This is a genomic window from Pseudomonas flavescens (assembly GCF_013408425.1).
Lineage (GTDB): Bacteria > Pseudomonadota > Gammaproteobacteria > Pseudomonadales > Pseudomonadaceae > Aquipseudomonas > Aquipseudomonas fulva_A.
In genome coordinates this window covers 4,003,938-4,234,623 of record NZ_JACBYV010000001.1, presented here as the reverse complement: position 1 = coordinate 4,234,623, position 230,686 = coordinate 4,003,938, and the positions used below count along the sequence as shown (strand labels likewise).

Here is a 230,686-nt window from a genome sequence, read left to right as displayed (position 1 = left end):
AACGCCATTTCCGGTGCCAGTGAGCGCGGCATCATCGATTTTCTGCTGACCGCCGGTGCGATCGGCATCCTGTACAAGGAAAACGCCTCGATCAGCGGCGCCGAAGTGGGCTGTCAGGGGGAGGTCGGCGTGGCCTGCTCGATGGCTTCCGGCGCGTTGTGTGCGGTACTCGGGGGCACGCCTGAGCAGGTCGAGAACGCCGCCGAGATCGGCATGGAGCACCATCTGGGCCTGACCTGCGACCCGGTCGGCGGCCTGGTGCAGATTCCCTGCATCGAGCGCAACGCCATTGCCTCGGTGAAGGCCATCAATGCCGCGCGTATGGCGCTGTACGGCGATGGTTCGCACCATGTGAGCCTGGACAAGGTGATCAAGACCATGCGCGAAACCGGCGCCGACATGCTGACCAAGTACAAGGAAACCGCACGCGGCGGCCTGGCCGTGAACATTATCGAGTGCTGAGCCGCTCACCTGCCGAACCTGCGTGATGCGCAGCCTGGAGGGCTGCCATCAGGCTCCGGTCGTCGACAACAATAACAAGTGAGACCTCCCTGCGTGTCCCCGCAAAGCATCTAGATGGCGCTGATCCCGTCCCCCTCCCTTATAATCGCGTGATGTCTTGGGGTGACCTGCCCGGTTGGCGTGGCTCGTGCCCCTGCTGACCTGTCCCCTAATGCCATCAAGCCTAGAATTCTGGACAGCGTCTATTACATGAATACTCTAAAACGCATCGCCTCCGCCTATTCCAATACCAGCCTGGTGCTACGCATCTTCATCGGTCTGGTGCTGGGCATTCTGCTCGCTTATTTCTCGCCAGATGCCGCCCTCAAGGTCGGCCTGCTGGGTGAACTGTTCATCCTCGCCCTCAAGGCGGTCGCGCCGGTACTGGTGCTGGTGCTGGTGATTTCCTCCCTGGCGGCCCATCAGAGTGGCCAGCCCACCCATATTCGTCCGGTGCTGATGATGTACCTGATCAGTACCTTCAGCGCAGCGGCCCTGGCGGTATGCGCCAGCTTCCTGTTTCCCACCATGCTGTCGCTGGACATCAGCTCGGCCGAGGGCAATCCGCCCGGCAGCATCATCGATGTCTTGCACAACCTGCTGACCAGCATCTTCGTCGGCCCGGTGCAGGCGCTGAACACCTCCAACTACATCGCCATCCTGGCCTGGGCCGTGGCGCTGGGCATCTTCCTGCGGCATGCCGCGCCGAGCACGCGCACCATGCTGCATGACGTTTCCAACGCCTTCACCCAGGTGGTGCGGTTCGTCATCAATCAGGCGCCGATCGGTATCTTCGGCCTGGTCGCCAGCACGCTGGCCGACTCCGGCTTCGAAGCGCTGTACGGCTATGCCCGCCTGCTGATGGTGATGGTTGGCTGCATGCTGATCGTGACCCTGCTGATCAACCCGCTGCTCGCCTACCTCAAGATGCGCCGCAACCCCTATCCGCTGCTGTTCACGGTGCTGCGCGAGAGCGCGGTGACGGCCTTCTTCACCCGTAGCTCGGCGGCCAACATTCCGGTCAACCTGCGTCTGTGCGAGAAACTCAAGCTGGACAAGGACACCTACTCGATCACCATTCCGCTGGGGGCCACCATCAACATGGCGGGTGCGGCGATCACCATTTCCGTGATGGCCCTGGCGACCACCCACACCCTGGGCATCAATGTCGACCTGCCGACGGCGCTGCTGCTCTGCGTGGTGTCGTCCCTGGCAGCGGCGGGCGTTTCCGGGGTGGCTGGCGGCTCGCTGCTGCTGATTCCGATGGCGACCAGCCTGTTCGGCATCGACACCGAAATCGCCATGCAGGTGGTTGCCATCGGCTTCGTCATCGGCGTGGTGCAGGACTCCTTCGAGACGGCTCTGAACTCGCACACCGATGTGGTCTTCACCGCGGCGGTGTCCTATGCGGGTGAAGCGCGTGGCGCTGCTGAGCAGGCCACGCGGATCGACGCCCAAGCCTCTCGCAGCTGATCTTGCGGGCAATGAAAAACGCGCCTCATGGCGCGTTTTTTTGCGAAAGGCGCGCTCAGCGACTACACGAACTGCGCCGCTGCATAACCCGAAGCCCAGGCCCACTGGAAGTTGAAGCCGCCCAGGTGGCCGGTGACATCCAGTACCTCACCGACGAAATACAGCCCGGGTGACTTCAGCGACTCCATGGTCTTGGACGACACTTCCTTGGTATCGATGCCGCCAAGCGTGACCTCGGCCGTGCGGTAGCCCTCGGTGCCCGCCGGCACCAGCTGCCAGTCCGCCAGGCGCTCGGCGATGGCCTTGAGCTCGGCCGGGTTGTACTGCTTCATCGGTTTGGACGCGAACCAGTGTTCGGCCAGCAGGCCAGCCATTTTCTTGGTGAAGAGTTCGCCCAGCAGGGTTTTCAGCTCGCTGTTGGGACGCTCGCGCTGTTGTGCCTGCAACCACTCCGGCAGGTCGATATGCGGCAGCAGATCGATGCTGACTGCATCGCCAGGCTGCCAGTACGACGAAATCTGCAGGATCGCCGGGCCGCTGAGGCCGCGGTGGGTGAAGAGAATGTTTTCCACGAAGCTCTGGCCGTTGCAACTGACCCGGCAATCTTCCACCGAAGTACCCGACAGTTCACTGCACAGGATTTTCAGCTGTGGATCCGTCAGCGTGAACGGCACCAGGCCAGCGCGCGTTGGCAGCAGGGTGTGGCCGAACTGGCGAGCGATCTGGTAGCCGAAGCCGGTGGCGCCGAGGGTCGGAATCGACAGCCCACCGGTGGCGATTACCAGCGACTCGCAGCTGACGGGGCCGAGGCTGGAGCTCAGGCGATAGCCATTTTCGCCGCGCTCGATGGCGTTCACCGAGGTATCCAGGCGCAGGTCGACGCCAGCCTGTTCGCATTCGTCCAGCAGCATGCCGAGGATGTCGCTGGACTTGTGGTCGCAGAACAGTTGGCCGAGTTTCTTCTCGTGGTAGGGCACGCCGTGCTTGGCCACCAGGGCGATGAAATCCCACTGGGTGAAGCGCGCCAGCGCGGATTTGCAGAAATGCGGGTTGTGCGACAGAAAGTTGCCCGGCTCGCAGTACAGGTTGGTGAAGTTGCAGCGCCCGCCGCCGGACATGAGGATCTTCTTGCCTGCCTTGTTGGCGTGGTCGAGCAACAGCACGCTGCGGCCACGCGCGGCGGCGCTCATGGCGCACATCAATCCGGCCGCACCGGCACCGATGATGACAACCTGGGGTGAAAGCACGGCAATGTCCTCGCATACGCTAGGCGTCAGGCATCGCTGCGGGCTGACGCGAAACGGCGCAGTTTACCTGAAGGCCGGGTTCCGCTGTCGCCCACGCAGGGTGATCGCATCAGGTTTGTCCGGCGCGGCGCGGGAGGGCCACAAGCGCGTGTTTGCGGATGGACGCGGGTAGCCCGCCGGGTGCCATTCGGACTTTTTTGCGAACCGCGCATTGCCAGGGCTGGTCTAGCGATTATGCTCAATGGATAAAACGGGAATAGCTATTTGCCACTATCTTGTCTGCCGTTACCTCAGGCGCGCCGTCGGCATGTTTCATGCGGCGGGTTCACTCTTGGCTTTCGGGGCACATGAGCATTGAAAAGCTGGCGAGCGTGGTTGCTGTCGCTGTTCCTGCTGCCCGGCGCTGTGGCCGCCGAGCAGTTGCGCCTGGTCGCCGATACCTGGCCGCCGTTCACCGACCAGCGCCTACCGGGAAATGGAGTGGCAGCGGAGCTGGTCGCGACTGCGCTTGAGCGTGCCGGCTACACCAGCGATTACCGCGAAGTGCCTTGGGAACGAGCCATCCTGGGGTTGCAGCGGGGGGATTACGATGTGCTGATCAATGCCTGGTACAGCGACGAACGTGCCGGGTTCGGTCACTTTTCCGAGCCCTATCTGATCAACCGAATCCGTTTCGTGCAGCGCAAGGGCGATGGCATCGCTTTCGCTCAACTCTCCGACCTGTACCCCTACCGAATCGCCGTGCTACGTGGCTATGCGTACTCCGCGCAGTTCGGTGCCGACAAGAATCTGCGCAAGGTCGGCGTCAGCAGTTTCGAAAGCGCCGCGCACATGGTGCAGCACGGTCGGGTGAGTCTGGCGCTGGAGGATGAATACGTTGCGCGCTTTCAGTTCAACCACCAGCTCAAGAGCATTGCCGATCAGCTGGAGTTCCTGCCGACGCCCCTGAGCGAAAACGGCCTGCACATTCTCATCCGTCTGACCCATGGCAACCACCTCGAGATTGCCAGGCGTTTCGACGCCGCGATTGCGGCCATGCGCGCCGATGGCAGCTATGCGGCGATCATGCAGCGTCACGGCCTGTAGGTCGCGAACGTCACTGCCAGAGCGTGCGCGCGCGACCCTGCCGCTTGGCCTGATAGAGCTGCTGGTCGGCGAGGTGCAGGAGGCTTTCCAGGTCATCCGGGGCGCCGTGATAGACGCCGGCACTGAATGACAGCGGCGGCGCGCCAATCGCGTACTTGAGCTGTGCGCACTGCTCACGCAGGCGGTCGAGAGCCTGGCTCAACTGCTCGGCGTTCTGCTGGCTGACCATGGCGAATTCCTCACCACCCAGGCGGCCGAGCAGGGCATCGGGAAACGCTGCGCTCAACGCCCGGGTAAAGGCGACCAGCGCCGCGTCGCCGCTGGCATGGCCATGTTCGTCGTTGATCTGCTTGAAGAAGTCCATGTCGAGCATCGCCACGCTGAGATCGCGACCACTGCGCTGGGCCAGCTGGAATTGCTGGATTCCCTGCTCGTAGAACGCCCGCCGGTTGTTCAACCCCGTCAGTGCGTCGAATTGCGCGGCCTGCTTGAGTGCGCGCATCAGATCACGGCGCTCCAGAGTGGAAATCACCCGACAGTTCAGTTCTTCCGGGCAGAACGGTTTGCGCAGGAAGTCGTCAGCGCCGTGCTTGATGAACATGGCGCTGAGCGAGCCCTTGGTATCGGCGGACAGGCCAAGGATGATCAGCTCGTTGCGCTTCATCTTCTGGCGCAGCAGCTTGACCAGTTCGAAGCCGCTGATGCCGGGCATGCTGTGGTCGACCACCAGCAGGTCGATATCCGGTTGTTCCTTGAGAATGCGCAGGGCTTCCTCGCCGTCGCTGGCGTCGATGATCTGGTAGCGATGCGGCGCCAGCACATGACGAATGAAGTGGCGCGTGGCCTCCGAGTCCTCGGCGACGAGAATCTTCACCTGGCTGTTGCTTTCCAGCCGGTGCAGCAGGCGGAAAGCGTACTCGTAGGAGTGCTGGCTTTCCTTGAGCACGTAATCGACCACGCCCTTGAGCAGCAGGTCATCGCGACGTTTTTCGTTGTACGAGCCGCTGAGCACGATGCACGGCAGGGCGTAGCGCATGACCAGATCGACGCTTTCGCCATCCGGCGCATCCGGCAGGTGCAGATCGACGATGGCAGCGAAGAACAGCTCCGCCGAGGTTTCCAGCATGACCTCGGCTTCAGCCAGAGAAGCGCAGAATACCGCTTGCAGATCCGTTTCCTGGCGGAACAGATGCTCGAGGATTTTCAGGACCAGCGGGCTGTCTTCGATAACCAGAATATTGCGCACGAAACCCCCTGTAGCGGATCTGCAATTTCCTTGAGTTTACAACGTGCGCACGCGTAATGAGCGGCCTTTGATCTTGCCTTCGCTGAGGCACTTGAGTGCTTGCACGGCCAGGCTGCGTTCGACGGCTACATAGGCCTGGAAGTCGAAAATGGCGATCTTGCCGACCTGCGCGCCAGGGATGCCGCCCTCGCCCGTGAGTGCACCGAGAATATCGCCGGGGCGCAGTTTGTCTTTGCGCCCAGCACCGATGCACAGCGTCATCATGAGCGGCTGCAGCGGCGCGCCCCCTTGGTGTTTCAAGCTGCTCAGCGGGTGCCAGTTGAGTGGCGACTTTTGCAGGTTTTCGATGGCTTGGGCACGATGACCTTCGGCCGGGGCAACCAGGCTCATGGCCAGGCCTTTCTCGCCTGCACGACCGGTGCGGCCAACACGGTGAATGTGAATTTCCGAGTCGCGCGCCAGTTCGACGTTGATCACCATGTCCAGTGCGTCGATGTCCAGGCCACGCGCCGCCACATCGGTGGCGACCAGAACGGACAGGCTGCGGTTGGCAAAGGTCGCCAATACCTGATCGCGGTCGCGTTGTTCGAGGTCTCCGTGCAGGGCGGCGGCCGAGATGCCCTTGGCGGTGAGGTGGTCGACGACTTCCTGGCATTGTTGCTTGGTGAAGCAGAAGGCCACGCAGGATGTCGGGCGGTAGCTGTTGAGCAGCTTGACCACGGCGTCCAGGCGCTCTTCAGGCGTGATCTCATAGAAACGCTGTTCGATCTGGCTGTCGTCGTGCAGCGCTTCGACCTTGACCTGCTGCGGGTTGCGCATGAAGGTCGCGGACAACTGTTTGATGCCGGCCGGGTAGGTGGCCGAGAACAGCAGCGTCTGGCGGCGCTCCGGGGTCTGCCCGATGATCTCGGCGATGCTGTCGTAGAAGCCCATGTCGAGCATGCGATCGGCTTCGTCGAGCACCAGGGTATTGAGGCCGTCGAGTTTTAGCGTGCCTTTGGCCAGGTGCTGCTGCACCCGGCCGGGGGTGCCGACAATGATCTGCGCGCCGTGCTCCAGAGAGCCGATTTGCGGGCCGAAGGGCACGCCACCGCAAAGGGTGAGGATCTTGATGTTGTCTTCGCCCCGGGCCAGGCGGCGCAGTTCCTTGGCGACCTGATCGGCCAGCTCGCGAGTGGGGCACAGCACCAGCGCCTGGCAGCCGAAGTAGCGCGGGTTGAGGGGGGCCAGCAGGCCGATGCCAAAGGCGGCGGTCTTGCCACTGCCGGTCTTGGCCTGGGCGATCAGGTCCATGCCCTTGAGCATGACCGGCAGGCTCTGGGCCTGGATAGGCGTCATCTGCGCGTAACCGAGGGACTCGAGGTTCGCCAGCATGGCGGGCGACAGGGCAAGCGAGGAAAAAGCGGTGGCGGTCACGGTACAGAGCCTAGGGAGAGCGTTTAGAGGTGCCTAGTGTAGCAGGCGCCGTGCCCGGTTCCGTGGCGATCGCTGCGTTACTCGTCGACGTCCACCTCCACGCGTCGGGCGCTGCGTCCGTCTTCCGGCGACAGCTGCAGGAAGATGCCTGCCGCCAGTATCGACAGCAGGCCGACGCACAGGTAAGTGGCCTGGAAGGCGCCCAGTACGCCATCTGCAGCACCCTGATTGTCCAGGTTGAAACCGCCAAGCAGTGCCGCGGCGGCGGCGATCCCCATGCTCATCGACAGTTGCACCACCACGGACAGCAGGCCGTTGCCGCTGCTGGCCTCGCTATCGCGCAGGTCGATCAGGGTCACGGTGTTCATGGCGGTGAACTGCAAGGAGTTGATGGCGCCGATGAGGGTCAGCTGAATGGCCAGTTGCACGTGGGAGGTCTGCCCGTCGACCAGGGCCATGCTGGCGATCAGCAGGCCTAGCAGCACGGTGTTGCTGGTCAGGATGCGGCGGTAGCCGAGGCGGTCGATCAATGGCTTGGCCAGCGGCTTCATGGCCATGGCGGCCAGGGCCAGGGGGATCATGCTCATGCCCGCCTGGGCCGGTGAGTAACCCATGCCCAATTGCAGCAGCAGTGGCGTGAGGAACGGCAGGGCGCCGCTGCCCAGGCGGGCGAAGATATTGCCGAGAATGCCCACCGCGAAACTGCGGGTGTGGAACAGGCTGGGCGGGAACAGCGCATTGGGCGTGCGCCCGGCGCGCAGCCAGTACGCGGCCAGACACGCCAGGCCACCGAGCAACAGCAGCATCACCCGGACATGGGGCAAGTGCAGTTCGCCGAGGCCTTCGAGCGCCATGGTGATCAACAGCATGGCGGCGCCGAAGAGCAGGAAGCCGATTAGATCGAACCGCGTGCGTTCGGGGCCGCGCAAGTCCGGCATGAAGCGGAAGGCGGCCCAGCAGCCGATGGCGCCGACCGGCAGGTTGAGCAGGAAGATCCAGTGCCAGCTGGTGTACTCCACCAGCCAGCCGCCCAGGGTGGGGCCGATCAGCGGCCCGAGCAGGCCGGGCAGGGTGATGAAACTCATGATCCGTACCAGCTCGGTACGCGGATAGGCGCGCAGCACCACCAGACGACCTACCGGCATCATCAGCGCGCCGCCGAGACCCTGGATGATGCGTGCGATCACCAGCATGTTCAGCGACTGCGAGACGGCGCACAGCAGCGAGCCGAGGCTGAACAACAGGATGGCGCCAAAGAATATGTGCCGGGTGCCGAAGCGATCCGCCAGCCAGCCGGAGGCGGGGATCAGCAGTGCCACCGTGAGCATGTAGGCGATGACCACCGACTGCATGCGCAGCGGGTCTTCGGAGAGATCGGCGGCCATGCTCGGCAGAGCGGTGTTGAGGATGGTGCCGTCCAGCGTCTGCATGAAGAACGCGATGGCGACGATCCAGGGCAGCAGGCGGGCAGTGCGGGCGTCGAGCAAGGTCATGGTGGTCTCACTACGGGGTGTCATACTCTATCCATGCCGGTCATCCAGGCATGGGTGCTAGGATGAACCGTGGTCAGTGTACTAGGGTCTGTTGACGCTTCACGCACGGCTCGCGCTGAAAGGCCAACAGATACTAGGGAGGGTTCATATGCGCTGTCTGTTGTTGCTCGCTATGCTCTGGTCGAGCCTTTCGGCGGCGGCGTGGTTTTCTCAGCCTGTTCTTGTCGATGGTCAGTTGCATGTCTATCAGCCGACGAATGCAGCCAGTGAGCCCTGGCGTATTTGCGTGCTGATCCCGAATGCCAAGGATCGTTACTGGTGGGGCGTAGCCTGGGGGTTGCAGCAGGAAGCTCAGCGTCTGGGCGTACGGCTTGGCATCTACGAGGCCGGCGGCTACGACCATCCCGAGGTTCAGGTCAGGCAGTTCGACCATTGTGTCAGTAAAGGCGCCGATGGCTTCTTGATCGCTGGCATCAATCCTTCCGACCTGTGTTCACGCATCGCGGTTCAGCAAAGCGCCGGGCGCCCGGTGATCGACCTCATCAATGGCCTTGGCTGTGAAACGCTGAGCTCACGTTCTCGTGTCGACTTCGCCGATATGGCCAGCGCTACCGTGAATTATCTGACCACGCTCAGTGAAGGTCGGCCAATTCGTGTCGGCTGGTTGCCGGGGCCTGCCGATGCCGGCTGGATAAAGGACGCCGAGCGTGGCTTGCACGCCGCTTTGCAGGGAACCGCCATCACGTTGGTGCACGGCGGTTATGGCCCGCTGGATCGCAGTCGTCAGGCGCAGCTGGCGCGCGAGCTGTTCAAGAACGAGCCTGCGCTCGACTACGTGATCGGAAACGCCGAGGCGGCACTGTTCGCCACCGAACTGGTGAACAGCGCCCGTTCGCCCACTCGGGTGTTGTCGCTCTACGCCACGGATCGCGTGCTGCAGCAGGTGCGCGAAGGCGACATACTGGCCGCCCCGACCGACTCTCCAGTGATTCAGGCACGTATCGCCCTGGATCTCGCGGTACGCGGTCTGCAGGGCGAAGTGCTACCCGCCATCATCAGTCCGCAGGTCGAGATACTCGATGCCCGTGCCCTCAAGCGCTTCGATCTCGAGCGCCTGGCACCGCCGGAGCGCTATCGGATGACGACTCAGGAACTGCCGAACTAACTGGCCGTTCGCATCGCTTCGACCGCGCGCTGCGGGGTGCCGCGTACCGGTTTGCCATTGGCGGTGTAATAGGGCGCGGTGCTGCGCGGCAGTGCCTCATTGCCACGAATGCGGTCGGCGATCTTCTCGGCGATCATGATGGTGGTGGCATTGAGGTTGCCGGTGATGATCTCCGGCATGATCGACGCGTCCACCACGCGCAGGCCCTGTACACCATGCACGCGGCCCTGGCCATCGACTACCGCCATGGCGTCCTCGCCCATCTTGCACGAGCAGGATGGATGGAATGCCGTCTCTGCGTGTTCGCGGATGAAGGCATCCAGCTCGGCATCGCTCTGTACATGAGCACCGGGGCTCAGTTCACGGCCGCGGTACGGATCGAGAGCGGGTTGGTTGATGATCTCCCGGGTCAGGCGAATGCCGTCGCGAAACTCCTGCCAGTCCTGCTCATGGGACATGTAATTGAACAGGATGCTCGGGTGCTGGCGCGGGTCCTTCGACTTGACCTGCACGCGGCCGCGACTTGGCGAGCGCATCGAGCCCACGTGGGCCTGGAAGCCGTGCTCTTTCACCGCATTGCTGCCGTTGTAATTGATCGCCACCGGCAGGAAGTGGTACTGCAGGTTCGGCCACTCGAACTCTTCGCGCGAGCGAATGAAACCACCGGCCTCGAACTGATTGCTGGCGCCGATGCCGTCGCCGGCCAGCAGCCATTTTGCGCCGATCCCGGGCTGGTTGAGCATCTTCAGGGCCGGGTACAACGACACCGGCTGGGTGCAGGCGTACTGCACGTACACCTCCAGGTGATCCTGCAGATTGGCGCCCACGCCGGGTAGCTCGTGCACCACGTCGATGTTCAGGCTGCGCAGCAGCTCGCCAGGGCCAACGCCGGAGCGCTGCAGAATCTGTGGCGAGGCAATGGCACCTGCGCACAACAGCACTTCGCGGCGTGCCGTGGCGATGATCGGCGTATTGCCGTTGCCCTGCAGGTAGGCAACGCCGTTGGCGCGCTTGCCGTCGAACAGGATGCGGTCGGTGGTCGCGTGGGTGGCGATGGTCAGGTTGGCGCGCTCGCGGGCCTGATCCAGATAGCCACGTGCCGTGCTGGCGCGGCGGCCTTCCGGGGTCACGGTGCGATCCATCGGGCCGAAGCCTTCCTGCTGGTAACCGTTGAGGTCCTCGGTACGCGGGTAGCCCGCCTGCACGCCGGCCTCGACCATGGCGTGGAACAACGGGTTGTTGTCGGCCTTGGGCGTGGTCACGCTGACGGGGCCGCTGTCACCGTGATAATCGTTGGCACCGATGTCGCGGGTTTCCGCCTTGCGGAAATACGGCAGGCAATCCAGGTAGCTCCAGTCTTCGAGGCCGGGCTGCTTGGCCCAGTTGTCGAAGTCCATGGCGTTGCCGCGGATATAGCACATGCCGTTGATCAGCGACGAACCGCCCAGGCCCTTGCCGCGTCCGCACTCCATACGGCGGTTGTCCATGTACGGTTCCGGGTCGGTCTCGTAAGCCCAGTTGTAGCGGCGGCCCTGCAACGGAAAGGCCAGGGCGGCAGGCATCTGGGTACGGAAGTCGAGGCGATAATCCGGGCCGCCGGCTTCCAGCAGCAGCACGCTGACGCTGGCGTCTTCGGTCAGGCGGGTCGCCAGCACGTTACCGGCGGAGCCGGCGCCGATGATGATGTAATCGAATTCTTGGGACATGGTGGCCTCCTGGTAGGTGGCTGAGCCTTGGGCCAAGCGGATCGCAGGCCCGTGTCCGGCTCATGCAACAGGTTTGCAGCGCTGCCGGGACGCCGGTTGGCGCCGCCTGGCAAACGCAGTCAGAACACCGAGGCGTAATCGCCCAGTTCGACCTGCACGGATTTGATTCGGGTGTAATGAGCCAGCGTGGTCAGGCCGTTCTCGCGGCCGACGCCGGATTGCTTGTAGCCGCCCACCGGCATTTCGGCAGCGGATTCGCCCCAGGTATTGATCCAGCAGATGCCTGCTTCCAGCTTGTGGATAACCCGGTGCGCACGATTCAGGTCGCGGGTGACGATGCCGGCGGCCAGGCCGTAGTCGGTGTCGTTGGCGCGGCGGATGACTTCCTCTTCGCTGTCGTAGATGAGGATGCTCATCACCGGGCCGAAGATTTCCTCGCGCACGATGGTCATGTCGTCACGGCAATCGGTGAACACGGTCGGTGCCACGTAGGCGCCATTGGCATATTCACCCGTGGTCACCCGCTCACCGCCGATCAGCAGGCGAGCGCCTTGCTGGCGACCCGACTCGATGTAGCCGAGCACGCGCTCCATGTGGGCGAAGCTGACCAGCGGGCCGAAGTTGGTGTTGTCATCCTGTGGGCTGCCCAGGCGGATGCGCTTGACCCGCTCCAGCACCTTGCTCTCGAAACGAGCCTGCAGCGCGCGTGGCACGAAGACCCGCGTGCCGTTGGTGCACACCTGACCGGAGCTGTAGAAGTTGGCCATCAGCGCGATGTCGGCGGCGCGGTCCAGATCGGCGTCTTCGAAAATGATCAGCGGCGACTTGCCGCCCAGCTCCATAGTCACTTCCTTGAGCGATGAGCTGGAAGCACTGGCCATGACCTTCTTGCCGGTGACCGTGCCGCCGGTGAAGGAAATCTTCTCGATCCGCGGATGCTCGGTGAGCCACTGGCCCACTTCACTGCCGCTACCGGTCAGCACGTTGAACACGCCATCGGGCAGGCCAGCCTCGCTGTAGATTTCGGCCAGTTTGAGGGTGGTCAGCGAGGTGACTTCGCTGGGCTTGAAGATCATCGCGTTGCCAGCGGCGAGGGCTGGAGCGGATTTCCACAGGGCGATCTGGATCGGGTAGTTCCAGGCACCGATACCGGCGACCACACCCAGCGGCTCGCGGCGGGTATAGACGAAGCTGGTGTCGCGCAGCGGGATCTGTTCGCCCTCGATGGCCGGGATCAGACCAGCGTAATACTCGAGTACATCGGCGCCGGTGACGATATCGACGTAGCGGGTTTCGCTCAGCGGCTTGCCAGTGTCGAGGGTTTCCAGCTCGGCCAGCTCGTCATTGCGCTCACGGAGAATATCCACGGCACGACGCAGGATGCGTGAGCGCTGCATGGCGGTCATCGCGGCCCAGACTTTCTGGCCCTGCTCGGCACTGACCACGGCACGTTCGACATCGTCCTGGCTGGCGCGCTGGATGTTGGCCAGCACCTCGCCGTTGGCTGGGTTGATGCTTTGCAAGGTGGCGCCGCTGCTTGAGTCGACGTACTGGCCGCCTATATAGAGCTTCTGGTCTGCGAATCGAGCCATGGGGCGTCTCCTGATCGGGCCAGGCACCGTTCGCGGCCTGGCGGATGGATCGGCGTGATCGAGATGAAAAGACATGTCAGCCGATTTGGTTAAAAAACAGCCTACTTTATTTTTATTGATCGATCAATCAATAAAAATCCTGCGGGCGACGAGAAACCAGCCGAATACGACGAGTCGGCGCCTTTTCAGGAGGAATCATTCGCTGCATCTCTGACGCGCAGGCTGAAGATGCAGCCCAGTATTGAGGGCCGTCGTAGGAGCCGGCTTGCCGGCGATAGCAGTGGCAAGATCGACGCATGGGTTGCGGCTGCAACCGCTTCGCTGGCAAGCCAGCTCCTACCAGGAGGGTGCCTGTGCGCGGCAACTGGTGGATGATTGGCGGCTACCGCTTGCGGGCGATCAGCTGGGGTTGGTGTCGGCCTTGGCCAGTTGCAGGTCGAGGTAGTCGTAGGCGATCTGCGCCGCCTGGCGGGTATCGAAGCGTTCCCCGGACAATGCACCGCGCAGCCACAGACCGTCGATCAGCGCCGCCATGCCACGGGCGGCAGCACGGGCTTGCGGTTGCGGCAGCACTCGGCGGAACTGGCCGCACAGGTTGGAGTACAGGCGCTGGTCGTTGACTCGCTGCAGGCGACGCAGGGAGGGGTGGTGCATGCTGCTGGCCCAGAATGCCAGCCAGGTCTTCATCGCTGGGCCGCTGACCTGCGTCTCGTCGAAGTTGCCGTCGATGATCGCGCGCAGGCGCGCCTGTGGGGTGTCTTCGCGCAGCAGCCGGTAGCGGGCATGGACGGCCTCGCTGAGCGCCTGCATCAGGTGGCGCATGGTCGCTTCCAGCAAGCCGTTCTTGTCCTGGAAGTAGTGGCTGATGATGCCGTTCGACACGCCGGCGAGGCGTGCGATATAGGCGATGCTGGCATCGCTCATGCCAACCTGGTCGACGGCTTCGAGGGTCGCCGCAATCAACTGCGAGCGGCGGATCGGCTGCATTCCGACCTTGGGCATCGTGTTCTCCGGTAGGGGCTGTGGCAGCAGTCTATCAGAGGCTCGCGCAGGCTGGCCGCTCAGCTATCCCTATCCACCAGCCGATAGCCGACCCCGGCTTCGGTGATGATCAGCCGCGGTGCGGCCGGGTCGTCGCCCAGTTTCTGCCGCAGGTGAGCGATGACGATGCGCAGGTAATGGCTGTGCTCGACATGGCTGGGTCCCCAGATGTCGCGCAGCAGCTGCTGTTGGGTGACGACCATGCCAGGGTGCCGGGCGAGCGTCTCCAGCACGGCGTATTCCTTGCGCGTCAGGCCGACATCCTGATCGTCCAGAGTGACCCGGCGAAAGGCGAAGTCGACCCGCAGTGGCCCGTTGACCAGTGCTGCCGCAGGCCTTTCGGCCGATGGTCGATTGCGCAGCAGGGCGCGTACGCGGGCGAGGAATTCCTGCACGCCGAAGGGTTTGCTGACGTAGTCGTTGGCGCCCTGGTCGAGCGCCATGACCTTGTCCTTTTCCCCGGCACGCACCGAAAGCACCAGCACCGGCACGCTCGACCATTCACGCAGTCGCGTCAGTACCTGCTGGCCGTCCAGATCCGGCAGGCCGAGGTCGAGCACCACCAGATCCGGTTGCTCCAGTGCCGCCAGTCGCAGGGCCACTTCGCCACCGTCGGCTTCGATTACCCGATAGTTCTGGGCCTGCAGGCCGATGCGCAGAAACTTGCGGATGGCTGCCTCGTCGTCGACCAGCAGAATGGTCGCTTCACTCATGGGAAATGGCCTCGTTTTCGCCGGGTTCATCGTCAGGGGGCGCCGCCAGCGGCAGTTGCAGGGTCAGTGTGCTGCCCTGGCCGACGACCGAGGCGACGCTCACCTTGCCGCCGTGGGCATTGAGCATGCCCTGGCAGATCGCCAGGCCCAGGCCGGTGCCTCCGCCGCCACGGTCTCCCCGTGCGGCGGTGTAGAACATGTCGAAGATGCGTGCCTGCTCGTCCGCGGGAATGCCGGGGCCCTGGTCGCTCACGGCAATGTTCAGCCAGTCGCCGTCGTTACGGACGCGAATGCCGATTTCGCCGCCGGGTGGGGAGAAGCGGGCAGCGTTTTCCAGCACGTTGATCAGCGCCTGCTCGATCAACGCGCCCTGGATCCACAGCAGTGGCGTATCGGCCGGCACATCGTGGCTGACCTGCAGGGGCTGCAGCACCGGCTGCAAGCGTTGCAGGGCGGCGGCGATCAGATCGTCGGCACTCACCCAGTCGCGTTCCAGGCGCAGGCCTCCATGGCCGAGGCGGGTCATGTCCAGCAGGTTCTGGATATAGCGATCCAGTCGCGCGGCTTCGGTGCCGGTGTCCTGCAGCAACTCGTCGCGAACACCTGCGTCGAGGCTGTCGGCGAACAGTTGCAGGGTTTCGATATTGCCGCGCATGGCGGTCAACGGCGTGCGCAGGTCATGGGATACCGAGGCCAGCAGGGCACTGCGCAGCCGCTCGGTTTCGTGATGCAGGCGCGAATGGGCGAGGGCTTCAGCGATCTTCACCCGGGCCAGCGCGTTGCTCAGCAGTGGCAGCAGGGCGCTGATCAGGCGCCGCTGGTCGATGGGCGGCGCGTCGCCCTGCCCGGTGCGCACGCCAAGCAGCGCCAGCGGTCGATCGATTTCCAGCAATGGCCACCACCACCAGTGCGGGCGCGCCAGGCTGTGGCTGTCGTAGCCGCGTGGTTGCGCGTTGCGCCAGGCATGTTCGGCACTGATCCGCTCCAGCTCGCTGAGGTCGGTAGGGCTGCCATCCAGCGTTTGCCAGCGACCATTTTCATCCAGGCCCAGCAGACACAGTTGCGCAGCGGGGATATCCAACTGGCGGGCCATGGCCTGCAGCAGATCAGTGTGATCACGGGCGTTGCTCAGGCGCTCGGCGAACAGCAGCAATTGCTGGGTCTGCGTCTGAGCCTGCTGCAGGTCCCGGTACTGTCGCCGCTGGCGGGCGGCGAGGTTGCCGGTGAGCAGGGCCATCAGCATGAAGAACACCAGGGTGAGGATGTCCTGCTCGCGGTGGATCATCACCGACCAGGCCGGTGGCAGGAAGTAGAAGCCGTAGGCGCCGAACGACAGCAACGCGCACAGCAGTGCCGGGCCGGTGCTGCTGCGCACGGCCACCAGCAGCACGGCGGCGAGAAATATCAGGGAAATGTTCGGCAGGTCGAGCCAGCGCGAAACGCCCAGAGCCAGCAGTGCGCCGACCACCGCCGCAGCGATGGCCAGCAGGTATTCGCTGAACGGCGCCGTGGGCTGCAGCACCTTGCGTTCGGTGAGCCTGCCTGGCAGGTTCAGGACGCCGATCTCGAAACCGTCCCCCTTGCGTAATAGCGAGCCGCTCAGTGAGCGCCGCCCTGTGCCGGCGCACCACAGGCCCGCTGCCTGTCTGGCATGGGCGAAGTCGATGAGCAGGGCAGCGCAATCATTGCCCTGCAGTTGCACGTAACTGCCGCCCAGTTGTTCGCAAAGACGTTCCGGTGTGTGCAGCCGCTCATGCCGAGCACTGCCGCCCACCGCCACGGCGATCCAGGGTCTGCCACGTTGTCGCGCCAATTCGGCGACATGGCCGAGCAGGGCGTCTTCGTTCGCCTGGCCGCTCAGGCAGGCCAGTAGAGGCCCCTGTGGATAACGCAGGGTAGGAGGTACAGCGGTAGGCATGGCGATTTCCGGTCCAGGGCAGTGATGATCATGGCCCGCTGCAAGGTTGGCGTAAAGAACCGCGAGTGGGCGTAAAAATGCCGTAAAAGTTCGCCTGAAGACGCTGTTGGCAGCCGGGTTCAGAGGTATATCTGAAGCATCTGCAGTTCCCAGAGAAATCCAACGTGAGCACCACCACTACCCGCACCTCTCCCATTGCGTTGCTGATCGGCGCGGTCGGTATCGTTTATGGCGATATCGGCACCAGCCCGCTGTACAGCCTCAAGGAAATCTTTTCGCCGCATTACGGCGTCGATCTGTCCCAGGCCAGCGTGCTCGGTATCCTGTCGCTGATCTTCTGGTCGCTGACCCTGGTGGTCACCGTCAAGTACGTGATGTTCATCCTGCGCGCCGACAATGGCGGCGAGGGGGGCATCATGGCCCTCACCGCCCTGGCCCAGCGCGCCGCTGCCGGCCATCCACGTCTGCGTTCGGTACTGATCATGCTCGGCCTGTTCGGCGCCGCACTGTTCTATGGTGACAGCATGCTCACTCCGGCGGTTTCGGTGCTCTCCGCCGTGGAGGGTGTCGGTCTGGTGGTCGACGGCATCGATCACTGGGTGGTGCCGGTGGCGCTGCTGATCCTGGTGCCGCTGTTTCTGTTGCAGCGCCATGGTACGGCGCGCATCGGTTATCTGTTCGGGCCGGTGATGGTGGTCTGGTTCGTGGTGCTGGGTGCGCTGGGCGTACATGGCATCGTGCAGCAGCCGCAAGTGTTGCTGGCGCTGAATCCCTATTGGGCGCTGCACTTCTTCATCGCCAATCCGTTGCTTGGGGTGACGGTAATGGGCGCGGTGGTGCTGACCATCACCGGGGCTGAGGCGCTGTATGCCGACATGGGCCACTTCGGTCGCCGTCCCATCGTGCACGCCTGGCTGTTTCTGGCCTTTCCCGGTCTGATTCTCAACTATTTCGGCCAGGGCGCAGTGCTGCTCAGCGATCCCGAGGCGGTGCGTAACCCCTTTTATCTGCTGGCGCCGTCCTGGGCGCTGATTCCCCTGATCGGCCTGTCGACCCTGGCCACCATCATCGCCTCCCAGGCGGTGATCACCGGCGCCTTCTCGGTGACTCGCCAGGCGATCCAGCTCGGCTACGTGCCGCGCATGCAGATCCTGCACACCTCCAGTGCCGAACAGGGGCAGATCTACATTCCCCTGATCAACAGTTGCTTGCTGATCGGTGTGGTACTGCTGGTGCTCGGCTTCCAGTCGTCCAGTGGCCTGGCCGGCGCCTATGGTGTGGCCGTGACAGGCACCATGCTGTGCACCACGCTGCTGGTGTCGGCGGTGATCCTGCTGTTGTGGCGCTGGCCGAAAGTCCTGGCCGTGCCGCTGTTGGCGGTGTTCCTGCTGGTCGACGGCATCTTCTTCGCCGCCAACGTGCCGAAGATCGCCGGTGGCGGTGCAGTTCCAATGATCGTCGGCATCCTGCTGTTCGGCCTGATGACTACCTGGAAACGCGGTCGCCAACTGGTGCTCGAACGCCTCGACGAACATGCGCTGGTGCTGCGCGACTTCATCGCCAGCATTGCCCTGCAACCGCCCCATCGGGTCGCCGGTACCGCGGTGTTCCTGACCAGCCGGGTGGACGTGGTGCCCCATGCGCTGTTGCACAACCTGCTGCATAACCAGGTCCTGCATGAGCGGGTGATGCTGCTCACCGTGCTCTACGAGGATCGTCCGCGGGTGCCGTTGGCCGAGCGCTTCGAACTCGATGCCTATGACCAGGGGTTCTATCGCGTGCGCCTGCGCTTCGGCTTCCTCGAAGCACCGGACATTCCTCAGGCGCTGGCGCAACTGAGCGAAAAGGGACTCGATTGCCCGCCGATGCGCACCACCTACTTCCTCAGCCGGGAAACGGTGATTCCTTCCGAGCGTATCGGCATGGCCATGTGGCGCGAGCGGCTGTTCGCCGTGCTGCAGAAGAACGCCGGTAGCTCTCTGGGCTTCTTCCGGCTGCCGGTGAACCGGGTGATCGAGCTGGGCACGCAGGTGGAGATTTAGACTGTGAAATGGCGATAGCCGCCGTTCGTAGTCGGGCGCCAATTGGTGGGCTGAAGCCCACCCTACGGTTAGATGCGCGGCTGTAGGGTGGGCTTCAGCCCACCAAACCGAACGGCTGCTATCGCCTTATAGCCGTCACCGAGTCAGGCATCGCAGCGACGCCATACACTGGCCAGCCAGGGTTGTTGCTCGCGTGGCAGGCCAGCTGGGCGGTAGTAATGTTCCAGCTCGTCGAAGCCGGCGGCGGTGAGCAGTTGGCGCCAGCTGTCCAGGTCATGCCAGGCACCATAGCGCTCGCCGCTCCAGCCTTCCTGGTTGTCGCCTCTTGGGTTGGAGCTGAACAGCACGCCGCCCGGCTTCAGGCTGGCACGAAGTTCCCTGAGCACCCGAGGCAGTTCCTGGCTGGGGATATGGAACAGCACGGCGTTGGCGAATATGCCGTCGAAGCGTTCTGCCGGCAGATTCAGGGCGAGAAAGTCTTGGTGCCAGACCTCGCAGCCACTGTCTGCGCGGGCCATGGCGACGAACTGCGAGCAGCCGTCGAGACCTACCGGGCGATGGCCGAGCCTTGCGAAGGTGCGCAGGTCACGGCCGGGACCACAGCCGAAGTCGAGAATGCTCAGGGGGGCGGCCGCGTCGATATGGCGCAGCAGCGCGTCGATATTCTGGCTGACGTCATGGTCGCGGGTGCCCTCGCGAAAGCCTTCGGCGTTGGCCTGGTAATGAGCCAGCGTGCGGCTGGTGATCTGTTGCAACTGATCGGGGTCGATGGGCATGACGGGCCTGCGCAGTACGTGGGCGCCTATTTAACCGCATTGCGCGCAGGCCGTGACGATGCGCGATAACATCGCACCCTGAACAGCATTCGAGGTGGCAGGGTGGATCTACAGCAGGGCTTCGTCCTGACCCGGCACTGGCGCGATACGCCAGCCGGTACCCAGGTGGAATTCTGGCTGTCGACCGACAGCGGCCCGCGTCTCGTCCGCCTGCCGCCGCAAACGTCGGTGGCCTTCATTCCTGTCGAGCAGCGCGCGCGCGCCGAGGCCTTGTTGGGCAAGGAGGCGGATGTCGAGCTGCGCCCGCTGCAGCTGCGCGACTTCCGTCAGCGCCCGGTACTTGGCCTGTACTGCCGCCAGCAGCGCCCGTTGATTCAGCTCGAGCAGGCCCTGCGGCAGGCCGGTGTGGAAGTCTACGAGGCCGATATCCGTCCGCCCGAGCGTTACCTGATGGAGCGCTTCATTACCGCGCCTGTACTGTTCGGCGGTACGCCGACACAGGAGGGGGTGCTGATAGACGCGCAGTTGAAGCCGGCGCCGGACTATCGCCCGCAGCTCAAACTGGTTTCCCTGGATATCGAAACCACCGCCCGCGGCGAGCTGTATTCGATCGCTCTGGAGGGCTGCGGCCAACGCCAGGTGTACATGCTCGGGCCGCCGAACGGTGACGCCGACGTCGACTTCGATCTCGCTTATCTGGATAGCCGCGCCGAGTTGCTGGAGGCGCTCAATGGTTGGCTGGAGCGTTTCGATCCGGACGCCATCATCGGTTGGAACGTGGTGCAGTTCGACCTGCGTGTGCTGCACGAGCACGCGCAGCGTCTGCAAGTGCCGCTACGCCTCGGCCGTGGTGGCGAAGCGTTGAACTGGCGCGAGCATGGTTCCAAGCAGCATTTCTTCGCCAGTGCACCGGGCCGTCTGATCATCGATGGCATCGAAGCGCTGCGCTCGGCCACCTGGAGCTTCCAGTCCTTCAGCCTGGAAAGCGTCGCCCAGCAGTTGCTTGGCGAGGGCAAGGCGATCGACAACCCCTACCAGCGCATGGACGAAATCAACCGCATGTTCGCCGAGGACAAGCCGGCTCTGGCCCGCTACAACCTCAAGGACTGCGAGCTGGTGACGCGCATCTTCGCCAAGACCGAGCTGCTCACCTTCCTGCTCGAGCGAGCTACGGTCACCGGCCTGCCGGTGGATCGCAGCGGCGGTTCGGTCGCCGCCTTCAGCCACCTGTACATGCCGCTGATGCATCGACAGGGCTTCGTGGCGCCCAACCAGGGCGAGCGTCCGCCCGAAGCCAGCCCGGGCGGCTTCGTCATGGATTCGCGGCCTGGGCTTTACGAGTCGGTGCTGGTGCTGGATTACAAGAGCCTGTATCCGTCGCTGATCCGCACCTTTCTGATCGACCCGGTGGGGCTGGTCGAGGGGTTGCGTCAACCCGACGATGCCCACTCGGTTGCGGGCTTCCGCGGTGCGCGCTTTTCGCGCACTCGGCACTGCCTGCCGGCCATCGTCGAACGCGTGTGGCAGGGCCGGGAAGCCGCCAAACGGGCAGGCAACGCGCCTTTGTCGCAGGCGCTGAAAATCATCATGAACGCCTTCTACGGCGTGCTCGGCTCCAGTGGTTGCCGCTTCTTCGATACGCGCCTGGCGTCCTCGATCACCTTGCGTGGCCATGAGGTGATGCGCCGTACCCGCGAGCTGATCGAGGCCGAAGGGCATGCGGTGATTTATGGCGATACCGACTCCACCTTCGTCTGGCTGCGCAGCGCCCACCGCGAGGACGACGCCGAGCGTATCGGCCGCGGCCTGGTGCAGCGGGTCAACGCCTGGTGGCGCGAGCACCTGCAAACCGAGTTCGGCTTGCAGAGTGCTCTGGAGCTGCAGTTCGAAACCCACTTCAGCCGTTTTCTGATGCCGACCATTCGCGGCATGGAGGAGGGCAGCAAGAAGCGCTACGCCGGGCTGATCCGTCAGGCCGATGGCGGCGAGGAAATGGTCTTCAAGGGGCTGGAAACGGTACGCAGCGACTGGTCGCCGCTGGCCCGGCAGTTCCAGCAGGAGCTGTACCTGCGCATCTTCAAGCGTCAGCCCTATCAGGATTACGTGCGTGACTACGTGCAAAGCACTCTGGATGGCGAGTTCGACGAGCGACTGGTGTACCGCAAGCGTCTGCGCCGACGCCTCGATGATTATCAGCGTAACGTGCCGCCCCATGTGCGGGCGGCACGCCTGGCCGATGCCCACAATGATGAGCAGGGACGCCCTCGCCAATACCAGAGCGGCGGCTGGATCAGTTACGTGATGAGCGTGGCGGGCCCTGAACCCCTCGAGCTACGCCGCGCGCCCATCGACTACGGCCACTACCTGAGCAAGCAGCTGCAGCCGGTGGCCGATGCCATCCTGCCGTTCGTGGACGATGACTTCAGCGCACTGATCGGCGGCCAGCTCGAGTTGTTCTGAGACCCATGCCGGAACTTTCGAAACTTTTTGCAAACATTCTGCTTCCGCCACGTGACCCGCGCTTGAGCCGCGCGTCGAACAGAGCGGACTGCTGACAGAGAACCTTGTCAGGTCGGGCCGTATATTCAAAAAAGTAATTTATTAGTAATTATTGATTCTTTTTTGTTTTATTCGCCTTGGCTTAGCCTTGCACCTGCCAATAACTAGCGCTTATCGAGTCTGGCCCAGCCGGCTCGCGATCCATGCCCCGGAGCATCACACCCATGAAAAAATCCACCCTGGCCCTGGCCGTCACCCTCGCCACGCTGGCGCAACAGGCCAGCGCTGCCGGCTTCGTCGAAGACAGCACCGCCAAACTCGACCTGCGCAATTTCTATTACGACCTGAACACCAAGAACACCGCCGACAACACGGGCGAAGCGAATGAGTGGGGGCAGGGTTTTATTTTCAACTACCAGTCCGGCTTCACCCAGGGCACCGTTGGTGTCGGCGTCGACGTGATCGGGCTGTATGGCCTGCGTCTGGATTCCGGCGGCAAGAACACCAAAGCCGGTCGTGATCGCACCCCGGGCCAGCTGTTCCCGCTGGAAACCGATGGCAGTGCCGTCAACGATTACAGCAAGGCTGGCGCTACCGCCAAGTTCCGCCTCTCGAAAACCGAGCTGCGCGTCGGCACCCTGCAGCCGAAGCTGCCGGTCGTGACCTTCAACGACGGCCGTCTGCTGCCACAGCTGTTCAACGGTGGCCAGGTCATCTCCAATGAGATCGATGGCCTGACCCTGACTGCCGGTCAACTGGAGCACACCAAGACCCGCTCTTCTACCGATGACATCGGTCTGCGCATCGGTGGCGCCGCTCGCCCGAATGGTACGGCTGTCGGCACGCCAATCGCCGATACCAACAAGTTCTACTTCGCCGGTGGCGACTACAAGATCACCAAGGACCTGACCGCCCAGTACTACTACGGCAACCTGGAAGACTTCTACAAGCAGCACTTCCTGGGCCTGGTCCATAACCTGGCTCTGCCGGCCGGTAATCTGAAAACCGATCTGCGCTATTTCAACAGCGGCTCCGATGGCAAGAACGGCAACCTGGCGGGCCGTAACGAAGGCTACCGCAGCAGCGGCTACTGGGCTGCTGGCGACACCAAGAGCGGCGAAGTCGACAACCAGACCTGGAGCGCCCTGTTCACCTACAGCCTGAGTGGCCATGCCCTGAGCGCGGGTTACCAGCAGGTTTCCGGCGACAGCGCTCTCCCGTTCCTCAACCAGGGTGACGGCTCCAGCTCCTACCTGATCACCGACCGTCAGATCGGCAAGTTCGCCAGTGCTGGCGAACGCACCTGGCTGGCCGAGTATGGCTATGACTTCGGTACCGTTGGCGTGCCTGGCCTGAAAGCTGTCGTCACTTACCTGAAAGGCGACAACATCGATGCCGCCGATGGCGAGCGCAAAGAGTGGGAGCGCGACTTCCGTCTGGATTACGCCGTTCAGCAGGGTTCGCTCAAAGGTCTGGGCTTCTCCTGGCGTAATGCTTCGCTGCGTGGCAACAACGCGACAGACGCCGACGAGAATCGTCTGATCGTCAGCTATAGCCTGCCGCTGCTCTAAGTTTTCCGGGTGGGGCGAAGCACCGCTTCCCTCGCCCTTTTTATTCGAGCCTGCCTGCGCCAGTCATGGGTTGCAGGCGCTCGTCGCGACAGCGGTTCGCCGCTTCGATCGCGAGCCTCCATTCCTCGTGGTGGAATCTTTACCGGGCGCAAGCCCGGTTTTTTATGCCTGCGATAAAGCTTACGGCCACCGATGTGCAGGTGAACGCAGTTCTGCACGCTGTTCAGCGTCGCCAGGCTCTGGCATGGTCGGCTCCGACTTCATTCTGGTGACCAGGCCCATGCCCTATCATCGTTACCCCGAACTCGCCTTCCTGAAGATCGACCACCTGAGCTTCGATGAGCAGAAGGTGTTCTTTCATCTGCGCAATGGTCAGGTGTTTTCCCTGATCCAGGATGGCTATCTACGACTCGACCGTCTTTCACCCGCGCAGCGGCAGGACTATCGCCTGGAAAATCTGGGGTTCACCGCCAGCTGGCGACATCTGGGAGGCAGTTGCTGGGATGCTCCGGAACTGGCCTGGGAGGACCTGCAGAACCAGGCGTTGCGCCGTCTGGACGAAGCCGCTTGGGACCTCGAGGCGATCGAACTGCGAGATCGACAATTGGTGGCCTTATGGCGTCTCCAGGCCGACTACTACAACGGTGGCCTGCTGCAGTTCTTCGCCAACTGGGGCATGCCGACCTTCGAGTACGCCCAGGCCGCACTCGCCCTGCTGGGCCTGCAGCAGGCCCGTCAATTGTTGCAGGATTTCTACGGTGTATTCGCTCATCTGCAGGATGAGCCGACCGAAATCGCCCTGTGGGACATCCCGCAATGGCTGACCGAGGCGCAGAACGCACGACTCTGCGAGGTGGACGAGCGGTTGGGCGAGGCGATCGAGGAACTGCAGTGGGTGGCGCTTGGACATTTCCTGACGACCTGATTGGCGGAACCCCAGGGGGACTTCAGGTTCACTTACTGCACACCCCCAAAGGAAGCACCCGCCATGGCGCTCAGTGAAAAACACAAAATGCTCATCGGTGAGCTCTATCTGGCCAGCGATCCCGAACTGCAGGCCGAAAGCGCCGCCACCATCGCCTGGCTGGCGCGCTACAACGGCAACCTGGGGCTGTCACCTGCCGAGCGTACCCAAGTGCTGGGCGAGCGCCTGGCCAGCATTGGCCGGGGCGTGGTGGTGCGTTCGCCGTTTCACTGCGATTACGGCTTCAATCTCAGCCTGGGCGACGAGGTGTTCATCAACTTCAACTGCGTGATCCTCGACGTGGTGGCCGTGAGCATCGGCGACAAGACCCAGATCGGCCCCGGCGTGCAGATACTCACCGCGGATCATCCCCGTGCTCCTGCCGAGCGTGAGTCCGGCCTGGAATTCGGTCGGCCTGTGAGCATCGGTCGCAACGTATGGATCGGCGCTGGAGCGCTGATCCTTCCGGGAGTGACCGTCGGTGACGACGCGCTGATCGGCGCTGGCAGCGTGGTCACCCGCGATGTACCTGCTGGAGCGAAGGTCGCAGGCAATCCGGCGCGGCTGCTCGAATAGCGCCATGTCACTGGACAGGCCCGCCGTTGACGAGGTGCTGGCGCGTCTCGAGTCCATTCAGCTGATTTGGTTATAAATAAATCATTATTTATTCTTTTTAATATTCCGTGTTCCTGAGCATAGTGAGCGCCACGCAACGACTCACTTGAGGAGCACACAGCATGAGCATCCGCCTTGGCGACATCGCACCTGACTTCGAACAGGATTCCAGCGAAGGCCGTATCCGCTTCCACGAGTGGCTGGGTAGCCAGTGGGGCATCCTGTTCTCCCACCCTGCGGATTTCACGCCGGTGTGCACCACCGAGCTGGGTTTCACCGCCAAGCTGAAAGACGAGTTCGCCAAGCGCAACGTCAAGGCCATCGCCCTGTCCGTGGACCCGGTCGACTCCCACCTGAAGTGGATCGACGACATCAACGAGACCCAGAACACCGCGGTCAACTTCCCGATTCTGGCCGATGCCGACCGCAAGGTTTCCGAGCTCTACGACCTCATCCACCCGAATGCCAACGACACCCTGACCGTGCGTTCGCTGTTCGTCATCGACCCGAACAAGAAGGTCCGCCTGAGCATCACCTATCCGGCGAGCACGGGGCGCAACTTCAACGAAATTCTCCGTGTGGTCGACTCGCTGCAACTCACCGACAGCCACAAGGTGGCCACCCCGGCCAACTGGCAGGACGGTGACGATGTGGTGATCGTGCCTTCGCTGAAGGACGAAGACGAGATCAAGCAGCGCTTCCCCAAAGGCTATCGCGCCGTGAAGCCCTACCTGCGCCTCACCCCGCAACCGAACAAGTAAGGACATCCCATGTTGGTGGTTTTGCTGGGTGGCAGTCCGAGCCAGAAGTCACGCTCCAACGTACTGCTCGACAGGGCGCGGCAGTGGCTGCAGTCCCATGGTGTCGAGGTGGTGAGTTATCAGGTGCGTGACTTCGAGGCCGAGGATCTGCTCTTCGCCCGTTTCGACAGCCCGCGCATTCAGAGCTTGCAGGCCCACGTGGCTGCTGCCGATGGGCTGATCGTGGCGACGCCGGTATACAAGGCGTCGTTTTCGGGCGCATTGAAGACCCTGCTCGACGTGCTGCCCGAGCGCGCGCTGCATCACAAGGTGGTGCTGCCAATCGCCACGGGTGGTAGCAGTGCCCACATGCTGGCGGTGGATTACGCCTTGAAGCCGGTGCTGTCGGCGCTCAAGGCGCAGGAAGTACTGCACGGCGTTTTCGCCGATGACAGCCAGATTGCCTACACCGATACCGGTGGCGATCTGCTGCCGGTACTTGAACAGCGTCTGGATGACGCCTTGCAGCATCTGATCCAGGCACTCAACCGCCGGCCACAGCCGATCGAGCCGGGGCTGTTAAACGATCGCCTGATCAGTGGGCGCTGGAGCGCCTGAGTCAAGGATTCACACACATTTTCCACATGGGTGAAGGTTCACCCATCAACCACCTTACTAGCCCGCCAACGAGGCAGCAGGTGGCCAAACACTCAATGCAGAGGAGAGCGTCATGCGCACTATCACTTTGCGTCGGAGTCTGGTCGCCTTGTTTGCCGCGGCCATTTCCTTCGGCGCCATTACCCAAGCTCAAGCCGAGACACTGCGTATCGGCTATCAGAAATACGGCACCCTGGTGCTGCTCAAGGCCAAGGGGACGCTGGAGAAGCGTCTGGCCGACAAGGGCGTGGACGTCAAATGGACCGAGTTCCCCGGTGGCCCGCAGTTGCTCGAAGGGCTCAACGTAGGCTCCGTGGATTTCGGAGTGACCGGTGAAACGCCGCCGGTCTTCGCCCAGGCGGCCGGTGCCGATCTGCTCTACGTCGCCTACGAGCCGCCAGCCCCGCACAGCGAAGCGATTCTGGTACCCAAGGATTCACCGCTCAAGTCGGTGGCCGAGCTGAAAGGCAAGAAGGTCGCGCTGAACAAGGGCTCCAACGTGCATTACCTGCTGGTGCGTGCTCTGGAAGACGCGGGCCTGAAGTACAGCGATATCCAGCCCGTTTACCTGCCGCCGGCCGATGCCCGCGCTGCATTCGAACGCGGCAGCGTCGACGCCTGGGTCATCTGGGACCCCTTCCAGGCGGCCGCCGAACAGCAACTGCAGGCACGCACCCTGCGTGACGGTGAAGGCCTGGTCGACAACCACCAGTTCTACCTCGCTACCAAACCCTACGCCGAGAAGAACCCGGAAATCCTTCAGGTGCTGATCGAAGAGGTCCGCGCCGTGGGCGAAGACTCCAAGGCCGACCCGGAAAAGGTTACCGACCAGGTCGCACCGCTGCTCGGCTTGCCACGGGACATCACCGCCATTGCCGTGAAGCGCCAGGGCTACGGCGCTGCAGCACTGACTCCGGAAGTGGTGACGGCGCAGCAGAAGATCGCCGACACCTTCACCGAGCTGAAACTGATCCCCAAGAAATTGAGCATCAAGGACGTGATCTGGACACCGCCGGCGTCCCTCGCAGCCGCTCAGAAAGCCCAGCAGTAAGGCATTCAGCTGCATGGTCACTGGCCATGCAGCGGCCCAATCCCAAGGAGACCACTCCATGAGTCTGAACATTTTCTGGTTTCTGCCGACCCACGGTGACGGCCATTATCTCGGTACCTCGCAAGGGGCCCGTGCCGTTGACCACGGTTATCTGCAGCAAATCGCCCAGGCTGCCGACCGCCTCGGTTTCGGCGGCGTACTGATTCCCACCGGCCGTTCCTGCGAGGATTCCTGGCTGGTCGCCGCGTCGCTGATCCCGGTGACCCAGCGCCTGAAATTCCTCGTGGCCCTGCGTCCGGGCATCATTTCTCCGACCGTGGCTGCACGCCAGGCGGCGACACTGGATCGTCTGTCCGGCGGTCGTGCGTTGTTCAATCTGGTCACCGGCGGTGATCCGGACGAACTGGCAGGCGATGGTCTGAACCTGTCCCACGCCGAACGCTACGAAGCGTCCGTCGAGTTCACCCGCATCTGGCGTCGCGTGCTGGAAGGCGAAGTGGTCGATTACGACGGCAAGCATATTCAGGTGAAGGGCGCCAAGCTGCTTTACCCGCCAGTCCAGCAACCGCGTCCGCCGCTGTACTTCGGTGGCTCCTCGGAAGCCGCGCAGGACCTCGCCGCCGAACAGGTCGAGCTGTACCTGACCTGGGGTGAACCACCGTCCGCGGTGGCCGAGAAGATCGCCGCCGTGCGGGAGAAAGCCGCGGCCCAGGGGCGCGAAGTGCGCTTTGGCATTCGTCTGCACGTGATCGTCCGGGAAACCAACGAAGAGGCCTGGAAGGCCGCTGACAAGCTGATTGCCCATGTCGACGATGACACCATCGCTCGCGCCCAGGCCTCTCTGGCGCGCTTCGACTCGGTCGGCCAACAGCGCATGGCTGCCCTGCACGGCGGTAGCAAGGACAACCTGGAGGTGTCACCCAACCTCTGGGCTGGTGTCGGCCTGGTGCGCGGTGGTGCCGGTACGGCGCTGGTCGGCGATGGTCCGACGGTGGCCGAGCGGGTCAAGGAATACGCCGCGCTGGGCATCGATACCTTCATCTTCTCCGGTTATCCACACCTCGAAGAGTCCTATCGGGTCGCCGAACTGCTGTTCCCACACCTGGACGTGAACCGCCCTGCGCTGCCGGAAGGCGCGAACTATGTCAGCCCGTTCGGTGAAATGGTCGCCAACGACATCCTGCCCAAGGCGGCGTCGGCCAGTTGAAACGCTGCCGGGCGTGGACGCCCGGCCATCCCGTGATGATTGTTGAGGTATGAAATGAGCAACACGTCTTTCCATAGCCTGGCCCTGCGCCTGGCGCCCTGGGCACTGCCCGTGGCGCTGCTGGTTGCCTGGCAGGGTTCGGTCGCCCTGGGGCTGCTGTCCACGCGCATTCTGCCGGCGCCCAGCGCGGTGTTCGAGGCCGGCTGGCAGCTGCTTTCCAGTGGCGAGATCTGGACCCACCTGGCGATCAGTGGCTGGCGCGCAGGGGTTGGTTTCGCCATTGGTGGGGGCATCGGTCTGGCCCTGGGCTTCATCACCGGCTTGTCGAAATGGGGCGAGCGCCTGATCGACAGCTCGGTGCAGATGATCCGCAACGTGCCGCACCTGGCGCTCATTCCGCTGGTTATTCTGTGGTTCGGCATCGACGAAAGCGCGAAGATCTTCCTGGTCGCTCTTGGCACGCTGTTCCCGATCTACCTGAACACCTACCACGGCATCCGCAACGTCGATCCGGCGCTAGTGGAAATGTCGCGCAGCTATGGTCTGTCCGGCTTCGCGCTGTTCCGTCAGGTGATCCTGCCCGGTGCGCTGCCATCGATTCTGGTCGGTGTGCGCTTCGCCCTCGGGCTGATGTGGCTGACCCTGATCGTCGCCGAAACCATTTCCGCCAGCAGCGGCATCGGTTACCTGGCGATGAACGCCCGTGAATTCCTGCAGACCGACGTGGTGGTGCTGGCGATTCTGCTGTATGCGGTGCTCGGCAAGCTGGCCGATGTCGCTGCCCGTGGCCTGGAGCGCGCCTGGCTGCGCTGGCATCCGGCCTATCAAACCAAGGCAGGTGCCAAATGACCGCTCTGCATAGCCTCAAGCGAGGCACGCCGCTGACCATTCGCGGCATTCAGAAATCCTTTGGCGAGCGCCAGGTACTCAAGGACATCGACCTGCGCATCCCTTCGGGCCAGTTCGTTGCCGTGGTCGGACGCAGTGGTTGCGGCAAGAGCACCTTGCTGCGTCTGCTCGCTGGCCTCGACCAGCCTACTGGCGGTGAGCTGCTGGCCGGTAACGGCACGTTGGCGGCGACCCGTGAAGATACCCGTCTGATGTTTCAGGAAGCGCGCCTGCTGCCGTGGAAGCGCGTGATCGACAACGTCGGCCTCGGGTTGACCGGTGACTGGCGACCCAAGGCCCAGCAGGTGCTGGAAGCTGTCGGTCTCGGCGAGCGTGCCAATGAGTGGCCGGCGGCGCTGTCCGGTGGCCAGAAGCAGCGCGTGGCCCTGGCCCGTGCATTGATTCACGAGCCGCGCCTGCTGCTGCTCGACGAGCCCCTGGGGGCTCTGGATGCCCTGACCCGTATCGAAATGCAGCAACTGATCGAGGGCCTCTGGCAGAAGCACGGTTTTACCGTACTGCTGGTCACCCACGACGTCAGCGAGGCCGTTGCCACCGCTGACCGGGTCATTCTGATCGAAGACGGTCAGGTTGGCCTGGATCTGGACGTGAATCTGCCGCGCCCCCGTAACAAGGGCTCGGCACGCCTGGCTTCGCTGGAAGCCGAGGTGCTCAATCGTGTTCTGCAACTGCCCGAGCTGCCACCGCAGCCCGATCCCGTTTCACCGCTCCCGACGCAACTGCGTTGGGCGCTTTAAAGCAGCGACAAGCTTCAAGCCACAAGCTGCAAGTAAAAAGCCCAGGCGCTCTGTTGTCGCTTGCAGCTTGAGACTTGCAGCTAAATTCGACCCTAGGAGAAATTCGACATGACCATTAAAGCCATCAACGTCCGTAACCAGTTCAAAGGCACCATCAAGGAAATCGTCGAGGGCGACGTGCTGTCGGAAATCGACGTGCAGACCGCAGCCGGCATCGTTACTTCGGTGATCACCACCCGTTCCGTGCGCGAGCTGGAACTGGGCGTGGGCAGCGAAGTGATCGCGTTCGTCAAGTCCACTGAGGTGTCCATCGCCAAGCTCTGATCGCTTCGCGCGGGAAAACGGCCGGCCTTGCGCCGGCCTTTTCGTGCCTGCTAGGTAATGCCCCATTCACAGTCCGAGCTGCGCGTTGCCTGCAGACTCCTCGTGTCAGTTGCGTAACGGGTATTGATGGGGAAGACGCCGCCCCCTTGTTCACCGCTTCGCTGGCGCGATGGTGGATGAGAAAGGCGCCATCCACCCCACGGGGGCCTAGCGCTCTTCGCGCAGCCTGGCCATCTGACGTTCGAGCAGCGCCGGATACGGATCGAGCAGGCGCTCGACGCAGCTGGCGCCCTCGGGGCTGGCGATGGCACGGATACGGGCGCGCTGGCGCAGCGTGGCGTCTTCGCCTACGCGTCGTTCCACCAGCAGCAGGTTGCGGCTGTGCTGAGACAGGGCCAGGGCATCCTGTGCGGTTTCGCTCAACAGCAGGTCGCCTTGGCTGAGGCCCTGCAGGTCTTCACCCAGGGTCAGGCCGAGTTGCAGGTGCAGGGTGATGCCGCTGTCGGCAACTTCGATCTGCAGGGCGTGGCCCAGTGCGCGCAGCAGTTCACCGCAGCAGATGGCGTGAGTCAGGTAGTCGTCCTGGCTGTCCTGATGGTGGAAGAGCATCAGGCTGCTGCCATCGTTGAGGGTGTACAGCTGAGCCTTGTAAAGCGCCGCGGCCTTGTCCAGGCAGTTGCGGTAGCTTTCCAGAAGCTCCATCAGGCGGGTACGCGGCAAACGGCGCAGTTGCTCCTGAGCGCCCAGCTGGACCGCCAATACGGCACTCTTCTGCGGCGCAGCAGGTGCCGCTGGAGGGATGTGGGCAGGCGTCTCATCGCGGTCATACAGATCGGCGAAGGCATCGTCATCGGTGTCTTCACCGCGTCTGCGGCTTGGCGGATCGTAATCGTCGGTATCGAAGCGACTGTCGCGCAGGTCGCGAACTTCGAACTGCGGATCGTCGCGGCGATCCACTTCTTCGTCATCCTCGTCGTGCAGGAACTGCTCGTCCAGGTCGTCGAATTCCGGCTCTGGCTCCGGCTCGGGCTCCGGTTTTACCGGCGCGAGGCGAGCCTGCAGCTGCCGCGCCAGGTCGCCAATCTCGTCCTGGCGATTGGCGCCCGGGGCGTAATCATCAGGGTCACGCAGCCAGACCCGCATCTGCATCAGTGGCGTGGAGATCTGTCGGCCCAGGCGCAGGCTCAGCGACAGCGTCAGCGCCAGCAGGATGAGGCTGAGGATGCCCATGCTCTGCAGGCTGATGGTCATTGGCTGCTGGAATTGCTGCATGTCCAGGCTGATGCGCAACTGCCCGGCCATCACCTCCTGGAAAGTGATCGGCGTGGAGTACAGGCCCTCGGTCTCGCCGAGCATGCTCTTGCTGGGGCGGGTGCCGGCTTCCGCAAGGATGCGGTTGTCGACGCTGTAAATGGCCGCGTGCGCCACCAGCGGGTTCTTCACCAGGTTGTTGAGCAGCACGTTGAGGCTGAGGATGTCGTTGGACACCAGCAGTTCGGTGGCCGAGGCAGCCGTCTGCGTGATCAGGCTGCTGCCCAGTGCTTCGGCCTGCTGCTGCATGGCCTGCTTGAACTGCATGCCGATGACCCAGGCATAGATCACCAGCGCCATGGCCACCAGCAGCAAGCTGTGACTGACGACGCGCAATGCCAGCGGCACGCGACGTTGGCGCAGTGCACGGAAGAGCAGAAGGAAGAAGTTATCGGGTTTTACGGGGGCGGGCCGGTTCACAGAGCTCGGCTCTTGTCGACTGTAGATGCGGCGCAGTATAGCGAGCGACCCGCGCAGGGCAAAGCGCCGCGCGTGTCCGGAAGGCATTGAAAGTGGTTAGAATGTGCGTTTTTTCACCGGCCCTGCTGCACATCGCCGTTCGGCAGACCGTTCTTAGTCCTGCGAGCTCCGGAGTACGCCTTGCGCGAAATCGTCCTGATCAACATTACCGGTGAAGATCGGCCCGGCCTCACGGCTGCCATTACCGGCGTACTGGCCCAAGGTGGCGTGAACATTCTCGATATCGGCCAGGCGGTCATCCACGACACGCTGTCTTTCGGCATCCTGGTGGAAATTCCCGATACCGAGCGCGCGTCCTCGGTGCTCAAGGACATCCTCTTCACCGCCTACAAGCTCGACCAGCAGGTGCGGTTCACGCCGGTATCGGAAGACGATTACCAGAACTGGGTGGCCGGGCAGGGCAAGGCACGCCACAGCGTGACGCTGCTGACCCGCAAGGTCACCGCCGAGCAGTTGCAGCGCGTCAGTGCGATCACCGCCCGGTACGGGTTGAATATCGACCATATCGACCGACTGTCCGGGCGTATGCCGCTGGACATGCCGGTCGAGCAGGGCAAGGGTTGCATCGAGTTTTCGGTACGTGGCGAGCCGAGTGATCCGGCCGCTTTGCGGGCCGAATTTCTCAGCGTGGCCCAGGAGCTGAACGTCGATATCGCCTTTCAGGCCGATTCTCTGTTTCGCCGCAATCGTCGCCTGGCCGTGTTCGACATGGATTCCACCCTGATCGAGGCGGAAGTGATCGACGAACTGGCCAAGGCCGCCGGTGTCGGTGAGCAGGTATCGGAAATCACCGAGCGGGCCATGCGTGGCGAGCTGGACTTCCGCGCCAGCTTCAAGGAGCGCCTGGCCCTGCTGAAAGGCCTGGATGTCGGTGTGCTGGATGAGATCGGCGCGTCGCTGCGTCTGACCGAAGGTGCCGAGAACCTGTTCGCCGAGCTCAAGCGCCTGGGCTACAAGACCGCCATTCTGTCCGGCGGCTTCACCTACTTCGCCAAGCAACTGCAGGCCAAGCTGGGCATCGACTACGTGTTCGCCAATGAACTGGAAGTGGTCGATGGCAAGGTCACCGGTGTGGCCATCGAGCCGATCGTCGATGCGCAGCGCAAGGCTGACCTGTTGCGCGAGCTGGCGCACAAGGAGGGTTTGCGTCTGGAACAGACCATTGCCGTCGGCGATGGCGCCAATGACCTGCCGATGCTGGCCATTGCCGGGCTGGGTGTGGCATTCCGGGCCAAGCCGCTGGTCAAGCAATCGGCCAAGCAGGCGATCTCCACCCTGGGCCTGGACGGCCTTCTTTATCTGCTGGGTTTCCGCGACCGCGACGGTCAGCGGTAAGCGAGATGCAGCTGCAACGGGGCGGCCAGGCTGCCCCGTTGGCTCAATCGTCTGACGAGAAGTTGTAATCCATCGACTGACTCGGACCCTGCAGGTAGTAACCCTGAATGTAGTTCGTGCCGGCTTGCCACAGGGTGGCGAGGACGCTGGCGGACTCCACGAACGGCACGATGGTCAGCTTGGCCTGGCTATGCAGGCTGGCGAGCATGGTCTTCAGCGCTTCCTGATTGGCCGGATCGCTGAGGTCCTTGGCGAAGGAGCCATCCACCTTGACGAAGTCGACGGGCAGGTGCCTGAGCGTATTGAACGGGTTCAGCGCGCAGCCGAACTGACTCAGGGCGATATGGCAGTGCAGATCCTTGAGGCCGTGGGTCAGCGCTTTCACCTGTTTCAGGTAGGCAATGGCATCCGGTTCGCTGAACTGGAATACCAGGGCATCGGAAGGCAGGCGCGCGGCCTTCAGGGCGACACTGAGCCAGGGCAGCAGCGTCTGATCCTGCAGGCTGGCGCTGGACAGGTGCACGAACAGGCGTGTCGCGTGCCCTTTGGAACGGTGGTCGGCGAGTAGTTTGATCGAGCTGAGGATCACCCAGCGGTCGATCTTCTCACCCATTCCCGAGTCCCTGGCCACGGCCAGGAATTCCCCGGGCGGGACTTCCTGACCGGATGGGCTGAGCAGGCGCAGCAGCACTTCGTAGTGTTCGTGCTCATCGCCTCGCAGGCTGATGACCGGCTGGAACAACAGGCGGAAGCTGTTCTGTTCCAGCGCCTGCTGCACCATCGCCACGACACTGCCGCGGCTGGCTGCTGCGGCCAGTTCCTCGGCCGGGTCGAACAGTTTGAGGGTGCCCGGCTCGTCGATCTGATCGGCGCAGCGCTGCGCGCGGTCGATCACTTCACCTGCCTTGGGCGTGGTGTCGTTGAGGCCGGCAACGCCGATCGACAGGGTGGTTTGTGCGGTGCGTCCGTTGATGTCGAACAGGTGCGTCTCGGCCTTGCGCAGCAGGGCCTCGAGTTGCGGGCGCTGTTGCTGCGGTGTCATGCCCGCTTGCAGAACGGCGAACACATCGTCGCCGAAGCGCGCCAGATGGGCATCCTGCGGGAAATGCGTGCGCAGCATGCCGGCGAGGTCGGTCAGCAGCAGATCGATGGCGCCCAGGCCCATTTCGGCAAGCAGGGCGGCATAGCGATCGACGCGAATGTAGGCCAGGCTCGCCGGCTGTTCGTCGTTCACCGCGCGATGCGCTGCGGTATCCATCAGCTCGATGAAGTGGGCGCGGTTATACAGGCCGGTGACCAGATCCAGGCTGCTGATCTCCCGCAGCTTCTCTTCCAGTTCGGCGTTGCCGCTTTCGGCGCGGATCACTGCCTGGATGCAGGGCTCACCGTCGTAGGCTGCGGGGGAGAGGGTGACGCGCGCCGAGAACGTGCTTTCGTCGGTGCGCACACCTGCACAGGACAACTCGTGATCGTCCAGATGCTGATAGTTTTTCAGGAAGTCCTTGAAGGCACCCTGGTCGGCGCTGCCGATCAGGTCGATCATCGGCAGGCCTTCCAGTTCTTCGGCGTCGTCGAAGCCGAACAGCTCGAGGTAGGCGCGGTTGGCATAGATGTGCATGCCGTCGTGCACATAGGCGATGGCATCCACCGAGCTGTCCAGCAGCAGCTGGCAGCGCTTCTCCGCTTCGCGCAGGGCTACCTCGGCGGCGCGGCGGGCGCGGCGTTCCTCGAGGTTGACCAGCTCGCGACGGGCCACCAGCACCAGGCGCTCGTCCTCGCCCTGAGGCAACGCATCCTGAGCACCCAGCATCAGCGCCTCGGTGACGCTGTCGGGCTCGTTGTCGGCCAGCAGCAGAATGACCGGAATGTCCTTGCCCTGATGACGAATGCAGGAGAGCGCTTCGTGGGGCTCCAGGCATTCGCTGACGGGGGCGCAGATCAGCAGATCCCAATTGTGCTTGAGGGCTTCGAGCAGATCCTCGCTGGAGATCAGCCGATGTACACGGGTCGCGTTACCGGCATTACGGAACAGGCTGACGAGACGCTCTGCCTCATTCTGCGAATCTTCGAGAATCAGCAGGCGGATGGTTTTCTTTTCGATGGCCATTAGCGAGGTCGAATCTGCGATAAGACAGCAGAAGAAGGCGGGAGGGTTTCCCGCAATCTACAGCGACTTCCAGAGTGAGTCAAAGTCTTCCTCCCCGGCCGGCCGGTGGGTTCCGGAGGCTGTGACGGAGGTCGCGTGATCGACGCTTTTCTGCTCGAGATCGTGATACTCGAACTGGCTGAAACTGCCGGTGCTGGCCTGTTTCTGGCTGAGCACGGCGCGGCGCTCCTTGCCACTGATGTTGATCAGCACCTTGCTACCTTCCTGGAAAGGCAGGCGTGGCGTGATCAGTGTGGCCGGGCGGGAAATGGCGGAGATTTCCGGGAGCAGCAGGGCGCGCAGGTACTGGCTGTTCTGTTCTGCCTTGCGTACCAGTTGCAGGCCGCAGGATTGCGCGTGTGGGGCGATCAGTTCGATGCCCATCTGCGTGCCGCCACCGCGTACCTGGCGAATCCAGCGTACTACGGCCACGCTCCAGCTCTGCTGCGGGTTGTCTCGGATGCCCAGCAGTTCACCGGCCTGCAGCTGGTTGGGCACTTCCTTCGGCCAGGACAGGCAATAGCCGCCAGGGCTGTGGTTGACGATCGACAGCGTGTAGCTCGGGAAGCCTTCGCCCGCCCCGGAGGCCGATTGTTCCTGGTCCTCGACGGGCTTGGGGTATTCGATTTCCTCGAACGGCAGACCATGTTCCCACTCGGTGCCGCGCCGTGCGTCCGGGGCGTTGGACCAGATATCCGGTTCGCTGCTGACCGGCTTGAACGAAGCGGTGGTTTCTATCGGCTGCTTGAGGATCTCGCTGAATGCCCGGCCGTTGGCCAGGTAGTAGTTCAAGGCGCTCATGCCGATGCACAGGGTCATGCTGCCAGTGCCCTGGGTGCGCTGGAAGGTGCGCTCGGAAATGTCGCCCCAGGCTGCAGCGGCATGCTGCAGCATGTCGATGGTGAAGCCATCCGGCACGGGCAGGCGCGACTGGCTTCTTTCCTCGGGCAGCAGATGCAGGTGGTCCTTGATGGCATTGACCAGCGGTGTCGGGTCGATACCCAGGGCGCCTTGCAACTCGCTTGGCTGGAACAGCGAGGTATAGCGCGGCGGCCCGTCCAGCTGGGGGGCGACGGCAAAGATGCTCGATGGATGGCCGCCAGCCTGCAGGTTGATCAGTGTGCTCCAAGCTTCCAGTGCTTCGGCCAGACGGGCGATGGCGCTCTGGCGCATCTGGTTGCAGCGTGAGCAGCCGATCAGCAGCGCCACGATGTAACTCTGCTCGACGCTCAGCCCCTGGGTGTGGCGCGCCAGCGGGTCGCGGATCACCACCTTGTGGAGGTCCTGCTGATGAGCGATCAGGTAAAGCTGGTGCAGCTCCAGCCACAGCCCCTCGGGGACCGGACAGTACAGCTGGCTGGTACGAATCAGCGGGCCATTGAGGCTGTGAACGGCACGCTGCAGCGCGGTGCCGAGCAGTTGGTTGCGTTCACGGTTCGGCTGGGCGGCGAGGCGTGAAATGATCAGCTTGTAGCCGATGGCCAGGTGGTTCTGCAGGGCCTGGCACAGATTGGCCACCTTGCGCGGGCGCTCGTCGAGGACGATGGCCTGGTTGAGGAAGTGGCGCTCCAGATGCTGACAGACGAAGTACACCTCGGGCCGCAACAGCTCGAGCAGTTGCAGACGGTTGTCCGAGGGGGTCAGCAACTGGTTGAGCTCGATCAGCGCCTGGTACAACTGGCGCGCGGTTTCACCGATGTTGGCCTTGGGCAGGCCGGCGATCCAGCGTTTCAGGTCACGTGGCGTGGCGTCGCAGAAAGTCAGGCCCTGCTTGGTCGGCGTCGGGACGCGGAGCAAAAGGTGGGGGCTCTGTTTATCCATCAAACTTTCTTACTCCAGCGCCAACATGCGAGCGAATCGTTCGGTAATCGTGAGGCGACTCTAGCAGCATCTGGCCATCGTCGCAGCCTTTGCACCAATCATGGCGAAGGCTGCAGGCCGTGCTGCCGGTTCACTGGCCGAGCAATTGGCCCATGCGCACGGGGCTATTGGCAGCCAGCTCCTCGGCCCATTTCACCTGTTCCGGGCCAAACAGCACGATGGCGGTGGAACCGAGCTTGAAACGGCCCAGCTCCGCACCCTTCTCGAGGCTGACCGGTGCCCGGGCGGCTTCGTCGTAGCGTACGGTCTTCAGTTCCCGCTTGGGCGGCGTGATCAGGCCGGCCCAGACGGTTTCGATGGAGGCGACGATCATCGCGCCAACCAGTACCACGGCCATGGGGCCGCGTTCGGTGTCGAACAGGCAGACCACGCGCTCGTTGCGGGCGAACAGCTCGGGAACGTTTTCGGCGGTGGTCTGGTTCACCGAAAACAGGCGACCCGGCACGTAGATCATTTCCTTCAGGGTGCCGGCCAGCGGCATATGCACGCGGTGGTAGTCCTTGGGAGACAGATACACGGTGGCGAAATCGCCGCCCATGAAGGGCGCCGCGCGTTCGCTGTCACCGCCCAGCAGTTCGGTCACGCTGTAGCTGTGGCCCTTGGCCTGGAATACCCGGCCGTGCTCGATGCGGCCAAGCTGGCTGACGGCACCGTCCGCGGGGCAGAGTACCGCGCCAGGCAGATTGTCCAGCGGGCGGGCGCCTTCTTTCAGGGCGCGGGTGAAGAATGCGTTGAAGTGTTCGAATGCAGTCGGATCCTCGACCTGCGCCTCGCTCATGTCGACCTGATACTGCTTGGCGAACCAGGTGATCAGGCGATTCTTGAACCAGGGTGCCCGGCATTCGGCTGCGCAGCCGATCAGGCGCGACAGCAGGTGATGCGGAGTCAGGTACTGGCTGAGGATAAACAGGCGTTCTTTCATCTTTATTCCTTGGCAGCCCGGCATTTCTTGCCGGGCGAATTACAAGTGGACAATCAAGTCGCACTCACTGTTCGACAGGTGTATCGGAAAGATTGCCCCATTCGCTCCACGAGCCGGCGTAGGCCTTGACCCGTGGGTAGCCCAGGGCCTTGGCCACCAGATAGGTGAAGCCGGAGCGGCGATGGCTCTGGCAGTGGGTGATGATTTCCTTGTCGGCGCTCAGGCCCAACTGGTTCAACTGCTGGCCGATATCCTCGCGGATACGCAGGCCGCGGGCGGGATCCATGCCGGCCGTCCACTCGAAGTGGATGGCGCCGGGAATATGCCCCCCCCTGGCGGCCTGTACCTTTTCGCCGCGGTACTCCTCCAGCGAACGGGCATCCCAGATGGCCAGATCGTCGGCGCCCAGGCGCGACTTCAGGTAATCGAGGCTGGCCGTCGGCTCGTCGCTCAGCGACAGCCGCACCGGTGTGCTTTTCGGTTCGGGCACAGCCTGATCCAGCGGACGCTGCTCAGCCTCCCAGGCGGTCAGGCCACCGTTGAGAAAGTGATAGCGCGGGTGGCCGATTACATCCAGCAACCAGATGAAGCGCCCAGCCCAGCCGCCGCCCTCATCGTCGTAAACCACGTAGGTGGCGTGCGGGTGATGGCCAAGCTCGCTGAACAATTGCTCCAGTGCCGCCTGTTGGGGTAGCAGGCCAGGTGCCGGCGGTCTGCCCAACTGAGTGCGTTTGCTGTCGACGAAACGGGCGCCGGGAATGTGCCCGGCCTCATAACGAGCACGGCTGCTCAGGTCGACCAGAATCAGGCTCGGTTCTTCCAGGCGCGTAGCGAGGTGCGCGGGCTCGATGACCAGCGGCAGTTCGTCGAAGGCAGTCATACGGGCCTCGTTGGCAGAAATGAGAACGGGATTGTAGCGCAGCCATGGCCTGGGAAAAGAGCCGCGGTTCAGCGCTTACGTTTGCTGAACGTGTCCAGGGCGCGCTCTATGCATTGCGCGGTCTTGGCGAACGCCTGCAAAGCGGTATCGCTGATCGGTTTGCCGTGCAGATCGGCGAACAGGATCATCACCACCCGGTCGTTGCTGGCCAGGGAGCGGATCAGCAGGTGCTCACTGGGCAGCAGGGCCTTCAGATTGCCCGGCAGCAGCGCGGAAAACTGGGCGATATTGGCGGGCGTGAGACGCAATTGCGCAGGCGTCTGCAGCAGGCGACGCAGCACCTGGCTTTGCGCCGGGTCGACAGCCAGGCCGCTGGCGGTGGCGTCGACGCCAGCATGCTGTTGCACCTGCAGGCGGCTGTGGGTGCGGTCGGCGAGCAGCATGAGCAGGCGCGACAGGCCGGTCGCCTGCAAGGCCTGGCGGGCGCAGGTGGTGAGTTGCTGCACGTTGCTGAACGCCGTCGGCTGGGCGAGCAGTTGAGCGCACAGTTGTCGCCAGTCGGCGAGTGGCGACGTTGGCGCCGGCTTGGGCGGCTGGAAGTGCCGTACGTTCCAGGGCCAGAGCAGTGCCTCGGCCGGGTGCCAGAGGTCGGTGGTGTCCAGCTGCCGTGCGCTTTGCGCAGCATTCTGATGGATGTGCTGGTGCAGCTCCGGCAGTGGCATCTGCAGGTACAGGCTGTTGAGCCGCTGCCAGCGCCGGGTGTGACTGCCGGTCCAGGCGTTGTGCGCGGAAACGGCCAGCACGTTGGCCAGCAGGATGCTGTTGGCCGGCTGGGTCAGCCAACGCTGCAGCGTCGGGTCGGCGTCCAGTTCCTGCTGCTGACGCAGCGGGTCGTCGTGCTTGCGCGCCAGGCGCAGCGCCTTGGCCAGCAGGCGTCGGTCGTTGAGCAGCAGTTGATAGCCCTGAATGATCCACGCCGGCAGGCGCCAGTGTTCGGCCAGCGCCAGGCACAATTCGAACAGGGAAATGCCCAGCAACTCGCGTTCGACCCGCGCCGGCCGTTCGCCGTTGATCAGTACGCGCTGCTCCCAGGCCTCGAACAGATGAGGGTGAGCCGCCAGCAGTGCCCAGACCGGGGAGAGGAACAGCAGGCTGCCCCAGTGGATTTCCTGCCACAGCCTGGCGAGGCGTGCGGCGAACAGGCCGTTGGCCTGTTGCGCAGCATGCTGGCTGATCAACTGGATCTGCCGCAGCGGCTGGGGAATGTCGGCGACAGCCTTGGCCGGTATGCGCATCAAAAGCTCTTCGGCGCGTTTCAGGCCCAGGCGATTGAGGGCGGTTTCCAGGCTTTCTGCCGCTTCGCCAAGGCTGCTGCTCTTGCGATTGGCTTCGCGCAGCACGCAGAGCACCAGTGCCGGGCTATCCTGCATCAGGTCGGCGATCTCGCGCAGCGAGCGGCGGCTATCGCCCAGGGCGCGGCGAACCTGCTGGTGATAGTGGGTCGGGATGGGCAACACCTGACCGTCCAGCTGCTTGAGCCAGGCATCGAGGGTGCGCGGTAACGGCGTGCTTGCGACCATGGGGATATGCCAAAATGGCTTTTTTTAGACTTAACTGACTATAGTCTCGCGCATCTCTTCCGATAAGTAGAAGGGGTGTTTCGTGCATTCCCTTTCTTTTCACTTCAGTAAGTTTTCCTTATGGCCAAAATCATCGGCATCATCGTTGTCTTCGCTTGCGTCTTTGGCGGTTTCGTCGCGTCTGGCGGCAAACTCATGGCGCTGGTGCATCCCTTCGAGGTGTTGATCATCGGCGGTGCCGCGCTGGGCGCGTTTCTGCAGGCCAACCCGGGCAGCATGTTCATGACCGTCCTCAAGAAGTCGTTGAAGATGTTCAAGTCGCGCTTTACCCATGATTACTACCTGGAAGTGCTGCGCCTGCTCTACGAGATCCTCAACAAGGCGCGCCGTGAAGGGATGATGGCCATCGAGGCCGATCTCGAGGATCCCGCGGCCAGCCCGATCTTCAGCAAGTATCCGGCGGTGTTGGGTGATGAGCGCATGGTCGCCTTCATCTGCGATTACCTGCGCATCATGTCCTCGGGCAACATGGCGCCGCACGAACTGGAAGGCCTGTTCGACATGGAACTGGTTGGCCTGAAGGAGGAACTCGAGCATCCCGCCCATGCCGTGGCGAAGATCGCCGACGGCATGCCGGCCATGGGTATCGTGGCGGCTGTACTGGGTATCGTGATCACCATGTCGATCCTGGCCGAGGCGGACAACGCGCAGATTGGCGAGAAAGTCGGTACGGCACTGGTCGGTACCTTTCTCGGCATTCTCGCCTCCTATGGTTTTTTCGGTCCATTGGCCGCCGCCCTCGAACACGATGCCAAGGAAGAACTGAACGTCTACGAGGCCATCAAGGCTGGCCTGGTCGCCTCCGCTTCCGGGATGCCGCCGTCGCTGGCGGTGGAGTTCTCGCGCAAGACCCTCTACCCGGCGCACCGCCCAAGCTTCAGCGAGCTTGAACAGGCAATGCGCGGGAACTAAGCACCATGGAAAACAACCAGCCGATTATCGTCAAGCGGGTCAAGAAGGTCGCCGGGGGCCACCATGGTGGTGCCTGGAAGATCGCCTTCGCCGACTTCGCCACGGCGATGATGGCCTTCTTCATGGTGATGTGGCTGATGTCCTCGGCCACGCCCGAGCAGAAGAAGCTGATTTCCGGCTATTTCAAGGACCCTATCGGTTTTTCTGAAAGTGCCAGCCCCTACGTCATCGACCTGGGCGGCTCGCCGACCCCATCGCCGGATCGCACCCTCAACGAACAGCCCCAGGAGGCGCCGGGGGACGAAGCGGACACTGATCCCAAGGATCCTGCCGAACTGGACGCCGAGCAGGCCGAGGCCAAGGCCGAAGAGGTGGAGCGCGAGCGTCTGGAGTTGCTGCTGCAGGAACTGCAGAACAAGGTCGAGCAGGACCCGCAGTTGCAGCGTTTCAAGGATCAGATTCTTTTCGAGATTACCCAGGACGGTCTGCGCATTCAGATCGTCGATGCCGAGAACCGGCCCATGTTCGCCCTGGGCAGCGCCCAGTTGCAGCCCTATTTCGAGGACATCCTGTTCGCCCTGACCGACACCATCAAGGCGGTACCGAACAAGATCAGCGTCAGCGGTCATACCGATGCCAAGCCGTTCGCCGGCGCTGGTGGTTTCGGCAACTGGGAGCTGTCGGCCAACCGCGCCAACGCCGCGCGTCGGGTGTTGATCGCAGCAGGTTACGACGATGCTCAGGTGGCGCGGGTGGTCGGGTATGCATCTTCGGCGTTGTTCGACCGCAACGATCCGTTCAATCCGGTCAATCGCCGTATCGATATCGTGGTGCTGACCAAGAAGGCTCAGCGCAACATCGAAGGTGAGCAGGGTGGCGGCGAGCTGGCGCCCGATCCAGCACCGGATGCGCCCGCTGGTGGTGCTGGTGGTACTGGTGCACCGGCTGGTGCGCCGTTATCCAACGAGCAAGTGCGTGAACGGTTGAACATCTTCGAAGACGGCACGCTGCAGGTGGATCAGCCCGAGGAGTGATCGGCCTGCATGGCCAAAGCCCGCTGAGTGGGTACGCCCGGGCAGTGGTGCATGGGCGCTGCTGCCCTCATTCAGTACTCGGCCTCCGGCAGGCTGGCGAGAATGTGCCGGTAGCTGTTCATCCGCTGCGGCTGAATGCGCCCATCCTCCAATGCCTTGAGCAGTGCACAGCCTGGCTCGCGGTCGTGCTTGCAGTCGCGGAAGCGGCAATGGCCGAGCAGCTCGGCGAACTCGATGAAGCCAGCCTCCACGTCGTCCCGGCTAACGTGCACCAGACCGAATTCCCGGATACCCGGTGAGTCGATCAGCTGGCCGCCACCGGGGAAATGGAACAGCCGTGCCGTGGTGGTGGTGTGTGTGCCCTTGCCGGTCAGTTCGGACAAGGGGCCGACTCGGGTGTCGACGCCCGGTAGCAGGCTGTTGACCAGCGACGACTTGCCCACACCGGACTGGCCGACGAATACGCTGATATTGCCATCGAGCTGCTGCTTGAGCTGCTCCATGCCATCACCTTCCAGGGCAGACACTTCCAGCAGCGGGTAACCCAACTGGCGGTACACGCCGAGCAATGCGTTCAGCGCCGTTTCATTCTGTGCATCGATCAGATCGGCCTTGTTGAGCAGCAGCAGTGGGCGGATGCCAGCATGCTCGGCTGCAACCAGGTAGCGGTCGATCAGGTTGGCATGGGGCTCGGGCAGTGGCGCGAAGACGATGACGATCAGATCGACGTTGGCCGCTACCGGCTTGAGTTGGCCACGGGTGTCCGGGCGACACAGCTCGGTGTCGCGTGGCAGTTGGGCGACGATCACGCCAATACCCTGGTTGCCGGGGCGCCACACCACCCGGTCGCCGGTAACCAGAGTCGGCAGGTTGGCGCGCAGGTGGCAGCGGAAAATCTGGCCTGACAGCTCGCCGTCCGTGGCCTCGACTTCCACTTGCACACCGAAGTGAGCGATCACCAGGCCGGTCTGTTCCGGGCCCAGATCGCCGCCTTCCAGGGTTTCCACCACGCGGGATTCGCGTTTGGCCGCACGTGCGGCACGTTCGCCCTGGATTTTTTCGATGCGCCAGTTTTGCCGGCGGTTGAGTTGGCGTTTGGCCATGGGGCTTCCGAGTGTGTGATGCGCTGAAAATGGAGGCGAGTCTAGCATGCCCCGAGGGCGGCAATTTGCGCATGCCAGCGCTAGACTGGCCATCCATCTTTCATTGAGCCTTGTGGCATGGCCGTCTTTTATCGCGCGCTGCATCGGTTGGGTGAGCGCTACCCAGCGTTGCTGGCATTGCTGATCCAGCTCGTCGTCACCCTGTGCATGGGGCTGGCCATTGTCGCTGTCGCGCAGTTGTCCAGCTGGCGGCCAAGTCCGCTGGCGGCCGGTCTGCTGCATGGCCTGCTGTCGGCCAGCCTGGCGCGCTGGTTCGGCCTGTCGCGCTGGTGGTGGTGGCTGAACCTGCTGTTCGCGCCCGCTCTGCTGCTGGCCAGTGGAGCACCGTTGCCGTCCTGGCTGTTTCTGCTCGGGTTCCTGCTGCTGTTGCTGTTCAACTGGAACAGTTTCTCCGAGCGGGTGCCGCTGTACCTCACCGGCGCTGGTAGCCGTCGCGAGCTGGCGCGGTTGCTGGAGGAGCGGGGTGAGCGCTTCGCTTTCGTCGATCTCGGCTGCGGCCCGGCGGGCACGCTGTTATGGCTGGCGCGGCGCTTTCCCCAGGCCCGCTTCACCGGCGTCGAGACTGCGCCGCTGTCCTATGCCATCGCCTGGCTGCGCAGCATCGGTCAACGCAATTGCCAGATTCGTTACCAGAACCTCTGGCGCAGCGACCTTGCCGCGATCGACGTGGCCTACTGCTTCCTGTCCCCGGCGCCCATGCCGGCGCTCTGGGACAAGGCCCGGCTCGAGCTGCCAGCAGGTGCCTGGCTGATCAGCAACACCTTCGACATTCCCGGTGTGGCGCCGCAGCGTGTGGTGCAGTTGAAGGACTGGCGCGATTCGCGCCTGCTGCTCTGGGAGATCGACGGCGCGCAGGGCGCGGCGATTAGCTAGAATGGCGGCACTACAGAGGAGCGCAGCATGCAGAATCCACAGAACCTGATCTGGATCGACCTGGAAATGACCGGTCTCGATCCCGAGACGGACGTCATCATCGAGATGGCCACCATCGTCACCGACACCGAGCTCAATGTGCTGGCCGAAGGCCCGGTGATCGCCGTGCACCAGAGCGATGAACGCCTGGCCGCCATGGACGAGTGGAACACGCGCACCCACGGTGAAAGCGGCCTCACCCAGCGGGTTCGCGAGAGCCGTGTCAGCCAGGCCGAAGCCGAAGCGCAGACCATCGCCTTCCTGGAAAAGTGGGTGCCGAAGGGCAAGTCGCCGATCTGCGGCAACAGCATCGGGCAGGACCGCCGCTTCCTCTACCGCTACATGCCGACACTGGAAGCCTACTTCCACTACCGCTACCTGGATGTCTCGACCCTGAAGATTCTCGCCGAGCGCTGGGCGCCTGGGGTTAAGGATGGCTTTCTGAAAAAAGGCAGCCATCAGGCGCTGGACGACATCCGCGAGTCGATCGCCGAGCTCAAGTACTACCGCCAGCACCTGCTCAAGGTCTGAGGGCGGCAGCGTCAAGCCGCAAGCCTAGAAGCCAGTAGCCTGGGTTGGCCGAAGGCGTAACCCTAGGCGCGTCTGGCGTGTTGATCCAGCGCCCACTGCACGTGCTCGCGCACCAGCTCAGACGGATACTCGCGGCGCGCTTGCAGCGCTTCCAGCACCGGGATGGTCGACGGTGCGTTGCCCAAACCGACGGCCAGGTTGCGCAGCCAGCGCTCGTAGCCGGCGCGGCGCAGCGGTGAGCCCTCGGTGCGGCTGAGAAACTCCTCCTCGCTCCAGCGAAACAGCTCGGCCAGCTCGGCGTTGTCCAGGCTGTGCCGTGGCTGGAAGTCGCCCTGCTCGGTGGCTTTGGCGAAGCGGTTCCAGGGGCAGACCATCTGGCAGTCGTCGCAGCCGAACACGCGGTTGCCAATGGGAGCGCGCAGATCCTCGGGTATCGGACCTTTCAGTTCGATGGTCAGGTAGGAGATGCAGCGCCGTGCATCGAGCACGTAAGGGCCGACGAAGGCCGCCGTCGGGCAGACGTCCAGGCAGGCGCTGCAGCGACCACAGTGTTCGCTGCCGTGGGGCGGGTCCTCGGGCAGCGGGATGTCGACGAACAGCTCACCGAGAAAGAAGTAGCTGCCGGCCTTGCGGTTGAGTACCAGCGTGTTCTTGCCGATCCAGCCCAGGCCCGACTGTTCGGCAATGGCCTTTTCCAGCACCGGTGCGCTGTCGACGAAGGCGCGGTAGCCGAATGGCCCGATGGCCTGCTGAATGCGCTCGGCCAATTGTTGCAGGCGTTTGCGGATCAGTTTGTGGTAATCACGGCCCAGGGCGTAGCGCGAGACGTAGGCCTTTTCAGGTTCCTGCAGGCGTTGCGCCATCTGTGTGTCGCCGGGCAGGTAGTCCATGCGCAGCGAGACCACCCGCAGGGTGCCGGGTACCAGTTCGTCCGGATGTGAACGTTTGCGGCCATGTGCGGCCATATAGTCCATCTCGCCCTGGTAGCCGGCATCCAGCCAGCGCTGCAGGTGCGCCTCGTGTTCGCCCAGCTCCAAGCCGCTGATGCCAACCTGCTGGAAGCCCAGTTCGCGCCCCCAGTCCTTGATGGACTGGGCGAGGCTGGTGAGGTCGGGGGTGGCGTCAGTCATGCTGGGCGGGAATCTGGATAGTCGACGTATAATTCTGCCAGACATCGGAGCACAGGCATGCGGCATTCATCAGACGATCTTCCCGTTGCGCTCTACAGCGCCGCTCAGGTGCGCGCGCTGGACGCCGAGCTGATCGCTGCCGGCACGCCCGGTTTCGCGCTCATGCAGCGTGCTGCGCACGCCATTTGGCGGGCCCTGCGCCGCAGCTGGCCGGATGCCGGTGCGGTCACCGTGCTGGCCGGTCACGGTAATAATGCCGGTGATGGGTATCTGCTGGCCGTGCTGGCAGTGCGTGCCGGGTGGCAGGTTCGTGTGCTGGCGGTGGCCGAGCCGCAGCGTCTGCAGGGCGACGCGGCGCTGGCCCGCGATGAGGCCCTGGCCGCCGGTGTCGAAGTGCTTGCCTGGGAGGCAGGCCACGAAGCACGGGGCGTGCTCGTCGACGCATTGCTTGGCACCGGTCTGGCAGGCGCCGTGCGCGAGCCTTACGCGGCGGCCATCGAATGGATGAATCATAGCGCTCGCCCCGTGTTGGCGGTGGATATCCCTTCGGGTATCTGCGCCGATACCGGCCAGGTGCTGGGCGTGGCGGTGGCCGCCCAGCTCACCGTGACCCTGATCGGCTTGAAGGTGGGCCTGTTTGTAGGCCAGGCGCTCGACCATGTCGGCCGCCTGCTGTTCGACGACCTGCAGTCGAATGTCGCGAACCAGTCGTGGGTGGCGCAGCGTCTGGCCGGCGATGTTCTGCCGCACCTGCCCGCGCGGGCACCAACCGCTCACAAGGGCCAGCTTGGGCATGTACTGGTGGTCGGCGGCGATCACGGCACGGGTGGTGCTGCGCTGCTGTCGGCGCACAGTGCCCTGCGCAGCGGTGCCGGTAGGGTCTCCCTGGCGACCCGCGGCGAGCATCTCGCGGCAGCGCAGAGTCGTCTGCCGGAAGTCATGAGCCTGGCGGTCGCCTCGGCCAATCAGTTGCATGGGCTTGGTGGCAACATCACGGTGTGGGTGGTCGGGCCCGGGCTTGGCCAGAGCGCCTGGGGACGCAGCCTGCTGTCGGTCGCAGTGACGGCGCCGGCCGCGCAGGTCTGGGACGCCGATGCGCTCAATCTGCTGGCCGAGGGGGTGGTGAGTATTCCTCCGGGCAGCGTGGTGACCCCGCATCCGGGAGAGGCTGCGCGTCTGCTGGGCATCTCGACTCAGGCGTTGCAGGCCGATCGTCCGGCTGCTGCCAGGGCGCTGGCCCAGCGTTATCAGGTGATTTGCGTGCTCAAGGGTGCCGGTACGCTGATCGCCGACCCGATGGGCTGCTTGCTGGTCTGCGACCGAGGCGACCCGGTGATGGCCGGTGCAGGCCTGGGGGATGTGCTGGCCGGGCTGATCGGCGCCCTGATCGCTCAGGGTTGCACGCCCTGGCAGGCTGCAGGCCTGGGCGTCTGGCTGCACGCCGGGGCGGGTGAGTATCTGGCAGGAAAAGGAAATGGTCTGGCGGCGAGCGATCTGTGCGACGCTATCCGCCATTTGTTACAGGAGCGAGCCGCTTGTCGGAAATAGAACTGTTCGCCGCCGATGAGGACGCCATGCTGGCGCTCGGCGCGCGTATCGCCAATGTCACCGAAGGACGTGGGGTGATCTACCTCGAAGGCGACCTCGGAGCGGGCAAGACCACGCTCTCGCGTGGCATTTTGCAAGGCCTGGGCCACAGGGGCGCGGTCAAGAGCCCCACCTTCACACTGGTCGAGCCTTATGAAATCGGCACGGTCCGCGCTTTCCATTTCGACCTGTACCGGCTGGTCGATCCCGAGGAACTGGAGTTTCTGGGGATTCGTGACTACTTCGAGGGCGACGCCCTGTGCCTGATCGAGTGGCCACAGCGCGGTGTAGGCGTTTTGCCAAAGGCCGACATGGACATTACCATTACCCCGCGAGCGGGTGGCCGGTCGCTGCTACTTCGCAGCCATGGCGCGAAGGGTGATAGCTGGTGCGCCGAATTGGCTGCCAGAGCATGAACAAGAAAGTGGGGGCGGGTATGCGCATAGGCGCGCGATTGATCGCGGTCGGGCTGATGTTGACGGTCATGGCGGTCGACGTGTGGGCCGCGTCGGATGTGCGCAGCGTTCGCCTCTGGCGCGCGCCGGACAACACGCGTCTGGTTTTCGACCTTTCCGGGCCGGTGCAGCACAGCGTCTTTACCCTGTCTGCCCCGGATCGCATCGTTATCGATATCAGCGGTGCCAAACTGGTGACGCCGCTGGACAAGCTCGCGCTGAGCAATACACCGATCACGTCCGTGCGCTCTGCGCAGCGGACCCCTGACGATCTGCGCGTGGTCATCGACCTGTCATCTCAGGTTACGCCGAAGAGTTTCACGCTGGCACCGAATCAGCAATATGGCCATCGCCTGGTGGTCGATCTGTTCGACCAAGCCTCGGACGCCGCGCCAAGCCTGCCGTCGACCACCACGGCCAGTGCGCCGCCAGTGCCGGTCACGCCGACCCAGGCGCCGCCCAAGCTGGCGCCGGTGCCAGGCGGCAAGCGCGATATCGTGATCGCCATCGACGCTGGGCACGGTGGCGAGGACCCCGGGGCTCTGGGGCCGGTCAAGGGGCAGCTCGAGAAGCACGTGACCCTGTCCATCGCCAAGGAGTTGCAGCGCCAGATCAATGCCCAGAAAGGTTTCCGTGCCGAACTGGTGCGTACCGGCGACTATTTCATCCCGCTGCGCAAGCGCACCGAGATCGCCCGCAAGAAGGGCGCCGATCTGTTCGTGTCCATTCATGCCGATGCCGCGCCCCGGGCTGCGGCGTTCGGTGCCTCGGTATATGCGCTGTCGGATCGTGGTGCCACCTCCGAAACCGCCCGCTGGTTGGCGGATGCGGAAAACCAGTCCGACCTGATCGGTGGGGCCGGCAACGTCAGCCTCGAAGACAAGGACAGGATGCTCGCTGGCGTGCTGCTCGATTTGTCGATGACGGCGTCGTTGTCGTCCAGCTTGAACGTTGGCCAGAAGGTTCTCGGGCAGATGGGCCAAGTCACGCCGCTGCACAAGCGCCGGGTCGAACAGGCGGGTTTCATGGTGCTGAAATCGCCGGACATTCCGTCGATCCTGGTGGAAACCGGCTTCATCTCCAACCCCAGCGAGGCGCGCAAGCTGCATTCCGCCAGCCACCAGCAGAGCCTGTCGCGCTCGATCGTCACCGGCGTGAAGCAGTTCTTCGAGCAGAACCCGCCACCTGGTACCTATATCGCCTGGCTGCGTGACAACGGCAAGATCGCCCAGGGGCCACGCGAGCATCGGGTCAGTTCCGGCGAAAGCCTGGCGTTGATCGCCCAGCGCTACCAGATCAGCCTGGCCACGTTGCGCAGTGCCAACTCCCTCAAGTCCGATGTGATCAAGGTCGGCCAGACCCTGCAGATCCCCGCCACTTCGCTGGCTGCCCAGCCATGAGTGAAGCGATGCGCATCCAGCTGCTGAGCCCGCGGCTGGCCAACCAGATCGCCGCCGGCGAGGTGGTCGAACGCCCGGCCTCGGTGATCAAGGAGCTGCTGGAAAACAGCCTGGACTCGGGCGCCAAGCGGATCGAGGTGGATGTCGAGCAGGGTGGCGTCAAGCTGCTGCGGGTGCGTGACGACGGTCGTGGCATCGCCGCCGATGACCTGCCGCTGGCTCTGGCTCGCCACGCCACCAGCAAGATTCGCGAGCTCGAGGATCTCGAACAGGTCATGAGCATGGGCTTTCGCGGTGAGGCCCTGGCATCGATCAGTTCGGTCGCACGGCTGACCCTCACCTCGCGCACTGCCGATGCCGATCAGGCCTGGCAGGTGGAGACCGAAGGCCGTGACATGCAGCCTCGCGTGCAGCCCGCCGCGCACCCGGTCGGCACGTCGGTGGAAGTGCGTGACCTGTTCTTCAATACCCCGGCACGGCGCAAGTTCCTGAAGGCCGAGAAGACCGAGTTCGATCACCTGCAGGAAGTGATCAAGCGCCTGGCGCTGGCGCGCTTCGACGTGGCCTTTCACCTGCGCCACAACGGCAAGAACATTCTCTCGCTGCACGAGGCCAACGACGACGCCAGTCGCGCCCGGCGGGTCGCGTCGGTCTGCAGTTCGGGTTTCCTCGAGCAGGCGCTGCCCATCGACATCGAACGCAACGGCCTGCACCTGTGGGGCTGGGTCGGCTTGCCGACCTTCTCCCGTAGTCAGGCGGATCTGCAGTACTTCTATGTCAACGGTCGCATGGTGCGCGACAAGCTGGTCGCCCATGCGGTGCGCCAGGCTTATCGCGATGTGCTGTTCAATGGTCGCCACCCGACCTTCGTGCTGTTTCTGGAGATCGATCCGACGGCGGTGGATGTGAACGTGCATCCCACCAAGCACGAGGTGCGCTTCCGTGAGGGGCGCACGGTTCATGACTTCCTCTACGGCACCCTGCACCGGGCGCTGGGCGAAGTGCGGCCTGAAGATCAACTGGCCACGCCGGCGGCCGTCGAAACCATGCTGCGGCCTACCGGCCAGGCTGCTGGCGAATTCGGCCCCCAGGGCGAGATGGGCCTGGCAGCCAGCGTGCTGGAGCGCCCTGCGGAGTCCGTCTGGCGTTCTCCGGGCGCCGGCTATCAGGGGCAGCGCAGCGAGGCGTCGCTACCTGCGGCCGAAGCCCAGGGTGTGTATCGGGAGTTCTTCGCACCGATGCCCGCGGGCAGTGCTCCTGTCTCACTGCCGGACGCACAGGGTGATATTCCGCCTCTCGGCTACGCCATCGCTCAACTCAAGGGCATCTACATTCTTGCCGAAAGCGCTCATGGCCTGGTGGTCGTGGATATGCACGCCGCCCACGAGCGCATCATGTACGAGCGTCTCAAGGTGGCGATGGCCAGCGAAGGGCTGCGCGGCCAGCCACTGCTGGTGCCGGAGTCCATCGCGGTGAGCCAGCGCGAGGCCGATTGTGCGGAGGAACATGGCCAGTGGTTCCAGAAGCTGGGCTTCGAGCTGCAGCGTCTGGGCCCGGAAACCCTGGCGATCCGTCAGATCCCGGCGCTGCTCAAGCAGGCCGAGGCGACGCGTCTGGTCAGCGATGTGCTCTCCGATCTGCTCGAATACGGTACCAGCGATCGTATTCAGGCTCACCTCAATGAACTGCTGGGCACCATGGCCTGCCATGGTGCGGTGCGTGCCAATCGCCGGCTCACCCTGCCGGAGATGAATGGCTTGCTGCGCGACATGGAGCAGACCGAGCGCAGTGGTCAATGCAATCACGGCCGGCCGACTTGGACGCAGGTGAGCATGGACCAGCTGGACAAATTGTTCATGCGCGGCCAGTAACCGGCGGGTCGTGCTTGCGAGTGACGGCCCGTGCCCTGAAAATGGGCCGCCGTTTATCCGAGTCCTGTCGATGTCCTGCCTTCCTCCCGCCATCTTTCTGATGGGCCCGACCGCTGCCGGCAAGACCGACCTGGCCCTGGCGCTGGCGCGCGTGCTGCCCTGCGAGCTGGTCAGCGTGGATTCCGCGCTGGTCTACCGGGGGATGGATATCGGTACCGCCAAGCCCGACAGGGCCACGCTGGAGGCGTTTCCTCACCATCTGGTGGACATTCGTGATCCGGCCGATGCGTATTCGGCTGCCGAGTTTCGTCGCGATGCGCTGGCGGTCATGGCCGAAATCACCGCGCGGGGGCGCATTCCCCTGCTGGTGGGCGGCACCATGCTCTACTTCAAGACCCTGCTCGATGGCCTGGCCGACATGCCCGGAGCCGACGCCGAGGTCCGAGCCGGGCTAGAGGCGCGTGGTCAGCGCGACGGCTGGCATGTGCTGCACGAGCAATTGCATGCCGTGGACCCGCAATCGGCGGCGCGCATCCACCCCAATGACCCGCAGCGTCTGGTGCGCGCCCTGGAAGTCTTCAAGGTCAGCGGCATGACCATGAGCGAATTGCGTCTGCGTCAGAACGAAGACAGCTCAGGAGCGGGGCGTTTCCCCTATACTGTCGCGCAACTGGCGATCGCGCCGGCCCAGCGACAGACGCTGCACGAACGAATCGCGCAACGATTTGATCTGATGCTGGAACAGGGCTTCGTCGCCGAGGTCGAACGCCTGCATCGGCGAGGTGACCTGCACGCCGAGTTGCCGTCCATAAGGGCCGTGGGTTACCGGCAAGTGTGGGAACATCTGGAAGGGCGTCTGAGCGCGCCGTTGATGCGTGAGCGGGGTATCATCGCCACTCGTCAACTGGCCAAGCGGCAGTTCACCTGGTTGCGTAGTTGGGAAAATGTGCACTGGTTGGACAGTCTCGATTGCGACAATCTGCCACGTGCCTTGAAATACTTGGCGACGGTCTCCATATTGACCTGAGACCTCGCCGCGGGCCGTCTATCCTTGGGGGAAGACGTGCCAAAGCCGTTTTACTGGTTAAAGAAAACCGTTCAAAAACTATTCAATTATCGATCCATTTAGGAGTGCGGCACATGTCAAAAGGGCATTCGCTACAAGACCCTTACCTGAACACCCTGCGTAAGGAACGCGTCCCTGTTTCCATCTATCTGGTCAACGGCATCAAGCTGCAGGGCCAGATCGAGTCCTTCGATCAGTTCGTCATCCTGCTGAAGAACACCGTCAGCCAGATGGTCTACAAGCATGCTATCTCCACTGTGGTACCGAGCCGTCCGGTTCGTCTGCCGAGTGCTTCCGAGTCCGAACAGGCTGAGTCCGAGCCAGGCAACGCTTAATCCAGGGGGCTGCATTGTTCTTCGAGCGCCATGAAGGGGGTGAACGGGCCATCCTGGTTCATCTGGATAGCCAGAACACCGAGGCGAGCGAGGATCCCCAGGAGTTTCAGGAACTGGCGCTTTCCGCTGGTGCCGACGCCGTGGCGTTTTTCAGTGTGCCGAACAGTCGGCCCACTGCGAAATTCCTGATCGGTAGCGGCAAGGTGGAAGAGCTGCGTGATCAGGTCAAGGCCCACGAGGCCGACCTGGTCATCTTCAACCACGTCCTTACGCCCAGTCAGGAACGTAACCTCGAGCGTGTCTTCGAGTGTCGCGTGCTCGATCGTACCGGACTGATTCTCGATATTTTCGCCCAGCGCGCCCGTACTCACGAAGGCAAGTTGCAGGTTGAGCTGGCTCAGCTCGACCACATGAGCACGCGCCTGGTGCGTGGCTGGACTCACCTCGAGCGACAAAAAGGTGGTATCGGTCTGCGCGGCCCGGGTGAAACTCAGCTGGAAACCGACCGGCGCCTGTTGCGCGTGCGCATCCGTCAGATCAAGCAGAAGCTGGAGAAGGTGCGCAGTCAGCGCGAGCAGGCTCGCCGCGGGCGCAAGCGCGCGGACATCCCCTCCGTTTCGCTGGTCGGCTACACCAACGCCGGCAAGTCCACGCTGTTCAACGCGTTGACCGAGTCGGACGTCTACGCGGCCGACCAGCTGTTCGCCACCCTCGACCCAACCCTGCGTCGCCTGCAGCTCGACGATCTTGGGCCGGTGGTGCTGGCCGATACCGTGGGCTTCATTCGTCATTTGCCGCACAAGCTGGTCGAAGCCTTCCGCGCCACGCTCGAGGAGTCGAGCAACTCCGATCTGCTGCTGCACGTGATCGACGCTCACGAGCCGGAGCGCAATGCGCAGATCGAGCAGGTGCTGGCGGTGCTGGGTGAAATCGGCGCACAGGATCTGCCGGTGCTCGAGGTTTACAACAAGCTCGATCTGCTGGAAGGTGTCGAACCGCAGATTCAACGCAATGCCGATGGTCGGCCTGAACGTGTTTGGCTGTCTGCCCGTGACGGGCGCGGCCTGCCGCTGCTCAAGCAGGCCGTGGCCGAGCTGCTGGGCGATGACCTGTTCGTGGCGACCTTGCAGTTGCCTCAGCGACTGGCGCGTCTGCGGGCGCAGTTCTTCGAGCTGGGTGCGGTGCAGCAGGAGTCGTATGCCGATGACGGCAGCAGTCTTCTGCAGGTGCGCATTCCCCGCGTCGAGTTGAACCGATTGGTCAGCCGCGAAGGCCTGCAGCCGCTAGAATTCATCGAGCAACACACTTTGCAATAAAGCCTGCAGCGGTGATTTTGCCGCTGCAAGCGGGCATTCTGTAGCATTGGTGGGCGCGCCGTTGGCGCGTCTTTGCTTTATCAGTATGGAGAGCGCTATGGCTTGGAATGAGCCGGGTGGCAATTCGAACAATCAGGATCCCTGGGGTGGCGGCGGTCGTCGTGGTAACGGCGGCGGTGGCGGCGGTGACCGCAAGGGACCACCGGATCTCGACGAAGCCTTCCGCAAGCTGCAGGACAAACTCAATGGTTTGTTCGGTGGCGGCAAGAAACGCGGCAGTGACAACAATGGTTCCAGAGGCAAGGGTGGCGGTTTCGGCCTGCTGTTCGTTGCGCTGGCCGTCGTGGGCGCCTTTTGGCTGTACAACGCTATCTATGTGGTCGATGAGCAGGAACAGGCCGTCGTGCTGCGTTTCGGTAAATACCACGAGACCGTCGGTCCGGGTCTGAACATCTACTTCCCTCCGATCGATCGCAAGTTTCAGGAAAACGTCACCCGTGAGCGTGCTTATAGCAAGCAAGGGCAGATGTTGACCGAAGACGAGAACATCATCGAAGTACCGCTGACCGTGCAGTACAAGATCAGCAACCTGCAGGACTTCGTACTCAACGTCGACATGCCGGAGACCAGTCTGCAGCATGCCACCGACAGTGCCGTGCGCCACGTTGTCGGTTCCACCGAGATGGATCAGGTGCTGACCGAAGGCCGTGAGCAGATGGCTGGTGACGTGCGTGAGCGTCTGCAGCGTTTCCTCGACACCTACCGCACCGGTATCACCGTGACTCAGGTGAACCTGCAGAGCGCTGCGGCGCCGCGTGAAGTGCAGGAAGCCTTCGATGACGTGATTCGTGCCCGTGAAGACGAGCAGCGCGAGAAGAACCAGGCCGAAACCTACGCCAATGGCGTGGTACCGGAGGCCCGTGGTCAGGCCCAGCGTCTGATCGAGGATGCCAGTGGTTATCGCGATGAAGTGATCTCCCGTGCCCAGGGTGAGGCGGATCGTTTCACTGCGCTGGTCGCCGAGTACCGCAAGGCTCCCGAGGTGACTCGCGAGCGTCTGTATCTGGACACCATGCAACAGATGATGAGCAATACCAGCAAGGTGCTGGTGACTGGCGACAAGGGGCAGAACAACCTGCTTTACCTGCCGCTGGACAAGATGATCGACAGCCGTGGTGGTAGCGGTGCTTCCAGCAATGCTGCCGGTGCTGGCGCTGGTGCGGCCGATCTGGGCGCACGGGTAGGCAATAACGTTGGGCAGACCGATTTGCGCACAAGGGAGGGCCGTTGATGAGCAATAAATCACTGGTGACTCTGATCGTAGGCGTTGTGCTGGCGCTGGTCGCCTGGAGCAGCTTCTACATCGTCGCGCAAACCGAGCGAGCGGTGCTTCTGCAGTTCGGTCGTATCGTCCAGCCTGACGTGCAGCCTGGCCTGCACGTGAAGATTCCTTACGTCAACCAGGTGCGCAAGTTCGATGCGCGCCTGCTGACGCTGGATACCGTCAACTCGCGCTTCCTGACGCTCGAGAAGAAGGCGCTGATGGTCGATGCCTACGCCAAATGGCGTGTGCTCGATGCCGAGCGTTACTACACCGCAACATCGGGCATGAAGCAGATCGCCGACGAGCGTCTGTCGCGTCGTCTCGAGGCATCGCTGCGTGACCAGTTCGGTAAGCGCACGCTGCACGAGTCGGTGTCCGGCGAGCGTGATGCGCTGATGGCTGACGTGACTGCTTCGCTCAACCGGGCGGCGCAGCGTGAGTTGGGTATCGAAGTGGTGGACGTTCGCGTCAAGGCCATCGACCTGCCCAAGGAAGTCAACCGCAGCGTATTCGATCGTATGAGTTCGGAGCGTGAGCGTGAGGCTCGTGAGCATCGCGCCAAGGGTAAGGAGCTGGCTGAAGGTATTCGTGCCGACGCCGATCGTCAGCAGCGTGTACTGCTCGCTGAAGCCTATCGCCAGGCCGAGGAGCTGCGCGGTGAGGGTGATGCCCAGGCTGCTGCCATCTACTCCAAGGCGTATGGCCAGGATCAGGAGTTCTACTCCTTCTACCGCAGCCTGAACGCCTATCGCGAGAGCTTCTCCGACAAGCGTGACGTGCTGGTGCTGGATCCGAGCAGCGACTTCTTCCGTTATCTGGAAAAGTCCAAGCCTTGATAAGGCTGTAAGTCGCGGGCTACAAGCTGCAGGTCGATGCCATGTGCTCGCCTGTCGCTTGAAGCTTGTGGCTTGAGGCTTTTGGCGTGGTATGATGCGGCAGCCGGGAAAATCCCGGCTTTTTTACGCCTGTGGGAATCATGCGGCACGAACTGAGCGTTACGTTCTGTCTTTCAAGGCTTTTGACCTTGTCCCTTTCCGCGCCCCTGGCGTGGGGGCTTCGTGCAATCAATTCACTGATCGTCTCGATGCCCGTTCCTGGAGCTGACCGGCCTGTTGCCGCGTTCGGCCTTCCATCCGCTCCACTGAAGGCTTGTGCCGCCCGAATCAAGAGGGAAATGGCGAAATGGCGACCTTAGACCGCTGGCTGCTGCCAGATGGGATCGAAGAAGTATTGCCTCCGGAAGCGGCGCGCATCGAAGTTGCGCGTCGTCAGGTGCTGGATCTGTTCCAGCGCTGGGGCTATGAATTCGTGGTAACCCCTCATATCGAATACCTGGAATCGCTGCTGACCGGCGCCGGGCAGGACCTAGATCTGCGCACCTTCAAGGTGACCGATCCGCTGTCCGGCCGGCAGATGGGCTTTCGCGCCGACATCACGCCGCAGGTGGCGCGCATCGACGCGCATACGCTGCGTCGTGAAGGTCCGAGCAGGCTGTGCTATGCCGGTAGCGTGCTGCATGCACAGCCGCGCGCGCTCACCACATCGCGCAGCCCGATTCAGTTGGGCGCCGAGCTGTATGGCGACGCCAGCCCGGCCAGTGACGTCGAGGTGATCAGCCTGCTGGTCGATACCCTCGAGCTGGCCGAGGTACCGGACGTGCACATGGACCTTGGGCATGTCGGTATCTACCGGGGCCTGGCGCGTGCCGCCGAGCTGTCTGGGGAGGTCGAGCAACAGCTGTTCGACGCCCTGCAGCGCAAGGCCATGGACGAGATCGATGCCTTGACCGACGCGCTGCCGGACGCCTTGCGACGCATGCTGCGTTCGCTCGGCGAGCTGTGCGGCGGGCGTGATGTGCTGGATCTGGCCCAGGCCTGTCTGGTCGAGGCGCCGGACGACGTGCACGCCGCGCTGGATGATTTGCTGGCCATCGCCGATGCCCTGGAGTTGCGCTATCCAGAGCTGCCGCTGTACTTCGATCTGGGTGAGCTGCGTGGCTATCACTATCACACCGGTGTGGTATTCGCCGCGTTCGTGCCGGCCGTCGGCCAGGCGATCGCCCAGGGCGGCCGTTACGACGATATCGGTGCCGACTTCGGTCGCGCCCGTCCGGCAACCGGCTTCTCTACCGACCTGAAGACGCTGGTCACCCTGGGGCGTATGCCGCTCGGCGAAGAGCCGGCTGGCATCTGGGCTCCGGACAGTCATGACGTTTACCTGTGGCAGGCGGTTCGTCGTCTGCGCGCCGACGGTGAGCGCGTGGTGCAGGCATTGCCGGGTCAGGAACTGAGCGAGGCCGAGCAGGCCCGCTGTGATCGCCAACTGTTATTGCGGGACGGTCGCTGGCAAGTGCTGGCGCTGGGCTGAGCGACCGCTGTGGTCGTCTATTCTGAATTACTTTCGCCGGCCGTGACCGGCTCAAGCTTGCGCGAAGAGGACAAGTGTTATGGGTAAGAATGTCGTCGTCCTGGGCACCCAGTGGGGTGATGAGGGCAAAGGCAAGATCGTCGATCTGCTGACCGAGCATGCGGCCGCCGTAGTGCGTTATCAGGGTGGCCACAATGCCGGTCACACCCTGGTGATCGACGGTGAGAAAACCGTGCTGCACCTGATTCCGTCGGGCGTGCTGCGTGAAGGCGTGCAATGCCTGATCGGCAACGGCGTGGTGGTTGCGCCTGACGCTCTGCTGCGCGAGATCAACAAGCTGGAAGAGAAGGGTGTGCCGGTGCGCGAGCGTCTGCGTATCAGCCCGTCCTGCCCGTTGATCCTGTCCTACCATGTTGCCCTGGATCAGGCGCGCGAGAAGGCCCGTGGCGAGCTGAAGATCGGCACCACCGGTCGCGGTATCGGCCCGGCCTACGAAGACAAGGTCGCCCGTCGCGGTCTGCGTATCGGTGACCTGTTCCACCGTGAGCGTTTCGCCGCCAAGCTCGGCGAGTTGCTGGACTACCACAACTTCCAGTTGGTGAATTACTACAAGGAGCCGGCCATCGACTTCCAGACCACTCTCGACGAGTGCATGGAATACGCCGAGCTGCTCAAGCCGATGATGCTCGACGTCACTGCCGAACTGCACAACCTGCGTCGTGCCGGCAAGGACATCATGTTCGAAGGTGCCCAGGGTTCGCTGTTGGATATCGACCACGGTACCTACCCGTACGTGACCAGCTCGAACACCACTGCAGGTGGCATCGCCACCGGTTCCGGCGTTGGCCCGATGTACCTGGATTACATCCTGGGTATCACCAAGGCCTACACCACTCGGGTGGGCTCCGGTCCGTTCCCGACCGAGCTGTTCGACGACGTCGGTGCGTTCCTGGCCAAGCGTGGCCATGAGTTCGGTGCGACCACTGGCCGCGCCCGTCGCTGCGGCTGGTTCGATGCGGTGATCCTGCGTCGTGCCATCGACGTCAACAGCATCTCGGGCCTGTGCCTGACCAAGCTGGACGTGCTCGACGGTCTGGAAACCATCCGCATCTGCGTGGGTTACAAGAACGAGAACGGTGCTGTCATCGACGCCCCGACCGACGCCGACAGCTACATCGGTCTCGAGCCGGTGTACGAAGAGATGCCGGGCTGGAGCGAATCGACCCTGGGCGCCAAGACCCTGGAAGAGTTGCCGGCCAACGCGCGTGCCTACATCAAGCGCGTGGAAGAGTTGGTCGGTGCGCCGATCGACATCATTTCCACCGGGCCGGATCGCAACGAGACCATCGTGCTGCGTCATCCCTTCGCCTGAGCGCTGGCGGCTCCTCCTGGAGTCGTGAGCAGGTAACCGGAACGGGCCGCACGTGTGCGGCCCGTTTTCATTTGACGGGCACTCGTGCTCGGGCGCAATCTGGCAATGTGCCGTCATTCGTCACGCGCTTTGCTTCGTCTTGATCCTACCTTGAAGTTGCCGCTCCTCTGGCGGTCGGAGGATTTGCCCGTGGTCGCTGTTCTGTCCCTGTTTCGCAGCCGTCTGTTGCTGCCCGTATTCATTGCGCTGGGTATCGCGCTGTTCGTTCAGGTGCTGCTGGTGCTGGCGTTGACCCGCAGTACGGTCGATGGCCTGGTCAGTGATCTGGAGCGGCAGTTGGGCAGTGATGCCGGGCGCCTTTCCAGCGAGCTGGAGCAGGCCAATCAAGAGGTTTCTGCCAGCCTGGGTGGTCTTTCGGTTCGTACCCGGGAGAGTCTTTCCGCAGGTCTGTCCAGCCGCCTCGGCGAGGAGCGCGTACAGATGCGCGCCAGCCTGGAGAAGAGCCTGAAGGATTCCGCCAATGATCTGGCGCAATTGCTCGCGGCTGTCGCGCCACGCGCCATGTGGGACTCCGATATTCCGGCGCTCTCCGAATTCGCCCGGCGTGCGCAGCGTAACCCCAATGTGCTTTTCGTCATTTACGACGATGCCGAGGGTAACCATCTGACCCGTTACCTCAACCGCCAGAACGAGCAGGTCAAGGCCATGCTCGAGAAAGGAGCCGGTGAGCGCGCGCTGGACAAGGTCATCGACGCTGCCAAGAGCGATCCTACCGTGTACTTCGTCGAGGCCGGTATCAGCCCTAACGGGGTCGAGATTGGCAAGGTGCTGATGGGCGTGTCCACCTCCGCCATCGATGCCGAGCTGGCCGCTATCGACTCACGCTTCGAGGCGTTGCTTGCCAGCGGCGGTCAGCTGGTTGCCGATAGCCTTGCCGGTGCTTCCACCGATAGTGCCGCCGCGTTGTCGGCGCGCCTGGCTGCCGCGCAACAGGCGGCTCAGGGAATGTCGGCCAATACCAGCGCGGCGGTCGACGCTGCGGCCTCGAATCTGCGCTGGCGCATCGGGCTGGGGCTGGCTGTGGTCGGTCTGGGCGTGCTGCTGGCGTTGGCTGTGGTGCTGGGTCGCCGCGTGGTGGTGCGTCTGCGTACCCTGATCGCCGCGCTCGACGATCTGGCGGCCGGCGAGGGTGATCTGACCCGGCGCATCGAGATCGACAGCCGTGACGAGGTCGGCGAGATGGCGTCGGCGGTCAATCGTTTCGTCGCCAAGCTGCAGCCTATCGTGCGTGAGGCTGGTGAGGTGGCGGTGCGTACGGGGCAGGAAATCAATGCGTTGAGCACGCGAAGCGCCGCGGCTGAATCAGCGGCTAAAAGACAGCGTGACGAGGTGGCGGCCAGCCTCCAGGCGTTGGCTTCGATGGCTGACGAGGCGCAGGCCGAGAGTCGCGCCATGCAGGAGGCCCTGCAACGGGTCGAGGCCATTCGCCAGGCGACCCAGGAGAATGCCAGCATCGCCAATCGTGTCGGCAGCTCCATTGAAGAGCTGGTGCAGCGGGTCGATGCGGGTTCGGCGGTGATCGAACGACTTGCCAAGCAGAGTGAGCAGATCGAGGTGGTGCTGACCGTCATTCGCTCGATTGCCGAGCAGACCAATCTGCTGGCGCTCAATGCTGCCATCGAGGCGGCGCGGGCGGGGGAGAGCGGTCGTGGTTTTGCCGTGGTCGCCGATGAGGTGCGGGCGTTGGCCAGCAAGACCCAGCAGTCGACCGGCGATATCCAGTCGCACATCGTTGCCCTGCAGCAGGGCGCCCGTGAGGCGGTCGGCGCGATCGGTCAGGCTGGTCAGCAGGCTGACCAGGGGCTGGCGGCGCTGCGCGAGAGCGCGCGCATCCAGCAGGCGGTACAGCGTTCGGTGGAGGATGTGCATGGCGCCATCAATGCCGCTACACAGGCGGCCGCTCATCAGGCCGAAGGCGCCGATGCGGTGCGAGGGCGGGTCGAGGTGATTCATTCCGAGGCTCAGCGTGCTGCCGAGGCGGTGGCAGCGACGGCCAATAGCGGCCGCGTGCTCGATGGCTTGGCAGGGCAGTTGAAGGCCAGTCTCGGTCAATTCAAGGTCTGAAAGCGCGGCAAGCCATAAGCTTCAAGTGGAAGCAGAGGCTGGCCGTGAGGCTGCAAGGGGCGCTGTATGCCAGCTTGCAGCCTTTCTGCAGGCAATAAAAAACCGAGCCATTGGCTCGGTTTTTTTGAATTTGGTGCCCAGGAGAAGACTCGAACTTCCACGACCTTGCGGTCACTGATACCTGAAACCAGCGCGTCTACCAATTCCGCCACCTGGGCACTGCAGTAATGTTCACCGTTGCCGGTACGGATCATTACATCCGTTATTTGCAAAGTAGGTTATCAAGCTACTTCACGAAATATGGTGCCCAGGAGAAGACTCGAACTTCCACGACCTTGCGGTCACTGATACCTGAAACCAGCGCGTCTACCAATTCCGCCACCTGGGCACTGAAACTGATGATTGGTCATCCGTTCCGTGTTACAACGTCTGCTCGACGCTGTGGGCGCGAACTATACGGTCGTGCTTTTACCTTGTAAACCCCTGGCGTCGAAAAATTATTCGCGTTGAAGGCTGACCCGAAGGGCGCTTTCGCGCTTCAATAGACACATGGCAAAACCGACTCTATAGATAAGGTGAACAGGTTCTAATGGCCGATTGGCAATCCCTCGATCCCGAGGCCGCTCGTGAAGCGGAAAAGTATGACAACCCCATTCCTAGCCGCGAGCTGATTCTTCAGCATCTGGCTGAGCGCGGCTCGCCCGCCAACCGTGAGGAGCTGCTCGACGAGCTCGGGTTGAGCACCGAAGATCAGGCCGAGGCGCTGCGCCGCCGGCTGCGCGCCATGGAGCGCGACGGCCAGCTGATCTATACCCGCCGCGGCACCTATGCCCCGGTGGACAAGCTTGATCTGATTCTTGGTCGCGTCAGTGGCCACCGTGACGGCTTTGGTTTCCTGGTGCCGGACGATGGTAGCGACGATCTGTTCCTCAGTCCGGCGCAGATGCGCATGGTGTTCGATGGTGACCGTGCGCTGGCGCGAGTTTCCGGCCTCGATCGTCGTGGTCGCCGTGAAGGCGCCATCGTCGAAGTGATTTCCCGTGGTCACGAGACCATCGTCGGTCGTTATTACGAAGAGAGCGGTATCGGCTTCGTGATTCCCGACAACCCGAAAATCCAGCAGGAAGTGTTGGTGACGGCAGGACGCAACGGTGGTGCCAAGCAGGGGCAGTTCGTCGAAGTGACGATCACCCACTGGCCGACGCCACGTTTCCAGCCGCAGGGTGACGTGACCGAAGTGGTCGGCAACTACATGGCGCCGGGCATGGAAATCGACGTGGCGTTGCGCAGCTATGACATTCCCCATGTCTGGCCCGACGCGGTGATCAAGGAAGCGCGCAAGCTCAAGCCCGAAGTCGAAGAGAAGGACAAGGAAAACCGCGTCGACATGCGCCATATCCCTTTCGTCACCATCGACGGTGAGGATGCGCGGGACTTCGACGATGCGGTGTTCTGCGAGAAGAACGGCAGCAACTGGCGGCTGTTCTCCGGTGGCTGGAAGCTGTACGTGGCCATCGCCGACGTTTCTCATTACGTGAAAGTGGGTTCGGCTCTGGATGCCGAGGCCCAGGTGCGTGGCAACTCGGTGTATTTCCCGGAACGGGTCATCCCGATGCTGCCGGAAGAGCTGTCCAACGGCCTGTGCTCGCTGAATCCGCAAGTCGATCGTCTGGCCATGGTCTGCGAGATCACCATCTCCAAGACCGGCAAGATGACCGACTATCAGTTCTACGAGGCGGTGATCCACTCCCATGCGCGCCTGACCTACAACAAGGTCAGCGCCATGCTCGAGCAGCCGAAGAGCAGCGAAGGCAAGGCGCTGCGCAGCGAATACAAGGACGTATTGCCCCACCTCAATCAGCTGTACTCGTTGTATCAGGTGCTGCTCGCGGCGCGCCATGAGCGTGGGGCGATCGATTTCGAAACCCAGGAAACCCGCATCATCTTCGGCTCCGGCCGCAAGATCGCGGAGATCCGTCCGACCCAGCGCAATGATGCCCACAAGCTGATCGAGGAATGCATGCTGGCGGCCAACGTGGCCACCGCGGCGTTCATGCAGAAGCACGGCATTCCTGCGCTGTATCGCGTGCACGACGGCCCGCCGCCGGAGCGCCTGGAAAAGCTCAAGGCATTCCTCGGTGAGCTGGGCCTCTCCCTGCACCGTGGCAAGCCAAAGGATGGTCCGTCGCCGAAGGACTACCAGGCGTTGCTGGAAAGCATTCGCGGTCGTGATGACTACCACCTGATCCAGACCGTGATGCTGCGCTCGTTGAGTCAGGCGGTTTATAGCGCCGACAACCAGGGCCACTTCGGTCTGAACTACGACGCTTACGCACACTTCACGTCGCCGATCCGCCGTTATCCGGATCTGTTGATCCATCGTGCGATTCGCAGCGTGATCCGCTCCAAGCAGGATACGCCCCATGTTCAGCGTGCCGGCGCGGTCAGCATGCCCAAGGCGCGTATCTACCCGTACGACGAACCAACGCTGGAGCAGCTCGGCGAGCAGTGCTCGATGTCCGAGCGCCGTGCCGATGAAGCCACCCGTGACGTGGTCAACTGGCTCAAGTGCGAGTTCATGAAGGATCGCGTCGGTGAAACCTTCCCGGGCGTGATCACTGCGGTGACCGGCTTCGGTCTGTTCGTCGAGCTCAAGGACATCTACGTCGAAGGCCTGGTGCACGTCACGGCGCTGCCGGGAGACTACTACCACTTCGATCCCGTGCATCATCGCCTCGCCGGCGAGCGCAGTGGCCGCAGCTTCCGCCTTGGCGACAGCGTGTCGGTCAAGGTCATGCGCGTCGATCTCGACGAGCGCAAGATCGACTTCGAGATGGCCCAGGGTGCCGACGAAGCGCCAGCGGCACGCAAGCGTCGCGACTCCGGTAGCGACAGCCGTGGCGGCAAGAGCTCCCGTGGCGCGTCGACCAGCAATACCGACGTGCAGAAAAGCCGCGATGTGAAGAAAGCGTTGCTCGCCGACTCGAAGTCTTCTGGCAGGGGTGCCAGCAAGGCTGCCGACAAGGGTGGCAAGCCAAGTCGGCATCGCAAGGGGCCGTCGAAGAGCAAGGCCAAGTCATGAGCCAGTTGGAAAAGATCTACGGCGTGCATGCCGTGGAGGCGCTGTTGCGTCATCACCCCAAGCGGGTGAAGCAGATCTGGCTGGCCGACGGTCGCAGCGATCCTCGCGTTCAACCGCTGCTCGAACTGGCTGGGCAGGCGCGCGTCGCCGTCGGCCAGTGCGAGCGTCGCGAGATGGATGCCTGGGTCGAGGGCGTGCACCAGGGCGTGGTTGCCGACGTCAGCCCTAGTCAGGTGTGGGGCGAAGCGATGCTCGAGGAGTTGCTCGACCGTTGCGAAGGCCCGCCGCTGCTGCTGGTGCTCGATGGCGTGACCGATCCGCACAACCTCGGTGCCTGCCTGCGTACCGCCGATGCCGCGGGCGCGCTGGCGGTGATCGTGCCGAAGGACAAGTCCGCGACGCTGACACCGGTGGTGCGCAAGGTGGCCTGTGGTGCCGCGGAAGTGATCCCGCTGGTAGCGGTGACCAACCTGGCGCGCAGCCTGGAAAAGCTCCAGCAGCGTGGTCTGTGGATCGTCGGTACGGCGGGTGAGGCCGAACAGGAGCTGTTCCAGCAGGACATGACCGGCCCGACGGTGCTGATCATGGGCGCCGAAGGCAAGGGCATGCGCCGCCTGACGCGCGAGCACTGCGATTACCTGGTCAAGTTGCCCATGGCCGGTAGCGTCAGCAGTCTCAACGTGTCGGTCGCCACCGGCATTTGCCTGTTCGAGGCGTTGCGCCAGCGCCGCTCGGTCAAGCGCTGAAGCGATCGCTGGCTCATCGCCGGCGATCGCTGTTCAAAATATCACCAGTTCACCTTGCGTGCGGTGGGGCGCTTCTCTAGAATGTCGCCCCTTGCCGTCATGGCAGGCGTTTGCGCGCCTCTCCGTTTCAGCAAGTCAACAGTGTCATTCACTCCTTGCCTGACCGCATTTCGCGGCAGGCTACAACCCGTAAGGAGCATTCATGCGTCATTACGAAATCATCTTTCTGGTTCACCCGGACCAGAGCGAGCAAGTCGGCGGCATGGTCGAGCGTTACACCAAGCTGATCGAAGAAGACGGCGGCAAAATCCACCGTCTGGAAGATTGGGGTCGTCGTCAACTGGCCTACGCAATCAACAACGTTCACAAGGCTCACTACGTGATGCTGAACGTTGAGTGCAGCGGCAAGGCCCTGGCCGAGCTGGAAGACAACTTCCGCTACAACGATGCCGTGATCCGTAACCTGGTCATCCGTCGCGAAGAAGCCGTTACCGGCCAATCCGAGATGCTCAAGGCCGAAGAAAACCGCAGTGAGCGCCGTGAGCGTCGTGAACGTCCTGAAAACGCCGAGTCCAACGACGGCGATGACAGCGACAACAACGACAGCGACAACGCTGACGAGTAATCACCGGATCTATTGAGGAGCCAATCCCATGGCACGTTTCTTCCGTCGTCGTAAATTCTGCCGTTTCACCGCTGAAGACGTGAAAGAGATCGATTTCAAAGATCTCAACACCCTGAAAGCCTACATCTCGGAAACCGGCAAAATCGTTCCTAGCCGTATCACCGGTACCAAGGCTCGTTATCAGCGTCAGCTGGCTACTGCTATCAAGCGCGCCCGCTTCCTGGCCCTGCTGCCCTACACCGACAGCCACGGCCGATAAGATCGGACGATCGACAAGTAGTAAGGGATAAAACGCATGCGCGCCTTGGCAGAATTCATAATGCGCGGCCGTATGCAGGCCACCTTGGTGGTGGTCGGTTCTGCGGCATTGCCGCTGCTGTTCTGGTTGAGTGCTGCCGCAGGTTGCCTGGTGCTCCTGCGGCGTGGTCTGAGTGATGCCATTGGCATCCTCGCCTGGGCTTTGCTGCCGGCCATTGGCTGGTGGTACTTCGGCGAACCGCGCACCTTGTTGGTGTTGCTGGGTGCGCTGGGGCTGGCGTGTGTATTGCGCGCCAATCAGTCCTGGAGACGGGTGCTGTTGTTCAGCATCGCGCTGGGCCTGGTGTATGGACTGGTATTGGGGGCGACGTTCCGCGAGCCCATCGAAGCCATGGCGCAGGAGCTGAGTAAGCTTCTGCCGCAGATGTTCGATGGCGTTCACCAACAGATGTCGGTGGATGATCAGGCGCGTCTTCAGAGTCTTATTGCACCGGTCTTGACCGGATTGCTGGCAGCGTTGCTGCAGGTGGTCAGCTTGCTTAGCCTGATGCTTGGGCGGTTCTGGCAAGCGGCGTTGTATAACCCGGGAGGTTTCGGTTCCGAATTCCGCGAACTGAGATTTCCGCCGATGCTGGCGACGTTACTGCTGGTCGGCATGCTGCTCGGACCCAATCTGGGTGTCGAGATGGCCATGCTTACACCGTTGTGCAGTGTTCCGCTGGCATTTGCAGGCATCGCCCTGTTGCACGGGCTGGTGGCCAAGGGCCGACTGTCGAAGTTCTGGCTGGTCGGGATGTACATAACGCTGCTGCTGTTCATGCAACTGATCTTTCCCTTGCTGGTGGTTTTAGCCATCGTCGACAGTCTGTTTGATTTTCGTGGTCGTCTGGCGGACAAGCCCGGTTCGGGTCCCGCCAACGGTGAAGGTTAAAAGTTAAGAGGTAACACCCAAATGGAAGTCATCCTGCTGGAAAAAGTCGCCAACCTGGGCAACCTGGGCGATAAAGTGAACGTTAAAGCCGGTTACGGCCGCAATTTCCTGCTGCCGCAAGGCAAAGCTACTGCTGCCACCGAAGCCAACGTCGCTGCTTTCGAAGCCCGTCGCGCTGACCTGGAAAAAGCCGCTGCCGACAAGAAAGCTTCGGCCGAGTCGCGCGCTGCTCAGCTGGCCGAGCTGGAAGTCACCATCACCGCTACCGCGGGCGATGAAGGCAAGCTGTTCGGTTCCATCGGCACTCACGACATCGCTGACGCACTGACCGCCTCCGGCGTCGAAGTGGCCAAAGCTGAAGTTCGTCTGCCGAACGGTACCATTCGCCAGGTTGGCGAATACGACGTAGCCGTGCACCTGCACAGCGATGTCGAAGCGACCGTAAAGGTAATCGTAGTAGCCGCTTAATTGCGCTGCTAGGCGGGTTTGCACTCCGGTGCGTTCCCGCTAACATCGGGCACGGCATTGCGAAAGCGATGCCGTGCCTTTTGTTTTTCAACGCAAGCATTCTTTCCAGGCTCCCATGAACGACATCAGCATTACTGAACAGTACGACCTGCAAACCTCTGCCTTGAAGGTGCCGCCGCACTCGATCGAGGCCGAGCAGGCGGTGCTCGGTGGTCTGATGCTCGATAACAACGCGTGGGAGCGTGTGCTGGACCAGGTTTCCGATGGCGATTTCTACCGCCACGATCATCGCCTGGTGTTTCGCTCCATCCACAAGCTGGCCGAGCGCAATCAGCCGTTCGACGTGGTGACCCTTTCCGAACAGCTGGACAAGGAAGGGCAGTTGTCTCAGGTCGGTGGCATGGCCTATCTGGGGGAGCTGGCCAAGAACACGCCTTCGGTGGCCAACATCAAGGCCTACGCGCAGATCATTCGCGAGCGTGCCACGCTGCGCAAGCTGATCGGCATCAGCAACGAGATCGCCGACAGTGCCTATGCGCCCGAGGGGCGTACCGGCGAGGAAATCCTCGACGAGGCCGAGCGCCTGATCTTCCAGATCGCCGAGGCGCGCCCGAAGACCGGTGGCCCGGTGGGCATCAACGACATCCTGGTCAAGGCCATCGACCGTATCGACGAGCTGTTCAACAACGGCGATGCGATCACTGGCCTGTCTACCGGCTTCTCTGACCTGGACGATCTCACCAGCGGCCTGCAGCCGGCCGACCTGATCATCGTCGCCGGACGTCCGTCGATGGGTAAGACCACGTTCGCCATGAACCTGGTGGAAAACGCGCTGATGCGCAGCGACAAGTCGATTCTGGTGTATTCCCTGGAGATGCCTTCGGAATCCATCGTGATTCGTATGCTGGCGTCCCTGGGGCGCATCGATCAGACCAAGGTGCGTGCCGGTCGTCTGGACGATGACGACTGGCCGCGGTTGACCTCGGCGGTCAACCTGCTCAACGACCGCAAGCTGTTCATCGACGATACCGCCGGTATCTCGCCTTCGGAGATGCGTGCGCGCTCCCGGCGGCTCGCGCGCGAGCACGGCGAGATCGGTCTGATCATGGTCGACTACCTGCAGTTGATGCAGATCCCCGGCTCCAGCGGTGACAGTCGGGTGAACGAGATTTCCGAGATCTCGCGCTCGCTCAAGGCGCTGGCCAAGGAATTCAACTGCCCGGTGATCGCGCTCTCCCAGCTCAACCGGGGCCTGGAGCAGCGGCCCAACAAGCGCCCGATCAACTCCGACTTGCGCGAATCCGGTGCGATCGAGCAGGACGCCGATATCATCATGTTCGTGTACCGGGACGAGGTCTATCACCCCGAGACCGAGTACAAGGGCGTGGCGGAAATCATCATCGGCAAGCAGCGTAACGGCCCGCTGGGTACGGCGCGACTGGCGTTCCTCGGCAAGTACTCGCGCTTCGAGAACCTGGCGCCGGGCAGCTACCAGTTCGAAGACGAATAAGCGTATCTACGCCTCGCTGCCGCCGTACACGGCGGTACCCGAGCGCCCCGCTGCCTTGGCCTGATAGAGCGCCTGGTCAGCGGCCTTGTAGAGGCTGGCGAACTGCTCGGCGTGCTGCGGATAGAACGCCACGCCGATGCTGATGCTCACCGTCAGTTTCTGATCGCCATAGGCCACCGGCTTGGCCAGTTCCGCGAGCAGGCGGTCGGCGACATCGTGGGCATGGTCTTGCGCATCCGCCCCGCCGATCAGTACGGCGAATTCGTCTCCTCCGAGCCGGGCGACCGTGTCGCTCGCCCGCACATGTTCCCTGATGCGCCTGCCGATGTGCTGCAGCATCAGGTCACCTGCATCGTGGCCATACCTGTCATTGATCGGTTTGAAGTGATCGAGATCTATCAATAGCAGCGCCAGCGCTTCACCCGACTTGTGCGCGTTGAGCAGCGCGCTCTCGCATTGCGCGACCAGGTGGCGGCGGTTCGGCAGCTCGGTCAGCGGGTCGTGAAACGCCGCGTGGCGCAGCTCCTGCTCGCGCTGTGACAACTGCTGGTTGGTCGCCTTCAGTTCCGCGGTGCGCTGTTCCACGGCCAGTTGCAGTTCGTCAGCGCTGGCTTGTACCTGGGCCAGCCGGGCACTTTTTTCACGGCCTGCCTGCAGCAGTGCTTCGGAGCGCTGGTTCTTCAGCAGTTGAATGCGGTAAGCCAGGGCGAACGAGAACAGAATCGACTCGACGGCTACCGCAACCGGGAAGACGTAGGTGCTCCATGCGGCCGGCTGAATCACACCGGTGGCGCGTAGCAGCAGCAGGTTGACGCTGGCCAGAATCATGCCGTAACCGCAGAAGTACAGGCAGGCCGGAAAGTAGCCCTGGCGCCAGCGCACGAGGGAGGCCCAGAGCGCTGCGGGAATGGCCGTGAACGACAGCAGCACGAAGACCCAGGCGCCCACGGCGCGGTGGCCGATGCCATCCGCCGTGACGGCAACGACGTACAGCACGCAGCTTATGGTCAGCAGGTGATGGGCCCATGGGACATGGCGGCGAGTCTGCAGCAGCGTCTGGGTGAAGCGGCAGGCACCAAAGCCCCATAGCGCCGGCAGACTGATGCGGTCGAGCCAGAAGGGCACAGGTGCATTCGGCCACAGGTACTGGAAGCCGTGGCCGGTCATGCCGAGGATCATCAGCAGCGCCCCCAGGGTGGTGATCACGTACCAGAAGTAAGCCGAGTCGCGCAGCGCGAAGAAAATGAACAGGTTGTACAGCAGCAGGGCGGTGATGACCCCGTAGATCACGCCGAGCCAGAGGTTTTCGTTGGCGCTCAGGGTGCTCAGGTCATCGAGTTGCCAGACCTTCAACGGAAAGGAGTTGCCCGCAGGGTCGAAGCTGCGCAGGTAGAGGGTCAGTGGTTGCTCGCTCAGCGCCGGTAGCTGGAACAGCAGGCGACGGTGGGCATGATCACGACCTTCGTCGAAGGTCACCACTTCGCCGGACTGGCGCAGCTGCCAGCCTCGTTCGCCGTCGGGCAGGAACAGCTGAAGATCGAGCAGGCTGACGGCGGCGACTTCCAGCCACCAGGCGCCCGGCGCTGTCTGGTTGGTTTGCAGGGTGACCTTGATCCACCAGGGGTTGGGGCTCTGGCCGACGCTTGCCTTGCCCTGGGCAGGCACGAAGCGTTGTTGCACGGCCGGGTCGGCCATGTCCGCTATGCTCAGCCGGGCCCCGGGATCTTCGAGCAGTTCGATATGAGGGTTGAGCGCCAGGCCACTGCTGCCGGCATCGAGCGTGATGCTGTCGCCCCGAGCACCCAGACTCAGGCACGAGAGCATCAGCAGCGAGATCAGGAATATGGCTAGCCGCTGCAAGCGGAGGCTCCTTGGTGGCCTGTGCACGACCGTTGTTGTTCTGCTTTGAAGAGTATACCGAGGCGGCAGGTTTTTGATGACTGCCCGCAATCATATTGCACGCCGTCGGATAGGCCGCCAAGCGACGTTTTAACCCAGCGGTACAGTCGGGTTTGGTTAAAAAATGTGCTATATTCCGCGCCCCGTGAAATTCCTGAATAAATCGGTCATCGCCATGCAAGCCGCCAAGCCGCTGTTCGACTATCCAAAATACTGGGCCGAGTGCTTCGGCCCCGCCCCTTTCCTGCCAATGAGCAGGGAGGAGATGGATCAGCTTGGCTGGGATTCCTGCGACATCATCATCGTTACCGGTGATGCCTATGTCGACCACCCGTCGTTCGGGATGGCGATCATTGGCCGTCTGCTGGAGTCCCAGGGCTTCCGTGTGGGCATCATCGCCCAGCCCGACTGGCAGTCCAAAGACGACTTCATGAAGCTCGGCGAGCCCAACCTGTTCTTTGGTGTCGCGGCCGGCAACATGGACTCGATGATCAACCGTTACACCGCGGACAAGAAAATCCGTTCCGACGATGCCTACACGCCTGGCGGTCTGGCGGGCAAGCGCCCGGATCGCGCCAGCCTGGTCTACAGCCAGCGCTGCAAGGAAGCGTACAAGCACGTGCCTATCGTGCTCGGTGGCATCGAGGCCTCGTTGCGCCGCATCGCCCACTACGATTACTGGCAGGACCGGGTGCGCAACTCGATCCTGATCGATGCCAGTGCCGATATCCTGCTGTACGGCAACGCCGAGCGCGCCATCGTCGAGGTCGCCCAGCGCCTGTCCTATGGGCAGAAAGTCGAAGACATCACCGACGTGCGCGGCACCGCGTTCATTCGCCGCGATACGCCGAAAGACTGGTACGAGGTCGATTCCACGCGTATCGACCGTCCGGGCAAGGTCGACAAGATCATCAACCCGTACGTCAACACTCAGGACACCCAGGCCTGCGCCATCGAGCAGGAAAGGGGCAATGTCGAGGATCCCAACGAAGCCAAGGTCGTGCAGATCCTCGCCAGCCCGAAGATGACCCGCGACAAGACGGTGATTCGTCTGCCATCCATGGAGAAGGTACGTAACGACCCGGTGCTTTATGCGCACGCCAACCGTGTGCTGCATCTGGAAACCAACCCGGGCAACGCTCGGGCGCTGGTGCAGAAGCACGGTGAAATCGACGTATGGTTCAACCCGCCACCCATTCCGATGACCACCGAGGAAATGGACTACGTGTTCGGCATGCCCTATGCGCGCGTTCCGCACCCGGCGTACGGCAAGGAGAAGATTCCGGCCTACGACATGATCCGCTTCTCGGTGAACATCATGCGCGGCTGCTTCGGTGGCTGCACCTTCTGCTCGATCACCGAGCACGAGGGGCGCATCATCCAGAACCGCTCGGAAGAATCGATCATTCGTGAGATCGAGGAAATCCGCGACAAGGTGCCTGGATTCACCGGCGTCATTTCCGATCTCGGCGGCCCGACCGCGAACATGTACCGCATCGCCTGCAAGAGCCCGGAAATCGAATCCGCGTGCCGCAAGCCGTCCTGCGTGTTCCCCGGCATCTGCCCGAACCTGAATACCGATCACTCGTCGCTGATCCAGCTCTATCGCAGCGCCCGCGCGTTGCCGGGGGTGAAGAAGATCCTCATCGCTTCGGGCCTGCGTTACGACCTGGCCGTCGAGTCGCCGGAGTACGTCAAGGAGCTGGTCACCCACCACGTGGGTGGTTACTTGAAGATCGCCCCGGAGCATACCGAGGAAGGCCCGCTCAACCAGATGATGAAACCGGGCATCGGCAGCTATGACAAGTTCAAGCGCATGTTCGAGAAGTACTCCAAGGAGGCGGGCAAGGAGCAGTACCTGATTCCTTACTTCATCGCTGCCCACCCCGGCACCACCGATGAAGACATGATGAACCTGGCCCTGTGGCTCAAGGAGCACGGTTTCCGTGCCGACCAGGTGCAGGCGTTCTACCCGTCGCCGATGGCCACCGCCACGGCCATGTACCACTCGGGCAAGAACCCGCTGCGCAAGGTCACCTACAAGAGTGACGGCGTGACCATCGTCAAGAGCGAGGAGCAGCGCCGCCTGCACAAGGCGTTCTTGCGTTATCACGATCCGAAGGGGTGGCCGATGCTGCGTGAGGCGCTGCAGCGCATGGGGCGCGCCGACCTGATCGGTGATGGCAAGCACCACCTGATCCCGACCTATCAGCCGAAGGCCGATGAGTACCAGAGTGCCCGGCGCAAGAATTCCACGCCGGCCGGTAGCAAGAAGGTCGCCGGCAATGGCGGCGGCAAGCCTGCTGGTGGGCGCATCCTCACCCAGCACACCGGCCTGCCACCGCGTGGCAGCGACGGCAGCAAGCCCTGGGACAAGCGCGAGCAGGCCAAGGCGGCTGCCGAGGCACGCAATCAGCAGGCCGCGCGCGAGCGTGCTGGCGCAGGCAAGGGTAAGAAGCCGGTCAAGAAGCCTGCGGTACCGCGTTAAGCGGGTGGGCTTCAAGGCCGTAGCCGCCGTTCAGCGATCCATCGTGCAAGCGCGCCATGCCCGCGAAATCACGGGCATGGCGCGTTCCCGCAAGTGGCAGACGAGCGTCCGCTTTCGTCACTTGCCGCTGACTAGTCGACGCTGAAACGGCAGGTCAGGTAGCGGTTGCTGGCGCCATAGCGCAGGATCGAGAACAGCCGCTTGAAGAGGTACAGCGGGTGGCTGCGGTAGTAAGCCAATACGGCGTTGCCGACGCCTTCCGAGCGGTGCTGGCGGGCCGCTTTCTTGGGCTTCTTGAACAATCCGGAAAACTCCCAGCGCTGGATCTGCTCGAAGCGTTCCCGCGGTTTCAGACCATGGCGGCGGAACAGCGCGAAGAAGCTGCGTGGGCTGAAGTCGTGGAGGTGGTGGGGGTTGCCATCCAGGGTCGGCGTGGTCGGCACCGAGGCGATGATGCGGCCGCCCTTGGCCAGCAGGCTGGCGTAGTTGTCTACCAGGCGAACCGGATCGGGCAGGTGTTCGATGGTTTCCAGGCTGACGATGCTGTCGAAGCCCTCGCTGTCGGCAAAGGTCTCCGCGTTCGCGCAGACGTAGCGCAGGTTGGGTTTCTGGTAGTTGGCCTGGGCGTAGGCGATCGCTTCGGGATCGATATCGATGCCGGTAATCTGCTTGTCCGGGTGCTGTTCGGCCAGCAGTGCACTGCCGTAGCCGCAGCCACAGGCCATATCGAGTACGCGCTGACCCTGCAGCGAGCGGCTGGCGAACTCGTAACGCTGCATATGCAGATCAAGGGTCGCCTGGTCGGCCGCCAGCCTTTCGTCCATTTTCAGCGGGTAGATACGTTCTAGGGTGTGCATGGTGGCCGTCCATGGAGTGAGATCGCGAGAATATAGAGTAGTCGCGATCCCTTGTCCCTATCCGTTCGGTATCAGCCGTAGCGCTTCTTCGCCTCGATGGCCAGCCCGCTGCCGATACTGCCGAAGGTATTGCCTTCAACGTGGCGGGCGTTGGGCAGCAGTGCAGCCACGCTCTGACGCAGCGCCGGTACACCGCTGGAACCGCCGGTGAAGAACACCGTATCGACCTGTTCCAGGCCGACGCCAGCATTGGCGAGCAGCCCGCTAACACTGCCGCGGATGCGTTCGAGCAGCGCGGCGATGCTGTCCTCGAACAGCTCACGGGTCAGCTCGGCGATCAGCCCTGCCTCGATACGCTGCAGGTCGATGGGATGCTGACGCTGCTCGGTCAGGGCGATCTTGCTGTCCTCCACCTGCATGGCCAGCCAGTGGCCGGCGCGCTGCTCGATCAGGCGGAACAGGCGATCGATGCCGGTCGGGTCGACGATGTCGTAGCGCATGTTCTGCAGTGCCCGTTGCGACGCGGCCGAGTAGACCATGTTGATGGTGTGCCAGGTCGCCAGGTTGAGGTGCATGCTGGTGGGCATCGGCGCGTCGCTCTTCATCCGGCTGCCGTAACCGAACAGCGGCATCACCCCTTGCAGGCTGAGTTGCTTGTCGAAGTCGGTCCCGCCGATATGCACACCTCCGGTGGCCAGGATGTCCTCCTGACGCTCGGCCAGCTGACGGCGCTCGGGTGCCAGTCGCACCAGGGAGAAGTCCGAGGTACCGCCGCCGATATCGACGATCAGCACCAGCTCTTCACGCTTGATGGTCGACTCGTAATCGAAGGCTGCGGCGATCGGCTCGTACTGGAAGGAGACGTCCTTGAAGCCCAGCTTCTGTGCCACGGCGGTCAGGGTGTTCTCGGCTTCCTGGTCGGCCAGCGGGTCGTCATCCACGAAGAATACCGGGCGGCCCAGCACCACGGCGTCGAACGGGCGTTCGGCAACCGCTTCGGCGCGTTTCTTCAACTCGCCGATGAAGAAGCCGAGCAGGTCCTTGAACGGCAGCGCGCTGCCCATGACCGCAGTTTCGCTTTTCAGCAGCTTGGAGCCGAGCAGGCTCTTCAGCGAGCGCATCAGACGGCCTTCGTAGCCTTCCAGGTATTCGTGCAGGGCCAGGCGCCCATAGACCGGGCGGCGCTCTTCGAGGTTGAAGAACACCACGGAGGGCAGGGTGATCTTGCCGTCTTCCAGCGGGATCAGCGTTTCGCCGCCCGGGCGCAGCCAGCCAACGGTGGAGTTGGAGGTGCCGAAGTCGATCCCGCAGGCGCGGGCAGGGGTTGAAAAGGACATTGACGCGCGGCTCCTGAAAAAACGGCCGCGTATTCTAGGGGCTGTTGATGCTTCAACGCGAGCCGCGTTGCTGCGAAAAATCTCGCCAAGCTAGGCGGAGGGCGCTGGCAGTGGCTGTTCCCTTGGCAAGTCCTTCAACGATGCATGGCGAGATTTCTCGCGTAACCCGCAGAGCCATAGGTGAAGCGTCAATGGACCCCAGCCGAATGAAGCCGCTGCGCTGCCGCTTCGTCAGGGCAACGGGGGATTTTGTACGCCGTCGCGGCGGATGCGCCATTGGCCCCATTCGAAGCCCAGGACGACGATCAGCGACAGCGCGAACGGCAGCAGCAGATAGAAGCCGCGGAACACGATCAGCGCCGCCAGCACGTCCGGCGCCGGAATTTCCGGCATGGCAGCCAGAAAGCTGACTTCCAGTACGCCCAGGCCGCCCGGGGCGTGGGAGAGCAGTGCCAGGGAGAAGGAGGCCAGGAACACGCCCAGCACCACCATATAGCCGGGGTTGTAGGCCTCGGGCAGTGCGAAGTAGATGATCGCCGCCGCGCAGGCCAGCTCCAGAGGGCCTGCCAGCAACTGACGACCGACGATTCGCAGGCGTGGATACTCGACATGCAGCTTGCCGAACGTCCAGGGTTTGAACTGCAGCCAGGACCCCAGCACGTAGAGACCCACCAGCAGCAGCAGGAAACCGCCAACAGCCACCGATACCAGCGGCGTGACGTCCAGTACACGGTGAATCAGATCCGGCTGCAGCACCAGCACGCAGCCGCTGGCCAGCAATGTGCCGAGCGCAAAGGTGAAGGAGCAGAAGACGATCAGAATGCCGATTTCATGGGGTGTGAGACCCTTGGTGCGATAGGCGCGATAGCGCACTACCGCACCGGAAAACACCGAGGCGCCGATATTATGAGCCAGGGCATAGGTGGTGAACGAGCACAGGGTGATGAACCGCCAGGAGATCTTCTTGCCCAGATGGGCGACGGCGATGCGGTCGTACCAGGCCAGCGCCGAATAGGCGCCGAGGGTGGCGATGGCGGCGAGAATCCAGTTCAGGTGTGGAATCGCCTTGAGGCTACCGGCAATTTCGTCAAGGGAGATATTGCGTACTTCGCGATAGAGCAGGAAGCAGGACGCGACCACGGCGCACAACCCGATCAGCGTCCAGATCAGGTCACTGCGTTTCATCGTGGGCTTGGTACCTTGCAACGGCGATCCCCTGTTTCACGTCTCTATGGACAGTCGGCTCTGCATTCGATGAGCTGTCGCACCCATTGTTCAGAACCTTTCCCAGAGGATGTCCCGGCAGTATGTGGGTGTACAGGGTGCGCAGTATCCCGGAGGTGGGCCGGTTGCTCAACTGGCACCGTTTTTCAGGCCGTTACCGAGTGTGTCCTTTCACCTGCTCAAACCCAGTGTCAGCGCGGCCAGCACGGCATAACGGGTGGTTTTCGCCAGGGTCACGATAAGCACGAAACGCCACAGCGGTTCACGCATGATGCCCGCCACCAGGGTCAGCGGGTCTCCGACCACCGGAAGCCAGCTGAGCAGCAGTGACCAGCGCCCATAGCGCCCGTACCAGCTTTGCGCTTGCTGCAGGCGTTGGTCGCTGACCGGGAACCAGCGGCGACCGCGGAAACGTTCTATATAACGGCCGAGCCACCAGTTGACCAGCGAACCGAGCACATTGCCCCCACTGGCCACCAGCAGCAGTAGCCACACTGGCTGGGCGCCGCCGAGCAGCAGTGCCACCAGCACCGCCTCGGACTGCAAGGGGAGCAGCGTCGCTGCACCGAATGCGCTGGTGAACAGTCCCAGGTAGGCGTAGATGTCCAGCAAGGCGAGGCGTCGTCAGGGCTTCTTGTCCTGCTCGGCATTGGCCATGATCTCTTCCAGCTTGAGGCCGGTCAGACCATGAATGGTGCGCCACAGGTAGTAGAAGATGGCCATCAGCATGATCATCGACGGGATGGCGATCATCGGGTAGCTGAGCAGCGTCATGCGGCCCAGCTCGTCGTTGAAGGCTTCGCTGCCCGCCGGGCTGGTGACGATCCACTTGGCCAGGATGTAGTTCATCGCCGAGGAGAAGAAAAAGGTGCCGCTGAGCCAGTAGGTGGCAAGCATCAGACGCGATTCGAAGCGCTCGGTATGACCGCCCTGTTCCAGGCGATCGTGAATCTTGTCGACGTTGAGCACCGTCTTGTTGAACAGCAGTGTGCGGATCAACGGATAGCGGGTGCGCGTCGACACCAGCACGGCGATGCCGATCAGGCCGGGAATGGCCGCTTCCTTGATCGCCAGCCACTGGTTGTCCAGGTGCAGCAGACCGATGCCGCCGGTGAGGATCACGCTGACCAGGCCGAGCAGGGCGACGAAGTTGAATTTGCGGTACTTGATCAGTTCGAACGCACCCCAGCACAGCGGGAAGGCGAGGGCCAGCACCAGTGCGCCATCCGGGCCCAGGCGAGCTTCGCCGCTGAGCTTCATGAGGATCAGCGAGGGGATCAGAATACTGATCAGCAGATCGATGAACGGGCGAGGTTTGTGTGTCGCGGGGGGCATCTGAGTGATATCGGTCATGTCATTGCGCGCAGGTGGACGAGCCCCGATGATCGCCTGCCTGAGGCTCAGGCGCCAGCCCGAATGTCGGCGCAATCACCACAAAGTCCTTCGGCGTCGTCAGGGGGTTCAAGACAAAGTGAGACAATTTGTCCGCTTGTAGAGGCCAGGGTGCAGTGGTAGCTGAAATTAACCGGGCGCTGCGGTAAAATTGACGGTCATCGCCGTCAGGTTTGCGTCGACAAACCAGTGGTACCGGCTCCGGTACTCGGCCAACTGATTTTATTGAAGCATTTAGGGGATGGCCAAATGGGCCCGTTGCGTCGCTACGGTGTGCTGTTGCTCGTGTCGCTGCTTTGCGCACACGCGAACGCCGGGCTGCGCATCCTTACCGAGCCTGGCCCGCCTACCGCGTTCATGCAGGACGGCGAGCTGCAGGGTTTTGGTGTGGATGTGGTGCGCGAGCTGATTACCCGCACCGGCTCCCAGGCGCAGATCGAGATGATGCCCTGGACGCGTGCCTACACCATCGCCCAGCGTGACCCGGATGTCGCACTGTTCGCCATGATGCGTACGCCGGACCGGGAGAAGCGTTTTCAGTGGGTCGGCCCGATTTTGCACGGCAAGGTGCGGTTCTACTCGCTGAAGTCGCGCAACCTGCAGGTCGACAGCATCGAGGACGTCGCCGCCAGCGGCCCGCTGGCCGTGCCCAAGCAGTGGTACAGCTACGAGGTGTTGAAAGAGCAGGGTTTGCAGAACCTTTATGGCGTACCGACGCCGGAAACCATGGTCACCATCTTTGCCCATGGGCGGGTCAATCTGATCCTGCTGGAGGACATCCTGCTGCGCGACATGCTTGCCCCCGCAGAGCTGGCGCCTGCCGACGTGCAGCCGCAGATGGTGTTCATGGAGTCGTCGTATTACATCGCCTTCTCCCTGGATACCGACCCGGCGATCGTCACTGCCTGGCAGCGCGAGCTGGCGGAAATGCGCCGTGACGGCAGCTTTTCGGCGATTTTCCGCCAGTGGCTGCCCGATGTAGAGCTGCCCGAGGCCCTGCGCTGAGTTGGCGGGATAATTGCTGCTCCCTGGCTGGATCCGCCATGGCCGGTGGCCCGAGACCCCGATTGGCGCGCAGGCAGCCCATGCAGCTGTCGTTCCGCGTCCGTGCCGGTAGCTGCAAGACACGAGAATTCGCTCAACGTGGCCGGAACAAGGCCGCTGGGCACCCGATTCATCTGACGTTTTGGACAATGCCTTATGTCGAACATGCAACGTGCTTCTCACCATGAACTGCGGCGCGCCTTCCGTGCCCTGCTGGCTTCGGACGCCTGCTACCACACCGCGTCGGTCTTCGACCCGATGTCCGCCCGGATCGCTGGTGACCTCGGCTTCGAGGTCGGTATCCTCGGTGGTTCTGTGGCTTCGCTGCAGGTGCTCGCCGCACCTGATTTCGCCCTCATCACCCTCAGCGAATTCGTCGAGCAGGCCACCCGCATCGGTCGCGTATCGAACCTGCCGGTGATCGCCGATGCCGACCACGGCTACGGCAATGCCTTGAACGTGATGCGCACCGTTGTCGAACTGGAGCGTGCCGGCATCTCCGCGCTGACCATCGAAGACACCCTGCTGCCCGCGCAATTCAACCGCAAGTCGACGGACCTGATCAGCGTCGCCGAAGGTGTCGGCAAGGTGCGTGCAGCCCTCGAGGCGCGGGTCGATCGGGAGCTGGCGATCATCGCCCGTACCAACGCCGGCGTGCTCAGCGTCGATGAAGTGATCAAACGCACCGTTGCCTATCAGAAGGCGGGCGCCGATGGCATCTGCATGGTGGGTGTCGAGGACTTCGAGCACCTGGAAAAGATCGCCGAACACCTCAGCGTGCCGTTGATGCTGGTGACCTACGGCAACCCCAAACTGCGTGACAACGCGCGCCTGGCCAAGCTGGGTGTACGTATCGTGGTCAACGGTCATGCCGCCTATTTCGCGGCCATCAAGGCGACCTACGATTGCCTGCGTGAGCAGCGCGAAGCCACTGCCAGTGACCTCAGCGCTTCCGAGCTGTCGCACAAGTACACCCAGCCCGAAGATTACGTGGCCTGGGCCGACGAGTTCATGAACGTCAAGGAATAACCCCGCTTCACCCGCCACGCCGGACAGCGGCCGCGCAACGCGAGCCGATTAGTCCGCCGTCGGCTGCCCCTTGCCAATCGCGTCTGCACGCTCCTATCTTCCGGTCAGCGGTATTCTTTTCGGGAGAGCGATATGGCCACCGGTTGGGCGCAAGACGGCGCCGTGCAGGAACAGATCGACAGCACCATCGAAGACGCCGTGCAGCGCGCGCGCAGTCAGTTACCCACAGGTGAAAGCCTTCGCCACTGCGAAGAATGCGATGCGCCGATTCCCGAAGCGCGACGCAAGGCCGTTCCCGGTGTGCGGCTGTGCGTCAACTGTCAGGCTCAGGCAGACAGCGAGCAGGCCAAGGCCGGTGGCTTCAATCGCCGCGGCAGCAAGGACAGCCAACTGCGCTAGTCAGATGGGGCGAGAGAGGGTCTTGTAGTAGATCGCATTGGCGCGGTACTGGCCGTCCGGGCCGCAGGCATAATCCGGCAGGCCGCCGATACAGGTATAGCCAAGTGCGCGATAGAGATTCTCGGCGTCACTGCCGGCCTCGGTATCAAGGTAGAGCAGACCACGCCGCAAGGCCTTCGCGTGTGCCTCGAGGTGCTGCATCAGTAAACGCGCTATGCCTCGGCGCCGAGCGGCGCTCAGCACCAGCAACTTCTGCACTTCGCCACGATTCAGCCCGTTGGGCTTCAGGCACAGGCTGAGTTGCACCGAACCCAGCAGTTGCCCCTCATCCTCGGCGACCCAGATCGCCAAGGTGCCGCTGCCCAGGCTGTGGCGAACTTCACCGAAGTAGCGATCGGCCTCCTCCCTATCGATACCGGCAAGAAAACCCACCGACGCACCGTTGGCTACGGCATCGAGCAGCAGGGCGATCAGGCCTTGCCGGCAGTCGTCGAAAGCGCTCTGATCGAGCTGGCGGATCTGCACGGTCATGGCGTGCTCCGCTGTGGCGTCAGGATCAACTGCATGAAGGTCAGATCCAGCCAACGGCCAAATTTGCAGCCGACCTGCGGCATCTGCCCGGTGATGGTGAAGCCCAGGCGCTCGTGCAGACGGACCGAAGCACCGTTGCCGCTTTCGATGGCGGCGACCATCACATGTTTGCCTACCTCGCGCGCTCGCTCGACCAGCGCCTGCATCAGCAGCGGGCCGAGGCCCTGGCCGCGCGTGTCATTGCGCACGTAGACGGAATGCTCGACCGTGTTGCAGAAACCTTCGAACGGCCGCCAGTCGCCGAACGACGCGTAACCCAGCACCTCCTCTGCCTCGTTGACCGCCACCAGAATCGGATAGCCCTGAACCGCCCGGGCGTCGAACCAGGCCTGGCGGTTGGCCAGGTCCACGGGACGTTCGTTCCAGATGGCGGTGGTGTTGAGCACGGCATCGTTGTAGATGGCGAGGATTGCGGGCAGGTCGCCGGCAATGGCATCACGGATAACGGCAGGCATGGTGTGTCTCTTGTCGAGTGGGGCCAGTGGATTGGCCCCGGATCAGGTTACTTGTCGCGGTCGACGGCGAACGGCCCCCAGGCCTGACGGCTGGGCATGATTTCCAGGCGGTTGATGTTGATATGGGCGGGCAGGGTGGCAACGTAGAAAATCTGCTCGGCGATATCTTCCGCGCTCAACGGCGTGGTGGTGCTGTACAGCGCATCGGAGGCAGCCTGGTTGCCCTTGGTGCGTACCAGGGTGAACTCGGTTTCAGCCATGCCGGGGGCGATGTCGGTGACGCGTACGCCGGTGGAAACCAGGTCACAGCGCAGGTTGAAGCTGAACTGTTTGACGAACGCCTTGCTGGCGCCATACACGTGGCCACCCGGGTAGGGCCATTCGCCGGCCACCGAGCCGATGTTGATGATGCTGGCACCCTTGCCGGTTTCCAGCAGCTTGGGCAGCACGGCGTGGGTAACGTTGACCAGGCCGGTGATGTTGGTGTCGATCATGGTGTGCCAGTCTTGCAGGGCAACCTTCTGCGCTGCCTCAGGCGCCAGGGCCAGGCCGGCGTTGTTGATCAGCGCATGGATCTTGTCGAACGGTGCAGGCAGGCTGTCGACCAGGGCTTGCACGGCAGTGGCGTCACGCACGTCGAGGGTGGCGATATGCACCGGCACCTTGGCTTCCAGTTCGGCCTTGAGTTCTTCCAGGCGCTCCTGGCGACGGCCGCTGAGTACCAGGCCCCAGCCTGCTTCGGCGAAGCGGCGAGCGGTGGCGCGGCCGAAACCGGAAGTGGCACCGGTGATGAAAACTACCTTGGTCATGTTCTGCCTCTTGTCTGTCGTCAGTGAGAATCGCTGAGCCGGTGCAGGGTTCTGCCGCGTGGCGACTGTCCAGCTCCTGATCGAGTGCCGAGGTAGGCTCGTCGACGCGCATCATCGCCACCGGGAACGCCTGCGGGTTGGCCCGCAGGTGACGACCGCGTGGTGGCGGACGGCAAGGATAACCGCCCTGATCGGGGACGCGTAGATACAGTGACGGGCATTTTCCGCACTGCCTGGTCCTGACGACGGCTCGATGGGGGCACCCGGGCGGGTGTCCAGTCGCCTGCTAGATCGCCACCAGGCCGCGTACGCCATCCGCTTCCATGGTTTCGCCACGCCCCTGCTGGACGATTTCGCCACGGCTCATCACCAGGTACTGGTCGGCCAGTTCGGCAGCGAAATCGTAGAACTGCTCGACCAGCAGAATGGCCATGTCGCCACGGGCGGCGAGCTTCTTGATCACCACGCCGATTTCCTTGATCACCGAGGGCTGGATGCCTTCCGTGGGTTCGTCGAGGATCAGCAAGCGTGGCTGGCTGGCCAGGGCACGGCCGATGGCCAGCTGTTGCTGCTGGCCGCCGGACAGGTCGCCGCCGCGGCGGTGTTTCATTTCCAGCAGCACGGGGAACAGCTCGTAGATGAAGGCCGGAACCTCCTTGGCCTGGCTGCCGGGAAAGCGCGACAGGCCCATCAGCAGGTTTTCCTCGACGGTCAGGCGGCCGAAGATTTCGCGGCCCTGGGGCACGTAGGCGATGCCGGCGTGCACCCGCTGGTGCGGCTTGAAGCCGGTGATCGGCTTGCCTTCCCAACTGACCTGGCCCTGCTTGGCCGGCAGCAGGCCCATCAGGCATTTGAGCAGGGTGGTCTTGCCCACGCCGTTGCGCCCAAGCAGGCAGGTAACCTCGCCGACCTTCACGTCGAAAGACAGGCCGCGCAGGATGTGGCTGCCGCCGTAGTACTGGTGTAGCTGTTGGACTTGCAGCATGGCTTACCCCTTGATCGTTCCCACGCTCTGCGTGAGCAACTCATTTCCCTGTAGGAGCTGGCTTGCCAGCGAAGAGGCCGGCACATCTAGCATCGCCGGCAAGCCGGCTCCTACCCATCATGGTCGTTCCCGCTGTCTGCGGGCGACGACTCAGCGGCCCAGATAAACCTCGATCACCCGTTCGTTGGCCTGCACGGCGTCGAGCGAGCCTTCGGCCAGCACGCGGCCCTGGTGCAGCACGGTGACGTGGTCGGCGATGGTGCCGACGAAGCCCATGTCGTGCTCGACCACCATCAGCGAGTGCTTGCGTGCCAGGGACTTGAACAGCTCGGCGGTGAATTCGGTTTCCGCGTCGGTCATGCCGGCCACGGGTTCGTCGAGCAGCAGTAACTGCGGATCCTGCACCAGCAGCATGCCGATCTCGAGAAACTGCTTCTGGCCATGGGACAGCAAGCCTGCCGGGCGCTGGCGCGAGGCGTCGAGCCGGATGGTGGCGAGCACCTCGTCGATACGGTCGCGCTGCTCGCCGCTGAGTCTGGCGCGCAGGCTGGCCCATACGGACTTGTCGGTCTTCTGTGCCAGTTCGAGGTTTTCGAACACGCTCAGCGCCTCGAAAACCGTTGGCTTCTGGAACTTGCGACCGATCCCGGCCTGGGCGATCTGCACTTCGCTCATCTGCGTCAGGTCGAAGGTTTCGCCGAAGTAGGCGACGCCACTGTTGGGCCGGGTCTTGCCGGTGATCACGTCCATCAGGGTGGTCTTGCCGGCGCCGTTGGGGCCGATGATGCAGCGCAGTTCGCCGACGCCGATGTACAGCGTCAGGTCGGTCAGCGCCTTGAAGCCGTCGAAGGACACGTTGATGTCCTCCAGCGTCAGGATGGTGCCATGGCGCGTGTTCAGGCCACTGCCCGCACTCTGGCCCAGGCCGATGGCGTCGCGGCTGCTGCCTGCCGGGTCGATCAGCATTTCCGGAATCGGTGCACTTCTCATGACTTGTCCCCACGTTTGAGCAGGCCGATTACACCCTTGGGCAGAAACAGGGTGACCACGATGAACAGCGCGCCGAGAGCGAACAGCCAGTACTCGGGGAAGGCCACGGTGAACCAGCTCTTCATGCCGTTGACCAGGCCCGCGCCGAGCAGGGGGCCGATCAGCGTGCCACGCCCGCCGAGCGCTACCCACACGGCGGCCTCGATGGATTGCGTCGGAGCCATTTCGCTGGGGTTGATGATGCCCACCTGAGGCACGTACAGCGCACCGGCCAGGCCGCAGAGCACGGCGCTCAGCACCCAGATGAACAGCTTGTAGCCGCGCGGATCGTAGCCGCAGAACATCAGGCGGTTCTCGGCATCGCGCAGGGCGGTCAGCACCCGGCCGAACTTGCTGCGCGCCAGGCGCCAGCCCAGATACAGGCTGCTGACCAGCAACACGACGGTCAGAAAGAACAGCGTGGCACGGGTGCTCGCTGCGGTGATCTCGAAACCGAGGATGCTGCGGAAGTTGGTGAAGCCGTTGTTGCCGCCAAAGCCGGTCTCGTTGCGAAAGAACAGCAGCATGCCGGCGAAGGTCAGTGCCTGGGTCATGATCGAGAAATACACGCCCTTGATCCGCGAGCGAAAGGCGAAGAACCCGAACACCAGGGCCAGCAGCCCAGGCGCCAGCACCACCAGGCACATGGCCCAGAGGAAGTTGTCGGTGCCGTACCAGTACCAGGGCAACTCGGTCCAGGCGAGGAAGCTCATGAACGCCGGCAGGCCGTCGCCAGCGGCTTCGCGCATCAGGTACATGCCCATGGCATAGCCGCCGAGGGCAAAGAACAGGCCGTGACCGAGGGATAGCAGGCCGGCGTAGCCCCAGACCAGATCGAGCGCCAGGGCGACGATGCAGTAGCAGAGAATCTTGCCGACCAGGGTCAGCGTGTAAGCCGAGACGTGCAGGGCATGCTCACCGGGCAGCAGGTGCAGCAGCGGCATGGCGAGCAGCACGACGAGCACCAGCAGGCCGAGGGCCAGCGACACCTGCGGGCCAAGCTTATGGCTGGCGCGGGCCAGTAGCGTTTGGTTGGCGGCGTTCATTGGTGAATCCCCTGTAAGCCGACCTGTGGGAGCGCGCCATGAGCGCGAACGATGGTGGGGATGCAGTCGCTGGCATGGCCAGCTCCCACAGGGCGCGCCAGGTTGTCCAAGTGCGTGCTGCCGACCTGTGGGAGCGCGCCATGCGCGCGAACGATGGTGGGGATGCAGTCGCTGGCATGGCCAGCTCCCACAGGGCGCGCCAGGTTGTCCAAGTGCGTGCTGCCGACCTGTGGGAGCGCGCCATGCGCGCGAACGATGGTGGGGATGCAGTCGCTGGCATGGCCAGCTCCCACAGGGCGCGCCAGGTTGTCCAAGTGCGTGCTGCCGACCTGTGGGAGCGCGCCATGCGCGCGAACGATGGTGGGGATGCAGCCGCTGACATGGCCAGCTCCCTCAGGGCGCGCTGGGTTGTTCAAGTACGTGCTGCCAGCCTGTGGGAGCGCGCCATGCGCGCGAACGATTGCGGTGACGCAGTCGCTGGCATGGCCAGCTCCCTCAGGGCGCGCCAGGTTGTTCAAGTGCGTGCTGCCGGCCTGTGGGAGCGCGCCATGCGCGCGAACGATGGTGGGGATGCCGCTGGCTTGGCCGCCGCCCACGGTGCAGAAGGTCATGGTGCTCAATCGATCACCCTCCCTTTCAGGGCGAACAAGCCTTGCGGACGTTTCTGAATGAACAGAATGATCAGCGCGAGGATGAGGATCTTGCCGAGCACGGCGCCGATCTGTGGTTCCAGGATCTTGTTGGCGATGCCCAGGCCGAAGGCCGCCATGACGCTGCCGGCCAGTTGGCCGACGCCACCGAGTACCACCACCAGGAAGGAATCGATGATGTAGCTCTGGCCGAGATCCGGGCCGACGTTGCCGATCTGGCTGAGGGCCACGCCGCCCAGGCCGGCGATACCCGAGCCGAGACCGAAGGCCATCATGTCCACTCGGCCGGTGGGTACGCCGCAGCAGGCGGCCATGTTGCGGTTCTGGGTGACGGCGCGCACGTTGAGCCCCAGGCGGGTCTTGTTCAGCAGCAACCAGGTCAGCACCACCACGGCCAGGGCGAAGCCGATGATCACGATGCGGTTGTACGGCAGCACCAGGTTGGGCAGCACCTGGATGCCGCCGGACAGCCAGTAGGGGTTAGCCACCTCGACGTTCTGCGCACCGAACAGCACGCGCACCAGCTGGATCAGGATCAGGCTGATGCCCCAGGTGGCGAGCAGGGTTTCCAGTGGACGGCCGTAGAGGTGACGAATCACCGTGCGCTCCAGCGCCATGCCGATGATGGCGGTCACGCAGAAAGCCACCGGCAGTGCCACCAGCGGGTAAAGCGCCAGGGCTTCGGGAGCGAAGCGCTGGAAGAGGATCTGCACCATGTAGGTGGAATAGGCACCGAGCATCAGCATCTCGCCGTGGGCCATGTTGATCACCCCGAGCAGGCCGAAGGTGATGGCCAGCCCAAGCGCGGCGAGCAACAGAATCGATCCCAGGCTCATGCCACTGAATGCCTGGCCGAGCAGCTCGCCGATCAGCAGCTTGCGCTTGACCTGAGCCAGGCTGGTTTCGGCGGCGGTGCGCACGGCTGCGTCGCTTTCCACGCCGGGCTCCAGCAGATTTTCCAGGCGGGTACGGGCCAGCGGCTCGCCGGTTTCACCGAGCAGGCGCACGGCAGCGAGGCGCACCGCAGGGTTGGCGTCGACCAGTTGCAGGTTGGCCAGGGCCAGGGTCAGGGCGTCGCGAATCACGTCGTCGTCCTCGCGGTCCAGCGTCTGGGCGAGCAGGGGCAACTGTGCCGGCTGGGCGCTCTTCTGCAACTGCACTGCAGCACTCAGCCGCTGTGCCGGCTCTTCGGCAAGCAACTGATGGCTGGCCTGGGCGTTGGCGATCAGGCCACGCAGGCGATTGTTCAGGCGCAATTTGCGCGGGTTGTCCACAGGGGATGCTTCACCCTCGGCAGCCTGGTAGCCGTCGCTGGTTTCGATGAACGCGGTCTTTTCGCTATCCGCAGCCACGCGGCCCTGCTGCAGTGCATCGAGCAGCGGCTGGCGCTTCGGGTCGGGCATGGCGGCCCAACTTTCCAGCAGCTTTGCCTGCTGTGCCGGGCTGGCGGCGACGAAATCGTCGGCCTCGCCCGCCTGAGCGACGAACGGCAGCAGGAGCAGCAGGCCTAGAAATAGTCGGACAAAGGTGTTGTGCATGGGGATGTCCTAGGTTGCCCGATAAAACCGGGGAACGTAGGAGCTGGCTTGCCAGCGATCGCTCTTGAGTAGTGAGTCGCTCTGAAGATCGATCGCCAGCAAGCTGGCTCCTACTGATAGCTGACGCGTCGGATCAGTTCGACTTCACCGGGGTGTCGCTTTTCTTGTCGTTGCCTTCGATGTACGGGCTCCACGGCTGGGCGCGAACCGGGCCGTCGGTTTCCCAGACCACGGAGAACTGACCGTCGTCCTGGACTTCGCCGATCATCACCGGCTTGTGCAGGTGGTGATTCTTCTCGTCCATCTTCAGGGTGAAACCGCTCGGTGCGGCGAACTCCTGGCCGGCCATGGCGGCACGCACCTTGTCGACGTCGGTGGTGCCGGCCTTTTCGACGGCCTGGGCCCACATGTGAATGCCCACGTAGGTGGCTTCCATCGGGTCGTTGGTGACCACGGTGTCGGCGTTCGGCAGCTTCTTGGCCTTGGCGTAGGCTTTCCAGTCGGCGACGAATTTCTCGTTGACCGGGTTCTCCACCGACTGGAAGTAGTTCCATGCGGCCAGGTGGCCGACCAGCGGCTTGGTGTCGATACCGCGCAGTTCTTCTTCACCTACCGAGAAGGCCACCACCGGTACGTCGGTGGCTTCGATACCCTGGTTGGCCAGTTCCTTGTAGAACGGCACGTTGGAGTCACCGTTGACGGTGGAAACCACCGCGGTCTTGCCGCCGGCGGAGAACTTCTTGATGTTGGCGACGATGGTCTGGTAATCGCTGTGGCCGAACGGCGTGTAGACCTCTTCGATGTCCTTGTCCTGAACGCCCTTGCTGTGCAGGAAGGCGCGCAGGATCTTGTTGGTGGTGCGCGGGTAGACGTAGTCGGTGCCGAGCAGGAAGAAACGCTTGGCGGCGCCGCCGTCTTCGCTGAGCAGGTATTCCACCGCCGGGATCGCCTGCTGGTTCGGCGCGGCGCCGGTGTAGAACACGTTCGGCGACATTTCTTCGCCTTCGTACTGCACGGGGTAGAACAGCAGGCCATTGAGTTCTTCATAGACCGGCAGCACCGATTTACGCGATACCGACGTCCAGCAGCCGAAAGTCACCGCGACCTTGTCCTGGGTCAGCAACTGACGGCCACGCTCGGCGAACAGCGGCCAGTTGGAGGCCGGGTCGACCACCACCGCTTCGAGCTGCTTGCCGAGCACACCGCCCTTGGCGTTGATCTCGTCGATGGTCATCAGCGCCATGTCTTTGAGCGAGGTTTCCGAAATGGCCATGGTGCCGGACAGCGAGTGCAGGACGCCGACCTTGATGGTCTCGGCGGCCTGGATGCTCCAGCTCAGGCCCATGGCGACGATGGACGCGGAAAGGGTGAAGGCCTTGATCAGGCTGCGACGTTGCATAGGACGATCTCCATTGACTGACGAGTTTTATGTTGTTGGCAGTGGATCAAGGGACACCACATCAGCCCTGCGCCTGTACGGCCCGCTCGCGGGCGTTGTGCAGCATGTGCAGGGTGATCTTGCGCACTTCCGCCTTGCTGACCTCTATGTGGGTCTTCAGCAACAGCTGTGCTTCTTCGCAACGACGCGACAGGATCGCGCCGAGGATGCGTGCGTGCTCTTCGTAGGTGGCTTCCACCCGAGGCGTTTTGGTGAAGTCCAGGCGACGGACGATACGAATCTTTTCGCTGATTTCGCGGTGCAGGCGAGCCATCTCGCGGTTGCCGGTGGCCTCCACCAGCTGGCAGTGGAAGCGTTCGTCGAGCAGCGACACTTCGCGGCCTTCTGGCGGGCGTTGCTCGGGCGGTGCCGTCCAGATGTGGCGCAGTTCTTCCAATTGTTCTGGCGTTTCACCCGCCGGGCGGTCGCACAGACGCCGAACTGCCGCCAGCTCGAGCACGATGCGCACGTCGTAGAGCTCTTCGAAATGATGGAAGTCGAACGGCTTGACCTGCCAGCCGCTGCGGAAATACACCTCCAGGTAACCCTCGCGCTCCAGGCGATAGAGCGCCTGGCGCACCGGTGTGCGGCTGGCGGCCATGCGCTCGGCCACCTCACCTTCGCTGAAACGATCGCCCGGCAGCAGGCGGAACTCGGAAATGTCGTCCTTGAGCTGCCCGTAGATACGCTCTGCGAGGTTCTCCGGACGCTCCTTGCCGCGCTTGATCGGGTCGACCAGTTGCATGTCAGGCCGCCTCGCTCGGGTCGAGGATCAGCAGCACGTCGCCCGGGGTGACCGCCTTGCCCGGCTGGCAGCGCACGGCCTTGACCGTTCCCGCTGCCGGCGCGAGCACGGCCAGCTCCATCTTCATCGCCTCGACCACCAGCAACGGCGTACCGGCTTCGACATACTGGCCAGGCTCGACCAGTACCTTCCAGACGCTGCCGCACATGTCGGCGCTGACCACCTGACCATCGACGGCTTCGTCCTCCTCGCTGCTGGCAACGGGCGCGGCGTGGCTGTCGGCGTCGTCGTCGCGCCACAGCTGCACTTCGGCGTTGAAGGCCTGCTTCTGCAGTTTCTGGAAGCTGGCGATGCTGCTGGCGTTGTCGGCCAGGAAGCGCTGGTATTCGGCGAAATCGAAGGTGCTCTGCTCGATACGGATTTGCGCGCGGCCTTCACGGAAGGCGTCGCGGAATTCATCCAGCTCGGCTTCGCTGACCGGGTAGAAACGCACCTGATCGAAGAAGTGCAGCAGCCACGGCTGGCCGTTGGCGAACTGGGGGTTCTTCACGAACTTGTTCCAGATCGGCAGGGTACGGCCGACCAGCTGGTAGCCGCCGGGCGAGTCCATGCCGTAGATGCACATGTACATGCCGCCGATACCCACGGTGCCTTCGGCGGTGTAGGTACGTGCCGGGTTGTACTTGGAGCTGAGCAGCCGGTGGCGCGGGTCGAGCGGCACGGCGCAGGGCGCGTCGAGGTAGACGTCGCCGAGGCCGAGGATCAGGTAGCTGGCCTCGAAGAGGATGTCGCGCACGTCCTCGCGGCTGGCCAGGCCATTGGCGCGCTGGATGAAGTCGACGTTGTTCGGCAGCCACGGGGCCTGGCTGCGCACGGTCTCGCTGTAACGGGTGACGGCAGCGAGGGTGGCGCTGTCTTCGAAGGCCATCGGCAGGTGAACGATGCGGGTCGGCACCTTGAGCGTGCTGACATCACCCAGCTCGCGCTCGAGGCGCAGCAGGTGATCGAGCAGCGCCTGTTGATGCAGTACGCGGCTGTCGTAACGCAGTTGCAACGAGCGGACGCCCGGCGCCAGCTCTTCCAGACCGGTGAGCGGAGTCGCCTTGAGCGCTTCCATCAGCAGGTGCACACGCAGACGCAGCGCCAGGTCGAGCACGTTGTCGCCGTATTCGAGCAGGATGTAGGCATCGCCAGCCTGGCGGTAGACCGCGCGCGGGCGGCTGCCATCGGCTGGCAGCTCGGCCAGCACGGTGGCCGATACGGTGTCGCCCGGCTGCAGGCTGGGCGCCGGCAACTGTAAGGCGCTGACCGCGCTGAGCCGTTCGAGGCTGCCCAGTTGCGCCTGCTCCAGCGCCTGAGCCTGCTCGAAGCTGATCGGATGAAAACGCAGGGTGTCGCCTGGCTTGACCTGGCCGACTTTCCACAGCTCGGCCTTGGCGATGGTCACCGGGCAGACGAAACCGCCAAGGCTCGGGCCGTCCTTGGTGAGAATCACCGGGAAGTCGCCGGTGAAGTTGATCGCGCCGATGGCGTATTCGCAGTCATGCACGTTGGACGGATGCAGGCCGGCTTCGCCGCCGTCGGCGCGGGTCCAGCTCGGCTTCGGCCCGGAGAGGCGCACGCCCAGGCGGTTGGAGTTGTAGTGCACCTGCCAGTCGGCGGCGAAGAACTGCTCGATCGTTTCGAGCGTGAAGAAGTCCGGCGCACCGTGGGGGCCATAGAGCACACCGATGTTCCAGGTCGTGCCGTACTCGGGAACCAGACTGGTATCCAGCGCCTGGGGCTCGCTGACCGGCGCCGGCGTGGTGCAGGCGGGCAAGTCCTGGGAGATGGCCAGCATGTCGGCGGTGCGCAGGGTGCGCCCGGCATGGCCGCCGAATTCGCCGAGGGCGAAGGTCGAGCGGCTGCCCAGGTACACGGGCACATCGAAGCCGCCGCGCACGGCGAGGTAAGTACGGCAGCCACTTTGCGCGCGGCCGAGCTTGAGCACTTGACCTGCCTTGATGGCGATTGGCGCCCAATAGGGCACGCTCTCACCATCCAGCTCGGCCGGGCAGTCAGCACCGGCCAGGGCGATCAGCGCATCGCTGTGGAAGCGCAGGCTCGGGCCCTGCAGGGTGAACTCCAGCCCGGCAGCGCTCTGGTGGTTGCCGACGATGCGGTTGGCCAGGCGGAACGCGTAGTCGTCCATCGGCCCGGATGGCGGTACGCCGATGTCCCAGTAGCCGAGGCGACCGGGGAAATCCTGCACGCTGCTGTAAGTGCCGGGCTCCAGCACTTCGACCACCTGCGCCGCGTAGCTGAAGGTGTCGAGCAGGCGGGTCCAGATCTGTGCGGCGTGGAAGCGCGGCTCGGCAACTACCTGGCGCAGGTAGTCGAGGTTGCTGGCGATACCGTGCAGACGGGTTTCGCCCAGCGCTTTCTGTAGCTTGGCAATGGCCTCGTCGCGCGTGGCGGCGTGGACGATCAGTTTGGCGATCATCGGGTCGTAGAAGGCCGACACTTCGCTACCGGTACTGACCCAGCCATCGACACGGACGTCGTCCGGGAAGTGCACGTCGGTCAGCACGCCCGGGCTGGGCTGGAAGTTCTTCAGCGGGTCTTCGGCATAGATGCGCACTTCGATGGCCGCACCTTGCGGGGCGCGGCTCAGAGCGACCCAGTCCAGCTCGTCGCCTGCGGCCACGCGCAGCATGCACTCGATGAGATCCAGGCCGGTGACCATCTCGGTCACCGGGTGCTCGACCTGCAGGCGGGTGTTCACTTCGAGAAAGTAGAAATCGTCGCGAGCGGCGTCGTAGATGAACTCCACGGTGCCGGCACTGCGGTAGCTCACCGACTCGCCCAGCTCGACAGCAGCGGCATGCAGGCGCTCGCGGGTGGCTTGCGGCAGGTTCGGTGCCGGGGTTTCCTCGACCACCTTCTGGTTGCGCCGCTGCAGCGAGCAGTCGCGCTCTCCCAGGGCTGCCACGCGGCCTTTGCCATCACCGAATATCTGCACTTCGACATGACGCGCCTGGTCGACGAAGCGCTCGAGGAATACCCCCGAATCACTGAAGAACTGCTCGCCCATGCGCTTGACACCGTCATAGGCGCTGGCCAGGGCCACGGCGTCGGCGCAGCGGGTCAGGCCGATACCGCCGCCGCCCGCGGTGGTCTTGAGCATCACCGGGTAGCCGATGCCTTCGGCGGCCGCCAGGGCTTCGTCGAGGCTCTGCAGCAGGCCGGTGCCGGGCGCCATCGGCACCTGCGCGTCGGCGGCCAGCTCGCGAGCCCGGTGCTTGAGGCCGAACTCGCGGATCTGCGTCGGCGTCGGGCCGACGAAGGCGATGCCCGCGTTTTCACAGGCCTCGGCGAATTCGGCGCTTTCCGAGAGGAAGCCATAACCGGGATAGATCGCCTGGGCGCCAGTTTCCTTGGCGGCAGCGAGAATCTTGTCGATACGCAGGTAGCTGTCGGCGGCCTTGTCACCGCCCAGCGCCACGGCCACGTCGGCATCACGTACATGCTGGGCATTGCGGTCGGCGTCCGAATACACCGCCACGCTCTTCACGCCGAGACGCTTGAGGGTGCGGATGGCGCGGACGGCGATCTCGCCACGGTTGGCGATCAGGACTGTTTCAAACATGGTGGTTCTCCGTGGCGAGATCGCCGTGACGGGCTGCGCCCGCCCGGCACTTTGACTTCGTCGCTGCGCCGCTGCGCGGCTGGTCGCCACGGTTGGCGATCAGGACTGTTTCAAACATGGTGGTTCTCCGTGGCGAGATCGCCGTGACGGGCTGCGCCCGCCCGGCACTTTGACTTCGTCGCTGCGCCGCTGCGCGGCTGGTCACCGCGGTTGGCGATCAGTACGGTCTGGAACATGGTCTTGTCCTCGACGTAGGGTGGATCGCGCTTTATCGATCCACCATGCGGTTTCATGGGTGAGGGAAAGGCACCAGGGATGTGCGCAATCCACCCTACGGTTTCAGTTCTTGGCTGCTTGCTGGCTGGCGATAAAGGCGCGCCATCCACCGAAACTGGTGATGTCTCGGGCATCGGCCAGCGCCCAGGGCTCGCAGATGAAACCCTTCACGCTGCGCCCGCCCGCCAGGGTCAGGTTGCCGATACCCAGCGGCGCGGGGATTTCGGCGACGAATTCGCCGAAGCGCGCCAGGGGGATGTCCCACAGCTCGACGATGATCGAGGTGCCGTCGCTGCTGCGCGCCAGGCCGGGTTTGGGCGGCACGGTGCCGGCCAGGGCGTAGAGGCGATAGTCCGGCGAGGTCAGGGTCTGCTCGACCAGCACCGCGTTGCGGGTGGTCAGCTGGAAGTTCAGCGGCATACCGGTCAGGTGTGCGCCTACCACGGCGACTCGCACGCTGCCGACAGGCACAGCCGTGGCCGGGGTTTGCGGTGGCAGCGCGCGACCGGTGGCGCCGAGCGGCAGCTCCAGGCTGGCCTGCCAGCGTTTGCCGAAAGCCGCCAGGGCCAGGTCATGCCAGGCGGGGGCGAGCAGGGTGATGCCGGCGGGCAGGCCGTCGTCGCGCAGGCCGGCGGGCAGTGCCAGAGCAGAAAGGTCGGCGAGGTTGGTGAAGTTGGTGTAGGTGCCGAACTGGCTGTTGAACAGCACCGGCTCCTGACGCATTTCATCGAGGCTGCGAATGGTCGGAGAAGTCGGCACCACCAGCGCGTCGACACCTGCCAGCGCGTCGTTGATCCTGCGGCTCAATTCGGCGCGCAGGTACTCGGCCTTGTAGGCGTCGCAGGCGCTGTACTGGTGGCCGCTATCGACGATGCCGCGTACCACCGGATCGAGGTGCTCCACCGGCACGCCTTCCACGGCGACGGTACGTTCGGCGACCCAGGGGCCGTAGTACAACTGCTCGGCAAGCTCACGGAAGGGGCTGAAATCGATGGTCTTGAGGGTCACACCAAGGCTTTTCAGCTGCCCCAGCGCCTGCTCGAACACGGCCTGGGTCTGGGTATCGCCGAAGAACTCCAGGCTGTCCGGCACCGCGAAGGTCGGTGCGGACTTCATGCCGACAGGTGCGCTGTTGGGATTGCGGCGCGAGTAGCCGTCCTCGGCGTCGTAACCGCCCGCGAGGCAGGCGACGGTTTCGGCGTCACCGACCGTGAGGGCGAACACCGAGATGCAATCCACGGTACGGCACGCCGGTACCAGGCCGGTGTTCGGTAGCCAGCCCTTGGTCGGCTTGAGCCCGACGATATTGTTGAAGCCCGCTGGCACTCGGCCCGAGCCGGCCGTATCGGTACCCAGGGAGAACGGCACCAGGCCGCGTGCGACCACGCTGGCCGAGCCGGAGCTGGAACCGCCGCTGACGTACTGCGGATTGAAGCTGTTGGCGACCGCGCCGTGGGGCGAGCGGGTGCCGACCAGACCGGTAGCGAACTGATCGAGATTGGTCTTGCCGATGAGGATGGCCCCGGCGGCGCGCAGGCGCGCTACCACGGTGGCATCGGCCTCGGCGTCATAGGCGAATTCGGGGCAGGCGGCGGTGGTGGACCAGCCTGCGGCGTCGATGTTGTCCTTGATGGCGAACGGCACGCCGTACAGCGGCAGCTTGTCCTGCTGGCCTTCAGCCTTGTCGAGCAGGGCCTGCAGATGGCTCAACTGGGCGTCGAGCTGGGCAGCGCTGGCCAGGCAGATCCAGGCGTTGTCGTCACGGCTCAGTTGCGCGAGCAGGTCACGCAGCAGTTCCGCTGGTTGCGCGGCATCACGGTAAGCCTGTTGCCAGTCGGCGAGGGTAAAAGCGAAGGAGGCGTTGGACATGCTCTGAGATTCCATCTTGTATCCAAGTTGGAATTACTAGAGCAAGAGCAATGCCAGTTTTTAACTAACTGATTTTTATGAATTTTATTTTATAAGGGGGTTTTTTATGACTATTCCTGCACCGTAGCGGAGCCGCGCTGAAGCCTTTTGGTGCGCGGTGGGCGGCTCGGATAAGTATTGGACTGGCGCCCACCCCACGAGCCAGAGTAGATCTTCTGGGTGAGCGCAAAAATCTGTGGGAGCGGGCCATGCCCGCGAAGCGATCTGAGGTATGACGACGCTCTCGCCGATTGGCTGCAAGATTTCGCGGGCATGGCCCGCTCCCACAAAATGGCAGGCTGTAGGGTGGGCTTTAGCCCACCAAATCGAAGGTCCGCTATCGCCACTCACCAGCCGCTCAGCCCGTTCAGTAGCGCCCGGTAATCCCGCACGGCCTCGAACTCTTCGGTGTCCTTCACGCCCTTGCGGCTATCCGGCTCGAGGACCGCCAGCAGGTGCTTCACGCCGAAGCGTTGGGCGCTGCGCAGGATCGGCACGTTATCGTCGATGAACAGGCTGCGCGCCGGATCGAAGGGCAGGTCCTGCTGGAGGGCGAACCAGAACTGCGCGTCCTCCTTGGGGAAACCGTAATCATGGGAGCTGATCAGGCGGTCGAAGTAGGGCGCCAGTTCGATGCGTTCCAGCTTCAGGGACAGCGAGTCGCGGTGGGCGTTGGTGATCATCACCACCTGTTTGCCGGCCTGGCGGATGGCGGCGAGAAAGGTGTCGGCGTCCGGGCGCAGGGCGATCAGGTCGGCGACCTCACGCTTGAGGTCACGGATCGACAGGTTCAGCTCGCGGCTCCAGAAGTCGGTGCAGTACCAGTTCAGTTGGCCGGCGTGCTTGACGAACAACGGTTGCAGTTCGGCATCGGCCAGGGCACGGCTGACGCCATGGTGCTCGGCATAACGCTGCGGCAGGTGTTCGAGCCAGAAGTGATTGTCGAAATGCAGATCGAGCAGGGTGCCGTCCATGTCCAGCAGTACGGTGTCGATCTCGGACCAGGGCAGGTTCATGGCGGGGCGGCTCTCTAAGGTAGAAATGGGCGAACGGTGCTTGCTGGTCGTCAGTGCGCGCTTTTAGAGCGCAGACAATCCAGGCAGGCGCGGTATGATAACCGTTCCGGTCAGCCCAGCAGCAGGACTCACCCATGCGTCAGAAGCCCACCGTCATCGCCCGAGAAATCGTCGCCAGCAGCCGCCTGTTCCGTGTCGAGGAAATCCAGTTGCGCTTCAGCAACGGTGCCGAGCGCACATATGAACGGCTGGTCGGGCGAGGCACCGGGCACGGTGCGGTGATGATCGTGGCCATGGTGGATGACGAGCACGTCCTGCTGGTCGAAGAATATTGCGGCGGCACTGGCGACTACGAGATCTCCCTGCCCAAGGGATTGATCGAGCCGGACGAGGATGTACTCGATGCTGCCAATCGAGAATTGCAGGAAGAGGCCGGTTTCGGGGCCCGCAAGCTGGAGCATCTGACCGAGCTGAGCCTGTCTCCCGGCTACATGAGCCAGAAGATCCAGGTGGTCCTGGCCCGCGACCTGTATCCACAAACGCTGCCCGGCGACGAGCCGGAGCCGCTGCGCGTGGACAAAGTCAGTCTGCGTGAGCTGTCCGCCCTGATTCAGCATCCGCAGTTCAGCGAAGGCCGCGCTCTGGCAGCCCTGTATCTGGTGCGCGATCTGCTGGAGCAGCGTGGGGAACTGAGCCGATGAGCCATCCGTTACTGCCTGCCGTGCTGGCGCTGGTGCAGCAGGCGGGGGCCGCCATTCTGCCGTTCTGGCGCCAGGGTGTTCAGGTGGTCGAGAAGGCCGATGCCTCGCCAGTGACCGCCGCCGATCTGGCCGCGCATCGCATCCTCGCCGATGGCCTGCAGGCGCTGGATGCGAGCATTCCCGTGCTGTCCGAAGAGGATGCCGATATTGCCCTGAGTGAACGTGCTCTCTGGGCGCGCTGGTGGCTGGTCGATCCACTGGATGGCACCAAGGAATTCATCGCCGACAGCGAGGAGTTCACCGTCAACGTGGCGTTGATCGAGGGTGGGCAGGTGGTGTTCGGGGTGGTCGGCATTCCTGCCTCGGGCGTTGTCTATTACGGCGGCAGCGGCCTGGGCGCCTGGCGCGCTGAGCCGGGTGAGGAGCCGCAGGCGATCGTCGTACGAGAAACCCCGGCCAGTGGTCTGACCGTGGTTGCCAGCCGCCGGCATGGCAGCGCCTTGCAGGAGCAATTGCTGGCTGCGCTGGTTGCGCGTTTTGGCGATATCGAGCGAGTCAGCGTCGGCAGTTCGCTGAAATTTTGCCAACTGGCCGAAGGCAGCGCCGACTTCTATCCGCGCCTGGCACCCACTTCGCAGTGGGACACCGCTGCGGCGCAGGGCGTGCTGGAGGGGGCGGGTGGTGTGGTGCTGACGCTGCAGGGCGAGCCGCTGCGCTATGAGGCGAAGGAGTCGCTGCTCAACCCCTTCTTCCTGGCGTTGCCAGCTGACGTCGAGTGGCGCGCGGTGCTGGTCGAGCAAGCCAAGCGGCTCACCCCAGCTAATTAGCGCAACCCCGGCAACCGCCATTTGGCCAGCGCGAAGAACGCGGCATGGCCACAACCGTTCGCGCCGGGGGCGACGTTCCTACGGGGTTGTGGCGATGCGCTTTGTGTAGGAGCCGCGACCTCGCGGCGAATCGTCTGGCCGGCGCGAAAAAAGCGGCATGGCCACAACCGTTCGCGCCGGGGGCGACGCTCCTGCGGGGATGGCTTATGCCTCAGTCGAGCATGTCGCGGTAGCGATCATCCTGCTTGAACACCAGCGGCTGGGCGAAGCCCGGAACCTTGATCTGCTCGCTGCCGATATCGATCTGCGTGTCGTCGATCAGGTCGTTGCCGAAGTTGTAGATGATATCCAGCTGGCCCTTCATTGCCTGCTCGTCGTAGGCACGGGCATTCACGCGGGTCTGCTCGCGACGCTGCTGGTAGGCGCTGAACGCCGCTTCGCCATGGCGCTTGCGCAGCATGCGCTCGACCACGTGGGGGGCGAGTACCACGGCGCTGGCGTTGTTGCCGCCAAAACCCTTGGAGTTGATGAAGCACACGTCCATGCGCTGGTCGTGACGGTCCACGTTGCTGATGCTCAGGTGCTGCTGGTGCACGTCCGCAGCCACTTCATCGATGGTCTTGATGCCAGGAATGATGCCGTACTTGAAGGTGCCCAGCGCGGAGATCACCTGGTCGCCACTGGCGGTTGCCAGGGAATGGCCGACGAACGCCTTGACCGCGGCCACCGGCCAGCTGTCGATGGCGAAAGCCGCTGCTACGCGATCCAGCAGTTCGGACTCGGTGACCCGGTTGGCCGGGGTGCTTGAACCGTGGGCATGTACGAAGCTGCGCTGACGCACGGCATCGACACCCAGTAGCTGCACGGCGCTGGCCACGGCCTTGGCGACGGTCAGGTAGTTGCCTGGGCCGGGCGCGGAAATGGATTTCTTGAAGCCGTCGGCGTTGATGAACACATCGGTGGCGGCGCCGTGGATGTCGGCACCCAGTTGCAGGGCCAGCTCATCGTCCATCAACACCACGAACTGGCAGGCTTCCGACAGGGTGAAGCCGCAGTTGTCGCCGAACGGGCGGCTGGCGCGACGGAAGTCGACGTCACCCTGGGCCGTGTCGGTCTTGCCTTCGATCAGGCGCAGGCCGTCTTCGGTGGCCAGTGCGCCCATGGCGCCATAGCCCTCGATGCACTCGGCGTTGATCGGCGCCTCGCTGTTGCCGACGATCACTACCCGCGCGGTGCCGGCATTGATCTGCTCGATGCCTTTCTGCAGGTTGTAGAGGAACGTGGCACAGGCGCCGGTGATGCTGCCGGTGGTGCCGACGCTGCCCAGCACATAGGCGTTGATGAAGTCAGCGGGCATGGTGTTCAGGCCCAGGGCCAGTTGCTTGGAGCTGACGCGATGGCCCTTGAGGCGCGACTGCATCAGGCCGCCGAAGCCGTTTTCGTCGAGCTGGCTCATGATGCTGCCGGCGAATACCGCGATTTCGTCCGGCGCTACCTGGTCGACGATGGTCTGCCAGGGCAGGCCGGTGGCGCGCAGGGCGTCGGTGACGCCGACCACGGCCATCTGCAGGCCGCGGGGGTGGAAGCGCGAATTGTACAGTTCGCCCGGCTCGAAGCCGGTTGGCAGCTGGCCCGCGGATTTCACCGGCAGGGCGCGGTAGCTGTCGACCTTGAATTCACAGGTGTCGTGCAGGGTGACGCGCACCTCGTTGCCATCGAGCTCGTCGACCGACCAGTTGGCTGGCAGTGGCTCGGGCAGCTGTTTGCGGGTACTGATGAAGGTCAGGCTGCCGCCTTCGCCGTTCAGGGCGATGCTCTTGTGCCAGTGGGCGGCGTCGGGGTCGAGGTGCTGTTTCTCGATGCGGCGCACCAGGGTGGAGGCCAGTACCTGCTCGGCATAGCGGCGCTCGATCTCCACGCCGGACAATGGCTCGCCGTCGTGGCTCTGATAGGCGCCGTCGACCACGCGTACCAGCTTGGTCATCACGGCCAGACCGATGAGGGTTTCGCGGCGTGCCTGTTCGTCCAGCGATTCGATCACCGTGCGGCGGAAACCGTGGTGGAAGGAGCTGCGGCCGGCGGCATTGTAGCCACCGAAACCGACGATCACAGGCAAACGAGACTTCACGCGGACACTCCTTCAACTAATTAGATCGGCATGCGGAACAGGCGCATACCGGGTCAGCGGATCGAGGCGAGGCGCGCATTTCTCGACGGAAAGGCGCCATGACGGCTATTCGGGTGCCTATGGTGACGCGATCCATGACCCACAAGTCACGACTTGATACAAGGTTACCCGTTATCGCGGGCGGCGGCACGAACCGGATGCGCATCGCCATAACGAAGAAGCCCGGCACTATGGCCGGGCTCTCGTTTTTACGCGCTAAGCGTCAGTTCATGCCCAGCCAGTTCGGCAGCCCCAGCGAGATAAACGGCACATAGGTCACCAGGATCAGGAATGCCAGCATCACCAGCAGCCATGGCGATACCGCGCGCACCACGCGGGTCAGCGGCATGCCGGTGACCGCCGAGGTGACGAACAGGTTCAGACCTGTGGGCGGCGTGATCAGGCCGATCTCCATGTTCACCACCATGATGATGCCCAAGTGGATCGGGTCGATGCCCAGCTGCATGGCGATCGGGAACAGGATCGGCGCCAGGATCAGGATGATCGCCGACGGCTCCATGAAGGTACCGGCGATCAGCAGCACGATGTTCACCACGATCAGGAACTCGATCGGGCTGAAGCCCTGGTCGACGACCCAGGCGGTGATCGACTGCGGGATCTGCTCGGTGGTCAGCACGTGGGCGAACAGCATGGCGTTGGCGATGATGAACATCAGCACCACGCTCAGCTTGCCGGCCTCGACGAACACCTTCGGGCACTCGCGAACGGTCATGTCCTTGTAGATGAAGATCGCCACGAAGGCCGCGTACACCGCCGCCACCGCAGCGGCCTCGGTCGGCGTGAACATGCCCGAGTAGATGCCGCCGAGGATGATCACGATCAGCGCCAGCCCCCAGCCGGCCTTGCGCCCGGCAGTGAGGATCTCGCTCATCGACGCCCGCGGCAGCGACGGCATGTTCTTCACCCGGGCGATGATGTAGATGGTGATCATCAGGAACACGCCCAGCAGCAGCCCCGGCACCACGCCGGCCATGAACAGCTTGCCCACCGAGGTCTCGGTCGCGGTGGCGTAGACCACCATGACGATCGACGGCGGAATCAGGATGCCCAGGGTACCGGCGTTACAGACGATACCGGCGGCGAACTCCTTCTTGTAGCCCGAGCGCACCATGCCGGCGATGACGATCGAACCGACCGCCGCCACCGTGGCCGGCGACGAGCCGCTCAGCGCGGCGAACAGCATGCACGCCAGGATCGCGGCGATGGCCAGGCCACCCTTGATATGGCCGACGCAGGCGTTGGCGAAATCGATCAGCCGACGGGCCACGCCGCCGCTGGTCATGAACGCACCCGACAGCAGGAAGAACGGAATCGCCAGCAGCGTGTAGTGCTCGCTGGTCTCGAACAGCTTGATCGCCAGCGAACGCACCGAGTCGTTGCTGAAGAACAGGATGGTCATGGCCCCGGACAAACCCAGGGAAATCGCCACCGGAATGCCGATGAACATCAGCGCGAACAGGGCGACGAACAGAAATGCGATGGTCATCGTTTAGCCTCCGTCTCTTCGGCGAGTTTGATGGCGTCTTCGACTTCGCCGTGACCACCAAAACCAATCTGCTTGTCCTGGATCACCCGCACCAATACCTGGGCGAAACGCAGGAACATGAGAGAGAAGCCAATCGGCACGATCATCACGATGTGCCACTGCTGGACGCCGAAGCGGTCCAGGTCCTCGGCACCGGTGCCGATGTTGAACAGCACCGCGACCCACTGCTCGCTGGAGTAGGCCATCAGCGCGCAATACGCCAGGCAGATGATCAAGGCGATGATCGCCACGGTTTTCTGCAGGGCAGGCTTGAACATGCGCACCAGCAGGTCGACGCCGATGTGCGCACCGATGCGCACGCCCCAGGCCAGACCGACGAAGATCAGCCAGCCGAACATGGCCTTGGTCAGGGCCACGCTCCAGGTCATTTCCTGGGCGACATAAAGGATGCCGTCGCCAATGCTGAACATCGCATCGTTGGCGAACGGCAGGGAATCACCCAGGGCGTAGAAAACGCCGTAGAGGTTGTTGAATACCACGTACGAGAAGGTGACCAGGGTCATGCCTGCAAGCAGGAATGCCACCATCACCTCTTCGGCTTGGTTCCAGACACGAGCGACAGCGTGCATGGGTTATCTCCGTGTATGAGAGCGGTCGCGAGGCGACGTAAGAGACAGCGGCACCCGGGGCTCGGCAGCGGCGCTGCAGCCATCGGGTGTCGATATCGGCAAAGCGGGTGACGACCCCGTTCAGGAGTCGCCACCGGATGGCTCCAGGATGCGGAGCCGGGCGGCCTCAGTTGGCCTGGTTGGCGGCTTCGGCAGCCTTGATCAGATCGGCACCGATCTCGCCTTCGAACTTCTTCCACACCGGACGCATGGCTTCACGCCACAGTTCGCGCTGCTCGGGCGTCAGGGTGACGATTTCGGTGGTGCCGGCATCGAGGATGCGCTGCTTGTCTTTCTGGTTCAGCGCTTCGGCCTGCTTGTTCACCTCGACGGTGACCTCGGCCAGGATAGCGGTCAGCTCGGTGCGGATGTCTTCCGGCAGGCCGTCCCAGAACTTGGTGTTGGTGATCACCATGTAGTCCAGAACGCCGTGGTCGGACTCGGTGATGAACTTCTGCACTTCGTGCATCTTCTGGCTGTAGATGTTCGAGTAGGGGTTCTCGGCACCGTTGACCACGCCAGTCTGCAGGCCTTGATAGACCTCGGCGAAGCTCATCTTGCGCGGCGCGGCGCGCAGGGCCTTGAACTGCTCGTCGAGCACGGCGGAAGCCTGTACGCGGAATTTCAGACCACGGGCATCTTTCGGCTCGACCAGTTTCTTGTTGGCCGACAGCTGCTTCATGCCGTTGTGCCAGTAACCCAGGCCGGTGATGCCTTTGCTCTCCATGCTGGTCAGCAGGGATTTGCCTTCAGGGCTTTGCTGGAAACGATCGACGGCGCTGATGTCGTCGAACAGGAACGGCAGGTCGAAGATCTGGATCTGCTTGGTGTAATGCTCGAACTTGGCCAGGGACGGGGCGATGATCTGTACGTCACCGAGCAGCAGCGCTTCCATTTCCTTGCCGTCGCCGAACAGCGAGGAGTTCGGGTACACCTGCACGGTCACCTTGCCGTCCAGACGCTCGTCGACGAGCTTCTTGAACAGCAGCGCGCCCTGGCCTTTCGGAGTGTGCTCGGCAACCACGTGGGCGAACTTGATGGAGATTGGATCGGCAGCCTGGGCCAGGCCTGCGATGCTCAGCGACAGGGCGCAGACCAGCGCCTTGGCAGTGAAATTGAACATGGGATGCTTCCTCTTGTTATTGCCTGTCTTGTTGTTGGATGGCGCACCCTCGATGGGGGCGCTGAAACGAGCGAACAAGGGCAAGTCGAGGATTGCCGTGGAGACGGCAGCATCGGTTGGCAGCGATTGGCCTGGACTTGTACTTGTTTTTCGCTGGATCGGACTAGAGCAAGCGCTGTGCCAGGGTGTGGCGAAAATACGCAGGACAGCTTTGCGCAGGGCGCAAAGCCTTGCCCGGCATGGGGTGCTTGATTTGACGAGCTGATGACGCCAGCCCTTGCGGCTGGCGGTTTGCGGAGGGAGCGGCGAGGACGCTGAAAGAGTCGGCAATAATCCGCTTGTTTACTCGATGTCCTCTGGCGAGCTTCCGCCAGCATCCGCGAAGTTCAGCCCGTGCTTGCGCAGTTTGTCGTGCAGCGTCTTGCGTGGCACCCCCAGGGCTTCTGCCAGGCTACGCAGCGAGCCGTGATTGCGGGTCAGCTCAGCGGCGATCAGCGCGCGCTCGAAGGCCTCGACCTGCTCGCTCAGGCTTCCGGACAGGGGGGCGTTGTGCAGCGGGCTGTCATGGGACAGTTCCAGCCCAAGGTCCAGCCCCAGCGCGAAACGCTCGCCAGCGTTCTGCAGTTCCCGCACGTTGCCTGGCCAGGGATGACGCAGCAGCAGGGCACGTTGGCCAGGCTGCAGTTCGCGCTGGGTCAGGCCATGGCGGGTGCTGGCGTTGTTGGCGAAGTGCTGGAACAACACGAGGATGTCTTCGCCACGTTCGCGAAGTGGCGGAATACGCAGCGGCGCGACGTTCAGCCGGTAATACAGGTCAGCGCGGAAGCGGCCCTGATCGGCGGCGGTGCGCAGGTCTTCCTTGGTGGCCGCGATCACACGGATATCCAGGGGGATCAACTGGTTGCCACCGAGGCGCTCGACCACACGCTCCTGCAGCAGGCGCAGTAGCTTGACCTGCACCTCCAGGCTCATGCTCTCGATCTCGTCGAGGAACAGGGTGCCGCCGTTGGCGAACTCGAATTTGCCGATGCGGCGTTTCTGCGCGCCGGTGAAGGCACCAGGCTCGTGGCCGAACAGCTCGCTTTCCACCACCGACTCGGCTAACGCGCCAGCGTTGATGGCCACGAATGGCCCGTCACGTCGGCTCGACAGATCGTGCAGCGCACGCGCCACCACTTCCTTGCCGGCACCGGTTTCACCGAGGATCAGCACATCGGTGCTGATCCCCGCGAGGGAGCCGATCTGCTCGCGCAGGCGCTGGATCGCGGGCGAGTGACCGACCAGGCGAGCGGACAGTTGCTGGCGGTCGGCGAGGGCCAGACGCAGGCTGCGGTTGTCCAGCACCAGGCGCCGCAGGGCCAGGGCGCGGCGCACGCTTTCCAGCAGGTCTTCGCTGGCGAAGGGCTTCTCCAGGAAGTCGTAGGCACCGGCGCGCATGGCCTGTACGGCCAGGGGCACGTCGCCATGGCCGGTGATCAGTAGAACCGGCAGCTCAGGGTCCTGTTCGTGCAGTTGCTTGAGCAGTTGCAGGCCGTCGACGCCGGGCATGCGGATATCGCTGACCACCACGCCGGGCCAGTCGCGGTCGATACGCTCGGCGAGGCCCTTGGCATCGGCCAGGGTGGTGACCTTGAGGCCGGCCAGGTCGAGGGTCTGGCTGAGGGCCTGGCGCAGGTGCGGGTCGTCGTCGATCAGTAGAACCTGGGTACGGGCGTCGATGATGGTCATACGGCGAAGTCCTCTGGCGGCTGGATGTTCACGCCGTTTTCGGCGCTGTGCAGGCGCAGGATCAGGTGAGCCCCCCCTTTGGGGTGGTTGCTGAATAGCAGCTCGCCACCCAGGGCGCGCATCAGGGTGTCGCAGATCGCCAGGCCGAGACCGAGGCCCTGGGCGCTGGTCTTGGTGGTGAAGAAGGGTTCCCGGGCGTGGGCCAGGGCCGTCTCGGAAAAGCCCGGACCGTTGTCGCGCAGGTGCAGCTCGACCAGGTTGTCGTGCAGCTCGGTGCTGATCCAGATACGTCGCGGTTGTGCCCGTTCGCCGAGGGCATCGAGGGCATTGGCCAGCAGGTTGCTGAGCACCTGACGCAGGCGGGTTTCGCCGGCCTGGACCCAGAGCGTGGCATCGGGCAGGTCGCGGATAAGCTCCACGTCCATGGCACGACGGCGCTTGGCCAGTAGCGCCAGGGCATCGTCGATGGCCGGTTGCAGGGCCACGCTTTCCGGGGCATGGCGATCGCGCCGGGCGAAGGCCCGCAGGTGAGCGATGATCGAGGCCATGCGCTCGGTGAGCTGGCTGATCAGCTTGAGGTTGCCGCGAGCGTCTTCGGTGCGTTCGTGGTCGAGCAGTACCCCGGCGTTCTCCGCGTAGCTGCGGATGGCTGCAAGTGGTTGATTGAGTTCGTGGCTGATGCTGGCACTCATGGTGCCAAGGGCCGTCAGCTTGCTGGCTTGCACCAGTTCGTCCTGGGCCTGTACCAGTTCCTGCTGAGCCTGCTCGCGCTCCAGTACTTCCTGCTTCAGACGGCTGTTGAGGCGCTCAAGATCCTGGGTTCGCTCCTGCACGCGCTGCTCCAGTTCCTGACGGGCCCGGGTGCTCAGGGCGATGCGGTCGAGGTAGTGACGGCGTCGCTGCATCATCAGGCCGAGGAGCAGAATCAGCACCAGCAGGGCGCCACCACCGATGGCCACCACGGTGCGTACCGAGCGATCGAGCACCACGCGGGGGGCTAGAATGCTGACGCTCCAGCCGGTCTCGTCGAGCACCCTGCTCTGGGTCAGCCAGACATCGGCATCGAGGTGCAGGGGCGGTGGCGATTGGGTCGGATACGGCTGGATGGCGGCGATGGAGGCGCGCTCGGCCTTGTCCAGCGGACGGCTGGCGTGAAACCGCCAGTCCGGTCGCGACGTGAGTATCACCACGCCATTGCCGTCGGTCACCAGTAGCTGTTCCGGGGTATTGCCCCACAGGCTCTCGGTGTGGTCGAGGTCGACCTTGATCACCATCACGCCAATCTTCTGGTTGCCATCGTAAACGGCGGAGGCGAAGTAGTAGCCACGCTTGCCGGAAGTCGTGCCAAGACCGAAGAAGCGCCCCAGGCGGCCGGCCAGGGCTTCCTGGAAGTAGGGCCGGAAGGCGAAGTTGCCACGCACGAAGGTGTCCTGCTGATCCCAGTTGGAGGCAGCCAGGGTTTCCCCGGCGGGGTTCATCAGGTAGATCACGTCGGCACCAGTCTGCTGGCGAACCCGTTTGAGCAGCTGATTGGCCGCGGCCTGGGCCGCTTCGTCTGCCGGCGTCGCGAGGACGGTACGCAGGCCTGGCAAGTCGCCAAGAATCGGTGGCAGTACCTCATAACGGCGCAAGGTGCCCAGCAGGTTGGCCACATACAGGTCGAGGGTCTGACGATTCTGCTCGGTCAGTTCGGCGCGGTAGTAACGCTCGGCGAGGTGCTGCAGCGGCCACAGCAACGGCGCCAGCAGCAGCGCCAGCAGGGCCAGGCTGCGCCAGCGTGGGCGTTTGGGCATGGTGGTGGGAATCGTGTTCATGAAGTAGGCGCCGGGAAGACCCGGGCATTATGAGCGCATAAGCTTTCAGCCGGGTAGCCCGGGTCGAGCCTGCGATGCTTGGCAAGAGCCGTGTATCGCTGCGCTCAACCCAGGCGGCGCAGTGGCGTCAGCGCGGGCTGTTCAGGCATTCCAGCAGGCCGTCCTGCCAGTCCGGCAGGCGTACGCCCCAGTCCTGCTCCAGACGAGTACCGTCCAGGCGCGAATTGAGGGGGCGCTGCGCGGGTGTCGGGTAGTCCGTGGTGGCAATCGGCGCCAGCTGCGCGACGGATCTGCCTTGGGCCTGCAACTGTGCGGCGATGGCTTCGGCGAAACCGAACCAGGAGGTCTCGCCGCGCGCGGTGAAGTGATAGAGACCCCAGGCATTGGTCTGCTGCGTTTGCCAGCGCTCGATCAACTGAGCGGTGGCCGCTGCGATGCTGCCTGCCCAGGTCGGTGCACCAACCTGATCGGCCACTACGCTGAGCTGCGCTCGATCCTGCAGCAGGCGCTGCATGGTCAACAGGAAGTTGCGTCCGTGCAGGGAATACACCCAGCTGGTTCGCAGGATCAGGTGCTTGCCACCGACCGCGGCGATGGCCTGCTCGCCGGCCAGCTTGCTGCGCCCGTAGACGCCCAGCGGATTGGGCGTGTCCTGCTCGTGGTAGGCAGCGGGGTTGCTGCCATCGAACACGTAATCGGTGGAGTAGTGGATCAGCGGCACGTCGAGGTCGGCCGCTTCCTCGGCGAGTACACCGGGAGCGCTGGCATTGATCGCGAAGGCCGCGTCCGGCTCGCTTTCTGCCGCATCGACCGCGGTGTGTGCGGCGGCATTGACGATCAGTTCGGGGCGCAGGTGGCGTACGGCGTCACGAACGCGCCCGGTATCGGCAAGGTCGAGTTGCTCTCTGCCCAGCACGATGAGTTCGTGATGCTGACCAAGCAGCAATTGCAGCTCGCGGCTGACCTGGCCGTGCTGGCCGAGCAGTAGGATCTTCATGGAAACAGCTCGGCCTCGTCGAAGCTCAGGCCCTGCTGATCCTTCGCCGAGAGTTTGGGATCGCCTTGCAGTTGCCAGTCGATGGCCAGCTTGGGATCGTCCCAGCGGATGCAGCGCTCGTGGGCCGGGGCGTAGTAATCGGTGGTCTTGTAGAGGAATTCGGCGAATTCGCTGAGCACCAGAAAACCATGGGCGAAGCCTTCCGGCACCCACATCTGGCGCTTGTTGTCCGCGGAAAGGTAGGCACCGACCCACTGGCCGAAGGTTGGCGACTGGCGACGCAGGTCAACGGCGACGTCATAGACCTCGCCTGCGCTGACGCGCACCAGCTTGCCCTGGGCCTGTTGCACCTGATAGTGCAGGCCGCGCAACACCCCGCGCTGCGAGCGGGAATGGTTGTCCTGCACGAAGGTGGGGTTCAGGCCGGTCGCTTCGGTGAAGGCCTGGGCATTGAAACTCTCGAAGAAGAAGCCCCGCTCATCACCGAACACCTTGGGTTGCAGAATGAGTACATCGGGGATTTCGGTTTGGATGACTTGCATCAATTGTCCTCGGCCAGCCCGAACAGGTACTGGCCATAGCCGGTTTTGCCGAACGCCTTGGCCTGTTGCAGCAGGCGGTCACGATCGATCCAGTCCTGCCCATAGGCGATTTCTTCCAGGCAGGCGACCTTCAGACCCTGGCGGTGCTCGATGGTTTGCACGTATTGCGAGGCTTCCAGCAGGCTGTCGTGGGTGCCGGTGTCGAGCCAGGCGAAGCCACGGCCGAGGCGTTCCACGCGCAGATCGCCGCGCTGAAGGTAAGCGTTGTTGATGTCGGTGATTTCCAGTTCGCCACGTGCCGAGGGTTTGACCGCCTTGGCGATCTCGATCACGTCGTTGTCGTAGAAGTACAGCCCGGTCACCGCATACTGAGAGCGCGGTTGCGCCGGTTTTTCCTCGATGGAAATGGCCTGGCCCTGGGCATCGAACTCGACCACGCCGAAGCGCTCGGGGTCCCGGACCCAGTAGCCGAATACCGTGGCGCCCTTGTCCGCTGCGGCGGCACGCAGCAGTTTCTCGGTGAAGTGCTGACCATGGAAGATATTGTCGCCAAGGATCAGGCACACCGAATCGTCACCGATGAACGACTCGCCAATGATGAAAGCGCGTGCCAGGCCATCCGGCTCGGGCTGTTCGGCGTAGCTCAGTTGCAGGCCGAACTGGCTGCCGTCGCCAAGCATCTTCTGGAACTGCGGCAGGTCGTGGGGCGTGGAAATGATCAGGATCTCGCGGATGCCGGCCAGCATCAGCACCGACAGCGGGTAGTAGATCATCGGCTTGTCGTAGATCGGCAGCAACTGCTTGGACACGCCCAGGGTGATCGGGTGCAGACGGGTGCCGGAGCCTCCGGCGAGAATGATGCCTTTCACTGTTGTTGCTCCTTGGGGGCGCCGAGCCGCTCACGCTGATAGCTGCCGTCCTGTACGCGGCGGCACCAGTCGAGGTTGTCCAGGTACCAGCGCACGGTCTTGCGCAGGCCGCTGGGGAAGGTCTCTTGCGGTGTCCAGCCCAGCTCGCGCTCGATCTTGCTGGCGTCGATGGCGTAGCGCAGGTCATGGCCGGGGCGGTCGGTGACGAAGGTGATCTGCTCGCGGTAGGAGCCCGCCGCACGCGGCTGCAGCTCGTCGAGCAGGTCGCAGATGGCATGCACCACGTCGAGGTTCTTCTGCTCGTTGTGGCCGCCGATGTTGTAGGTCTCGCCAACCGCGCCGCGGCTGACCACCTGCAGCAGGGCCCGGGCGTGATCCTCGACGAACAGCCAGTCGCGCACCTGCTGGCCGTTGCCATATACCGGCAGCGGTTTGCCATCCAGGGCATTGAGGATGACCAACGGGATCAGCTTCTCCGGGAAGTGATACGGGCCGTAGTTGTTCGAGCAGTTGGTCAGCAGCACCGGCAAGCCATAGGTTCGCTGCCAGGCGCGCACCAGATGGTCCGAGGCGGCCTTGCTGGCCGAGTAGGGCGAGCTGGGTGCGTAGGGTGTCTGCTCGGTGAACAGATCGTCGACGCCGTGCAGGTCGCCATACACCTCGTCGGTGGAAATGTGGTGGAAACGGAATGCCTGACGGCGCTGTTCGTCCAGCCCCAGCCAGTAGGCGCGGGTGGCCTCGAGCAGGGCATAGGTGCCGACGATGTTGGTCTGGATGAACGCCGCCGGGCCGTCGATGGAGCGGTCGACGTGGGACTCGGCAGCCAGGTGCATGATGGCGTCCGGCTGAAAGTGCTGCAGGGCATCGGCCACTGCGGCCTGATCGCCGATGTCCGCCTGCACGAAGCGGTAGCGCGGGTCGTTCTCGACCTGCTGGAGGGATTCCAGATTGCCGGCGTAGGTCAGCTTGTCGAGATTGAGCACCTCATGATCGGTATCGTTGATCAGGTGGCGAATCAGCGCGGAGCCGATGAAGCCCGCGCCGCCGGTGACGAGAATGCGCATTGAAGATAGCCCGACGGTAAAAGTGTGAAGTATGCCTGCCCGGCAGGTTTTGCGTACAGCGGGCAAGCCCCGGCCGCTTCCGTGAGCCGGGTGCGGCTGGCGGTTTACAGCCGCGCGCTGGAAAAGGTGTCGCAGGCACTGACCTGGCCACCCTCGAAACCGGTGGTGAACCAGCGCACGCGCTGCTCCGACGTGCCGTGGGTGAAGGAGTCCGGCACCACCCTGCCACGGGCCTGTTGCTGCAGGCGGTCATCGCCGATGGCGTTGGCGGCGTTCAGGGCTTCCTCCAGGTCGCCGGGTTCGAGCCAGTCCAGGCGCCGCTGCGCATGGTGTGCCCAGATACCTGCCAGGCAGTCTGCCTGCAGCTCCTGGCGAACCAGCAGACCGTTGGCACCCTCCAGATTCTCGCCGCGCTGGCGCGCCGCGTTGACCTTGGCGGAGACGCCCAGCAGGGTCTGCACGTGGTGGCCGACCTCGTGAGCGATCACATAGGCCTGGGCGAAGTCGCCAGCCGCGCCGTAGCGCTGCTCCAGATCGCGGAAGAAGCTCAGGTCCAGATAGACCTGCTTGTCGCCCGGGCAATAGAAGGGGCCCACCGCCGAACTGGCGAAGCCGCAAGCGGAGTTCACACCGCCATCGAACAGCACCAGCGTCGGGTCCTGATACTGGCGATTGGCGGACTGGAAGATAGCGCGCCAGGTGTCTTCGGTATCGCCGAGAACCGCCCGCACGAATTGCGACTGTTCGTCATCCGCCGCTGGCTGCTCCGTCTGGCTGGTGGAATAGCCGCCCGACTGGCCAGCCAGTTGGCCGAGAATCTGTAACGGATCCTGGCCCATCAGCAGGCCGACCACCACGACGATGGCGATACCGCCCAGGCCCAGGCCGCGGCCACCGCCAAAGCGCGACCCACCGCTGCCGCGGGCATCCACCACGTTGTCACTGCGTCGTGCTCGTTTCCAGCGCATGGCATTGTCCTTTCAATCAGTTGCCCGGGTAGCTACTGACCACGCTTTCCTCGCCTCGTGCGTCCAGGCCGATGACCTGGTAGGCATCGCGGATGTCGCCGCGCTCCATCCCCGGCGAGCCGGTGGGCATTCCAGGTGCGGCGATGCCGAGCAGATCCGGGCGCTGGCGCAGGGTGAGGATGTCCGCCGCCGGGACATGGCCCTCGACGAATTTGCCGTCGATCACAGCGGTGTGGCAGGAGCCCAGATGCTCGGGTACGCCGAGGCGCTGTTTGACCCTATGCATGTCGGTCTCGACATGGTCGTTGACCTGGAAGCCGTTGGCCTGCAGATGGCTGATCCAGCCCTTGCAGCAACCGCAGTTGGCATCGCGGTGGACGTCGATGGTCGGTGGCTCGGCGGCCTGGGCTATGCCGGCGAACAGGCCGGCCAGCAGAAGCAGTGGGCGCATGCTGGAATCCTCGATTGGGTTGCACGAGCATAGCGCCGCGACGATGCATTTACCTCATTCGATGGCTTCGTAGGGCAACCCCACGTAATTCTCGGCGATGCTGGTGCGGCCCGCCTCGGAGCCGACGAAGTAATCCAGTTCGGTCTGGCGCATGCGCACGGTGAAGGCGTCGGTATCCGGAAAATTGTGCAGCAGCCCGGTCATCCACCAGGAAAACCGCTCGGCCTTCCAGACTCGCCGCAGGCAGATCGCCGAGTAGCGTTCGAGCAGCTCGGTACGGCCTTCGCGGTAAACCTTGAGCAGGATGCGGTACAGCGTGTTGACATCGCTGGCGGCCAGGTTGAGGCCCTTGGCGCCGGTCGGCGGCACGATGTGCGCCGCGTCGCCGAGCAAGAACAGGCGACCATACTGCATGGGCTCGACGACGAAGCTGCGCAGCGGGGCGATGCTTTTCTCGATGGACGGGCCGGTCACCAGACTGGCCGCGGTTTCGCTTGGCAGGCGCGCTCTGAGCTCGTCCCAGAAACGCTCGTCCGACCAGTCCTCCACCTGCTCCTCGAGCCCCACCTGCACGTAGTAGCGGGTGCGCGTCGCCGAGCGCATGCTGCACAGGGCGAAGCCGCGCGGGTGGCTGGCGTAGATCAGCTCCTCGGCCACCGGCGGGGTGTCGGCGAGGACGCCAAGCCAGCCGAACGGATAGACCCGCTCGAACACCTGCAGGGTTTCGGCGGGAATCGATTGCCGCGACACGCCATGAAAGCCGTCGCAGCCGGCGATGTAGTCGCAGTCGAGGCGCTGCTCGATGCCATCCTTGCGGTAGGTGACGTGGGGCGAACCGTCCTTCAGGTCGTGCAGGCGCACGTCGCTGACTTCATAGTGAGTGGTTGCGCCGCTGGCTGCACGGGCGTCCATCAGGTCGCGGGTGACTTCGGTCTGGCCGTAGATCATCACCGTCTTGCCGCCGCTCAGGCCCTTGAGATCGATGCGTTCGCGACGGCCGTCGAAGGCCAGCTCGAAACCGTCATGCACCAGCCCCTCTCGATCCATGCGTGCGCCCACGCCAGCTTCGCGCAGCAGATCCACCATGCCCTGTTCGAGCACCCCGGCGCGTATGCGGCCGAGCACGTAGTCAGGCGTTTGCCGTTCGAGAATGACGGTGTCGATGCCCGCCTTGTGCAGTAGCTGGCCGAGCAGCAGGCCGGATGGGCCTGCTCCGATAATGGCGACGGAGGTTTTCATGGCTGTCCTCGATATTGTTGTTTGGACCCTTTGTGCTTGTATTTTTGATTGGACTTGGCCGGCGGATAAGGCAAATTCACGTCGTTTACTTGGACTTTCATAAACTCCGTTCGCCTATCGGCCATTTCTTCGAGGAGGGCGCCATGAGCCAGCAGCAGATCGCCGTGCCGGCATTCAAACTGTATGGCGATGCCCTGGAGTGGCCGACCCCCGACCTGCTGCACTGCGAGTCGATTCCCAAACGCAGCCGCCTGCATGACTGGGTGATCGAGCCCCATCGCCATCCGGATCTGCTGCAACTGCTGTATCTGCGTCGTGGCTGGGCGCTGATCGAGGTAGAGGGCGTGCAGTCGCGTATCGAAGAGGCCGCGCTGCAGGTCTTGCCGCCGCTGTGCGTGCATGGTTTCCAGTTTTCCGATGACGTGGACGGCTACGTGCTGACGCTGGCCGCGCCACTGGTAGCGCAACTGGAGGTGCATCTCGGCGCGCAGCATCCGGTTTTCAGCGCACCCGCGCTGTATCCGGCGGGCGGCGATCAGGGCTATCTGGATAGCCTGTTCGACGCCATCGACGGCGAGTACGGGCAGAGCGCACCGGCACGCAACCTGCTGCTGCAGTCGCTGGTCGGCGTGCTGGCGGTCTGGCTAGGGCGCCAGGTGCTGGTGCGCCAGGCCGCTGATCGGCCGGCGCGCGGTGAGCAGCATCTGACCGCCTTCACACGCTTGGTGGAGCTGCATTTCCGTGAGCAGCTGTCGATCGAGGAGTACGCCAGGCGCCTCGGCATCACCACGGCGCACCTCAACAGCATGACCCGTCGTTACGCCGGGCAGAGCGCCCAGGCCCTGGTGCATCAACGCCAACTGCTGGAAGCCAAGCGCCTGCTGGTGTATTCGTCGATGACCCTCAGCCAGATCGCCGACGCCCTGCAGTTTTCCGAGCCCGCGTATTTCTCGCGCTTCTTCAAACGCCTGACCGGCCAGACGCCCAGCGCCTTTCGGCAGCAGCGTTGAGTGGCCTATGCTCAACTGACCTTGGAGGGTCATGCCATGTTGTTCGCCCGTATTTTTCTCGCTGTGCAGATTCTCGTGCTCGCCGGATTCGGCGTGGCGTATTTCCTGCGCCCTCAGGAGATGGGCGCGGTCAGCGGCATGCTGCTGATGGAGGCCGCTGCGGTGACCGATGTGCGGGCCTATTACGGCACCCTGCAAATCGGCGTGGCGTTTTTTCTCGGCCTGGGGCTGTGGCTGCGCGACCTCACCCGACCGGCGCTGATCCTGCTGCTGGTCGTCTACGCCAGCCTGGCGCTGGGGCGCATCGCCGGCCTGTGGCTCGATGGCGGCGCGCAGCAGACGTTCAATCTCTGGGCCGCGCTGTTCGAGGTGGTGTCAGCCGCTCTGGCAGGCTGGGCACTGCAGCGCTGGCGAGCGGTATGATGGGGCTTCCTACGAGGGGGGCGAGGGCGTGATGTACAAATCCGGACAGCGGGTACTGGCAGCGTTGCGGCAGATGATCGCGTCTGGCGAGCTGGTGGCCGGCGAGCGTATCGCCGAGATCCCTACCGCCGAACGGTTGCAGGTTTCCCGTACGCCCGTGCGCATCGCCTTTCGCACGCTCGAACAGGAGGGTTTGCTCTGCAAGGCGCCTGGCCGCGGTTACACGGTACGCGCGGTGACCGACGACGATATCGCGGGCGCCGTGGAGGTCCGCGGCGTGCTGGAGGGGCTGGCGGCGCGCCAAGCGGCCGAGCGAGGCCTGTCCGAAGCCATTCGTAGCCGTCTGCATGCCTGCCTGGTGGAAGGCGATCGCCTGTTCGAGAAAGGCCATGTGGTGATGGAGGAGCTGGAGATCTACCACGACCTCAACAAACGCTTTCACCAGGCGATCATCGAAGCCAGCGGCAACAGTGCCATCGCCGTGGCCCTCTCGCGCAACGACCATCTGCCGTTCGCTTCGGTCAGTTCCCTGGCGGTGGATGGCAACGACATGCCGCGCGAGTACCGGCGCTTCAGCTTCGCCCATATGCAGCATCACGCCGTCTACGACGCGCTGATCAACGGCCAGGGCGCCCGCGCCGAAGGCATCATGCGCGAGCACGCCAACGCCACGCTGCGTTACGCTCGCACGGTGCAACTGGGGGATTCGAGCGAGACGGCGATGACCGTGTTGCGGCATGGCTGAACCCTGCATTCGCCGCGCACTCGAGGGTGATGCCGAAGCGCTGAGTCGGGTGATCGTGGAGACCCTGCGGCTCAGTAATGCCGAGGATTATCCACCCGAAGTGATCGACCGGGTGGTGGATAATTTCGACGTCGCTGGCGTGCGTGCACTGATGGCCTCGCGGCAGGTATTCGTAGCGCTCGATGAGGCCCGAGTGGTGGCCACTGCGAGCCTGGCGGACGATGTGGTCAGGTCAGTGTTCGTGTTGCCCGAGATGCAGGGCCGTGGTCTGGGCAAGGCGCTGATGAACCATGTCGAAAGCGTGGCGCGTGATGCCGGCGTTCACCAACTGCTGGTGCCGGCTTCGCTGACGGCCGTGGGCTTCTACTCGGCCCTCGGTTACAGCGTGGTACGTGAAGTCGTCGAAGGTGACGAGCGAACCCTGGTGATGGCCCGCCCGATCGGTGATGGCTGATCGCCTCAGCACGCTGTCGGAGATTCGACTTGGTGGGCTGAAGCCCACCCTACCGTGAGCTCAGGCCGTGGATTCGATTTGGTGGGCTGAAGCCCACCCTACCGTGGGCTCAGGCCGTGGATTCGATTTGGTGGGTTGAAGCCCACCCTGACGAAAGCTCGGGCTGTAGGGTGGGCTTCAGCCCACCATCGCTGGCGGCAGGGATCAGATATCCAGCACCAGCCGCGCGCTCTTCGAGCGTGAGCAGCAGGGCGTGAACTGGTCGTTGGCGGCCTGTTCGTCCTCGGTGAGGAACAGGTCACGATGGTCCGGCTCACCTTCCAGGACGCGGGTCAGACAGGTGCCGCAGATGCCTTGCTCGCAGGACACCGGAATCTCCACGCCGATGCCACGCAGCACCTCCACCACACTGATCCCTACCGGTACCTGCAGCACATCGCCGCTGCTGGCCAACTGAATCTCGAAGCCCTCCTGAGGCTGGTCATCGGTTTCGGCGCTGAAGTATTCGCGGTGCAGGTTGTCGCCTGCCCAGCCCAGGTTGCGGGCGCTGTCGAGCACATGCTCCATGAAGCCGCCGGGGCCGCACACGTACAGATGGGTTGTCGCCTGCGGCGTGCCGATCAGCGCTGCGCTATCCGGGCGTTTACCGGGGTCGCCTTCATCGAAGTGCAGGTGCACGCGGTCGGCGAACGGCGATTGCCGCAAGCGTTCGACGAAGGCGGCCTGCTGCGCCGAGCGAGCGAAGTAGTGCAGGGTGAAGTCGGCGCCGGTATGGCTCAAGCGTTCGGCCATGCAGAGGATCGGGGTAATGCCGATGCCGCCAGCCATCAGCAGGTGACGGCTGGCATCGTGCTGCAGCGGGAACAGATTGCGCGGCTCGCTGATGCTCAGCCTGACACCTTGCTGCAAGCCATGCATGGCTCTGGATCCACCGCGGGACTCGGCGCTTTGCAATACGGCGATCTGGTAGCGATGACGCTCTTCAGGATGGTTGCACAGCGAGTACTGGCGAATCAGCCCATCGGGAAGGTGCACGTCGATGTGAGCACCCGCGCTGAAGGCCGGCAGGGGGGCATCATCTTCACGGGCCAGGTCGAAGCTGAGAATGTTCTGGGCCTGCTGCTCGATGGATTTGACGACGACGTCGATCATGATGGTTCTCTCACGAAAATTCGCTCCGCTCCCCACATCGGTGGCGAGCGCTACGGGCGGACGAGGTCTCAGCCGACCTGGCGGACGTCGATCTTCTGGGCGGCGCTGGCCTGTTCCTCGTTGATCAGCCGTTCGATGATGCGCCGCGATTGCACGCCGCCGGCGTCGATATTGAGCTTGAGCAACTGGCGCTCGGGCTGCCAAAGCAGGTTGCGCTGCTGCAGTTCGAGCATCTCCAGGTCCTCGCTGAAGATCTTGCCCTGCCCTTCGCGAATGCTGTCGGTGAGGGCCTGGTCCTCGGGCTTGAAGCTGCGTGCCATGCCCCAGAAGTACCAGATCGAGGTATCGCTCTCTGGGGTGATGAAGTCCACCACCACGCTGGCCGCCTTGACCTCCGTGGGTGCCTCGTAGCCGCCATGGCCGGCATGAGCCACACCGACTTCGATCATCACGTGGCTGGGCGGGCTGAAGCGGCAGATCTGCCAGCGGTCCACCGGTACATCCTCGGCCAGGCCATTGCCACGCAGCGCCATGCGCCAGAAAGGCGGGGCCATGATGTTTTCCATATGGCGGCTGGTGATCACTTCATCGCCGTCCACCTTGGTGACGGGTGGGGCCTCGTCGATTTCCTTCTGGCCGATGCTCGACGCGTGCACGTAGGTCTCGTGGGTCAGGTCCATCAGGTTGTCGATCATCAGGCGGTAATCGCAGTTGATGTGAAACAGGCCGCCGCCATATGCCCACTCTGGGTTTTGCGCCCATTCCAGGTGGTGAATGGTGGCCGGATCGGCCAGTTCCTGATCGCCCGTCCACACCCAGATGAAACCGTGGCGCTCCACTGCAGCGAAACGGCGGATGCCCGGGAAGCCACGAACGCGCTGGCCAGGCATGGCCACGGTCTTGCCTTCGCAGCCCATCTCCAGGCCGTGATAGCCGCAGATCAGGTTGCCGTTCTCCACATAGCCGAGCGACAGCGGCGCTCCGCGGTGCGGGCAGAAATCTTCGAGTGCCACGACCTGCGCATCGGCGCCTCGATAGAAGACGATCTTTTCTCCGCAGATCTGCCGGCCGAGGGGCTTTTCGGCGATCTCGTCAGGGGTGCATGCGACATACCAGGCGTTTTTCGGGTACATGAGTGACCTCTATTCTTGTTGGTGTTATTGGATCCAATGGTTGATTTTTAAACAGCCTAATGTCAATGGCCGTTCGGAAAAATAGTTAACAAAACAAACTGTCCGATCATCGAACGTAATATTCAGATCAGCCAAGTAGGCCTGGCACCCGGTTTTCGGGCATCGCATCGATTCAGAGCCGTCCAAGGGCTTTTTCAGGCAGTTTCCATGGATTGAGAGTTGGATCCATTTCTGCGAGTTTGCTGTTCAGCTGTTCCCCATAAAAACAATCAAGGGTTTGCGCTGATGAACCATCCTTTCTCCTTTCTGGACGTCGCTGCCGTGGGCAGCCTCCGCTCGCCTGCACCCGCACGTCACCCGCTCGCGTTCTCCACCTTCGATGCGGGAGGTGCGCAATGAGCGATCTCAGGCAGGTCGTCGACCAGGGGCCGATGCGCGGCTTTCAGTGGGTCGCCATCGGGGTGTGCATCGTCCTCAACATGATCGATGGCTTCGATGTGCTGGTAATGGCCTTCACGGCGTCGTCGGTGGCGGCGGAGTGGCAGCTCAGTGGTGCCGAGATCGGCCTGCTGCTCAGTGCCGGTCTGCTTGGCATGGCGGCCGGTTCGCTGTTCATCGCGCCCTGGGCGGATCGTATTGGCCGGCGCCCGCTGATCCTGCTGTGTCTGGTGGTTTCCGGCACCGGTATGCTGCTGTCGTCTCTGAGCCAGACGCCCACCCAGCTGGCGCTGCTGCGCGGCCTAACGGGTCTGGGTATCGGCGGCATTCTGGCCAGCAGCAACGTGATCGCCAGCGAGTACGCCTGCAAGCGCTGGCGTGGTCTGGCGGTCAGCCTGCAGTCCACCGGCTATGCGCTGGGCGCCACCCTCGGCGGCCTGCTGGCGGTGTGGTTGCTGTCGCAATGGGGCTGGCGTTCGGTGTTCTTCGCGGGTGGTCTGATGACCTTCGCGGCCATTCCGCTGGTGCTGCTGTGGCTGCCCGAATCCCTGGATTTCCTGCTGTCCAAGCGGCCAGCGAAGGCGCTGGTACGGGTCAACGCGCTGGCGGTTCGCCTGGGGCAGCCGAGCCTTGCAGCACTGCCGCCGTTGCCGGCGGGGGAGCAGGGCAGAGGTGGATCATTCGCACGCCTGTTCGGCCCCGAGCAGCGTCGCAGTACCTTCCTTATCTGGCTACTGTTCTTCCTGGTGATGTTCGGCTTCTACTTCATCATGAGCTGGACGCCCAAGCTGCTCACCTCTTCCGGCCTGTCGGTGCAGCAGGGCGTAACGGGGGGGGTATTGCTGAGCATCGGCGGGATCTTCGGTGCGGCGCTGCTCGGCCTGCTGTCGGCACGTTTCTCCCTGGCCCGGGTGCTGGCGTCGTTCATGCTCATCACCGCGGTGATGCTGGTGGTGTTCACCAGCATCGGCTCGTCGTTCACGGCCGCTCTGTGCATGGGACTGCTGATCGGCCTGTTTTCCAACGGCTGCGTGGCCGGCCTGTACGCGCTCTCGCCGCTGATCTATGGCGCTTCGGTGCGCGCCACCGGGGTGGGTTGGGCCATCGGTATCGGGCGAGGTGGCGCGATCCTGTCGCCGACCGTAGCTGGTTTCATGCTCGATGGCGGTTGGCAGCCTCTGCAGCTGTACACCTGGTTCGCGCTGGTGTTCGTGGCGGCTGCACTCCTGTTGCTGACCCTGCTGCCCGCGCAGAAAGCCGGCGGGTTGAAGCCTGCGCAAGCGTGATCATCGTGCAGCGCGAGGCGCATGCCTCGCGCTACCACTTTTATCACCACACCCTCGCTGGCCCGCCTTGGGCCAGGCTTCTCGGCTTTGGCGATGAAGGGGGCTGGTGATTCCGGCCCTCTCTGCCTCGTTTCATCGGCCGACATGCTGGTGTCAGCCAGAAGCGTGCTGCTCGACCGATCGACAGATGAGCTTGCCGTCCGGCATGCGCAGGGCTGCATCATCGATCGGCGCGACGCGAGACCTGTCTGGTCTCATCCTTCTCCATGAGTGGTGAGCTGTATCGAGCGGATGGGGGTGGCCTTCTTTATTTGAATATAATTATTGTAATTCGATAATTTATTTCTAATAATCGGCGCGCACTTACCTCCCCATAAGGAAATACCCGTATGAATACCCACATCACTGGCCTGGCCCGGAAGCGGTTGCGCTGGGTCGGCATACTCGCCGCCATGCTGGCTTGGGGCATGGGCGCGATCGAGTTCATCAGCTATGTCGCCATCTGGGTCAGTGACAGGAATGGAATGCTCACCGTCATCCTCAGCGCCTTCGCCAATGGGGTATCACCGCTGCTCGATCCTTTCACCGACGCTGGCGAGGTATGGATCAATCCCGGGTTGATGCTCTCACCGCTGAGTGCGGCACTGATCATCGTCCTCGATGCCCTGCCTCAGGTGCTGGTGGCCTACATGCTGTGGCTGACCGGAGTGTTTTTCCTGCGCCTGTCGAGAGGCGAAACCTGGACCGACCGCAACGTACGCATGCTCTGGATCATCGGCGTGCTGTGCATCATTTCTCCGGCCACATTCCCCATCGCATTGACCTTGCAGAGCCTGGCGCTGTCCATCGATCTGCCCGCGGGAGAGCGCATCGTTCACGTTTCGGCAGGCATGTCTTCCTACGCGGCTTCCGAGGTGGTCAAGGGCATACTGCTCTGTTCGTTTTCCACTATCATGCGCGACGCCAAAGTGCTCAGCGACGAGCAGAGCCAATACATATAGAACAATGAAATGACCATTATCATTCGTCTTGACGTTGTCATGGCCAAACGCAAAATTCGCTCGAAGGAGCTCGCCAGCACCCTGGGAATCACCGAGGCGAATCTGTCGTTGCTGAAAAATGGCAAGGTCAAGGGAATGAAGATGGAAACGCTGGCCAAGCTTTGCGCCGCGCTGGATTGCCAGCCCGGTGACCTGCTGGAGTATCAGAAAGACTGAGCCGCCTCGAATCACGGCGCCCTGCGATGCCGGGGGCCTGACTCACGAGGCACGGCTCTTCGTCGCGCAATGGCACTTACATGAATCGATACAGACTCTTCGCGCTGCTATGTCTGCTCGCGCTGGTCAGCGGCTGCGCCAGCAAAATGGATGTGGCGATCAATGCGACCCCCGACCCCGATTACCCTTTCGACCGAAATGCCGCGGTACTGGTGACCACCGCCGACGGTGACGATGAAAACGCTCTCAATGCCCGCTACTACCTGCATGACATGGTCAGCGCATTGAAGGGGGAGGGCTTTCGCAATGTCTTCACCGATCGCACCCGTCCATCCGTCGACACGGCGGCGGACCTGACCTTCACCCTCGATGTCGGCAGCAAGCGCACCCGCTACCGCTATACCGCCAACGATTACGGGCAGGTCACGACGCATACCTCGACCGTCTGCCGGGAAGACAGGAAGAGCAAGAAGAAGGACAAACGCCTCATCTGTACCCATACACCGCAAAGCCACTACGGCGTGGTGGGAACTTCGGAGCGCACCGGTCAGACCACCCGTTCGACATTCACCCTGACGGCCTGGGACCGGCACCTGCGGCGAATCGTGTATCGGCTGCGGGTTACGGCCTACAACGAGAACTGCCAGAACGGCAAGGTCGAAGCCTTTCTGGTGCAGCAGGGCCTGCAGTACCTGAATTTCCACGAACGTATCGAGCAGAAGCGAACGGTCGCGTTGCCTGAAGGCCGCGGCTGCTAACACAGGCCCACGGTCTCGGATGAGCGCTTCATCCTGCGCATCATTGGTCACCACGGCCAGCGATGCGCGAGCACCGACTGGCCTGGTGATGATGGACTCCAATCATGCCGCGTCGCGGGTAGTTGGCTCTCGCCGAGGCCCGTCACCAGAGCGCCAGGGTGTAGTCGATGTGCAGGCGGGTCTGGTTCTCGTCGCGAAACGATGCGGCAGCGGGGAAATCATTGCGGTAGATCGAGTGACGTGCCTTGAGCCCGACGCCCTTGAAGGTGCCGCTTTGAATCACGTAGCCCACTTCCAGCTGCAGTTCCCGCTCCTTGAGGTCGCTGCCGCCGAGGGCGACCAGTTCGATGTTGTCGCCACGCAGATAGCGCAAGCGGGTCTTCAGGCCCGGAATGCCGGTAGTGGCGAAGTCGTGATCGTAGATCGCCTGCCAGGTGCGTTCTTTCGGATTGACGAAGTCCGAGCTCATCGCCATTTCGCTGATCACCATCGACTCCGTGCCGGAAATGTAGGGTTTGGCGCTGTCGCCGCTCTGGTGCATGTAGCCCAGCGTGAAACGATGGCCGTCGATGGCGTAGGCGAATTGCGCCGCCAGGTTGCGGTTGTCGACCTTGCCGGCCCTGGCGCTGCCGTCCTCGCCGCTGTCGAAAGCGCGTAGATCGGTGCTCAATACGCCGGGGCCAACGGGCAGCTCGTGCAGTAGACCAAGGTATTCCTGGCGATACAGTTCGGCGACTTCGGTGTGGTAGGCACGCAGTTTCAGGCGTTGGCTGACTTGATAGTCGCCCCCGAAAAATACCGCGTGCGAGCTTTCGGCTGTCGGGTTGAAGCGTCGGTTCGGCGAGGCGACCGTCATCGCCTGGTAGTTGCTGGAGTCGCGGCGGTTGATGCGATCGAGATAGCCAGCGTGCAGCGTCAGGTCGTCGACTTCCATGGACTGCAGATACGCGCCGCGGAATGACTGCGGTAGCAGCCTGGCCGGACTGGCGACGATAGAGGGCAGGAACGGCGAGACATCGCCCACTTTCAATACGCTCTTGCCGGCGCGTACCTTGGCCGTAGGCGCCAGGCGTGAATATTCGTCCGCCGCGCGGCCCGTGCTGGCCGATACCGGCAGCAGCTCGGTGCCGCTGCGCTCAGGCGAGGAGTCCAGCTTGACGCCCAGCAGGCCGGTAACATCCAGGCCGAAGCCGATCTCGCCAGGTGTGTAGCCCGATTCCATCTTCAGGATGAAGCCCTGGGCCCATTCGCGGGCCGCGGATTTTGCCCCGCCATCTTTGTAGTCCCGGTCCATGTAGTAGTTGCGTGTGGTCAGCTTGGCGGTGCTGTCTTCGATGAACCCTTGCGCCACGGCGTTGCCAGCCAGTGCCCAGGGGGCCAACAGAATGCCCAGCAGAGGGGCGCCGTAGCGCCAGTGGATAGAAGGGGGAGTCGTGGTGGTGTTCACCCGATGGGTCTGCATGTCATTGTCCTTTTATTCTTGTTGTTGGCGCGTTGCGGCGGCAGCCTCTCGGAGGGGCCTGTGCCGGTGCAGGAATGCGTGCCTGCTGGGTGGCGAGAATGGAAAGGCAATGACGGGCGGTCAATGTGCGGTGATCGATAATCGAACGTTAAAATTGTTAATTATTTTTAGTTTTAATCGTTTCCTTCGGGTAAGTGGCTGATTCCTATCCGGTAATCGCTCGAAGCAGCATTCAATAAAGATTACTTTCGTTATTCATTATCTTTGTTAATCTTTTCATGGGTCTTCAAACGACTACCCGTCACGGGCGGTAATCGGCCGTTTTCGGGGGCGGATACAACAACAATAAAATCGAGGTTTATCCATGGACACGCCATCGCGTCGCTCGACGCTGACCGTCACGCTGTGTTTCATCGTCGCGCTCATCGAAGGGCTGGATCTGCAGTCGGCAGGTATCGCTGCCGCCGGAATTCGCCAGGCCTTCGAGCTCGATCAGAAAATGATGGGCTGGATGTTCAGTGCCAGCATCATCGGCCTGCTGCCCGGCGCCTTCTTCGGGGGCTGGCTGGCCGATCGCATCGGTCGCAAGCGAGTGTTGATCGGTGCAGTGATCATCTTCGGCATCTTTTCCCTGTGGACGGCCTATGTCGGCAGTGTCAATGCGCTGCTGCTGGCGCGCTTCATGACCGGCCTGGGCCTTGGTGCGGCATTGCCCAACCTGATCGCGCTGTGTGCCGAGGCCGTCGACGAGCGGCGTCGCGGTACGGCCATCAGCATCATGTACTGCGGTGTTCCTCTGGGGGGTGCGATCGCGGCGGTGGTCGGCATGCTCGGTGGTGAAAGCTGGCAGGCGGTGTTCATCGTCGGCGGCGTGGCGCCGTTGCTGGTAGCGCCCCTGCTGATGGTGCTGCTGCCCGAGTCCCGGGACTTCCGTGAGCAGCGCCAGAGTGCGGCGCCGGTTCGCGAATCCACCCTGCACGCGCTGTTCGGCGAGAACCGTGCGGGTGCAACGCTGGCCCTGTGGGTCAGCTACTTCTTCACCCTCACCGTGATGTACATGCTGCTCAACTGGCTGCCTTCGCTGCTGCTCGAACAGGGTTTCAGCAAGTCCCAGGCCGGCACCATCCAGATGCTGTTCAACATCGGCGGCGCTATGGGTTCGCTGCTGGGCGGGGTATTGCTGGATCGTCGTGGTCGCACTGGTGTGGTCCTGTTCGTCTATGGCGGCGTGCTGGCATCCCTGGCCGGCCTGGGGCTGGCCTCGGGCATGCTGGCCATGGCGATCGCCGGGTTCGCCGCCGGGCTGTTTGTCATTGCCGCACAACTGGTGCTCTACGCACTGGCTCCGCCCACCTATCCGACCTCGGTGCGCGCTACCGGTGTTGGCGCTGCGGTGGCCATAGGTCGTCTGGGTTCGGTATCCGGGCCGTTGGCTGCCGGGCAGATCCTGGCAGCAGGTGCCGGTACAGCCGGCGTATTGCTGGCCGCCTCGCCCGGGCTGGTGATCGCCGCGCTGGTGGTGCTCGGCATGAGTCGTCGACGAGCTGCCGATGCGCCCGTGGTTTCGCCGACTTCCCACTGAGAGGGCCGTGCCGATGAAAAGACTGACAGCTGTACTGGCAATCATCCTGAGCCTGGCAGGCGGCCTGGCCTGCGCCGATGTGAATGCACCGCCGCCGATAAAGCTCGAACCCCTGGCGCGTTTCACCGTGAATCTGGAGGCGCCGGTCTGGGAGCTGGGCGCCGTCGGCCCCCAGGGCCAGCGGCGAATCATCCCGATCACCAGCGGTCATTTCGAGGGGCCCGGCTTCAAGGGCAAGATCCTCGACAACGGCGCGGACTGGCAACTGGTCGACAGCAATGGCCTGGCCATCATCGATACCCGTTACCTGCTGCAGACCGATGATGGCGCGCTGCTCTATCTGCAGACCAAAGGCTATCGCCATGGGCCAGCCGAGGTACTGCGCAAGGTCGCCAGAGGCGAGCCGGTGGATCCGTCGCAGTACTACTTCCGGGTGACTCTGCAGTTCGAAACCAGTGATCCTAATTACAGCTGGCTCAACGGCATGGTCGGCGTAGGCAGTGCCATGCGCCTGCAGAAGGCCGTGGTCTATGACGCCTTTCTGGTGAAGTGAGTGAAAGGCGCGGTGGCCCTATGGTCGCCGCACTTTTCCACAGGCAATAAAAAACCCGCCGAAGCGGGCTTTTACTGACCAATGCCAACATCCTGTCGGCGCGCCATCCTGGCTATGGTCATGTCGTCCATGACCCTGAGCACGTCCTGTGCTGCAGGTATGGGCATAGATTACGGCGCCGCCTGGGTTGTCACCAGAGCCAACCGGCGCACTGTCGTGTAAGCCTTTCGCTATACCGAAGCGGCGATGTGCACGGGTCGAGGTTATAAAGGGCGGCCTGTGTCGTTTACAGCGTGCATTTATACGGTCGCCAAGGAAATGATGATTTTGATTAATGGTTAATTGACATAACTATTTTTCAGGGCTAGCTTCTGCTCATCGACAACAGACAACAAGAGAGCAATTCGATGAGCAAGTACGAAGGCCGCTGGCAAACCGTCAAGGTCGATGTCGAAGAAGGCATCGCCTGGGTCACCCTCAATCGTCCTGAAAAACGCAACGCCATGAGCCCGACCCTCAATCGCGAGATGGTCGAGATTCTCGAGGTGCTGGAACAGGATGCCGAGGCTCGCGTGCTGGTGCTTACCGGTGCCGGCGAGTCCTGGACCGCGGGCATGGACCTCAAGGAATACTTCCGCGAAGTGGACGCTGGCCCGGAAATCCTTCAGGAGAAGATCCGTCGCGAAGCCTCGCAATGGCAATGGCGCCTGCTGCGCTTTTACGCCAAGCCGACCATCGCCATGGTCAATGGCTGGTGCTTCGGAGGCGGTTTCAGCCCGCTGGTGGCCTGTGACCTGGCGATCTGCGCCGACGAAGCCACCTTCGGTCTGTCGGAGATCAACTGGGGCATCCCGCCGGGCAATCTGGTGAGCAAGGCGATGGCCGACACCGTGGGCCATCGTCAGTCGCTGTACTACATCATGACCGGCAAGACCTTCGGTGGTCAGAAAGCCGCCGAGATGGGGCTGGTCAACGAGAGCGTGCCTCTGGCGCAACTGCGTGAAACCACCCTGGAGCTGGCGCGCAACCTGCTGGAGAAGAACCCGGTGGTGCTGCGCGCGGCCAAGCATGGCTTCAAGCGCTGCCGCGAGCTGACCTGGGAGCAGAACGAAGATTACCTGTACGCCAAGCTCGATCAGTCGCGTCTGCTCGACGAGGAGGGTGGCCGCGAGCAGGGCATGAAGCAGTTCCTCGACGACAAGAGCATCAAGCCCGGCCTGCAGGCCTACAAGCGCTGATCGCTGTGCCTTGCTTCATGTGGCGCTGGCGACAGCGCCGCAGTGTTGCCGACACAGGCAGCTCCCGATAAAGACAATAAGAGGAATCATCATGCTGGACGTGCCCCTGCTGATCGGCGGCCAATCGTGCCCCGCCGGTGATGGACGAACCTTCGAGCGCCGCAACCCGGTGACCGGTGACCTGGTTTCGCGTGTCGCTGCCGCCACGCTGGAGGATGCCGACGCGGCGGTTGCCGCGGCCCAGGCTGCCTTTCCCGCCTGGGCTGCGCTGGCCCCCAACGAGCGGCGTACACGCCTGCTCAAGGCGGCCGAGCAGATGCAGGCACGGGCCGGCGAGTTCATCGCCGCCGCCGGGGAAACCGGGGCGATGGCCAACTGGTACGGTTTCAACGTGCACCTGGCGTCCAACATGCTGCGCGAGGCGGCGTCGCTGACCACGCAGATCAACGGCGAGGTGATTCCCTCCGACGTCCCCGGCAGTTTCGCCATGGCCTTGCGGCAACCCTGTGGCGTGGTGCTTGGCATCGCGCCCTGGAACGCGCCGGTGATTCTCGCCACCCGCGCCATCGCCATGCCGTTGGCTTGCGGCAATACCGTGGTGCTCAAGGCATCCGAGCTGAGCCCGGCGGTGCATCGGCTGATCGGCCAGGTGCTGCAGGATGCCGGCCTGGGTGATGGCGTGGTCAACGTGATCAGCAACGCGCCGGCCGATGCCGCGGCGATCGTCGAGCGGCTGATCGCCAACCCGGCGGTGCGACGGGTCAACTTCACCGGCTCGACCAAGGTCGGGCGCATCGTCGGTGAGCTCTCGGCACGTCACCTCAAGCCGGCACTGCTGGAACTCGGTGGCAAGGCTCCCTTGCTGGTGCTCGATGACGCCGATCTGGATGCCGCCGTCGACGCCGCGGCGTTCGGTGCCTACTTCAACCAGGGGCAGATCTGCATGTCCACCGAACGGCTGCTGGTGGATGCCCGGGTTGCCGATGCCTTCGTGGCCAAGCTGGCCGAGAAGATCGCCACCTTGCGTGCCGGTGACCCGGCCGACAGCGCTTCGGTGCTGGGTTCGCTGGTCGACGTGTCGGCAGGCGAGCGTATCAAGGCATTGGTCGACGATGCCGTCAGCAAGGGCGCGCGCCTGGTCGCGGGCGGTCAGGTCGAAGGCAGCATCATGCAGGCCACGCTGCTCGACGGGGTGACCCCGGCGATGCGTCTGTATGCCGAAGAGTCCTTTGGCCCGGTTGCCGTGGTGCTACGCGGTGACGGCGACGAGGACCTGCTGCGCCTGGCCAACGACTCCGAGTTCGGGCTGTCGGCAGCGATCTTCAGCCGTGACACCGGCCGTGCGCTGGCGCTGGCGCAGCGCGTCGAGTCGGGCATCTGCCACATCAATGGGCCGACCGTGCACGACGAGGCGCAAATGCCTTTCGGTGGCGTCAAGTCCAGCGGCTACGGCAGCTTCGGCGGCAGATCGGCGATCGAGCAGTTCACCCAACTGCGCTGGGTCACCCTGCAGAACGGCCCGCGGCACTATCCCATTTAGCCGCGGCCGGTCCAATACCGTACCTGCCTGGCTGCGTCTGCCTGCCGTCCTTTCAGCGGGGCGGCGGCGCGACAGAAGAAAACAAGAACAACAGTGGCGGACCGATCCGCCCAAATGGAGAAACGCAAGGTGAACTCCGATATCAGACCGCGTTATCGCCAGGTTTCCATCGGCCATCCGGCCGTGGAAGTCAGTGAGCGCAAGGGCATTCTCCACATGCGTTCGCTGGAGCCGTTGGCGCCGCTACCCGAGCGCCTGCTCGATCGTCTGCTGCACTGGGCCGAGGTGCGCCCGCAGCAGACCTTCCTGGCCGTGCGCGACAGTGCGGGTGCCTGGCAGCACACCAGCTATGCACAGATGCTCGGCCAGGTGCGCGCCATCGCGCAAAGCCTGCTGGGCTTCGGCCTGAGCGCCGAACGGCCGCTGGCGATCCTCTCCGGCAATGGCCTGGAACATCTGCAGATCGCCCTCGGCGCGATGTACGCGGGCATCCCCTATTGCCCGGTATCGCCGGCCTACTCGCTGCTCTCCCAGGACTACGCCAAGCTGCGCCACGTCTGCGATCTGCTGCGCCCCGGGCTGGTGTTCGTCGCCGATAGCCAGCCGTTCCAGCGCGCCATCGAAGCGGTGATCCCAGGCGATGTGCCGGTGATTGCCGTACGCGGTGAAGTCCACGGCCGGCATTGCCTCCCCTTCGCCAGCCTGCTGGAACAGCCAGGTGGTGCCGAAGCCGAGGCGGCATTCGCGGCCACCGGGCCGGACAGCATCGCCAAGTTTCTCTTCACCTCCGGTTCGACCAAGCTGCCCAAGGCGGTGGTCACCACCCAGCGCATGCTCTGCGCCAATCAGCAGATGCTCCTGCAGACCTTTCCGGTGTTCGGCGAAGAGCCACCGATACTGGTCGACTGGCTACCCTGGAACCACACCTTCGGTGGCAGCCATAACCTGGGTATCGTGCTCTACAACGGCGGCACCTTCTACCTCGACGAAGGCAAGCCCACGCCCCAGGGCATGGCCGAAACCCTGCGCAACCTGCGAGAGATTTCGCCCACTGCCTACCTCACCGTACCCAAGGGCTGGGAAGAGCTGGTCAGTGCACTGGAACAGGACGCCGCCCTGCGCGAGACCTTCTTCGCCCGCATCAAACTGTTCTTCTTCGCCGCTGCCGGGCTGTCGCAGAGTGTCTGGGACCGCCTCGATCGGGTCGCCGAGCAGCACTGTGGCGAACGTATCCGCATGATGGCCGGGCTGGGCATGACCGAGGCCGCGCCGTCCTGCACCTTCACCACCGGACCGCTGTCCATGGCCGGCTACATCGGCCTGCCGGCGCCGGGCTGTGAAGTGCGTCTGGTACCGGCTGACGGCAAGCTGGAAGGTCGTTTCCGCGGGCCGCACATCATGCCCGGCTACTGGCGTGCTCCGCAGCAGAGCGAGGAGGTGTTCGACGAGGAAGGGTTCTACTGTTCCGGTGACGCCCTCAAGCTGGCCGATCCGGCAGATCCGCAGCTCGGCCTGATGTTCGACGGGCGTATCGCCGAAGACTTCAAGCTGTCTTCCGGGGTGTTCGTCAGCGTCGGCCCGTTGCGTAACCGCGCAGTGCTCGAAGGCTCGCCCTACGTGCAGGACGTGGTGGTCGCCGCGCCGGATCGCGAATGCCTGGGGCTGCTGGTGTTCCCGCGCCTGCACGAGTGCCGGCAGCTGGCCGGGCTGGATGCCGTTGCCAGCGATGCCGAGGTGCTGTCCAGTGCCGGGGTGCGCGACTGGTTCGCCGGCTGGCTGCAGCGTCTCAACCGTGAAGCGACCGGTAATGCCACACGTCTGGAGTGGCTCGCGCTGATGGACCAGGCGCCTTCCATCGACCGTGGCGAGATCACCGACAAGGGCTCGCTCAACCAACGTGCCGTATTGCAGTGGCGTGCCGATAAGGTCGAAGCGCTGTATCGCGGGCAGGACGATTCGATCCTGCGGGCCGAGACGGGTTCGTGAACGGCGGGCAGTTCACGGGCTTCGACGATGTCGCGATCATCGAGGCGGTGCGCACGCCCTGGGTCGACCTCAATGGGGCGCTGGCCCAGGTCTCGCCCATCGATCTGGGCATCAAGGTCGGGCGCGCCGTGCTGGCACGAGCAGGTCTCGAGCCAGGCGCGGTAGACAGCGTGCTGGCCGGCTGCATGGCCCAGGCCAGTTTCGACGCCTACCTGCTGCCAAGGCATGTCGGCCTCTACAGTGGCGTGCCACGACAGGTGCCTGCTCTGGCCTTGCAGCGGATCTGCGGCACCGGCCTGGAGCTGTTGCGCCAGGCCGGCACGCAGTTGCGTGACGGTGTGCAACTGGCACTGTGCGTGGGCGCCGAGTCCATGTCGCGCAACCCCATCGTCGCCTATGCACACCGCGCAGGGTTTCGCCTTGGCGCAGCAGTGGAGTTCAAGGATTTCCTCTGGGAGGCCCTTTACGACCCGGCCCCGGGCGTGGACATGATCGCCACCGCAGAACGCCTGGCCCATGACTATGGCATCAGCCGCGAGCAGGTGGATGCCTATGCGCTGAGCAGTCACCAGCGAGCCCTGCAGGCTCGCGACGGTGGCTGGCTGGCCGAAGAGATCGTCGCCGTCGGCAATGAGCGCTTTGAACTGGATGGCTATCAGACGCGCGGCATTCAACTGCCCAGGCGGGTTGCCGACGTGGCGCAGGATAGTCATCCACGGCCTACCGATGCCGAGGCGCTGGCCCGCTTGAACGCCATTCATCCCAGCGGTGTGCAGACCGCTGGCAACAGCTGCGCGGTGGTCGATGGCGCGGCGGCGGCCCTGGTCGGCCGCGCGTGCGACTGCACGCGCTCGCCTCTGGCGCTGCTGCGCGCTGCCAGCGTGATCGGCGTGGCGCCGGAGAGCATGGGCATCGGCCCCGCGCCCGCCATCCAGCTATTGCTGAAGCGCAGCGGCCTGAGGCTCGATGAGATCGGTCTGCTGGAAATCAACGAGGCTCAGGGCGCCCAGGTACTAGCGGTCAGTCAGGTGCTGGAGCTGGATCCTTCGCGTCTGAATCAACGCGGCGGCTCCATCGCTCTTGGCCACCCACTGGCCGCTACCGGCCTGCGTTTGGTGATGACCCTGGCACGGCAGCTGCGCGACGCCAATCTACGTTACGGCATCGCCGCTGCCTGCATTGGTGGTGGACAGGGCATGGCGCTGCTGATCGAGAACCCAGGCTATCGGCCTTGAGGCTTCAACCGGTACTTTGCGAGGTGCTTCATGTGGCATTACCAAGCGCCTCTGCGCGATATGCAATTCGTTCTCGAACACTGGCTGCAGGCACCTGCGGCCTGGGCCGAGCTGCCGTCTTTCGCTGACGTCGATCTGCCGTTGGCGCTGCAGGTGCTGGAGGAAGCCGGGCGCTTCAGTTCAGGCGTGCTGGCGCCCCTGAACGGCAGCGGCGATCGTCAGGGTTGCCGCTGGCACGATGGCGAGGTGAGCACGCCCGAGGGATTCGCGGACGCCTACCGCGCATTCGTGGAGGGCGGTTGGCCGGCGCTGGCCTGTGACCCCGCCCATGGTGGCCAGGGCTTGCCGCAGTTGCTCGACGCAGCGCTGCAGGAAATGCTCTACGCCAGCAACCACGCCTGGGCCATGTACACCGGCATCGCCCATGGTGCCTACCTGTGTCTGCAGGCCCACGCGCCGGAGGGCATCAAGGCACGCTACCTGGAAGCCGTCGTATCCGGGCAGGCGCTGCCGACCATGTGCCTGACCGAGCCGCAGGCCGGCAGCGATGTCGGCTTGCTGCGTTGCCGAGCCGAAGCCCATGCGGATGGCAGTTACCGGATCACCGGCAGCAAGCTGTTCATCTCCGGCGGCGAGCACGACCTGACCGACGATATCCTGCATCTGGTGCTGGCCCGGCTGCCGGATGCGCCAGCCGGCAGCCGAGGCATTTCGCTGTTTCTGGTGCCCAAGTACCTGAAGGATGGCCAGCGCAATGCCCTGCGTTGTGACGGCATCGAGCACAAGATGGGCATCAAGGGCAGCGCCACCTGTTCGCTGAATTTCGACGGCGCCCAGGGGTGGTTGATCGGTGAGGCGCATCGCGGGCTGGCGGCGATCTTCGTGATGATGAACTCGGCGCGCCTGCACGTCGGTCTGCAGGGCCTTGGGCATGCCGAGGCCGCCTGGCAGAACGCCGCGGATTACGCCCGTCAGCGTCAGCAGATGCGGGCACCGGCGCGCCCTGCCGGGGTGGCTGCTGCTGCTGGCGCCGACCCGATCCATTACCACCCGGCCATGCGTCTGGCCCTGCTGCGCCTGCGCACGGTCAGCCAGGGTCTGCGGGTCATCGGTTACTGGGGGGCGCATCTGCTGGACCAGGCCGAGCACGCCGTCGCCGAGCCGACGCGCCAGCAGGCTCAGCGCCTGGCGGGTCTGCTGACGCCAGTCATCAAGGCATTCTTCACCGATCAGGGCTTTCACCTGGCCAGCGAGGCGCTGCAGGTCTTCGGTGGTTACGGCTACATCGGCGAGTACGCCGTCGAGCAGACCCTGCGCGATAGCCGTATCGCCATGATCTACGAAGGCAGCAACGAGATTCAGGCCAACGATCTGCTGCTGCGCAAGGTGCTCGCCGATCAGGGCCTGGCCTTCACCGAACTGCTCGCGCTGTTCGACGAGGAGAGTGCCGCTGGCGGTGCGTACGCCGGGCTGTTGAGTGACCTGTGCAGCACGCTGCGCGGGGTCTTGCTACGGATCCGTGAAGGCGTCGAGGGCGACGCTGAATATCCCTACCGGATCGCCGGTGACTTTCTCCATCTGATGGGCTGGGCACTGCTGGCCCATGCCTGGGCGCGCTCGGCACGCCTGGCGCGCACGCTGCTGACGGAGGATGAGGGGTATCAGGAAAAGCTCGATAGCGCGGCGTTCTTCTTCAGCTATCTGTTGCCGGAAATCGACCTGCGTATCGCGCGAATCGAGGCCGCCCGTGCGCCGTTGGCCTTTCTGCACTGAGCCAGGTGCAAGCACCTGCAGCGCGTCGACAGGCAACGCGAGCCTTGTCGCTCGACGCTGCGCTTAGCCATTGACCTTGCGCAGCAGGTGCAGCAATTGCACGCGCTCATCTTCGTCGAGGGCGGCGGTGGCGGCATCGTCGCTGGCCACGGCGACGGCCTTGAGCTGCTCCAGCAGGGTCAGCCCGGCCTTGGTGAGGAACACCCCGTAGGCGCGCTTGTCCTGCACGCCCCGTACGCGCTGCGCCAGGCCGCGGGTTTCCAGCTTGTTGAGCAGAGGCACCAGTTGCGGCGGTTCGATGGCAAGCTGGCGGGCCAGATCCGCCTGCATGAGGCCGGGCTCGTTGTCGATGATCACCATGGCGGTGAATTGTGCAGGGCGCAGGTCATGTTCGGCGAGATTGCCCACCAGATGCTGGAACACTTTCAACTGGGCGCGGCGCAGGGCGTAGCCGACCAGCGTGTCCAGCCAGTTGTCGCTGAGGGCATCGGCCCCGTGCGAGGTGCCTGGAGCGGTATCGATCTGACTGGAGGGGCTGCTCATGGGGGCTCTTCTTCGGTTAAGCGTGTTAAGCATTTTGCATGCTCGTGCTGCAGCTGGCCAGTGGCGCGGTTCTGCACATTCGTTAAGCGCTGCTCAACAAGCTTTAACAACCTTTAACAACACCGCTTGGTCATCCCTCCCTAGTCTTCGAGTCGTTGCAGGAAAGCCCGCTCACCGAGGTGGTTTTCCTGAAACCGGCCATCACCGCTGGTGGTGCCGCCAATTACCCTTAGAACCGTTCGGAGATATCCCATGGCTGAGACTCCTGCAGTAAACAGTGGCAACTCAGACGCCGCCATCGACAAGATGTCCGCAGTATTCGATATGGCGATCGAGAAGTCCGCCAAGATCACCGAGATCACCACGGCCAAGAAAGCCGAGCTCGACGCGACCAAGCAGCGTCCGCAGAACTGACCCGGGCTGCAGGCGGCGCTCGGCGTCGCCTGCAACCTGTGTCTGCGCCGTTATCGGCATCTTTTCCATCGAGTGCGTGGTCGAGCCGTTCTGGCCCGATGCGTCGTTCGATAGTGCAATCCCTGAGCCCAGGCGCGAGCCGCGAACCCGGTGAGTCATATGACTGCGATAGCCTCTAGTTCCGTCCTGCCGAACAGCGGCGACCTGCCCCGTCTGGATGTGACCGCCGGCATCCACCGTGGCGTTTCCCTGCCGCTCGATGAAGCGGTGTACAGCATCGGCAGTGGCGCTGCGGCGAACCTGATGCTGCGTGACGCCGGGGTTGCGGAGCGTCACCTGACCCTGCGCTTCAGTGCCCGCCACGTCGGCGTGGAGGCCACCGGCGGCGACGTACGGGTGATCCGCGGCGGGCGTGAAACCATGATCGCGCGCGGGCACGGCTACCGCGGTCGACTGCCTGTGGATATCCGCGTCGGCGACGCCACCCTGCGTCTCGCCATGCCGCAGCGTGGCACGGCTGCCAACCCCGTGTGGTACGGCAAGGCGCAATGGGCCATCGCCGCGCTGTTCATGTTCATCTGCGCGGGCGCCCTGGCGATGCTGCGCGACTCCCCGATGTACGCCGCGGAACCCGAGTCGCTGCAGCGGCTGACGATCGCCGAGGAGCAGCCAGCGCAAGTGCCCAGGGCCGCGTCATTGCAACTGGCCCGCGCCGACCTGGCCAGCCAGGCCAAGGCCGCCGGGCTGAACAACCTCAAACTGGACGCCAGTGCCGGGCAGTTGCGCGTCAGCGGCACCGTGGAGCCTGGTCAGGAGCAGGACTGGCTGGCCCTGCAGCAGTACTTCGATGGCCGTTACGGCCGCCAATACGTACTGCGCGGTGATGTCAGCGTGCGCGAAAACGCCGCCCGCCCCCGGGTCAATTTTCAGGCCGTGTGGTTCGGCGACAACCCCTACGTGATCAACGCATCAGGTGCGCGCCTGTACCCCGGTGCCCCCCTCGAAGGTGGCTGGAAGCTCGAGCGTATCGAGGATGGCCAGGTGGTGCTGGCGCTCGGTGACGAGCGTTTCGCCCTCACGCTCGGACCTTCGCCAGTGCCTGAGGGCTAGCATGAAGATCGATTCACGCGCCCCGTTAGCTCCAGCGGATGCAGCGTCGGATGTTCGTACGCGTCCGAGCGAGCTGTCCCCCGCATCACCCACGCCGCCACCGGCCGTCCGCCAGCCCAGCCTGCCGCGCACGCCACCTCTGCCATCGGTACAGGATGACCTGCAGGCGCTGGAGCTGGCCGCTGGTGTGGAACCGGGGCTGTTCGCCGGTTCGCGGCCCGCGGAAATTCTCGAGGACATTCTCGAACGCATCCTGCCGACGCTGCCGCTCGACGGCGAAACCAGAACGCTGGCCATGGCCCTCGTCCGTGAAGAGCTCGACACCCGTCAGGCACTGGACCGGCAGCGGGTCGAAACCGAGACGGGGGAATGATGCAGCGCGACGATCATGATGCCGCCAAGCTGTTGCAAGGCCTGGGCGATCTCTATCTGCGGGTTGGCCAAGGGCAGCGCGCGCTGGTGCTGTTGCTGCTGGCCGTGCAACTGAACCCTGACGATCAGGTGTTGCTGGCCCGCCTGGCTGCGGCCTTCACCGCCATCGGCGATGGCGAGCGGGCGCTGCGCACTCTGGATCGCCTGCATGCGCTGCAGGGCGAGTCGGCAGCCTGGCTGCTGCTGCGCAGCCGCGCCCTGTGGAGCTGCGGCCAGTACACCGAGGCCCGCGCCTGTTTCACTCGCTACCGGCAACTGCGCCAGGAGCGTGACGCATGATGGCGCGTCTCAGCGCCCTGGCGGGCATGGCCGCGCAACGTACCGAGGTGGTGATCGTCGCCTTCATGATGATGGCCATCGTGATGATGATCATCCCGCTGCCGACCTACCTGGTCGACACCCTGATCGGCATCAGCATCGCCCTCAGCATCCTCGTGCTGATCGTCGCGTTCTACATCAGCAAGCCGCTGGAGCTGTCTGCGCTGCCAGCGCTGATCCTGCTCAGCACCTTGTTCCGGCTGGCTCTGTCGATCAGCACCACGCGGCTGATTCTGCTGCACGGCGATGCCGGGCACATCATCGAAGCCTTCGGCAAATTCGTCATCGCCGGCGAAGTGGTGGTCGGTCTGGTGATCTTCCTGATCATCACCGTGGCGCAGTTCGTGGTGATCACCAAAGGCGCCGAGCGGGTCGCCGAGGTGGCGGCGCGTTTCAGCCTGGATGCCATGCCTGGCAAGCAGATGAGCATCGACAACGACCTGCGCAACGGCGATATCGATGCCGGCGAGGCCCGTCGTCGACGTTCCGACCTGCAGCGCGAGAGCCAGCTGTTCGGCGCCATGGACGGCTCGATGAAGTTCGTCAAAGGCGACGCCATCGCCGGCCTGGTGATTCTCTTCGTCAACCTGATTGGCGGCCTGCTGATCGGCATGCTGTCGCGTGGCATGTCCTTCGCCGAGGCCGGGCACACCTACTCGCTGCTCACCGTGGGCGACGGGCTGATCGCGCAGATCCCGGCCCTGCTGATCGCCGTGGCGGCCGGTACCGTGGTTACCCGGGTCAACAACGAGGCCGAGCAGGCCGACCTGGGTACCGAGATTATCCGCCAGATGGGCAATAGCCAGCGGGCCCTTACGCTCACGGCGCTGATCCTGGCTGCCGTCGCCTTCATCCCTGGCTTCCCGGCGCCGGTGTTTCTCGGCCTGTCGGCGGTGCTGGGGCTGTGCGCCTGGATGCTGATGCGTCGCCAGCGCCGCGAGCAGGAAGCCGAGGCGTGCGCGGCCGAGGTGGTCGAAGCGGCTGCTGTGGAGGTCGAGCCCGAAGCCGAGGCCTCTCCCGCCACCGCCGACTCCCGCGTGCTGCTGTCCATCGGTCCGGGGCTGGCCGAGGTGGTGCCTCTGCAGCCCTTCAAGCAGCGCCTCGAGGTGCTCTGCCACGATCTGCACAACGAGCTGGGCATCGAATTTCCGCTGCCGTCGGTGCGGGTCGACATGGCCGCTGCAACGGGCAGCTACCGGGTCGAGCTGGAGGGCGTGCCGGTGGATCAGGGCGACCTGAATCCTGCCCAGGTACTGCTGCGCGACGACCCCGTGCACCTGCAACTGCTCGACATTCAGGGCGAGGAGCGCGCCTCGCCGCTGAGCAGCCGCCCGGGCCTGTGGATCCCTGGCGAGCACCAGGCCGAGCTGAGCGATGCGGGCATCGTCTACCTGCGCCCGGATGAAATTCTTCGCGATGTGATGGCGCGCACCCTGCGCCGCTACGCCGGGGACTTTCTCGGTATCCAGGAAACCCGTCAGTTGCTCGCCCATCTGGAGGAGAGCCATGGCGAACTGGTCAAGGAAGCCCTGCGTGCCGTACCTCTGCAGCGTGTCGCCGATGCCCTGCGTCGGCTGGTCGCCGAAGGGGTATCGATCCGCAATCGCCGTGCGCTGCTCGAAGCGATGGTCGAGTGGGGGGGCCGCGAAGGTGACGTCGGGCGTTTTAGCGACCACCTGCGTACCGCGCTGGCCCGCCAGATCAGCCATCAGCATGCCGATGAAAAGCGGGTGATCGCCGCCTTCGTGCTGGGCTCGGCCCTGGAGGCTCAGTTGCTGGAGGCGGCGCGCCAGCAAGACACCGGCCGCGGTGAAATCCGTGCCCGGGAGGCCACCCGCGGTCTGCTCAAGGCACTGCGTCAGCAGTGTGCGCAACTCCCCGAACAGATCAAACCGACCCTGGTGGTACACCCCGAGCTACGCCGCCGGATCCTGCGCCTGTGCATTCGTGACGAACTGGAGATGGCCGTGCTGTCCTTTACCGAACTGGCTCCGGAATACAGCCTGCAGGCGATCAAGGTGATCGGCTCACCGGCCACCTCGCGGGCGGAAAGAAACGAGCCCGCACCTGCTGCTCTGGCAGGTGCCACATGATGCGCGGGCTGCTGCTGATGCTCTGCTGCATACCGTTGCTGGCCGTGGCGCAGTCACCGTCAGGAGGCAGCATCGACCTGGCGACGGGGGAGGGGCGCATCATGCGTTTCGCCGAGCCGGTGGATGCGGTGATGGTCGCCGAGCCTGGCGTCGCCGACCTGCAGGTGGTGTCGCCTGGCGTCATCTACCTGTTCGGCAAGCGTGCCGGGCACACCACGCTGGTGGCCCTGGGCAGCGACGAGCGAGAGATCGCCTCGCTGCAGATCAACGTCGGCAGCAATGGTCGACCGATCAGCAGCGCGCTGCGCAGCCGCCATCCGCAAAGCGCTACCGAAGTGAAAGGCGTGGGCAACCGCCTGGCGGCCCGCGGCCAGGTCAGCAGCGTCGGCGAGGCGCTGGACCTCAATGCCATGCTCGACCCTACCGGGCAGGAATGGCAGGGCGCGGTGAATACCGCGACCTACCCGGGGTCGGCGCAGGTGAACATTCGCGTACGCTTCGCCGAAGTGTCCCGCGAAGAGCTGCTGCGTTACGGGGTGAGCTGGAACGCGCTGTTCAACAACGGCACGTTCTCGTTCGGCCTGCTCACCGGAGGCAATCTGGCGGCGGAGGCTGCCGCGGGCGCCTCCAACCTGATCGGCGTAGGCCTGGACAGCGGCAACTTCAATATTGATACCGTGCTCGAGGCGCTGCAGAGCAACGGCGTGCTGGAGATTCTCGCCGAGCCCAACATCACCGCCATGACCGGTGAAACGGCGAGCTTCCTGGCGGGCGGCGAAGTGCCGGTGCCGGTGCCGGTGAACAGCGATCTGGTGGGCGTCGAGTACAAATCCTACGGTGTGTCGCTGCTGTTCAGCCCGACACTATTGCCCAATGACCGTATCGGCCTGCAGGTGCGTCCGGAGGTCAGCAGCCTGATGGGCGGCAGCACGCTGGAGGTGTCCGGGTTCCGCGTGCCGTCGTTCCGTGTGCGCCGCGCCGATACCCGTGTCGAGGTGGGCAGCGGGCAAACCTTCGCCATCGCGGGCCTGTTCCAGCGAGAGAACGCTCAGGATCTGGAGAAAGTCCCGCTGCTCGGTGACATGCCGATCCTCGGCAACCTGTTCCGCTCCAAGCGCTTCCAGCAGAACGAAACCGAGCTGGTGATCCTGATCACGCCCTATCTGGTCGAGCCGGTGCAGACCCAAGCCATGCTCACGCCCCTCGATCGCACCCTCGGGGCACGTGCCGATGCACCGGCGCGCAGCAGCTCCTTCGGGTTCCACGTGCAATGAACGGGGGTATCGCGATGACGCGTCTGAGCGTGCTGTCCACCTGCCTGCTGCTTGGCGCCTGCCAGACGGAACTGCAGGCGCCGAGCTATTCCCACGGCTACCAGACCCTCGTCGACGCCAACGGCCAGCCCTTGCTGGTGCCGGATGCCTGCCGTCGCGTCAGTGAGGAGGGTCAGCCGGTCGACGAGCGTGAGCTGCTGCCACTGCCGCCTGGCTGCGCCAACAACGCCAATCTGCTGCAGATGGTCGAGCGCCGCGGTGATCTGCTGCGCGGCAGACAGACGGGGCCGACGCTGGCCGCGCCGGTGGGCCGGGCAGCTCAGTCGTATCTGGAAGGCTTCGAAACCGACGAGAAGCGCCGTCGCCGGCAGGAGCAGGCGGCGCAGAGCGATACCGGGGGTGGGCAATGAGCCAGGCGATCACGCGGTCGCCACTTTTATCTCCCAGCGCTCAGCCCCAGGGCCCGTGCCCGTTCGGCGGGGTCACTGATGGCAGCGATGCGCCGGGCTTCGGCGATCAGCGCCTGGCGCTTGGCCGCGCTGGTGTCGTCGAGCTGCACGCTGGCCGGTTTGCCGCGCTCGCCAGCCAGCACCTGGACCAGCAGCGCGTTGCGCTGATGGCGCAACTGAGCGGTTGGCGCGCGATCGATGCCGTCGATCTCGCGCAGCGCATTGGCACTGTCGCCATTGAGGGCGTAGGCCAGCGCCAGGTTGCTGCGCGCATCGAGATCGCCGGGAGCCAGCTTGCGCGCGGTGGCGAAGGCACGCTGCATGGCGGCGATATTGCCCAGTTGCGCTTCGGCGGCACCCAGGCGGGCGAAGGCCTGGGCATCGTTGGGCAATTGCTCGGCGGCACTGGCGAGCAGGGGCTGGGCGCGCTCCGGGTAACCCAGGCGCAGCTGCGCGGTGCCCAGGCCGAGCAGGCCCACTGGGTTGTCCGGCTCCAGCGCGACGGCTTTCTGGTACGCCTCTTCAGCACCCCGGGTATTGCCGCTGTCCAGCCGCGCGCGGCCCAGTCGCTGCCAGGCCTCGAAACCGGCGCCGGGTTGTTCGGCGGCACGCTGATACAGCGTTGCGGCGGTACCACGGTCACCACGCGCCTCGACGTCATTGGCCAATTTCATCAGGCGTTGGTAGGCGTCATCGCTCGCTGGCGCGGACGGATTGCTGGGCGCGTTGCTGCTGCAGGCGCCCAGCAGGGCGAAGCTGGCGAGCAGCACGAAGTGGCGGGGGGAAATCGACGGCAAAGGCGCTGCTCCTGGGTTGATCCGGCACGTGCTGGGCATTCTATAGAGCCATCTTCGGCGGGGTATGTGAAGCGGCTGCGAAATCTTGTGATTGTTGCCGGCCGGCGGTTGTTTCATCGCCCTGCCTGCGCCGATAGTGGTTCCGTCAGGCGCGGCCTGGCGCTGTCGCTGCTGTTGCTGGCGGGCAGTGCGGGGCTGGCGCGCGCCGAGGCGATGCCGCAGTGGTACGAGCAGCCCTATGCCTACGTGGTGATCAATCAGGATCTGCGCAGTGCGCTGGAGGCCTTCGGGCGCAACCTCGGTCTGCCGATGGCGATTTCCAACCGGATCAAGGGGCGTGCACAGAGCAACCTGCGTGCTTCCAGCGCTGGCGAGTTTCTCGACGCGCTGTGTGGCAACAGCGGCCTGACCTGGTTCTTCGACGGCAACATGCTGCACGTGAACAGTGAGGAAGAGATCGAGATTCGCCAGTTCGAACCCAGCGGTTTTCAGCTCGACGAGTTGCAGAGCTCCCTGGACGAGCTGGGCGTGGCAGGCAAGCACCTGTCTCTGCGCAGCAGTTTTCACGGTGACGGCATGCTGATTTCCGGGCCGCCGCCCTATATGGCGCTGGTTCAGCAACGTATCGATCAGCTGCAGAGCCCGGTGGCGGCGGAGCCCGAGGTGGTTCGCGAGCGGGGGGTGCGGGTGTTTCGCGGTAGTGCCGGCATCCAGGTGGTCAAGGGTGCGGACCAATAGCAGGTAGCTTTTCAACATCCAGGTGAAAGGAGAGATTCCATGGCAGTCAGCTCGGTAGATGGCAACACCGCGGTAGAGAACACCCCCGAGGCCGAATTCGACCAGGCGTTGGAAAACGCCCAGGCCGAGGACGAACTCACCAACGACATGATCACCCAGGCGGTCATCCTCGGTGGTCAGTTCATCGTCATGCCGCGGGCTCAGGAGATCCTCAAGGAAGCCACCGCGGACGACGAAGAATAATCACGGGGATCGGCCATGACAGTCAGCGCAGCAGTCGCCACAGCGGCCCCCTCGGCCGCTGGTCAGGATGTCGCCCAGGTCTCGCAGAACCTGTTCGAGCACATGGCCAACCAGGCCAAGGGCATGCCGCAGGGCGCCAGCCCGAACCAGATTGGTGAGAACCTGATGGAGCGCCTCAACGGTTTCATCGACCGCTCACGGGGTTTCTCCGACGCAGCGGCAGTGGAGCGCACGCCCTACGTCAGCAGCTCGCCGGTGGACAAGGGCGCTGGTGTCGAGCCGGGCAAGGTCAACGAACAGCAGATCGACCGGCTGGTCGGCTCCCTCAGCCGGGTCTTCGATTACTCCATCGAAACCCAGATGGTGGTGCGTGGCGCCACGCAGATTTCCGGCTCTGCCAACACCCTGCTAAGGGGCCAGTGACCATGCGCGGGCATCCCTTTCGGCTGGTCGCGCTATTGCTGTTGACGCTGCTGTTGCAGGCCTGTGACGGCATGGTGCTGTACAGCAACCTGGGCGAGCGTGAAGCCAACAGCATGGTCGCTGCCCTGCTGCGTGAGGGCATCGCCGCCCAGCGCCAGGTGCAGGAGGATGGCCGCATCACCGTCAGCGTGCCCCAGGAGCGGCTCTCCGATGCCGTGGCCCTGCTCGACGAGGCCGGCCTGCCGCAGCAGCAATTTTCCAACATGGGCGAGGTGTTCAAGAACAACGGCCTGGTGTCCTCGCCGGTGCAGGAGCGGGCGCAGATGGTTTACGCCCTCAGCGAGGAGTTGTCGCATACCGTGTCGCAGATCGATGGCGTGCTGTCGGCGCGCGTGCACGTGGTGCTGCCCGACAACGACCTGCTCAAGCGGGTGATCTCGCCGTCTTCGGCATCGGTGCTGATCCGCTATGAGCCGGATACCGATGTCGATCAGTTGATTCCGCAAATCAAGACCCTGGTTGCCAACAGCATTTCCGGGCTGAACTACGACGGCGTTTCGGTCACCGCGATCAAGGCGGCGATGCGCAATCTGCGTGACGATGCCCGGCCGCCGCTGAGTTCCTTCCTGGGCATCTGGATGCTCGATGAAAGCGTGTCGCGGGCACGCACCCTGTTCTTCGCCGGGCTGCTCCTGGTGCTCGGCATGGCCGGGGCCATCGCCTGGTACCTGTGGCGCGAGCGCCAGGGTCAGGGTACCTACGTACTGAGGGAAAGCGAGTGAGCCAGGCGTTGCGCGACGCCTGGCGCGCGCTGCTGGCTCGACCGATGCAGTTCGTCGCCGAGGACTGCCTGGAGGCCGCGCTGCTTGGCGCGGTGTCCCGCGAGCGGGTGACCGATCTGGCCACACAGCCGCGCTTCGAGAGGCGCATTGGCGGCTTGCTCGCGTCCTATTACGGGCTCGAGCCACTGGCGAGCGTCGGCCAGATCGCCGATGACGACCTGCCTGTGGTGCTGCTGTCCCGGCAGCGGTTCGCCCGTCTCGCCCCGACCTGTGGCGCCTGCCAGCATGCCGCCTCTCTGGCGCGGGAAATTCGCGGTCCGCTGGTACAGACGTTGCGCGAGCAGCTTGGTGACGATACCTACGACCTGGCCGTGAGCTGGCGCGAGCCGCCAGTCGGCAAGCCGGCGATCCTCGCGGGCGATGCGCTGCTCGCCGCCATCGACCAGGAGGGTCAGCGCTGCGTGGATGCCTGGCTGGGCGCCCAGCCGGCCCCGCTGCAGGCCTGGCTGCGCCTGCGCTTCGGGCTGGCTGCGCCGCTGTCGACAGGCAGCGCCGATGACATCCAGCGGGTACGCCAGGTGGCCGGTGCCCTGACCTCCCGCGAAGAGCGGGGTGCGGCATGAGTGGCCTGCCAAGCAAACCGGGCCAGCGCATTCTGCGTGGCGAACAGGCCGCCCAATGGATCGACGGCTACGCCTTTCTGCAGGCGGCCCGCGACGAAGCCACAAGAACCCGCGACGACATGCAGCGACTGCGCGATCAGGCGCGAGACGAGGGCCTGGCGGCCGGGCGTGCCGAGGGGCAACGCGAGGCCGCGGAGCTGCTTGCGCGCACGGCGCTGCAGGTCGATGACTACCTGGCCGGGCTGGAAGCGCAGATGACCGATCTGGCCCTGGGTATCGCCCGCCAGGTGATCGGTGAACTGGATGACGGTACGCGTCTGGCACTGTGCACGCGCCGGGCATTGTCGGCGTTCCGTGAGGGGCAGCGGCTGCGTCTGCACGTCCGCCCCGATCAGCTCGACGCGGTGCGCGGGCAACTGGCCGATCTCGGCGAGCGTCTGCAGGTGGAGGCGGCTGATGGCCTCGCCGCTGGCCATGCCCGTCTGAGCAGCCCCCTGGCCAGTGTCGAGCTGGATTTGCATACCCAGCTGCAGGGGGTGCGCCAGGCGCTGTTGCCCGGCGTGCTGGAGGGCGGTGCATGAATGCGCCCCTGAACGACCTGTTGCCAACCCTCAGCGCCCGCCTGGACGATGCCCAACCGCGGCCGTTGCGCGGGCGAATCCGCAGTATCCGCGGCACCCTGATCCAGGCCAGCGTACCGGACGTCGGCATCGGCGAACTGTGCCGTCTCAGCGATCCCGCCAGTGGCCGCGTGCTGACTGCAGAGGTGGTGGGGTTCGAAGGCGATGAGGCGATTCTCTCGCCGGTCGGTTCTCTGGAAGGCCTGTCGACCCGAACCGAAATCGTCGCCACGGGCGAGAACCAGAGCGTGCTGGTGGGCGACGCGCTGCTTGGCCGGGTGATCGGGCCGCTGGGCGACTGCCTCGATGGCGGCCCGCCAGCCAGTGGCCTGGTGCGCTATCCGTTGCAGGCCGAGCCGCCTGCGCCGTTTTCCCGGCAATTGATCGAACAGCCGATGCCGCTCGGTATCCGTGCCATCGATGGCCTGCTCACGGTCGCCCGCGGCCAGCGCATGGGGATTTTCGGCGAGCCCGGCGTGGGCAAGTCGTCGCTGCTGGCGAGCATCGTACGGCGCAGCGAGGCTGAGGTGATCGTCATTGGCCTGATTGGCGAGCGTGGACGTGAAGTGCGCGAGCTGCTCGACGTCCATCTGGGGGCAGAGGCCCGTGCCCGCACCGTCGCGGTGGTCGCTACCTCGGATCGCCCGGCCACCGAGCGGGTCAAGGCCGCTCTGGTGGCTACCGCCCATGCCGAGTACCACCGTGATCAGGGCCGCCATGTGCTATTGCTGCTCGACAGCCTGACCCGCTTCGCCCGTGCCCAGCGCGAGATCGGCCTGGCCATCGGCGAGCCGCCGACCCGCCGTGGCTACCCACCGTCACTGTTTTCCGCCCTGCCACGCCTGCTGGAACGCTCCGGGCCCGCAGCCACCGGGAGCATCACGGCGCTGTATACGGTGCTCACCGAAGGCGATGCGTCCCTCGACCCGGTAGCCGAGGAAGTGCGCTCGATTCTCGATGGTCATCTGGTGCTCAGTGCCGAGTTGGCCCAGCGCAACCATTTTCCGGCCATCGACGTGCTGCAGAGCCGCAGCCGCCTGATGGATCGCGTGGTCGAGCCCGAGCAGCGGCAGCTCGCCGCTCACCTGCGTGCACTGATGGCGAGGCATGCCGATATCGAACTGTTGGTGCGTACGGGGGACTACGTGCCCGGCAGCGATCCGCTGGCCGACGAGGCCATCGCCCGGCAGGCTGCCATCGAACGGTTCCTGCGCCAGGATGCCGCCGAACCGAGCAGCCTCGACGACACGCTGCGCGCGCTGCGCAAGGTGCTGGCATGAGCAGCGCCCACGCCGTGCAGCAACTGGACGAGCTGCGTCGCCTGCGCGAGCGTCGTGCCGAGGCGCAACTGGCCAGCTGGCGCGTGCGTTGCCAGGAGGCGGCCCAGCGGCTGGCCGCAGCGCAAGCCGAGGTTCGCGAGGCACTGACGTTGCTCGAACAGGAAGCCATGCAGCTGCAGACCCTGCTCAGCGAAGGTGCGCTGCCGGTGGGGCAGTACCGCAGCGCCCTGGACCTGCTCGACGCGCTGGAGGCGCAGCGCGGGCATCTCGCGGAGCAGGCCAGCGAGGCGTCTCGGCACCTGGCCGAAGTACAGGCCAGTCGTGATCAGGCTCACCAGCTCTGGTTGCGACGCCAGTTGCAATGCGAGGCACTGGAGCCCTTGTTGCAACGCCATTACCGCATTCAGCAGCGGGCCGCCGAGGCGGTCGAGGAAAGCCTGGCCGAAGACCGTCCCCATGGAGCCACACGTCGATGAATTGCCATCAGTCGTCGCTGCCCGCGCCTCTGCTACCGTCGCTGCCGCAGCTCGATGTCGCCCGGCAGGCGCTGCACAATCGTCTGTTGCGGCGCCGCCAGCCCTGGCAGGGGCACGTGGCTGGCGAGCGGCTCGAGGTCGCCGTCAACGGCCAGCCAGCAGCATTGGACGCGGCCATCGTGCTGCCTGCACGGCTTGGCGACGCAGCGCTGCAAGTGCATCTGGATGCGCCCCTGCTCGCACACCTGCTGGCACCCCTCGATCTGCAGCGGGATTTTCACAGCCTGCCGCAGCCCCTGCAGAGCGTGCTGCTCGAACATGCGCTGTTGCCCTGGATCGAAGCGCTGGAACAGGAACTGGGCGAGACGCTGACGCTGGATGCCGAGGCGCAGCCATGGGATTTCATGCTGACCCTGCAACTGAGTATCGCGGGCGCGCGGGGCGGCGTTCTTGGCTTGGGCCTGAGCGCTGCTGTGGGCGAAGCGGTGGCCGGTTTGCTGGATCGCCATTTGCAGCCGGCGCGCCATGCTCTGCCTGGGCTGCAACTGGGCCTGGCGCTGCAGCGCGGCTGGCAGACCCTGAGCCTGGCCGAACTGCGCAGCCTGCAGCCGGGCGATGTGCTGATGCTCGATTGTCCGCCGGGTGCAGATGGTCTGCTGGTAATCGCCAATGGCCACCGGCAGGCCCGTTTCAAACGCCAGCAGTCCGGTCTGGAACTGCTCGAAGCCTTGCAACCGATCAACCCGAATACGGAGAACGCCATGGGGCAAGACGCCGATGATGCGCAACTGGACGATGTGCCGCTGACGGTGATCTGTCAGATCGGCAGCCTGGAGCTACCGCTGGGGCAACTGCGTGAACTGGGCGAGGGCAGTGTGCTGGCCCTGCCGGATGGCGATGCGCAGCGGGTCGAGCTGATGGTCAATGGGCGCTGCGTGGGGCGCGGCGAGCTGGTCGCCATCGGTGATGGGCTCGGTGTGCGCCTGACCCGGTTCGCCAGCCTATGACGGATTACCAACCGAACCTGCTGGAAATCATTCTGGTCGTCACCACGATCGGTCTGATTCCCCTGGCGGTGGTGACCCTGACCGGCTTTCTGAAAATCTCCGTGGTGCTGTTCCTGATTCGTAACGCCCTGGGCGTGCAGCAGACGCCGCCGAACCTGGTGCTCTACGGTATCGCCCTGATTCTCGCCGTGTACGTGACCACGCCGCTGATCGGCGAAATGTACCGCGAGGTGGAAGGCCGCTCGATCAGCTTGCAGAACGCCGAGGAGCTGCGCGAGCTCGGGGACGCCCTGCATGCTCCCTTGCAGACGCACCTGTCACGTTTTGCCAACCCGTCCGAACGGGCGTTCTTCGTGCAGGCCACGGAGACGGTGTGGTCCGAGGAAGCTCGCGCCGATCTGCGCGACGATGATCTGGTGGTGCTGATTCCGGCCTTCGTCAGTTCCGAGCTGACCCGTGCCTTCGAGATTGGCTTTCTGCTCTACATTCCGTTTCTGGTGATCGACCTGCTGGTGGCCAACGTGCTGATGGCCATGGGCATGATGATGGTGTCGCCGACGCTGATCTCGATCCCCTTGAAGATCTTTCTGTTCGTCGCCGTCAGCGGCTGGTCACGGCTGATGCACGGCCTGATCCTCAGTTACGGAGGAGGGTGAAGCATGGGCCAGGACGTATTTCTCTCGTTGATGAAGCAGGCGCTGATGACCGTGCTGCTGCTCAGCGCACCCGCGCTCGGCGTGGCCATCCTCATCGGCCTGGGGGTTGGCCTGTTGCAGGCGCTGACGCAGATCCAGGACCAGACCCTGCCACAGGCGGTGAAACTGGTGGCGGTGCTGCTGGTGCTGGTGCTGATCGGCCCGTTGCTGGCGACCCAGGTGGCGGCGCTGGCGAGCCATGTGCTGGACAATTTCCCCGCCTGGACACGCTAGGGCATGGATGCCGACATCGGCCTGGGCATCGCCGAGATCGCCTACCCGGTGATCAGTGCGGCGGCCCTCGCGGTCTGCAGAGCGCTGGGTCTGGTGTTCATCACCCCGGCATTCAACCGCCTGGGGCTGACCGGGATGATCCGCAGTTGCGTGGCGGTAGCGATCTCCGCGCCGATGTTCCTGCCGGCCTTCTCCGCGCTGACCGCCCTGGAGGATTACGGCAGCTTCTTTCTCGCCGGTCTGATGGTCAAGGAGTTCCTCATCGGGGTGACCGTGGGGCTGCTGTTCGGCATTCCGTTCTGGGCCGCCGAGGTGGCGGGCGAGCTGGTCGACCTGCAGCGCGGCTCGACCATGGCACAGCTGGTGGATCCCTCCGGCGCTGGCGAGTCGGGGGTTACCGCGACCCTGCTCAGCGTCACGCTGATCACTCTGTTCTTCATGTCCGGTGGCTTCATTCTGATGGTCGACGGCTTCTACCACAGCTACCAGCTATGGCCCGTCACCGCGTTCACCCCGGTCATCGCCAGCTCGGCGCTGGAGGCGGTGCTGGCCATTCTCGACCAGGTGATGCGTATCGGCGTGCTGATGGTGGCGCCGCTGATCATCGCCCTGCTGGTGGCCGACATGATGCTCGCTTACCTGTCGCGCATGGCGCCGCAGATGAATATCTTCGATCTCTCGCTATCGGTGAAGAATCTGATCTTCACCTTCCTGATGGTGCTCTACTGCGGCTTCCTGATCCCGCTGATGCTCGAGCAGTTGGCCGAGTTCCGCTGTACCGTCGAGGTGCTCAAGACGCTCTCCGGCGCAGGTGAGCCTTAGTGGCGGGTAACAGCGGCAGCGAGGAAAAATCCCAGCCGGCCTCCGACAAGAAGATGCGCGAGGCCCGCCAGAAGGGCCAGGTCTCGAAGAGCCAGGACATGGTCTCGGCTGCGGTACTGCTTGGCTGTACGGTATGCATCGCCTTTCTTGCCGGGGTCGCCGAGTCACGGGTGCGGGGTTTGCTCGACTTGGCCGCGACCATCTACGTCGAGCCCTTCGCCACGGTCTGGCCGCGCTTGCTGGAAAGCGCTCAGCAGGTGTTGCTGCGTACCGCCTTGCCGATCCTCGGGGTAACCGTGCTGTGCGTGGTGCTCACCAATATCGTGACCATGCGCGGCGTGCTGTTCTCCGGCGAGCCGATCAAGCCGGATATCGCGCGTATCAACCCGGTCGAAGGGGCCAAGCGCATCTTCTCGATGCGCAACGTCATCGAGTTTCTCAAGAGCCTGTTCAAGGTGCTGGTGCTGTCGATCGCCTTTTACGTGGTCGGGCGTATCGCCTTGCAGGCATTGATGGAATCGTCGCGCTGCGGCGCCGGGTGCATCGAATCGGTGTTCTTCCTGTTGCTCAAGCCGCTGGTGGCCACGGTCATCGTCACCTACCTGGTCATCGGCGTCGTCGACGTGCTGCTGCAACGCTGGCTGTTCCAGCGTGAAATGCGCATGACCCGCAGCGAACAGAAACGCGAGCGCAAGGACATGGACGGTGATCCACTGATCAAGCGCGAACGTCAGCGTCAGCGCCGCGAGATGCAGGCCCTGAGCAGCCGCAAGGTAGGTATCGCTCATGCCACGCTGATGATCGGCAGCGAAGACGGCTGGTTGGTAGGCGTGCGCTACGTTCGTGGCGAGACACCGGTGCCGGTGCTGGTGTGCATCGCCTCGGCCCAGGACGCGAAAGCCTTGCTGGCCCAGTCGGCGAGCCTGGGCTTGCCATGCAGCGCCGACGCCAAGCTGGCTGCCGAGATCGCCAAGCGTGCGGTGAAGGGCGAGCCGATCCCGGCCAATACCTTCCAACCGGTGGCCGATGCGCTGGTCGCGGCGCGATTGATCTGACGGCCAGGCGTGACGTTGCAGCCGGATTCGTTGTGGGTCTGTAGATCAGATGGTTCCCGACGCTCCGCGTGGGATCCATCGATATTCGCCCTGGTGGGCTGAAGCCCACCCTACGGGTTGCTGGTTGTAGATACCGTCTCGCCTATTACCTCGCAAGCGCTAATTCGGCATCAAAAGGCATCCCCGATGTCAGGCCGTAGGGTGGACAACGCTCTTTTTGTCCACCGTTGCATTCGGGTTGGTGGACCGAGGCCCATCCTACGCAGGGGCTGGTTGTAGGGTGGGCTTCAGCCCACCAACTGATCCCCTCGCCAGCCGTCCCGAACGCTTATAGCGCGCCGCCGCTCAACCAGCCCTCCGCCGTTCTGCCGGCTGATGTTGCTGCTGCTCCACGCGAGGCCGCGACGAGCGATCCCTGTAGGGGCCAAGGCCGAGTGCCGCCAGAGTCAGTTCCAGGCCCAGCGACTGGTTGCCGTCGGTGGAGCAGGCCCAGGTCAGGGCCGAGCGGATGGTGTCGCTTTCCGCGCCGTAGAGGTTCTTCCAGGCTTCCGGCACCACGGTTTCCAGTTGGCTCGCGGCTTTCTTCACCACGGCCAGCGCATAGGCGGCGTGACGGGCGACGATCCGTTGGGTGTTGCCGGTCTGGTCGAGTTTTTCCAGGGCATAGAGACGCTCGGTCTTGGGCATCTGGTAGAACTTCAGGGTGTCGTCGCGGTGAGCGATCAGCAGGGACTTGTCCACCAGACTTTCGATCAACGGCAGCGGATCGCCCGATAGCAGTTCGTCGCCTTCGACGATGGCGCGCACTGCATTGAGGGTGAAGGTGCCGTTGAAGATCGCCACCAGTCGCAGCATCGCCTGCTCGGCAGGTGCCAGCGTCCGGTACGACCAATCCAGTGTGGCGCGCAGCGAGCGATGACGTGGCGGGGCGGTACGGCGACCTTCCATCTGCAGGCGGAATTCACCGTCCAGCAGCTCGGCGAGCTGCGCCAGACCGAAGGCGCTGGCGCGGGTCGCGGCGATTTCGATGTCCAGAGGAATGCCGTCGAGCTTGCGGCAGATGCTGATCACGTCCGCCACGTTGCCGTCGTTGAGGGTGAAGGCGGTGTCGCTGGCCTGCACCCGGTCGACGAACAATTCGATGGCCGGGTAGGCCAGCGCCTGCTCGCCGTTCGGGTGTTCACAGGCCGCCGGCAATTGCAGGGGCAGCAGGCGTTCGACCTGCTCGCCCGCAGTGCGCAATGGCTCGCGGCTGGTGGTGAGAATGGCGCAGTCGGGGGTCCACTTGAGCAGGGTTTCCACCACCAGAGCGGTGCCATCCAGAGCCTGTTCGCAGTTATCGAGAATCAGCAACTGGCGGCGTTGCTGCAGGTGTTGCACCACGTCACGCAGAGGGTCGCTGCCCGCCTGCAGACCCAGTGCTTCGGCAAGGGCGTGGGGGATAAGGCTGTCGTCATCGATTTCGCTGAGGTCGACGAAGCAGGTACCGTGGGACATCTCGCCGGCGAGTTGATTTCCCAGCGCCAGGGCTACGGTGCTCTTGCCGATGCCGCCGGGGCCGACCAGGGAGATCAGGCGAGTCTGCAACAATTGCTCGCTCAGGCGCTGCAGCACCGTATCGCGGCCCAGTGGCCGGCTGATCAGGCTGGGCAGCGACTGCAGGCGCTCTGCCACGGCAGGCTCGCTGGACGCTTCATAACGCTCGGTACGGGCCACGAAGCGGTAGCCGCGACCTGGAACGGTGACGATGTATTCGAAGCCACTTTCATCTTCACCGAGTACCCGGCGCAGTGCGACGATCTGCGCGCGCAGGTTGCACTCTTCGACGATGACCTTCGGCCATGCACAGGCGATCAGTTCGGCTTTCTCCAGCAGCTCACCCGAGCGTGAGGCCATCGCGATGAGCAGGTCCAGCGCACGGCTGCCGAGGCTGACGGGCTCGCCGTTCTTCAGTAGCAGATGCTGGCGTGGATAGAGGATGAAGGCGCCGAACCGCAAGGCGCCTTCGCTGCTGAATGGTGCATGGTCATAAGGCGTCTCGGTCGGCGTGGTGGTGCCGAGAGTGGTCGAATACATGCCTATAGTCCCTCGAGGATTATGGTTGTTGTACGCACTGGCGACGGTTGCGTGCAAACGCACCCAGTCATGCTCGGGATCGGCTCGTGTGGTGGCCCGACGAGACGGGTGCAGATGAAACGTGCCAGTGCGGCAGTTTGAATAGGCAAGAAGAAATCCCCCCAAACGTCGTTTGTTTTTGTATATCACCGCATCGCTACAACACGGTGTCGATCAGAGGCAGGAGTACTCATCGCAATTTACGTGCCGCGCCGAGGCGTGACGCGATGGTCGCTAACTGATTGATTGTGAATGGCCGGTACGGTTCACCAATGAACGTGCGTTCGGGAAATCGGATAACGGCCGAAAACGCGTTCGGAAATCCGTCCGCGGCGAGGTCGATCGAGCACGAATGAGCTGGCATGTCGCGGTACTCCTGACAGTCCGTTCAGCGCCGCCCCTGCATCCTGTTAAGGGCCATGTGGCGCTGTGAAAAGCTGCGAAATCCGTCGCGATCAGGTTGTTACATCAATGTGACGATTGCTTGAATGAGGGAGCCGCAGGTCCTGACTTTTTGCGTGCGCCGTTCTCGTTTTCGTCATTTCGCGAGTCGTCACGCACAGCTCTGCGCCGTTCAACAAGTGCCACAGGCACTCTCTTTTGCACAAGGATCGCCATCCGGTTTTGCGACCTTGTCCACTTATCGAGCTGGAGCGCAGACGCCGATGAGCACCATCGATACAACACGACCAGAACGAGTGACCGGGCAAACCGGTGACAGTGATTTCGATGACAAGCTGCGCGAGGCGCAGAACAAGGGCGGGCAGCTCGATAAGGAAGGCATCGAGGCTTACAAGGAGCACCGTGGCCCCTACCTGGACGGCAAGCCGCCGTTGGCCGAGAGCAACCACCAGTGGAAGGAAGAAGACATCGCCAACGTCGAGAGCGAATGGCTGTCTTCCAGCGGCCATCGCCTGATGTTATGGGACGACCTGCTGCTGGTGACCATGAAAAATGGCGATCAGGTGCTGGTGCACGCAGGCGTCAATCCGCGCCTGCATGAGGTCGCCAAGGAAAAGATGGACGCTGGCGACGTCAAGGGCCCCCCGGCCTGGACGGAGAAAGGGCTGTCCGACGAGCACGAAATCTGGCTGGGCCAGCGCGAAGCCGGCGGTTTCGAAGTGGTCACCTCGGGCGAGCAGATTCCCGAGCTGGGCGATCTGCGCTTCATCGAAGACGGTTACATGGACATGAGTGCCTCGGTGTATCACCCCGGCAACGGCTTTCAACTGACCGTCGACGACAGCGGTGCCTATGGCGCGAACGACACCGCACTCTTCACCACCGCAGATGGCAAGAAGTACGCGGTATCCAAGGAGGTATCCCCCGAGGCCTACAAGAGGGTGAAGGAGCTCGCCGAGGTACGTGACAAGATCGAGAACAAGATCGACGACGAAGGCTACAAGGTGATGAGCGCCCGGGACGACATTCCAGTGCTCACCGACGATACCAAGGTGGAGTCCCTGGCTCCTGGCGTACTCGCCGTCGAAACGCCCCGGCGTGGCAAGTTCATCGTCATCGAAAGTGTCACCCCCGAGCACTTCGCCAACCTGGAAGGTTCTCAGGTAGAGAAGCAGCAGGGGGCCGTGGACAAGGCCTTCGAGGATCGCGATCTACCACCGGCCAAGGACACCGACCTGATGCTGGCCGAGACCAGCGAGAAAAAGGATGGCAAGCCGAAAACCGTCGGCGAGCTGTATTACGAGAAGCTCAAGGAGCAATACAAGGACAAGCCGGACGACTCCAAGGAAGCCAAGTATCTGCGCCTGCTGGAGGCGCGGGCCATGCTCAACGGCGGTTTCCAGTTCCTGCCTTATGTCACCGAGGATGGCGCCTTCGCCGGCACCACCAACACCAGCTATGGCAAGGACCCCAAGGAAATGAGCGCGGCTGAAATGCGCGGCCTGGTCGACGAGGGCAAGCTGGGCGAAGAGCTGCTGGCGTTGATGACCGACCCGGACATCGCCGCCGACAACGACCGCCTGCTCAAGGAGGCCATCGACAAGGTCGAGGACAAGGACGGCTTCAAGGACAAGTTGGCCGACAGCTTGCGCGATCCCGAGTACAAGAAGGCCATGGAAGCGCTGGCGAAGGACAACCCCGAAGGTGCGGCAGCCCGCTATTCATCGGACATGCAGTCGCTGAGCCTTCTGGATCCCGAACTGGCAGCGCAGATCGACACCGAATACAAGTTCGGTATTCCCATCGAACAGCTCAACGAACTGTACAAGGACGGCCTGGAGGGGGTCGGCGAAGAGAACGTCGACAAGGCCACCAGCGACATGGTGTCCACCCTGCTGACCACCCTGATGACGTCGGTGCTGGGGACCAAACGCGGTACCGATATCTACAACTACTTCTTTGGCGGCGGCAAGGAGAGCGGCCAGGCCAAGCCCGAGTTGAATGCCGAGGAGCAGAAGCTCGTCACCTCGGTGGAGAGCTCCCGCGGGCCGCTGACCCAATTGCTCAAGGACAGCGCCAAGGCGAGCATCGCCGATCCTTCCGGGCAGTCCGGCGCCATCACTGCCGAGAAAATCGAAAAGGCTGTCGAGAAGGTGCCGCTGGCCGAACGCGACGGTGCCGCCGGCGTGCTCGGAAAGCTCGGCAAGACGGGCGTGCTGAGCTCCAGCGCCGGGCTGATCTCGATGGTCGCGGGTATCTACAAACTCGCCGATGGCGGCCTGAATTTCGGCGAGACACCGGCCGAGCGCATCGAGGCGGCGAAGAACTTCGTCACCACCATCAGCATGATCTCGCCAATGGCCACCATGGTCACCGGCGCGTATGAAGAGCTGTTCCGCAAACCGGGAGCCGCCGATTCTCTCGGGCTCGGCAAGAGCCTCAAGGAAACCGTCTGGGACAAGCATTTCAAGCCGAAGGATGCCCCCGAATCGGAGGCCATTGAGCTCAAGGAGATCCAGAAAAAACTCGATAAATTGCCGGAAATCGATTTTGGCGACAAGTTCACGCCGGAATCTTTCTGGAAGGACTTCGACACCCATACGCGCGATTCTCGCCCATCGATCGAAGACATCATCGAGCAATTGCCTGCCGAGCAGCAGGAAGAGGTGAAAAAGAACATCACCAACATTGGCAGCAGCAATCCGAATACGAAGGACATTCCGGAGGCCGACCGCTTACGTTGGGTCGGTGGTGCGTTGTCGACCGTTGGCGGTATCGCCGATGTAGCTGGCGGGGTGCTCGACCTGGTACTCGGTGGCATGGGCATCGACAAGCTGCGCAAGGAAGGCGGCACGCCCGAGGAGTTCGCGGCCAAGAGTCTGCAACTGGTTGGCGGTACGGCCGGTCTGGTCATGGGCGGCGCCGGGCTTGCCGCCGCCATTGGCGTTGGCTCAGGGGCCGTTGCCGGTGTCGTCGCTGCCGCTGCCGGAGGTGTGGGGGCCGTGCTCGGCTTCATCGGCGCCATTATCGGTGGGGTGGTCGCACTGAAGAAAAGCGAAGAGACGGTCGAGAAGGTGCGCGACTACTTCCGCGAACTGGACAAGGATGGCGTGCTCGAGAAGGAGTGGGGCGACAAGCTCAATTATCTTGTTCACATGAGCTACGAATACAAGTACTACGAGGGCAAGTACGAGGACCGTTTCGACGCCTGGTACCCCGAGGACATCCCGGTGTGGGAAGCCCAGCCCGAGCACTTCAAGGCGTTCACCGAGAAGGTCGAGGAGAAAGGGCGTATCGGCAATGACTGGTTCCGCGACAGCATGCCGGATCTGGTGACCTACAGCGGCAAGTTCGACGCCGAGTTCTATCGCGAGAACAAGGACAAGATCGACCGCATCGTCGACAACTGGGAGCAATGGCAAGGCAGCGACGATATCGTCAGCGACAAGGACTTCAACAAGCTGCTCAAGGGCGACGACCGCTTCGACAACTCCAGAGAAGACATCGAGGCCGTGCAGTTCCTGATGGATAACAAGGAATTCTTCGAATTCCTCGACACCATCCGTTTCCATCCCAACAACGTCAAAGCCGACGGCAAGATCAGCCGCAAGGACGTCGACAAGTGGCTGGAACAGGTCAGCTGATAACGCGCTAACGGCCCGCACGCTGGAGCGTGCGGGCCATTAAGATGGCTGTTTCAAGGCGATAGAGGTCATCGGTGCAGTACCTGTGGGAGCGGGCCATGCCCGCGATTTTTTCGCGGGCATGGCCTGCTCCCACAGAATGTAGACCGAGCTTCTACTCCCACCATTCAGCTGTAGGGTGGGCTTTAGCCCACCAAATCGAAGGTCCGCTATCGCCTTAACGACGACGAACCAGCAGCACCCCTGATTCCATGTGGTGGGTATAGGGGAACTGGTCGAACAGCGCGCAGCGCTCGATGCGGTGGGTGTCGTGCAACTGGGCGATGTTCTGCGCCAGGGTTTCCGGGTTGCAAGAGATGTACAGGATGCGCTCGAAGCGGCGGGTCAGCTCGCAGGTGTCGGTGTCCATGCCGGCACGGGGTGGGTCGACGAACACGCTGCCGAAGTCATAGCTCTTCAGGTCGATCTCGGCCAGGCGACGGAACGGGCGAACCTCGTTGAGCGCTTCGGTCAACTCCTCGGCGGAGAGTCGCACCAGGGTGACGTTGTCGATCGCGTTGTCGGCCAGGTTGGCCAGTGCCGCATTGACCGACGTCTTGCTGATCTCGGTGGCCAGCACCTTGCGCACGCGGGTAGCCAGCGGCAGGGTGAAGTTGCCGTTGCCGCAATACAGTTCCAGCAGATCGTCTTCGCGTTCGCCGAGTACGTCGTAGGCCCAGCCCAGCATCTTCTGGCACACCTCGCCATTGGGCTGGGTGAAGGCTCCCTCTGGCTGGCGGTAGCGGAAGGTACGGCCAGCCACGTCCAGTCGTTCTTCCACATAGGGGCGTCCAACCACGATGCGTTTGCCCCGCGAACGGCCGACGATGCTCACATCGAGCTCGTCGGCGAGCACTTTGGCGGCAGCCTCCCAGGCATCGTCCAGGGGGCGGTGGTAGCAGAGGGTGATCAGCGCATCGCCGGTCAGGGTGGTGAGGAACTCCACCTGGAACAGCTTGAAGCCCAGCGTCTGGCTGGCCTGCCAGGCGGCCTTGAGGCGCGGCATCAGCGCATTGATGCGCAGGCTGGCGATGGGGAAGTCTTCGAAGAAGATCGGACTGTGCTTGTCACCGGCTTCGAACATCGCGTAGTGACGATTCTCGCTGCCGGCTTCGCGCCACAGGCGGAACTCGGTACGCAGGCGGTAGTACTCGCGCGGCGATTCGAACACCTCGGGCTCCGGGGCGGTGAAGGGCGCCAGCAGCTCCACCAGGCGAGCCTTTTTCTCGGCGAGTTGGGCGTCGTAGGCGGCGGGGTCGAATGCGGGACGGCTCATCGGTCACTCGTGCGGCAGGAAAACGGGGCGCCATTGTAGCGATTCCGCTGCCGGCGTGCCGTCACCGTCGATCATCTGCGCTGCGTGACGCGGAGCGTCCGGGGAGGCATTCCCACGCAGAGCGTGGGAACGATCGATGCATTACCTGTGGGAGCTACATGACCGATCGGGTGGCAGTGAGCGGCGTAGGGTGGGCTTCAGCCCACCGATGAGCGAATGCCTGATCGAAGGCGAAATCTCAGAACAACGCCAGCTTGATCACGCAGAAGATAGCCAGCGCCACCAACATCCCGTTCAGCTCACGGAAACGCCCGGCCAGGGTCTTGGCGGCGACCCAGGTGATGAAGCCGAAGGCGATGCCGGTAGCGATCGAGTAGGTCAGCGGCATCGCCAGGGCAGTGACTACCACGGGGGCGGCCACGGTGATGTCGCTCCATTCGATCTCGGCCATGCCGGAAGCCATCAGCACGGCGACGAACAGCAGCGCTGGCGCGGTGGCGAAGGCTGGCACGCTGCCGGCCAGCGGGGCGAAGAACAGGGCGAACAGGAACAGGATGGCGACCACGATGGCGGTCAGCCCGGTGCGCCCGCCAGCGCTGACGCCAGCCGCCGATTCGATGTAGCTGGTGGTGGTCGAGGTACCCAGCAGCGAGCCGCCCAGGGCTGCAGTGCTGTCGGCGATCAGGGCGCGGCCCATCTTCGGCAGGTGACCGTCCTTGCGCATCAGCCCGGCTTTCTTGGCCACGGCGATCAGGGTGCCGGAGTTGTCGAACAGGTCGACGAACAGGAAGGCGAAGATCACGCTGATCAGGCCGACATCCAGCGCCCCGGCAATATCCAGCTGCATGAAGGTCGGTGCCAGGGAGGGCGGCATCGACACCAGGCCGCCGAACTCGCTGACCCCGAGCAGAATGCTCAGCCCGGTGACCACCAGGATGCTGATCAGCACCGCGCCGGTGATGCGCAGCGCCTCCATGCCGATGATCAGAAAGAAACCGAGAATCGCCAGCAGTGCCGCGGGCGAGCCCAGATCGCCGAGACCGACCATGGTCGCCGGGTTGGCGGCGACGATGCCGGCGTTCTGCAGGGCGATCAGTGCCAGGAACAGGCCGATGCCAGCGGCAATGGCGGAACGCAGCTCCAGCGGAATGCTGTTGATGATCCATTCGCGGATCTTGAAGATCGACAGCAGAAAGAACAGGCACGCCGACAGGAACACCGCACCCAGTGCGACCTGCCAGGTGTGGCCCATGCCCATCACCACGGTATAGGTGAAGAAGGCGTTGAGGCCCATGCCCGGTGCCAGCGCGATCGGGTAATTGGCGATCAGGCCCATCACCGCGGAACCGAAAGCGGCCGCCAGGCAGGTGGCGACGAACACCGCGCCCTTGTCCATGCCCGTTTCGCCGAGGATGCTCGGGTTGACGAACAGGATGTAGGCCATGGTCAGGAAGGTCGTGACCCCCGCGAGTATTTCGGTGCGCACGTTGGTGTTGTGCGCTTTGAGTTGGAACAGTCTTTCCAGCATGAGGGGCTCCGAGGGGCAGCGGACGCGTGTTGATAGGTGCAGAACCCAGGCGAAGCACTTCACATGCCAAGGATTGCCGGTTCTCGAAAGCGCGGCATCATAGCAGTTCGTTTGCAGGCTGGAATCATGCCCGAACGGACAGATTCGTCCGGGCATTGGTAGCGGCAAACGTGTGGTGATACCGGCCGTTGGTCTCGCTGCCTGTGGGAGCGCGCCACTCGCGCGAAAAGTCATGGGCATGGAGGGCCGGGCGTCCCCGCCCACTCCCACATTGTCACCGGCCGGCCGCTCTTGCCGTTCTACCGCCCTTACGGTTTTTCGTCACCCACCAGCGGATCATGGATACGGTCGCGGCTCGACAGCGCCGGGAACAGTTTGATCCACAACACGCTGATGGCGATGGCGCCTACGCCGCCCATCAGCACGGCCGGTACGGTGCCGAACCAGGCGGCGCTGACGCCGGCGCGGAAGTCGCCGAGCTGGTTGGAGGCGCCGATGAACAGGCTGTTCACCGCGCCAACCCGGCCGCGCATCTCGTCCGGCGTTTGCAGTTGCACGAAGGCACCGCGGATCACCATGCTGACCATATCCGCCGCGCCGAGCAGCACCAGGGTCGCCAGGCTGAACCACAGCGAGGTGGACAGCCCGAAACCGATGGTCGCCACGCCGAAAATCGCCACCGAACCGAGAATCACCGGGCCGACCCGCCGCTCGATGGGATGGCGCGCCAGGTAGATCGACATCAGCAGTGCACCTACGGCCGGCGCCGACCGCAGCAGGCCGAGGCCCCAGGGGCCGGTGAGCAGGATGTCCTTGGCGAACACCGGCAGCAGCGCGGTGGCGCCGCCGAGCAGCACGGCGAACATGTCCATGGAGATGGCGCCGAACACTTCCGGGCGGCTGCGGATGAAGCGGAAGCCGGCCAGCAGCGATTCCACCGAGATCTTCTGCTTCAGCGGCTTCTGCTGCGACGGCAGGCTGAGCATCAGGGCCATGGCGATCATGTACAGCACCAGCGCGGGGCCGTATACCCAGGCCGGTGCCACCGCGTAGAGCACGCCGCCGAGGGCGGGGGAGACGATGGTCGCGGTCTGCATCGCCGAGCTGGAGGCGGCCACGGCGGCAGGGAACAGGCCGGGCGGCACGATGTTCGGCAGCAGTGCCTGGGTGGTGGGCATCTCGAAGGCCCGTGCCGTGCCCATCATGAAGGCGATGAGGAAGATCATCTCGCGGGTCAGGCTGCTCGTGCTGCTGCCGATCAGCAGGGTGATGGCGACTGCAGCCTGGCCGCACTGGCACAGCGCCGCGACCTTGCGACGGTCGAAACGGTCGGCGACGTGGCCGGTCAGCAGGATGAAGAGGATCTTCGGCAGGAACTCCACCAAACCGACCAGGCCCAGATCGAGCACGTTGCCGGTGAGGCTGTACATTTGCCAGCCGATGGCCACGGTGAGCATCTGAAAGCCACTGGCGGTGAACACCCGCGCCAGCCAGAAGCGAATGAAGGGCGTGTGATGACGCAGCAGCAACTGACCATGAACGGACATTGGAATACTTAGGCGGCTAACGGTGGCCGCCCAGACTAGCACGTCCTCTGTAACATTTGGATGCAAGAAGCTTCAGGCCGCGACGAGGGGCAACTGCCGGGGTTCACCCCGCCCAGGACGGGATGTTTCGAGGCGCTAGCGAATCAGACCGCTGAGTAGCCACAAACCGAGGAACAGCCAGATCAGCCCGGCGATCACCGAGCCGCGCATGAACGAGCGTACGGCGCTGTAGAGCAGGATCAGGCCGATCAGCAGCACGCCGATGCTGAGCAGCGACGGGGTCACGCCCAGCGCCCCGGACATACCATCGATGAAGCTCGCCACCGCGCCACCCAGCAGGGCGATCACGCCACTCAGGGCATCGACGATGAAGCGGATGAACGAACCGAACGCCTCACCGAGGGATTCGAAAAAGCCTTCTACGCGCATGGACAGATTCCTGGAAAACAGAGGAGACGGTCAGAAATGGCCGGGAGCGATTGCCGACGTCGCTTGCGGCGGGGCAACCAGGGAGGGGCCACAAAACCGCCGTGCTGGCATATTGGGCTGCCTGCCGGTGGTGGAGTTCCCGGAGTTTGCAGATGGCGTATTGGCCCGATCGCCTGCGCCGCGCCCTGGTGCTGAAGATCAGCCCTCGAGCATCGTCTTGATCTTGCTCGCCAAGGCCTCGAACGAGAACGGCTTGGCGATCATCTCCATGCCGCTGCTCAGGTAGCCGTCGCGCACCTCGGCACCCTCGGCGTAGCCGGTGGCGAACAGCACCTTGAGGTTCGGCTGTCGATAGCGTGCGGCGTCGGCGAGCTGACGGCCGTTCATGCCGGGCAGGCCGACATCGGTGAGCAGCAGGTCGAGCGGCCAGTGCTGTTCCAGGAGGCTCAAAGCGCTCTGCGCGTCGCCAGCCTGAATCAGCTGGTAGCCGAGCTCTTCGAGTACCTCGACGATCAGCATGCGCACCACCTTGTCATCCTCCACCACCAGAATCCGCTCGCCGGTGCCCCGTGGCGCTGGCAGCGGTGCGGTGTGGGTCGGCTCGGTCGGCGCGACGTGCAAGCGTGGCAGGTAGAGGTTCAGGGTGGTGCCGCGGTCGACCTGGCTTTCCAGTTGCAGGTAGCCGCCGGTCTGCTTCACGAAGCCATAGACCATCGACAGACCCAGGCCGGTGCCCTGGCCGATCGGTTTGGTGGTGAAGAATGGCTCGAAGGCGTGGCGAATGATCTCCTGGGACATGCCGCAGCCGGTGTCGCTGACCGCCAGCAGCAGGTAGTCGCCAGCCGGCACCTGGTGGTTCTTCGCGTCCGCCTCGCTGAGCTGCGTATTGCGGGTCTCGACGCGCAGCGTGCCGCCGTCGGGCATGGCGTCACGGGCGTTGATGGCCAGGTTGATCAGCGCATTTTCCAGTTGATGACCATCGCTGCGGGTCGGCCACAGGTCTTCGGCCAGCTGGATTTCCAGTTTGATCTGCTCACCCAGGGTTCGGGTCAGCAGTTCCTTGATGGCCTGCACCAGGGCATTGACCTCCACCGGACGCATGTCCAGCGACTGACGGCGGGCGAAGGCCAGCAGGCGGTGGGTCAGTGAGGCGCCGCGGTTGGCCGAGGCGATGGCAGCCTCGACGAACCTCATCAGTACCGGGTTTTCAGCGGCCGGCAGTTTGCGCTGGATCAGCTCCAGGCTGCCGAGAATACCTGCCAGCAGGTTGTTGAAGTCGTGGGCGATACCGCCCGTGAGCTGACCGATGGCTTCCATCTTCTGCGCCTGGCGCAGCAGTTCCTCGGCCTGGGTGCGCTGCAGCACCGCTTCGCTGACACGCTCTTCGAGGTTCTGGGTCAACTGGCGCAGGGCCAATTCGGTCTGCTTGTGCTTTTCGATATCGATCAGCACGCCGGGGAAACGCAGGGGTGTGCCATCCGCCGCCAGTTCGCAGTGGCCGTTCGCTTCGGTCCAGCGGTAACTGCCGTCTGGCTGCAGCAGGCGGTATTCGGCACGGTAGTCGCCGCCCGTCTGCATGGTCCGCGCGATCAAGGCTTCAACCCTGGAGCGGTCGTCCGGGTGGATGGCCGGCGTAACGCGTTCCAGCTTCATGCCCTGGCGGGCTTCCTGCGGATCGATGGAGAAGACCCGGGCGAATCGCTCATCGCCGCTGACGCTGTCGTTGGGAACGTCCCATACCCAGGTGCCAAGCACTGCGCCGGCATTCAGCGCCAGTTCGATACGCTCGTTGGCCTCGCGCAACTCGGCTTCGGCCTGGGCTCGTTGCTGGGTGGCGACCATCTGTTGGGTGGTTTCCACCGCGATGCACATCATGCCGTGCGAGTTGCCCTGGGCATCGAGCAGCGGGTTGAAGTACAGGTTCATCCAGGCATCGTCCTGCAGGCCCGGGCGGCGCAGCGGCAGGTAGAGGTTTTCCTGGGATATCGATTTGCCCGCCAGGCCCGTGGCGATCACGTGGCGGTTCCAATCGGCGATCTCCGGCCAGGCCTCCTCGGCGGGCACACCGAAGATTTCCGGGTGGCGCAGGCCAGCGAAGGTCGCGTAGGCGTCGTTGTAGATCAGCACGCCACTCGGCCCGCACAGCAGCACGATGGGCGTTGGCGAGGAGAGGATCAGGCGCGTGCTGCTGACCAGCACGTCCGGCCACTGGTTGATCGGGCCGAGCGAAGTGGCGGCCCAATCGAAGCGTCGGATGATATCGACGGTGTCACCGGACTGGCCGGCAAACAGGCAGGATTCTGAGGGCATGATCTAGGTCGCGAGCAGTGGTCGGGACAGGCTAGCGCAACGGCGCCACCCGTGCATGGAGCGCCGTTGGGCCGTGACCGATGGCAAGGGCTTGCCACCAGTCGCAGGCTGCGTATTCAGCTGGACTTGCAGCTGGCGAAGGCATACTGGAGCTTTTCCGCCAGTTCTTCGCTGCGGTAAGGCTTCTGCACGATGAAGGCTTCATCGGCGTCAAGCCCGCCCAGTTCGGCATAGCCGGTAACGAACACCACCGGCAATGCCGGGTAACGCTGGCGAGCGATCTGCGCCAGTTCGGCGCCGTTCATGCCTGGCATGGCGAAGTCTGCCAGCAGCAGGTCGATTTCGCCGTCGAGCTTGCTCAGGGCCTGCGCACCGCTTTCCGCTTCGCGTACCTGATAGCCCAGGGCGTCCAGCGTCAGTGCGGTAACTTCGCGTACGCGTGGATCGTCATCGACGAGCAGAATCGTCCGTTGTGCACCATGTTCGGCAACCGGTAGCGGTTGGCTGGAGATGGCATCATCGGGCTGTATGACGTTGCGCAGGCCCGGCAGGTATACCTTGACCGTGGTGCCAACGCCCATTTCCGTGAGGATGCGGGCGCCCCCACCCGACTGTTTGGCAAAACCGAACACCTGGGCCAGGCCAAGACCCGAGCCCTTGCCGATCTCCTTGGTGGTGAAGAAGGGTTCGAAGGCTTTGGCCAGCACCGCCTCGCTCATGCCGCTACCGGAATCCTGGACCGACAGCACCACGTAGTCGCCGGGCTCCGGGTCTTCCGGGCGGCGTGGCGTCTCGGTGATGACCTCGTTGCTGGTGCCCAGGCGCAGCGTGCCGCCTATCACCATGGCATCACGGGCATTGATCGCCAGATTGAGGATGATCAGTTCGATCTGCGTCGGGTCGACCCGTGCGTGCCACAGTCCGGGTTCGGTCGTGGTTTCGATCAGTACGCTGCCGCCCAGGGTGCTCTTGAGCAGTTCCAGCATGCCGAGCACGGTTTCGCCCAGGTTGACCGCTTCCGGCACCAGGCGCTGGCGCCGCGAGAAGGCCAGCAACTGGCCGGTGAGCTTGGCGCCGCGCTCGCCGGCATCGGTGATGTTCTGCAGACGGTTGCGGGCCTTGTCCAGGTTGCCCTTTTCCAGGTCGCGGATCAGGAAGCTGGTACTGGTCAGCACCACCGTCAGCAGGTTGTTGAAGTCGTGGGCAACGCCGGCGGTGAGCTGGCCGACCGCCTCGAGGCGCTGCATCTGTTGCAGGGTCGCCTCGACGCGTTCGCGTTCGGCGATCTGTTCGCGCAACTGCTGGTTGGTCGCGGCCAGCTCTTCCACTACCGCCCGTTCATGGGTGATGTCGCGCACCGCAGCGTAGAGCAGGTCGTCGTCGCGCACCAGAATCCAGGACAGCCAGTGGTAGTCGCCATTGGCATGGCGCACGCGGTTGACGAAGCGTACCGATACGTTCTCCGAGGTCACTTGCTCGATCTGTTGCAGGGTGTCGGTGAGGTCTTCGGGATGCACCAACTCCCAGAGCGGCCCCTGGATCAGTTCCTGACGCGACCAGCCGAGGGTTTGTTCCCAGGCCGGGTTGAGCGCGCTGGGATGCATGTCGAAGCGCAGCACCGCGAGCAGGTCACGAGACAGCTCCCAGTTGCGGTCACGCTCGCGGGTACGCTTCTCGACGCGCTCACCGAGCATGTCGTTGAGGCGCAGCAGGGCTTCGTTGGCCTGCTTCTGTTCGGTGATGTCATGCAGCACACCGAGGAAGCGCGTGCAGGTGCCCTGGTCGAAAAAAGCCTGACCGCGGGCGGAAATCCAGCGTTCGCTACCATTGCTCAAGGGCAGGCGGAATTCGGCCTGGAACTCGTTGCCGGTGTCTTTGGACAGCGCTTCGGCAACCTGTTTGCGCAACTGCAGGCGATCATCGGGGTGGCAGCGCTCGTAGAAGACCGCCATGCCGACGTCATCGTCCGCATCCAGCTCATAGAGCGCCCTGCAGCGTTCGTCCCAGATCATGCTGTCGGTCGCTGGCACGTAATCCCACATGCCCATGCGTGCTGCACCAATGGCCATTCGGGCACGGGCTTCGACCGCTTGCAGGGTATCTTCAACGCGCCTGCGTTCATGGCGCTCGTTGACCTCGGCCATGGCCCGGTCGATGGCCTTGGGCAGGAATGGCAGATTCTGCTTGAGCACGTAATCGACGGCACCGAGGCGCATCATCTCCACGGCGTGTTCTTCACCGAACATACCGGACAGGAAAATGAAGGGCGTTTGTGGTGCCAGGCGGCGCGCCACTTCCAGTGCCTGAGCCCCTGACGATCCCGGCAGCAGGTAGTCGGAAAGAATCAGGTCGAAGCTGTCTTTCTGCAGTGCGAGTTCGGCCGCCTGATGGTCATAGACCAGAGTGCTGTCGACCAACAGTCCATTGCGTTCCAGCGCTAGCAGGGCCAGTTCCGCATCACGCGGACTGTCTTCGATGAACAGCAGTTTCAGGGGCTCGAGCGGCATGGAATGGGTCGTCAGTTACTGTCTGGAGTAGGCCCGCGCTTCAAGCGAAAGCGTATTGATCGTCAGTCGCCGTCGGATTCCGACTCGGTCTCTGAACTGCGTCGGTGCAGACGCAGCGAGCCAGGAGGCGGCTCGTTGAGCACCGCCCAGAATACACCGAGATCGGAAATCGCAGACACGAAGGCCTTGAATTCGACCGGCTTGACCACGTAAGCGTTCACGTTCAATTCGTAGGCACGCTGCAAGTCAGGGCCTTCACGCGAGGAGGTGAGCATGACGATGGGAATGCTGCGCAATTCAGACGATTCGCGAACCGTCTCCAGCACTTGCAAGCCGTCCACCTTGGGCAGCTTGAGGTCGAGCATCATGATCGCCGGGTTGCCGGGCAGGCGGTCGGCATGGGCGCCGCGACGAAACAGATAATCCAGCGCCTCGGCGCCGTCACGCATGACGATCACGTCATTGGCCAGTTGACTACGCTCCAGCGCGATCAGCGTCAGTTCCAGATCGTGGGGGTTGTCTTCGACCAACAAAATCGGTTTGAGCATTCAAGTCCTCTTCCCGTCAAGAAAGCGCGGGGTGGTGGCGTTTGGGTAACGCGAAGTAAAAGGTGGCGCCCTGGTCAATTGTGCCCTCTGCCCAGACTCTACCATCGTGGCGCTCGATTATACGTCGTACGCTGGCCAGGCCTATGCCTGTGCCTTCGAATTCTTCCATGCGGTGCAGGCGCTGGAAAACCCCGAACAGTTTGTCGGCGTACTCCATATTGAAGCCGACGCCATTGTCGCGTACGAACACCACGACCTCGTCATCGTCCTCTTGGGCGCCGATGACGATCACCGCCGGATTGCGATCGCGACTGTACTTGATGGCGTTGGCCAGCAGATTGCGCAGCGCCAGGTGCAGAAACACAGCGTCGGCGATCACCATCGGTAGTGGTCGCACGTGCCATTCCAGGTTGCGTCCTTGGTAGTCTGGCTTCATCTCCTCGCGAATCGAGTCGACCAGAGCCTGCAGGTTGACGTCGGAGAAGCGCAACGCCGAGCGGCCCATCTGCGAGAAGCTCAGCAGGTTGTCCACCAGGGTGCCGGCAAACCGAGCCGACTCGCTGATGTGATCGAGGAAGCGCACGCCGCGCTCCGACAGGTTGCTACCTTCGAAATCACCGAGCAGCTCCGCATAACCGGCGATATGCCGCAGTGGCGCGCGCAGGTCGTGGGAGACGCTGTAGGAAAAGGCCTCCAGTTCCTTGTTGGATTTCTTCAGGTCGCTGGCCAGTTGGGCCATTTCCTCGGCTTTGCGCAGTACGATGCCAAGCACCGCGTTGCGCAGCTCCAGCGCGCTTTCCGGTTCCTGTGCGTGCCAGGGGGTGGAAAAACCACCGATGTCTTCCTGCCAGCGCGCAAAGCTGTTGCGCGGGTTGAGCACGCCGCTGGAGCTGATCGACTTCTCTGGCTTGCCAGCCCAGGTGACGATGCGCGTCTGCTCCGGCTTGAACCAGATCAGGTAATGCGAGTGCAGCTCGGAGATGGCGACGGCCAACAGGCCGCCGACATGTTTGGCGAGCCCAGGCAGCTCCGGAATGTCGCGACTGACGTTGTCGGTCTGGAACAGGTCTTCGCCGGTTCGTGCACCTAACCAGTGCACCAGCGCGTTGACCTGGTCGCGTGGCGGCGTTTGCCCAAGCAGGTCGCAACGCGACGCGGAAATGATCGCTCCCCCACTGGCCTGGGCGAAGTTCAAGAAGGTATCGGGCAGTGACAGCAACCCGTCGCTGATACTGTCGCGGTCGGCCATGGCAGAGAGCATCTGCACGATCTGCTGGCGCAACTGCAGCAGATGCTGGGTGCGCGCCTGAGCGATCTTCGCTTCGACCTGCAGCGACAACATGCGCCCCAGCAGCTCACAGGCGGTGCGGGTCTGGAAACCCACCGAGCGGGCTTCGGCATGGTGGCAGGAGATCAACCCCCAGAGCTGCCCTTCGACCACGATGGAAATCGACATCGAAGCGATGGTCTGCATGTTGCGCATGTACTGCAGGTGCACCGGCGACACGCTGCGCAGCGCGGCGTAGCTCAGATCCAGTGGTTTGCCGGTCAGCGGGTTGAGCGCCGGGCGCAGTGGCGACGGCTGGTAGTTGGCATCCTCGATCACCCGAATGCGGTTGCCGACGTACAGGGCGCGCGCCTGGGGCGGAATGTCTGCGGCAGGAAAGCTCAGGCCGAGGTAGCTCGGATAACCCGGGTCGACACGTTCGGCGAGCACCAGGCCATTGCCCTCGGCATCGAAGCTGTAGGCCTTGACCCGGCCGAAACCGGTGATGCGTTTGACTTCGTCGACCGACAGGCGGCACAGCTCGTCGACATCGTCAGCGTCCTGCAAATGGCCGATGAAGGTGCGCACCACCGGATAGAGGTTGTTGTAGGCCGCGATCACGTTGCTGGTCGGCTCGAACTCGGCGATCAGCACGCCGTCGTAGCGGTGCACCATCATGGCGATCAACTGGCCGTTGCGACTGCCCTCACGGAACCGCACGTCGCCGACGTGGAATGGCGTGGTTTCATCGTGAGACAGCTGCTCCAGACGCTCGGCGAGCATGGCGCTGTCTTCGAGCAATGCGTCCAGATGCCGGCCCAGCAACTGATCGGGATCCACGCCCAGCCATTCGGCGACGTTCTCGCTCACTTGCAGTACCGTCAGCGCCTGCTCGTGGAACACCATCAGAAATCCCTGGGGCTGGATGCTGCCGGGAATATGGATGGGTTCCTTGGCGCAGTTGGCGATGGCGCTGCTCAATGAAGTGATGGTTTCGCTGGACGCCAAGATGTTCTCCTTCGGTTCCAGGCCGGTCTGCATGAGCGGTCTCGAGGGCGGATGCGTTGGGAGGCAGGGACGCCGCGGTCGCCAGGGGCAATGGCGCCATGAAGTTCTCTGCACGTATGTAGTTCCCTGCACAGTCAGTCTGCACGGTCTCGCAGGCCGGGTAAACCGTAATGCGGGGGAGCGCGGGTTGCGTCACTGCGCGCAGAATGCCGGGCGGCGAGGAACTTTGCATGCGCGCGTGCCTCTCAAAGCGGTCCCCGTCTTATCGACGGACTGCAACATTCTCCAGGCAGACTGCCTGCATCCGTGAACTCGAGAATCGCCATGATATCTGCTGCCAAGCGGGCCTTTTCCCGTCTGCCCGTCCTGCGCCCGTGGGCGTGGCTGCTGTTGTTGATCCTGCTCGTTGCCGGCTATCAGATGCGCGCTCTGCACCTGGACGACCGCCTCTATTACTGGCTGACCACCCCAGCGATCTCGCAATGGGCACCGAACAGCCTGCTTTCCCACAGGTACAAGGTCCAGATCGACGCCAAGGTGGTCGGTGGCGTCAGCGATAACCTCTCGGCCCTGAGCTACGACGACCAGCGCGATCAGTTGTGGGCGGTGCTCAACAACCCCGAAGAACTGTTGGCCATGAGCAAGGATGGCGAAGTGCTCGCGCGTTACCCGCTGAGCGGCTTCAGCGATGTCGAGGGTGTGACCTACCTGGGCGATGGCATGCTGCTGCTCGCCGAAGAACGCGAGCATGCGCTGGTGGTGGTGCCTGTACCGGAACGCGCCGGGGCGCTGTTTCGCGAGGACTATCGCGCCCTGACGCTGGGCATCCAGCGTGACGGCAATCAGGGCTTCGAAGGGGTGGGCTACGACCGGGCGCGGGATCGGCTGTTCGTGGTCAAGGAGCATTCGCCCATGAAGCTCTACGAAATCCGCGGTTTCAAAAGCAGCGTGAAGGGTAATTTCGGCCTGGAAATCATCGATCACGACGACTGGATCCGCGATTCGGTATTCGCGTCCGATCTGTCGTCCGTTCACTTCGACGAACATACCGGCAACCTGGCGCTGCTCAGCGACGAGTCGAAGCGGATCATGGAGCTGGATGGCGAAAGTGGTGAACTGATCGGTTTCCGTACCCTGGACAGCGACTTCGCCGGCCTCGGAAAGGCCGTGCCTCAGGGCGAAGGCATGACCTTCGACGATCAAGGCAACCTCTATATCGTCAGCGAACCCAACCTGTTCTACCGTTTAGGGCGCGGTTAGCCCGGCAAGGACATTTCAGCGCAGGCGCCGCGCCCCCGGGCGAAGGGAGCGGGTGGCGCCAACTGGATACTGCCTCGGCGGCCCTAGCGCGGTGGATACTGGCTCAGCACCCGGCCCACGGTTTCACGGATCACCGTCTCGCGCTGGGAGGGGTTGCCCTCGTCATTGCGCATGATGCGCTCGTCACTGCCGCGCCAGACCAGTTTGCCGTCCTTGCCATCGAACAGGTCGATCTGCACCGTCGCGACCTTGTAATCGACGGTACGGGTTTCATTGTAGGCGGGGCCGCCCCAGTAATTACCCCAGTAGCCGCCGAAGCCGCCACCGAAGCCGGTGCTGACCTGCTGCTGGCGTTGATCGACGATCAACCACACCTGTACATGCAGATCGCCCGAGGCCCCGGCCGCAGCAGGACGCAGGCCGCGCTGGTCGAGCTGCCCGCTCACTGCGCTGCGCAGACGCTGCTCGGTCAGGTCGCTGCGAACACGCGGATCATCGGGTTTGTACTGCACGGCCGGCTCCTGCCAGCTCCAGCTGCGGTAGCCGGCGAAGTCGCGGCTGGCATCGAAGTCACGGTTGATCTGCTGGCTCTGGCAGGCGCCCAGCAGCAACAGGACGGGGATCAACAGCAAAGGCAGGCGGCGCATAAGAGTTCTCCTGAATCGGTCAGAAAGCGGGGGTCATGCTGGGGGGTATTCGCCAAGAGCGTCGCTGACCGCCTTGCGCAGGGCCTCGGCGCGTTCGGATTGGCTGCCGCTGCTGCGCATTTCCGCCTGCCCGCTCCACACCTGTTCCCCGCTGCGGCCGTCGAAGAAGTCGATACGCACCACCACGATTTCTTCTTCATAGGTTCTGGTCAGCGGTACGCGGGCGCCCACACCGACACCGTTGCCGTAATAGCCGCGGTTGCCGTAACTGCCATAACCGCCTCCATAGTAGGGGTCGTAGCTATCGGCGACCTGGCGTACGCGGCGCTCGAGGCGAGTGTCCGTGCGCACCTTGAGGTCGGCCGCAGCGTTGCCCTGGGCGGGGCGCAGGCCGCGCTGATCGAGGGCATTGTTGAGCGCATCCTGGACCAGGTCCGCGCTGGCCCAGGCGCTGCCGGCCGGACGCTGCTGCCAGGCCCAGCTACGGTAGGCCGCATAGTCACGGGGCGCGGCGGGGTAGGCACTGCGGTCGAAGTGTTGGGCTGCACCTGGCGGGGCCGGTGGCATCGGCACGGAGTCCGTGGTGTACGGGTTCTGGCTCTGGCAGGCCGCCAGGGCAGTGGTGAGCAGCAATAACGCGATGCGTTTCATGGCGGTTCTCCTGGCAGAGCAGGCGTTCAGCGTGGCCGACAGATCCAGTGCAGGTAGCGTCCGAGTCCGGCGAAGGCCGGGTGACGACGGTGTGCCAGTTCCATTTCCAGCAGGTCGGCGAGTGCCGCCCTGGCCTGGAATTCCCGTGGCATGTAATCGTGGAAGACTCTCACCCCGCTCTCCACTTCGACCCGCCAGTGAGCGGCAAGTTGCGACTTCAGTTCGCGTGGATCGAGGGGCCGCTGTGGCGTCAGGCTCTGCTTTTCGCCGGCGAACTCTTCCTTGCGCAACTTGCGCAGATGGCCCTTGAGCAGGTTGCGGTAGATCAGCGCATCCTTGTTGTAAAAGGCCAGCGAAAGCCAGCCATCCGGCGCGGTCAGGCCATGCAGGGTCGGGAGAATGGCGGCCGGCTCGGCCAGCCATTCGAGCACCGCATGGCAGATGACCAGGTCGAAGGGCGCCGCGAAGCGCCCCGGCAGTTCCTGCCACGGCGCGTGAAGGAAGGTTGCCTCGACACCCGCCTCGGCGAAGCGCTCGCGGGCGCCAGCCAGCATGGGCTCGGCTGGCTCGGCCAGGGTTACCTGATGGCCGCGCTCGGCCAGCCACAGGGCCATGTGGCCAAGCCCGGCTCCGACGTCGAGCACCCGCAGTGGGCGCTCGGGCAGCGTCTCGCTGAGGTCGGCCTGCAGCACGGCGAGGCGGATAGCGCCCTTGGCGCCGCCATAGATCTTTTCGGCGAAGCGGGTCGCCAGCTCGTCGAAGTGACGGTCACTCATCAGCTGAACCGCCGTTCGCTGTCGGCCAGCTTGGCGCGGACCACCTGTTCCATGTCCAGGCCCAGCTCGCTGCACAGCAGGAGCAGATAAAGCACCACGTCACCGACTTCCTGCCCGGCATGCTCGAGCTTGTCGGCCGGCAGGCTGCGCGACTGATCCTCGCTGAGCCACTGGAATATCTCCACCAGCTCGGCCATTTCCACGCTGGCCGCCATGGCCAGGTTCTTCGGTGCGTGGAACTGGCGCCAGTCGTTGCGATCACGGATGGCGTGCAGGCGAGCGGTGAGTTCGGCGATATTCATGCGGTGCCCCCAGGCGATAGCCGCACATTCTTTCACGACGCTTATATGACCTGCCAGTACCCGGCCAAATGCGGCACATCCTCTTTGCCGAGCAGATCGAACTGGCCTTCGGCCGCGGGCAGGCTGGCGCGCATGCGGATGCTGCTCGGTAGCAGCACCGGTTTCTGGAAGCGCACTTCGACGCTGTACCCCGAGGCCGGCAGGTGCGCCTGCAGCGCCGCCAGGGCCCGCGCCTTGTTCCAGAGACCGTGGGCGATGGCGCGTGGGAAGCCAAAGGGTTTGGCGGTCAGTGCCGACAGGTGGATGGGGTTGTAGTCGCCGGAGATTCGCGCATAGCGGCGGCCGATGTTGGCAGGCGCCTGCCATTGAGTCAGCTCGTCCATCGGCAGGCTGGCAGGGTCGCTGCGCCCGACCGTCTGGCCGTCCAGTTTCATGCCTCGGCAGAGCAGGCGGCTGTCACCTTCCCAGAGCAGCCCGAGCTGGTCCTCGAGGCGGGTGATGACACTGAATACCGCGCCCTTGTCATGGGGCGCCAGGTTGCTGGTCTCCACGCTCAGGGTAAAAGGGCCCAGCCCGGCGAGCTGGCGAATCACCCTGATACGATTTTCCAGGTGCACCAGGCCGAGCAGGGGAAAGGGAAAGTCGGCTTCGGTGAGCAGCTTCATCTGCAGCGCGAAAGCCAGCACGTGGGGGTAGGTGGCAGGCAGCCGGGCATCGTCGGCAAATCCGCACAACTGGCGATAGCGGGCCAGGTGGCTGGGGTCGACACTGACCTGGCAGCGCAGCCCTCGATGCGGCAGCACCTTGCCGGTGATACCACGACGCATCGCCGCGCGCAGGAGCAGGCCAGGCAGAGCCGGCGGGGTGTGCAGATCGAGCCATTCGGTTGCCATCGTGCGCTCCGGTGCAAAGTGGAATTCAGCGTACTTTCGCCGAGATTTAGGACAGTAGCCAGCCTGTATTGGTGCCCGCCGCGCTTGGGCCGGGCGCAAATCTTCAAAGCCGCCTACGCTTGTCGTCATTCAGCCAGGCAAGGAAGACGCCAGCATGCATGAAATTACCCGGCGGGCTGCGCCCTGATGCGGTCGATCACCGATACGCCGCAGCTCTCATACCTGCTCAATCCGCTGCTGCGACGCTCGTTGGGCGAAGCGCGCCTGGACCTGGTCAGCCAGGTGCATGAGCTGATCGATCAGTTACTCGCCGAAGGTGCCACCCTCGAGCAGGTCGCCACGCGCCTGCAGATGCCCGCCCGACGGCTTCGTGAGCAACTGTCGCAGGCCAATGTGCGCTTCAACGACATGGTCAACGATCGTCGTAGCCAGTTGGCCAAACGCCTGTTGCTGGAGACCGACGAGCGCATCGAGCTGATCGCCGAACGCACCGGGTTTTCCGAGCCCAGCACCTTCTACCGCGCGTTCAAGCGCTGGGTCGGCGAAACGCCGGTGGAGTTTCGCCGCCGCGGCCGGCTGCAGGCAGCCGAGCGCGGCCCAGTCTGATCAGGCACCCAGCAGGCTCTGCCCGCATACCCGCAACACCTGACCACTGACCGCGCCGGAACCGGGCTGGGCGAACCAGGCCACGGCTTCGGCGACATCCTGAGGCAGGCCGCCCTGATTCATGGCGTTCATGCGCCGGCCGGCCTCGCGGATGGTGAAGGGGATGGCGGCGGTCATGCTCGTTTCGATGAAGCCCGGGGCCACGGCGTTGATGCTGATGCCACGTTCGGCCAGCGTCGGCGCCCAGCTTTGCGCCAGGCCGATCAGCCCGGCCTTGCTGGTTGCATAGTTGGTCTGCCCGACGTTACCGGCGATGCCGCTCAGCGATGCGATCAGCACCACTCGGCCGTTATCGCGCAGGGTACCGGCTTGCAGCAGGGCATCGGTGAGCTGCTGCGGTGCGCGCAGGTTGACGTCGATCACCGACTCCCAGAGCCCCTCGCTCATCTTCGCCAGGGTCTTGTCACGGGTGATACCTGCGTTGTGCACGACGATATCCACCCCGTGCGGCAGGGCCTCGACCAGTTTCGCGGGCGCGTCGTCGGCGCATATATCCAGCGCCAGGCTGCGTCCGCCGAGGCGCGAGGCCAGGGCATCGAGGGCATCCTTGGCCTGGGGTACGTCCAGCAGCAAAACTTCGGCGCCGTCGCGCGCCAGGGTTTCGGCGATGGCGGCGCCGATACCACGGCTGGCGCCAGTGACCAGTGCGGTGTTGCCGGCCAGTGGGCGGGTCCAGTCGTTGACCTGCTGCGCGTAGGGCTGAAGGCGCAGTACCTGGGCCGACACATAGGCGCTCTTGGGCGAAAGCAGGAAGCGCAGGGCGCCCTCCAGCTGATCTTGCGCACCCTGATCGACGTGCAGCAGTTGCACGGTGCCGCCACGGCGGATCTCCTTGGCCAGGGAGCGGGTGAAGCCCTCCAGGGCACGCTGCACGCTGGACGCCTGAGGATCGTCGAGCGTCTGCGGGGCGCGACCGAGCACCACCACGTGTGGGCAGCGACCGAGGTTCTTCAGGGCAGGCTGGAAGAACTGACGCAGGGCATCGAGCTCCTCGAAGCGGCTCAGGCCACTGGCATCGAACACCAGCCCCTTGAGCTTCGGGCCATGCTCGGCGGTCCAGCGCGGCAGGCCGTACTGGTCATCGAGAGCGGCGAAGGTTTCGTCGGTCAGGCGGCTGGCGAAGGCTGCCACTGCAGCGCCCAGGTCGCCGTTACCGCCGATCAGCAACGCACCTTCCAGAGGCCTGTTGCGGCCCGCCACCCAGCGTTCCAGAGGCAGCGGAGCGGGCAGCCCGAGCGCGCCGACCAGGCGGCGTCCGGTAGGCGTATTGGCGAAGTTGAGGTAGCGATCGGACATGGAACAGACTCCAGGGCTGAAACTCAAAGAGGTTGACCACTGTACGCCATCACTCGTTTCATGCATCGACAGCAGCCCAATGACCGGCCACCGTGTCGGTGAATCGGCACCCTAAAGTGCCGCAGAATATTACCCGCAAGGAGCCGTACATGAGCCTGCCGCGCCGGGTCGCCATCGTTGGTGGCAACCGCATTCCCTTCGCCCGCTCCAATACCGCCTACGCCACGGCCAGCAACCAGGCCATGCTCACCAGCGCGCTGGAGGGCCTGATCGAGCGCTACAACCTGCACGGCGAGCGCCTTGGCGAAGTGGTCGCAGGGGCGGTGCTCAAGCACTCGCGGGACTTCAACCTGACCCGCGAATGCGTACTCGGCTCGCGCCTGGCCCCCGAAACCCCGGCCTACGACCTGCAACAGGCCTGCGGCACCGGGCTCGAAGCCGCGCTGCTGGTGGCCAACAAGATTGCCCTGGGGCAGATCGAAAGCGGTATCGCCGGTGGCGTGGACACCACCTCGGATGCGCCCATCGGCGTCAACGAAGGCCTGCGCAAGATCCTGTTACAAGCCAATCGCGGCAAGAGCACCGGCGACAAGATCAAGGCGCTGCTGCAGCTGCGTCCACGGCACCTGGCGCCCTCGCTACCGCGCAATGGCGAGCCGCGCACCGGTTTGTCCATGGGCCAGCATTGCGAGCTGATGGCGCAGCACTGGGCCATCCCGCGTGACGAGCAGGATCAGTTGGCCGTGGAGAGCCACCGCAAGCTCGCTGCCGCCTACGCCGAAGGCTGGCAGGACGATTTGCTGACGCCGTTTCTCGGCCTGACCCGAGACCAGAACCTGCGCCCCGATATCGACCTGGCCAAGCTGGCCACCCTCAAGCCCGTGTTCGAGCGTGGCCAGCGCGGCACCCTGACCGCAGCCAACTCGACACCGCTGACCGATGGTGCGTCGTTGGTCCTGCTGGCCAGCGAAGAATGGGCCAAGGCCCGTGGTCTGCCGATTCTTGCCTACTGGCGCGATGGCGAGGCGGCGGCGGTGGATTTCGTCAAAGGCAACGAGGGGCTGTTGATGGCGCCGGTGTATGCGGTGCCGCGCTTGCTGGCGCGCAATGGCCTCACGCTGCAGGATTTCGACTACTACGAAATCCACGAAGCCTTCGCCGCTCAGGTGCTGTGCACGCTCAAGGCCTGGGAGGACGCCGACTATTGCCGCAGCAAGCTGGGTCTGCAACAGCCGCTGGGCGGCATCGACCGTGCGAAGCTCAACATCAAGGGCAGCTCCCTGGCGGCTGGCCACCCGTTCGCAGCGACGGGTGGGCGCATCGTCGCCAACCTGGCCAAGCTGCTATCGGTGGCCGGCGAAGGCCGTGGCCTGATCTCCATTTGCGCCGCCGGTGGCCAGGGCGTTACCGCGATTCTGGAGCGCTGAGTCGGCCGACCAGGGCGACCGGCTGGCCGATCAATCGTCGCGCCGCGTCGTCTTGGCTTCGGCCTCGAGCAAGGCGGCCTTGCGTGCCACGCCCCAGCGGTAGCCGCCGAGGCTGCCATCGGCTGCGGTGACGCGGTGGCAGGGCACCAGCAGGCCCAGCGGATTGCTGGAGCAGGCTCGGGCGATGGCCCGTGGGTGGCTGCCCAGGTTGGCGGCCAGTTGTCCGTAGGTTCGCGTCTGACCCATTGGGATGGCCCGCAGGGCCTGCCATACCTGCTGCTGAAACGCCGTGCCTTGCAGATCCAGCGGCAGGCAGGCAGCGCGTGCCGGTTCCTCGAGCTGCATCAGCACCGCGTTCAGCCACTCCTCCAGTGCCTTGTCGTCACGCTGCAGCGTTGCCGCAGGAAAGCGCTGACGCAGCTCCGCCTCCACCGCGTTCGCGGATTCGCCGAACAACAGGGCGCAGAGGCCAGTGTCGCTGCTCGCCACCAGCAGGTAGCCCAGTGGGCAGGGCGCCACTGCCATGCGCAGCGATTCCCCGGCGGCACCTTTGCGTCGGCTGGCCGCGCTCACCCCATCGGCCCGCTCGTAGAGTGCGCGGGTACTGGAGTAACCGCTGTTCAGCGCAGCATCGAGCAGCGAACCGGCCTGGGGCAGTTCGAGCGCCAGGCGCTCACGCTGGCGGGCGCTGCCCCAGGCCTTGGGGGTCATCCCGGTACGTGCCTTGAAGGCTCTGGCCAGGTGCGACGGTGACAGGCCGATGCGCGCGGCAAGTGCTTGCAGAGTCGGTGGTCTTTCCGCTTCGTCGAGCAGGCGGCAGGCTGCAGTCACCAGTGCGTCGAGCTGCTCGGCCAGGCTGCTGCCCCGGGGCGAGCAGCGTTTACAGGGCCGATAACCCGCCGCCTCGGCGTGTGCGGGCGTGGCGTGGAAACTGACGTTCTCGCGTCTTGGCCGGCGTGCCGGACAGCTGGGGCGGCAGTAGATGCCGGTCGAGCGCACGGCGAAGACGAATTCACCGTCCTGCGTGGCATCGCGTTCGCATACGGCTTGCCAGTGGCGTTCTTCCGACATGTTCATCTCCTGTAACAGACACTGGATTGTCGGTATCGACCAGATTACGCGCCAGTGCCAATCACGCTTTCAAAGTGTATGAGTCGGCACATTTTCCATAGAGACTGTGCGCTGCCCGAGGATTGCCGTATAAAAGGGCCGCATAGCCCATTGAGGACCCTAATAAAAGCTGATGAAGACGCCAAAACGCATTGAGCCCCTGGTCGAAGACGGCCTGGTGGACGAGGTGATTCGCCCTTTGATGAGCGGCAAGGAAGCAGCGGTCTATGTTGTGCGTTGCGGTACCGAGTTGCGTTGCGCCAAGGTCTACAAGGAAGCCAACAAGCGGGGTTTCCGCCAGGCCGCCGAGTATCAGGAAGGTCGCAAGGTACGCAACAGCCGTGACGCGCGGGCTATGGCCAAGGGCTCCAAGTATGGTCGCAAGGGGCAGGAAGACGCCTGGCAGAACGCCGAGGTGGCAGCCCTGTTTCGTCTGGCCAGCGCCGGGGTCCGGGTGCCGAAACCCTATGACTTTCTCGAGGGTGTGCTGCTCATGGAACTGGTCGGGGACGGCGAGGGTGGCGTAGCGCCGCGCCTCAACGACGTCGACCTGCACCCCGAAGACGCCCGCGAATTCCACGCTTTCATGATCGAAGAAATCGTCAAGATGCTCTGCGCCGGCTTGGTGCATGGCGACTTGTCCGAATTCAACGTGCTGCTTGGCCCGGAAGGCCCGGTGATCATCGACCTGCCCCAGGCGGTGGATGCGGCCGGCAACAACCACGCCTTCAAGATGCTCGAGCGTGACGTCGGCAACATGGCCGCCTATTTCGGCCAGTTCGCACCGGAGCTCAAGTTCACCAAGTACGCCAAGGAAATGTGGGCGCTCTACGAAGACGGCAAGCTGACGCCGGATAGCGTGCTGACCGGGGAGTTCGATGACCCCGAGGACGAGGCCGACGTCGACGCCGTGTTGCGTGAAATCAAGGCCGCCCTGGCCGATGAGGCACGCCGTCAGGCCGCGCTCAACGCCGAGGACGAGCCCAAGGACCAGGAGCCGCCTCCGCCCTGGGAGCGGTGATTGAGCTTGATGCAGTGGTGGGCTGAAGCGGATCGCCGCCCGGCCCACCCTGTACGGCTGCGATCCACCGCGGGCGCGGGCCGTGCCCGCGATTTCGCGCGCATGGCGCGCTCCCACAAGTTGGTGCGCCTTCGCGCGCATGGCGCGCTCCCACAAGGTAGTGCGCCGAAGGGCAGCTCGCAGGATGGGTGAACATCCATCATGCGTCCGCGAATCTGGCTGAAGAGTCGCAGGAAACGGCCGTTCTGCAGTCCACTGTGGGAGCGGGCCATGCCCGCGATTTCGCGCGCATGGCGCGCTCCCACAAGTTGGTGCGCTGAAGGGCGGTCCGCCTGATGGATCAACATCGACCCTGCGCCCGCTGACCTATCTGAAGAATCGCAGGGAACGACCGTTTTGCAATCCACTGTGGGAGCGGGCCATGCCCGCGATTTCGCGCGCATGGCGCGCTCCCACAAGGTAGTGCGCTGAAGGGCAGCTCGCAGGATGGCTGAACATCCATCATGCGCCTGCGAACCTGCCTGAAGAATCGCAGGTAACGGCGGTTCCGCGATCCACCGCGGGCGCGGGCCGCGCCCGCGATTTCGCGCGCATGGCGCGCTCCCACAAGGTACTGCGCCGAAGGGCAGCTCGCAGGATGAGTGAACATCCATCATGCGCCTGCGAACCTGCCTGAAGAATCGCAGGTAACGGCGGTTCCGCGATCCACTGTGGGAGCGGGCCGCGCCCGCGATTTCGCGCGCATGGCGCGCTCCCACAGGTACTGCGCCGAAGGGCAGCTCGCAGGATGGGTGAACATCCATCCTGCGCCCGCGAACCTGCCTGAAGAATCGCAGGGAACGGCGGTTCCGCGATCAACTGTGGGAGCGGGCCATGCCCGCGATTTCGCGCGCATGGCGCGCTCCCACAGGTACTGCGCCGAAGGGTGGCTCGCAGGATGAGTGAACATCCATCATGCGTCCGCGAATCTGGCTGAAGAATCGCAGGGAACGGCGGTTCCGCGATCCACTGTGGGAGCGGGCCGTGCCCGCGATTTCGCGCGCATGGCGCGCTCCCACAGGTACTGCGCTGAAGGGCAGCTCGCAGGATGGGTGAACATCCATCCTGCGCCCGCGAACCTGCCTGAAGAATCGCAGGGAACGGCGGTTCCGCGATCCACTGTGGTAGCGGGCCGCGCCCGCGATTTCGCGCGCATGGCGCGCTCCCACAAGTTGGTGCGCTGAAGGGCGATCCGCCTGATGGATGAACATCGACCCTGCGCCCGCTGACCTGTCTGGAGAACCGCAGGGAACGGCGGTTCTGCGATCCACTGTGGGAGCGGGCCGTGCCCGCGATTTCGCGCGCATGGCGCGCTCCCACAGGTACTGCGCTGAAGGGCAGCTCGCGGGATGAGTGAACATCGACCCTGCGCCCGCTGACCGATCTGACGAATCGCAGAGAACGGCGGTTCCGCGATCAACTGTGGGAGCGGGCCATGCCCGCGATTTCGCGCGCATGGCGCGTTCCTACAGGCACTGCGCCGGCAGGTAGCGCTTACCCGACCTGCGCCCACGAATCCGCTTGGGCTGCCCCGAAATGGTGAGTTTCAGGATCGCCTGCTTCATCTTGGTTCGTATCCTGCGCCAGTCGCGCCGATCTGCAGGAGCCTGCCAAGCCCTTTGCCATGGGCCTTCCCGGCTTTTTCAAGGCCTTGGCATGCAACCTGCTATCAAACCTGTGCACCCATCATCGATGGGGCCGGTGAACAGGCCATGACCTGATACTCACCCCACATAACTGAATCCAAGGCAAAGACGCCTGAAGCTGACAACAGCTCCAGGCGTCTTTTTTTTGCGTTGCAGAAAACCGTGATACCGCAGCAGACAGAGGGCAGGCTATGAATTCCATCGTCACATCGATCAAGCGCGAGAACCTGATCGTCATCGGCAACGGCATGGTCGGCCACCACTGCGTGGAGCAGCTGATCGCCAGCGGCGCCCTGCATCGCTATCAGGTGCACGTGTATGGCGAAGAGCGCCAGCGCGCCTACGACCGTGTGCACCTGTCCGAGTATTTCTCCGGCAAGGATGCCGAAGCCCTGGCCCTGGGCGAGCCTGATCTGTACGCCCGCAACGGCGTGCATCTGCACCTCGGCGAGCAGGTGCTGGAGATCGACCGCGAGAACCGCGAAGTCGTCACCACCAACGGCCGTCGCGGCTACGACCGGCTGGTGCTGGCCACCGGTTCCTATCCGTTCGTGCCGCCGATTCCGGGCGCCGAGGGCAATTCGCGCCTGGTCTACCGCACCCTGGACGACCTCGACGGCATCCGCGCTGCCGCGGCCAGCGCCCGCCGTGGCGTGGTGGTGGGCGGCGGTCTGCTCGGTCTCGAGGCGGCCAATGCCCTCAAGTCCCTTGGCCTGGAAGCTCATGTGGTGGAGTTCGCGCCACGCCTGATGCCGGTGCAGCTGGATAACGACGGTGGCGACGCATTGCGGGCGCGCATCGAGGCCCTGGGTGTGGGTGTGCATCTATCGCGCGCCACCCAGGAGATCGTCATCGGTGAGGAATACGCCTACCGCATGAAGTTCAATGATGGCGAATTCCTTGAGACCGACCTGATCGTGTTTTCCGCCGGTATTCGTCCGCAGGACGCCCTGGGCCGTGCCGCCGGGCTCGACATCGCGACCCGCGGGGGCGTGGTGGTCGACAACGACTGTCGCACCAGCGACCCGGCGATCTTTGCCATCGGCGAATGCGCGTCCTGGAATGGCCTGGTCTTCGGCCTGGTCGCGCCGGGCTATTCGATGGCCCGCAATGTCGCCGCACAGCTGGCTGGCGCGCCCCACGAACTATTCACCGGCGCCGACATGTCGACCAAGCTCAAGCTGCTTGGCGTCGACGTCGGCTCCATCGGCGATGCTCACGCCGCCACGCCGGGGGCTAAGAGCTACCGCTACATCGACGAAGCCAATGCCAGCTACCGCCGTCTGGTGGTCTCGCCGGATGGTCAGCACGTCATCGGCGCCGTGCTGGTCGGCGACAACAGCTACTACGACACCCTGCTGCAGTACGCCCAGAACGGCATCAAGCTGCCGGCCGATCCGTCCAGCCTGATTCTGCCGCTGTCCGAAGGCGCGCCGACCCTGGGCGCCGATGCGTTGCCGGATACCGCGACCATTTGCTCCTGCCACAACGTCAGCAAGGGCGCGGTGTGCTGCCAGGTCGACGCCGGCATCACCGACCTCGGCGAGCTGAAGGCCATCACCAAGGCCGGCAGCGGTTGCGGTGGTTGCAGCGCCTTGCTCAAACAGGTCTTCGAGCATGAGCTGAGCGCCCGCGGCGTGGCGGTGGACAAGAGCCTCTGCGAACACTTCGCCCATACCCGCCAGGAGCTGTACGCCATCGTCCGGGTGGAAGGCGTGCTCAGTTTCGAAGAACTGCTGGCCAAGCATGGCCGCGGCCACACCGGCTGCGATATCTGCAAGCCAGCGGTCGGCTCGATTCTCGCGTCCTGCTGGAACCAGCCGATCACCGACCCGCTGATGATCCCGCTGCAGGACACCAACGACACCTTCATGGCCAACATGCAGAAGAACGGCACCTACTCGGTGGTGCCGCGTATTCCCGGTGGCGAGATCACCCCGGACGGGTTGATCGCCATCGGCGCCGTGGCGAAGAAATACGACCTCTACACCAAGATCACCGGCGGGCAGCGCATCGACCTGTTCGGCGCTCAACTGCACGAGCTGCCGGAAATCTGGAGCGAGCTGATCGCCGCCGGCTTCGAGACCGGGCATGCCTACGGCAAGTCGCTGCGTACCGTGAAGTCCTGCGTGGGCAGCACCTGGTGCCGCTATGGCGTGCAGGACAGCGTCGGCATGGCGCTGCGCCTGGAGGATCGCTACAAGGGCCTGCGCTCGCCGCACAAGATCAAGTTCGCGGTCAGCGGCTGCACCCGTGAGTGCGCCGAAGCGCAGAGCAAGGACATCGGCGTGATCGCCACCGACAAGGGCTGGAACCTCTACGTGTGCGGCAACGGCGGCATGCGCCCGCGGCACGCCGAGCTGTTCGCCACCGACCTGGATGACGAAGCGCTGATCCGCACCATCGACCGCGTGCTGATGTTCTACGTGCGCACTGCCGACAAGCTGCAGCGCACCTCGGTATGGCGCGAATCGCTGGAAGGCGGCCTGGATTACCTCAAGGCGGTGATTCTCGACGACAGCCTGGGCCTTGGCGCCGAGCTGGAAGCGCAGATGCAGCTGGTGGTCGACCGTTATGAATGCGAATGGGCCGGTGCCCTCAAGGACCCGGAGAAGCTCAAGCGCTTCCGCACCTTCGTCAACGACAAGCGCGGCGATCCGGACATTCACTTCGTCAAGGAGCGTGGCCAGCGCCGACCCATGACCGCCAGCGAGTTACATCTGATTCCCGTTACCGAGGAGGTGCTCTGATGAGCCAGTCCAATGCCGTGCGCGCCCAATCGCTTCCCGCCACCGAATGGCAACCGCTGTGCAGCAGCCAGGATCTGGTCGCCAACTCCGGTGTGGTGGCCTGGCTCGAGGGTGACCAGATCGCCCTGTTCCATCTGCCCCACAGCGAGGCCGGCGAGCAACTGTTCGCGGTGGAAAACCGCGATCCGAAATCCGGCGCCAACGTCATCGGTCGCGGCCTGATCGGCCAGATCAAGGGTGACCTGGTGATCGCTTCGCCGCTCTACAAACAGCATTTCCGCCTGGTCGACGGCACCTGCCTCGAGTACCCGGAGCAGCGCCTGCGCGTATGGCCGGTGCGGCTCAATGGCGACACCGTGGAAATCGGCCTGACAGGCTGAACGCTCGACGACTTACCGCGAAGGCCGGAGAAGAACGCCAAGCAGGCGCCCCGGCCCATTCGCTCCCTCCCGTTTGCATACCTGAAAAGAGAGCATCTCCATGTCCTACCTGGTTCCTGCCGAATTCGTCACAAAGATGGTGGATGCCGGCGAGTCGAAGATCTTCATGTCGACCCGCGATACCCTGATCCGCGCCTTCATGGCCGGTGCGATTCTGGCCCTGGCGGCGGTGTTCGCCATCACCATCACTGTCCAGACTGGTTCGCCGCTGCTTGGCGCAGCGTTCTTCCCGGTCGGTTTCATCATGCTGTACCTGATGGGCTTCGACCTGCTCACCGGGGTATTCGTCCTCGCTCCGCTGGCGCTGCTCGACAAGCGCCCGGGGGTCACCGTCGGTGGCGTGCTGCGCAACTGGGGGCTGGTGTTCATCGGCAACTTCGCCGGAGCACTGACGGTCGCCGTGATGATGGCTTTCGTCTTCACCTATGGCTTCTCGACCAGCGCGGGTGAGATCGGCGAGAAGATTTCGCACATCGGCGAGTCACGCACTCTGGGCTACGCCGAGTTCGGCACGGCCGGCTGGCTGACCATTTTCCTGCGCGGCATGCTGTGCAACTGGATGGTGTCCATGGGCGTGGTCGGCGCGATGATCTCCACCACCGTCAGCGGCAAGACCATCGCCATGTGGATGCCGGTCATGCTGTTCTTCTACATGGGCTTCGAACACTCGGTGGTGAACATGTTTCTGTTCCCCTTCGGGATGATCATGGGCGGCGATTTCTCGGTGATGGACTACATGATCTGGAACGAAATCCCCACCGCACTGGGCAACCTGGTTGGCGGCCTGGCCTTCACCGGTCTGACCCTCTACACCACGCACGTCAAGACCGCACCCAAGCGCTCCTACAACTGAGTACCGTCGATGGCCGCTGCTGAAAACCTGCGCACGGGCAGGAAGAGCCAACTGCAGGTCAGCATCGGTCAGTGCTCGGACAAGGGCCGCAAGGCACGCAATCAGGACTTCCATGGCCTCTGCGTGCCCCATGAGCCGCAACTGAGCAGCAAAGGCATCGCCATCGCCCTGGCTGACGGCATCAGCAGCAGTGACGTCAGCCACATTGCCAGTGAAACGGCGGTGGCGGCGTTCCTCTCCGACTATTTCAGCACCAGCGAAGCCTGGTCCGTGAAGACCTCGGTGACTCGCGTGCTCAGCGCCACCAACGCCTGGCTGCACGCCCAGACGCGGCGCGGCCAGCATCGCTACGACATGGACCGCGGCTACGTGTGCACCTTCAGCGCTCTGGTGCTGAAGTCGACCACCGCGCACCTGTTCCATGTCGGCGATACCCGCATCTACCGCCTGCGCGACGGCTCCCTGGAGCCGCTTACCCGCGATCACCGCGTCTGGGTCGGCCAGGACAAGAGCTACCTGAGCCGTGCCCTGGGCATCCAGCCGCAATTGGAGATCGACTATCAGGCACTGGCGCTGGAGAGCGGCGACCTGTTCCTGCTGGCCACCGACGGCGTGTACGAGTTCGTCGATTCGCGCTTCATGATCGAGTGCATCTCCGCCGCCGCTGACGACCTGCAACGGGCCGCCCAGCATATCGTCGACCAGGCCCTGGCCAATGGCAGCGACGACAACCTGACCCTGCAACTGGTGCGCGTCGACAGCCTGCCGCGTGCCGAGGTCGATGAGTTGCAGCACAAGCTCGGCGAGCTGCCGTGCCCGCCGATTCTGGAAGCGCGCATGCCCTTCGACGGTTACCGCATCGTCCGCCCGCTGCACGCCAGCGCCCGCAGCCACGTGTACCTGGCCACCGATGAAGACAGCGGTGCCACCGTGGTGATCAAGACGCCCTCCCAGGACCTGCAGCACGACGCCGCTTACCTCGAGCGCTTTCTCATGGAGGAGTGGATCGCCCGGCGCATCGACAGCCCCCACGTGCTCAAGGCTTGTGCACCGACCCGCAAGCGCAATTTCCTGTACGGCGTCAGCGAGTTCATCGAGGGCCGGACCCTGGCGCAGTGGATGATCGATCACCCGAGCCCGGATCTGGAAACCGTGCGTAGCATCGTCGAGCAGATCGCCCGCGGCCTGCGTGCTTTCCACCGTCTGGAAATGCTGCATCAGGACCTGCGTCCCGCCAACCTGATGATCGAGGCCACCGGTACGGTGAAGATCATCGATTTTGGCGCCACCCGGGTGGCAGGGCTGCAGGAGATCGCCAGCCGCCAGGCGGACGACCCGATACTCGGCACCGCGCAGTACAGCGCCCCTGAATACTGGCTCGGCGAGCCCGGCACGGTACGCTCGGACGTGTTTTCCCTGGCGGTGATCGCCTACCAGATGCTCACCGCTCGGCTGCCTTACGGGGCCAGCATGGCACGGGCGCGAACCCGCACAGCCCAGGCGCGGTTGCGTTACGCACCGCTCGGCCAAGGGCGCGAGCTGCCTTCGTGGCTCGACGACGTGCTGCGCAAGGCCTGCCACCCGGACCCGCTGAAGCGCTATGCCGACCCGGACGAATTCGCCCACGCGCTGCGTCATCCCGGTCAGGCGTTGCTGCGCCGTGGCCGGGTACCGTTGCTGGAGCGCAATCCGCTGTTGTTCTGGCAGGTCAGTTGTTTGGCGCTGGCGTTGACGGTGGTGGTATTGCTGGCGCGCTAGCGGTTGCCAAGGGCGCTTTACTGCCGGGTGTTTCCGAGGGGGGGCATGGCTGGCCGGCACGTTGCACGAGCGCTTCGTATCGCGCTTCGCGTGAAAACCGTGCAGGCCCCGCCAGTGCACGGTTTCAGGGCGTAGATGGAAAGGTAACTTAATGAAATAATTTGTCGCAAATTGTCATATTTGTTCTCTCGGCAACAAGACAGAATGCGGCTTCTGTTCAGCCATAAAGTGCGTGATCGTGGACTATCTCCTGCAACTAGCTAGCGACCCAACTGCCTGGGTCGCCCTTGCCACTCTGGTGGTAATGGAAGTGGTACTCGGCATCGACAACCTGATCTTCATCTCCATCCTCACCAACAAGCTACCCGAGCATCAGCGTGAAAAAGCGCGGCGCTTGGGTATTGGTGCGGCGCTGGTTCTGCGTCTGGGCCTATTGGGCACCGTGGCGTGGATCGTCCAACTGGTGGAACCGGTGATCGAGCTGTTCGGCCAGGCGTTCTCCTGGAAGGACATCATCCTCATCGCCGGTGGCCTGTTCCTGCTCTGGAAGGCGACCAAGGAAATCCATCACTCCATGGACCCGGAGCCGGAAGGCGACATGTTCGTCGGCCGTACCGCTACCCTGGGTTTCAGCGCCGCCATCGTGCAGATCCTGCTGCTCGACCTGGTGTTCTCGGTCGACAGCATCATCACCGCCGTGGGCATGACGCCGCACGTGCCGATCATGGTCATCGCCGTGGTCGCCGCCGTTACCGTGATGCTGGTCGCTGCCAACCCGCTGGCGCGCTTCATCGCCAACAACCCGACCGTGGTGATGCTGGCCCTGGGCTTCCTCATCATGATCGGCATGACGCTGATCGCCGAAGGCTTCGGCGCTCACGTGCCGAAGGGCTACATCTACGCCGCGATGGCATTCTCCGCCATCATCGAAGGGCTCAACATGTTGTCTCGCCGGGCGCGCCGCAAGGCGGCTGCCGAGGCCAACAAGGCACCTTGACGCCGCGCACCTCCCTCTGCCACAGCGGGGGGAGGTGGCTGCATTTCTCCGCTCCACGCCACTTTCCCTCCCGGCAAAGACTGACCGTTCAGTCATATTTTGCTGGCACGGTGCCATCTTGCACGGCAGAATCTCCCCCATGACCAGTGAGTGGGCGGGCCGGCATGCCTGTTTTCGCCAAGCTGAAAGCCGTCCGTAACGCCCATCCGCTCCTGCAACTACACTCAATGCCATGACCAGAACCGATCTGCCTGGCGCCTAATCGTCCACGAGCGCAACGGTGCACTGGGGTGGCCTTCCTGTGAGCCGGGATAACAGGCTCCTTGATCGATCGAGTGACCTTTTCGCGCACGACTCCTCTGGCCCGACCCGCCGAGGATCGCGCTGTTACGGATTCTCAGGACCGCCACCATGCTCCCCACTCATCCCAATGCCGACGTGATGTACCGCCTGTTGGTGCAGAGCGTGGTGGACTACGCCATCTACATGCTCAGTCCCGAAGGCGTGGTAACCAACTGGAATGCTGGCGCCCAGCGCGCCAAGGGTTACCTGGCGGCGGAGATCGTCGGCCAGCATTTCTCGGTGTTCTACGGCGAGGCGGAGCGCGCCGCTGGCGTGCCCGAACGTGGCCTGCAGCAGGCTCGCGACACCGGGCGTTTCGAGGCCCAGGGCTGGCGCCTGCGCAAGGACGGTACGTCGTTCTGGGCCCATGTGGTGATCGATGCCGTACACGATGACGATGGCCAACTGATCGGCTTCGCCAAGATCACCCGTGACTGCACCGAGCAGCGTCAGTTACAGATCGAGCAGCGCGAGCAGGAGCGGCGTTTTCGCCTGCTGGTACAGGGCGTCACCGACTACGCCATCTACATGCTCGATCCCCAGGGCCATGTGGAAAACTGGAACGCCGGCGCCGAGCGTGCCAAGGGCTACAAGGCCGAAGAGATCGTCGGTCAGCACTTTTCGGTGTTCTATACCCCCGAGGACCGTGAGGCCGGCCTGCCCGCCAAGGGCCTGGAAACCGCTCGTAGCGAAGGGCGCTTCGAAGCCGAGGGCGTGCGCCTGCGCAAGGACGGTTCGCCGTTCTGGACCAGCGTGGTGATCGACGCCATCTACGATGACGACCGCCAACTGATCGGTTTCGCCAAGATCACCCGTGACATCACCGAGCGCCGCCAGAACGAACTGGAGCTGCTCAAGGCCAAGGAGCTGGCGGAGAGCTACAGCGAAGAGATGGCCTCGCTGTCCCGCTTCCTCGACTCGGTAATCTCCAACATTCCGGCCAGCGTCATCGTGCAGGACTCCACCAGCCGAGAAATCCTGCTGGCCAACCCGCGGGCGGAAAAGCTGTTCGGCTGCAGCACCAGCGAGATGCTCGGGCGCCGTGCGGAGCAGTGCCTGGCGCCGGCGATCGTCGATTACATCGCCGAGCAGACCGAGCAGTGCATCCGCAGTGGGGCCCCGCATCTTTCCGAGGATTGCCTGGACACCCAGCTGGGCCCGCGCATGCTGCGTACCCGTGTGCTGCAGAGCAGTGGCGTCGAGCAACAGAGCAGCTACCTGCTGATGATCGCCGAGGATGTCACCGACGAGCTCGCCGCCCACGCACAGATCCACCACATGGCCCACCACGACGCGCTGACCGGGCTGCCCAACCGCACGCTGTTCGGTGAGCGCCTCGACGAGGCGCTGCGTGAGGGGGAGGAAAAACAGCGACTGACCGCGGTGCTCTGCCTGGACCTGGACAACTTCAAGAACATCAACGACGCCCTCGGCCATGCCTTCGGTGACCGCCTGCTGCGCTCTCTGGGCCAACGCCTCAAGGGTGTGCTGCGCGAGCGCGACACCCTGGCACGGCTGGGGGGTGACGAATTCGCGGTGGTGCTCAACGGCCTGGAGAGCGCCGAGGATGCCCAGCGCACCGCCAAACGGCTGATCGCCGCCGTGGCGCCCGTGTTCCTGATCGACGGCCACAGCTTCTCGGTCGGAGTGAGCATCGGCGTCGCCCTTTCGCCGGACGATCACCAGCAGGCCGATCAACTGATGCGCTACGCCGACCTGGCGCTCTACGAAGCCAAGCGTAACGGGCGCAACCGCTACGAATGCTTCCACCCGGAGCTCGATGTTGCCGCGCGGCGCCGTCGTACCATGGAGATGGACCTGCGCACGGCCCTGCACCTCGGGCAGTTGCAGCTTTACTACCAGCCCATCGTCGATAACGGCAGCAACCTGATATCCGGCTACGAAGCGTTGATGCGCTGGCAGCACCCGAGTAACGGTCTGGTCATGCCGATGGACTTCATCCCCATCGCCGAGGAAACCGGGCTGATCCACGATGTAGGCGCCCGCGCGCTCAACCTCGCCTGCCAGGAGGCGGCGAGCTGGTCAGGCAAGCAGACGGTGGCGGTCAATCTGTCGCCCGTGCAGTTCAAGAACGCCGATCTGGTCAAGGTCGTCGGTCTGGCCCTGGCCGACTCGGGGCTGGAGCCCGAGCGCCTGGAACTGGAGATCACCGAGTCGGTATTGCTGGAGAACAGCGAAGGCAACATCGACACCCTCAAGGCGCTCAAGGCACTTGGCGTGAACATTGCGCTCGACGACTTCGGTACCGGCTATTCTTCATTGGGCTACCTGCGATCCTTCTCCTTCGACCGGATCAAGATCGACAAGTCCTTCGTTCAGGACATGGGTGAGAGCCGCGAGTCGCTGTCCATCGTGCGGGCCATCACCGGCATGAGTGGCAGCCTGCTGATCAAGACGACCGCCGAGGGCGTGGAAACCGATGCACAGTTCGAGCAGTTGAAAGCGGAGGGCTGCTCGCACTTCCAGGGGTACCTGTTCGGCCGTCCGCAGCCGGCCAGCGAGCGCATCGAGGTGCTGGAATAGGGCAGGCGGGAGCCGGCCAGTGTGACGGGCGTCACCAATCTCCATGTTCGCCCGCCGGATGGCGATCTATCGCAGACCGGCAACACGTCAACGACGGGCGTATGAACTAGAATTCAACAATCGCTGGCGTCGGAATGTTGGCAGCCCTTGCTGCCTCCGCGCTCCAGTATTAACTCAGGTCGACCGGCAACGCCCATTCCGTTCTTCACGGCAGTGGCTACAGGGCTGGGGCGACCTTTTAGCGCGCACGAGGATATCGAGTTGATTAAACGTTGCATGGGAACGCTCCTGCTGGGTCTCAGCCTGATCAGCTTCGCCAGTTGGGCCGAAATGAAACCGCTGGAGGCGATGAACATGGCGGGTCTGCAGCGCAGTCTCGGCCAGATCATGGCCAAGGATTATTTGATGATCGGCTCCGACGTGAAGGTCGATGACGCCACCAAACAGCTCAACACCAGCATCGCGCTGTTCGAGGATCATCACGCCCAGCTCAAGGCTCATCCCACCAATGATGAAGTCCGCGCAGCCCTGGCTCAGGTCGAGGTGATCTGGACGGCCTATCGCGCCATGATCACCGCCACGCCGGACAAGGCCCAGGCCCCCGCCATGCTCGCCAAGGCCGAAGAGCTGGTGAAGCAGTGCCAGCACGTTACCGACCTGTTCGAGAAGCACAACGGCGACGCCGCCTCGCATTCGATCAACCGAAGTGGCTGGAACCGTGTGCTCACCCAGCGCACCGCGATGTTCTACATGGCGCGTGCCTGGGGGGTGCAGGCGCCCAATCTGGATGCCAACTTCGACGCCTCGGTGAAGGAATTCGACAGCATCATGAAGGAGCTGCAGGCCAACGGTGCGCCGAATGAAGCGATCGCCGCGGCGCTGCGCAAGACCGATGCGCGCTGGCAGTTCGCGACCAAGGCCTTTGCCTCCAAGGACTTCGTGCCGACCATCGTCGCCGTGAATGCCGAGTCGATGTTCCGCCAACTGAACGAAATGACCCGCCTCTACGCCGGCCTGCAGGGCGACCAGCTCTGACCCGGTGGTGCTCATCCCGCCCGGGATGAGCATCCGCTCGTACCTCGACCCGCTACGCCCTCAGAACGAATCGATGATTCGCCCCAGCGTCGCCATGGCCTGCTCGCTCTGCGTGCTCCACGGGTGGCCGTGGTTGAGCCGAGCACAATGGCCGAAGCCGCGGGTTGCCGAGAAGATCGGCCCCGGCGCCAGGCTGATGCCCTGGGCCAACGCCATCCGGAACAGCTGCAGCGCATCCACCCGTTCGGCGAATTCGAACCACAGAAAATAGCCACCGCTCGGCCGGGTTACCCGTGTGTCCGCCGGAAAGTGCCGCGCTGCCGAGGCCAGCATCGATGCCTGCTGGGTTTCCAGCTGATGACGCAGCTTGCGCAGGTGACGGTCGTAGCCGCCGTGCTGCAGGTAGTCGGCGAGGGCCGCCTGGGCAGGTACCGAGGGTGAGATGGTGGTCATCAGCTTGAGCCGCGCGATGCGCTGGGCATAGCGGCCACCGGCGACCCAACCGACCCGGTAACCCGGCGCCAGGCATTTGGAAAACGAGCCGCAATGCATCACCAGGCCCTCGCGGTCGAAGCTTTTCACCGGCTTGGGCGGCTGGGTGCCGTAGTACAGCTCGGCATACACGTCGTCTTCGATCAGTGGCACCTGATGGCGTTGCAGCAGCTCGTAAAGACCGCGTTTCTTGTCGTCGCTCATGCTCGCGCCGAGTGGGTTCTGCAGGCTGCTCATGAACCAGCAGGCCTTGATCGGCAGCTGCTCCAGGCTGCTCGCCAGGCTGTCCAGGTCGATGCCTTCGCGTGGATGCACGGGAATTTCCACCGCCTTGAGCTTGAGTCGCTCCAGCACCTGCAGGGTGGCGTAGAACGCCGGGCTCTCGATGGCCACCAGATCGCCCGGCTCGGTCACCGACTGCAGGCACAGGTTGAGTGCCTCCATGGCGCCGGTGGTGATCACCAGCTCTTCCAGCGGCAGCCGCACGCCGCTGACCATGTAGCGCAGAGCGATCTGCCGGCGCAGGTCCGGGTTGCCCTCGGTCATGTCAGCGATCACCGCGTGGCTGGGCATGTCGCGCACGCTGTGCGCCATGGAGCGGGCCAGGCGCGGCAGCGGGAAGAGATCCGGGCTGGGGAAGGCCGAGCCGAAGGGCACGGTGTGCGGGTCCTTCAGCGAACCCAGCACCGAGAACACCAGTTCGCTGACATCGACATCGGTGGTCTGCGCCGTGCCCGCGCGCACTTCCGGTTCGTGCAGCGGGCGCCGGGCGTGCTCGCGGACGAAGTAGCCGGAGCGCGCCCGAGCGTGGATAAGCCCTCGGTCTTCGAGCAGGTAGTAGGCCTGGAACACGGTCGAAGGGCTTACCCCGTAGGTGCGGCTGGCGTGGCGCACCGAAGGCACCTTTTCGCCAGGCGCGAGCACGCCGGTGCGGATCAGCCCGGCTATTTCATCGGCGAATTTTTCGTAGCGTTTCATGCTGTCCTGACTTGGCGGTTGGGAGGCGGGCAGCGCCGCTGTTCGTCATCGTGTGGGCGCGGAGGGTGGCTCGCCGACGATTTTGGTAACAGATCCAGAAATCTCCATGAAATACGGATCAGGTCTGAGGGGCCTATGCCATATGGGTTTTTCAGGATACAAAAGGTAGCAGTTTCTGCTTCTGATATGGTTTTTTCAGTTTTATCTGCGTCTGTTTCGAAATGCGCCTCTTGTCCATAGTGCTGGCCTGTATGCCGTGTGTGGCGGCAATGAGGGCCTTGCATGTATCACTACGACGAGTACGACCACGCGCTGGTGCGCGAGCGCGTTGCGCAGTTTCGCGACCAAGTGCAACGGCGCCTCAGCGGCGAGCTCAGCGAAGAGGAGTTTCTCCCGCTGCGCCTGCAGAACGGTCTGTACATGCAGAAGCACGCCTACATGCTGCGCGTGGCGATTCCCTACGGCACCCTGTCGGCGCGGCAATTGCGCACCCTGGCGACCATCGCGCGGGATCACGACCGCGATTACGGGCACTTCACCACACGGCAGAACATCCAGTTCAACTGGATCGAGCTGGAGCAGGTGCCGGATATCCTCGAGCGCCTTGCCGAGGTGGAGATGCACGCCATCCAGACCTCGGGCAACTGCGTGCGCAACATCACCACCGAAGCCTTCGCCGGGGTGGCGGCCGACGAGTGGCTCGACCCCCGCCCGCTGGCCGAGATCCTGCGCCAGTGGTCGACGGTCAACCCGGAATTCCTGTTCCTGCCGCGCAAGTTCAAGATCGCCCTGTGCGCGGCCGAACAGGACCGCGCCGCGGTGCCCATGCACGACGTCGGCCTGTACCTGTATCGCGATGCGGCCGGTGAGCTGCTGGCACGGGTGCTGGTCGGTGGCGGCCTGGGGCGCACGCCGATCCTCGGGCAGGTCATTCGTGACGGTCTGCCGTGGCGGCACCTGCTGTCCTACGTCGAGGCGATCCTGCGCGTGTACAACCGCCATGGTCGGCGCGACAACAAGTACAAGGCGCGCATCAAGATTCTGGTCAAGGCGCTGGGCATCGACGCCTTCGCCAGGGAAGTCGAAGCCGAATGGCAGCACATCAAGGACGGCCCCGCCGAGCTGACCGCCGCCGAGTATCAGCGCGTCGCCGCAGCCTTCGCGCCGCCAGCCTATGCTGCGCTTTCCCATGCCGACCTGGACTTCGGCACCGCCGTGGCCGCCGATGCCGCCTTCGCCCGCTGGGTGTCGCGTAACGTGCAGCCCCACAGGGTGCCGGGCTACGCCAGCGTGGTGCTGTCCACCAAGCCGGGTGCCAGCCTGCCGCCAGGCGACGTGACCGCCGGGCAGATGGACGCCGTTGCCGAGCTGGCCGAGCGCTACGGCTTCGGTGAGGTTCGCGTGGCCCACGAACAGAATCTGGTGCTGCCCGATGTGCGCAAGGCCGACCTGTACGCACTCTGGCAGCGGGCCGTGAGCATTGGCCTGGGCAGCGCCAATATCGGTCTGCTCAGCGACGTGATCGCTTGCCCGGTCGGGGATTACTGTTCCCTGGCCAACGCCAAGTCGATTCCCATCGCCCAGGCCATCCAGCAACGTTTCGAAGATGCCGAAACACTGCACGCGCTCGGCGACATCAGCCTGAACATCTCCGGCTGCATGAATGCCTGCGGCCACCACCACATCGGCAATATCGGCATCCTCGGCGTCGACAAGAATGGCAGCGAGTGGTACCAGGTGACCATCGGTGGCGCCCAGGGCAAGGCCAGTGCGCTGGGCAAGGTGATCGGCCCGTCGTTCAGCGCCGCCGAAGTGCCGGACGTGATCGAGCGTCTGGTCGAGACCTTCGATGAGCAGCGCGAAGGCGACGAACGCTTCATCGACACCGTGCAGCGTGTCGGCATCGAGCCCTTCAAGGCGCGGGTCTACCGCAAGGCGGGAGAGCCAGCATGAACAACCTGATCACCCTGCGCGATGGTGCGGCATGCCTCGTCACCGACGATCCCTGGGCCTTGCTGCGCGAGACCGATGCGCCCGCAGAGAGTCCGTTGATTCTGCCCCTGACGCGCTGGCGCGAACTGCAGAGCGAGGCCGTTCTGCAGGGCAGCGAGGCCAGCCGCGACGGGCTGTGCCTGAGCCCCGACGACGACCCCGTCGAGCTGCAGCCCTGGCTCGCCGTGTTGCCGCTGATCGCCATCGATTTCCCCAGCTTTCGCGACGGCCGCGGCTACAGCCAGGCCTACCTGTTGCGCACCCGCCTGGGCTGGCGTGGCGAACTGCGCGCGGTGGGTGACGTACTGCGTGACCAGCTCAGCCATATGCGCCAGTGCGGCTTCGACAGCTTTGCCGTACGCGAAGACAAATCCGTGCACGACGCCCTCAAGGGCCTCGCCGGCATGAGCGTGCAGTACGGCCGCTCGGCCATCGAGCCCAGGCCGCTGTTCAGACGCCGCTCTGCCACCTGATTCCCACTGACCCAAGGAGCCCGTGCGCCGCCAGCCGGCGCCGATTCGACACATGCTCGGAAAACTGACCCTCGACGCGATACCCCTGCACGAGCCCATTCTCGTCGTCACCATGATCGCCGTGGCGCTCGGCGGCCTGGGCCTGTTCGCTGCGCTGACCTACTTCAGGAAGTGGGGCTGGCTGTGGCGCGAATGGCTGACCTCGGTCGACCACAAGAAGATCGGCGTGATGTACATTCTCGTCGCCCTGATCATGCTGCTGCGCGGCTTCGCCGACGCCATCATGATGCGCACCCAGCTGGCCGTGGCCACCGGTGGTGACGGCGGCTACCTGCCGCCCCATCACTACGACCAGATCTTCACCGCCCATGGCGTGATCATGATCTTCTTCGTCGCCACGCCATTGGTGGTCGGCCTGATGAACATCGTCACGCCGCTGCAGATCGGCGCCCGTGACGTCGCCTATCCGCTGCTCAACTCCCTGAGTTTCTGGCTGTTCGTCGGTGGCGTGCTGCTGACCAACATCTCGTTGTTCGTCGGTGAATTCGCCATGACCGGCTGGGTGGCCTATCCGCCGCTCTCGGGCATCGAGTACAGCCCCGGGGTCGGGGTCGACTACTACATCTGGAGTTTGCAGCTCTCCGGGCTGGGCACGCTGCTCACCGGGGTCAACTTCCTGGTCACCATCCTCAAGATGCGCGCGCCGGGCATGACCCTGTTCAAGATGCCGATCTTCACCTGGACGATCTTCTGCACCAGCGTGATCATCGTCGCCGCCTTCCCGATCCTCACCGCCGCCCTGGCGATGCTGACCCTGGACCGCTATCTGGACTTCCACCTGTTCACCAGCACCGGCGGCGGCAGCCCGATGATGTACGTGAACCTGGTCTGGGCCTGGGGCCACCCGGAGGTGTACATCCTCATCCTGCCGGCCTTCGGGGTGTTTTCCGAAGTGACCGCGGTGTTCGCCCGCAAGCGCCTGTTCGGGTATGCCTCGATGGTCTGGGCGACCATCGCCATCACCTTCCTGTCGTTCGTGGTCTGGCTGCACCACTTCTTCACCATGGGCTCGGGGGCCAGCGTCAACGCCTTCTTCGGCATCGCCACGATGATCATCGCCATCCCGACCGGGGTGAAGATCTTCACCTGGCTGTTCACCATGTACCGCGGCCGCCTGGAATTCACCACGCCGATCCTGTGGACCCTGGGCTTCATCGTCACCTTCTCCATCGGCGGCATGACCGGCGTGCTGCTGGCGGTGCCGGGCGCCGACTTCCTGCTGCACAACAGCCTGTTCCTGGTCGCCCATTTCCATAACGTGATCATTGGCGGCGCCGTGTTCGGCTACATGGCCGGCATCACCTTCTGGTTCCCGAAAGTGTTCGGCTTCAGGCTCCACGAAGGTTGGGGCAAGGCATCGTTCTGGTTCTGGTTGACCGGCTTCTACCTGGCCTTCATGCCGCTCTACATCCTGGGCTTCATGGGCATGACCCGGCGTCTCAACAGCACCACCAACCCGGAATGGGAGCCCTACCTGAACGTCGCCGTGGTCGGTGCCGTGCTGATCGGCCTGGGCATCGCCTGCACGCTGATCCAGTTCGCCGTATCGATCATCAAGCGCAAGGAACTGGCCGACCACACCGGCGACCCCTGGAATGCCCGTACCCTGGAATGGTCGACCTCGTCACCACCACCGTTCTACAACTTCGCGGTCACCCCGCGTGGCGACCGCATCGACGAATTCCACGAGATGAAACGCGACGGTCTCAAGCCCGCGCCGACCACCTTCCGGCCCATCCATATGCCGCGCAACACCGGAATCGGCCTGATCGCCGCAGCCTTCATGACCCTGATGTGCTTCGCCTTGATCTGGCACATCTGGTGGCTGGTGGGCGCCAGCTTCGTGGCCAGCATCGCCTGCTTCATCGTGCGCAGTTACGACGAAGACACCGACTACTACGTGCAACCCGACGAGATCGCGCGGATCGAGGCGGCGGGGTGGGGGTGACGCGCAGGCAGCAGCACTGACTCAGCGATGGCAACGCATGAGGGCGGATTCTGAATTCGCCCTCGACCTAGGCCCCATCGCCCCATGCCCCCAGCGTTGACTCAGGGCAGACAGTGCGCTTTATCATGACCCCCCGCACACAACCTCCGGAGGTTCGGATGGCGCTCGTACTCCGACCAGGCCGCATCACCGACCTTCCTCTGGTTTATCGCGGAGAGGAGGCCTACATCCGGGCTTGGGAGCCTGCCCATGAGAATGCCTGGCGGCTTCAGATGGAGCGGCATCTCACCAGTTGGGTGGAGAACATCGACCGCCTCACGGTCGCCGAGGTGGACGGCATGTTCGCTGGCTATTCGTTGTGGATGTCGGAGCAGGACCATGCCGAGCTCTGCACGATCAGCGTCAGCGATGCTTACCGACGAAACGGTATCGGCCGGGCACTGCTCGAGGCGTATATGGCTTCGGCAGCGGCGCAGGGGTTCACCCGGTTGGGCCTGCATGTGCGCCCAGACAACCCCGCAGTGATCCTGTACGAGCACGCGGGCTTCGTTCATGCCGGAGCCAGCGCTCAGGGCTACCTTCGCTATCAGCGGTCGTGTTAATCGGGCCTCGACGTATTCACGGAAATCGAGAGCTGCTACTCAAGAATGGCAACTCATCGCTTTTGCGATGAATTGCCATTTACAAATCTAACTCGTTTACATAGTCTCGCGCGGTTTTTGCCGATGTCATCCCGATATCGGTGCATGCCCAGCGTGAGCTTGATCGTTCCGGTACGGATAGCAGACCGGATGCGGCGATGCCTGCCCGGACGAATCCGTCTGCTTGCACATCCCGCACGTGTTTCAGGGAAGAGAGCGGTGACGCCCGAAGCGCTATTGTCGGAGCCTCTCATGTCCCATAACAAAACCTCTCGTCAGCAGGATGCCGGTGCCAGTGCTTCGTGCATGAATCTCTGCTCCCTCGCGCTGGCCGTGCGCCTAGTGGCTGCCGGTGCGCTGCTCGGCGCTCCCCTCGTGCATGCCCAACAGGCCGAGCAGGGCGCACCACTGGAGCTCGGTGCGACCGCCATCACTGATACCGTCACTCCCGCTGATGATGCCGTGACCGAAGGTACCCAGTCCTACACCAGCCGTGCTGCGCGTACCGCCACACCGCTGAACATGTCGCTGCGTGAAACGCCGCAGTCGGTCGGCGTGGTGACTCAGCAGCGCATACAGGATCAGAACCTGCAGACCATCACTGACGTGGTCAATAACACCACTGGCATCTCCATGAACCGCTACGAGACGGATCGCGGCCAGATCAACGCCCGCGGCTTCGAACTCAACTCGCTGATGATCGACGGCGTACCCACCATCTGGGATCAAGCTTGGAGTTCGGGGGAGATCTTCAGCAGCCTGGCCATGTATGACCGCGTTGAAGTGGTGCGTGGCGCCAACGGCCTGATGACTGGGGTCGGTGATCCTTCCGCCTCGCTGAACATGGTGCGCAAACGTGCCAACAGCCGCGAACTCACTGGTTCGGTCGAAGCCAGTGGTGGCTCCTGGGATACTTACGGCACCAAGGGCGACATTTCCATGCCGCTCAACGAGTCTGGCACCGTGCGTGCTCGCCTGGTAGGGGAGCTCAATGATGGCGATAGCTGGATCGACATGAAGTCGAGCAGGCGTGAAACCCTCTACGGCACCATGGATATCGACCTGACTCCCGACACCACGCTGTGGTTCGGCTTGAGCCACCAGACAACCGATAACAAGTCGCCGATGTGGGGCGGCCTGCCCGTCTGGTATGCGGATGGTACGCGTACCAACTGGAGCCGCTCCAAGACCTCATCCGCAGGTTGGAGTCGTTGGGAAACCACGTACGACACCTACTTCATCAATCTGGATCACACCTTCGCCAACGATTGGCAGGTCAACCTCAGCTATAACCGCGGTGAGCGCAAGTCCGAATCCAAGCTTCTCTACGTGTCCGGTAACCCCGTCATGGGGGGCGGTACACCGGCACTCTCGACGTTCCCGGGTTGGTACAAGCCGGAGACCGTCCAGGATGACTACAGCATCCGCTTCAATGGCCCCGTCTCTCTGTTCGGGCGCGACCATGAATTGGCCTTTGGCTATATCAACAGCCAGCAGGACTTCGATGTCGATTACCACGCTCCGGTAACCGGCTTTGAAGGTATTGCCAACTTCGATTCCTACAAAGGTGGTTTTCCTGAGCCTACCTGGGCGCCTCTGGCAAGTTATGGCTACAGCGACGTAGAACAGAAATCCCTGTTTGCGGCGACCCGGCTGAATCTGACCGACGATCTCAAGCTGATTCTCGGGGCGCGTGATACCAGCTACAAGAAAACCAGCGACGATATCTTCTCGGAAGTGAGCAAGATCGACGCCCGTCATGAACTTACGCCCTACGCCGGTGCGGTTTATGACCTGACCGAAAACCTCTCTGCTTACGTCAGCTATACCGAGATTTTCCTGCCGCAATCCGAGCGTGGCAGCGACCTGAAAGTGCTGGAACCGATCGTCGGTGAAAGCTACGAAACAGGGTTGAAGGCCGAGTTTCTCGATGGTCGATTGAACACCTCTGCCGCCATCTTCAGAATCAAGCAGGACAATCTGGCTCAAAGCACCGGTACTCTTCTCACTGGCGGAATGCCCGGCGAGTTCGCTTATGAGGGGACTGATGTCACCAGCGAGGGCTTCGAACTGGAGGTCTCCGGCGAACTGGCCGAAGGTTGGAATGCAACCGTCGGCTACACCCAGTTCAAGGTCAGGGACGCTAATGGTGATGCCGCCAATACCCTCTTCCCGACCAAGCTGCTGCGTACCTTCACCACCTACCGGCTGCCCGGCGTGTTCAACAAGCTGACCATCGGCGGTGGGGTGAACTGGCAGGACTCCAGCTATACCGATGCGCTGAACCCACAGGGTGTAAACGAGCGAATCAACATCGACTCTTACGCGCTGGTCAACCTGATGGCGCGCTACGACATCACCGACAACCTGTCGGCGCAGCTGAATGCGGACAACGTGACCGACGAGAAGTACTTTGACGTGTTCGACGCATTTGGCTCGCTCACCTACGGCGCTCCACGCAGCCTGACCGCATCGGCCAAGTACCGCTTCTGATGCGTTTCACTCCGCGACCTGCACGGTCGCGGAGTTCTCTTCTCGTCGGCCGTTCGGCCCATCGCTGATGCACGCTTCGTGCAACGCCTCGCAAGCCTCAGCCGAGGCCTGAAGGCATCGGCATGCTCATTTGCGCCCTCGATTGGCGATTGCTAGGGTAATCACTCTCATGGAAGGGAGTGTTCGTTATGAAAGGGATGTCATTCGTGCCGTTATCGCTAATCGCATTGGGTTCGGCTGCCGCAGGTGCGGCTACCGAGCAGGTATCCATTCACGCGCTACCTCAGGGCGAGATCGCCTACCTGTACGAAAGCGTGGGCGGGGCTGGCGCTAGAGAGCGCGCCGCGATGATCGACTTCATCGTCAGTCAGGCCAGGCAGCCGAAGAGCACGATGGTTGCGGATGCGGACCTGAAGAGTCGGCTCAGCGAAATCTCGGAACTGCAGGCACGCTCGAAGGCGCGCGAGCCATCAGCGCCTGCCGGCCGCGCCGAACCTACTCCGCCGCCTGCGCAAGTCGCCCCTTCGGCCTTCGTGAAGTGCACGCTCCAGAACCCTGGTATGGGCGTTCTGCATACCAGCAAAAAGGAAGTGATAAACGCGTATTACTACAGCTGCCCGGACGGCGATGTTTTCATCCGTGCCCTGTCGTTGTCGCGCACCCAGCACCGCACCATCAAGGAGCTCTCGAACGTCAAGGTAGGCGATGCCTACGGCTATCTGTACGAATCGAGAGACGACAAGGGTAACGTGTTCACGCGGCTTACCTGGGCGACGAGCGACACGCACTTCCTGGTCGACAAGGCCGGCCGTTCTTCGGACGTACACGATTGGCTGGTCGATTATGCACAGGCCACAGTCAGGTAATTTCCCGCTCATGACTGGTCGCTGAATGCCGCTGCCAAGGGGGCGACCACTACGACCGCGGCTCGTAGCCTCCAGCCCCCCACAAGCATGAAAATTCCGACCTGTAGGAGCCCGCTTGCGGGCGATACGATGGCGGCCTTCCCGCTGAATCTGCGTTGGCCCGATGATTCGCCCGCAAGCGGGCTCCTACGGTGGTGGTGGCGTTTACAAAATGGATGTTCGACACCCGCGAAATAGGCGCGTCGACCTGCGATTCCTACAAAAACATGAAGATTCCGACCTGTAGGAGCCCGCTTGCGGGCGATACGATGGCGGCCATACCGCTGAATCCGCGTTGACCCGGTGATTCGCCCGCAAGCAGGCTCCTACGATGGTGGTGGCGTTTACAAAATGGATGTTCGACACCCGCGAAGTAGGCGCGCCGACCTGCGATTCCTACAAAGTGAAGACTCCGACCTGTAGGAGCCCGCTTGCGGGCGATACGATGGCGGCCTTACCACTGAATCTGCGTTGACCCGATGATTCGCCCGCAAGCGGGCTCCTACGGTGGTGGTGGCGTTTACAAAATGGATGTTCGACACCCGCGAAATAGGCGCGTCGACCTGCGATTCCTACAAAAACATGAAGATTCCGACCTGTAGGAGCCCGCTTGCGGGCGATGCGATGGCGGCCATACCGCTGAATCTGCGCTGGCCCGATGATTCGCCCGCAAGCGGGCTCCTACGATGGTGGTGGCGTTTACAAAATGGATGTTCGACACCCACGAAATAGGCGCGCCGACCTGCAATTCTTAAAAAAGCATGAAGATTCCGGTCTGTAGGAGCCCGCTTGCGGGCGATACGATGGCGGCCATACCGCTGAATCTGCGTTGACCCGATGATTCGCCCGCAAGCGGGCTCCTACGGTGGTGATGGTGTCTGCAACATGGATGCTCGACACCAACGAAATAGGCGCGCCGACCTGCGATTCCTACAAAAGCATGAAGATTCCGACCTGTAGGAGCCCGCTTGCGGGCGATACGAGGGCGGCCATACCGCTGAATCTGCGGTGACCCGATGATTCGCCCGTAAGCGGGCTCCGACGGTGGTGATGGTGTCTGCAACATGGATGCTCCACACCCGCGAGATAGGCGCGTCGACCCGCGATTCCTACAAAATCATGAAGATTCCGACCTGTAGGAGCCCGCTTGCGGGCGATACGATGGCGGCCTTGCCGCTGAATCTGCGTCGGCCCGGTGATCGCCCGCAAGCGGGCTCCTACGGTGGTGATGGCGTTTACAAAATGGATGTTCGACACCCGCGAAGTAGGCGCGCCTACCTGCGATTCCTACAAAAGCATAAAAATTCCGGCCCGTAGGAGCCCGCTTGCGGGCGATACGATGGCGGCCTTGCCGCTGAATCCGCGTTGACCCGGTGATTCGCCCGCAAGCAGGCTCCTACGATGGTGGTGGCGTTTACAAAATGGATGTTCGACACCTACGAAGTAGGCCCGCCGACCCGCGACTCCTACAAAAGCATGAAGATTCCGACCTGTAGGAGCCCGCTTGCGGGCGATACGACGGTGGCCATACCGCTGAATCCGCGTCGGCCCGATGATTCGCCCGCAAGCGGGCTCCTACGGTGGTGGTGGCGTTTACAAAATGGATGTTCGACACCCACGAAATAGGCGCGTCGACCCGCGACTCCTACAAAAGCATGAAGATTCCGGCCCGTAGGAGCCCGCTTGCGGGCGATACGATGGCGGCCTTACCGCTGAATCTGCGTTGGGCCCGATGATTCGCCCGCAAGCGGGCTCCTACGGTCGTGGTGGCGTTTACAAAATGGATGTTCGACATCTGCGAAGTAGGCGCGCCGACCTGCGATTCCTACAAAAGCATGAAGATTCCGACCTGTAGGAGCCCGCTTGCGGGCGATACGATGGCGGCCTTCCCGCTGAATCTGCGGTGACCCGGTGATTCGCCCGCAAGCAGGCTCCTACGATGGTGGTGGCGTTTACAAAATGGATGTTCGACACCTACGAAGTAGGCCCGCCGACCCGCGATTCCTACAAAAGCATGAAGATTCCGACCTGTAGGAGCCCGCTTGCGGGCGATACGAGGGTGGCCTTGCCGCTAAATCCGCGTTGACCCGATGATTCGCCCGCAAGCGGGCTCCTACGGTGGTGGTGGCGTTTACAAAATGGATGTTCGACACCCACGAAATAGGCGCGTCGACCCGCGACTCCTACAAAATCGTGAAGATTCCGACCTGTAGGAGCCCGCTTGCGGGCGATACGATGGCGGCCTTCCCGCTGAATCTGCGGTGGCCCGATGATTCGCCCGCAAGCGGGCTCCTACGATGGTGGTGGCGTTTACAAAATGGATGTTCGACACCCACGAAATAGGCGCGTCGACCCGCGACTCCTACAAAAGCATGAAGATTCCGGCCCGTAGGAGCCCGCTTGCGGGCGATACGATGGCGGCCTTCCCGCTGAATCTGCGTTGGCCCGGTGATTCGCCCGCAAGCACAGCCCGCTGCCACGGTATGCAGCTGCTGGCGCAACGGGCCAGTCGAATGGAGGCCCAGCCCCCTCTGGTGTCAGCGGGCGTTTGCCATGACACTGAAGCGAAGCCTCCAGATATCCGCAGTGTAACCCCCAGGGAGATGGCGAAATGAGCACCCGTATCGAGATCAAGACCAACCCCGGAGAGGACGAGCGCTCGGCGATTCTCCGGCCCTTGCGGGCATACAACCTGGCCCAGGCGGGTGACCCGAAGCCGGAGGCGATCGCCTTGCTGGTTCGCGACGAACGCAGCGATGAGGTGATTGGCGGGCTCTATGGCGAGATTTTCTATCGCTGGTTATTCATCGAGTTGCTCGCCATCCCGGAGCAAACGCGAGGGCAGGGCACCGGTTCACGGCTGATGAACATGGCCGAGGAGGTGGCGCGCGAGAAGGGTTGCGTGGGCATCTGGCTCGACACCTTCAGCTTTCAGGCCCCCGCCTTCTACGAGAAGCATGGCTACAGCCAGTTCGGTGAACTGGATGTTTATCCGGCAGGGCACAAACGTCTATTTTTCCAGAAGCGTTTGCTGTGAGGTTCGTTGGAACGGGCTCACTTTGGCAGGCGCATGAGGCATTAATGGGAGCTGCCAGCAAGCTCACTTCTGCCTCAACACCAGCGTCGTCCCAGGCCCCGGCACGTGGATTTCGGATGCGCTGATTACCTCGATGGGTTCGCCGGTTCCAGGAAACAGCACGGCGTCGCCTTGCACCTTGGCGAAGGTCATCACCGAGCCCACGAAGTCATAAGCCGCTGAGCCCTTGAACTCGTAATTCTTGATATGAGCCTTCTTGGTGATGATCTGGTTCTCGCCAAACTCGAAGCTGATGGTCATCGGGTAGCCGTCCTGCTCGGCGGTGCCGGTGTACAGCCCGCGCGGCAGTTGCTCGGGGGTTGGCTTGGCCTTGTAGGTGTCGACGATTTCCAGCTTGGCCGGGCTCACCGTTGGCGGTTTGCTGCGGAACGCGTCCATCGATTTCTTGTGTTCGTAGGGTACGTAGATCGTCACGTAGGCACCCCAGGCAATGAGCGCGATTACCATCAGGCTGAACAGGTGGCCGGATCCGCGCTGTAACGTCTTCATCGTATTCTTCTCTGGTTGCGGTGGTAACCGGTGCCTTTCATGGGAGCCATTCCATCACTCCCACCCGCTGCACCCTATGCGCCTGGCGCGTTGATAATCCGCCCAGGCGTCCGAGATCATCACGTCCCTTTCGGCCTTGTCATCCCAGCCCTTTTCGTCTCGCTGCGCGATCATCAACAGCAGCCAGTCGTAGTGCGCACGGCGCACGTTACATTCCATTTTTGCCTCGGCTACGCTCGTTGGCATTGGCTTGTAGATGAGGCTCTTTTCGTACTCGGAGAACGGGCCGAATGCCGAGCACGCAGGCAGTGCGAGAACGAACGCGACCAATGGTACGCGGTACATCGGCTTCCAGATTGCTGACATGCCTATCCCTCCATGGCGGGAGCTCCAGTCTCCCTTTACCGATGCACTAGGATATCAAGCGGCTTCACTCGTTGCAGAGTCAGCATGGCGCCTTTCGTGTGCACGCGCCGGGTACGGGGCTGTACGTCGAGTCAGAAGGACGAGCTGCTTGGACCCTGGACACGAGGCGGCCCCAGAAAGAGCCGCTTCCGGGCCCAGCCAAGAGGTTCAGGAATGACAAGAACGACGGGCCATCTCCTCAAGTCAGTGAGGGTAAATCAATACTGCTTGATGACGTTTTCGTGACGCATGGATAGCTCCGGGCTCGCCAGTGGTCTACTGGTCGCGAGAGCATGCCAGGCATGGTCGGTTTCGATGCCTGTCGGTCCAGCCACTCATGTGAGCACTACGGAGGATGGGATATGAGCGAAAAACTACGGGTCTTGTTCGTCTGCGTCGCCAACGATGCACGTTCCCCCATGGCCGAAGCGTTATTGCGCCACCTGGACAGCGAACACTTCGAGGCGCATAGCGCCGGAACCCAGCCGGGGCAACTCGACCCTCGGGTCACCACCACCCTGGCGCACGCCGGAGTCAGCCCCGAAGGGCTGCGCAGCAAGTCGATGGACGAATTCGCAGGCCAGCACTTCGATTATCTGATCGACCTGTGCGACAAGTCCTCCGACGAACCTCTGCTTTTGCCATCCTCCAGAGAAGCACTGGTGTGGAATTTCGCCGATCCCACTGCCGATGAACACGATGACGCCTTCCGCCATACCTTCCAGGAAATCAGCGAACGCGTACGCATGTTCACCCTGGTCAAGAACAAGGTCGTGAATGCCTAGGAGGAGCATGGGCAATTCCGCCGCTCCTCTGGCTGAAAAGAACGCGCTCGAGTGCTACCCGGCAAGCAGCCGCTCCATTTGCTTTGGAGCACTCGGGATGTCCGATTTTGCGGGGACTTACAACTCCGATGATCCGTAGTGCATTGCCCAATGATGCCAAGGCCATTGCCAGCGTTCACATCAGAAGCTGGCAGCAGGCTTATGCCGAGTTGCTGCCGAGCGAGTATCTGGGCTCGCTGGATTCGGCCTTGGCAATGCGAGAGGCATTCTGGGCTCGCGCAATCGAGACTGGGCGAGAGACCATTCTGGTCGCCGAGCTCGATGAGCAAGTGGTTGGCTGGATTTCAGTCGGAGCCAGTCGAGATAGCGATGCGGTGGCCGGAGTCACTGGCGAGGTCTTGGCCATCTATGTACTGGCCGAACAGTGGGGCTCAGGCGTCGGCCTGGTATTGTGGGAGGCGGGGCTGCAGCGTCTGGCAGACCACGGCTATCGCCAACTGACACTCTGGGTCCTGGCGGCCAATGCCAGGGCCAGGCGTTTTTACCGCAAGGCCGGTTGGGTGGCGCAAGCGCAGCATGCGCGTAGCCTCGAGCGTGGCGGTGTGAAACTGGAGGAGATTCGATACGGATGGCCAGTAAGGAGATGCAACCCATGAACGACCGCAACGTACGAATCGTTGCGCAACATACCCTCTCGGATAACTGGTACCTGCTCAAGAAGATCGAGTTCGAGCAGCAGCGGCGGGATGGCAGTTGGCAAGCGCAGACCCGCGAAGTCTATGACCGGGGCAACGGCGCCACGATCGGGCTCTACAATCTGGCGAAACGCACGGTCATCCTCACCCGGCAATTTCGCATCCCGGCATACGTCAACGATCATGACGGTTACCTGATCGAAGCGGCTGCGGGCCTGCTGGACAACGCCAGCCCCGAAGAGCGAATCCGCCTGGAGGCCGAAGAGGAAACCGGTTATCGGGTCAAGGCGGTGCGCAAGGTCTGCGAGGCGTTCATGAGCCCCGGCTCGGTCACCGAGCGCGTGCATTTCTTCGTCGGCGAATATCAGCCTGAGGACCGGGTCAGCGACGGTGGTGGCCTGGCCGCTGAAGGCGAGGATATCGAGGTGCTGGAGCTGCCTTTCGACCTGGCGCTGGAGATGGTCGACGACGGACGGATCATGGACGGCAAGACCATCATCCTTCTGCAGTACCTCAAGCGACTCATGCCATCCTCCGGCCCCCGGATGATTCTGGTCGCCGGCCCCTACCGTTCTGGCACCGATGACGACCCCGCGCTGCTGGCCGCCAACCTGCAGGCCATGCACATGGCTGCCGGGGCGCTCCTGCAGGCGGGCCATTTTCCGCTCATTGCCGAATGGGTGGCGTTACCTCTGGTCCAGCTCGCGGGTTCGCGCAACATTGGCGATCAGCTGTTCCAGGCCCATTTTCACGAGTATGCCAAGACGCTTCTGCAGCGCTGTGACGCCGTATTGCGCATCGGCGGCGCGTCGCAAGGGGCGGACCTGATGGTCGAGCTGGCTCAGCAGCGAGGGCTGGTGATCTACCGCGACCTGAGCGAGATCCCCGCTTGGCAAAAGCCGTAGGCCAGTGCTGACAGCGTTAGCCCGCCCAGGTCGTGCTACGCCGACACGACCGGTAGATGAACCGTGAACACGGCACCGCCTCCAGCGGCGTCGTTGACCGTGATGCGGCCCCGGTGAGCGCGCACGATCTCCTGCACCAGATGCAGCCCGAGGCCGTGGCCGGGAACATCGGTCTTGCCACGGTAGAAGGGGTGGAAGATGTGCTCGCGGTCCTCGCTCGCCACGCCCTTGCCCTGGTCGGCGACCGCCACGGTTCCGCGTGGCGCCACGGTGATGCTGATGGTCCCGGTGCCTTCACCGTGGATGAGCGCGTTCTGCACCAGGTTGGTGATCACGCGGCTCAGTGCGCTGGCCTGGCCGAGCACCCACACGGGCTGGTCGGGCGCATTCAGTACCAGGTCATCGCAGCGGGAGAGGGCCACCGGCGCGATGTCCGAGACCAGGTCGCGGGTAAGGGCCACGAGGTCGACGCGCACGAACTCGACCTGGGGCGACTGCAGCCGCTGCAGGTCCAGCAACTGTTCGGCGACGGTGGCCAGGCGGCTCAGGTCGATGAGCAGCACCGGTTTCAGTGGGTGTGAAGGCATGCCGTCGATACGCGCCATCAGCACGGCGATGGGCATGCGCAACTCATGGGCCGCGTCCCGCAGGAAGCGATCGCGGGCGTGATAGGCCTTGCTCAGGCGTTCCATGGCGGCATTGAAGGCACTGACCAGCGGGCGGATTTCCCGAGGCACGGAATCCTCTGTCAGGTGCGCATCCGGGGTGGAGATATCCAGCGCCGAGGCCTCCTTGGTCACCCGCCGTACACCGCGGGTCGCATGCAGCACGACGATGGGGGTGGCGAGCAGGGTGAACAGAATCAACGGCGTCAGGAAGTAGGGGCTGAGCAAGCCGGTCGCCTGCAGAATCAGGCTCTTGAAGTCGGACATCGCCACGCCGCCGACCATGATGTGCACCTGCTGGTCCTGAATCGGCTTGACCTCGATACGCATCGTCAGCTCGTTCTGCTCCGGCAGCGCGCGCATCTGCGAGACGCCCAGCAAGGGCAGGCTGCGTTCCAGCGCCTGATACGCCGACGGCACGTCACCCAACTGCTGACGATGGCCTTTGGCGTCGCGAATCACCACCCAGAGCTGCGGGTTGTCCGCCTGTAAACTGCGCAGCTCATCGGTGCGTTCGAACGCCAGGCCATCGGGCTGCACGGCAATGGCACTCACCAGCGTGTCGATGACCGAGTCGCTCATGAAGGTAAAGCGGTCGTCGATGATGTAGTACAGGGTGCCCGCGATCGAGGTCACCAGTACCACCACCTGCATGAGGCACAGCGACCACAGCAGGCGGCCGATGAGCGAGGGGCTGTGCAGCGCTTTCATTGGCCTTCCTTGAGCAGATAGCCGACACCACGAATCACCGCGATCTCGACCCCGGCCTCCGCCTCTTTCAAGGCGCGCCGGAGCTTCGAGACATGCGCATCGAGGGCATTCGACTGGATCTCGTCCGCCAGGCCGTAGACCGCCTCATGGAGGTTCTCTCGCAGCACGGTCCGCCCCTGGCGATAGATCAGGGCTTCCAGAATCAGCAACTGGCGCCGCGGCAGGTGAAGCGGCTGGCCATCGACGATGGCCTCACCGGCGGTGAAGTCGAAGGACAGCGCGCCGAGGGTGGCGGTGGGCAGAATGACCGTGGCCGGGCGCCGCGCGATCGCGCGTATGCGGGCCAGGAGTTCGTCGGCGGCAACGGGTTTGACCACGTAATCGTCCGCCCCGCCATTGAGGCCATCGACCCGCTCCGCGACCTCCCCGCGGGCGGTCAGCAGCACGATGGGCAGGGCAGGCGTCAGGCGCCGGGCCGTGGCGATGAAATCGAGGCCATCGCCATCCGGCAGACCACGGTCGAGGAGCAACAGATCGTGCACGTGCAGGCGCAAGGTCGACGCCGCTGCGGCGAGCGAATGGACCATGTCCACGATCAAGCCATGCCGCCCCAGCGCTGCCTGAAGGGCCTGGGCCATAGGTAAGTCATCTTCGACCAGAAGGATTCGCAAAGTCGCTGCACCGCGCCGTTTTACCGAAGCGCCACATAGTAGCGGAGCGCAAAAGTTTGCGACGCAATGTTCAGGCAATGTTCGACGGTGACTATGCCAGGACAACTGCTCCCAGGGACCGGGATTTCATGCGTCGCCGCGGCTTTCTCTGCCTAGCCGGTGCACAGGCCCTGCCGGGACATGTACTACCTGCAGACCTTTGCCAGCAGAGCACCGCTATTGGCGAACCCAGCTCGCGCAGTAGCTGCCCGCAATCGTTAGGTAGGACTGATCATGAGTAGAACGCTTGTGGTATTCGGTGCGCAGAACAGCGCAGGTGCCTTGGCCGCTCGCCAGTACGGCAACGACGGCTACGACGTGGTGCTGGTGGCCGACGATGCACAGTGCGTGCGCGCGCTGACGACCGTGCTGGAAAGCGAAGGCATCTCGACACGGACCTTCACCGGCGACGTCTCCAGCCCCGAGCACGCCAAGGCGATGATCAGGTCCATCCGCAGCACCGTCGGCCCCATCGACGCGGTGTACTACGGCCTCGACCCGCTCAATACGGCGGACTACACCGCCGCCCTGAACCCGGCCAGCGGCACCGAGGCATGCGCGCTCACCTACCTGAATATGACTGCCGTGGTCGACGAAGTGCTGCCGGAAATGCGCTCGCGCAAGTCGGGCGCCATCCTCGTCGAGCACAACGGCACCGAAGCCGCCGCGCAACCCACCCCCGGTGACGACGACCCAGCGGCCGCCGCCTGCAGCTACCTGCAAGGCCTGCAACAGGAGCTGGCGTGCGACGGCGTACATATCGGCATGCTCAGCATCGGCTCGCTGTTCTGCCGGCATAACGTGGGGTTCGTGCAGCGGAGCAGCGGGCCTTTCACCAAGGCCTGACCCGCTAGCCTTGCGACCGCCCCGCTGCCTTCTCCACCGAAGGTATCAGCGCCGGCATGTCCCGCCATTTGACCCAGGCCTCGTTCCGCCAGTGCAGCAGGCTCACGGACAGGCCTGCCCACTGCAGTGAACTCAGGCTGGGCGCTTGCTCGGGCGTGGGCGCGCAGGTCGCCCGCAGCGTGGGGATCACTTCATGGGTGAGCCAGCGGCGCAGGTTCTGGTTCTCGGGAATGTGGTGATAGACCATCAGCGCATACATGCCGGATTCGCTGACCATCAGCGTGGGCCGGACATTGCCGTGATGATTGAGGCTGATGATGCGGTGCTGGTCGTCATCGAGCTTGCGGATGAGCCGTTCGTTGAGGTGGCAGCCCATCAGGCGGCCGAGATCGACGACGCTGAACCATGCCTGGGAATCGAGCATCAGGGCGTGCAGGAAACGGTTATGACGGGTGAAGCGGAGGGATTCGAAGTGTTCGTTCATCTTGATATATCCACTAGTAGTGACATGCCGCCTCCTGACGCCAATCAGGGTGGGCGGAACCGTATGGGTTGGCGTACCGGCTAGTGGATCCGGCGCATCCGAAGATGCCCACATACGGCCCGCCCATAACGCAGGCAGCCACACGCAGGACACAGAAAAGCCGCGATAGCAGCTGATGTGTCTTCCACTTTCCAGGACGCCAATCCTGTATCGCCGATATGCGGCGACGGTCGAACCTTACTGCCTGCTAGGGCATTGAACAAGCGCAATCGTGTGTCTGGCCCACGGGTGTAAGCGAAGCGGTCTATGCTCGAAAATGACAGCTGCCAGCACTACCTATCCTTCAAGATTTTCAGCCTCGGGCCGATGCACTGATACCTACTTTGGAGTCCTTGTCGTGTTCAACTCTCGCCTCAAACAAATCAACAGTGAGCTGGAAGCTCGCTTAGCGATGCAGGAGGAGGTAAGGGAGAACCTCGAAAAGGAAATGATCATCATCCAGCTCAGCGGCGATGGCCGTATCGAGCGTGTCAACGACCTGTTCCAGAGCGAACTCGGCTATCGGGCCGGGGAAGTCGAGGGGCAGTACCTGACCCAACTGTCGCCCTCGGATCTGGCGCGGGACCCGCACCAGTTGCGCGCCCTGTCGGCGATCAAGGAACGCCGTCACTTCAACGGCGCCCTGCGTTTGCTGGGCAAGGACGGCCAGCACGTATGGCTGCGCTCGGTGGTCATCCCCATGAGCGATCATCTGACGGGCGCTAAGCAGATGGTCATCCACTCCAGCAACCTGACGCGCACCATCGAGGCGTCGCTGGAGAACGAGAGCCTGGTCAAGGCGCTGCTGCGTTCGACCGCTGTGATCGAGTTCAATCTGGACGGCACCGTCATCACCGCCAACGACTCCTTCCTGCGCGGCATGGGCTACAACCTGTCGCAGGTGGTCGGCAAGCACCACAGCATCTTCTGCACCGCCGAAGAAAGTGCCTCGGACGCCTATCGCCAGTTCTGGGAACGCCTGCGTCGTGGTGAGTTCGTCGTCGCCCGTTTCCGCCGTATCGACAGCGGCGGCCGGGATGTCTGGCTGGAGGCGTCCTACAACCCGATCACCGACATCCACGGCAAGCTCTACAAGGTGGTGAAGTTCGCCACCGTGATCACCGAGCAGGTGAACCTGGAAAAAGCCGTCGCCGAAGCCGCCAACCTGGCCTACAGCACCTCGCTGCAAACCGACACCAGCGCCAGCAAGGGCCGTGAAGTGATCCGTAATACGGTCGAAGTGCTGCACCGTTTGGCCAACTCGATGGAGAACGCCACCCAGGGCATCCAGGCGCTGGATCAGCAGGGCCAGATGATCGAAGCCATCGTCAAAGCCATCAGTGGAATCGCCGACCAGACCAACCTGCTGGCACTCAACGCCGCGATCGAAGCTGCGCGTGCAGGCGAGCAGGGCCGTGGTTTCGCCGTGGTGGCCGATGAAGTCCGCCAGCTCGCCTCACGCACCTCCAAAGCCACCCAGGAAATCGTCGGCGTGGTGCAACAGAACCAGGAACTCGCTTCCAACGCCGTCGACGTGATCAACCGCAGCCGCGAACTGGCCGGCGAAGCACTGACACTGGCCAACGCATCCGACACCGTGATTCAGGATATCCAGAAAGACGCGGAGTGCGTCGTCGCCGCCGTAAGCCAGTTCTCCAGCCAGGTCGCGAACTGATGTGAAGCGCTCGGTGAGGTGCCCTGCGGGTGCCTTATCGGGCGCTTCAACTTTCTTTGAGTGAAACTCACCAGCCTTTGAGCACTGGTGATCTGCAGTACATCGCTCGCCCTGCCTGATATCTAGATACGTTGCCTGGCCCATTGGCAGGCAGCGCGGCGATGATGTTGGCGGAGATTCTGGTGGTGGTTACTATAACTACTTCGACGAGTGCGGATGATGGCGATGTTAGGAGCCTCGGGCCAACGGTTTTGCCGTCTGCTTACCTCCGCTCGGGCTTCTTTGGTTCTTTGAGTACAGTCAACCGCAACTCCGTAACGCGAGGCCATCACCATGCTCTATCCCATCGCCATTCATCCTGGTGACGACACGCACGCCTGGGGCGTTGAAGTGCCGGATATTTCGGGCTGCTTCTCTGCGGGTGACGATCTGGACGACGCCTTGGCAATGGCCCGTGAAGCCATCGAAGGGCACCTACAGCTTCTGGCCGAAGAGGGCGCGCAGATCCCGCAAGCGAATACCTTGACCCACCACGCTGCCAATCCCGCATACGCCAGCAGTACCTGGGCTGTGGTAGATATCGACGTAACCAAATACATGGGCAAGGCAGAGAAGCTGAACATCACGCTCCCTGGCCATCTGATCAGCCGCATCGACGAGTACGTAAAGGCCCATCCCGAGCAGAAAAGCCGCTCAGGCTTTCTGGCCAAAGCGGCCCTCAGGGTGCTCGATCACGTTTGATACCAGGGCTCATGCCCCAGTGATCATCATCCGGGCTCTGCTGCAGAAGATCCGTAGTTCGTTTGAACGGCCTCTTACTGTGGCGGGGCAGAGTCCTTGGGGAATCGCTTTGCAAAGCGAAACAGGTTAAGGCTCCACGGCGGATTTTCTACGGCACTTCAGAAGCCAAAACAGCGTGAGCGCCGTGGGCCAGAACAGCGTGTTGACGATGTCATGAACGCTTGCCTGCCAGCGCCAGTATCCAAGGCTCTCGATATCGTCTCGCCGGTCCACCCATTCGCCAGCACAGGCGATGATGAAAACACCCAGCCAGGCAATGTACGGCCTGAGTCGTCGGGTGACCGCGACCAACGCCAGATACACCGCCATGCCCACATAGATATGAAGTGCGTCCTTCGACAGCCCCGCTGCCGAGACGATGGCCAGCTTGATGCTTTGTGCGGTTGAGATGTCCACATGCCCCCTTGTCAGGTAAACGCCAGGGTTGTCTTCAATCCTTAACCTTAGCCCTGATCTGCAGCAGCGCGCTCGCGTCACATGGCAAATGTGTGGGTGGCTGCTTCTTGAATATTTTGTGGACGTTGCTTGAGCGACCGCCAGAAGCGACATGGCCCGAATTTTTGCGAGGCCTTTTGTTGTATGGTGCGGCACCAGGAGTCGAAAAAAAACTTAACTAATTGAAAAATAAATGAAATTAATAATTGGCAAACAGGTTGCTACCTCTTAGCTTATCCTTAATGATAATTAGAGTTCAATGCTTGGGTGATGGGGGCAGAATTGAATAGTGAATAAGATGAATAGGCTAGCTAAAATATGTGGCTGCCATTATAGGTGCTAGTAGCATTCACAGTATCTACTACTTGTTAGTTTGTTTTATTTCCGCTTTATCAATTAGGTGCGCTGTGATTCCGTCTCGGAAGTGGTAGAAGGATGCCACAAAAAACCAAATTACTTGAATTGCACCTAGCGACATAGTCGGTTTAATAATCATCCCGCAATAAATAACGGCAGAAATAACAACAAGTGAAAAACGGTGAGCTGTAAATAGTCCATAATGCTGCGCATTAGCTCTAGCTTTTGCGACTGATTTTGAAATTTTATATGTGACTTGCCCGAAAACTATGCATGCTCCTAATGCCCAATCAGAAGATAAAAATATTTCCTGCCAACTTGCTAGGTAAAATTTAATTCCGACCAGCAACATAAATGGCAATGAAATATACAAATAATCTGCCGTCAGATCGGCAAGCAGGGCTCGCCTAGCACTACGATTAGACGTCGAGCGCATTTTGATAGTCTCGATTTCTATGGATGTTCAATATTTTGTGAATTTTTGCTTTTCTAATCTGAGGTCTACCTTTACCATCAGGTGGTGTATAAATTGAATATGAGAGCTCTGCATCCATTATATCTAAAGGGCCAATCGGTGCAATCAAGCCCGCTTGGTATCGCTGTAGCCAATCCTTGTCCACGATCTTGGCCGGAAACTTACGCTCCATTGCAGCGCTTTTGAATGACCATACAGAGTTTCCCTCGTTTACTTGTATCATTGTGTATAGCTTATCTCTCCCGTTGAAGTCTGATGTATCACCAATAAACATCTTGCTGGCATCTCCGCTGAACCTCCAGTCAACGTTGAACTTTGATAAATAATCACTGTTTGCTGCGCCTAGCTGCACTACTTCACCCGATTGAAGTTTCTTATTTGCATTAGAGAATTCAGTAAGGACATATGCCAATCCTTGCCTATCTATGTGTGGCGGAACAATGTTGCTATTTATTTTTTTTCTTATATCCGCTTCCAAAGCGATTGCAATTGAGTTTACCTCTGCCTCTGTTTCCGTTTCAGAAACGTCCATTAGTTCAGAGCTAAGTGCGCTTCCAGAGGAGTACAAAGCTTCTTCGATGTAGTTGGCAATGGAGCTGCTTACACTGCTAAGCTTGCTAATTATAGAACCTGTAGATACAGAGTTAAGTTCAAGTTCAAAAGCAACCTCCAGATCTACTGAGTTTGCAAGCAATTGGCAAAGATCTTGATATGCGTTTATATATAAACCCATAGCTTCAAAAACTTGAGCGGGGTTTTTTCTTTTCTGGAGGTAATCGATTTTTATAGCTAACTCAGTATTCATTTTAAATCCATTTAATATAGATATTTACTAATTTTGGCTGGTGTAGGATGTGGAGGTAAGGCATGATGGCATGTGGCCGCTACTTTTTCGACAGGATTTTTTCGCAGCGTATTTGAATAAACTTGACGCCTGCTATCGAAAAGTCCTAGATTCGAAGCAGGCACCATATAAAAATCTAATATGTCCTAATTGATGGCATCCTAAAACATCTTGCGTTGCATCTATATCACCGCTTGTAGTGTGATCTGATCAAGTGTAGATATTTCATCCTTCGATGATATCTTGGCGCTTATTAGGTCAGTTCCCATGCTGGCAGCTGCTAGTAGCTCTGAAATAGAATAGGTATGCCCGTCCTGTGCCTTGCCTGCCGCCGCCGCTATAACGCGATATGTGGTGGCAACGTAGTCAAGAAGATGAGTTACTAGTTGAGGACGAACACCTCGGAAGTGTCCAGTATGTGCAATTTTGTTTCTGAGAAAATAAATTCTTCTAAGTTGACGGTTAACGTCTGTCTTAGACTTCGCTAGTCGTACTGATATGGATTTGTTGTTTTCAATTTCCTTGAATATTTTCATAAGCTTGAATTTCAGATGTTCTTTTTTCTCGATGCTGTAAAAAAGCTCCTTTGCCGCGTCAGCATTCCTGAGTATGAGAAATACCTGCTCATCACTTAGTGAATCGGTGAAAGTGGTACTTTCAGAATAAATGCTGTCAGCAATTAGTGGTGTCACCGTTATGTTGTTAGCTGTGAGAAGTTCGCGCAAAAATCGTACACGTCTAGGTATCCCCGCAACCGCATAAAATGGAGGAACAAAATCTAAGATGTTCCCAATAATGCTTGAGCCCGTATTTGTAAATAGGGATTCAAGTGCGATCCATAGGTTTAAAAGTTTTTGCTCTAGGGAGACCGAGACTTTTGCTAGTCTCAAGTGTCTAAGAGATCTACCTAATTGCTCCTTCGCAGGCTCATTCAGACTTTTAAATACGTTGTGTATGGCGAGGCTGTCGTGTGGAATGGCGGTACCATTTTCGCTAGAAATAAATGCGAGTAGCTCTCCGACGTTTAGTTTTCTTCTATGGGGAAGTTGACCTTGCCGTATCGTTATGCAGTTATCTGAAATCCGAAATTCGCTCCCAAACTCAAATGCAGTAGTGGTATCTAAAAAGCGATCAATTTTTTCCTTTGCTTGAAGAGCGGCCGAAATATAATCAGTTGATGTCAGTGTCAGTTTTGCAAGAACATTAATATCCGTGTCCTTCTGAGCATCCTTAAGTTCGGCAATTTCCTTTGGTGCGTCACTTAAAATTTTCATGCCTGGCTCATCGTTTACGGAAAGCAAAATGTTCGGTTTAGCTGCATGAAATCCGTAATAGATATCAAACTGAGACTGTTGGTTCCTCAACCGTTCAGTCACCATTCTGAATTGCTCGGAGAAATTTCTTCCCGAGTAATTATTTTTTCGAAAGAACATAGCGCAACGGTTATAAAGATAAGTAGGTGAATAACCTTGGTTTAGTAAGAATGTGGTATATAGGCCGGTGAGGCGATCAATTGAAGCAGTTATGCGCTCTGTCTGCGCCAAGTCGCACGTTCCAACTATCGCCTCCTCCAGTCGTTCTAAAAGTATGCTAAGGTATTTTTGCTGCCGTCCGATTATTGTGCGGCATAGTACCTTTAGCCGAGCCTGTACGTTTGAGTCAAGTTCGCCAGATTTAACCTTCTTGGCAAGGTCAGCCTTTAGGGCTGCAAGCTCACTAAAAATCTCTTGAGCGATAGGGTCACTTTCCCAGCACTCGATAATTTCGTCCATAGAGGAGAGGATGTACCCTCCATTTTTATCGTTTTCTTGATAGGCATCGACATGCTCTATCATTTCTAAGCAAGCGCTAAATGTATTTAGCAATCGTGATTGATAAAAATGTGGAGTATACATCCGCAGTTTCTCGCTATATGACTCAACAAAAAACCGCGGCCGGAAATCTTCAAACGGCAATTTTTCCCAAACAGCGTCTTGCAGATACCGTAACGTACTCATTATGCCTCCGAGTAGCGCATTGCTTTAAGTACGGAAATGACCTGTTCGGGACTTAGGTGGCGAATTCCAGAAAGGGATGCTCGAATTGGTTCGAATACCTTATACATCCGGGCATATGCTGGAATTAATGGTGCGTGGGAATTTATTTCTCGCCCCTTGAATCGGCTGAATCTACCCATGTCATCTACTAAAATTCTGACGATTGATAGGGCATCATGTTCATTGTTTCCGTCAAACCCTGGAAAGCGCACGTGCTTGCCAAACGGCTCAGCTTCACAAGCAATTTTTTCCTTGCTGGCTGAGTCAAATAAGCTATACGCCTCCTCAAGGAATGACCACATATCTAAATAGTCTACTATCTCACTAACCAGTGGGGGAGTCGCTTCTACCTCGCTTCCAAAAACGCCGGACATCTCCCAATCGATTGCCCAAGTATTTTCAGAGTGGATGGCAGAGCGGAGTAGATGAGTGTCTACATCATTTAGTTCTAGCTTGTCATAAATCTCACTAAGCATAAGAATAATTAGTTTTTCTGGGTTTGATATTTTCATGGTTTCGATAGGTCCGATGGTGTTGAGGTGAAAGCTCGCAGTAAATAACGTGCGAGGTATTAAAATTTATGGGCGTAACAAGTTCTGGCTTTATATTGCGTTTCCTAGCTTTCCATTTGCAATCGACGAACTTTTAGGTAACTCATATACGCGTCCTCTGTTCAGCTGAACTGTAGGGGTAAATTAACTCTTACAGAAATCTATCTTCATTCGGATCGCCGGCTGATTGCAATCATCTAGATCGCTGATCTGCCAAGATTTTTGTAACCGATGAACGATCAAGTTTATGGTCAGTAGATAATAGTATCGCGTCGATCCAGCATGCTGATTCACATAGAAGTTTAGAAACCATGCTAGGTGCTTACGCTGCCATGTCCAGGGATTATCGCGTTTCCAGCGTTCCGCGATCGCCGTTTGGATAGCTTTGGCTTGGCGGAGATGGCGTTGCCGAGTGGTATGCGAGCCTGCTAGAACTCCCGCTAGGAACAGTTCCATATCGAATGTCTTGGTCATTCTCGGCCACCGATGTAGGCCGATGCCACGTCGATTCGGCTGTGTCCCAGCTCATAGCTGATTTGAAATCGTGCCTCTCGATCAAGGCGCGGATTGAGCCGCCTGCACCTGCCACCGTTGATGGGCGCTAGGTGGTGGGTGATCTGTTCATAGCGTTCGCACGCATAGGCCGCGCGTAGTTCGTGGAAGCCTTTGAGGTTGTACGTATGGAGGATATCTCGGGCGGGGCGGACGACACTCGGTTGGAAATCGAGGTAGCTCTCGTTAGGTGCAAGCAGGTTGCGGCTGCCGTCGGGCGAGACCTGTTCGGCAAACCTCAGCGCCTCACGAATTTGCTCATCTACCGTAATCCAGCGAGGCGCCGACGCGCCAGAGCGACCACCTTTGGTACCATCCTGGATATTGATCTTGCTGTATTGTTCGGCCTCACGTTTTAGACGCGGCAGGTCGGCCAAGATCGCCTCGCGCAAACGCATGCCGGTGGCGCGTGCCAACTGCACGATGGCGGCGGCACGGGGATGCTGTTCGCGGAGCGCATCGACGATGCGCATCACGTGTTCGCGATCCTGGCCTTGTGGAACTGTCATGCGGATGGTGGTGCGCTGCATTTCCAGCGCCTTGCTCGGACTCGGCACTTTCACATACTGATCACCGCGAAGCGCGGCCATGGTTCGATTCACACTGGACAACCGGTTTTGCGCAGTGGCGATAGCGAGCTCACCTTGTTCAACTTGTTGGCGCAGATGTCCGGTGTAGTCCAGCAAGGTCTGCCGATCAATCTGTCGCGCATCGTTGACGCCTGGCCCATCCTCCGACCGACACCAGCGTACAAACGCCAGCCACCGATCACTGTGTGCTTTGACCGTCCCGTAATGCCCACCGCCAAACAGGTCTTTCAATGCCTGCGGTCCGGCATAGCTCAGTTGCCGACCATAGCCAAAATTGCGTCCATCTCGCCTGCCTACCAATGCCATGATCGAACTCTTCTCGAAGCCAATACTTTTAAAACCTTCCCCACGTCATCCCGCCAAGAATGTTGAGTGTTATCAGGGATCAAGGCCCCTGCGACCTGTGAGGGTTGTCCACTAACGCGGGACTGACGGCTCTTTACGACCGGGAGCTTGGGCATCTCATGATCTGGCCTCCTGAACACTTCCGAAGAAGTGGGCGGGTAGAGGCTGCACTGGCTGACGAGACCGGTGCCGCGAGATTCTGAGTCTGGTGAAGGCAGTGATGCGATGACCGGGGCATGCCTGACTGTCAGTCAGGTGCCGTCCATTCCGTAGGCTGCGGCACCATCATCGGCATCGCTGTTGCTGGTGACTTCGGTGTTTGTCACGTCGATTGTCACGAGGGGGAATGCCCCAAAGCCTTGTACGTTGTGGGCTGCAGCAGTGGTAGGAGCGCCCGTCTCTTTCCGGGAGAAAGAGACGGGCGCAGGTTGGCGCACGGGAATGGCCAAGTGGATAGGTTGCTGCAGGGCAGCTATGAAGGGGGATGAGTTGCCGCAGTGGGCACACTGGTAAAAGTAGGCATCCATCACATCGCTGTGACCGTGCGATCCGCCGGACGCTAATCGCACTTTGGGAGAACCACCACGGTGTGGCGTAGCCTTAAAGGTTCTGGCTACCTGGGGTTGCTGTCAGCGACAGCGCTTTGCCCGATCTTTTCTACGCCTGTGGATAATTCGGGTCAAGGCTCGAATTTTCGGGAGTTCTGCTGCTGTGGATGAAATTATCCACCGGTGGAAATCAGTGGTTTTCCACAGACAGTTTGCGTGGGCTTTAGTTTTTTTAAATGAGGTCCATCCAAGCAGGGCGGCTTTGCAGCCCTGTTTGGATGGACCCGCGTGGACAAGCGGATCATCTAGATTTCGAACGCTGTGTTATCCCGCCCCATCTGACCGACTGTTTGTATTTTCTCTATTCAGGGCTCGGAAGCGATGTGCGTTGCGGTTTACCGGCTGTCTGCCTAGACTCCGTGGCTAAATAACATCAGTCCATCAGCAATGTCTTGGGTTGAGTGGCGAGAGTAGTCAACGGGCGTAACCTCGTGTTCGACAGCTAATGTCGTGCGTTAGACCGCGCCACCTGGAGGCATCCTTGGCATTGCGTCTTCGTTTCTTGTTAGACACCAACATCCTGATCCCGCTTCAGGACTCCATGGTGGTACTGCAGCCCAGTCTTACAAACTTCGTTAGGTTGTGCAGTGCGCACGGCTACCAACTGCTTTACCACCCTGCGTCAGCCGCGGACATCAGGCGTGACACTGATGAGGCTCGGCGCGAGCGCACTTTGGCTAGGCTCGGTCAGTACACTCAACTGCAGGCTGGGCCGGCTTGTCCATGGAACTCGCCTGAAACTTCGGTAAACGACGCTTGTGACAATGAAATTCTCTACGCGTTAGAGAATGATGCAGCGCACGTTTTGGTGACCGAGGATCAGGGGTTGCACCGTAAGGCGCGGGCACGCGGACTGAGTAGCCGCGTGTACTTCATCCAGACTGCCGACGACTGGCTGCGCCGGCTCCATGAGCCTGGTGAGGTGCGACTCCCGCACATTGAAGACGTTGAAATCCATACGTTGACCCACCAACTGGCTGGGCCATTCTTCGACAGTATCCGTGCGGGCTACGATGGTTTTAACGATTGGTTTCGTCGTAAGGCCATGGAGGGGCGTCGTGCTTGGGTCTATCGCGAAGACGCTCATCAGGCTATAGCGGCTATCTGTATTTACGCTGTTCAGGCCGACCAGGCTGTAACGGACGATGGTGAGGTGCTTGTCGGCAGGGCATTGAAACTCTGTACGTTCAAGGTTGGCGAAACCGTTCGTGGAAGGAAGCTCGGAGAGCTGTTTCTCCGGGCTGCCTTTAAGTACGCGACAAACCACCAATGCGAGTCGATTTTCCTGCACGCTAACAACGTTCAGCAATCACAACTGATCACTCTGATTGAAGACTTCGGTTTTCGCTACGAGGGGCTTTACCAAGGGGACGCGGTTTACGTAAAAGCGCATCCTGTCGCTCCGCCTCCGCTACAGATGGACCCGTTCCAGTACGTCCAGCTCTATTATCCGCATTACATGGGCGGTGATGATGTCCATAAATTTATAGTGCCAATTCAGCCTCAGTACCATGACATTTTGTTCCCTGACTATCAGCGTCCAGGACATGCATTGCCTGATAACCATCCGCAACGGCATGTCAGCAATGCGATCAAACTCGCATACCTTTGTCACACTCCCAGCAAACAGCCGCGTCCAGGCGATGTCGTAATGTTCTATCGCAGTGGCGACATGCGTGCGTTGACGACGCTGGGTGTTGTTGAACGATATGTGTGGTCGGAAGCCGCCGACGAGATCGCTCAGATTGTGAGCCGTAGAACCGTGTACTCTGACCAGCAAATAGTGGAAATGGCCAGGGCTGAGACCAAGGTGATGCTATTCCGTCTGATATGCCACTTCGAGCCCCCCCTTGATTATGCGCACCTTAAGCGTTTGCGGATTGTCAGAGGGCCTATTCAATCGATCACGAAAATAACTGATGAGTCTTTTTCCCGAATCATTCGAGCAACCCAGCGGTAGGGCGGTCCTGCTTTCGATAAAGCCCAAATACGCTGACCTGATCCTTGCAGGAACGAAGCGTGTTGAGTTGCGTCGCAGCTGGCCGTCCAACGATATTGGCGTCATGGTGTTGTATTCATCAGCACCAAAACAAAGGTTGGTAGGGGTAGCCTTTATCGACCGGGTCGAGGAGTGTGATTTTGAGAGTCTCTGGACCTTGGCGGATGCCAACGGGGGCGGCGTGACCTATGACGAACTCAAGACTTATGTCAAAGGAAAGAAGACTGCGTTCGGTGTGATGATCCAGCGCATAAAGATCGCCGAAGTTCAGGTCGATCCAAAGGATCTTTTCGCGAACTTCACACCACCTCAGTCCTTTCTCTATCTAGGTCCGAACGATTTCCCACGCGTAATGCGCGCAATGTTTCCATCGGAGGGATCAGTGTGAACATATTCGTCGCAGGTGTACACGGTGTTGGTAAGACTTTCCTAGCCTCTCAACTTCCTAAAGCCTTAGGTCTAACGCAAACCTCAGCTAGTAAGCTGATCAAGGAGGAGCGCGCGTTACCTGACTGGGGGACGGATAAACGGGTCGGTGATGTGGACGCCAATCAGATAGCACTGGCGAATGCTGTCACTCGCCACAATGAGGCTGGCACTCGGTTACTGCTGGACGGGCATTTTGTGTTGCTGGATGCTCAGGGTGAATTTTCACCTTTGGCTGCGGACGTTTTTAAGGCTCTTCGCCTCGATGGAGTTTTGCTGCTGGAGGCGGACGCTAATACAATTGCGACTCGCATACGAGAACGAGATAGCCGGGAATTGGATATTGACCACACTATCAAGTTCTTAGCCGCGGAGCGCGCTCAGGCGCAGTTAGTGTGCGATGAACTCGGAATACCACTTCACATTCTAGGGGAATGTGGCCCTGATACCTTCGCCGCAGCGGTCGCAGCAGTAATTTTGAAAGCCGACCAATAAGCAATTCTACCCAAGTGAAAGGCCGGACGACGTGCACGATCCTGCCTATGCTGTGGGGATGCGTACTTTGGCTTCACTTCGACCGGCTAGGGGAGAATGCAGCCAGTCGTCAAAGGCCTTGCTATTCAACGTTCATGCAAGCGGTAATCAATACAAACCCATTTTCCTTGTGTGGAGCTGTGGCCCGGAGGCCGAGCGCTTAGTCTGTTGCGCCACGTTTTATCCTTAGCCGAGTGACATTTGCGCCGGCCTGGTTCGCAAATTCGTGCGGGGTGACATGCTCCTGCTGATTGACCTCAAGATACCGGCTCCACCAGTTCATGATCAGCCTCCTCTCTTCGATGAACTCAGCCTTGTGGATATAGGCCGCTCGGACGTTATTCCTCTCCTTGTGGCTCATCTGCCTTTCAATGGCTGTCTCCGACCACAGCCCTGACTCAATCAGCGCGCTACAGGCCATCGACCGAAACCCATGGCCGCAGATTTCGGTTTTGGTGTCGTAGCCCATCTTCCTAAGCGCGCTGTTCACTGTGTTTTCAGACATGGGTTTCCAGGGCTTGGCATCGCCTGCAAACACCAGGTCGAATTTGCTGGTGAGGACGTGGATCTGTTCAAGCAGAGTCACGGCTTGCGGCGATAAGGGTACAAGGTGGATGTCCCCCGCCATCTTCGTACCTCTTGTTGAAAAGGGTACTCCGTCCAGCGCGGGTCGAGTGTCCGGTATCTCCCAGGTGCCGCGCTTGAGGTCGAACTCGCTCCAGCGGGCGAAGCGCAGTTCGCTCGAGCGGACAAACACATGTAGAGAGAGCATGACTGTCAGCCGAGTCAGCGTTCGTCCTTTGTAGGTGTCGATGCGCTCCTGCAATTCAGGCAGGCGCGATAAGGGTAAAGCTGGGCGGTGAACTACCCTCGGGGCTTTGATCAAACCTTCAAGGTCGGAGGCAGGGTTTGCTGCGATCTGTCGAGCACGTTTCGCCTCGCGCATGATGCTTTGCAGGTAGTTTTGTACCCTTAACGCGACGTCAATCGTGCCACGCTTCTGGATTGCTTCCAGAGGTTGCATCAAGTCGTGAGTGTCTAGGTCGACAATAGCGCGATCACCGATTAGAGGAAAAACATGGGTTTTGAGGCGGCTCAGGACCGTCTTGGCATGGCCCGGAGCCCATTTGGCAGACATCGCTTTGTGCCAGTCCAAGGCTGCGTCCTCAAAGGTTCGGCCTCGGATTGTGGCTTGCGTCTTGGCTTGATGTTTGGACTCGATGGGGTCGATGCCTTCCGCCAGTATCCGCTTGACCTCCAGCCGCTTCTTGCGCGCATCGGCGAGGCCGACCACGGGGTAGTTGCCAAACGAGGTCAGTCCTTCACGACCATCAGGTTTTACATACCTGAAACGCCAGCCTTTGCGGCCATTGGGTTGGACTAAAAGGTAGAGGCCGTCGCCGTCGAAAAGCTTGTAGGCGCGGTCGGTGGGCTTGGCTGAACGGCAAGCCGAATCAGAGAGCGGGGCAGTGGTGCGCGACATAAGGGTACTCCTCCCTTTATCGAATGACCTTACCCCTATCTTTATCCTTAAAACGGCTGGTATCCATAAGATTTTGGCGGAATCCGACGGAACGCCAAAACGAAAAAAACCGCCAGAAGGCGGGTTTTTCGGGGGTTTCAGAGATTTTGAAAGCCTTCTCTGGAACCTTGTATGGTGCCGGCACCAGGAGTCGAACCCGGGACCTACTGATTACAAGTCAGTTGCTCTACCAGCTGAGCTATACCGGCATTTGAGGGTCGCCATTATAGCCATTGGTAAAACCTTGTAAACCGGCTTATAGCTTGTTTCGCTGAAATCTTTGCCTTGTTGAGTGCTGCTGCGCAGCGCGAGTCTTCAATGAGAAATCAGGCTGCACCCGGGTATCAGTGAAAAGTCAGGCTTCAATCCTGAAGTCGGGTTGCAGAGCGCGCCAGTGGGCCCTCAGGGCTTTCTTGTGTTGCTCGGCCATAGGGCTTTCCGCAAGCGCCTGTGGCCAATGCACGCGGGCCGCGTTGATTGCCTGTCTGAGGTTGTAGTTGATCGCTGATTTCGGCAGGTCTGCCCGGTCTGCCCAAGCCATGAAGTGCTCCATGGTTACGTCGTACCAGCGTTTGGTGCCCGCCATCGACAAGCCGAGCTCTTGCTCGTCTCCCATGTACACCCTGGTGAAGAGGATGTCATAGGCCGGTGAGAGAGAGGGTGTTATCCCATCTCTGTAAATGATGCTCCAGTTCTTCTTGTGGGCATCGCCATTGCCCAGAAGGATGTTCGCCAGCAGGCGTATGGCCATCTGAATGACGTCGAGCTGGCCTGCATAGACGTTCTTGTAGATCAGCCCGGCGATCGATTCATAGCTTGCTGCCTCGTATTTTTGCGCGGCATAGCTGAAGGTCACCTGGGCGAAATCTTCAGTATGAATCCGCTGGTTCGCTTCCCGGTCGAAGCGGCGGATTGCGTAGGCTACGGACTCGTTTGGCAAGTTGATTTCAGGAAGTTGCTCCAGCTGCTCTATGCCTACCAGGCGGATCTCCGGGATGGCCACCCCGATCAGGCCGGCTAGCGTCATGCAAGTGAACTCATTCGCTGGAACGTATGGGTGCCTGGTCGAAGGGGTTTTGATGATCCAGTCTCCCGGCTCCTTCGAGTCGCCCATGATGTAACGACCATCGCGGTTGCGCATGGAGAACTTCATCTGCACCCCAGCCAGCGAAAAGTGCGCTACCCGATCCATGGCATCTATCGCGATTCGGTCCAGCCTGCCGCGGTCGCCGAATGCGTAGTCGGGTACGTCATCGGCTGGCACCGGCTCAGCGAGCAGGGCCCCGGGAAGATCGGCACCCAGGTGAACCATGAGCGGGAACTCATTCATCTGGTCGATTTTCAGTCGTTGCGCGAGCAGCTCTCGTAGTGCGCCCTCCGGCAGCAGATTGCTCAACAGAGGGTGGAGCTGCATGCGGCGCGCCAGGGGGAAAAGCCGAGGTGCAATGGCCTGGAACTTGTTCTGGGATGACATCGATAGCGTCAGCGACAGGCGCTGCGGGTTGTCAATGTATTCGGGCGCGAGCGAAAGCAAGTTCCGGTTGCTGTCGAACCCGGCTACGTAGCCGACCAGCTGGCCCTGCAAGGACAGACGCAGCGCCGAAACCTCTTCGGCTGCCATTACGCTTGTCCTTCTGCCATTGCCAGGATCGCCCATGGGTCACCGACGTCGTCACGTTCTTCATTATGATCGGCATCAGGTGCGGCATCGCTCATGGAGTGAGTGAGACGAGGACGCTGATTGGTGGCTGCCGTCTTCACGATGCCCTGCACGTCGCGGAGAACTTCCTTGGGGATCAGCATGAGTTCTGCCTCCAGGCCCTCCGCTATCTTGTCCAGAGTCTCCAGGTTCGGGTTGCCAGCTTTCTCGATCAGCCCGTATTGCTGACGGTTGATGCCCGTCCGCGCAGGCATATCGATACCCTTTAGCCCCAGCTGCTTGCGGCGCCGTTTGATTTGCTCAAGAAGGGTCGTTCTCATCGAGTATCTCCAGAAGCACTTTTGAAGTATCCATACTTCAATTCCATTGAGTGAAGCTTATATGACTCAATTTTGATATTTGAAGTATGCATAATTCATGGTTATTCGGATGAAGTATCAGTGTTGCAAAATACGGCTGTGAAGTATTGATGTTTCGAATGTCGGCGAAGCAGTTATTCGCGCTACGTTTGAACGGGGCAGAATCAATCTGCCTGGCTATTGAAGTGCCATTTTCATATCCGTTCATTCGCACGAGTAAAGCCGCTTGCGGCAGGTTTTTGCTGCTCTTTTTCTGACGCCTTGGAGCGGCTTATGCACAAATGCAGGGCGGGTAGATCGTTTTGGCTATTTCCTACGCAGCCTTTAGCAGCTTTTACAAGATATTGTTCTATATGGATTTTTTGTCTGATCAAAAAATGATCAGCTTTGATTGGGCCTTGCTGGAGGGGGCTTGGCGGCTGTTGCTCAGAATCTGTGAACAGAGTTATCCACAGATTGTGTGCGCAACTCAGGCGCGTTCGGCGAGCAGCAACAGGTTGCGGGGCGTGAGGTGGGCGGGGCAGAACTGGCCGAGGCGCACGCTGTAGCCTTGTTCCTGCAGATACAGCGCGCGGTCGAGCACCAGCCAGAGCTCCAGTGGGCGACGGAACAGGCCGCGCAGCAATTCCAGATTGCGTACTTCGGCGAGGCGCTGCCAGCCGGCCGCTTCGAGCGCCTGCCAGTCGCGCTCTTCGGGCGGTGGTAGGCCTTTCAGTGCCGCCAGGTCGCGGCAGTAGGTGGCGAAGCTTTTCTTCAACCAGGCGGGCGGCAGTGATGGGGTGGGCAGGTAGTCGTCCACCCCGCGCAATTCCCGTTGCAGCAGGTCGAAGGCCAGGCGCCGGGCCATGGACTGATCGCGCTGCTGGCGCACACGGTTGCCGGCGGTGACGGTTTCGCTCATGGGCAGGGCCAGGTCATCCAGTGACAGGTCGAGAGGCGAGCTCTGGGCCGCTGTGGATAACGCGCGGTAACTGCCTGCCGCAGTGCGGTTGTAACAGCACGGAGCGATCGCCAGTTGCTGGCAGCCTGCCGCGCTGGCCAGGTGCATCAGGCGCACGTGCAGGCCGCCGCAGGCATGCAGGGCGACGGGCGTATGGGTGGCGAGCACTCGCTCGCTGGCGGTGTCAGCGAGCACATCCTGTTCGATGTGTTGTGCAGTTATCCCCAGGCGCTGGCTAAGGTCGCTGCCGCTGGCGACCAGAGCAGGATCGTACTCCAGGCAGGTCAGCGCCTGGCCGTCATGGGCGAGCACGCGGCCGAGGTGGCCTTTGCCCGCGCACCAGTCCAGCCAGTGCCGGGGTATGCGCTGGAACTGCAGGCTGTCGCTGAAGGCGCGGATCTGTTGCCACTTGCGGCCTGGTACATCCACCGAAAAGCGTGACGGCAACTGGCGAGACGCGTGCTGGGGCAGGTCGCCAATTTCACTCAGCAGTGCCGTTTGGGCGGCTAGCTCGGGAAAGGGCGCAGGAGCGGCCTGCAATGCTGTCGGTTGATTGTGGGCCGCTTCGGCTTGTTCGAGCGTGCGGCCACGCAGCCAGTTGCCCAGCTCGGGGTATTGGCTTTCCCAGGGCAGCAGGCGATGGGTGAAGGGGCGTGGCTTCCACAATGCCTGGTGCGCGCAGAGCAATGCGTCCAGCGCCTGGAAGCGCTGGAGCAGGGCATCGCCACTGAGTGGCTGGAGAGAGTGAGTGCGGGTCATGGCGAAGGGTGACGGGGCGCGGGCCCCGTCACTTCAGCGGCCCTGGCAGGCGTCGACGCGCAGCCAGCGTTCCAGCAGTTTGAAGGCGTTGATCAGCACGAAGGTGATCACCAGATAGAACACAGCGGCGGTGAAGAAGAACTCCATGTTCACGTAGGTGCGCGCGTTCAGCGTGCGCGCCATGCCGGTGAGGTCCAGCAGGGTGACGGTGCTCGCCAGCGCACTGGCCTTGAGCATCAGGATCACTTCGTTGCTGTACGCCGGCAGGCCGATGCGAGAGGCACGCGGCAGGATGATGTGCAGCATCGATTGTGCCCGCGACATGCCCAGCGCCCGTGCCGCTTCGACCTCGCCCGGTGGTACGGCCTGGATGGCGCCCCGCAGGATCTCGGCGATATACGCAGTGGTGTGCAACGTCATGGTGATCACCGCGCACCAGTATGGATCGCGCAGGTAGGGCCACAGTGGTCCCTGGCGCACCGCATCGAACTGCGCCAGGCCGTAGTAGACCAGGAACAACTGCACCAGCATCGGCGTGCCGCGGAAGAAGAAGATGTAGCCGTAGGGCAGGGCGCGCACGTACCAGAGGCGCGAGGCGCGGGCGATGCCCAACGGTATCGCCAGGATCAGGCCGGCCACCACGGCGACCGCGAGCAGTTCGATGGTCAGCAACGCACCTTCGGCCATTTTCGGCAGGTGCTTGATGATCAGCTCCCAATTCATTGAGTGCTCCTTACGAAGCCGCGCGAGGCTCTCTTCTCGAGGAAGTGCAGGCCGATCATGGAGATGATGGTCAGGCTCAGGTAGATGATGGCGGCGACCAGGTAGAAGGTCATGGCCTGCTTGGTCGCGGTGACGGCGATCTGCGACTGGCGCATGATTTCGGTCAGGCCGATCACCGATACCAGGGCGGTGTCCTTCATGAGGATCATGAACAGGTTGCCCAGGCCTGGCATCGCGATGCGCCACATCTGCGGCATGATCACCCGCCAGATGATGCGCGGCTTGGACAGGCCCAGGGCCTGGCCGGCCTCACGGTGGCCCTTGGGAATCGCCAGGATGGCGCCGCGGAACACTTCGGTGGCGTAGGCGCCGAAGCACAGGCCAAGGGCGATGACGCCCGCTGCGAAAGGGCTCAGCTCGAGGCTGCCGACGCCCAGGCTTTCGCCCAGCTCGCGCAGTACGTTGACGGTGCTGAAGTAGATGAGCATCACCCACAGCAGCTCGGGCACGCCGCGGACGATGGTCGAGTAGGTGCCGCCAAGCCACTGCAGCGGCTTGTACGGAGAAGTCTTGGCGAAGGCGCCGAGCAGGCCGAGCACCAGACCAAGGCACAGTGCGCTGAGCGCCAGCTGGATGGTCATCAGGGTGCCGGCGGCCAGGGCCGGGCCGAATCCGGAAAGGTCGAAATTCATGGAAACTCAAGCGCCCGCGCCGTCATCGACGACGCGGGCAGGCTGCTTAGTAGATGCTGAAGGGGAAGTACTTGTCGTTGATCTTCTTGTAGGTACCATCGGCGACGACTTCGGCCAGGGCCTTGTTCAGACGCTCGCGCAGGGCATCACCCTTGCGCACGGCAATGCCGATCTTGTCGTTGTCGAATACCGGGTCGCCCTTGAATTCGAAGTCCTTGCCGGCGTCGCTCTTGAGCCATTCCCAGTTCACGAA

Annotated in this window: 200 protein-coding genes, 3 tRNA genes and 1 pseudogene (2 of these 204 only partly in view); 110 read left to right on the top strand and 94 right to left on the bottom strand. The window is 62.9% G+C overall.

The features are described 5' to 3' along the window. A protein-coding gene (locus tag FHR27_RS19025; protein WP_042554423.1) for an L-serine ammonia-lyase crosses the window boundary here: on the top strand, positions 1-462 show its 3' end. It extends 927 nt beyond the left edge of the window; 462 of the gene's 1,389 nt are visible here — the last part of the coding sequence; its start codon lies beyond the left edge, outside the window; it ends in the stop codon at positions 460-462. 249 nt (positions 463-711) lie between these two features. Continuing rightward, the gene (gene sstT / locus FHR27_RS19020) at positions 712-1,974 is read left to right on the top strand and encodes a serine/threonine transporter SstT (RefSeq protein ID WP_179539288.1); all 1,263 of its coding nucleotides are present in this window, start codon (positions 712-714) and stop codon (positions 1,972-1,974) included. A 62-nt stretch (positions 1,975-2,036) separates the two neighbouring features. On the opposite strand, the gene FHR27_RS19015 is transcribed toward sstT, so the two are convergent. Further along, complete coding sequence (locus tag FHR27_RS19015; RefSeq protein ID WP_042554425.1) at positions 2,037-3,221, bottom strand: NAD(P)/FAD-dependent oxidoreductase; 1,185 nt, start codon at positions 3,219-3,221, stop codon at positions 2,037-2,039. Between the two features lie 375 nt (positions 3,222-3,596). Here FHR27_RS19015 and FHR27_RS19010 point away from each other — a divergent pair, with 375 nt between their 5' ends. Next, complete coding sequence (locus FHR27_RS19010) at positions 3,597-4,307, top strand: substrate-binding periplasmic protein (RefSeq protein ID WP_373565123.1); 711 nt, start codon at positions 3,597-3,599, stop codon at positions 4,305-4,307. 10 nt (positions 4,308-4,317) lie between these two features. Here the strand turns inward: FHR27_RS19010 and FHR27_RS19005 are convergent, their stop codons facing one another. The 3 genes from FHR27_RS19005 to mdtD form a co-directional block, all read right to left on the bottom strand. Beyond that, positions 4,318-5,553, bottom strand: coding sequence for a diguanylate cyclase domain-containing protein (locus FHR27_RS19005; protein ID WP_179539287.1), 1,236 nt, complete (start codon positions 5,551-5,553; stop codon positions 4,318-4,320). 36 nt (positions 5,554-5,589) lie between these two features. Further along, complete coding sequence (gene dbpA, locus FHR27_RS19000) at positions 5,590-6,969, bottom strand: ATP-dependent RNA helicase DbpA (RefSeq protein ID WP_082045807.1); 1,380 nt, start codon at positions 6,967-6,969, stop codon at positions 5,590-5,592. A 77-nt stretch (positions 6,970-7,046) separates the two neighbouring features. Then, the gene (mdtD, locus tag FHR27_RS18995) at positions 7,047-8,462 is read right to left on the bottom strand and encodes a multidrug transporter subunit MdtD (protein WP_042554428.1); all 1,416 of its coding nucleotides are present in this window, start codon (positions 8,460-8,462) and stop codon (positions 7,047-7,049) included. 148 nt (positions 8,463-8,610) lie between these two features. On the opposite strand from mdtD, the gene torT reads away from it, so the two are divergent. Next, entirely contained in the window at positions 8,611-9,627 is a 1,017-nt protein-coding gene (torT, locus tag FHR27_RS18990; protein ID WP_042554429.1) for a TMAO reductase system periplasmic protein TorT, read from the top strand. Here torT and betA read toward each other — a convergent pair. The 5 genes from betA to FHR27_RS18965 all read right to left on the bottom strand — a co-directional run bounded on the left by betA (position 9,624) and on the right by FHR27_RS18965 (position 16,597). After that, positions 9,624-11,333, bottom strand: coding sequence for a choline dehydrogenase (betA, locus tag FHR27_RS18985; protein WP_179539286.1), 1,710 nt, complete (start codon positions 11,331-11,333; stop codon positions 9,624-9,626). The two genes, torT and betA, sit on opposite strands and share 4 nt — an antisense overlap. 119 nt (positions 11,334-11,452) lie before the next feature. Beyond that, entirely contained in the window at positions 11,453-12,925 is a 1,473-nt protein-coding gene (betB, locus tag FHR27_RS18980; protein ID WP_042554431.1) for a betaine-aldehyde dehydrogenase, read from the bottom strand. A 399-nt stretch (positions 12,926-13,324) separates the two neighbouring features. Beyond that, the gene (gene betI / locus FHR27_RS18975; protein ID WP_042554432.1) at positions 13,325-13,927 is read right to left on the bottom strand and encodes a transcriptional regulator BetI; all 603 of its coding nucleotides are present in this window, start codon (positions 13,925-13,927) and stop codon (positions 13,325-13,327) included. A gap of 59 nt (positions 13,928-13,986) precedes the next feature. After that, a complete protein-coding gene (locus tag FHR27_RS18970; RefSeq protein WP_042554433.1) occupies positions 13,987-14,679 on the bottom strand; it encodes a response regulator in 693 nt (230 codons plus the stop codon). After that, positions 14,672-16,597 (bottom strand): ATP-binding protein, encoded by a 1,926-nt coding sequence (locus FHR27_RS18965; protein WP_052493812.1) that lies wholly within the window; start codon positions 16,595-16,597, stop codon positions 14,672-14,674. The genes FHR27_RS18970 and FHR27_RS18965 overlap by 8 nt, the downstream gene beginning before the upstream one ends. 164 nt (positions 16,598-16,761) lie before the next feature. Here FHR27_RS18965 and FHR27_RS18960 point away from each other — a divergent pair, with 164 nt between their 5' ends. After that, the gene (locus FHR27_RS18960; protein ID WP_156152719.1) at positions 16,762-18,639 is read left to right on the top strand and encodes a potassium transporter Kup; all 1,878 of its coding nucleotides are present in this window, start codon (positions 16,762-16,764) and stop codon (positions 18,637-18,639) included. Between the two features lie 143 nt (positions 18,640-18,782). On the opposite strand, the gene FHR27_RS18955 is transcribed toward FHR27_RS18960, so the two are convergent. After that, the gene (locus FHR27_RS18955; protein ID WP_179539285.1) at positions 18,783-19,415 is read right to left on the bottom strand and encodes a class I SAM-dependent methyltransferase; all 633 of its coding nucleotides are present in this window, start codon (positions 19,413-19,415) and stop codon (positions 18,783-18,785) included. A gap of 102 nt (positions 19,416-19,517) precedes the next feature. Here FHR27_RS18955 and FHR27_RS18950 point away from each other — a divergent pair, with 102 nt between their 5' ends. From FHR27_RS18950 to FHR27_RS18900, 11 genes are all read left to right on the top strand, one after another. Next, the gene (locus FHR27_RS18950) at positions 19,518-21,875 is read left to right on the top strand and encodes a DNA polymerase II (RefSeq protein WP_179539284.1); all 2,358 of its coding nucleotides are present in this window, start codon (positions 19,518-19,520) and stop codon (positions 21,873-21,875) included. 263 nt (positions 21,876-22,138) lie between these two features. Then, positions 22,139-23,485, top strand: coding sequence for an OprD family porin (locus tag FHR27_RS18945; RefSeq protein WP_179539283.1), 1,347 nt, complete (start codon positions 22,139-22,141; stop codon positions 23,483-23,485). A gap of 280 nt (positions 23,486-23,765) precedes the next feature. Continuing rightward, on the top strand, positions 23,766-24,410 hold the full coding sequence (locus tag FHR27_RS18940) for a DMP19 family protein (protein ID WP_179539282.1): 645 nt from the start codon (positions 23,766-23,768) through the stop codon (positions 24,408-24,410). A gap of 63 nt (positions 24,411-24,473) precedes the next feature. Further along, on the top strand, positions 24,474-25,025 hold the full coding sequence (locus tag FHR27_RS18935; protein ID WP_042554439.1) for a sugar O-acetyltransferase: 552 nt from the start codon (positions 24,474-24,476) through the stop codon (positions 25,023-25,025). A 161-nt stretch (positions 25,026-25,186) separates the two neighbouring features. Continuing rightward, positions 25,187-25,825, top strand: coding sequence for a peroxiredoxin (locus FHR27_RS18930; RefSeq protein ID WP_042554440.1), 639 nt, complete (start codon positions 25,187-25,189; stop codon positions 25,823-25,825). Between the two features lie 9 nt (positions 25,826-25,834). Continuing rightward, on the top strand, positions 25,835-26,422 hold the full coding sequence (ssuE, locus tag FHR27_RS18925; protein WP_179539281.1) for an NADPH-dependent FMN reductase: 588 nt from the start codon (positions 25,835-25,837) through the stop codon (positions 26,420-26,422). A 112-nt stretch (positions 26,423-26,534) separates the two neighbouring features. Beyond that, entirely contained in the window at positions 26,535-27,512 is a 978-nt protein-coding gene (locus tag FHR27_RS18920) for a sulfonate ABC transporter substrate-binding protein (RefSeq protein ID WP_042554442.1), read from the top strand. 58 nt (positions 27,513-27,570) lie between these two features. Then, entirely contained in the window at positions 27,571-28,719 is a 1,149-nt protein-coding gene (gene ssuD / locus FHR27_RS18915; protein ID WP_042554443.1) for an FMNH2-dependent alkanesulfonate monooxygenase, read from the top strand. A gap of 54 nt (positions 28,720-28,773) precedes the next feature. After that, positions 28,774-29,568: an aliphatic sulfonate ABC transporter permease SsuC gene (gene ssuC / locus FHR27_RS18910; RefSeq protein ID WP_042554444.1), complete on the top strand. Its 795-nt coding sequence runs from the start codon at positions 28,774-28,776 to the stop codon at positions 29,566-29,568. After that, positions 29,565-30,365, top strand: a complete 801-nt coding sequence (gene ssuB, locus FHR27_RS18905; RefSeq protein ID WP_042554445.1) for an aliphatic sulfonates ABC transporter ATP-binding protein — start codon at positions 29,565-29,567, stop codon at positions 30,363-30,365. Before ssuC ends, ssuB begins: the two co-directional genes overlap by 4 nt. A 108-nt stretch (positions 30,366-30,473) precedes the next feature. Next, positions 30,474-30,689, top strand: a complete 216-nt coding sequence (locus tag FHR27_RS18900) for a TOBE domain-containing protein (protein ID WP_013793202.1) — start codon at positions 30,474-30,476, stop codon at positions 30,687-30,689. 207 nt (positions 30,690-30,896) lie between these two features. Here FHR27_RS18900 and FHR27_RS18895 read toward each other — a convergent pair whose 3' ends face one another. Next, entirely contained in the window at positions 30,897-32,420 is a 1,524-nt protein-coding gene (locus FHR27_RS18895; RefSeq protein ID WP_179539280.1) for an AhpA/YtjB family protein, read from the bottom strand. Positions 32,421-32,600: 180 nt separating this feature from the next. On the opposite strand from FHR27_RS18895, the gene serB reads away from it, so the two are divergent. Then, positions 32,601-33,815 (top strand): phosphoserine phosphatase SerB, encoded by a 1,215-nt coding sequence (serB, locus tag FHR27_RS18890; protein ID WP_042554447.1) that lies wholly within the window; start codon positions 32,601-32,603, stop codon positions 33,813-33,815. Between the two features lie 43 nt (positions 33,816-33,858). Here the strand turns inward: serB and FHR27_RS18885 are convergent, their stop codons facing one another. From FHR27_RS18885 to FHR27_RS18865, 5 genes are all read right to left on the bottom strand, one after another. After that, a complete protein-coding gene (locus tag FHR27_RS18885; protein ID WP_042554448.1) occupies positions 33,859-35,922 on the bottom strand; it encodes an EAL domain-containing response regulator in 2,064 nt (687 codons plus the stop codon). Between the two features lie 57 nt (positions 35,923-35,979). Then, complete coding sequence (locus tag FHR27_RS18880) at positions 35,980-37,782, bottom strand: hypothetical protein (protein ID WP_042554449.1); 1,803 nt, start codon at positions 37,780-37,782, stop codon at positions 35,980-35,982. 130 nt (positions 37,783-37,912) lie between these two features. Beyond that, positions 37,913-38,764, bottom strand: coding sequence for an archaetidylserine decarboxylase (gene asd, locus FHR27_RS18875; protein WP_042554450.1), 852 nt, complete (start codon positions 38,762-38,764; stop codon positions 37,913-37,915). 64 nt (positions 38,765-38,828) lie between these two features. Next, positions 38,829-39,644: a rhodanese-like domain-containing protein gene (locus FHR27_RS18870; RefSeq protein WP_042554451.1), complete on the bottom strand. Its 816-nt coding sequence runs from the start codon at positions 39,642-39,644 to the stop codon at positions 38,829-38,831. Between the two features lie 68 nt (positions 39,645-39,712). Further along, positions 39,713-41,224 (bottom strand): HDOD domain-containing protein, encoded by a 1,512-nt coding sequence (locus tag FHR27_RS18865; RefSeq protein WP_042554452.1) that lies wholly within the window; start codon positions 41,222-41,224, stop codon positions 39,713-39,715. Between the two features lie 120 nt (positions 41,225-41,344). On the opposite strand from FHR27_RS18865, the gene motA reads away from it, so the two are divergent. Together motA and motB are read left to right on the top strand one after the other, a co-directional pair. Next, positions 41,345-42,196 carry a flagellar motor stator protein MotA gene (motA, locus tag FHR27_RS18860; RefSeq protein WP_042554453.1) on the top strand — a complete coding sequence of 284 codons (852 nt, stop codon included), beginning with the start codon at positions 41,345-41,347 and terminating at the stop codon, positions 42,194-42,196. 5 nt (positions 42,197-42,201) lie between these two features. Continuing rightward, complete coding sequence (gene motB, locus FHR27_RS18855) at positions 42,202-43,230, top strand: flagellar motor protein MotB (protein ID WP_042554454.1); 1,029 nt, start codon at positions 42,202-42,204, stop codon at positions 43,228-43,230. Between the two features lie 71 nt (positions 43,231-43,301). Here the strand turns inward: motB and rsgA are convergent, their stop codons facing one another. Then, a complete protein-coding gene (gene rsgA, locus FHR27_RS18850) occupies positions 43,302-44,333 on the bottom strand; it encodes a small ribosomal subunit biogenesis GTPase RsgA (protein WP_042554455.1) in 1,032 nt (343 codons plus the stop codon). Positions 44,334-44,450: 117 nt separating this feature from the next. Here rsgA and FHR27_RS18845 point away from each other — a divergent pair, with 117 nt between their 5' ends. Both FHR27_RS18845 and orn read left to right on the top strand, forming a co-directional pair. Beyond that, the gene (locus tag FHR27_RS18845) at positions 44,451-45,266 is read left to right on the top strand and encodes a class I SAM-dependent methyltransferase (protein ID WP_042554456.1); all 816 of its coding nucleotides are present in this window, start codon (positions 44,451-44,453) and stop codon (positions 45,264-45,266) included. 27 nt (positions 45,267-45,293) lie between these two features. Further along, positions 45,294-45,836: an oligoribonuclease gene (gene orn, locus FHR27_RS18840; RefSeq protein WP_042554457.1), complete on the top strand. Its 543-nt coding sequence runs from the start codon at positions 45,294-45,296 to the stop codon at positions 45,834-45,836. Positions 45,837-45,898: 62 nt separating this feature from the next. On the opposite strand, the gene queG is transcribed toward orn, so the two are convergent. Further along, positions 45,899-46,966 (bottom strand): tRNA epoxyqueuosine(34) reductase QueG, encoded by a 1,068-nt coding sequence (queG, locus tag FHR27_RS18835; protein WP_179539279.1) that lies wholly within the window; start codon positions 46,964-46,966, stop codon positions 45,899-45,901. A gap of 57 nt (positions 46,967-47,023) precedes the next feature. On the opposite strand from queG, the gene FHR27_RS18830 reads away from it, so the two are divergent. The 12 genes from FHR27_RS18830 to FHR27_RS27475 all read left to right on the top strand — a co-directional run bounded on the left by FHR27_RS18830 (position 47,024) and on the right by FHR27_RS27475 (position 62,183). Next, positions 47,024-48,514, top strand: coding sequence for an NAD(P)H-hydrate dehydratase (locus tag FHR27_RS18830; protein WP_179539278.1), 1,491 nt, complete (start codon positions 47,024-47,026; stop codon positions 48,512-48,514). Continuing rightward, on the top strand, positions 48,502-48,969 hold the full coding sequence (tsaE, locus tag FHR27_RS18825; protein ID WP_042554460.1) for a tRNA (adenosine(37)-N6)-threonylcarbamoyltransferase complex ATPase subunit type 1 TsaE: 468 nt from the start codon (positions 48,502-48,504) through the stop codon (positions 48,967-48,969). The genes FHR27_RS18830 and tsaE overlap by 13 nt, the downstream gene beginning before the upstream one ends. Positions 48,970-48,977: 8 nt before the next feature. Continuing rightward, positions 48,978-50,408, top strand: coding sequence for an N-acetylmuramoyl-L-alanine amidase (locus FHR27_RS18820; protein ID WP_373565162.1), 1,431 nt, complete (start codon positions 48,978-48,980; stop codon positions 50,406-50,408). Next, complete coding sequence (mutL, locus tag FHR27_RS18815) at positions 50,405-52,279, top strand: DNA mismatch repair endonuclease MutL (RefSeq protein ID WP_179539277.1); 1,875 nt, start codon at positions 50,405-50,407, stop codon at positions 52,277-52,279. Before FHR27_RS18820 ends, mutL begins: the two co-directional genes overlap by 4 nt. Positions 52,280-52,349: 70 nt before the next feature. Continuing rightward, on the top strand, positions 52,350-53,306 hold the full coding sequence (miaA, locus tag FHR27_RS18810) for a tRNA (adenosine(37)-N6)-dimethylallyltransferase MiaA (RefSeq protein ID WP_042554463.1): 957 nt from the start codon (positions 52,350-52,352) through the stop codon (positions 53,304-53,306). A 113-nt stretch (positions 53,307-53,419) separates the two neighbouring features. Then, positions 53,420-53,680 carry an RNA chaperone Hfq gene (gene hfq, locus FHR27_RS18805; RefSeq protein ID WP_042554464.1) on the top strand — a complete coding sequence of 87 codons (261 nt, stop codon included), beginning with the start codon at positions 53,420-53,422 and terminating at the stop codon, positions 53,678-53,680. A gap of 14 nt (positions 53,681-53,694) precedes the next feature. Further along, positions 53,695-54,996 carry a ribosome rescue GTPase HflX gene (gene hflX, locus FHR27_RS18800; protein WP_179539276.1) on the top strand — a complete coding sequence of 434 codons (1,302 nt, stop codon included), beginning with the start codon at positions 53,695-53,697 and terminating at the stop codon, positions 54,994-54,996. A gap of 97 nt (positions 54,997-55,093) precedes the next feature. Further along, positions 55,094-56,287 (top strand): FtsH protease activity modulator HflK, encoded by a 1,194-nt coding sequence (gene hflK / locus FHR27_RS18795; protein WP_042554466.1) that lies wholly within the window; start codon positions 55,094-55,096, stop codon positions 56,285-56,287. After that, on the top strand, positions 56,287-57,156 hold the full coding sequence (hflC, locus tag FHR27_RS18790; protein WP_042554467.1) for a protease modulator HflC: 870 nt from the start codon (positions 56,287-56,289) through the stop codon (positions 57,154-57,156). The genes hflK and hflC overlap by 1 nt, the downstream gene beginning before the upstream one ends. 346 nt (positions 57,157-57,502) lie before the next feature. Continuing rightward, positions 57,503-58,687 carry an ATP phosphoribosyltransferase regulatory subunit gene (locus tag FHR27_RS18785; protein WP_179539275.1) on the top strand — a complete coding sequence of 395 codons (1,185 nt, stop codon included), beginning with the start codon at positions 57,503-57,505 and terminating at the stop codon, positions 58,685-58,687. A gap of 79 nt (positions 58,688-58,766) precedes the next feature. Continuing rightward, positions 58,767-60,059 carry an adenylosuccinate synthase gene (locus FHR27_RS18780; RefSeq protein ID WP_042554469.1) on the top strand — a complete coding sequence of 431 codons (1,293 nt, stop codon included), beginning with the start codon at positions 58,767-58,769 and terminating at the stop codon, positions 60,057-60,059. Positions 60,060-60,248: 189 nt separating this feature from the next. Further along, positions 60,249-62,183 (top strand): methyl-accepting chemotaxis protein, encoded by a 1,935-nt coding sequence (locus FHR27_RS27475; RefSeq protein WP_042554470.1) that lies wholly within the window; start codon positions 60,249-60,251, stop codon positions 62,181-62,183. A gap of 131 nt (positions 62,184-62,314) precedes the next feature. Here the strand turns inward: FHR27_RS27475 and FHR27_RS18770 are convergent. Both FHR27_RS18770 and FHR27_RS18765 read right to left on the bottom strand, forming a co-directional pair. Next, positions 62,315-62,401, bottom strand: a tRNA-Leu gene (locus FHR27_RS18770). A gap of 83 nt (positions 62,402-62,484) precedes the next feature. Beyond that, a tRNA-Leu gene (locus tag FHR27_RS18765) sits at positions 62,485-62,571 on the bottom strand. A 201-nt stretch (positions 62,572-62,772) separates the two neighbouring features. On the opposite strand from FHR27_RS18765, the gene rnr reads away from it, so the two are divergent. The 7 genes from rnr to dnaB all read left to right on the top strand — a co-directional run bounded on the left by rnr (position 62,773) and on the right by dnaB (position 69,803). Next, complete coding sequence (rnr, locus tag FHR27_RS18760; RefSeq protein WP_042553834.1) at positions 62,773-65,265, top strand: ribonuclease R; 2,493 nt, start codon at positions 62,773-62,775, stop codon at positions 65,263-65,265. Further along, positions 65,262-66,011, top strand: coding sequence for a 23S rRNA (guanosine(2251)-2'-O)-methyltransferase RlmB (gene rlmB / locus FHR27_RS18755; protein WP_042553835.1), 750 nt, complete (start codon positions 65,262-65,264; stop codon positions 66,009-66,011). The genes rnr and rlmB overlap by 4 nt, the downstream gene beginning before the upstream one ends. Positions 66,012-66,213: 202 nt before the next feature. Continuing rightward, entirely contained in the window at positions 66,214-66,636 is a 423-nt protein-coding gene (gene rpsF / locus FHR27_RS18750) for a 30S ribosomal protein S6 (RefSeq protein ID WP_042553836.1), read from the top strand. A gap of 28 nt (positions 66,637-66,664) precedes the next feature. After that, positions 66,665-66,895, top strand: coding sequence for a 30S ribosomal protein S18 (gene rpsR, locus FHR27_RS18745; protein ID WP_003246847.1), 231 nt, complete (start codon positions 66,665-66,667; stop codon positions 66,893-66,895). Between the two features lie 36 nt (positions 66,896-66,931). Continuing rightward, positions 66,932-67,825, top strand: a complete 894-nt coding sequence (locus FHR27_RS18740) for a hypothetical protein (RefSeq protein WP_042553837.1) — start codon at positions 66,932-66,934, stop codon at positions 67,823-67,825. 21 nt (positions 67,826-67,846) lie between these two features. After that, on the top strand, positions 67,847-68,293 hold the full coding sequence (gene rplI, locus FHR27_RS18735) for a 50S ribosomal protein L9 (protein ID WP_042553838.1): 447 nt from the start codon (positions 67,847-67,849) through the stop codon (positions 68,291-68,293). Between the two features lie 115 nt (positions 68,294-68,408). Then, positions 68,409-69,803: a replicative DNA helicase gene (gene dnaB, locus FHR27_RS18730; RefSeq protein WP_042553839.1), complete on the top strand. Its 1,395-nt coding sequence runs from the start codon at positions 68,409-68,411 to the stop codon at positions 69,801-69,803. Positions 69,804-69,809: 6 nt separating this feature from the next. Here dnaB and FHR27_RS18725 read toward each other — a convergent pair whose 3' ends face one another. Next, positions 69,810-71,627 carry a sensor domain-containing diguanylate cyclase gene (locus FHR27_RS18725; protein ID WP_179540119.1) on the bottom strand — a complete coding sequence of 606 codons (1,818 nt, stop codon included), beginning with the start codon at positions 71,625-71,627 and terminating at the stop codon, positions 69,810-69,812. A 250-nt stretch (positions 71,628-71,877) separates the two neighbouring features. Here FHR27_RS18725 and FHR27_RS18720 point away from each other — a divergent pair, with 250 nt between their 5' ends. Continuing rightward, complete coding sequence (locus tag FHR27_RS18720) at positions 71,878-74,190, top strand: YgiQ family radical SAM protein (RefSeq protein WP_042553855.1); 2,313 nt, start codon at positions 71,878-71,880, stop codon at positions 74,188-74,190. Positions 74,191-74,321: 131 nt separating this feature from the next. Here the strand turns inward: FHR27_RS18720 and FHR27_RS18715 are convergent, their stop codons facing one another. The 5 genes from FHR27_RS18715 to FHR27_RS18695 all read right to left on the bottom strand — a co-directional run bounded on the left by FHR27_RS18715 (position 74,322) and on the right by FHR27_RS18695 (position 78,961). Further along, positions 74,322-75,047, bottom strand: a complete 726-nt coding sequence (locus FHR27_RS18715) for a class I SAM-dependent methyltransferase (RefSeq protein WP_179539274.1) — start codon at positions 75,045-75,047, stop codon at positions 74,322-74,324. Positions 75,048-75,118: 71 nt separating this feature from the next. After that, positions 75,119-76,384 carry an Hsp70 family protein gene (locus tag FHR27_RS18710; RefSeq protein ID WP_179539273.1) on the bottom strand — a complete coding sequence of 422 codons (1,266 nt, stop codon included), beginning with the start codon at positions 76,382-76,384 and terminating at the stop codon, positions 75,119-75,121. 231 nt (positions 76,385-76,615) lie between these two features. After that, positions 76,616-77,569: a lysylphosphatidylglycerol synthase transmembrane domain-containing protein gene (locus FHR27_RS18705; protein ID WP_042553842.1), complete on the bottom strand. Its 954-nt coding sequence runs from the start codon at positions 77,567-77,569 to the stop codon at positions 76,616-76,618. 210 nt (positions 77,570-77,779) lie between these two features. Next, positions 77,780-78,220, bottom strand: coding sequence for a YqaA family protein (locus FHR27_RS18700; RefSeq protein WP_179539272.1), 441 nt, complete (start codon positions 78,218-78,220; stop codon positions 77,780-77,782). Between the two features lie 12 nt (positions 78,221-78,232). Then, on the bottom strand, positions 78,233-78,961 hold the full coding sequence (locus FHR27_RS18695; RefSeq protein WP_179539271.1) for a VC0807 family protein: 729 nt from the start codon (positions 78,959-78,961) through the stop codon (positions 78,233-78,235). A 288-nt stretch (positions 78,962-79,249) separates the two neighbouring features. Between FHR27_RS18695 and FHR27_RS18690 the strand changes: the two genes are divergently transcribed. The 3 genes from FHR27_RS18690 to FHR27_RS18680 all read left to right on the top strand — a co-directional run bounded on the left by FHR27_RS18690 (position 79,250) and on the right by FHR27_RS18680 (position 81,472). Then, a complete protein-coding gene (locus tag FHR27_RS18690) occupies positions 79,250-80,005 on the top strand; it encodes a substrate-binding periplasmic protein (RefSeq protein ID WP_042553845.1) in 756 nt (251 codons plus the stop codon). 204 nt (positions 80,006-80,209) lie between these two features. Then, positions 80,210-81,073, top strand: coding sequence for an isocitrate lyase/PEP mutase family protein (locus FHR27_RS18685; RefSeq protein WP_042553856.1), 864 nt, complete (start codon positions 80,210-80,212; stop codon positions 81,071-81,073). Between the two features lie 132 nt (positions 81,074-81,205). After that, positions 81,206-81,472: a DksA/TraR family C4-type zinc finger protein gene (locus FHR27_RS18680; protein ID WP_042553846.1), complete on the top strand. Its 267-nt coding sequence runs from the start codon at positions 81,206-81,208 to the stop codon at positions 81,470-81,472. Here the strand turns inward: FHR27_RS18680 and FHR27_RS18675 are convergent, their stop codons facing one another. The 6 genes from FHR27_RS18675 to urtC form a co-directional block, all read right to left on the bottom strand. Then, a complete protein-coding gene (locus FHR27_RS18675; RefSeq protein ID WP_179539270.1) occupies positions 81,473-82,003 on the bottom strand; it encodes a GNAT family N-acetyltransferase in 531 nt (176 codons plus the stop codon). Next, complete coding sequence (locus tag FHR27_RS18670) at positions 82,000-82,518, bottom strand: GNAT family N-acetyltransferase (protein ID WP_179539269.1); 519 nt, start codon at positions 82,516-82,518, stop codon at positions 82,000-82,002. Before FHR27_RS18670 ends, FHR27_RS18675 begins: the two co-directional genes overlap by 4 nt. Positions 82,519-82,565: 47 nt before the next feature. Next, on the bottom strand, positions 82,566-83,327 hold the full coding sequence (locus FHR27_RS18665; RefSeq protein ID WP_042553849.1) for an SDR family NAD(P)-dependent oxidoreductase: 762 nt from the start codon (positions 83,325-83,327) through the stop codon (positions 82,566-82,568). A 286-nt stretch (positions 83,328-83,613) separates the two neighbouring features. Further along, on the bottom strand, positions 83,614-84,312 hold the full coding sequence (gene urtE, locus FHR27_RS18660; RefSeq protein ID WP_179539268.1) for an urea ABC transporter ATP-binding subunit UrtE: 699 nt from the start codon (positions 84,310-84,312) through the stop codon (positions 83,614-83,616). A gap of 150 nt (positions 84,313-84,462) precedes the next feature. Then, complete coding sequence (gene urtD, locus FHR27_RS18655) at positions 84,463-85,302, bottom strand: urea ABC transporter ATP-binding protein UrtD (protein WP_042553851.1); 840 nt, start codon at positions 85,300-85,302, stop codon at positions 84,463-84,465. Further along, positions 85,299-86,387, bottom strand: coding sequence for an urea ABC transporter permease subunit UrtC (urtC, locus tag FHR27_RS18650; RefSeq protein WP_179539267.1), 1,089 nt, complete (start codon positions 86,385-86,387; stop codon positions 85,299-85,301). Before urtC ends, urtD begins: the two co-directional genes overlap by 4 nt. A 38-nt stretch (positions 86,388-86,425) precedes the next feature. On the opposite strand from urtC, the gene FHR27_RS18645 reads away from it, so the two are divergent. Beyond that, positions 86,426-87,055: a hypothetical protein gene (locus tag FHR27_RS18645; RefSeq protein ID WP_179539266.1), complete on the top strand. Its 630-nt coding sequence runs from the start codon at positions 86,426-86,428 to the stop codon at positions 87,053-87,055. Here FHR27_RS18645 and urtB read toward each other — a convergent pair. The 7 genes from urtB to yrfG form a co-directional block, all read right to left on the bottom strand. Then, complete coding sequence (gene urtB / locus FHR27_RS18640; RefSeq protein WP_179539265.1) at positions 87,004-88,575, bottom strand: urea ABC transporter permease subunit UrtB; 1,572 nt, start codon at positions 88,573-88,575, stop codon at positions 87,004-87,006. The two genes, FHR27_RS18645 and urtB, sit on opposite strands and share 52 nt — an antisense overlap. A 133-nt stretch (positions 88,576-88,708) precedes the next feature. After that, positions 88,709-89,974, bottom strand: coding sequence for an urea ABC transporter substrate-binding protein (gene urtA / locus FHR27_RS18635; RefSeq protein ID WP_042555069.1), 1,266 nt, complete (start codon positions 89,972-89,974; stop codon positions 88,709-88,711). A gap of 61 nt (positions 89,975-90,035) precedes the next feature. After that, positions 90,036-90,758, bottom strand: coding sequence for a GntR family transcriptional regulator (locus FHR27_RS18630; RefSeq protein WP_042555070.1), 723 nt, complete (start codon positions 90,756-90,758; stop codon positions 90,036-90,038). A gap of 1 nt (position 90,759) precedes the next feature. Next, entirely contained in the window at positions 90,760-94,386 is a 3,627-nt protein-coding gene (gene uca / locus FHR27_RS18625) for an urea carboxylase (protein ID WP_179539264.1), read from the bottom strand. A gap of 110 nt (positions 94,387-94,496) precedes the next feature. Next, on the bottom strand, positions 94,497-94,622 hold the full coding sequence (locus FHR27_RS26980; protein WP_257026949.1) for a hypothetical protein: 126 nt from the start codon (positions 94,620-94,622) through the stop codon (positions 94,497-94,499). Between the two features lie 103 nt (positions 94,623-94,725). Next, positions 94,726-96,531 (bottom strand): allophanate hydrolase, encoded by a 1,806-nt coding sequence (gene atzF, locus FHR27_RS18620; RefSeq protein ID WP_257026948.1) that lies wholly within the window; start codon positions 96,529-96,531, stop codon positions 94,726-94,728. Between the two features lie 386 nt (positions 96,532-96,917). Further along, positions 96,918-97,586, bottom strand: coding sequence for a GMP/IMP nucleotidase (gene yrfG / locus FHR27_RS18615; protein WP_042555073.1), 669 nt, complete (start codon positions 97,584-97,586; stop codon positions 96,918-96,920). Positions 97,587-97,720: 134 nt separating this feature from the next. Here yrfG and nudE point away from each other — a divergent pair, with 134 nt between their 5' ends. Both nudE and cysQ read left to right on the top strand, forming a co-directional pair. Next, entirely contained in the window at positions 97,721-98,287 is a 567-nt protein-coding gene (gene nudE, locus FHR27_RS18610) for an ADP compounds hydrolase NudE (protein ID WP_042555074.1), read from the top strand. After that, positions 98,284-99,114, top strand: a complete 831-nt coding sequence (gene cysQ / locus FHR27_RS18605) for a 3'(2'),5'-bisphosphate nucleotidase CysQ (protein WP_179539262.1) — start codon at positions 98,284-98,286, stop codon at positions 99,112-99,114. Before nudE ends, cysQ begins: the two co-directional genes overlap by 4 nt. Positions 99,115-99,325: 211 nt before the next feature. Here the strand turns inward: cysQ and FHR27_RS18600 are convergent, their stop codons facing one another. The 13 genes from FHR27_RS18600 to pobA all read right to left on the bottom strand — a co-directional run bounded on the left by FHR27_RS18600 (position 99,326) and on the right by pobA (position 114,251). Then, a complete protein-coding gene (locus tag FHR27_RS18600; protein WP_179539261.1) occupies positions 99,326-101,242 on the bottom strand; it encodes a beta-ketoacyl synthase in 1,917 nt (638 codons plus the stop codon). Positions 101,243-101,504: 262 nt separating this feature from the next. Continuing rightward, complete coding sequence (gene dctM, locus FHR27_RS18595; protein ID WP_042555999.1) at positions 101,505-102,788, bottom strand: C4-dicarboxylate TRAP transporter large permease protein DctM; 1,284 nt, start codon at positions 102,786-102,788, stop codon at positions 101,505-101,507. Continuing rightward, positions 102,785-103,417: a TRAP transporter small permease gene (locus FHR27_RS18590; RefSeq protein WP_179539260.1), complete on the bottom strand. Its 633-nt coding sequence runs from the start codon at positions 103,415-103,417 to the stop codon at positions 102,785-102,787. The genes dctM and FHR27_RS18590 overlap by 4 nt, the downstream gene beginning before the upstream one ends. A 166-nt stretch (positions 103,418-103,583) precedes the next feature. Continuing rightward, a complete protein-coding gene (gene dctP, locus FHR27_RS18585) occupies positions 103,584-104,579 on the bottom strand; it encodes a C4-dicarboxylate TRAP substrate-binding protein DctP (protein ID WP_042556739.1) in 996 nt (331 codons plus the stop codon). A 342-nt stretch (positions 104,580-104,921) separates the two neighbouring features. Further along, complete coding sequence (locus FHR27_RS18580; protein ID WP_042556741.1) at positions 104,922-106,307, bottom strand: sigma-54-dependent transcriptional regulator; 1,386 nt, start codon at positions 106,305-106,307, stop codon at positions 104,922-104,924. Then, a complete protein-coding gene (locus FHR27_RS18575; RefSeq protein ID WP_179539259.1) occupies positions 106,304-108,121 on the bottom strand; it encodes a sensor histidine kinase in 1,818 nt (605 codons plus the stop codon). Before FHR27_RS18575 ends, FHR27_RS18580 begins: the two co-directional genes overlap by 4 nt. Before the next feature lie 127 nt (positions 108,122-108,248). Continuing rightward, positions 108,249-109,118: a dTDP-4-dehydrorhamnose reductase gene (gene rfbD, locus FHR27_RS18570; RefSeq protein ID WP_042556742.1), complete on the bottom strand. Its 870-nt coding sequence runs from the start codon at positions 109,116-109,118 to the stop codon at positions 108,249-108,251. Next, a complete protein-coding gene (rfbC, locus tag FHR27_RS18565) occupies positions 109,115-109,660 on the bottom strand; it encodes a dTDP-4-dehydrorhamnose 3,5-epimerase (protein WP_179539258.1) in 546 nt (181 codons plus the stop codon). The genes rfbD and rfbC overlap by 4 nt, the downstream gene beginning before the upstream one ends. Beyond that, entirely contained in the window at positions 109,660-110,529 is an 870-nt protein-coding gene (gene rfbA, locus FHR27_RS18560) for a glucose-1-phosphate thymidylyltransferase RfbA (protein ID WP_179539257.1), read from the bottom strand. The genes rfbC and rfbA overlap by 1 nt, the downstream gene beginning before the upstream one ends. Then, positions 110,526-111,593, bottom strand: a complete 1,068-nt coding sequence (rfbB, locus tag FHR27_RS18555) for a dTDP-glucose 4,6-dehydratase (protein ID WP_179539256.1) — start codon at positions 111,591-111,593, stop codon at positions 110,526-110,528. The genes rfbA and rfbB overlap by 4 nt, the downstream gene beginning before the upstream one ends. Positions 111,594-111,697: 104 nt before the next feature. Beyond that, positions 111,698-112,561: a KPN_02809 family neutral zinc metallopeptidase gene (gene ypfJ, locus FHR27_RS18550; RefSeq protein ID WP_042556746.1), complete on the bottom strand. Its 864-nt coding sequence runs from the start codon at positions 112,559-112,561 to the stop codon at positions 111,698-111,700. A gap of 16 nt (positions 112,562-112,577) precedes the next feature. Continuing rightward, positions 112,578-113,012, bottom strand: coding sequence for a DUF411 domain-containing protein (locus FHR27_RS18545; RefSeq protein WP_042556747.1), 435 nt, complete (start codon positions 113,010-113,012; stop codon positions 112,578-112,580). Positions 113,013-113,066: 54 nt separating this feature from the next. Then, positions 113,067-114,251, bottom strand: coding sequence for a 4-hydroxybenzoate 3-monooxygenase (pobA, locus tag FHR27_RS18540; protein WP_179539255.1), 1,185 nt, complete (start codon positions 114,249-114,251; stop codon positions 113,067-113,069). 143 nt (positions 114,252-114,394) lie between these two features. On the opposite strand from pobA, the gene FHR27_RS18535 reads away from it, so the two are divergent. The 4 genes from FHR27_RS18535 to FHR27_RS18520 are packed head-to-tail and all read left to right on the top strand — an operon-like array spanning position 114,395 to position 116,883. After that, positions 114,395-115,261 carry a helix-turn-helix domain-containing protein gene (locus tag FHR27_RS18535; protein WP_042556749.1) on the top strand — a complete coding sequence of 289 codons (867 nt, stop codon included), beginning with the start codon at positions 114,395-114,397 and terminating at the stop codon, positions 115,259-115,261. A 36-nt stretch (positions 115,262-115,297) separates the two neighbouring features. Then, positions 115,298-115,684 carry a DUF4345 domain-containing protein gene (locus FHR27_RS18530; protein WP_179539254.1) on the top strand — a complete coding sequence of 129 codons (387 nt, stop codon included), beginning with the start codon at positions 115,298-115,300 and terminating at the stop codon, positions 115,682-115,684. A 31-nt stretch (positions 115,685-115,715) separates the two neighbouring features. Further along, complete coding sequence (locus tag FHR27_RS18525) at positions 115,716-116,429, top strand: GntR family transcriptional regulator (protein ID WP_179539253.1); 714 nt, start codon at positions 115,716-115,718, stop codon at positions 116,427-116,429. Continuing rightward, positions 116,422-116,883, top strand: coding sequence for a GNAT family N-acetyltransferase (locus FHR27_RS18520; protein WP_179539252.1), 462 nt, complete (start codon positions 116,422-116,424; stop codon positions 116,881-116,883). The genes FHR27_RS18525 and FHR27_RS18520 overlap by 8 nt, the downstream gene beginning before the upstream one ends. A gap of 204 nt (positions 116,884-117,087) precedes the next feature. Here the strand turns inward: FHR27_RS18520 and FHR27_RS18515 are convergent, their stop codons facing one another. Both FHR27_RS18515 and FHR27_RS18510 read right to left on the bottom strand, forming a co-directional pair. Continuing rightward, a complete protein-coding gene (locus FHR27_RS18515) occupies positions 117,088-118,035 on the bottom strand; it encodes a PDR/VanB family oxidoreductase (RefSeq protein WP_042556752.1) in 948 nt (315 codons plus the stop codon). A 68-nt stretch (positions 118,036-118,103) separates the two neighbouring features. Beyond that, positions 118,104-119,168: an aromatic ring-hydroxylating oxygenase subunit alpha gene (locus FHR27_RS18510; protein ID WP_179539251.1), complete on the bottom strand. Its 1,065-nt coding sequence runs from the start codon at positions 119,166-119,168 to the stop codon at positions 118,104-118,106. Between the two features lie 395 nt (positions 119,169-119,563). Here FHR27_RS18510 and FHR27_RS18505 point away from each other — a divergent pair, with 395 nt between their 5' ends. The 4 genes from FHR27_RS18505 (at position 119,564) to FHR27_RS18490 (ending at position 122,867) form a co-directional block, all read left to right on the top strand. Further along, positions 119,564-120,892 carry an MFS transporter gene (locus tag FHR27_RS18505; protein ID WP_042556754.1) on the top strand — a complete coding sequence of 443 codons (1,329 nt, stop codon included), beginning with the start codon at positions 119,564-119,566 and terminating at the stop codon, positions 120,890-120,892. A gap of 389 nt (positions 120,893-121,281) precedes the next feature. Beyond that, a complete protein-coding gene (locus FHR27_RS18500; protein ID WP_042556755.1) occupies positions 121,282-121,893 on the top strand; it encodes a hypothetical protein in 612 nt (203 codons plus the stop codon). A gap of 9 nt (positions 121,894-121,902) precedes the next feature. After that, entirely contained in the window at positions 121,903-122,109 is a 207-nt protein-coding gene (locus tag FHR27_RS18495; RefSeq protein WP_042556756.1) for a helix-turn-helix domain-containing protein, read from the top strand. Between the two features lie 80 nt (positions 122,110-122,189). Beyond that, on the top strand, positions 122,190-122,867 hold the full coding sequence (locus FHR27_RS18490) for a hypothetical protein (RefSeq protein WP_042556757.1): 678 nt from the start codon (positions 122,190-122,192) through the stop codon (positions 122,865-122,867). A 142-nt stretch (positions 122,868-123,009) separates the two neighbouring features. On the opposite strand, the gene FHR27_RS18485 is transcribed toward FHR27_RS18490, so the two are convergent. Next, positions 123,010-124,329 (bottom strand): OprD family porin, encoded by a 1,320-nt coding sequence (locus tag FHR27_RS18485; RefSeq protein ID WP_179539250.1) that lies wholly within the window; start codon positions 124,327-124,329, stop codon positions 123,010-123,012. Positions 124,330-124,693: 364 nt separating this feature from the next. Between FHR27_RS18485 and mhpT the strand changes: the two genes are divergently transcribed. The 7 genes from mhpT (at position 124,694) to FHR27_RS18450 (ending at position 134,236) form a co-directional block, all read left to right on the top strand. Beyond that, on the top strand, positions 124,694-125,911 hold the full coding sequence (gene mhpT / locus FHR27_RS18480) for a 3-(3-hydroxy-phenyl)propionate transporter MhpT (protein WP_179539249.1): 1,218 nt from the start codon (positions 124,694-124,696) through the stop codon (positions 125,909-125,911). A 13-nt stretch (positions 125,912-125,924) separates the two neighbouring features. Then, positions 125,925-126,464, top strand: coding sequence for a DUF3237 domain-containing protein (locus FHR27_RS18475; RefSeq protein WP_042556759.1), 540 nt, complete (start codon positions 125,925-125,927; stop codon positions 126,462-126,464). Between the two features lie 407 nt (positions 126,465-126,871). Then, positions 126,872-127,702 (top strand): p-hydroxycinnamoyl CoA hydratase/lyase, encoded by an 831-nt coding sequence (locus FHR27_RS18470; protein ID WP_042556760.1) that lies wholly within the window; start codon positions 126,872-126,874, stop codon positions 127,700-127,702. 91 nt (positions 127,703-127,793) lie between these two features. Continuing rightward, a complete protein-coding gene (locus FHR27_RS18465) occupies positions 127,794-129,242 on the top strand; it encodes an aldehyde dehydrogenase (RefSeq protein ID WP_179539248.1) in 1,449 nt (482 codons plus the stop codon). Between the two features lie 114 nt (positions 129,243-129,356). Continuing rightward, positions 129,357-131,228, top strand: coding sequence for a feruloyl-CoA synthase (locus tag FHR27_RS18460; RefSeq protein ID WP_179539247.1), 1,872 nt, complete (start codon positions 129,357-129,359; stop codon positions 131,226-131,228). Next, complete coding sequence (locus FHR27_RS18455; RefSeq protein ID WP_179539246.1) at positions 131,225-132,463, top strand: thiolase family protein; 1,239 nt, start codon at positions 131,225-131,227, stop codon at positions 132,461-132,463. Before FHR27_RS18460 ends, FHR27_RS18455 begins: the two co-directional genes overlap by 4 nt. A gap of 30 nt (positions 132,464-132,493) precedes the next feature. Further along, entirely contained in the window at positions 132,494-134,236 is a 1,743-nt protein-coding gene (locus tag FHR27_RS18450; protein WP_179539245.1) for an acyl-CoA dehydrogenase, read from the top strand. Positions 134,237-134,299: 63 nt separating this feature from the next. Here FHR27_RS18450 and FHR27_RS18445 read toward each other — a convergent pair whose 3' ends face one another. Then, on the bottom strand, positions 134,300-134,779 hold the full coding sequence (locus FHR27_RS18445; RefSeq protein WP_042556765.1) for a MarR family winged helix-turn-helix transcriptional regulator: 480 nt from the start codon (positions 134,777-134,779) through the stop codon (positions 134,300-134,302). A 252-nt stretch (positions 134,780-135,031) separates the two neighbouring features. Here FHR27_RS18445 and FHR27_RS18440 point away from each other — a divergent pair, with 252 nt between their 5' ends. From FHR27_RS18440 to FHR27_RS18410, 7 genes are all read left to right on the top strand, one after another. Beyond that, positions 135,032-135,193, top strand: a complete 162-nt coding sequence (locus FHR27_RS18440; protein ID WP_179539244.1) for a hypothetical protein — start codon at positions 135,032-135,034, stop codon at positions 135,191-135,193. A 159-nt stretch (positions 135,194-135,352) separates the two neighbouring features. Beyond that, positions 135,353-136,303, top strand: a complete 951-nt coding sequence (locus FHR27_RS18435; RefSeq protein WP_179539243.1) for a SctD/MshK family protein — start codon at positions 135,353-135,355, stop codon at positions 136,301-136,303. Position 136,304: 1 nt separating this feature from the next. Continuing rightward, positions 136,305-136,676: a hypothetical protein gene (locus FHR27_RS18430; protein WP_042556767.1), complete on the top strand. Its 372-nt coding sequence runs from the start codon at positions 136,305-136,307 to the stop codon at positions 136,674-136,676. Continuing rightward, the gene (locus tag FHR27_RS18425) at positions 136,673-137,014 is read left to right on the top strand and encodes a tetratricopeptide repeat protein (protein ID WP_042556768.1); all 342 of its coding nucleotides are present in this window, start codon (positions 136,673-136,675) and stop codon (positions 137,012-137,014) included. Before FHR27_RS18430 ends, FHR27_RS18425 begins: the two co-directional genes overlap by 4 nt. Beyond that, positions 137,011-139,146, top strand: a complete 2,136-nt coding sequence (gene sctV / locus FHR27_RS18420; RefSeq protein WP_179539242.1) for a type III secretion system export apparatus subunit SctV — start codon at positions 137,011-137,013, stop codon at positions 139,144-139,146. Before FHR27_RS18425 ends, sctV begins: the two co-directional genes overlap by 4 nt. Positions 139,147-139,163: 17 nt before the next feature. Continuing rightward, positions 139,164-140,420 (top strand): type II and III secretion system protein family protein, encoded by a 1,257-nt coding sequence (locus FHR27_RS18415; protein WP_257027122.1) that lies wholly within the window; start codon positions 139,164-139,166, stop codon positions 140,418-140,420. Positions 140,421-140,434: 14 nt separating this feature from the next. Next, on the top strand, positions 140,435-140,830 hold the full coding sequence (locus tag FHR27_RS18410) for a hypothetical protein (protein WP_257026946.1): 396 nt from the start codon (positions 140,435-140,437) through the stop codon (positions 140,828-140,830). Between the two features lie 26 nt (positions 140,831-140,856). Here FHR27_RS18410 and FHR27_RS18405 read toward each other — a convergent pair whose 3' ends face one another. Next, positions 140,857-141,666 (bottom strand): tetratricopeptide repeat protein, encoded by an 810-nt coding sequence (locus tag FHR27_RS18405; protein ID WP_257026945.1) that lies wholly within the window; start codon positions 141,664-141,666, stop codon positions 140,857-140,859. A 108-nt stretch (positions 141,667-141,774) separates the two neighbouring features. Between FHR27_RS18405 and FHR27_RS18400 the strand changes: the two genes are divergently transcribed. The 13 genes from FHR27_RS18400 (at position 141,775) to FHR27_RS18340 (ending at position 150,664) form a co-directional block, all read left to right on the top strand. After that, the gene (locus FHR27_RS18400; RefSeq protein ID WP_257026944.1) at positions 141,775-142,404 is read left to right on the top strand and encodes a type III secretion protein; all 630 of its coding nucleotides are present in this window, start codon (positions 141,775-141,777) and stop codon (positions 142,402-142,404) included. 39 nt (positions 142,405-142,443) lie between these two features. Then, complete coding sequence (locus FHR27_RS18395; protein ID WP_042556771.1) at positions 142,444-142,647, top strand: hypothetical protein; 204 nt, start codon at positions 142,444-142,446, stop codon at positions 142,645-142,647. Between the two features lie 102 nt (positions 142,648-142,749). Beyond that, entirely contained in the window at positions 142,750-143,070 is a 321-nt protein-coding gene (locus tag FHR27_RS18390) for a hypothetical protein (RefSeq protein WP_373565160.1), read from the top strand. Between the two features lie 2 nt (positions 143,071-143,072). Beyond that, positions 143,073-143,852 (top strand): type III secretion system inner membrane ring lipoprotein SctJ, encoded by a 780-nt coding sequence (gene sctJ, locus FHR27_RS18385; protein ID WP_042556773.1) that lies wholly within the window; start codon positions 143,073-143,075, stop codon positions 143,850-143,852. Then, on the top strand, positions 143,849-144,475 hold the full coding sequence (locus FHR27_RS18380) for a hypothetical protein (protein WP_052493878.1): 627 nt from the start codon (positions 143,849-143,851) through the stop codon (positions 144,473-144,475). The genes sctJ and FHR27_RS18380 overlap by 4 nt, the downstream gene beginning before the upstream one ends. Next, the gene (gene sctL / locus FHR27_RS18375; protein ID WP_042556774.1) at positions 144,472-145,056 is read left to right on the top strand and encodes a type III secretion system stator protein SctL; all 585 of its coding nucleotides are present in this window, start codon (positions 144,472-144,474) and stop codon (positions 145,054-145,056) included. Before FHR27_RS18380 ends, sctL begins: the two co-directional genes overlap by 4 nt. After that, entirely contained in the window at positions 145,053-146,375 is a 1,323-nt protein-coding gene (locus FHR27_RS18370; protein WP_042556775.1) for a FliI/YscN family ATPase, read from the top strand. The genes sctL and FHR27_RS18370 overlap by 4 nt, the downstream gene beginning before the upstream one ends. Beyond that, positions 146,372-146,851 (top strand): hypothetical protein, encoded by a 480-nt coding sequence (locus FHR27_RS18365; RefSeq protein ID WP_042556776.1) that lies wholly within the window; start codon positions 146,372-146,374, stop codon positions 146,849-146,851. The genes FHR27_RS18370 and FHR27_RS18365 overlap by 4 nt, the downstream gene beginning before the upstream one ends. Continuing rightward, positions 146,848-147,858: a type III secretion system cytoplasmic ring protein SctQ gene (gene sctQ, locus FHR27_RS18360; RefSeq protein WP_179539238.1), complete on the top strand. Its 1,011-nt coding sequence runs from the start codon at positions 146,848-146,850 to the stop codon at positions 147,856-147,858. The genes FHR27_RS18365 and sctQ overlap by 4 nt, the downstream gene beginning before the upstream one ends. Further along, positions 147,855-148,514: a type III secretion system export apparatus subunit SctR gene (gene sctR / locus FHR27_RS18355; protein ID WP_042556778.1), complete on the top strand. Its 660-nt coding sequence runs from the start codon at positions 147,855-147,857 to the stop codon at positions 148,512-148,514. The genes sctQ and sctR overlap by 4 nt, the downstream gene beginning before the upstream one ends. Positions 148,515-148,517: 3 nt before the next feature. Further along, positions 148,518-148,787 (top strand): EscS/YscS/HrcS family type III secretion system export apparatus protein, encoded by a 270-nt coding sequence (locus tag FHR27_RS18350; protein WP_042556779.1) that lies wholly within the window; start codon positions 148,518-148,520, stop codon positions 148,785-148,787. A 3-nt stretch (positions 148,788-148,790) separates the two neighbouring features. Further along, positions 148,791-149,609 carry a type III secretion system export apparatus subunit SctT gene (gene sctT, locus FHR27_RS18345; protein ID WP_179539237.1) on the top strand — a complete coding sequence of 273 codons (819 nt, stop codon included), beginning with the start codon at positions 148,791-148,793 and terminating at the stop codon, positions 149,607-149,609. Continuing rightward, the gene (locus tag FHR27_RS18340) at positions 149,609-150,664 is read left to right on the top strand and encodes an EscU/YscU/HrcU family type III secretion system export apparatus switch protein (RefSeq protein WP_264650061.1); all 1,056 of its coding nucleotides are present in this window, start codon (positions 149,609-149,611) and stop codon (positions 150,662-150,664) included. The genes sctT and FHR27_RS18340 overlap by 1 nt, the downstream gene beginning before the upstream one ends. Positions 150,665-151,009: 345 nt before the next feature. On the opposite strand, the gene FHR27_RS18335 is transcribed toward FHR27_RS18340, so the two are convergent. After that, entirely contained in the window at positions 151,010-152,740 is a 1,731-nt protein-coding gene (locus tag FHR27_RS18335; protein ID WP_179539236.1) for an ATP-binding protein, read from the bottom strand. A gap of 704 nt (positions 152,741-153,444) precedes the next feature. Here FHR27_RS18335 and FHR27_RS18330 point away from each other — a divergent pair. Continuing rightward, positions 153,445-156,825: a hypothetical protein gene (locus tag FHR27_RS18330; protein ID WP_179539235.1), complete on the top strand. Its 3,381-nt coding sequence runs from the start codon at positions 153,445-153,447 to the stop codon at positions 156,823-156,825. Positions 156,826-157,042: 217 nt separating this feature from the next. On the opposite strand, the gene trmA is transcribed toward FHR27_RS18330, so the two are convergent. The 8 genes from trmA to FHR27_RS18290 form a co-directional block, all read right to left on the bottom strand. Beyond that, the gene (gene trmA / locus FHR27_RS18325) at positions 157,043-158,140 is read right to left on the bottom strand and encodes a tRNA (uridine(54)-C5)-methyltransferase TrmA (RefSeq protein ID WP_179539234.1); all 1,098 of its coding nucleotides are present in this window, start codon (positions 158,138-158,140) and stop codon (positions 157,043-157,045) included. Between the two features lie 238 nt (positions 158,141-158,378). Then, the gene (locus FHR27_RS18320) at positions 158,379-159,668 is read right to left on the bottom strand and encodes an NCS2 family permease (protein ID WP_042556784.1); all 1,290 of its coding nucleotides are present in this window, start codon (positions 159,666-159,668) and stop codon (positions 158,379-158,381) included. Positions 159,669-159,976: 308 nt separating this feature from the next. Continuing rightward, entirely contained in the window at positions 159,977-161,215 is a 1,239-nt protein-coding gene (locus FHR27_RS18315; protein WP_179539233.1) for an MFS transporter, read from the bottom strand. A 135-nt stretch (positions 161,216-161,350) separates the two neighbouring features. Further along, positions 161,351-161,644, bottom strand: coding sequence for a hypothetical protein (locus tag FHR27_RS18310; protein WP_042556786.1), 294 nt, complete (start codon positions 161,642-161,644; stop codon positions 161,351-161,353). 198 nt (positions 161,645-161,842) lie between these two features. After that, on the bottom strand, positions 161,843-163,954 hold the full coding sequence (locus FHR27_RS18305) for a hybrid sensor histidine kinase/response regulator (protein WP_179539232.1): 2,112 nt from the start codon (positions 163,952-163,954) through the stop codon (positions 161,843-161,845). Positions 163,955-164,070: 116 nt separating this feature from the next. After that, the gene (locus tag FHR27_RS18300) at positions 164,071-166,461 is read right to left on the bottom strand and encodes a hybrid sensor histidine kinase/response regulator (RefSeq protein ID WP_042556788.1); all 2,391 of its coding nucleotides are present in this window, start codon (positions 166,459-166,461) and stop codon (positions 164,071-164,073) included. A 62-nt stretch (positions 166,462-166,523) separates the two neighbouring features. After that, entirely contained in the window at positions 166,524-167,009 is a 486-nt protein-coding gene (locus FHR27_RS18295) for a response regulator (protein WP_042556789.1), read from the bottom strand. Between the two features lie 16 nt (positions 167,010-167,025). Then, the gene (locus FHR27_RS18290) at positions 167,026-169,317 is read right to left on the bottom strand and encodes an ATP-binding protein (RefSeq protein WP_082045935.1); all 2,292 of its coding nucleotides are present in this window, start codon (positions 169,315-169,317) and stop codon (positions 167,026-167,028) included. 291 nt (positions 169,318-169,608) lie between these two features. Here FHR27_RS18290 and FHR27_RS18285 point away from each other — a divergent pair, with 291 nt between their 5' ends. Next, positions 169,609-170,544, top strand: a complete 936-nt coding sequence (locus FHR27_RS18285; protein WP_179539231.1) for an SdiA-regulated domain-containing protein — start codon at positions 169,609-169,611, stop codon at positions 170,542-170,544. Between the two features lie 83 nt (positions 170,545-170,627). Here the strand turns inward: FHR27_RS18285 and FHR27_RS18280 are convergent, their stop codons facing one another. Genes FHR27_RS18280 through FHR27_RS18260 form a run of 5 tightly spaced genes read right to left on the bottom strand, consistent with a single transcriptional unit; the run spans position 170,628 to position 173,813 of the window. After that, a complete protein-coding gene (locus tag FHR27_RS18280; protein WP_179539230.1) occupies positions 170,628-171,191 on the bottom strand; it encodes a DUF4136 domain-containing protein in 564 nt (187 codons plus the stop codon). Positions 171,192-171,224: 33 nt separating this feature from the next. Beyond that, a complete protein-coding gene (locus FHR27_RS18275) occupies positions 171,225-171,842 on the bottom strand; it encodes a DUF4136 domain-containing protein (RefSeq protein ID WP_042556792.1) in 618 nt (205 codons plus the stop codon). Between the two features lie 26 nt (positions 171,843-171,868). Beyond that, positions 171,869-172,618, bottom strand: a complete 750-nt coding sequence (locus FHR27_RS18270) for a methyltransferase domain-containing protein (protein ID WP_042556793.1) — start codon at positions 172,616-172,618, stop codon at positions 171,869-171,871. Continuing rightward, a complete protein-coding gene (locus tag FHR27_RS18265; protein WP_042556794.1) occupies positions 172,618-172,920 on the bottom strand; it encodes a MazG-like family protein in 303 nt (100 codons plus the stop codon). The genes FHR27_RS18270 and FHR27_RS18265 overlap by 1 nt, the downstream gene beginning before the upstream one ends. Before the next feature lie 41 nt (positions 172,921-172,961). Beyond that, on the bottom strand, positions 172,962-173,813 hold the full coding sequence (locus FHR27_RS18260) for a MaoC family dehydratase (RefSeq protein WP_042556795.1): 852 nt from the start codon (positions 173,811-173,813) through the stop codon (positions 172,962-172,964). A gap of 234 nt (positions 173,814-174,047) precedes the next feature. On the opposite strand from FHR27_RS18260, the pseudogene FHR27_RS18255 reads away from it, so the two are divergent. Beyond that, positions 174,048-174,419, top strand: a pseudogene (locus FHR27_RS18255) (helix-turn-helix transcriptional regulator); the annotation flags it as partial. Here FHR27_RS18255 and FHR27_RS18250 read toward each other — a convergent pair. Continuing rightward, complete coding sequence (locus tag FHR27_RS18250) at positions 174,420-175,775, bottom strand: 3-oxoacyl-ACP reductase (RefSeq protein ID WP_042556796.1); 1,356 nt, start codon at positions 175,773-175,775, stop codon at positions 174,420-174,422. 149 nt (positions 175,776-175,924) lie between these two features. Between FHR27_RS18250 and FHR27_RS18245 the strand changes: the two genes are divergently transcribed. Beyond that, a complete protein-coding gene (locus FHR27_RS18245) occupies positions 175,925-177,202 on the top strand; it encodes an acetyl-CoA C-acetyltransferase (RefSeq protein ID WP_042556797.1) in 1,278 nt (425 codons plus the stop codon). A gap of 30 nt (positions 177,203-177,232) precedes the next feature. Here the strand turns inward: FHR27_RS18245 and ada are convergent, their stop codons facing one another. After that, positions 177,233-178,273: a bifunctional DNA-binding transcriptional regulator/O6-methylguanine-DNA methyltransferase Ada gene (gene ada, locus FHR27_RS18240; protein ID WP_179539229.1), complete on the bottom strand. Its 1,041-nt coding sequence runs from the start codon at positions 178,271-178,273 to the stop codon at positions 177,233-177,235. Between the two features lie 172 nt (positions 178,274-178,445). Between ada and FHR27_RS18235 the strand changes: the two genes are divergently transcribed. The 8 genes from FHR27_RS18235 to FHR27_RS18200 all read left to right on the top strand — a co-directional run bounded on the left by FHR27_RS18235 (position 178,446) and on the right by FHR27_RS18200 (position 191,737). Then, positions 178,446-179,333: a PA4780 family RIO1-like protein kinase gene (locus tag FHR27_RS18235; protein ID WP_042556799.1), complete on the top strand. Its 888-nt coding sequence runs from the start codon at positions 178,446-178,448 to the stop codon at positions 179,331-179,333. A gap of 1,876 nt (positions 179,334-181,209) precedes the next feature. Next, complete coding sequence (gene nirB, locus FHR27_RS18230; protein WP_179539228.1) at positions 181,210-183,768, top strand: nitrite reductase large subunit NirB; 2,559 nt, start codon at positions 181,210-181,212, stop codon at positions 183,766-183,768. Continuing rightward, entirely contained in the window at positions 183,768-184,148 is a 381-nt protein-coding gene (nirD, locus tag FHR27_RS18225) for a nitrite reductase small subunit NirD (protein WP_179539227.1), read from the top strand. The genes nirB and nirD overlap by 1 nt, the downstream gene beginning before the upstream one ends. Positions 184,149-184,248: 100 nt before the next feature. Then, positions 184,249-185,061, top strand: coding sequence for a formate/nitrite transporter family protein (locus FHR27_RS18220; protein ID WP_042556802.1), 813 nt, complete (start codon positions 184,249-184,251; stop codon positions 185,059-185,061). Positions 185,062-185,070: 9 nt separating this feature from the next. Continuing rightward, on the top strand, positions 185,071-186,819 hold the full coding sequence (locus FHR27_RS18215; protein ID WP_179539226.1) for a bifunctional protein-serine/threonine kinase/phosphatase: 1,749 nt from the start codon (positions 185,071-185,073) through the stop codon (positions 186,817-186,819). 238 nt (positions 186,820-187,057) lie between these two features. Continuing rightward, a complete protein-coding gene (locus tag FHR27_RS18210) occupies positions 187,058-187,816 on the top strand; it encodes a TerC family protein (RefSeq protein WP_082045938.1) in 759 nt (252 codons plus the stop codon). A 411-nt stretch (positions 187,817-188,227) separates the two neighbouring features. After that, entirely contained in the window at positions 188,228-190,702 is a 2,475-nt protein-coding gene (locus FHR27_RS18205) for a sensor domain-containing protein (protein ID WP_257026943.1), read from the top strand. 276 nt (positions 190,703-190,978) lie between these two features. Further along, a complete protein-coding gene (locus FHR27_RS18200; RefSeq protein ID WP_231570255.1) occupies positions 190,979-191,737 on the top strand; it encodes a type IV pili methyl-accepting chemotaxis transducer N-terminal domain-containing protein in 759 nt (252 codons plus the stop codon). A 60-nt stretch (positions 191,738-191,797) separates the two neighbouring features. Here FHR27_RS18200 and mapR read toward each other — a convergent pair whose 3' ends face one another. Next, positions 191,798-193,207: a GntR family transcriptional regulator MpaR gene (gene mapR / locus FHR27_RS18195; protein ID WP_179539225.1), complete on the bottom strand. Its 1,410-nt coding sequence runs from the start codon at positions 193,205-193,207 to the stop codon at positions 191,798-191,800. A gap of 282 nt (positions 193,208-193,489) precedes the next feature. Between mapR and FHR27_RS18190 the strand changes: the two genes are divergently transcribed. The 7 genes from FHR27_RS18190 to FHR27_RS18160 all read left to right on the top strand — a co-directional run bounded on the left by FHR27_RS18190 (position 193,490) and on the right by FHR27_RS18160 (position 204,756). Next, the gene (locus FHR27_RS18190; RefSeq protein WP_179539224.1) at positions 193,490-195,160 is read left to right on the top strand and encodes a nitrite/sulfite reductase; all 1,671 of its coding nucleotides are present in this window, start codon (positions 193,490-193,492) and stop codon (positions 195,158-195,160) included. Then, positions 195,157-195,672: a DUF934 domain-containing protein gene (locus FHR27_RS18185; protein WP_179539223.1), complete on the top strand. Its 516-nt coding sequence runs from the start codon at positions 195,157-195,159 to the stop codon at positions 195,670-195,672. Before FHR27_RS18190 ends, FHR27_RS18185 begins: the two co-directional genes overlap by 4 nt. Before the next feature lie 52 nt (positions 195,673-195,724). Next, complete coding sequence (cyoB, locus tag FHR27_RS18180) at positions 195,725-197,680, top strand: cytochrome o ubiquinol oxidase subunit I (protein WP_179539222.1); 1,956 nt, start codon at positions 195,725-195,727, stop codon at positions 197,678-197,680. A gap of 158 nt (positions 197,681-197,838) precedes the next feature. Then, entirely contained in the window at positions 197,839-198,282 is a 444-nt protein-coding gene (locus FHR27_RS18175) for a GNAT family N-acetyltransferase (RefSeq protein WP_179539221.1), read from the top strand. 291 nt (positions 198,283-198,573) lie between these two features. After that, positions 198,574-200,814, top strand: a complete 2,241-nt coding sequence (locus FHR27_RS18170) for a TonB-dependent siderophore receptor (RefSeq protein WP_042556810.1) — start codon at positions 198,574-198,576, stop codon at positions 200,812-200,814. 179 nt (positions 200,815-200,993) lie between these two features. Beyond that, positions 200,994-201,680 carry a hypothetical protein gene (locus FHR27_RS18165; RefSeq protein WP_179539220.1) on the top strand — a complete coding sequence of 229 codons (687 nt, stop codon included), beginning with the start codon at positions 200,994-200,996 and terminating at the stop codon, positions 201,678-201,680. Positions 201,681-204,330: 2,650 nt separating this feature from the next. After that, entirely contained in the window at positions 204,331-204,756 is a 426-nt protein-coding gene (locus FHR27_RS18160) for a GNAT family N-acetyltransferase (protein ID WP_179539219.1), read from the top strand. 63 nt (positions 204,757-204,819) lie between these two features. Here FHR27_RS18160 and FHR27_RS18155 read toward each other — a convergent pair whose 3' ends face one another. Continuing rightward, positions 204,820-205,305 carry a hypothetical protein gene (locus tag FHR27_RS18155; RefSeq protein ID WP_179539218.1) on the bottom strand — a complete coding sequence of 162 codons (486 nt, stop codon included), beginning with the start codon at positions 205,303-205,305 and terminating at the stop codon, positions 204,820-204,822. 54 nt (positions 205,306-205,359) lie between these two features. Next, a complete protein-coding gene (locus FHR27_RS18150) occupies positions 205,360-205,671 on the bottom strand; it encodes a hypothetical protein (protein WP_179539217.1) in 312 nt (103 codons plus the stop codon). Positions 205,672-206,072: 401 nt separating this feature from the next. Here FHR27_RS18150 and FHR27_RS18145 point away from each other — a divergent pair, with 401 nt between their 5' ends. From FHR27_RS18145 to FHR27_RS18135, 3 genes are all read left to right on the top strand, one after another. Further along, on the top strand, positions 206,073-206,495 hold the full coding sequence (locus FHR27_RS18145) for an arsenate reductase ArsC (RefSeq protein ID WP_179539216.1): 423 nt from the start codon (positions 206,073-206,075) through the stop codon (positions 206,493-206,495). A gap of 128 nt (positions 206,496-206,623) precedes the next feature. Further along, positions 206,624-207,151: a GNAT family N-acetyltransferase gene (locus FHR27_RS18140; RefSeq protein WP_179539215.1), complete on the top strand. Its 528-nt coding sequence runs from the start codon at positions 206,624-206,626 to the stop codon at positions 207,149-207,151. Beyond that, positions 207,148-208,095, top strand: a complete 948-nt coding sequence (locus FHR27_RS18135) for an ADP-ribose pyrophosphatase (protein WP_179539214.1) — start codon at positions 207,148-207,150, stop codon at positions 208,093-208,095. Before FHR27_RS18140 ends, FHR27_RS18135 begins: the two co-directional genes overlap by 4 nt. Positions 208,096-208,130: 35 nt before the next feature. Here the strand turns inward: FHR27_RS18135 and FHR27_RS18130 are convergent, their stop codons facing one another. Both FHR27_RS18130 and FHR27_RS18125 read right to left on the bottom strand, forming a co-directional pair. Then, positions 208,131-209,471: a sensor histidine kinase gene (locus tag FHR27_RS18130; RefSeq protein ID WP_179539213.1), complete on the bottom strand. Its 1,341-nt coding sequence runs from the start codon at positions 209,469-209,471 to the stop codon at positions 208,131-208,133. Next, the gene (locus FHR27_RS18125; protein ID WP_042555531.1) at positions 209,468-210,142 is read right to left on the bottom strand and encodes a response regulator; all 675 of its coding nucleotides are present in this window, start codon (positions 210,140-210,142) and stop codon (positions 209,468-209,470) included. Before FHR27_RS18125 ends, FHR27_RS18130 begins: the two co-directional genes overlap by 4 nt. A gap of 273 nt (positions 210,143-210,415) precedes the next feature. Between FHR27_RS18125 and FHR27_RS18120 the strand changes: the two genes are divergently transcribed. After that, positions 210,416-211,027, top strand: coding sequence for an SDR family NAD(P)-dependent oxidoreductase (locus FHR27_RS18120; RefSeq protein ID WP_179539212.1), 612 nt, complete (start codon positions 210,416-210,418; stop codon positions 211,025-211,027). A gap of 4 nt (positions 211,028-211,031) precedes the next feature. Here FHR27_RS18120 and FHR27_RS18115 read toward each other — a convergent pair whose 3' ends face one another. Continuing rightward, positions 211,032-211,511, bottom strand: a complete 480-nt coding sequence (locus FHR27_RS18115; RefSeq protein WP_042555529.1) for a BRO-N domain-containing protein — start codon at positions 211,509-211,511, stop codon at positions 211,032-211,034. A 397-nt stretch (positions 211,512-211,908) separates the two neighbouring features. Between FHR27_RS18115 and FHR27_RS27470 the strand changes: the two genes are divergently transcribed. Together FHR27_RS27470 and FHR27_RS18105 are read left to right on the top strand one after the other, a co-directional pair. Further along, complete coding sequence (locus tag FHR27_RS27470; protein WP_179539211.1) at positions 211,909-213,225, top strand: methyl-accepting chemotaxis protein; 1,317 nt, start codon at positions 211,909-211,911, stop codon at positions 213,223-213,225. A 333-nt stretch (positions 213,226-213,558) separates the two neighbouring features. Then, positions 213,559-213,966 carry a type II toxin-antitoxin system HicB family antitoxin gene (locus tag FHR27_RS18105; RefSeq protein ID WP_179539210.1) on the top strand — a complete coding sequence of 136 codons (408 nt, stop codon included), beginning with the start codon at positions 213,559-213,561 and terminating at the stop codon, positions 213,964-213,966. A gap of 126 nt (positions 213,967-214,092) precedes the next feature. Here FHR27_RS18105 and FHR27_RS18100 read toward each other — a convergent pair whose 3' ends face one another. The 7 genes from FHR27_RS18100 to FHR27_RS18075 all read right to left on the bottom strand — a co-directional run bounded on the left by FHR27_RS18100 (position 214,093) and on the right by FHR27_RS18075 (position 220,172). After that, on the bottom strand, positions 214,093-214,422 hold the full coding sequence (locus FHR27_RS18100) for a hypothetical protein (RefSeq protein WP_179539209.1): 330 nt from the start codon (positions 214,420-214,422) through the stop codon (positions 214,093-214,095). Between the two features lie 400 nt (positions 214,423-214,822). Then, positions 214,823-215,254, bottom strand: a complete 432-nt coding sequence (locus tag FHR27_RS18095; protein ID WP_179539208.1) for a hypothetical protein — start codon at positions 215,252-215,254, stop codon at positions 214,823-214,825. Next, a complete protein-coding gene (locus tag FHR27_RS18090) occupies positions 215,238-216,098 on the bottom strand; it encodes a hypothetical protein (protein ID WP_179539207.1) in 861 nt (286 codons plus the stop codon). Before FHR27_RS18090 ends, FHR27_RS18095 begins: the two co-directional genes overlap by 17 nt. A 221-nt stretch (positions 216,099-216,319) precedes the next feature. Beyond that, positions 216,320-218,134, bottom strand: a complete 1,815-nt coding sequence (locus FHR27_RS18085) for a hypothetical protein (RefSeq protein ID WP_179539206.1) — start codon at positions 218,132-218,134, stop codon at positions 216,320-216,322. Continuing rightward, positions 218,134-218,685: a YfbU family protein gene (locus FHR27_RS18080; protein ID WP_179539205.1), complete on the bottom strand. Its 552-nt coding sequence runs from the start codon at positions 218,683-218,685 to the stop codon at positions 218,134-218,136. Before FHR27_RS18080 ends, FHR27_RS18085 begins: the two co-directional genes overlap by 1 nt. Positions 218,686-218,868: 183 nt before the next feature. Then, complete coding sequence (locus tag FHR27_RS26965; protein ID WP_257026942.1) at positions 218,869-219,198, bottom strand: hypothetical protein; 330 nt, start codon at positions 219,196-219,198, stop codon at positions 218,869-218,871. Next, positions 219,195-220,172 carry an integrase domain-containing protein gene (locus tag FHR27_RS18075; protein WP_179539204.1) on the bottom strand — a complete coding sequence of 326 codons (978 nt, stop codon included), beginning with the start codon at positions 220,170-220,172 and terminating at the stop codon, positions 219,195-219,197. Before FHR27_RS18075 ends, FHR27_RS26965 begins: the two co-directional genes overlap by 4 nt. A gap of 1,128 nt (positions 220,173-221,300) precedes the next feature. Between FHR27_RS18075 and FHR27_RS18070 the strand changes: the two genes are divergently transcribed. Genes FHR27_RS18070 through FHR27_RS18060 form a run of 3 tightly spaced genes read left to right on the top strand, consistent with a single transcriptional unit; the run spans position 221,301 to position 223,739 of the window. Then, positions 221,301-222,779 (top strand): GNAT family N-acetyltransferase, encoded by a 1,479-nt coding sequence (locus FHR27_RS18070; protein ID WP_218878501.1) that lies wholly within the window; start codon positions 221,301-221,303, stop codon positions 222,777-222,779. Then, positions 222,739-223,206 carry an ASCH domain-containing protein gene (locus tag FHR27_RS18065; RefSeq protein WP_179539202.1) on the top strand — a complete coding sequence of 156 codons (468 nt, stop codon included), beginning with the start codon at positions 222,739-222,741 and terminating at the stop codon, positions 223,204-223,206. The genes FHR27_RS18070 and FHR27_RS18065 overlap by 41 nt, the downstream gene beginning before the upstream one ends. Continuing rightward, positions 223,203-223,739, top strand: coding sequence for an ATP-binding protein (locus FHR27_RS18060; protein ID WP_179539201.1), 537 nt, complete (start codon positions 223,203-223,205; stop codon positions 223,737-223,739). Before FHR27_RS18065 ends, FHR27_RS18060 begins: the two co-directional genes overlap by 4 nt. A 199-nt stretch (positions 223,740-223,938) precedes the next feature. Here the strand turns inward: FHR27_RS18060 and FHR27_RS18055 are convergent, their stop codons facing one another. The 8 genes from FHR27_RS18055 to FHR27_RS18020 all read right to left on the bottom strand — a co-directional run. Then, positions 223,939-225,261: a tyrosine-type recombinase/integrase gene (locus FHR27_RS18055; protein ID WP_179539200.1), complete on the bottom strand. Its 1,323-nt coding sequence runs from the start codon at positions 225,259-225,261 to the stop codon at positions 223,939-223,941. A 172-nt stretch (positions 225,262-225,433) separates the two neighbouring features. Then, positions 225,434-225,509, bottom strand: a tRNA-Thr gene (locus FHR27_RS18050). 146 nt (positions 225,510-225,655) lie between these two features. Then, the gene (locus tag FHR27_RS18045) at positions 225,656-226,921 is read right to left on the bottom strand and encodes a type II toxin-antitoxin system HipA family toxin (protein WP_179539199.1); all 1,266 of its coding nucleotides are present in this window, start codon (positions 226,919-226,921) and stop codon (positions 225,656-225,658) included. Next, positions 226,921-227,280, bottom strand: coding sequence for a helix-turn-helix transcriptional regulator (locus FHR27_RS18040; RefSeq protein ID WP_179539198.1), 360 nt, complete (start codon positions 227,278-227,280; stop codon positions 226,921-226,923). Before FHR27_RS18040 ends, FHR27_RS18045 begins: the two co-directional genes overlap by 1 nt. A gap of 508 nt (positions 227,281-227,788) precedes the next feature. Next, a complete protein-coding gene (locus tag FHR27_RS18035; RefSeq protein ID WP_179539197.1) occupies positions 227,789-229,018 on the bottom strand; it encodes a methyltransferase in 1,230 nt (409 codons plus the stop codon). Positions 229,019-229,051: 33 nt separating this feature from the next. Continuing rightward, a complete protein-coding gene (locus tag FHR27_RS18030; protein ID WP_042555481.1) occupies positions 229,052-229,741 on the bottom strand; it encodes an ABC transporter permease in 690 nt (229 codons plus the stop codon). Then, positions 229,738-230,433: an ABC transporter permease gene (locus FHR27_RS18025; protein WP_042555480.1), complete on the bottom strand. Its 696-nt coding sequence runs from the start codon at positions 230,431-230,433 to the stop codon at positions 229,738-229,740. The genes FHR27_RS18030 and FHR27_RS18025 overlap by 4 nt, the downstream gene beginning before the upstream one ends. A gap of 46 nt (positions 230,434-230,479) precedes the next feature. After that, on the bottom strand, positions 230,480-230,686 hold the 3' end of the coding sequence (locus FHR27_RS18020) for an ABC transporter substrate-binding protein (RefSeq protein ID WP_042555479.1). It continues 546 nt past the right edge of the window; only the last 207 of its 753 coding nucleotides appear in the window; its start codon lies beyond the right edge, outside the window; it ends in the stop codon at positions 230,480-230,482.

Coding starts and splice junctions, on each gene's coding strand:
- sstT (WP_179539288.1), top strand. CDS start 712: ATGAATACTCTAAAACGCATCGCCTCCGCCTATTCCAATACCAGCCTG.
- mdtD (WP_042554428.1), bottom strand. CDS start 8,462: ATGACCTTGCTCGACGCCCGCACTGCCCGCCTGCTGCCCTGGATCGTC.
- torT (WP_042554429.1), top strand. CDS start 8,611: ATGCGCTGTCTGTTGTTGCTCGCTATGCTCTGGTCGAGCCTTTCGGCG.
- betA (WP_179539286.1), bottom strand. CDS start 11,333: ATGTCCCAAGAATTCGATTACATCATCATCGGCGCCGGCTCCGCCGGT.
- betB (WP_042554431.1), bottom strand. CDS start 12,925: ATGGCTCGATTCGCAGACCAGAAGCTCTATATAGGCGGCCAGTACGTC.
- betI (WP_042554432.1), bottom strand. CDS start 13,927: ATGCCCAAGGTCGGAATGCAGCCGATCCGCCGCTCGCAGTTGATTGCG.
- FHR27_RS18970 (WP_042554433.1), bottom strand. CDS start 14,679: ATGAGTGAAGCGACCATTCTGCTGGTCGACGACGAGGCAGCCATCCGC.
- FHR27_RS18965 (WP_052493812.1), bottom strand. CDS start 16,597: ATGCCTACCGCTGTACCTCCTACCCTGCGTTATCCACAGGGGCCTCTA.
- FHR27_RS18955 (WP_179539285.1), bottom strand. CDS start 19,415: ATGCCCATCGACCCCGATCAGTTGCAACAGATCACCAGCCGCACGCTG.
- FHR27_RS18945 (WP_179539283.1), top strand. CDS start 22,139: ATGAAAAAATCCACCCTGGCCCTGGCCGTCACCCTCGCCACGCTGGCG.
- FHR27_RS18940 (WP_179539282.1), top strand. CDS start 23,766: ATGCCCTATCATCGTTACCCCGAACTCGCCTTCCTGAAGATCGACCAC.
- FHR27_RS18935 (WP_042554439.1), top strand. CDS start 24,474: ATGGCGCTCAGTGAAAAACACAAAATGCTCATCGGTGAGCTCTATCTG.
- FHR27_RS18930 (WP_042554440.1), top strand. CDS start 25,187: ATGAGCATCCGCCTTGGCGACATCGCACCTGACTTCGAACAGGATTCC.
- ssuE (WP_179539281.1), top strand. CDS start 25,835: ATGTTGGTGGTTTTGCTGGGTGGCAGTCCGAGCCAGAAGTCACGCTCC.
- FHR27_RS18920 (WP_042554442.1), top strand. CDS start 26,535: ATGCGCACTATCACTTTGCGTCGGAGTCTGGTCGCCTTGTTTGCCGCG.
- ssuD (WP_042554443.1), top strand. CDS start 27,571: ATGAGTCTGAACATTTTCTGGTTTCTGCCGACCCACGGTGACGGCCAT.
- ssuC (WP_042554444.1), top strand. CDS start 28,774: ATGAGCAACACGTCTTTCCATAGCCTGGCCCTGCGCCTGGCGCCCTGG.
- ssuB (WP_042554445.1), top strand. CDS start 29,565: ATGACCGCTCTGCATAGCCTCAAGCGAGGCACGCCGCTGACCATTCGC.
- FHR27_RS18900 (WP_013793202.1), top strand. CDS start 30,474: ATGACCATTAAAGCCATCAACGTCCGTAACCAGTTCAAAGGCACCATC.
- FHR27_RS18885 (WP_042554448.1), bottom strand. CDS start 35,922: ATGGCCATCGAAAAGAAAACCATCCGCCTGCTGATTCTCGAAGATTCG.
- FHR27_RS18880 (WP_042554449.1), bottom strand. CDS start 37,782: ATGGATAAACAGAGCCCCCACCTTTTGCTCCGCGTCCCGACGCCGACC.
- asd (WP_042554450.1), bottom strand. CDS start 38,764: ATGAAAGAACGCCTGTTTATCCTCAGCCAGTACCTGACTCCGCATCAC.
- FHR27_RS18870 (WP_042554451.1), bottom strand. CDS start 39,644: ATGACTGCCTTCGACGAACTGCCGCTGGTCATCGAGCCCGCGCACCTC.
- FHR27_RS18865 (WP_042554452.1), bottom strand. CDS start 41,224: ATGGTCGCAAGCACGCCGTTACCGCGCACCCTCGATGCCTGGCTCAAG.
- motA (WP_042554453.1), top strand. CDS start 41,345: ATGGCCAAAATCATCGGCATCATCGTTGTCTTCGCTTGCGTCTTTGGC.
- motB (WP_042554454.1), top strand. CDS start 42,202: ATGGAAAACAACCAGCCGATTATCGTCAAGCGGGTCAAGAAGGTCGCC.
- rsgA (WP_042554455.1), bottom strand. CDS start 44,333: ATGGCCAAACGCCAACTCAACCGCCGGCAAAACTGGCGCATCGAAAAA.
- FHR27_RS18845 (WP_042554456.1), top strand. CDS start 44,451: ATGGCCGTCTTTTATCGCGCGCTGCATCGGTTGGGTGAGCGCTACCCA.
- orn (WP_042554457.1), top strand. CDS start 45,294: ATGCAGAATCCACAGAACCTGATCTGGATCGACCTGGAAATGACCGGT.
- queG (WP_179539279.1), bottom strand. CDS start 46,966: ATGACTGACGCCACCCCCGACCTCACCAGCCTCGCCCAGTCCATCAAG.
- FHR27_RS18830 (WP_179539278.1), top strand. CDS start 47,024: ATGCGGCATTCATCAGACGATCTTCCCGTTGCGCTCTACAGCGCCGCT.
- mutL (WP_179539277.1), top strand. CDS start 50,405: ATGAGTGAAGCGATGCGCATCCAGCTGCTGAGCCCGCGGCTGGCCAAC.
- miaA (WP_042554463.1), top strand. CDS start 52,350: ATGTCCTGCCTTCCTCCCGCCATCTTTCTGATGGGCCCGACCGCTGCC.
- hfq (WP_042554464.1), top strand. CDS start 53,420: ATGTCAAAAGGGCATTCGCTACAAGACCCTTACCTGAACACCCTGCGT.
- hflK (WP_042554466.1), top strand. CDS start 55,094: ATGGCTTGGAATGAGCCGGGTGGCAATTCGAACAATCAGGATCCCTGG.
- hflC (WP_042554467.1), top strand. CDS start 56,287: ATGAGCAATAAATCACTGGTGACTCTGATCGTAGGCGTTGTGCTGGCG.
- FHR27_RS18785 (WP_179539275.1), top strand. CDS start 57,503: ATGGCGACCTTAGACCGCTGGCTGCTGCCAGATGGGATCGAAGAAGTA.
- FHR27_RS18780 (WP_042554469.1), top strand. CDS start 58,767: ATGGGTAAGAATGTCGTCGTCCTGGGCACCCAGTGGGGTGATGAGGGC.
- rnr (WP_042553834.1), top strand. CDS start 62,773: ATGGCCGATTGGCAATCCCTCGATCCCGAGGCCGCTCGTGAAGCGGAA.
- rlmB (WP_042553835.1), top strand. CDS start 65,262: ATGAGCCAGTTGGAAAAGATCTACGGCGTGCATGCCGTGGAGGCGCTG.
- rpsF (WP_042553836.1), top strand. CDS start 66,214: ATGCGTCATTACGAAATCATCTTTCTGGTTCACCCGGACCAGAGCGAG.
- rpsR (WP_003246847.1), top strand. CDS start 66,665: ATGGCACGTTTCTTCCGTCGTCGTAAATTCTGCCGTTTCACCGCTGAA.
- FHR27_RS18740 (WP_042553837.1), top strand. CDS start 66,932: ATGCGCGCCTTGGCAGAATTCATAATGCGCGGCCGTATGCAGGCCACC.
- rplI (WP_042553838.1), top strand. CDS start 67,847: ATGGAAGTCATCCTGCTGGAAAAAGTCGCCAACCTGGGCAACCTGGGC.
- dnaB (WP_042553839.1), top strand. CDS start 68,409: ATGAACGACATCAGCATTACTGAACAGTACGACCTGCAAACCTCTGCC.
- FHR27_RS18725 (WP_179540119.1), bottom strand. CDS start 71,627: ATGCTCTCGTGCCTGAGTCTGGGTGCTCGGGGCGACAGCATCACGCTC.
- FHR27_RS18720 (WP_042553855.1), top strand. CDS start 71,878: ATGCAAGCCGCCAAGCCGCTGTTCGACTATCCAAAATACTGGGCCGAG.
- FHR27_RS18715 (WP_179539274.1), bottom strand. CDS start 75,047: ATGCACACCCTAGAACGTATCTACCCGCTGAAAATGGACGAAAGGCTG.
- FHR27_RS18710 (WP_179539273.1), bottom strand. CDS start 76,384: ATGTCCTTTTCAACCCCTGCCCGCGCCTGCGGGATCGACTTCGGCACC.
- FHR27_RS18705 (WP_042553842.1), bottom strand. CDS start 77,569: ATGAAACGCAGTGACCTGATCTGGACGCTGATCGGGTTGTGCGCCGTG.
- FHR27_RS18695 (WP_179539271.1), bottom strand. CDS start 78,961: ATGACCGATATCACTCAGATGCCCCCCGCGACACACAAACCTCGCCCG.
- FHR27_RS18690 (WP_042553845.1), top strand. CDS start 79,250: ATGGGCCCGTTGCGTCGCTACGGTGTGCTGTTGCTCGTGTCGCTGCTT.
- FHR27_RS18685 (WP_042553856.1), top strand. CDS start 80,210: ATGCAACGTGCTTCTCACCATGAACTGCGGCGCGCCTTCCGTGCCCTG.
- FHR27_RS18680 (WP_042553846.1), top strand. CDS start 81,206: ATGGCCACCGGTTGGGCGCAAGACGGCGCCGTGCAGGAACAGATCGAC.
- FHR27_RS18675 (WP_179539270.1), bottom strand. CDS start 82,003: ATGACCGTGCAGATCCGCCAGCTCGATCAGAGCGCTTTCGACGACTGC.
- FHR27_RS18670 (WP_179539269.1), bottom strand. CDS start 82,518: ATGCCTGCCGTTATCCGTGATGCCATTGCCGGCGACCTGCCCGCAATC.
- FHR27_RS18665 (WP_042553849.1), bottom strand. CDS start 83,327: ATGACCAAGGTAGTTTTCATCACCGGTGCCACTTCCGGTTTCGGCCGC.
- urtE (WP_179539268.1), bottom strand. CDS start 84,312: ATGCTGCAAGTCCAACAGCTACACCAGTACTACGGCGGCAGCCACATC.
- urtD (WP_042553851.1), bottom strand. CDS start 85,302: ATGAGAAGTGCACCGATTCCGGAAATGCTGATCGACCCGGCAGGCAGC.
- urtC (WP_179539267.1), bottom strand. CDS start 86,387: ATGAACGCCGCCAACCAAACGCTACTGGCCCGCGCCAGCCATAAGCTT.
- FHR27_RS18645 (WP_179539266.1), top strand. CDS start 86,426: ATGAGCGCGAACGATGGTGGGGATGCAGTCGCTGGCATGGCCAGCTCC.
- urtB (WP_179539265.1), bottom strand. CDS start 88,575: ATGCACAACACCTTTGTCCGACTATTTCTAGGCCTGCTGCTCCTGCTG.
- urtA (WP_042555069.1), bottom strand. CDS start 89,974: ATGCAACGTCGCAGCCTGATCAAGGCCTTCACCCTTTCCGCGTCCATC.
- FHR27_RS18630 (WP_042555070.1), bottom strand. CDS start 90,758: ATGCAACTGGTCGACCCGATCAAGCGCGGCAAGGAGCGTCCGGAGAAC.
- uca (WP_179539264.1), bottom strand. CDS start 94,386: ATGTTTGAAACAGTCCTGATCGCCAACCGTGGCGAGATCGCCGTCCGC.
- FHR27_RS26980 (WP_257026949.1), bottom strand. CDS start 94,622: ATGTTCCAGACCGTACTGATCGCCAACCGCGGTGACCAGCCGCGCAGC.
- atzF (WP_257026948.1), bottom strand. CDS start 96,531: ATGTCCAACGCCTCCTTCGCTTTTACCCTCGCCGACTGGCAACAGGCT.
- yrfG (WP_042555073.1), bottom strand. CDS start 97,586: ATGAACCTGCCCTGGTCCGAGATCGACACCGTACTGCTGGACATGGAC.
- nudE (WP_042555074.1), top strand. CDS start 97,721: ATGCGTCAGAAGCCCACCGTCATCGCCCGAGAAATCGTCGCCAGCAGC.
- cysQ (WP_179539262.1), top strand. CDS start 98,284: ATGAGCCATCCGTTACTGCCTGCCGTGCTGGCGCTGGTGCAGCAGGCG.
- dctM (WP_042555999.1), bottom strand. CDS start 102,788: ATGACCATCGCATTTCTGTTCGTCGCCCTGTTCGCGCTGATGTTCATC.
- FHR27_RS18590 (WP_179539260.1), bottom strand. CDS start 103,417: ATGCACGCTGTCGCTCGTGTCTGGAACCAAGCCGAAGAGGTGATGGTG.
- dctP (WP_042556739.1), bottom strand. CDS start 104,579: ATGTTCAATTTCACTGCCAAGGCGCTGGTCTGCGCCCTGTCGCTGAGC.
- FHR27_RS18580 (WP_042556741.1), bottom strand. CDS start 106,307: ATGACCATCATCGACGCCCGTACCCAGGTTCTACTGATCGACGACGAC.
- FHR27_RS18575 (WP_179539259.1), bottom strand. CDS start 108,121: ATGAACACGATTCCCACCACCATGCCCAAACGCCCACGCTGGCGCAGC.
- rfbD (WP_042556742.1), bottom strand. CDS start 109,118: ATGAAGATCCTACTGCTCGGCCAGCACGGCCAGGTCAGCCGCGAGCTG.
- rfbC (WP_179539258.1), bottom strand. CDS start 109,660: ATGCAAGTCATCCAAACCGAAATCCCCGATGTACTCATTCTGCAACCC.
- rfbB (WP_179539256.1), bottom strand. CDS start 111,593: ATGCGCATTCTCGTCACCGGCGGCGCGGGCTTCATCGGCTCCGCGCTG.
- ypfJ (WP_042556746.1), bottom strand. CDS start 112,561: ATGCGCTGGAAACGAGCACGACGCAGTGACAACGTGGTGGATGCCCGC.
- FHR27_RS18545 (WP_042556747.1), bottom strand. CDS start 113,012: ATGCGCCCACTGCTTCTGCTGGCCGGCCTGTTCGCCGGCATAGCCCAG.
- pobA (WP_179539255.1), bottom strand. CDS start 114,251: ATGAAAACCTCCGTCGCCATTATCGGAGCAGGCCCATCCGGCCTGCTG.
- FHR27_RS18535 (WP_042556749.1), top strand. CDS start 114,395: ATGAGCCAGCAGCAGATCGCCGTGCCGGCATTCAAACTGTATGGCGAT.
- FHR27_RS18530 (WP_179539254.1), top strand. CDS start 115,298: ATGTTGTTCGCCCGTATTTTTCTCGCTGTGCAGATTCTCGTGCTCGCC.
- FHR27_RS18525 (WP_179539253.1), top strand. CDS start 115,716: ATGTACAAATCCGGACAGCGGGTACTGGCAGCGTTGCGGCAGATGATC.
- FHR27_RS18520 (WP_179539252.1), top strand. CDS start 116,422: ATGGCTGAACCCTGCATTCGCCGCGCACTCGAGGGTGATGCCGAAGCG.
- FHR27_RS18515 (WP_042556752.1), bottom strand. CDS start 118,035: ATGATCGACGTCGTCGTCAAATCCATCGAGCAGCAGGCCCAGAACATT.
- FHR27_RS18510 (WP_179539251.1), bottom strand. CDS start 119,168: ATGTACCCGAAAAACGCCTGGTATGTCGCATGCACCCCTGACGAGATC.
- FHR27_RS18505 (WP_042556754.1), top strand. CDS start 119,564: ATGAGCGATCTCAGGCAGGTCGTCGACCAGGGGCCGATGCGCGGCTTT.
- FHR27_RS18500 (WP_042556755.1), top strand. CDS start 121,282: ATGAATACCCACATCACTGGCCTGGCCCGGAAGCGGTTGCGCTGGGTC.
- FHR27_RS18495 (WP_042556756.1), top strand. CDS start 121,903: ATGACCATTATCATTCGTCTTGACGTTGTCATGGCCAAACGCAAAATT.
- FHR27_RS18490 (WP_042556757.1), top strand. CDS start 122,190: ATGAATCGATACAGACTCTTCGCGCTGCTATGTCTGCTCGCGCTGGTC.
- FHR27_RS18485 (WP_179539250.1), bottom strand. CDS start 124,329: ATGCAGACCCATCGGGTGAACACCACCACGACTCCCCCTTCTATCCAC.
- mhpT (WP_179539249.1), top strand. CDS start 124,694: ATGGACACGCCATCGCGTCGCTCGACGCTGACCGTCACGCTGTGTTTC.
- FHR27_RS18475 (WP_042556759.1), top strand. CDS start 125,925: ATGAAAAGACTGACAGCTGTACTGGCAATCATCCTGAGCCTGGCAGGC.
- FHR27_RS18470 (WP_042556760.1), top strand. CDS start 126,872: ATGAGCAAGTACGAAGGCCGCTGGCAAACCGTCAAGGTCGATGTCGAA.
- FHR27_RS18465 (WP_179539248.1), top strand. CDS start 127,794: ATGCTGGACGTGCCCCTGCTGATCGGCGGCCAATCGTGCCCCGCCGGT.
- FHR27_RS18460 (WP_179539247.1), top strand. CDS start 129,357: ATGGAGAAACGCAAGGTGAACTCCGATATCAGACCGCGTTATCGCCAG.
- FHR27_RS18450 (WP_179539245.1), top strand. CDS start 132,494: ATGTGGCATTACCAAGCGCCTCTGCGCGATATGCAATTCGTTCTCGAA.
- FHR27_RS18445 (WP_042556765.1), bottom strand. CDS start 134,779: ATGAGCAGCCCCTCCAGTCAGATCGATACCGCTCCAGGCACCTCGCAC.
- FHR27_RS18440 (WP_179539244.1), top strand. CDS start 135,032: ATGGCTGAGACTCCTGCAGTAAACAGTGGCAACTCAGACGCCGCCATC.
- FHR27_RS18435 (WP_179539243.1), top strand. CDS start 135,353: ATGACTGCGATAGCCTCTAGTTCCGTCCTGCCGAACAGCGGCGACCTG.
- FHR27_RS18430 (WP_042556767.1), top strand. CDS start 136,305: ATGAAGATCGATTCACGCGCCCCGTTAGCTCCAGCGGATGCAGCGTCG.
- FHR27_RS18425 (WP_042556768.1), top strand. CDS start 136,673: ATGATGCAGCGCGACGATCATGATGCCGCCAAGCTGTTGCAAGGCCTG.
- sctV (WP_179539242.1), top strand. CDS start 137,011: ATGATGGCGCGTCTCAGCGCCCTGGCGGGCATGGCCGCGCAACGTACC.
- FHR27_RS18415 (WP_257027122.1), top strand. CDS start 139,164: ATGCTCTGCTGCATACCGTTGCTGGCCGTGGCGCAGTCACCGTCAGGA.
- FHR27_RS18410 (WP_257026946.1), top strand. CDS start 140,435: ATGACGCGTCTGAGCGTGCTGTCCACCTGCCTGCTGCTTGGCGCCTGC.
- FHR27_RS18395 (WP_042556771.1), top strand. CDS start 142,444: ATGGCAGTCAGCTCGGTAGATGGCAACACCGCGGTAGAGAACACCCCC.
- FHR27_RS18390 (WP_373565160.1), top strand. CDS start 142,750: ATGGCCAACCAGGCCAAGGGCATGCCGCAGGGCGCCAGCCCGAACCAG.
- sctJ (WP_042556773.1), top strand. CDS start 143,073: ATGCGCGGGCATCCCTTTCGGCTGGTCGCGCTATTGCTGTTGACGCTG.
- sctL (WP_042556774.1), top strand. CDS start 144,472: ATGAGTGGCCTGCCAAGCAAACCGGGCCAGCGCATTCTGCGTGGCGAA.
- FHR27_RS18370 (WP_042556775.1), top strand. CDS start 145,053: ATGAATGCGCCCCTGAACGACCTGTTGCCAACCCTCAGCGCCCGCCTG.
- FHR27_RS18365 (WP_042556776.1), top strand. CDS start 146,372: ATGAGCAGCGCCCACGCCGTGCAGCAACTGGACGAGCTGCGTCGCCTG.
- sctQ (WP_179539238.1), top strand. CDS start 146,848: ATGAATTGCCATCAGTCGTCGCTGCCCGCGCCTCTGCTACCGTCGCTG.
- sctR (WP_042556778.1), top strand. CDS start 147,855: ATGACGGATTACCAACCGAACCTGCTGGAAATCATTCTGGTCGTCACC.
- FHR27_RS18350 (WP_042556779.1), top strand. CDS start 148,518: ATGGGCCAGGACGTATTTCTCTCGTTGATGAAGCAGGCGCTGATGACC.
- sctT (WP_179539237.1), top strand. CDS start 148,791: ATGGATGCCGACATCGGCCTGGGCATCGCCGAGATCGCCTACCCGGTG.
- FHR27_RS18335 (WP_179539236.1), bottom strand. CDS start 152,740: ATGTATTCGACCACTCTCGGCACCACCACGCCGACCGAGACGCCTTAT.
- FHR27_RS18330 (WP_179539235.1), top strand. CDS start 153,445: ATGAGCACCATCGATACAACACGACCAGAACGAGTGACCGGGCAAACC.
- trmA (WP_179539234.1), bottom strand. CDS start 158,140: ATGAGCCGTCCCGCATTCGACCCCGCCGCCTACGACGCCCAACTCGCC.
- FHR27_RS18320 (WP_042556784.1), bottom strand. CDS start 159,668: ATGCTGGAAAGACTGTTCCAACTCAAAGCGCACAACACCAACGTGCGC.
- FHR27_RS18315 (WP_179539233.1), bottom strand. CDS start 161,215: ATGTCCGTTCATGGTCAGTTGCTGCTGCGTCATCACACGCCCTTCATT.
- FHR27_RS18310 (WP_042556786.1), bottom strand. CDS start 161,644: ATGCGCGTAGAAGGCTTTTTCGAATCCCTCGGTGAGGCGTTCGGTTCG.
- FHR27_RS18305 (WP_179539232.1), bottom strand. CDS start 163,954: ATGCCCTCAGAATCCTGCCTGTTTGCCGGCCAGTCCGGTGACACCGTC.
- FHR27_RS18300 (WP_042556788.1), bottom strand. CDS start 166,461: ATGCCGCTCGAGCCCCTGAAACTGCTGTTCATCGAAGACAGTCCGCGT.
- FHR27_RS18295 (WP_042556789.1), bottom strand. CDS start 167,009: ATGCTCAAACCGATTTTGTTGGTCGAAGACAACCCCCACGATCTGGAA.
- FHR27_RS18290 (WP_082045935.1), bottom strand. CDS start 169,317: ATGCAGACCGGCCTGGAACCGAAGGAGAACATCTTGGCGTCCAGCGAA.
- FHR27_RS18285 (WP_179539231.1), top strand. CDS start 169,609: ATGATATCTGCTGCCAAGCGGGCCTTTTCCCGTCTGCCCGTCCTGCGC.
- FHR27_RS18280 (WP_179539230.1), bottom strand. CDS start 171,191: ATGCGCCGCCTGCCTTTGCTGTTGATCCCCGTCCTGTTGCTGCTGGGC.
- FHR27_RS18275 (WP_042556792.1), bottom strand. CDS start 171,842: ATGAAACGCATCGCGTTATTGCTGCTCACCACTGCCCTGGCGGCCTGC.
- FHR27_RS18270 (WP_042556793.1), bottom strand. CDS start 172,618: ATGAGTGACCGTCACTTCGACGAGCTGGCGACCCGCTTCGCCGAAAAG.
- FHR27_RS18265 (WP_042556794.1), bottom strand. CDS start 172,920: ATGAATATCGCCGAACTCACCGCTCGCCTGCACGCCATCCGTGATCGC.
- FHR27_RS18260 (WP_042556795.1), bottom strand. CDS start 173,813: ATGGCAACCGAATGGCTCGATCTGCACACCCCGCCGGCTCTGCCTGGC.
- FHR27_RS18250 (WP_042556796.1), bottom strand. CDS start 175,775: ATGTCCGATCGCTACCTCAACTTCGCCAATACGCCTACCGGACGCCGC.
- FHR27_RS18245 (WP_042556797.1), top strand. CDS start 175,925: ATGAGCCTGCCGCGCCGGGTCGCCATCGTTGGTGGCAACCGCATTCCC.
- ada (WP_179539229.1), bottom strand. CDS start 178,273: ATGTCGGAAGAACGCCACTGGCAAGCCGTATGCGAACGCGATGCCACG.
- FHR27_RS18235 (WP_042556799.1), top strand. CDS start 178,446: ATGAAGACGCCAAAACGCATTGAGCCCCTGGTCGAAGACGGCCTGGTG.
- nirB (WP_179539228.1), top strand. CDS start 181,210: ATGAATTCCATCGTCACATCGATCAAGCGCGAGAACCTGATCGTCATC.
- nirD (WP_179539227.1), top strand. CDS start 183,768: ATGAGCCAGTCCAATGCCGTGCGCGCCCAATCGCTTCCCGCCACCGAA.
- FHR27_RS18220 (WP_042556802.1), top strand. CDS start 184,249: ATGTCCTACCTGGTTCCTGCCGAATTCGTCACAAAGATGGTGGATGCC.
- FHR27_RS18215 (WP_179539226.1), top strand. CDS start 185,071: ATGGCCGCTGCTGAAAACCTGCGCACGGGCAGGAAGAGCCAACTGCAG.
- FHR27_RS18205 (WP_257026943.1), top strand. CDS start 188,228: ATGCTCCCCACTCATCCCAATGCCGACGTGATGTACCGCCTGTTGGTG.
- FHR27_RS18200 (WP_231570255.1), top strand. CDS start 190,979: ATGGGAACGCTCCTGCTGGGTCTCAGCCTGATCAGCTTCGCCAGTTGG.
- mapR (WP_179539225.1), bottom strand. CDS start 193,207: ATGAAACGCTACGAAAAATTCGCCGATGAAATAGCCGGGCTGATCCGC.
- FHR27_RS18190 (WP_179539224.1), top strand. CDS start 193,490: ATGTATCACTACGACGAGTACGACCACGCGCTGGTGCGCGAGCGCGTT.
- FHR27_RS18185 (WP_179539223.1), top strand. CDS start 195,157: ATGAACAACCTGATCACCCTGCGCGATGGTGCGGCATGCCTCGTCACC.
- cyoB (WP_179539222.1), top strand. CDS start 195,725: ATGCTCGGAAAACTGACCCTCGACGCGATACCCCTGCACGAGCCCATT.
- FHR27_RS18175 (WP_179539221.1), top strand. CDS start 197,839: ATGGCGCTCGTACTCCGACCAGGCCGCATCACCGACCTTCCTCTGGTT.
- FHR27_RS18170 (WP_042556810.1), top strand. CDS start 198,574: ATGTCCCATAACAAAACCTCTCGTCAGCAGGATGCCGGTGCCAGTGCT.
- FHR27_RS18160 (WP_179539219.1), top strand. CDS start 204,331: ATGAGCACCCGTATCGAGATCAAGACCAACCCCGGAGAGGACGAGCGC.
- FHR27_RS18155 (WP_179539218.1), bottom strand. CDS start 205,305: ATGAAGACGTTACAGCGCGGATCCGGCCACCTGTTCAGCCTGATGGTA.
- FHR27_RS18150 (WP_179539217.1), bottom strand. CDS start 205,671: ATGTCAGCAATCTGGAAGCCGATGTACCGCGTACCATTGGTCGCGTTC.
- FHR27_RS18145 (WP_179539216.1), top strand. CDS start 206,073: ATGAGCGAAAAACTACGGGTCTTGTTCGTCTGCGTCGCCAACGATGCA.
- FHR27_RS18140 (WP_179539215.1), top strand. CDS start 206,624: ATGATCCGTAGTGCATTGCCCAATGATGCCAAGGCCATTGCCAGCGTT.
- FHR27_RS18135 (WP_179539214.1), top strand. CDS start 207,148: ATGAACGACCGCAACGTACGAATCGTTGCGCAACATACCCTCTCGGAT.
- FHR27_RS18130 (WP_179539213.1), bottom strand. CDS start 209,471: ATGAAAGCGCTGCACAGCCCCTCGCTCATCGGCCGCCTGCTGTGGTCG.
- FHR27_RS18120 (WP_179539212.1), top strand. CDS start 210,416: ATGAGTAGAACGCTTGTGGTATTCGGTGCGCAGAACAGCGCAGGTGCC.
- FHR27_RS18115 (WP_042555529.1), bottom strand. CDS start 211,511: ATGAACGAACACTTCGAATCCCTCCGCTTCACCCGTCATAACCGTTTC.
- FHR27_RS18105 (WP_179539210.1), top strand. CDS start 213,559: ATGCTCTATCCCATCGCCATTCATCCTGGTGACGACACGCACGCCTGG.
- FHR27_RS18095 (WP_179539208.1), bottom strand. CDS start 215,254: ATGCGCTCGACGTCTAATCGTAGTGCTAGGCGAGCCCTGCTTGCCGAT.
- FHR27_RS18090 (WP_179539207.1), bottom strand. CDS start 216,098: ATGAATACTGAGTTAGCTATAAAAATCGATTACCTCCAGAAAAGAAAA.
- FHR27_RS18085 (WP_179539206.1), bottom strand. CDS start 218,134: ATGAGTACGTTACGGTATCTGCAAGACGCTGTTTGGGAAAAATTGCCG.
- FHR27_RS18080 (WP_179539205.1), bottom strand. CDS start 218,685: ATGAAAATATCAAACCCAGAAAAACTAATTATTCTTATGCTTAGTGAG.
- FHR27_RS26965 (WP_257026942.1), bottom strand. CDS start 219,198: ATGACCAAGACATTCGATATGGAACTGTTCCTAGCGGGAGTTCTAGCA.
- FHR27_RS18075 (WP_179539204.1), bottom strand. CDS start 220,172: ATGGCATTGGTAGGCAGGCGAGATGGACGCAATTTTGGCTATGGTCGG.
- FHR27_RS18065 (WP_179539202.1), top strand. CDS start 222,739: ATGAGTCTTTTTCCCGAATCATTCGAGCAACCCAGCGGTAGGGCGGTC.
- FHR27_RS18055 (WP_179539200.1), bottom strand. CDS start 225,261: ATGTCGCGCACCACTGCCCCGCTCTCTGATTCGGCTTGCCGTTCAGCC.
- FHR27_RS18045 (WP_179539199.1), bottom strand. CDS start 226,921: ATGGCAGCCGAAGAGGTTTCGGCGCTGCGTCTGTCCTTGCAGGGCCAG.
- FHR27_RS18040 (WP_179539198.1), bottom strand. CDS start 227,280: ATGAGAACGACCCTTCTTGAGCAAATCAAACGGCGCCGCAAGCAGCTG.
- FHR27_RS18035 (WP_179539197.1), bottom strand. CDS start 229,018: ATGACCCGCACTCACTCTCTCCAGCCACTCAGTGGCGATGCCCTGCTC.
- FHR27_RS18030 (WP_042555481.1), bottom strand. CDS start 229,741: ATGAATTGGGAGCTGATCATCAAGCACCTGCCGAAAATGGCCGAAGGT.
- FHR27_RS18025 (WP_042555480.1), bottom strand. CDS start 230,433: ATGAATTTCGACCTTTCCGGATTCGGCCCGGCCCTGGCCGCCGGCACC.